Raw genomic sequence first — 225,701 nt, 5'->3', positions numbered from 1 at the left:
CTCCAGATGCTGCTTCTGGTCGTCGCCGACGGGAACATGGGTAGCGCGATAGAGCAGAATGTCGGCGGCCATCAGGCTCGGATAGGCGTAAAGACCGAGCGAGGCCTGCTCGCGGTCCTTGCCGGCCTTGTCCTTGAACTGCGTCATGCGGTTCATCCAGCCGATACGGGCGACGCAGTTGAAGATCCAGGCGAGCTCGGCATGGCCGGGCACGGCCGACTGATTGAAGACGATATGCTTTTCCGGGTCGATGCCGGCGGCAAGGAAGGCCGCGGTGATCGAGCGCGTCTGGTTCGGCATGTCCTCATGGACGAGCTGCGCCGTCAGCGCATGCATGTCGACGACGCAATAGATGCAGTCGTTGTTGGCCTGCAGGGCCACGAACTTGCGGATCGCGCCGAGATAGTTACCGAGGTGGAGATTGCCGGTCGGCTGGACGCCGGAGAATACGAGCGGCTTGAATTCGGTCATGTCGTCCTCAAAAGGCTTGTGGAGGGCCTGGGCGAGCTTACACTCGACCCCTGGTTTCGAGCGGCTTATGCACGCGGGATCGGCGGGGATCAAGAGGCCATGTGACAGAGTTTCACGAAGAATGCTGGATCAGGTCCCAGGTGTTGCCATAGGGATCGGCGAAGACGGCCACCGTGCCATAGACCTCTTGGCGCGGCTCCTCCAGAAAACGCACGCCCTTTGCCTTCATCGCGGCGTGATCGCGGGCGAAATCGTCGGTCTTGAGAAAGAAGCCGACGCGGCCGCCGGTCTGGTTGCCGATCGCTGCGCGCTGGCTGTCACTGGCAGCTTGGGCCAGCAGGAGCGCTGCCCCTTCCCCGCCTTTCGGCCTCACGACAACCCAGCGCTTGCCCTCCGGCTGCACCTCGTCAGCCAAGCACTCGAAGCCAAGGGCATCGCAATAGAAGGCTTTGGCACGGTCGTAATCATCGACAACCAGGGCGACGAGGAAGAGGGATTGGGGCATGAGAGGGCTCCTTTCTGGCAAAATCATCCTCTCACCCCAATTGCTGGAAGGATCGGGGTAAAGGAGTTTGATTAGTCCCCGTTCACGACTTCCGCGTCCGAAATGGGTTTCGCCCGCTTGCGCTTCAAATTGCGGCGTACCATGCCCAAATCCACGCCGCCGATCAGGAAGGCCATAATGAAATAAACCGCCATCGCAATCAATATGAGCAGGCCCAAGACGCCGGTCTTGGTGAGCAGCGTCGCGCCGGACCCCAGAAGCGGCTCCCACCGATGAGACAAATATACGATGACGCCGCCCATGACGGCGGAGGAGACGAGCAGCATGACGGTGCGGCGCACCAGCGACCATTCCCAGACAAGATGCCCGCGGCGATAGAGCGTAACGAAGAGCTGTACAGCGTTCAGCCATCCGGCAACCGCCTCGGCGAGCGCAATGCCGCGTTCGGCCAGCACCGGGAAAAGCAGGATGGACAGCGCCGAATTGACGGCGACGGCGACCGCCGTGTAGCGCATCGGCGATTTCGTATCTTCGCGGGCATAAAAGCCGGGCTGCAAGGCCTTGATCAGAACGAAAGCCGGCAGGCCCAGGCCGAAGATGGCGAGGATGGAGCCGACCAGCGTTGTATTGTTTGCGTTAAAGGCGCCGCGCTCGTAAAGCACGCGGATGATATCGTCGGAGAGCAACCATAGGGCGACGGCGGCCGGCAGCGTCAGGAACAGCACGAATTCGATCGAGCGGTTCTGGATATTGGCGGCTTCCTTGATATGGCCCGACTTCAGCGAACGCGCCAATTCCGGCAGAAGCACGATTCCGACCGCGACGCCGACGACGCCGAGCGGCAGCTGGTAGATGCGGTCTGCATATTGCAGGGCGGCGATCGCGCCTTCCTTGCCCGAGGCAATTGCCTGGCCGATCACCAGATTGATCTGAGTGACGCCGCCGGTGATGGCCGCTGGAATCGCAAGAAGCAGGAGCCGCTTGACATTGGGCGTGAAGCGCGGAAAGCGCAGGCCGATACTGATGCCCGCATGACGCACGCCGATATAGACGACGGCCAGCTGCAGCACGCCTGCCACCAATACCGACCAGGACAGGTACCAGGCGGTGGTCAGCGGATCGGCACCGAAATAGATCGCGTAGAACAGCGCGCTGATCATCACCAGGTTGAGGAAGATCGGAGCGACGGCGGCGGCGAAGAAATGATGCAGCGAATTCAGCATGCCGCTCATCATCGCCGTCAGCGACATCGACATGAGATAGGGGAACATCACGGCCGCCAACCGGACCGTCAGGTCGAATTTCTCGGCATCGTCGGCAAAGCCGGGCGCGATGACCCAACGCACCAGGAGCGGCATGGCGAGTTCCATGACGATGGTGATCAGCAGCAGGACCGAGAAGAGAACGCCGAAGACTTCTTCCGAAAAGCGCTTGGCGCCCTCGATGCCGTGCGCCTCGATCTCCTTTGCAAAGAGCGGCACGAAGGCGGCGTTGAAGGCACCTTCGGCAAACAGCCGGCGGAAGAGGTTCGGAAAGCGGAAGGCGGCGTAGAAGACGTCTGCCATCGGCCCCGTGCCGAGGGCGGCTGCCATTAAGGTTTCGCGGGCGAAGCCGAAGATGCGGCTGCCGAGCGTCGCGCCACCGACGGTGATGAATTTCTTGACTAGGCTCATGCGGCTGAACCGGCTTTCTTCTCGGTGTCTGACTTTTCGACGGCGACGCCGCGCGTGGCGGCGGGCGCGATGATGCCGGAGGGCATGCGCTCGCGCATTTCATCCTCCTCGCCGGCCATGACGGCTTTCAGACGGGCGGTGATATAGGCTCGCCTGTTCTCGTTGGAAATCTTCTGCCCCACCAGATCGGCCACATAGAAGGTATCGATGACCTTCTCGCCGAAAGTGGTGATGCGCGCCGACTGGATATCGAGCGACAGGTCCGAAAGAACGGCCGTGATTTCCGACAGCAGGCCGGGCCGGTCGAGGCATTCGACCTCGATGACCGTGAACTTGTTGGAGAGGCTGTTGGTGATGATGACAGACGGTGGGATGACGAAAGCCTTGTTCTTGCGGCGGTTCTTCGTCCGCGTCGCGATGACCTCCGGCAGCCGCTTGCGGCCGGCCAGCACGTCCTCGATCATCTTGCCTATCGTGGCGGCGCGACGCAGCTCATCGGCATCATCGGGGAATTCGCGGCTGACATGGATCGTGTCGAGCGCGCGGCCATCCGATGTCGTGAAGATCTGCGCATCGGCAATATTGGCCCCGGCCGCGGCGCAGGCGCCGGCGATCACGGTCAAAAGACGCGGATGGTCGGGCGAGAGCACGGTGATCTCGGTGATGGCATGGAAGCTGTCGGTGCGTACCATCGTGGCGAGGACCTTGCCCGCCTTGTCGGATTCACGCATGAACTGCGTATGGCGGATCTGATCTTCCAGCGGCACGGACAGCAGATAGGGCTGATAGTGCAGCTTGACGTAGGCCTTGCGCTCCTTCTGGCTCCAATCGGCAAGTGCGTGTTCCAGCGCTTCGGCGGCAGCTTCGGCGCGTTCCTTGCGCGACACTTCGGAGAAACCGCCTGACAGCAGCAGCTCGGTTTCATAATAGAGCGTGCGCAGCAGCTGACCCTTCCAGCCGTTCCAGACGCCAGGGCCGACGGCGCGGATGTCGCAGACGGTCAGGATCAGCAGCATCTTCAGCCGGTCGAGCGACTGCACCCGGTCAGCGAAATCGATGATGGTCTTGCGGTCGGTCAAGTCGCGCGTCTGGGCGACCATCGACATGGTCAGATGCTCCGCGATCAGCCAAACCACCAGCTCCGTCTGCTTCGGTGAAAGGCCGAAGCGCGGGCAGAGCTTGCGTGCAACTGCGGCACCGGCTTCCGAATGATCCTCCTCGCGGCCCTTGGCGATATCGTGCAACAGGACGGCGACATAGAGAGCATCGCGATCCTCGATATTGGGCATCAGCTTGTTGGTGAGCGGATGAATATCCTCAGCCTTGCCCTTGTCGATCTCCGACAGCACCTCGACGGCGCGGATCAGATGCTCGTCCACAGTATAGTGGTGATACATGTTGAACTGCATCATCGAGACGATCTTGCCGAATTCCGGAATGAAGCGGCCGAGCACGCCGGCCTCGTTCATGCGGCGCAGGATCAGAGCTGGATCGCGCTTTGAGGTGAGGATGGACAGGAAGAGCCGGTTCGCCTCCTCGTTCTCGCGCAGATCGTTGTCGATCAGGCTCAGCGAGCGGGTGACGCGCTTCAACGCATCCGGATGGAATTCGAGGCCGTTGATATCGGCAACGAAGAACAGCCGGATGAGACTGACCGGATCGCGCTTGAAGACATCGGGATTGGCAAGCGCGATGCGGCCGCGATCCTCGACGAACTCGACAGTGCCGGGGATCTTGCGCGAACGGTTGGCAAAGCGGCTGATGACGCCGGTGAGGCCCGGAGTGGCCTTCGCCTGCTGGTCCTCCAATGCGGCGCAGAGGATGCGGGTGAGATCGCCGACATCCTTGGCGACAAGGAAATAGTGCTTCATGAACCGCTCGACGGCCGAAAGGCCCGGGCGGGCGTTATAGTCGAGGGCTGCGGCAATATCGCGCTGGATATCGAAGGAAAGCCGCTCCTCCGCCTTGCCCGTCAGGAAATGCATGTGGCAGCGCACGGCCCAGAGGAAATCCTCGGCCTTCTCGAAGAGACGATATTCCTGCTTCGAGAGCACGCCGAGCTTCACCAGCTCGGCGGGATCTCGCACGTGATAATAATATTTCGAGATCCAGAACAGCGTGTGCAGGTCGCGCAGGCCACCCTTGCCTTCCTTGACGTTCGGCTCGACCAGATAGCGGGTGTCGCCTGCCTTGCGGTGGCGCTCGTCGCGTTCGGCGAGCTTGGCGGCGATGAATTCCGGGCCGGTATTGGTGACGATTTCCTTGTCAAAGCGCGCCTGCAGCTCGCGCTCCAGCGCGACATTGCCGCAGATATAGCGGGTTTCGAGGATGGCGGTGCGCACCGTCATGTCGGACTTGGCCTCTCGGATGCACTCCTCGACCGTGCGCGTGGCGTGGCCAACTTTGAAGCCCATGTCCCAAAGCATATAGAGAATGAATTCGACCGCCTTGTGCGTCTCGCTCGCCGGCTTTGGCTGGAAAAGGAAGAGAAGGTCGATATCGGAGCCCGGCGCCAGCGTATCGCGGCCATAACCGCCGACGGCGGTGACGGAGAAGGCGCCTGCCTGCTTCGGATAGACGTGGCGGACGGTGAAATCGTAGATGACGGTGATGATCTGGTCCTGCAGCCAGGAAATCCGGTGCGCGCAATTGAGCCCGCTGCCGTCGGCCATCAGCAATTGCCGTGCTTCTTCCCGTCCATCCTGGCTTGCCTTTTTCAACAGCGCCAGCAGCACGGAGCGCTCTTCATTCTTGTCCAGACCGCGTTTGGCGAGAGCCTCGCACTCCGCCTTCAGCGCGGATACATCGAGAATGGTCGAAAAATCGATATGATGCGTTTCCATGCTCTGCCGATCGGCTTTCTCTTCGCTGACCGCGGCCCGTTGCCGGCGCGCCTGTTTTTTCGTCTGCATGCGCTATAGCCTCTTTGACCCGCGATTAACACAGGCATTCTGGGCCTGGTCTTTCCATGATTTCTACCGGGCCAAAGTTGACGAAGCGTGACGGCAATCGACGCAGAAATCGGCAGTTTTAGGGCCTAGCCGGCTCAAGCGCCCGTCTGAGCTCGTTCAAGCTATATAATATGTTTCGCGACTGGGCGCCGATCTGCGTCACCATTTCGCGCTCGCATTCCCAATAGCCGGCCTTGGCGATCTTCGAGCAAATATCGGAAATGCGGCTGCAGGACAGCGTAATATCGAGCAGGCCGCGATCGGAGTCACAATCCGGGGGCTCTCCCTCGCCGCAAATCTTGCCGCGCGCGGCGATCGGAGAGAAGCGCTCACCCAGAATGCGGACTTCGGCGAGAAGAACTTCGAGATACATCATATTGCCCTTGGAATATCGCCTGTGGTCAGCTGCTTTTGGTAAGCGTTTTCTTCAGTTCATAGAGCACGTCAAGAGCGGCACGCGGCGTCAGATCGTCAAGATCCAGCGCTTTAAGCCTCTCCTCGACCTTGGACGGCTCGCGCCGGCCAACTGCCTCCTCCCGGCGGACGGCCACCTGGAAGAGAGGCAGATCATCGATGAGCTGGCTTGCCGGATTCTTGCGGTCGGCATCTTCCAGCCGCGTCAGGACATCGCGCGCACGCGCCACCACGGAGGCAGGAAGGCCGGCAAGACGCGCGACCTGAATGCCATAGGAGCGATCGGCAGCCCCCGGCCCGACCTCATGCAGGAAGATGACATCGCCATCCCATTCCTTGACGCGCATGGTGGCATTGGAGAGCCGGCCGAGCTTTTCCGACAGCACGGTCAACTCGTGGAAATGCGTGGCGAAAAGGCCGCGGCATCGATTGGCCTCATGCAGATGCTCGACGGCAGCCCAGGCGATGGAAAGGCCATCGAAGGTCGCGGTTCCACGGCCGATTTCGTCGAGAATAACAAGCGAGCGTTCCGTCGCCTGATTGAGGATCGCCGCCGTCTCGACCATCTCGACCATGAAGGTCGAACGGCCTCGGGCCAGATCGTCGGAAGCGCCGACCCGCGAGAACAGCCGATCGACGATGCCGATATGGGCGGAAGCGGCCGGCACGAAAGAGCCCATCTGCGCGAGAATGGCGATCAAAGCATTCTGACGCAGGAAGGTCGATTTACCGCCCATGTTGGGGCCGGTCAGGAGCCAGATGGCGCCATCCTTGCCGCCGGACTTCGGCGAGAGATCGCAATTGTTGGCGACGAACGGACCGCCGGCCTGACGACGGAGCGCCTGCTCCACCACCGGATGGCGACCGCCCTCGATGGCGAACATGCGGCTGCCATCGACGATGGGTCGGCAATAGGCCTGCTCCTCGGCAAGGAGCGCAAGGCCGGCTGCAACATCGATCACGGACAGCGCGCGGGCGCCCGCCTTGATCGCCTCGGCAGCAGCCACCACGGCCGCGACCATACGGTCGAAGGCCTCGAGCTCGATCGCCAGTGCCTTGTCAGCGGCATTGGCGATGCGGCTTTCGAGATCGGCAAGTTCGGTCGTGGTGAAACGCATGGCATTCGCCATGGTCTGGCGATGGATGAAGCGCGCCTTGGCTTCGCTTGTATCCGTCATCGGACCAGCATTGCCGGCTGTGACCTCGATGAAATAGCCGAGCACATTGTTATGCTTGATCTTCAGCGACTTGATGCCGGTCTCCTCGGCATATTGCAGCTGCAGGCCCGCTATGACGCGGCGCGACTGATCGCGGAGCGCCCGCACTTCGTCGAGCTCGGCATTCGCCCCTTCTCTCAAGAAACCGCCGTCGCGTTTCAGCAACGGCAGCTCGTCGGCAAGTGTCGCGGCGAGCATCGCTTCAAGATCGGCGGGCAAGGCAACGAGCCCGGTCAATGCAGCCTTCAGCTCTTCCGGCAGAAGTGCAGTTCCGAGCATGCGGGCAACGTCGGTTGCGGCTGCCAAGCCCTGGCGGATCGCCCAGAGATCGCGCGGGCCGCCGCGATCGAGTGCGAGGCGCGACAGGGCGCGCGGCATGTCAGGCACATGCTTCAATGCCGAACGCAAATCGCTGCAGAGCGACGGCTCCTCGGTCAGAAAGCCGATCGAATCCAGACGCTCATTGATACGGACAGGGTCGGTCAGCGGCGACATCAGCCGCTCGGCGAGGAGGCGAGCACCGCCGCCGGTCACGGTGCGATCGATCGCCTTCAGGAGCGAGCCGTTGCGATCACCGGAGAGCGTGCGCACCAGCTCCAGATTGGCGCGGGTGGCGGGATCGATGAAAAGCGTGGAGGCGCCGCTTTCGCGCTCCGGCAACCCCAGCGGCGGTCGCTCGGCAAGCTGGGTCTTTTCGACATAGGCAATCGCGGCGGCGGCGGCGGCCAGTTCCGCGCGGGTGAACGTGCCGAAACCATCGAGCGTCGACACGCCGAAGTAACGGGTGATTCGCCCCTCAGCGCTGGCACTATCGAAGAGCACCGCCGGCTGCGGAACGGCAGTCCGGCCGAGTATATCGAAAACGGGCTTCAATTCCGGATCGTGGAACATGGTATCCGGCAGGATCAGCTCTCTCGGATCGATGCGCAGGATATCGGCGAGCAGCCTTGACGCCTCCGTCTCGGCGAGGCGGAAGACACCAGTCGAAATATCGATCCAGGCGAGCGCCAGCTGCGGCTCGGCGCCACCGCGAATGCGGGTGAGCGCCATGAGATAGTTGGATTCGGAGGGCGAAAGCAGCTTCTCTTCGGTGATCGTGCCTGGCGTCACCAGACGCACGACATCGCGCCGCACCACCGACTTGCCGCCGCGCTTCTTGGCTTCCGCCGGATCTTCTACCTGCTCGCAGACGGCGACGCGGAAACCAAGGGCGATCAGCTTTTGCAGATAATCATCGGCGGCGTGAACAGGCACGCCACACATTGGGATATCCTGTCCCATGTGCTGACCGCGCTTCGTCAGCGTGATCCCAAGCGCACGCGAGGCATCGATGGCGTCTTCGAAGAACAGCTCGTAGAAGTCGCCCATGCGGTAGAACAGAAGCGAACCGGGATTGTTCGCCTTGATCTCGATATATTGCTCCATCATCGGAGTAGCCGAGGCGCGGCTTTCCTCCGAGGCAAGCTCGGCGGCCGAGAAAGCATCGATGCTGGCGTTAATACGTTCGTTCACGGAGGTGCAGTTTTTCCAAAAAAATGAGGTGTCACCCTATCCGCGCGCCGCTATAGAAGACAACAGCTATCGGGCAAGAGGGACCGGTCGCCCACAGGAGGTTTGGAGGAACAATGGCTGAGAGCAAGAGCAAGTCGCGTCCGGGAACGGGGATCACCGATCAGGAAGCATTGGACTTCCACAGGAACGGCCGTCCCGGCAAGCTTGAGATCAACCCGACCAAGCCGATGGCGACCCAGCGCGATCTTTCGCTTGCCTATTCGCCCGGGGTCGCCGTCCCCGTGAAGGCGATCGCTGCCGATCCGGCCACCGCCTACGACTATACCACGCGTGGCAATATGGTCGCCGTCATTTCCAACGGAACAGCCATTCTCGGCCTCGGCAATCTCGGCGCGCTCGCGTCCAAGCCGGTCATGGAAGGCAAGTCGGTCCTCTTCAAGCGCTTCGCCGACGTCGATTCGATCGATCTCGAGATCGATACCGAGAATGTCGACGAATTCATCAATTGCGTGCGCTATCTCGGCCCCTCCTTCGGCGGCATCAATCTGGAAGACATCAAGGCACCCGACTGCTTCATCATCGAGCAGCGCCTGCGCGAGCTCATGGATATCCCCGTGTTCCATGACGACCAGCACGGCACCGCCATCATCGCCGCCGCCGGCCTCATCAACGCACTGGAGCTGACAGGGCGCGACCTCAAGACCACCAAGCTCGTCTGCAACGGCGCGGGCGCTGCCGCCATCGCCTGCATCGAGCTGATCAAGTCGATGGGCTTCAATCCGGAGAACGTCACCCTTTGCGACACGAAGGGCGTGATCTATCAGGGCCGCAGCGAGGGCATGAACCAGTGGAAGTCGGCTCATGCGGTCAAGACCGACAAGCGCACGCTAGCGGAAGCCATGAAGGGCGCCGACGTCGTGTTCGGCCTGTCGCAGAAGGATGCCTTCTCCGAAGACATGATCCGCTCCATGGCCGACCGGCCGATCATCTTCGCCATGGCCAATCCCGATCCGGAAATCACGCCGGAGGAAGTCGCCCGCATCCGCGACGACGCCATCATGGCGACGGGGCGCTCGGACTATCCGAACCAAGTCAACAACGTCCTCGGCTTCCCCTATATCTTCCGCGGTGCGCTCGACGTGCGCGCCACCACTATCAATGACGAGATGAAGATCGCCGCCGTGAGAGCCTTGGCCAGTCTTGCGCGCGAAGACGTGCCCGATGATGTGGTCGCCGCCTATCAGGGCGCAAGGCCGCGCTTCGGCGCGCAATATATCATCCCCGTGCCCTTCGACCCGCGCCTTATCTCGGCAATCCCCGTAGCTGTCGCAAAAGCTGCGATCGAGAGCGGCGTAGCGCGCCGCGAAATAGCAGACATGGAAGCCTATGCACGCGAACTCTCGGCCCGGCGCGATCCGATCGCCTCGACGCTGGCGCAGCTCTACGAACGAGTGCGCCGACATCAGAAGCGCATCGTCTTTGCCGAAGCGGAAGAGGAGCAGGTCATGCGCGCCGCCCTCTCCTACGCCAATCAGGGGCTCGGCACGGCGATCCTTCTCGGCCGCGAAGATCTGATCCAGGCGACCGCCGAACGCGCCGGTATCGATCTCAACCGCCCCGGCCTCGAGATCGTCAATGCTCGCATCTCGAAGCGGGGCGATGCCTATATCGATTATCTCTATGCCCGGCTGCAGCGCCAGGGCTACCTGCATCGTGACGTGATCCGCCTGATCCATAACGACCGCAATCACTTTGCCGCCTGCATGGTCGCATTGGGCGATGCCGACGGCATGGTGACGGGCGTCACCCGCAACTATTCGACCGCGCTCGGCGACGTGCGCCGCTGCATCGACGCCAAGCCGGGCCACCGCGTCATCGGCATATCAATCGTGCTTGCCCGCGGCCGCACCGTCTTCGTCGCCGATACCGCCGTGCATGACATGCCGACCTCGGAAGAACTGGCCGATATCGCCGAGGAAGCTGCCGGCTTCGCACGGCGCATGGGCTATGAGCCGCGCGTCGCCATGCTCGCTTACTCCACCTTCGGACATCCCCCGGGCGAACGCTCCGAGCGGGTGCGCGAAGCGGTGAACATTCTCGACAAGCGCTACGTCAATTTTGAGTTCGACGGCGAAATGGCCGCCGATGTGGCGCTGGACCGCAAGCTCATGGAAAGCCTCTATCCCTTCTCGCGGCTATCCGGACCGGCAAACGTGCTTGTCATGCCCGCTTTCCACTCTGCGGCGATCTCCACCAAGATGCTGCAGGAGCTCGGCGGCTCCACCGTCATCGGCCCGCTGCTCGTCGGCCTCGACAAGCCGGTGCAGATCACATCGATGGGGGCCAAGGATTCCGATATCGTCAATATGGCCGCGATCGCGGCCTATGGTGCGGGGTCGTAGACGCTACCTTATGAAATTGAGCCGGCGACCCAACAAAGGTGATGGGCTCCGGCGTCAATTCGGTGTAAAATAGCGAGATGAGTGAGGCCCAGGTCCTATTCGGAGTGCTGCGCCATTCTGCGCAGCCTGAGATTGTCGATGCTATCGAGCGGCTCGTCCTTGAGGCACCCGACCGCAAGCTTAACCGTGTGAATGCGCTCGCCTTCGCCGCCGACCATAGCTTCGATGAAGAGCAGACTATCAATGCCTTCCTGCACGCGTCGCGCCTTGGCCTGTTCGAGATGTCGTGGAATGTTCTTTGCCCCGGCTGCGGCGGGGTATTGGATGCCAATACTTCGCTGAAAACCGTGCAAAGCGACACCTACAACTGTACGCTTTGCGCAGCCGGCTACGAGCCGACGCTTGATGAGATGGTGGAAGTCACCTTCACCGTCAGTCCGCGCGTGCGCCACATAGAAGCGCACAATCCGCACGACCTGCCGCCCCTTGAATATTTCCGTCAGATCTATTGGGGCTCGGGTATCGACCTTCCCGACGAGGGATATGAAGAAAAAGTCGATCAATTCGTTCTGGAATCGCTCGAGCTGCCGCCCGGCGAGAAAGCGGTGATATCGCTTCAATTGCCGGCGGAATTCACCATCATCTTCGAGCCTGTCACGCATGCAGCGCAATTCCTCGATGTGAAGGGAGAGCCGACGAAGGAACGGCAGACCCTCTCAATCGTTTTCGATCGCATGCACCGGCACAGCGAAGCAATCGAATTGCGGCCCGGTCCCTTGCGCATCCAGATGGAGAACCACACGGACCTTCGCGTGCTGCCGTCGATCTGCGTGGCAAACGAGGCTCTGCACACGCTGCTTGGACAGCGCCGGCCATTTCTGACCGCCAAGCACCTGCTTTCCAACCAGACCTTCCGTGACATCTACCGTACGGATACGATCGACATCGATCAGCGACTGAAGATCACCAGCCTCACCTTTCTGTTCACCGACCTGCGCGGTTCCACGGAATTATACGAAAGGGTAGGCGATCTCGCTGCCTTCGATCTGGTCAAAACCCATTTCGGCATCCTGCATGAGATCGTGGCGGCGGAGGCGGGTGCCGTCGTCAAGACGATCGGCGATGCGGTCATGGCGACGTTCCCGACGCCGGATCGGGCGCTCACTGCGGCGATGCGGATGCGCGAGGCTATGCTCAGCCTCAACAATGAGCGCGGTAACGATGACCTTCTCCTGAAAATCGGCATCCACGAGGGGCCGTGCATCGCCGTGAGCCTGAATGAACGGCAGGATTATTTCGGGCAGACGGTCAATATCGCATCCCGCGTCCAGCATCTCGCCACATCACGCGAAATCTTCGCCACCAGTTCGGTGCTCGATCATCCTCGCGCTGCCGAACTGATGACAAGACGCGGTCTCACGCCGCAATCGCATCATGTCGCGCTGCGCGGCATCACCGATGCGATCGATATTTTTGCGATCCCCTGAGACCTATCTTGAGATTTTTCAGCTTGCGAAGCGACCCGCATCCGCGCCGTAATAATTGACGTAGCGGTCCGAGATGCTGGCGATCGGCAGTACGATCAGCACATCGGTCGTGTTGAAGGCGTGGTCGACAACGGCGTTGGAACCGACCATGGCACCGAGGCGCAGATATCCCTTGATCAGCGGCGGCATCGCCATCAGCGCTTTCTTCGGATTGACGGCTTCGACCGGCATCAGGTCCATGGTCCGGGCGAGCGACGGCAGAGCACCGACGGCCCAGTCATCCTTGGCGACAACATTGTGATAGAGAAAGGACAAGGCGAGCGCGTGCTGTTCCGGCAGGACACCGGGGAAGGAGGCGCAACCGATCATCGCGCCCATGCCGTGCTTCAGCGCATAGGCCCAATTGCCTTGCCACAGCAATTCCACCGTGCGCTTGTTCCGGTATGCCGGCAACACGCAGGAACGGCCGAGTTCCATGAAACGCTTATCGGGATGACGGGCAAGCAGCGCGTCGATGTCGAATTCCGATGACGAATAGAAGCCACCATTTGCCATGGCCACTTCCTGGCGCAGCAGGCGGTAGGTGCCGACGATCTGGTCCTCCGGATCGCCTTCGATCGAGCGATCCAGCACCAGAAGATGGTCGCAAATGGCGTCCCAGCTGTCGACGTCGCGTTGACGACGCATGGCGTCAGCCGGAAGTTGCGCGTTCATCTCCTCGACGAAAACGCGGTAGCGTACGGCCTGAGCGGCATCGATTTCGCGCGCCGTGCGGGCAAGGCGCGTTTCGAGATTTCCGATGCGTCCGAGCACATCGCTGGCAACCGGCTCAACCGTTGCCTTTGAAGACTGAACCATTTCGCCCTGAGCTTCGCGATTCAAGATTTCGATGGACATGGCGATTCTCCCCCTACGGGCCGATATAGCGCCATAAACCAAATTCGTGCGACAGGAAAGTGACACGCAGCCTTGCTAAATGCAAGAACCGTGCCCATTGCAATTTTTCGAATAGGCGCGCCGTCCCCAACTTAGCAGCGGCAAATGCCACAAGTTGAACCTTCTCGCCGCCCTCTATCGAACATTGATGAGCCGGCTTTCTTGTCCTTCGCTCGAAGATCGAAAATAATTTTAGGCGCGTTCGAAAACCGATCGGGACAGGCCTTTCAGCACTGTCTTCAGCTTCTCTGGATCGACCGGCTTGACGATGACGGCATCGGCTCCGGCCAGAAGTGCCTGACGGCGGATCGAATCGCGGGTGTCTGCGGTCAGCACGACGATCGGCAGCGAAGGAAGGCCATGCCTGCGTTCATAGGCCCGCAACTGCGCAAGTACAGCCGCGCCCGTGCCGCCCGGCATGTTGAAATCCGTCACCAGCACCTCCGGCCGTGTTTCGGGCTTTTCGATGCGGGCTCGAAGGCCATCGAAATCCTCGACGACGCGGACCCTGTGGCCAGCCTTTGAGAGCATGGCCCGGACCAGCATCGCATTGACCGGGTCATCCTCGCCCAACAAGATATCGAGCGCACGATCGTCCTCCGCCTCCGGCGTCGTTATGCCGATCTCGGACACCGCCTCGATCAGTGCCTCACGCCTTTCCATGCCGCGCATACGGCCCCTCAGCACGTCTATCAGCGATTGTTCGCGCAGCGGACGGATGAGCCAGGCGTCGAAAAGGTCTAGCGGATGGGTGTTACGCTCTTCGGGATTGACCAGGAAGATCTTGCGCAGCCGGGGCACCGCAAGCGCATTTCCCTCGCTGAAATACCAGGGCGCCATGCGATGATCGACGATGAGATCCGTCCACACCCCGCCCTCACCCATCGGGAAGGATGGCAACAGATCATCCATATCGGTCGGGCCGATCAGCCGGCAGCGGCCACCGAGCGTCTGTATTGTTCGCATGATGGCCGTGCTTGCCGCCCCTTCGGGGGCAAGCAGGAGGATACGAGAGCCCCTGAGCATGGTATTGCGCCGGTCGTATCCGTCCCCTCCGGCAACCAAGCCGACCGGGAAGGAGATGACGAACTCGCTGCCCTTGCCGCGCTCGCTGGCAACGCTGAGCCCGCCGCCGAATTCGCGCAGGATGCGGGCTGAGATTGCAAGGCCGAGACCGGTGCCGGCGCTTCTTTCCACCGTGGTTCCGGCTTGCTCGAACTCGCCGAAGACGCGGGCCTGCTCCTCCTCAGTCATACCGGGACCGCTATCGCGCACGGATATCGTCAAATCCCGGCCATCGAGATCGACGCTGACAAGAACGCCACCGGTCTGGGTGAATTTCACCGCGTTGCCGATGACATTGAACAGGATCTGGCGCAACCGAGCAGGATCGAACTCCAAGTTCTCCGGAACATCGGCCGCAACGCTTGCAGCGATTTCTATGCCCTTTTCATGGGCGCGATGGGCGAGCATCTCGATGACGCCTTCCAGCAGCGGCCGCAAAGCCTCCTGCCGTGGATGCAACTGGAAGCGACCGACTTCGATCGTGGAGAAATCCAGGAGATCTTCGACCAGCTGCACCAGCGCGTGACCCGATTGGCGAATGCCGGTGAGGTAATTTGCCTGCTCCAGGGTCAATGGCGTCTGGGCGAGCAGATGGTTCATGCCGAGAATGCCAGACAGCGGCGTGCGGATCTCATGGCTGACGGTGGCGAGCAGGCGGGATTTGGCGGCGCTGTTATACTCGGCCTTCAATCGGGCGTCTTCGCGCAGGCGCGCAACCTGCCGCTCCTCCGTCACGTCGCGCGCGATGCTCTGTATGCATAATTGCCCAGTCGTCGCATCGCGGAACATGACATCGTGCCAGGCAAAAATGCGCCGCCCCTCGGGCGTTGCGATTTCCGCATCCTGATGCTTCGCGCCGGTGACGGTACGGAATACGAGGCCGGTCTCTTCCAGCGTCAGGCCCTCCAGATGCGGCCTGCCGGTCAATCGGCTGAACGTGGCATTGGCATGCATAATCCGCCGGTCGATGCTGCGTGTGACGGTGATATCACCGAGCGCATCATGGACGGTGGCAAGGAGATTGGCGCTTTCCCTGTGCTCCCACAAGCGATCATGCTCGCTCTCGTTGGCATCGGCAGCGGCAATCTCAGGCTCGCCTGCAGCGCCTCGGGCTTTGACGATGCCGACAGCGGCAAGCGCAAGGGCCACAAGGCCAAACAGGCCCGCGAGCAGCAGCGGACCTCCGGTGAGGCCAATCACCAGAAAGGCTGCCCCAGCGACAAGACCCCCGCCATTCAGCCAATGGCCCAGCAACGACCGGGCCTGCGCGGGCAATGGCGATTGCTGCCCCGCCTCACGCGGTACTGTCGATTTTACAAGCGACGACTCGTCGGCGGCCGGCCCTTCGCTCGGTCCCGTTTGGTCGTGAACTGCCGCAGCGGCAAGCTTTTCCTGCAGATCTGCCAGAGTGCTCATGCAGTCTGGCTATCATGGGCAGTCTTCCCGATGCCTTCAGGGATTCGATAGAATTTTACGCTTTTGCCTTTTTCGGCATGAGAAGTTCGTCGAGAATGACGCAGCCTGCACCGACGGTGATGAAGCTGTCGGCAAGATTGAAGACGGCAAAAGACCACGTCTGCGTATGAAAGAGGATGTAATCGATCACGTGACCGTAGAGAAAGCGGTCGAGCAGATTGCCGAGAGCGCCGGCGATGATCAGGGCAAAGCCCGTATGCGCCAGCCAGCGGTGATCGGGCGTGCGTCGCCAGAGCCACAGCACGAAGGCGACGATGACGAGCCGCATCCCGACGATGAACCAGCCATCCATGCCCGACAGCATCGAGAAGGCCACGCCGAGATTATAGGTGCGATAAAGGGCCAGCATCGGGATGACCGGAACCATTTCCTGTAAGGGAAGCCAGTTGTCGACCATGATCTTGATGGCCTGGTCGAGAACAACGGCAACCACGATGAAAATCAGGATTGGCAGGGGCCGCGAAAACAGGGCTGGCTTTGCAGTCGGCTGTTCGTGGGTCTCGCTATCGGTCATCGGGTCTCGCTCAAGGTCAGGATATGGCGGCGGGCCTCGAACAGCATGACCGCTGTCGCGACCGCCAGATTGAGGCTGTCGGCGCGGCCGGCCTGCGGGATGCGGGCGAGCGCATCGGCCTCTTTCGCCAGGGCATCCGGCAGGCCGGACTGCTCGTTGCCCATCAGGATGACGACGGGCTTCTTCTTGTAATCGATGGTGCGATAGTCCACCGCGCCAGCCAGATGGGTGGCGACCACGGAAACCTCAGCCTTCTTCTTCCAGGCCAAGAACTCTTCCGGCGTTGCCTTGACGACAGGAACGGCAAAGACCGAGCCCATGGTGGCGCGTACGGTTTCCAGCGAAAAGGGATCGGTCGTCTCACCGACGAGGATGACGCCGGAAGCGCCGGCCGCATCGGCGGTGCGGATAATCGTGCCGAGATTGCCGGGATCGCGGACGCGGTCGAGCGCTACCCAGGTTTCGCCGGCCTTCGGCTTCACGTCCCGAAGCTGTTGCCAGCGCTGCTCGAAGACGCCGACTACCATCTGCGGATTGTCGCGGCGGGTGATCGAGCCGATGACCTTTTCGCTGACCTCCAGCACAAGACCGCCGGCCGCCACCGTCTTGGCGGCCACCTGTTCGACGAGAGGTTTGCCCTTGGCGGCCTTGGCATAAACAAGCGTGCGGATCGTCCAGCCGAGTTCGAGCGCGTCGATGACGAGCTTCAGCCCTTCGGCCAGGAAGGCGCCGCTTTCCTCGCGGGACTTCTTGACCGTCAGCGCCTTGATGTCCTTTACGATCGGATTGGCAAGCGAGGTGACCTCCTTGACCTGTCCGACCTTGCGTGGACCGTCATTGCGGAAATCCTGGTTCATTTCGGCACCCAGCGGCTGAAGAGAGAGGTGGAAAGCGCCCTGCCCGGCGTGCGGCCGTCAAGGCCGGCCTCGCGGATGACCAGCTCGCCGGATTCGACCACGCCGCCGGCGCCGCGCATGGTCTCGCGCATCAGCTCATGGATCGAGTAGAAGCTGGCGCGGATGGAATAGGCCGTCAGCACGAGGCCGAGCGCCTTCGGCGACAGGATTTCGCGGCAGATATCGAGCATCAGCGGCAGATGTTCGAATAGATGCCAGACCTCGCCGTTCGGGCCCCGGCCAAATTTCGGCGGGTCGGTGAGGATGATGTCGTATTTATTGCCGCGCCGCTCCTCGCGCAGGATGAACTTCATTGCATCCTCGCAGATCCAGCGGATCGGCAGTTTTTCCATGCGGCCCAAGGCCTGGTTTTCCCGCGCCCAGCCGATCGCCTTCTTGGAGGCGTCGACATGGGTCACTTCTGCGCCAGCAGCGGCTGCCACCAGGGAGGCGACGCCGGTATAGCCGAAGAGGTTCAGGACCTTCAGCGGCCTTTTCGCCGCCTCGACCTGCTCCTTCATCCAGGCCCAGTGCACGATCTGCTCCGGAAAGACCCCGACATGTCGGAAGGCGGTGAAGCGGCCGAGGAAATCGACGCCGAGCAATTGCAGCGGCCAGGTCTCGCCGAGCGCTTCGCGCGGAAAGCGCCAGCGGCCCATGCCGTCCTCATCGGTATCGCCGGTGAAGATCGCATCGGCATTGTCCCAGACATGCGCGGCGAGCGACGGCGGCCACAACGCCTGCGCTTCGGGCCGAACGATGCGATACGGTCCATACTGCTCCAGCTTGAGGGCATTACCGCTGTCGATCAGGTGGAAATCGCCGGCACCGAGTGACTCGAGGATCACCGGCACGCGCTCCGTCGGCCTCTCGCCGGTTCGCGCAATCAGCGGACGTTCCGGCGCTGCGGAAGCGGTCGCCGCATCGCGCGGCTCGGTTACCCGTTCGCCATGACGGGGCGAAGGCTTGGCTGGCCTCGAAGCATGCGCGGGCTTTGCCGGCGGCTTGCCGGGCATATCACGCCGGGGTTTTGCCCCGAGACCGCCCGCACTTTTCTGGCCGGGCCGGCTTTCCCTATGTTTCACCATGCTTGTCTCAAAATTGATATGTGCGTGCAAATAGCATCTGGCCGCCACTTGGCAAAGCGCTTTCCGATCTGCGATGATCCATGCACAAAATGTCACATTGGGAGGATTGCGCATGGACATGACCGGCGAGGAGCGGATCGCAGCACCCAGGGACGCCGTATGGGCGGCACTGAACGATCCGGAGATCCTCAAGCAATGTATCCCGGGATGCCAGAGCCTGGAAAAGATCTCGCCGACGGAACTGACCGCGACGGTAAAGCTGAAAATCGGCCCGGTTTCCGCCTCCTTCAATGGCGAGGTCAAGCTTTCCAACATCAACGCACCGGAAAGCTACACGATATCAGGCGAAGGAAAGGGCGGAATTGCCGGTTTCGCCAAGGGCGGCGCAGACGTCGTGCTCAAGGAAGACGGCGACGAGACCATCCTGCAATACGAGGCGAAGGCGCAAGTCGGTGGCAAGATCGCACAGCTCGGTTCGCGGTTGGTCGATTCGAGCGCCAAGAAGCTGGCGCAACAGTTTTTTTCCGATTTCACCGCGGCGATCAACGGTCAATCCGGCGCCTGATTGCTGAGCGCATATTCGGCGCCCATATAGTCGATCATGACATCGAAATCTCAGACATGGGCCATCCGGCCCGCACGCGAACAGGATATGCAGACGCTCGCGGAGATTTATCTCCAGGTCCGCCGCGAGACATTCCGCTGGGTCGACCCCGATCGCTTTACACTGGAAGACTTCGCCACTCACACGAATGGCGAGCGTCTGTTCGTCTGCGAAGATGAGCATGGCACAGTCGCCGGCTTCGCCGCGATTTGGGAGCCGGACGACTTCATCCACATGCTCTATATCCTGCCGGCATTCCAGGGCCGTGGCGCGGGCAAGGCACTACTGGCCGCACTGCCGGATTGGCCAGCGCGCCGCTATCGGCTGAAATGCCTGGTCAAAAACATCCGCGCCATGGCGTTCTACAGGATGCTCGGCTTCGAGATCATCGGCGACGGCGCGTCGCCGGAAGGGGATTATAAAGAGATGCGGCTTGGCGATGCCGCTTCACTTTGACGGCAGCTGCCCGGCGATCTCTTCGGCGCGCGTGCGATGCTTGTCGGCTTCAGCCTGCCAGCGTACGGCCTCGCGCGACTGGTTACGCGCGCGCTTGCGATGTTTTCCCTGATTAACCCACGTAACTGCGGCACCGACGATCATGCCGAGGATCAGCGCCACAAACAACAGCACGAACAGGGGCGCATTCAACGACAGCACCTGATCCTCAGGCCGAAAGGGATTGAGCGCCAAAGTGACGGATTGCCTGTTAGCAACGCAGAATATGATGAGGATGATGCCGAGCGGCAGCAATATCAGCAGATTGACGATCTTCTTGGCCATTGCGCAGCTCCTTTATCCGCGGCCATGAGTGCCACGCACCCAAGCCACCTTCAGCCGCAGAATAGAAAAGAGGCGGCTGGATTCAAGTGCCACCGCGTCGCGGCACAATCATGTCCTACAACTATTTTCGTCGGCGCATTTGGGAAAACTCGGCCGGAACGGCCCGATCAGTTGTCGTCTTCCTCATCGTCGCCGGCGCCCGGATTCAGGCGCTCGCGCAATTCCTTGCCCGTCTTGAAGAAGGGAACCCATTTTTCCTCGACGAAGACGGTATCGCCGGTGCGTGGGTTGCGACCGGAGCGTGAAGGCCGGTTCTTGACGGAAAAGGCACCAAAGCCGCGAAGCTCAACTCGGTTTCCCGCTGCGAGCGCATCGGTGATCTCATCCAAGACAGCATTGACGATATTTTCGACGTCGCGGTGATAGAGATGCGGGTTGCGGGCGGCAACAATCTGCACCAGTTCCGACTTAATCACAGCTATCCCCTTAAATCATTGATTTATCAATTGGCTGCACCCTGCCAAACAGAAAGCAGGCCGTCAAGAAACAACTTATCGGTCATGATTTTCTGGAGGCTCTCTCCTTTGATAAAATCATCATAACCGAGGCGATTTAGCAACCAGGAAGCGGCACCCGGCCAAAAGAAGGACGAAGTTTTGTCTTCCGGCTTCCAATCGACGATCGGCAGGTCCTTCTTGACCTTGCGCGTTTCGAGATAGGCGAGGATTTCGTCCTCGCCGCCGAGCGTGTCGATCAGCTTGTTCTGCAGCGCCTGGCGACCGGTGAAGATGCTGCCGTCTGCAAGCTTCAGCACTTCGTCGCGCGGCAGTTTGCGGCGCTCGGCAACCAGATCCACGAACCAGGCGTAGCTGTCCATGACCATATTGCGGATCATGTTCTTGGCGTCTTCGCTGGCGGGATGGAAGGGCGACGGCTCGGCCTTCAGCGGCGCCGACTTGATCTCGTCGAGCGAAACGCCGACCTTATCGAGGAGATCCTTGACCTGCGGATACTGGAAGATGACGCCGATCGACCCGGTGATGGAGGTATCGCCCGCAACGATATCGTCGCCGGCCGTCGCGATCATGTAGCCAGCCGAGGCAGCGACGGTGCGAATGTCCGACACAACCGGCTTCTTGGCGGCGACCGCGCGGATCGCCTTGAAGATCCGCTCGCCACCATAGGTCGTTCCGCCCGTCGAGGAGATCGACACGATCAGCGCCTTGACCTGGTCATTGTCGCGGATCTTCTTCAGCCGCTCCAGAAGTTCCGGATCGTCCTGGATGAGCCCGGAAATCTTGACGCGGGCGATCTGCGGACCGCGCACATCGGGCAGATCGGCAGAGACGAAGCGATAAAACGCAAAGCCCAATGCCACCAGGAGCAAAACGGCAACAATGCGCCAGAAACCGAGCTTGCGGCGCAATTGTCGCCGATCCGCGATTGCAGAACTATCCATCACGCCTTATTTCTCCCCGCAACAAATTGAAAGCGCTACAAACCGGATGTATGACACCTTGAAACGGGCACAATCCTCAGAGAAAAGCGTTTCCCGTTTTCGATGTCGTCGGCGGGACGTCGCTCTGTCGTTCATCAGATAGGACATCGCCCGACCTGATGAAACCGGCCGATGGCATATTTTTCTGCTAAAATTCGCCCATGGCAGGAAAAAATCCATATTGGCAAGCCAGTGCAATAATGCGAAACGATCCGATAGGCTTTTTGGCACAGCCTCGCATAGCGTGAATGCGGTTTTCCGGATCATAGAAGACGGACCAGTTGCATGCTCAATACGATCGAGCCCCCCGGCGAGGCAATGCGCTCGGTGCCGGAACGGAACGCGTATAAAGACGCGATTTTCCACTCTAACCGCGTGAAGCGGCTGAGAGTGCTGTTGCCGCTTGCCGCCGTCGTGGTCTCGCTCCTGTTTATCGTCGTCTCGGTCATCCGCGCCTATCTGCCCGCCGACATCCGGATCGAGGGTGCCAAGATCGAGGATGGCAAGGTGGTCATGGAGCGCCCTGCCATATCCGGCCGCAACAAGGATGGCATCAGCTATTCACTGCTTGCCGAAAAAGCGCTGCAGGATATCAAGAACCCGAATATGATCACGCTCAAGACCATCAAGGCATCCATGCCGGTCAATACGGATGTGATCGCCCACGTCACGGCCCAAAGCGCAGATTTCGATCGCCAGGCCGATACGCTGAAGCTGACCGAACCCTTCACCATCATTATGGACAACGGCCTGCACGCAGAATTCAAGACCGCCTTCCTGGACGTGAAGAAGGGAGACCTTTCCAGCCAGGATCAGGTCGCAATCAGCCGAGGCGGTATGTCGGTTGTTGCGCGTTCGCTCAAGATGACGGATAAGGGGAGCGTAATCGAATTCGACGGGCAGGTTCGGATGAACATCGAACCCGCCACTTCCCATAATTCAGATAGCCAACAGAAGCCGGGCGGTTCATGACAAAGTATTGGCCTAATTCAATTTTCAATTCCGGCTTGCGCAAGGCAGGCCTTCTCTGTGCCTTTGGCGCCGCAGCATTCTTCGCCGCTGCCGAGGCCGGCGCACAGTCGACGACCAGCTCGATGCCGGGCCTTGCCCTTTCCAAGGATCAGCCGATCCAGATCGAAAGCGACAAGCTTGAGATCCACGACCAGGAAAGCCAGGCCGTCTTCACCGGCAACGTCAAGGTCGTGCAGGGCACGACGACCATGCAGGCCGGCAAGATGACGGTCTTCTACAAGAAGAAGCAGGCGGGTGACGCCAAGCAGCCCGACAATCCGGTCGCGAAGGCCGCCAAGGAACAGAACCAGTCGCTGGTGTCTGGCGATGCCAACATCGACCACATTCTGGTCAACGACAAGGTCTACCTCGTTTCCGGAACGCAGACGGCAACGGCGGAGGACGGCTCCTTCGACATGACCAACCAGCTTGCCATCCTCAAGGGCAAGAAAGTGGTTCTGACTGACGGGCCGAACGTTTTCACCGGCTGCCAGCTTACCGTGCACATGGCGACAGGCGAAGCCCAGTTGGATTCCTGTGGCGGCCGCGTCCAGATCCAGCTCGACCCGAAGTCGCAGCAAGTGCAGCAACAACAAAAGAAAAACTGATACCGGTCCCCTCGTGACGACATCGACAACCTCCACCTTGCCCGGCGTGCCCGGGCCGTCTTCTGCGGCATCCGGCGCACCGGCCGCCGACAAAGCACGCTATAAAGGCACGCTGATCGCCCGCGGCCTCACCAAGACCTACGGCAGGCGTCGCGTCGTGAATGGCGTTTCGCTGGTGGTACGGCGTGGCGAGGCTGTTGGCCTGCTGGGGCCGAACGGCGCTGGCAAGACGACCTGCTTCTACATGATCACCGGGCTGGTGCCGGTCGATGAGGGCACGATCGAAATTGACGGCAACAACGTCACGTCGATGCCGATGTACCGCCGTGCGCGGCTCGGCGTCGGCTATCTGCCGCAGGAAGCCTCGATCTTCCGCGGCCTGACCGTGGAAGAAAACATCCGCGCCGTGCTCGAGGTCCATGAAAAGGACAAGACGAAGCGGGAGCGCAAGATCGACGAATTGCTGGAGGAATTCCACATTCGCAATCTGCGCACGGTGCCGGCGATCGCACTTTCGGGCGGCGAACGGCGCCGCCTCGAAATCGCCCGTGCGCTGGCGACCGACCCGACCTTCATGCTGCTCGACGAGCCTTTCGCCGGCGTCGACCCGATTTCGGTCGCGGATATCCAGAATCTTGTGCATCATCTGACCGCACGCGGAATCGGCGTGCTGATCACGGACCACAATGTTCGCGAAACGCTCGGCCTGATCGACCGTGCCTACATCATCCACGCGGGTGAGGTGCTGACCCATGGCAGGGCGAACGATATCGTCAGCAACCCTGAAGTACGCAAGCTGTATCTGGGTGACAATTTCAGCCTCTGATAGGCTGAAATGCCATCTTTCAATCCGCCAATATTAGCGGATGCTACCGCGCGCCGGAAATTTACTTCGGCTTCACAGTTCCGCTTGACCAAATCCAATAAAAAAGCAATTTTTGGGCCAGTTGGAATTTCGCGAGAATTTTAGTGATAAAAGACGCGGATTCCCGAGGAGTTCAAGGGGAGTCCCGCGTCCGCCATGGCACTATCGGCCAATCTTTTCCTGCGCCAAAGCCAGAGCCTGGTGATGACACCGCAACTGATGCAATCCATCCAGTTGCTGCAGATGACGCATTTCGAGCTCACCCAATTCATCGCGCAGGAAGTCGAGAAGAATCCGCTGCTGGAATTTGCGTCAAATGACGAGGATCTAGGCAGTACCAGCGACCGTGAGCCGAAGGACGAACGGTTTGAGGCCATGGAGGAAACCCATGGCGAGGATGGCTCCGAACGCAATGCCGGCGACCTTGCGAGCGACTGGTATGAGAGTGACAATACCGGCAATGCTAACCGGCTGAGCGACGAGCTCGACACCAATTTCGGCGATATCTTTCCTGACGACGGTAGCCCGCAGCGCGCCGATGCGCCGGAGCTGCTCAGCCAATGGAAGTCCATGCCAGGGGGTGAAGCCGGTGAGAGCTATGACCTGGACGACTTCGTCGCCGGCCAGGTGTCGCTGCGCGATCATCTGAACGAACAGATCCCATTTTCGCTTCCCGCCATGGCCGATCGGCTGATTGCCCAGCATCTTGTCGACCAGCTCGACGACACCGGCTATCTGCACGCCGAGCTCAACGAAACGGCCGAACGGCTCGGCACCACGCTTGCCGATGTGGAACGGGTTCTGGACACCCTGCAGCAGCTCGATCCTCCCGGTGTCTTTGCCCGCTGTCTCAGCGAATGCCTGGCGATCCAGCTTCGGCAGAAGGATCGCTTCGATCCCGCCATGGAGCGACTGATCGAAAACCTCGAACTGCTCGCGCGCCGCGATTTTGCTACGTTGAAGCGGGTCTGCGGTGTCGATGAGGAAGATCTGCTCGACATGATGACGGAAATCCGTCAGCTCAACCCCAAGCCCGGAAGTGGTTTCGAGACCGAGATATCGGAGGCGATCATGCCCGATATCGTCGTGCGTCCCTCTGCGGACGGGAGCTGGCTGGTGGAGCTCAATCCCGATGCGCTGCCGCGGGTCTTGGTGAGCCAGTCCTATTTCGCCTCCGTCACCAAGACCAGCCAGGATCACGCCTTCCTATCGGAATGCCTGCAGAACGCCAATTGGCTGACCCGCAGCCTGGACCAGCGCGCCAAGACGATCATGAAGGTGGCAAGCGAGATCGTGCGGCAACAGGACGCGTTCCTGCTGCATGGCGTTGACCATCTGCGGCCGCTCAACCTGAAAACCGTGGCGGACGCCATCAAGATGCATGAATCGACGGTCAGCCGCGTGACCTCGAACAAATACATGCTGACGCCGCGGGGTCTGTTCGAGCTCAAATATTTCTTCACGGTTTCGATCGGCGCCGTCGAGGGCGGCGACAGCCATTCCGCCGAAGCCGTACGTCACAAGATCCGCCTGCTGATCACGAACGAGAGCCCGGATGCGGTTATGTCCGACGACGATATCGTCGATACGCTGAAGAAGGGCGGGATAGAGCTTGCTCGCCGCACGGTTGCAAAGTACCGGGAAGCCATGAACATCCCCTCCTCGGTGCAACGGCGCCGGGAGAAGCGGGCTTTGGCCAAAGTTTCCGGTTTCTGACGGGCAGCAACTCTCAACCACAGGCTGCCGAACTCCTAACAGTCCGTTAAGACGCAGTTGACTTTCCCATGCGGCAGGGCTAGAAGCCCGCCGCAATCGCTGCAGGACAGCACGACCATGAAACTTATCCCCACCATCCAAAAGGCGGTCGATATACGCAATTTGCCTTTGACTGCGTGAAGTGCTTGGATGAGCTTGAGGCTTGGCGTAAACTGATACGCGCAATAACCACTACAAGAAGGGAAACTCCATGAGTGTGCGTGTCTCCGGTAAACATATGGAAATTGGTGACTCCTTCCGCCAGCGGATAGAAGACCAGATCGGTATGGCCGTGACCAAATACTTCGACGGGGGGTATTCAGGTCAGGTAACTGTACACAAGTCCAGTTCGCGCTTCGCGGCCGATTGCAAGCTTCATCTCGATAGCGGCGTGGTATTGCATGCTGCAGGCGAAGCCATGGACCCGCAGCTTGCTTTCGATGCAGCATCCGAGCGCATCGAAAAGCGCCTGCGCCGTTACAAGCGCAAACTCAAGGACCATCAGGCCGGCAACCATGTGAACGGGCAGGCGGAAGTCGCCTATACGGTCATGGACGGCATTCCGGATGACGATGAGGAAATTCCTGCCGATTTCGCGCCAGCGATCGTCGCAGAAAGTACGAAGCAATTGAAGACCATGTCGGTGGCGACTGCCGTGATGGCACTCGACATGACCGACGAACCGCTGCTGCTCTTCCGCAGCCCCGGCAACGAGCACTTGAACATCGTCTACCGCCGTCAGGACGGCAACATTGGCTGGATCGACGCAGCCAATATCAAAGGCTGAGAATAGAAGATAAGCGGCGGCCGCGCATCATCGCAGCTGGCCGCCGCTTGCCCGTCATCGGTTCTCGGCGACACGAAGGATAAAGAGAATGGCATTGGCAGATTTGCTACAGCAAGATGCGATCATCCCCGCCTTGAAGGCAAATTCCAAAAAACAACTGCTTCAGGAGTTGGCCGCCAAAGCTTCCAAGCTGACCGGATTGCCCGAGCGCGAAATCTTCGACGTCGTACTGCAGCGCGAGCGCCTCGGCTCCACCGGTGTCGGGAACGGTATCGCCATTCCTCATGGCAAGCTTGCCAGCATCAAGTCCATCGCCGGCATTTTCGCGCGCCTTGAAGCGCCTGTCGATTTCGAGGCGCTAGACGACCAGCCCGTCGATCTCGTCTTCCTGCTGCTCGCACCCGAAGGGGCCGGCGCAGACCACCTGAAGGCGCTCTCGCGCATCGCCCGCGTTCTGCGGGACCAGGATCTCGTCGCCAAACTCCGCGCCACCGATTCCGCCTCCGCTATCTACGCTTTCCTCAACGAGGAGCAGGCATCCAACGCTGCCTGACGGCTTGGATCGCATCGGACCAAGGCAAAAATAAGAGCCGGACGATCAGAGATCGTCCGGCTCTTTCTTTTATTGGCGTTGCCCGAAAGAGGATCAGGCGTCTTTTTCATCCAGCGGGCTGTTGGCGCCCTGCTCGGCATTTTCGACAATCTTGGGGCCACCCTTGGCAACGCCGACCATGGCCGGGCGCAGAACGCGATCGCCAATGGCGAAACCTGCCTGCACCACCTGAACGACCGTGTTGTTCGGCACCTCGGGATTGGGCACTTCGAACATGGCCTGATGGAAATTGGGATCGAACTTCTGTCCGATCGGTTCGAGCTGGCGCACGCCGTGACGCTCGAGAGCCGACAACATCGAACGCTCAGTCATCTCGACGCCTTCGATCAGCGTCTTAAGGCCGGCTTCAGCGCCGGCGCGTGCTTCAGCCGGAATGGCATCCAGCGTGCGGCGCAGATTGTCTGCCACCGAGAGCATGTCGCGGGCAAAGCTTGCCACGGAATAGGACTTTGCATCCTTCACATCGCGCTCGGTGCGACGACGGAGGTTGTCCATCTCGGCAGCCAGGCGAAGATACCGATCGCGCAGTTCGCCGTTTTCGGCCTTCAGCAGCTCAACCGGATCTGGCTGGGACGGCTCGGCCGCATCTACGGTTTCCGCTGCATCCTGCGCGAAATCCGCTGACGTGTCGGCCGCCGTGGCGTCAGGTCCGGTTTTTGTTGTTTCGTCGGTCATGACGGTCTCCGAATTGCTTGGTCTTTGGATGTGCCCGATATCGAGGTTTGCTCGGAAAAAATCAAGGCTTTGTCGAGAAGAACAGCCAATTCACGGCTTTGCGATGACGGCAATACCTCTGCCTGCTCATTGCTGCCGCTTGTGACATCGGCTGTTCAGCCCTCCCTACCAGTGGTATTCTGAAATACATCTCAGCACAGCGAGGTGAGATCAATGTCTAATGGCAAATCCCTTTCAGGCAAGTGTTTCTGTGGCGCGGTGGAAATCGCAGTTGATGGCGAGCCAATGGCGATGGGCTACTGCCATTGCGACTCCTGTCGGGAATGGTCGGCAGGGCCGATCAATGCCTTCTCGCTCTGGCCGCCGGAAGCCGTGCACGTCACCAAAGGCGCGGACAAGATCGGCAGCTACCAGAAGACCGAGAAGAGCGTGCGCAAGTGGTGCACGGTCTGCGGCGGTCATCTTCTGACGGAACATCCGCCGTGGGGCGTGACCGATGTCTACGCGGCCGTCCTGCCCGACCTCGATTTTCAGCCTGGCGTGCATGTCAACTACGAGACGACGGTGCTGCATCTGAAAGACGGGCTGCCGAAGCAGAAGGACTTGCCAGCCGAAATGGGCGGATCGGGAACCTTGCTTCCCGATTGACCTTAGCCGCTAGAGTGGTTCAGTTTTCCACGGAATCCCTGAACCGCTCTATCTCTTTGTTGCCTCGCAATTCCGGACGGAAAACCGCTGCGCACTTTTCCTGGAATTGCTCTAGATCCTCTCCTCAGATTCCAGGTCGCGAAAGCCGCGAGATCAGCTGCGCGGTATAATCGACCATGGGCACGATGCGGGCGTAGTTCAGCCGCGTCGGGCCGATGACACCGACGGCGCCGACGATGCGGTCATCATCATCGCGATAGGGCGCAACGATCAGCGAAGAGCCCGACAGCGAGAAGAGCTTGTTTTCCGAGCCGATGAAGATGCGTACACCCGGTCCGCTTTCGGCGAGATTGAGGATCTCGATCAGGCTGTCCTTCTTCTCCAGATCGTCGAAAAGCAGGCGCAGACGATCCAGATCCTCCGCGCCGCCGATTTCGGCGAGTAGATTGGAATGACCTCGAACGATAAGCTGCGTCGGCTTGCCGTCGTCATCGCCGCCGGACCAGACGGCGATGCCGCGCTCGACCAGCTGATGGGAGAGGCTATCCAGCTCCTGGCGCACGCTTTCCTTGAGAGTTTGCAGCTGCCGCCGCAATTCCGGCATCGTCTGGCCGGTCATATGGGCGTTGAGGAAGTTGGCCGCTTCCGTCAGCTGCGACGATGTGGTGCCGGCCGGCAGCTCGATAATGCGGTTTTCCACCTGATCGTGCTCGCCGACGAGCACGGCGAGTGCCTTGGTCGGCTCCAGCCGGATGAATTCCACATGTTTGAGAACCGGATCGCTCTTGGAGGTGATGACGAGACCGGCGCCGCGCGAGATGCCCGACAGCACCCGGCTTGCCTCCGACATCATCGATTCCACCGGCTGGTCGCGATTGCTGCCGCGCACCTGCCGGTCGATATTGGCGCGGTCCTCGGCCGAGAGATCGCCGACCTGCATGAAAGCATCGACGAAGAAGCGCAGGCCCACCTGGGTCGGCAAGCGCCCGGCGCTCACATGCGGCGAATAGATGAGCCCCAGCTCTTCCAGATCGCTCATGACATTGCGCACGGAAGCCGGCGACAGCGACATGGGCAAGAGGCGCGAGAGATTGCGCGAGCCCAATGGCTCGCCGTTCTCAAGATAGCCTTCGACGATGCGACGGAAGATTTCCTTGGAGCGTTCGTCCAGTGCAGCAATGACATCCGAGACCGACGATGTCGTGAATACCATTTTGCTGTCAGATCCATTCCGTTGAGCCTTGGGCAAAATATAATCATTCAGTTAGCAATGGCAAAAGGTAAAAATGCCGCCATGGCTGCCGAGCGGCTTTGCAGCCTGCTTTTCCTTTGCAAAAGCCGCCTGTGGGTCGTAGAAGCGGTCAACAAACTTTCAGGAGAGTGGAATGCGGCCTTCAGGCAGAAAAACCGACCAGATGCGCAAGGTGTCGTTCGAGCGCAATTTTTCCAAGCATGCGGAAGGCTCCTGCCTGGTGAAATTCGGCGATACGCATGTGCTCTGCACGGCAAGCCTGGAGGACAAGACGCCGCCATGGCTGCGCAACAGCGGCAAGGGCTGGGTCACGGCCGAATACGGCATGCTGCCGCGCGCAACCGGCGAGCGCATGAAGCGCGAAGCTGCCGCCGGCAAGCAGGGTGGCCGTACGCAGGAAATCCAGCGCCTCATCGGCCGATCGCTGCGCGCCGTCGTCGATCTCAAGGAACTCGGCGAGCGCCAGATCACCGTCGATTGTGACGTCATCCAGGCCGATGGCGGCACGCGCACGGCCTCGATCACCGGTGGCTGGATCGCGCTTTACGACTGCCTGAAGTGGATGGAAAGCCGCAACATGGTGAAGGTCGAGCGCGTGCTGAAGGATCACATCGCCGCCATCTCCTGCGGCATCTTCGCCGATCAGCCTGTCATCGATCTCGACTATCTTGAGGATTCCTCGGCCGAGACCGACGCCAATTTCGTCATGACGGGCAAGGGCGGCATCGTCGAGATCCAGGGAACGGCTGAGGGTGCCCCCTTCAGCGAAGAGGAATTCGCCACGCTGATGCATCTGGCCAAGAACGGCATTGCCGAACTGGTGGAGCTGCAGAAGCAGGCTATCGCCTGAGGATATTTTGAATGGCTGACCCGGCCCTCGCAGGCGTCCTTGAAACCGCGCTTTATGCGGAGGATCTCGATGCAGCCGAGGCCTTTTATGGTGGCGTGCTCGGATTGCAGAAGATCTCGCGCGGCGGCAACCGTCATGTCTTCTATCGCTGCGGGCCGGGCGTGCTCCTGATCTTCAACAGCGAGGAAACGGTCAAGCCGCATGAGCCGGGTGCCCTGCCCGTGCCGCCGCACGGCACGAAGGGGCAGGGTCATGTCTGCTTCCGCGTCGATGGCAACGAGATCGGCGCCATGGCCGAGAGGCTGAAGGCAGCCGGTGTCGATATCGAAGCCGATTTTCACTGGCCGAATGGCGGCCGTTCGATCTATTTCCGCGATCCGGCCGGCAACAGCCTGGAATGCACCGAACCCCGCATCTGGGGCCTATGACAGGACAGCACATGCGCAAGCTCGACACCAAGACCATCGTCGTCGCCAGCCACAATGCCGGCAAGATCCAGGAAATCCGCGATCTGATCGGGCCGCTCGGCTTTGCCGCCAAGTCCGCCGCCGATCTCAACTTCATCGAGCCGGACGAGACGGGCACGACTTTCGAGGAAAATGCGACGATCAAGGCGCTCGCCTCCGCCAACGCCTCCGGCTTGCCGGCACTCTCGGACGATTCCGGCCTGGTCATCGATGCGCTCGGCGGAGATCCCGGCGTCTATACGGCCAACTGGGCGGAGACGGCTGACGGCACGCGCGACTTCGCCATGGCCATGCGGAAGGTCGAGACCGCGCTGGAGAAGGCTGGCGCCACCACGCCGGAGAGCCGCACGGCACGCTTCGTCAGCGTGCTTTGCCTCGCCTGGCCGGACGGGCATACCGAGCTTTTCCGCGGCGAAGTCGAAGGCACGGTCGTCTGGCCACCACGCGGCAGCCAAGGCTTCGGCTACGATCCGGTCTTCCAGCCAAAGGGCTACGAGACCACATTCGGCGAAATGAGCGCCGAACAGAAGCATGGCTGGAAGCCCGGCGACGAGCAGGCGCTCTCGCATCGCGCCCGCGCCTTCAAGATCTTTGTCGAAACCTGCCTGGAGGCGTAAGCTAACCCCGTGGAAGTCGTTGATACCGAGGATCTGATGCGCGGGGCGCAATTGCTGCCCGATACCGGCGAACCCGGTTTCGGCGTCTATGTGCATTGGCCTTTCTGCGCAGCCAAATGTCCCTATTGCGATTTCAACAGCCATGTCCGCCATCAGCCTGTCGATCAGGAGCGTTTCGCCGCCGCCTTTCTGAAGGAAATGGCGACGATGCGGACGATTAGCGGCCCGAAGACCGTGACCAGCGTCTTTCTCGGCGGCGGCACACCGTCGCTGATGAAACCGGAAACGGTGGGCGCGATCCTCGATGGCATTGCCGGGACCTGGCATGTGCCTGACGGCATCGAGATCACCATGGAGGCCAATCCGTCGAGCGTCGAGGCAGAGCGCTTTCGAGGCTACCGCGCCGCCGGGGTCAATCGCGTATCGATGGGCGTGCAGGCGCTCAACGACCGCGACCTGAAATTCCTCGGCCGACTGCACAATGTCGAGGATGCGCTGAAGGCAATCAGACTGGCGCGCGAGATTTTTCCGCGCATGTCCTTCGACCTTATCTATGCTCGCCCGAACCAGACCGTCGAGGAATGGGAACGCGAGCTGCAAGAGGCGATCTCCTATGCGGTCGATCATCTCTCGCTCTATCAGCTGACGATCGAGGAAGGCACGCCGTTCTATGGCCTGCACAAGGTCGGCAAGCTGATCGTGCCCGATGGCGATCAATCGGCGCTGCTCTATGAGGCGACGCAGGAGATTACCGAGCGCGAGGGCATGCCGGCCTATGAGGTTTCCAATCACGCGCGTCCCGGCGCCGAAAGCCGGCACAATCTCACCTATTGGCGCTATGGCGACTATGCGGGGATCGGCCCCGGCGCCCATGGCCGCCTGACGCGTGGCCCGCAGAAGCTGGCGACGGCGACCGAGCGTAAGCCGGAGAGCTGGCTCGAGATGGTCGAGCGCGACGGCCACGGCATGTTTGACCAGGAAATGCTGGGTTTCGACGAACAGGCCGACGAATTGCTGCTGATGGGCCTGCGGCTGCGGGAGGGCGTCGATCTCGCTCGCTGGCAGCAGCTGTCCGGGCGCGATCCCGATCCGCAGCGCGAGGCGTTTTTACTGGAACACGGTTTCATAGAGCGGATCGGCAATTCCCGCCTGCGCTGCACGCCGGCGGGGATGCTGGTTCTCGACTCGGTCGTCGCCGATCTCGCCTGTTAACACCTCCCCTTGAGGGGGATGTCGCCGCGAAGCGGCGGAGGGTGATCGCTGAAGGCACAATTGAGTCTTCAGTTCCAAACAGGAGCCCCCCGGCGCTTACGTGCCGACCCTCCCCCTCGAGGAGAGGGTGAATAGCCTTCCATCGATTGCCGCCAGACCCACCGCGATCAGCGCCATGCCGATAAAATGCTTCGACTGCAGGCTCTCGCCGAGAATGAGCGCGCCAAGCAGGATGGCGCTGACGGGAATGAGGAAGGTGACCAGCATCAGGTTGGTGGCGCCGGCCGTTGCCAGAATGCGGAAGAACAGCACATAGGCGATGGCGGTCGACAGGATTGCCAGGCCGGCGAGCGCCAGCCAGGTCTCGGTGGACGGTATTGCCAGCGTCCATGGACGATCGACGAAGAGCGCGATTGGCAGAAGCATTATCGCCGATCCAGTCACCTGGCCGGCGGCGGGAATGATCGGCGCCAGCCCCATGCGGCGGAAACGGCGGCCGAATATGCCGGCCAGCGAGTAGCTGAAGGCGGCACCCAGCACGGCAAGCTGCGCCAGCACGTTAGAGCCGAGGCTTGCAAGCACCGAAGGGCCGATCATCAGGGCGACGCCGGCAAAGCCGACGATGACGCCGATCAGGCGATTGCCGGTCATCTTCTCATCCTCGGTCAGGAAATGGGCGACGACGACGACAAAGAGCGGCGTGGTGGCATTGAGGATGGATGCGAGGCCGCTGGCGATATGGGTCTGCCCCCATACGATCAGCAGGAAGGGAATGACATTGTTGAGGAAGCCCATGCCGAAGAAGGCGAGCCAGGTCTGGCGGTCTTTCGGCATGGCATGGCCGGTGGCGCGTACGATGACATGCAAGGCAATGGCGGCGAGCGCGACGCGTGCGGTGACGATGGTGAAGGGCGGCAGTTCGCGCACCAGAATGCCGTTGAAGAGGAAGGAGCCGCCCCACAGGATGGATAGCCCCACCAGCATGCTCCATTCGACCGCGCCCATGGATTTCTGTAGCATGAGACTATCTCCAGCATCAGCTGATTGAGTTTTGCTTATCAGTAGCCAATCGTGACATCATTGCCAACCACCGCTATTGCTGTAATAATCTCGCTATATAGGGGCTCTGACAAGCGAGTCTTTTTCAAATCATGATTTAGCTGAGCTCAATCATCATGGATCAACTGCCATCCCTTTCGGCGCTGCGCGCCTTTGAAGCCTCCGCCCGGCATCTCAGTATGACACTGGCGGCAAATGAGCTGCATGTGACGCCGGGCGCCATCAGCCTGCAGATCCGCGACCTCGAAAGCACCCTCGGCGTGCGGCTTTTCGAGCGGCGAACCCGGAGCCTGGCGCTGACGAGTGAAGGTGCCGAATATTTTGCGACGATGCGAACGGCATTCCGCCTCATCCGCGAGGCGACAGCGGCTCTCGCAATGCGCTCCAAGGATACGGTGCTGACCCTTACCTGCACAGCCGGCTTCGCTACGCACTGGCTGGTGCCGCGGCTGCGGCGCTTCGAGGAAGCCCATCCCGATATCGACCTGCGCATCAGCGCCTCCTATCGCATGATGGATTTCCAGCGGGATGGGATCGATCTTGCCATTCGCCACGGCCTCGGCGGCTATGAGGGATTGGCAAGCGAACGATTTCTCGATGACGAATATGTTCCGGTCTGTACGCCGGAAACGGCGGCTGCACTCGGCCCCTCCCCTGCGGTTGACGATCTCGCCACCCTGACGTTGATCCATGATGTCTACCGGCGTGACTGGGAGCTCTGGCTCAAAGCCGTCGGGGCAACGCGGGTGGATGCCATGCATGGGCCAGTCTTTACCGATGGCATGGGCGCCTACCACGCCATGAAGGCTGGCCTTGGCATCGCCTTGATGCGCCGCTCCTTCGTGGAGCAGGAACTGGCTGACGGCACGCTTGTTGCGCCATTCCCGACGGGATTTGCAAGCGCGCTTGCCTATCATCTTGTCTATCAGCCCGGTGCGCTGGAAAGGCCGGCGATAGCGACGCTGCGTGCCTGGCTATTTTCTGAGGTCTCACGCACGACGCCATCAGCATAGGCGTACCTCGTCCGCCTGATCGCCCAAAAGAAACGGCCGGCGATGAAGCCGGCCGTAGCTCGTATGGTGAACGCCGATTCCCGGCCTATTCGTTGATGAGGCGCTTCAGCAGCTCAATCTCGTGCGACAGCTTGCTATCGCCGGAAATCAGCTCCTCGATCTTGCGCACGGCATGCAGAACCGTGGTGTGATCGCGACCACCGAAGCGGCGGCCGATTTCCGGGAAGGAACGCGGCGTCAGCGTCTTCGACAGATACATGGCGATCTGGCGCGGCTTGACGATGACGCGCGTGCGGCGGTTCGAAACCAGCTCCTGGCGCGACACGTTGTAGTGACGTGCGACGATACGCTGAATGTCCTCGATGCGGACGCGGCGCGGCTCGCCGGAGCCGACCAGATGCGCCAATAGTTCGTCGACGCGCTCGACCGTCAGGTTCGGTTCGAAGGAGCGACGGAAGATAAGCTGGTTGAAGGCTCCTTCCAGTTCGCGGCCGCTGGCGGTCACGTTGCGCGCGACATGCGAGAGAAGCTCGGCCGGGATTTCCAGCGACGGATCGTCCTGGCGGGCAGCATCGAGACGGCGCTTGAGGATCTCAAGGCGCATTTCATAGTCCGGCGCCTCGACTTCGATCGCCACACCGCCCTGCAGGCGCGAACGCACGCGCGGGTCGAGCGATTCCAGCTCCCAGGGAGCGCGGTCGGCGGCGACGACGACCTGCTTGGCGCTGTCGAGCAGCATGTTCAAGAGGTGGCAGAACTCGTGCTGGATCATCTTGCCCTGCAGGAACTGCATGTCGTCGATGATGAGCAGATCGATATTGCGCAGCGAGTCCTTCAGCGTCAGTGCGTCATTGTCGCGGATCGCGGTTGCGAAGCGCCACATGAAATATTCCGCCGTCAGGTAGACGACCCGCAGTCCGCGCGGGTTCTGAACCGCTGCATTGGCGATCGCCTGCAGCAGATGCGTCTTGCCGAGACCAACGGTCGCATGGACGAACAGCGGATTGAAACGCACGGCGCCGGAGCCAGCTTCGGCGATGGTCTTCGCAGCGGCCAAGCTGACACGGTTCGAGCTGCCTTCGACGAATGTATCGAAGGTAAAGCGGGAATCGAGCGGAGAGCCGAACAGCGGCGAACCCGCCATTGCCGGCCGCGCAGCCGCAGCCGCACTCACGGCCTGGGCAACAACCTGGCCGGCCGGCTGGGCGACGGCGCGACGGATCGGCGCGACAGCCGCTTGATCCGGCACCGCCGGCTGCTCATCGGTAGATGGCTTCGCGCCGTGCCGGGTTGCGGTGCGCACCAGAATTTCGACCTTGAGGATCTCGGCATCCTCAGCCTGGAACAGGCTGGTGATGAGATCGAGATAGCGATTGTTGATCCAGGACTTCAGAAATGTCGTCGGGACCGTGAGGCGAACGACGCTCTTCGATACCGAATGAAGCTTGAGCCGCGCAAACCAGCTGGCATAGACATCGGGTCCGACCTGAGCCTTCAAGCGCGCGCTGACGCGCTCGAACAAATTATTTCGCGCCACGTCGCCCTTTTCCCCCGCCGCTTCTAAGCAAACCGCACCGAACGCCTGCGCATTGTCCCCATTTTCCAACGCACCCGTCGCCCTCGTATGTATCTGCATATAGTGCCGCCTTCCAAAGTCTCTTTATAGGGCGGGAGCACATCACTGCCGCCCCTGGTTCTTCGCCATGGCATAACGATCGCGCTCGTTGTCCCAAGCTGCGCCGCATACCGGTTCATCAGCCACGCCCGGCCAGCAGGCTTTACAGGAACACTGTGGCGAAAACCGCTCTTTAAAGCAGCATTCGCCTCGGCGTCTGTAACCGGAGCATCAATCGGCCCTCGTATTCCGATTGACCGCTCCAATGGCTGTCAATTTTTCTCCCCTCCCCGCAGCCGCGCCAATGATTTGGGCCGCAAAGGACAGACAAGCTTTCTCGTTCCGCAAGCGTCGCCGCTTCCGGTTCTTACTCGTCAACTGTTTGAAAAAACGGAACTGAACCGCTCCGTCACAAGAGACAAAACCACCTCCACCGCCATACGTAACGGTGTTTGCCGAAGCCGTTTAAGGTGAAATCCGCGCCCCTTGTTGAAATCCATTTAGGCAGGATCGAGGGCAGATATCAACGATGAATTTTACACAAAATTAAGAGGCGGCCATTGACTCAGGAGGCCATTTTTGACTGTCACAAGCCCTTCAAAAAAGAATCGCTGTTGAATCAAAGAGATTCCTGTCGAACGCGATTCTCACAGCTTTCAAAAGAAAAAAAATAAAATATCCCTTGACTCAGTTGTGAGCCGGCAATGCGTCATGCAGATCACCCAGCGCTGAGATATCCTGCCGTAAGCCATTGTTTTAAAATGTATATTTCTGTCACGTCACTGACATGATCGAGCAGTCAATTTTGGCAATGCGGCATTTTTTTGGCTGAATCCAAAAAGCCCGGCGCGAGGGCCGGGCTTAATACTAACGATAGACTCGTTAACGAAAGATTATGCAGTCGGGGCCGAAAGGGCCTTCACACGCTTGGCAAGACGCGAAACCTTGCGGGAAGCGGTGTTGGCGTGAAGCACGCCCTTCTTTGCCGCGCGAGCCAGTTCCGGCTGAGCAGCAATGAAAGCTGTCTTTGCGCGATCCGCATCACCCGATGCGATGGCTTCTTCGACCTGGCGAACGAACGTGCGAACGCGCGAGCGACGAGCCTTGTTGACATCGGTGCGGCGGGCGATCTTACGGGTCGCTTTTTTCGCCGAGGTAGTATTGGCCATGTATGCCTCTCTTAGAATTCGAACAAAACTCCATCGTTGCGGCGTAGGCCCCATGGCCACTTCATCCAGCAATGCGGGAGCAATTGCGGAAAACCAGAGCGGCTTTCCAAACTGTGGCGGGCATATAACCGGAATGAGCCGCGGCGTCAACGCGGATTCTCGCCAAACCCGCGTAATTCCGGAATCTTGGTCCCTACCGGTTCTTGAAGGCTGGCTTGCGCTTCGCGACGAAGGCGGCCATGCCCTCCTTCTGATCCTCTGTGGCGAACAGGCTATGGAACAGGCGGCGTTCGAAGCGTAGTCCCTCCTCGAGCGTGGTTTCGAAGGCACGGTTGACCGCCTCCTTAGCCATCATCACGGCGGGACCGGAATAAGAAGCGATCTTGGCGGCGGCGGCCAGCGCCTCGTCGAGCAGCTTGTCTGCCGGTACGACGCGCGCCACAAGGCCGGAACGCTCCGCCTCTGCCGCATCCATCATCCGGCCCGTCAATATGAGGTCCATCGCCTTGGCCTTGCCGACCGCACGCGTGAGACGCTGCGAGCCGCCCATGCCAGGGATGACGCCGAGCGTGATTTCCGGCTGGCCGAATTTGGCGGTTTCCGAGGCGATGATGAAATCGCACATCATCGCCACTTCGCAGCCACCGCCGAGCGCAAAGCCGCTGACCGCCGCGATGACAGGCTTGCGGGCATTGGCAATCTCGGCCCAGCCGCTGAAAAAGTCATTCTTATAAGCGTCGACGAAATCGAGCGATTGCATTTCCTTGATGTCGGCGCCGGCAGCAAAGGCCTTTTCCGAACCGGTGAGCACGATCGCACCGATGGCATCGTCAAGATGAAGAGCGGCATAGGCTTGTTTCAGCTCGGAGAGGACCGTTGAGTTCAGCGCGTTCAGCGCCTGCGGCCGATTGATCCGGACGAGGCCGACAGCCCCATGTGTTTCGACAATGAGGGTTTCGTAAGCCACTTCTCTCTCCCTTTTATCAGCTTTGGCCCGTCAATCAGCCTTGGCAGGAGGCGCAGTAGAAAGAAGAGCGCCCCGCCTGGACGATGCGACTGACCGTACCGCCGCAGCCGGGCGTACTGCAAGGCTGCGCTTCGCGATCATAGACGGAAAAGGAGTGCTGGAAATAGCCGAGCGAACCGTCCGTCTGGATATGGTCGCGCAGCGACGAGCCGCCTGCAGCGATCGCATCGGCAATGACCTCGCGGATCGCCTCGACGAGCGTGAACAGCGCTTCGGTCGGCTGTCCGGCATCCGTGACCAGCGCCCCGGCGGCGCGCAACGGCGACAGGTGAGCACGCCACAGCGCCTCGCATACATATATATTACCGAGGCCCGCGATGTTTTTCTGGTCGAGCAGCGCGCTCTTCAGCGGCTGCGCCTTGCCGCCAAAGCGCTTAGCCAGATAATCGGCGCTCAGTTCATTGCCTGTGGGTTCCGGCCCGAGATCACGGAAGAAGGGATGGTTGGCCATCTCGGCCCGCCGGACGAGATCCATGAAACCGAAGCGGCGCGGGTCATTATAGATGACGCGCGCATCGCCGCTTGCACCCGCCAGATGGAAGAGGACGTGATCGTGCTTCTCGTCCTTGGAGCGGGGATGATGGAAGGTTCCCGGCGTCTCGGCCGCGGCACCTTCCTCCACCCGGAACGAGCCGGACATGCCGAGATGCGCGACGATCGTCTTGCCGTCGTCGAGATCGATCAGCAGGTATTTGGCCCGGCGCGACAGCGACGTGATGCCGCGGCCCGCAACGGCCTGCGCGAAATCGGCCGGGAAAGGAAAGCGCAGATCGTTGCGGCGCAGCTCCAATTCCGTGAGAACCGCACCTTCCATGGAAGGCGCCAGCCCGCGTCTGACGGTTTCGACCTCTGGTAATTCCGGCATGGCTATCCATCTTTATGTTTCAACCGCTTATGATCTGAGCTATAGCCCAAGGCATTGCGGCTGGTGATCTGGCTGATGAGATAGCGTGGCAAACGCGATTTCGCTATGGTCCGCCGCTTAATTGTGTAACGGAGTTGAGCCGATGGCAGACAGCCGCACCTCCGCCGATGGCGGCATGGAAACATCCTATGGCTTTCGCGAAGTAGCCGATGGCGAAAAGCAGGGCCTCGTCAACGAGGTGTTCCACAAGGTCGCCAAGCGCTATGATGTCATGAATGACGTCATGTCCATGGGCATGCATCGTGCCTGGAAAGACGCGATGATATCAGCGCTCAACCCGCGCAAGGAGCCTGGTTACAAGGTGCTCGACGTTGCCGGCGGCACGGGCGATATCGCCTTCCGCATCGTGGAAGCCTCGAACCGCCTGGCGCATGCAACGGTGCTCGATATCAATGGCTCGATGCTGGCCGTCGGCGCCGAGCGTGCCGAGAAGAAGAAACTCTCCGACAACCTCACCTTCGTCGAAGCGAATGCCGAGGAACTGCCTTTCGAGCCGAACTCCTTCGACGCCTATACGATCGCTTTCGGTATCCGCAACGTGCCGCACATCGATGTGGCATTGAAGGAGGCCTATCGCGTCCTGAAGCGCGGCGGCCGGCTGCTCGTGCTCGAATTCTCCGAAGTCGATCTGCCGCTGCTCGACCGTGTCTACGATGCCTGGTCCTTCAACGCCATTCCAAAGTTCGGCAAGGCCATCACCGGCGATGCCGAGCCCTATCAATATCTGGTGGAATCAATCCGCAAGTTCCCGAACCAGCAGGACTTTGCCACGATGATCCGCGAGGCCGGCTTCTCGCGTGTGAGCTTCACCAATTACACCGGCGGTATCGCCGCGCTGCACTCCGGCTGGAAGCTCTGAAGCATGATGTCGAGCCACATGACGCGGCCGAAGGTCTCCGCTCGTCAGGACTTTGAGGTGCTATGAGTGCTTTCAGCGCATATTTCGGCCTTGTTCGGGTCGGCTGGGTGCTCGTGCGCGAAGGCGTTGTCATGGCGCTGCCATCGGAGGGGCTGCCGCCCTCCATCAGCCTCGCCAAGTCCTTCGTCAGCATCTTTGCGCGCCGGAAGGCAAAGAGCCAGGCCCGCAGCGACCGGCTTGCACAAGCGGTCGAGCGGCTCGGCCCCTCCTATGTGAAGATCGGTCAGTTCCTGGCGACCCGGCCCGATGTCGTCGGCGTGGATATGGCCAACGACCTGTCCAAGCTTCAGGATCGGATGGCCTTCTTCCCGCATGAAACGGCGACGGCAGCCATCGAGTCTTCGCTCGGCCGGCGGATCGACGATCTCTACGCCAGCTTCGACGCGCCGATCGCCGCCGCGTCGATAGCGCAGGTGCATCCGGCCGAAATCGAGACGGCAGAGGGCCGCAAGCGCGTTGCCGTCAAGGTGGTCCGGCCTGGCGTACGTCAGCGCTTTTCTAACGATATCAAGGCGATGTATCTGGTTTCACGGCTGCAGGAGCGATTCATGCCCTCCAGTCGGCGTCTTCGCCCGGTGGAGGTGACCAAGACGCTCGAGCAGACTACCAAGGTCGAGATGGATCTGCGGCTGGAAGCGGCCGCGCTCTCCGAGATCGCCGAAAACACCGAAAAGGATCCGGGCTTCCGCGTTCCGAAAGTCGACTGGGAACGCACCGGCCGCGACGTAATCACCATGGAGTGGATCGACGGCGTGAAGATGTCCGACGTCGAGGGGCTGAAGGCGGCCGGCCACGATCTCAACGCGCTCGCCGATACGCTGATCCAGTCCTTCCTGCGCCATACGCTGCGCGACGGCTTCTTCCACGCCGACATGCACCCCGGCAACCTTTTCGTCGATGCAGCGGGCATGATCGTCGCTGTCGACATGGGGATCGTCGGGCGATTAGGGAAGAAGGAACGCCGTTTCCTGGCCGAAATCCTCTACGGTTTCATCACCCGCGACTATATCCGGGTGGCCGAAGTGCATTTCGAAGCCGGCTATGTACCTGCGCATCACAATACGGAGAGTTTTGCGCAGGCCATCCGCGCGATCGGCGAGCCGATCCATGGCCAGCCGGCCGAAACCATCTCCATGGGCAAGCTTCTGACCTTGCTCTTCGAAGTAACGGAACTCTTCGACATGGAAACGCGGCCCGAGCTGGTGATGCTGCAGAAGACCATGGTCGTGGTCGAGGGCGTATCGCGCATGCTCAATCCACGCTTCAACATGTGGAAGGCCTCGGAGCCGGTCGTCGGCGACTGGATTCGCACCAATCTCGGCCCGAAGCGGATCATGACAGATTTGAAGGACGGTTTGAAAGCGGCCGTGAAGCTTGCGGAGGCCGCGCCTGAGATTGCGGCGAAGACCGAGAAATTCCACCACGAACTGCTGCATATGAGCGAAAACGGCCTGCGTTTCGATCCGCAGACCGCCGAAGCGATCGGCAAGGCCGAAGCCAAGCACAGCCGCTCTGGCCGACTCGCGTTGTGGGTGATCGCGCTGGCGCTTCTCTACATCGCCTGGCATCTGAGCTGATCGCCAAGCTTTCTGATGCTTCTTCCTCGCCTTGGCCCAAATAGCTCGGCCGGGGCGGGAAGCCATTTGCGCGCGCAAACATAGAGTTGCGCAACGTACGCACTCGCCTCAAAATCAGTCTGTCTGGCACGGATCAAGGTGTTCGCCATTTGGGATATCCCATTGACGATAAGGCTCGCATAGCCTTGCAAAAAAGGAGAACAGCAGAGATGGAGCGTCAGAGAGCCGGTATCGAGCTCAGCGGACAACCCCTTGGGTTCAGCGATCTGGTGCGGATCGGAGCGGGGACTGTCCTGCCGTCGGCGTCGGAAAGCGGCATGGCTCGCGTACGCTTGGCACGCGGCGTTCTCGAAAGCACCATTCAATCGGGGATGCCGGTCTACGGCTCTACGACCGGTGTCGGAGCCATGAAGGATGTCGAATGGTCTCCTGAAGATCTCGATGCCTTCAATCTCGGCCTCGTGCGCGCCCATCATTTCGGTACGGGCGCCCCCTTTTCCATGTCGGTCGTTCGCAATGCGATGGCGATCCGGGTCAATACCGCTTTGACCGGCAAGGTCGGTTGCTCGCAGGAGCTGATCGAAGCCTATCTGCAGCTGCTCAGCGCGGATGTCATTCCTGTCGTCAGGCGAACGGGTTCGATCGGCTGCGCGGATATCGGCCTGATGGGGCAGATTGGCGCTGTGCTGACCGGTGTTGGCGAGGCCGTCTATCGAGGGCGACGCATGCAGGCTGCCGACGCTTTCAGCGCCGCCGGCATAGATCCTCTCAGGATGTTGCCGCGCGACAGCCTCGCCTCGCTCAGCGTCAATGCCGTCAGCTTCGCCGCCGCGGCGGAAACCACCCGCAATGCCGCCTCGTCGATTCGCGTACTGCTCGCGACCGGCATGATGGCCGCCGGCGCGCTCGGTGCTTCGCGCGATCCCTGGATTTCCGTGCGCCATGTCGGCACCGCCCGCGAGGCTCTGATCGGCGCATGGCTCTGCAATGCCTCAGAAGAATGGCCCTGGCCGGTCGCGACCCATGTGCAGGACCCGCTGAGCCTGCGCATGATTGCCCAGGTCTTCGGCGCAGTCATCGAAAACCTTTTGACGGCAGGCCACAAGATTCTCGCCGCCACGGGCCGCTCGGACGATAATCCCGTCATCGTCGACGGCCGCGTCATGACCTCGGGCGGCTCCCTTCCGCTCGATGTCACCATTCTGCTTGAAGCCGCCGTCATCTGCATGGCGCATGCCGCCCGCAACGCCTTCAACCGCTGCGTGCTGCTCGGCAACGGCCAACGGCGCGGCTTGCCGGTGAATCTCGTGCCGGAAGGGAAGATCGCGACCGGCTTCGGCCCCATCATCAAGCTCGCCGGCGAGATCTTCTCACGTGTTCTGTCCATGTCTAATCCGGTCTCGGCCCAGTCGCTCGTCGTGGCGGCTGGGATGGAAGACGAGGCCGCCTTCCTGCCGCTGGTCATCGAACGTTTTGAACGGCAGATGCGCGCGCTGAAGCGCCTGGCGGCCCTGGAAGCCCTGCTCTCGGCCCAGGCGATGGACATTCTCGGCGACAAGCCGGAAGGCGTGGCACGCATGCTCTACGAGGTCGTGCGCAAGCATGCGGATTTCTATGTGGTCGACCGGCCGCTTTCGGCCGAGGTCGAGGCGATCGAGGAGGAACTGGCCTCCGAGGCCTTCGTCTCTGAACTGATCGCGCATAAGCCGATCATCGCCTATGATGACTTCTTCGCACTTGGCTCGCTGGAGCGGGTCGAAGAGCGGCTTTATCGCGACACGATTGCCATCTGAAGCAACGACGAGCGGAGGGAACGCACATGGCCGATTTCGATCTTGTTCTGCAGGGCACCGTGGTTCTGCCCGAGCGTATCGTGGAAGCCGGCTATGTCGCCGTGCGCGACGGCAAAATCGCCGAGATCGGCATTGGCGTGCCGCCGGCAGCGCGTGAGCGGCACCTGCTCGGCAAGGCGCTGATCCTGCCTGGCGCGATCGATGCGCAGGTCCATTCCCTTTCCCAGAAGGACCAAGAGGATTTCATCTGGTCGACGCGCTCTGCAGCGGCCGGTGGCGTCACCACCATCGTCGACATGCCCTATGACGAAGGCAATCTCGTCTGCTCGGCAGCAGCGGTGAAGAAGAAGATCGACCACGCCGCGCCGCAATCGCGCGTCGATTTCGCCCTTTACGGCACGGTCGATCCGGAAGAAGGCCCCGCGCGCATCGCCGAAATGGTTGAGGCTGGCGTTGCCGCCTTCAAATTCTCCACCTTCGGGACCGATCCGAAGCGTTTTCCGCGCATTCCGCCTGCCCTGCTCGATGCCTGCTTTGCCGCAATCGCCCCAACGGGCCTGACCGCCGGCGTCCACAACGAGGACGACGAAGCGGTGCGCAGCTACATGGAGCAGGTCAAGGCAAGCGGCGTCACCGACTATCGCGCCCACGGCCTGTCGCGCCCGCCGATCACCGAGCTGCTTGCCATGCACACGATCTTCGAGACCGGCGCGGATACCGGTTGCCCGGCGCATGTCGTGCATTGCTCGCTCGGCCGCGGCTATGACATCGCCCGCGCCTATCGCCGCGACGGCTTTGAAGCGACGGTCGAGTGCTGCATCCACTACCTGACGCTCGACGAGGAAAACGATGTGCGGCGCCTTGGCGGCAAGGCGAAAATTAATCCGCCGATCCGCCCGCGTGCCGAAATGGAAACCTTGTGGCGCAAGGTGGCGGAGGGCAATGTCTGGCTCGTCTCGACCGACCATGTCAGCTGGTCGGAAAACCGCAAGACAAATCCGGACATGCTGGCGAATGCGTCCGGCGTGCCGGGACTGGAAGTCATGGTGCCGCTCTTCGTCAAGGGTGCTCTGGAACGCGGCGTGCCGCTCACCTGGGCTGCGAAACTGATGGCGGAGAACCCGGCTAAGCATTTCCGTCTCGACCACATCAAGGGCGCGCTGACGCCGGGCAAGGACGCGGATATCGTCGTACTGGAACCGCGCGAAATGGTTTACGACGCGGCGGCAAGCGGCAACAATGTCGTCGGCTGGAGCCCCTATAACGGCATTCGCCTGCCCTGGACTGTGTCCGCCGCCTACATTAGAGGCAAGCAGATTACCGAGGGGCAGAAGGTGCTGGCCGAACCCGGCTCCGGCAGCTTCGTCCGTCCCTTGCCTCGCCAAATTCTTGCCGGAGATGCAGCCTGATGAACGACCCCAAGCGCCACAACCTGCCCGTAAATGCTGATCGTATCGCCGAGGATATCGATGCTCTGGCAGGGATCACCGATCCGGGCCATCCTTGGACGCGCCGCGCTTTCTCCCCGCTCTTCCTGGAAGGGCGTGCCTATATCGAGGCGCGCATGAAGGCGGCAGGACTTGAGACCCGCATCGACGCTGCCGGCAATCTGATCGGCCGGCGCGCCGGTGCCAAACCCGGCCTCGGCACAATCCTTGTCGGCTCACATTCCGACACCGTTCCCGATGGCGGCCGCTTCGACGGCATAGCCGGTACCATTGCCGCGCTGGAAGTCGCGCGCTCCTTGAAGGATCGCGGCATCGAGCTCGACCATGATCTGGAGATCGTCGATTTCCTGGCCGAGGAAGTCAGCATCTTCGGTGTTTCTTGCATCGGCAGCCGCGGCATGACCGGGCAGATTCCCGAGGCGTGGCTCTCCCGCGTGAGCGGCGACCGCACGTTGTCGCAGGGCATTGCCGAAGTCGGCGGCGATCCTTCGGTGCTGCTCTCCCAGAAGCGTCCGGATCTTGCTGGTTTCCTGGAGCTGCATATCGAACAGGGTCCGGTGCTGGAAGCCGAGAACAAGGATATCGGCATCGTCACCGCGATCGCCGGCATCACTCGCATCGAAATCACCGTGGAAGGCCGCGCTGATCACGCCGGCACGACGCCGATGGACCGTCGCGCCGACGCGCTGGTGGCCGCTTCGCAGCTCGTACTCGACATCAGGAGCCGCGCGGCTGAACAGGCAAAGACGCCGGGTCATTTCGCTGCGACGGTCGGCGAATTCCGTATCGAGCCGAATGCGGCCAATGTCGTGCCGTCCAAGGTGGTGCTCCTGATCGACGGTCGCGCCGAAATCCGCAGCGACATGGAGGATTTCCTGACCTGGATCGATGGCGAGGTGAAGACCATCGCCGCCGACTATGGCGTCACGATCAACCCGCCGGTGCGCGTCTCCGACAATATGCCGACGCCGGGCGCTCCCGTACTGCTCGAAACGCTGGAGCGCGCCTGCGAGACTGTCGGCGCCAAGCATCGCCGCATGGCCTCCGGCGCCGGCCACGACACGGCCTGGATCGCCAAGGTTGCGCCTGCTGCGATGATCTTCGTGCCCTGCAAGGAAGGCCGCAGCCATTGCGCCGAGGAATGGGCCGAGAATGACGATATCGCCATGGGCGCCGCCGTTCTTTTCGAAGCGGTGCGCGACATGGACAAGAACCTCAAACCGAACCGGGAGTAGCCGATGGGACGCGTACTCGTTGCCAAGGATGTGGAAGCGGCCGTCAAGGGTGGCTCCGTTTATGCCGCGGGCGGTGGCGGCTGGGCCGATCATGGCCGCATGCTCGGCTATGCGGCCGTCAATGTCGGCAAGCCGGAGTTGGTGTCGATCGAGGAATTGAACGACAATGACTGGATCGCCACGGCGGCGGCCATCGGCGCACCGGCCTCCACGACCCCCTGGGAAATGCAGGGCATCGACTACGTGAAAGCCGTGCAGCTCCTGCAGGACGAGCTTGGAGAGAAGCTTTCCGGCCTGATCATCGGCCAGAACGGGCGGTCCTCGACGCTGAACGGCTGGCTGCCGTCGGCGATCCTCGGAACGAAGGTGGTAGACGCGGTCGGCGACATCCGCGCCCATCCGACGGGCGACATGGGCTCGATCGGCATGGCCGGCTCGCCCGAGCAGATGATCCAGACCGCCGTCGGCGGCAACCGGGCCGAAAACCGCTATATCGAGCTCGTCGTGAAGGGCGCGACGGCGAAGATTTCGCCGATCCTGCGTGCGGCATCGGACCAGTCCGGCGGCTTCATCGCCTCCTGCCGCAACCCGCTGCGCGCGTCTTACGTCCGCACCCATGCGGCGCTCGGCGGCATTTCCATGGCGCTTTCGCTTGGCGAAGCGATCATCAAGGCGGAAAAGAAGGGCGGGAGTGCCGTCATAGACGCCATCTGCAAGACGACCGGCGGCCATATCCTGGCGGAAGGTACGATCACCAAGAAGGACGTCGTCTACACAAAGGAAGCCTTCGATATCGGCACCGTCACGGTCGGCAGCGGTGACAAGGCTGTCGTCATGCATGTGATGAACGAATACATGGCGGTCGAGGATGCCGGCGGCAAACGGCTCGCGACCTTCCCCTCCGTCATCACCACGCTGTCGCCGGAAGGCGAGCCCTTGAGCGTTGGTCAGCTGCACGAGGGCATGAACGTCTTCATCCTGCATGTGCCGATGGATATCATTCCGCTCTCTGCCAGTGTGCTCGACCCCACGGTCTATCCCTCCGTCGAGAAGGCCATGGGCATCGAGATCGCCAAATACGCCCTGGCCGGCAAGAAAGGCTGAAAAGCACAGGAGGCTTGAATGGCCCGTGATGCCGGTCTCGAGGAATTGCTGAGAGAGGAGCTCGGGCAACGCCCCGGGCTCAGCGAGAAGGCAATGTTCGGCGGCTGGGCCTTTTTGCTCAATGGCCATCTGCTGTGCGGCGCGCGCGAAGACGGGATGCTGATCCGCCTTGGCAAAGGCAACGATGCCTGGGCACTCGAGCAGCCTGATGTCAAACCCATGCTGTCGCGCGGTCGGGAAATGCAGGGATGGGTGCGCGCCGGGCCGGAGGCCTATGGCAACGACATGCTGCGCAAGCGGCTGCTCCTGGCCGCGCTGAATTTTGTCGAGGGCTTGCCGCCGAAATGAATGAGTATTGAAGAGCACTCCTCTTCTCCCCAGCGGGGAGAAGATGTCCGCAGGACAGATGAGGGGGTGAGCGACGAAGGAGCGAACGTCTGAGCGGTAAGCAAAGACGGTATCTGCCAAGCCGCCCCCTCATCCGACCCTTCGGGCCACCTTCTCCCCGAGGGGGAGAAGGGGAGGCATCAAACAAGAGGGAAATCCATGCCGAAAGCCAATCCACGTCACCCGAAATTCCCAATCCCGGGCGGGCCGGAGCTGCGTGCCAAAGGCTGGCGGCAGGAGGCTCTGCTACGCCTGCTCGAAAACGTGCTCTCGGTCGGCGAAGATCCGGACAATCTAGTCGTCTACGCAGCCCTCGGCAAGGCTGCCCGCAACTGGGCAGCGCACAAGGGCATCGTGAAGGCGCTCACCGAAATGGATGAGAACCAGACCCTGCTCATCCAGTCGGGCAAACCGATCGGCCTCATCCGCACGCATGACAAGGCACCGCTTGTCATCATGGCGAATTGCAACATCGTCGGGCAATGGGCGAAGGCGGAAGTCTTCTACGAATTGCAGCGCAAGGGCCTGATCTGTTGGGGCGGACTGACGGCCGGCGCCTGGCAGTATATCGGCAGCCAGGGCGTGATCCAAGGCACCTACGAGATCTTCATGCGCATCGCGGAGCGCCGCTTCGGCGGCGATCTCTTCGGCCGCTTCGTGCTGACGGCCGGTCTCGGCGGCATGGGCGGCGCGCAGCCGCTCGCCGGCCGCATGGCGGGTGCCGCGATCCTCTGCGTCGATATCGATGCCGAGCGCGCCAGGAAGCGCCAGAAAATCGGCTATCTGCAGGAAATCGCCCCGGATCTCGATTCCGCGCTAGCGATGATCGATGCAGCCGTCAAGGAGAAGCGGGCGCTTTCCGTCGGACTGGTCGGCAATGCGGCGGAGATCTACCCCGAGATCGCAAGGCGCGGCATCGTGCCCGATATCGTCACCGACCAGACCTCGGCGCACGATCTCGTCTATGGCTACGTGCCGAAGGGCATGAGCCTCGCCCAAGTCAAAGACCTGCGCGATGACGGCCAGGGCCAGCTCATGGCGGCAAGCCGCGCCTCGATCGTCGAGCATGTAAAGGCAATGCTGGACTTCCAGAAAAAGGGCTCCGAAGTCTTCGACAACGGCAACCTGATCCGCACACAGGCCAAGGAAGGCGGCGTGGCGAACGCCTTCGATATCCCGATCTTTACCGAAGCCTATCTCAGGCCGCTCTTCTGCCGTGCCATCGGCCCGTTCCGCTGGATGGCGCTATCAGGCGAGGAAAGCGATATCGCCCGCATCGACGATCTGCTCTTGGAAATGTTCCCGGACAACAAGATCATCACCAACTGGATCAAGCTTGCCCGCCAGCATGTGCCCTTCGAAGGCCTGCCGGCCCGCATCGCCTGGCTTGGCCATGGCGAACGCACGGCCCTTGCCCGCCGCGTCAACGAGCTCGTTGCAAGCGGCGAGCTGAAGGGGCCGATCGCCTTTTCGCGCGACCATCTCGATGCCGGCGCCATGGCGCATCCGAACATCATGACCGAGCGTATGAAGGACGGCTCCGACGCCATCGCCGACTGGCCGCTGATCGACGCCATGATGCTCTGCTCGTCGATGGCCGATCTCGTTGTCGTCCATTCCGGCGGCGGCGGCTATGCCGGCTACATGACCAGCTGCGGGGTCACTGTGGTCGCCGACGGCACGGATGCCGCCGACGAACGGCTCGACCATGCGCTGACCAACGACACCGCGCTCGGCGTCATGCGCTATGCCGATGCCGGCTATGAGGAAGCGTTGGACGAAGTTGCGAAAAAGGATGTGCCTTATATCCGTTTGGGATAAGCGCGTCTGTTCTTGGCGACATTGAGAGACTATGGTCGCGGGCAACTTGAGATGAATTGAGAATTGCCCGTGATCCCCTGGACCTTGCTCGACACTGCGAAAATCCCCGGCGGCGGCGAGCTGCGACTGAAGCAGCGCGGCCAGGAATTTTCCATCATGCTCGGCACCAACGAGCTGATGAACAGTCGCCTGAGCGGCTCCGAGCGCGCGCTTGCCACGCTTTCCTGCGAGAAGATCAGAGGCCGGAAGGCACCACACATACTGATCGGCGGCCTCGGCATGGGCTTTACCTTGCGTGCGGCGCTTGGCGAACTAGGTGCGGACGCGAAGGTTACGGTTGCCGAGCTTGTTCCGGCAGTCGTTTCATGGGCGCGCGGGCCGATGGCAACAGTCTTCGACGCCTGCCTCGACGACCCGCGTGTTGCCATTCACGAGGGCGACGTGCGTCCGCTCATCCGCGCAAGCAAGGCGACATACGATGCTATCCTGCTCGATGTCGACAACGGCCCGGATGGCATCACATCGGAAGCCAATGACGGGCTCTATGATTATCCAGGCCTGAAGGCGGCGCGCGATGCACTGCGTCCCGGCGGCGTACTCGCGGTCTGGTCGTCGGGACCTGACGAGCGCTTCACAAGGCGGCTGCGCGACAGCGGCTTTACCGCCGAAGTGGTCAATACACGCGCAAATGGCAAAACGGGCGCGCGTCATGTCATCTGGCTGGCGACAAAATCGGGATCATAACGCCTCGAATTGAAATAGCGCCTGAGATGCTATATATCAATGTCATATCTCAAAGGAGTTATGGCATGGAAACCGCAAAGATCTTCTGGTCCGGCCGCTCACAGGCCGTGCGCTTGCCGAAGGAATTCCGCCTCGATGGTGAGGAAGTGCGCATCCGCCGGCAGGGAAAAGCAATCATTCTGGAGCCGATCGCCGAAGATTGGGATTGGCTGGAAGCTGTTACGGGGCCGGTTGATCAAGACTTCGCAGAAGCGACCGAAGAAGAGCCCGCTGAGCAGCAACGCCCCGAGCTGGATATCTTCAAGTGAAGTATCTGCTCGACAGCAATGCCGTCATCGCCCTGATGAAAGGACATTCCGGCTTCGTCAGCGAGCTGCGCAGACACAGGCCGCAAGATTTCGCCATTCCGGCCATCGTGGCACACGAATTATTCTACGGCGCCTATAAAGGGCAGCGCGTCGCAGAGAATCTTGCGCGTGTCGATGCATTGCAATTCGAGACATTGGATTTCGATAAGGAGGACGCCCGGATGGCCGGCGAAATTCGCGCGGCTCTTGCTTCCCTTGGTACGCCGATCGGCGCCTATGACGTTTTGATCGCGGGTCAGGCGATCGCCCGCGATCTGATCCTGATAACGCGCAATGTCAGAGAATTCGAGCGCGTTCACAAGCTGCGTTTCGAAGACTGGGAGTCCTTGCCGAGCGGCTAAAGATAGCGCGTTTCCTCCGGCGCGCGATCGAAGCGGTCGTCGCGGCCGTCGAAATAGCCGACCGGAAGCGAGGCGAGCTCTTCATCGGTGGCATCATCCAGGCAGCTGATGCTGATCGCATAGAACTTGCCGCCGAGTGCGGGATTTTCACCCCAGTTGAAGGAGCTGACGCCGCAATTTTTACAGAAGAGGTGATGTAGGATGCGCGGGCCGAACTGATATTCGCCAATGTTGTCTTCGCCTGAGGTCAGGCGGAAATCAGCGGGCGTGGCGACAGCCAGCCAATTGCGCTTCTTCTTGCAGATCGAGCAATTGCATTTAAAGGTGCCGCCCTGCAGGTCGAGATCGGCTTCGTAAGCGACGGCACCGCAATGGCAGCTTCCGTGATAGGTCTTCTTCATCACTCTCATCCCTCCCTTGAGGTGGCTTCTGCGTAAGCGGCGTATTTGTCGAGGGCCTGTTCCCAGCCACCGGTCTGCAATCTAAGCTCGGTATCGTCAGGCAACTCGACCTTGCGGAAGACGAGGCGCGTCTTCTCGCCAAGCTCATGAAACTCCACAGTCACCTGCATCGGATGCTCGCGCCTACCCTCCTGGTTTTCCCAGGCGAAGGTGAAGACGAGACGCTCGGGCGGGACGATCTCCAGATAGCGGCCATGGCTCCAATATTCCTTGCCCTCCGGCGTGAGAATGCAGTGCCGCCAGGCGCCCCCTTCTTGGAGATCGACGGAAACGGATGGGGCCGTCATATTTTGCGGTCCCCACCAGCGCATCAGATGTTGCGGTTCCGTCCAGAGGCGAAACAGCAGGGCACGCGGCGCGGCAATCTCGCGGGTCAGCACGATCTCGCGCGGCGGCCGCATGCTGCCGCCCTTAGTTGCTGGGGTCATTCTTTCCTCCCTTTTGCAATAGTGCCGCGTAGTCCTCCAGGCGATCGAGATTGTCGTTCCAGAACTGGCGATAGCTCTCCAGCCAGTCATCGACTTGGCGCAGCGGCTTCGCTTCCAGCCGGCAGGGTCGCCATTGCGCTTCCCTGCCCTTCGAGATCAGGCCGGCTTTTTCCAGCACCTTCAGGTGCTTGGAAACAGCGACCAGCGACATGTTGAAGGGTTCGGCCAGCTCGGACACGGATGCCTCGCCGGTCGTCAGCCGCGCCAGGATTGCCCGGCGGGTGGGATCGGCTAGGGCCGAAAGGGTCGCGCTCAACGTGTCCATTTGATAAACCATATAGTTAATTAACTTATTGGTTTAATATATGCGACCAGCCAGCGATGTCAAGAAGCGCCGGACGGCGCGCAATCTCAGGAAATGATATTGGACACTTCGATCAGATTCTGGTCCGGATCGCGGAAATAGACCGAGAGAATGGGGCCGGTCGCACCGGTGCGTCGGACGGGGCCTTCCTCGATCGTGATGCCCTCGGCTTGCAGGTGAGCGATCACATGATCCAGAGGCGTTATACTGATGAAGCAAAGATCGGCCGAACCCGGTGTCGGCCGTTCGGCCTTGGGCTCGAACTCATGGCCGGCTTGATGCAGATTGATCTTCTGGTTGCCGAAGATGAGAGCCTTGCGGCCCTCTCCGAAAGTTTCGACACCCATACCGAGGACACGGGTATAGAAATCGCAACTCTCCTCGATGCTCGCAACCGTGAGCACCAGGTGATCGAGATGGTCGATACGGATCATGGTGGCCTCCTGGGCTCAGCGACGCGCCAGCCTGGCAACGGCAAGAGCGCTGGCGAGACAGAATGCCAGCATGACCAGGATGAAGGCAACCACGGCATTCCAGCCATCGGCAAGCCAGAAATAGCCGCCGACCGAGCCGGCAATGCTGGAGCCGAGGTAATAGGCGAGCAGGTAGAGCGAGGAGGCGTGCCCCTTGAAGCCATCGGCCAGCCGTCCCACCAGCGCACTGGCGACGGAATGGGCCATGAAGAAGCCAATCGTCACCAGCACGATGCCGAGAATGATCAGCGGCAAGGAGCTGGAAAGCGTCACCGCCGCACCGAGCGCGGCGATCAGAACGCCAATCGGCAGCACGATGAAATGGCCGATGCGATCGCCGAGGAGGCCTGCCGCCCACGAGGCGACGATACCGAAGAGATAGGCGGTAAAGATCAATCCAAGCTCGGTCTGGTTGAGATCATAGGGATCGGCGACGAGACGGAAGCCGGCATAGTTATAGACCGTTACGAAGGAGCCCATGACGAGAAAGCCGATGGCAAAGAGCAGCGGCAGCGCCGCATTGCCAAAATGACCGCTCCAGGCCTTCACATGGAAGCCGGCATCGAAGCCCTTTCGCGGCGTAAAATTGCGCGACGGCGGCAGCAGATAGAGGAAGCCGATGGCGGCGATCAGGCCGAGAATGCCAACCGTTGCCAAAGCCGGCCGCCAGCTCAGATATTCGGCGATCGTGCCGGTCACCACGCGCCCGGCCATGCCGCCAAAGGCGTTGCCGGCGATGTAGAGGCCCATGGCACCGCCGAGGCCGCGCGGTTCGATCTCCTCGGCCAGATAGGTCATGGCGACGGCCGGCACGCCGCCCAGCAGAGAGCCTTCGAGCGCGCGAACGGCAAGCAGCATATGCCAGCTCGGCGATACCGAGCAGACGAGCGTACAGATGGCCGCGCCAAGCAGCGAGATGAACATCAGGCTGCGGCGGCCGAGGCTTTCGGAAACGGCGGCGGCACCGAAGATCGCGAAGGCCAGGAAGCCGGTCGAAAGCGAGAGCGACAGCGAGCTTGCAGCCGGCGTGACCCCGAAGTTCTCGGAAAAGATCGGCATCAGCGGCTGGACGCAATAAAGCAGCGAGAAGGTGGCAAAGCCCGAGAGAAACAGCCCAATGGTGGCGCGGCGGAAGGCAGGCGTGCCGCGCGTTAGGAACTGGCGGGTCTCGGTCGGCGGCTCGTTTCTGACGAGCGTCAATTCGGGGCGGGAGGGAACTTCGGACACAGTGGCTTGCTGCTTGCTTGCGGCGCGAAACATTGGTGGCACCTGACCTTTCTTGCCCTGGAATCTAGCCAGACGAGCTCCATTAGTCCAATATATGGAACAGGCGATCTCAATAGCTTTTGGAGATAGCGATGGAGCTGCGTCATATCCGCTATTTTCTGGCGCTGGCCGAAGCGGGAAACTTCACCCGCGCGGCAGCCAAACTCGGTATCGGCCAGCCGCCGCTCAGCCAGCAGATCCGGGATCTGGAAAACGAAGTGGGTGCGCAGCTGTTCCACCGCGTGCCGCATGGTGCGGAACTGACGGTGGCCGGCGAGGCATTTCTCGCGGAAGCGAAAATGGCAGTCGATGCGGCTGAAAAGGCAAAGCTCGCGGCCCAGCGCGCCAATCGCGGCGAGATCGGCCGCCTGTCGCTCGGCTTCACCGCCTCTTCCGCCTTCAACACCATCGTCACATCAACCATTCGCGAGTTTCGGCGGCACTGGCCGGAAGTGCTGATATCGCTGACCGAGATGAACACCAATGCGCTGATGGAGCGGCTGATGCGCGGCGAGATCGACGCGGCCTTCATTCGCCCAGGGCTGGAGGATCCGCGCGACGTGCGGCTGAAGCGTTTTGCCGATGAGCCGATGCTGATCGCGCTGCCGGCTCATCATTCGCTGGCGAAAGAGGAACGCGTGCCGGTTGCAGCGCTCGCGGGCGAACCCTTCATCCTCTTCCCGCGCATGGTGGGGCTGAGCCTCTATGACGATATCGTCGCCGCCTGCCGCGAGGCGGGTTTCGATCTCGTGGTGACACAGGAAGCTCCGCAGATCCCATCCGTCGTCAATCTTGTCGCCGCAAACTTGGGCGTTTCCATCGTTCCGGCTTCGATCGCGCAGATCAAGCTCGACGGCGTCGCCTATCGGCAAATCGATGGGCCGCCGGTCGTAGCGCGGCTCGGCCTTGCCAACCTCAAGGCGCAGCGATCGCCCGTCATCGCCAACCTCATGAGCTTGATTGGTTAGTTACGTGCTCCGCTCCCAATAGGGCGGGTCGCCAAAAGCCTTCTTCAAATGATCGGCCATTGCCCGAAGCTTGGCCGAGGGATTGCGACCTTCGGGATGGGCCATAAAAATGAACTCCGGCTCCGGCCGGTAGCCGACATCGATCTCTACGAGCCTCCCCTCCCTCACTGAGGGCCCGGCGATGAAGGCGGGCAGCAAGGCAATACCAAGCCCGGCAATCGCGGCATCGTGGAGGACATCGCCATTGTTCACGCCCAGCGCCAGCTTGGCACGGATGACGACAGCGCCCTCTGGCCCCTCGAAGCGCCAGTCGGCGACACCGCGATTGGTGTAAAAAATACCGCGATGACCCTCGAGATCGGAGAGCGAAGCGGGTTTGCCGTTGCGGCTGAGATAATCCGGTGACGCAACGAGAAGGCGGCGGCTGCGGGCAAGCTTCCATGCGACGAGGCGCGAGTCGGCAATCAGGCCGTGGCGAATGATCGCGTCGTAACCGTCCGAGGCGGCATCTACGCGGCGATCGTCGAGATCGAGCGTCAACTCGATCTCCGGATGCGCGGCGAGAAACGGATAGAGAGCCGGCCCCAGATGCAGGCGGCCAAAGGTCACGGGTGCTGCAATGCGCAGAGGTCCTATCAGTGTGCCGCGCCGCTCGGCGAGATCGGCGGCCGCCTCGCGAACCTCCTGTGCGATGCGGTTCGCACGCTGCAGAAAGGCACTGCCATCTTCGGTCAGGGTCAGCTTGCGGGTCGTGCGATGAAGCAGCGTTGCCCCCAATGCCTTCTCCATGTCCGACAGCCGTTCGCTGACGACGGATTTCGACAGGCGCAGGCGTCGCGCCGCCTCGCTGATCGAGCCCGCCTCGGCTACAGTCACGAACGTCACGATCCCGTCGATCTTCAGCATTGTTCGGAAACTCCGAATTCGAATTCCTCTTTTTGAAGACTAATCCGAACGATCGGAAAAGGCCATCTTCCACGTATCGGACAAACCGAAAGACACGTCCTCACACAGGAGATGGAACAATGAACCGCTTGAATGGAAAAGTTGCAATCGTCACCGGCGCCAGCTCCGGCATCGGCCGCACCACGGCAAAACTCTTCGCCGCCGAAGGCGCCAAGGTTATTGTCGGCGCTCGCCGCGCGGCAGAGCTGGAAAGCCTTGCCGCCGAGATCAAAGCTGCCGGCGGAGAAGCAGCCGTCTTGGCTGGTGACGTACGCTCGGAAGACTACCACAAGGCGCTGGTCGCACTTGCTGTCGAGCGCTACGGCAAGCTCGATATTGCTTTCAACAACGCCGGCACGCTCGGCGAGGCCGGTCCCAGCACCGAGGTTTCGGAGGCAGGTTTTTCCGAAGCGCTGGCGATCAACCTCACCGCATCGTTCCTCGCCGCCAAGCACCAGATAGGCGAAATGATCAGGCATGGCGGCGGTTCTGTGATCTTCACCTCGACCTTCGTCGGCCACACCGTCAGCTTCCCCGGCGTTGCCGCCTATGCCGCCAGCAAATCCGGCCTGATCGGCCTGACGCAGACGCTGGCCGCCGAATTTGGCCCGCAGAATGTGCGCGTCAACGCTGTCCTGCCGGGTGCCGTCGATACCGATATGTATCGCGACATGAACGACACGGTCGAAAAGCAGGCTTTCATAACGAATCTGCATGCGCTGAAGCGCGTCGCCGGCCCGGAAGAGATCGCTCGCTCGGTCCTTTATCTTGCCTCCGATGATGCGAGCTTCGTCAGCGGCACGGCTTCGCTCGTCGATGGCGGCCTGTCGATCACGCGTACCTGACCGAGTGTTTAGCCGACGCAATTGTCGCGTCGGAATGCTTTGAAACGCGGACATGATCCCGTAACATAGGAAACGGTTGCGGGATCATGTCGCTCGAATGCTTTGAATGAGCCGCCGACTCTATTCCCCTTACGGCTTTTCCGTTCAGAACATCGTATTATTGTTCATGGATTTCTCGGGGATCGGCTGCACCGAGTCCCAATGTTCCTGGATCTTGTTGTCTTCGACACGGAAGATATCGACGATGGCGCTGCCGCGATCGCCCGGCTGGCGAATGGCGTGGACGCGCAGGATCACATAATCGCCATCGACCATCACGCGCTTGATCTCGCTCTTCGACTGCGGAAAGTTCTTCTTCAGATAATCCAGAAAACCGCGCAGGCCTTCGGGGCCATCGGCGGCAAGAGGATTGTGCTGGATGTACTTGCCGAGATACTTTGAAGCCGCATCGAAATCCTTGTCGTTCAGCGCCTTCTGGTAGAAATCCAGAACGATCTCCTTGTTCTTCTGCTCTTGCCGTGAATAGGCACGCTCGGCAAAGGCCGGCATGGCAGCGGCCAGGATTGGCAGGGCGATGACAGCGACTTTCATCAGTTTCAAGACGTTGCTCCTTTGCTCGTTAACGTGTTCACCTTTGTCGAGGCCAAGGGTCAGCGCAAATGACAAGGGCGTGAGGGTGATGTGATTGTCTGCCGGAATAGCGGGAAAGGACGGCTCACAACCGTAATGAGAGAATGCCGCGATTGCCTATGACACACCAAAGGCTTAGGCTTATCAGCAAAAGAACAGGCGACGGGTTCAGGCATGGTTCTCGCAGGAAAGCGCATCCTCATCATCATCTCCGGCGGCATCGCGGCCTACAAGAGCCTCGATCTCATCCGCCGGCTGCGTGAACGCGGCGCGAGTGTGCGGCCCGTCATGACAGCGGGTGCGCAGGAGTTCATCACGCCGCTTGCCGTCGGCGCGCTGGCCGCCGACCATGTCTTTACCGATCTGTTTTCACGAGAGGATGAGCAGGATGTCGGCCATATCAGGCTGGCGCGCGACTGTGATCTCGTGCTGATCGCGCCGGCGACTGCCGATCTGCTCGCCAAGATGGCAAATGGGCTGGCCGATGATCTCGCCTCGACAATATTGCTCGCCACCGACCGGCCCGTGCTCGCAGCCCCAGCGATGAACCCGAAGATGTGGGCGCATCCGGCGACGAAGCGCAATGTCGAAACGCTGCGCCGGGACGGTATTACCTTTGTCGGGCCGATGACCGGCGAAATGGCCGAGAGCGGCGAGGCCGGCGCCGGCCGGATGGCCGAACCGCTTGATATCGTCGGGGCGGCGGAGAGACGGCTGGACGACGGTGCAAAGCCGCTTGCCGGCAAGAAGGCGGTCGTCACCTCCGGGCCGACGCATGAGCCGATCGACCCCGTGCGCTATATCGCCAACCGTTCGTCTGGACGGCAGGGCCATGCGATTGCGGCAGCGCTTGCCGCCCTTGGCGCCGACGTTACCCTCGTTTCGGGCCCTGTCACCATACCCGATCCGGTCGGTCTTACCGTCATCCATGTCGAGCGAGCTGATGAGATGCGCGATGCCGTTTTGGCGGCCCTTCCGGCCGATATCGCGGTGATGGTGGCCGCTGTGGCCGACTGGCGCGTCGCCTCCGCATCGGACCAGAAGATCAAGAAGCATCCGGGCGAGTCGATCCCGACTTTGGCGCTCACGGAAAACCCCGATATTTTGAAAACGGTCGGCCATCACACGCAGCGGCCGAAACTGGTCATCGGCTTTGCCGCCGAAACACAGGATGTCGAGAGCAATGCCCGCGCGAAGCTGGAGCGCAAGGGCGCCGACTTCATCGTCGCCAACGACGTCTCACCCGCAACCGGCATCATGGGCGGCACGCGCAATCGCGTGAAGATTATTAGCCATTACGGCGTCGAACAGTGGCCCGATCTCGACAAGGATGAAGTGGCGGTGCGACTGGCAGCGCTGATATCGGAACAGTTCAAGCAGGGATAGCAGCCGGCGCCCTGATCTCTCCGGCGGCACGCTCTTCCGGCTGGAAAGGCGTGACATGGACACCGGTATCGTCGATCATGACGGCGCTGCCGTCCGGAATCTCACGCCAGGCATCAACGTCGTCATTCAACGGCTCGGAAACGAGGCAATACCCCAAGCCGACGGGCGAGGCATAGAGCGTCGGCGCCTTGCGGTCGGTCGCATAGCGGATGGCGTAGAGCGACTTGCCGTCGGAAAAGGCCGCGGTGAAGCGCACCAGCACCGAACCGGTCAAATGCAGCGAGAGCCCTTCGACAAAGCCGATGGTCTGAGCGATCGCTGTGATCGGATTCGTCGCCAGGCCAAACTGCATCGCCAGCAGAAACAGAAGCTCGGAATCGGTCGTGCCGCTGCGGGCATGGAAGAGCTTGTCATCGAGCATGGCTTCCATCGGCCGGCGCAGGCGGTCGAAATTGGAAATCTGGCCATTGTGCTGGAACGACCAGTTTTCGAAGACGAAAGGATGGCAATTGTCACGGCGCGTGCCGCCGCCGGTGGCCGCACGGACATGGGCGAGGAAGAGCGGCGAGCGGATCTGCCGCGCCAGGCTCTTCAGATTGCAATCAGACCAGGCCGGCAGGATATCGCGGTAACGGCCCGGTTCCGGCCGGTCGCCATACCAGGCGATGCCGAAACCGTCACCATTGGTCGCCGTCTTGGCGCGCGTGGCGCAATGGGATTGTTCGATCAGGGAGTGGGCGGGCGAAGACACCAGCTCCTCCAGATAGAGGGGGTCTCCGCGATAGGCTGCCCAGCGACACATGCGTCTCTCACTCCGATTCCTGCTGTCTTCCTGTCCCGCGGGAGAATGGCAAATCTTGGACGATTGTTTATGCGGAATGGGTAATAAAGTCTTAATTTTCCATGCAGTGCAGCGCAAGATGACAGATATTTGACGCTTCGTCCGTTCACGTTTCGCATCGCAACATTTTCGTCGTGAAGGCCGCTGCGGCAGGACTCTTGCTCGAGATGCGGCGGGCAACACATTTCACTGCGACAATAAGTGTGAAGCTCCCCAAGACCGGGCCTCTTGCATCAAGTCAAATTTGAGCTACGTTAAGCTTGTCTGAAACGTAACGAAAGGAAGGTGATCCAATGTCTAGTGAGATTTCGGTCTTTGTATACGGCATGGAAATGGTTGTGAACGTTGCGAGGCAGCCCTCGCTCTGACCAACACCTTCCCGAAGCGTTCGCCGCTTCAGGCCAGTTACGGGCCAAAGCTCATGGGGGGTCGCCTAAGGCGACCCCTTTTGATTTTCAGCCGTTCGTTTTTTTCCTTGCCAAACGGGAAGAGCGCCTTAGCTAACCCAGCATGTCTTCTCAGGAACAGCCCGAACAGGGTGAAGCCAAGCCGAGGCCGCTGAACGAGCCGGCCCTTACCGCACTCTCATTGTATCCGCAGGACTGGGCCTTGTTCCTCGATATCGACGGAACTCTGCTCGATCTCGCCGAAAGGCCGGAAGCGATTGTCGTGCCCGACTATCTGCCCGGCACGCTGCATGCGCTCTCCCGCCAGCTCGGCGGCGCACTGGCCTTGGTCACCGGCCGCGCCATCGAATTCGTCGATCCCCTTTTTGCGCCCTTCCGCTTTCCCGTCGCAGGCCTCCATGGCGCAGAACGGCGTGATGCGGCCGGACGGCTGCGCCGTGCGCATATCCCGCCCGCCTTTCAGGCGATGAAGCAGACCATCGCCTACGAGGCCCAAGCCTGGCCCGGCGCCATCGTCGAGGACAAAGGGGCGGCGGTGGCGGTCCACTTCCGCCATGCACCTGCATATGAGTCCGAGATCGGCGAAGCCATGCAGCGCCATCTGGAGGAAGCGGGTCCCGACTGGAACCTTCAACGTGGCAAAATGGTCCTAGAAATCTGCCCTGCCCACGCCAGCAAGGGACATGCCGTCGGGGCGTTTCTGTCAGAAGCGCCCTTCGAAGGACGCCGTCCGGTCGCGATCGGCGACGACGTGACCGACGAGACGATGTTTGCCGCCGCCAACCGTCTCGGCGGCCAATCCGTGCGCATCGGCGATGCCAACGGAAAAACACTGGCACGTGCATCCATTGGCTCACCTGCGCGTTTAAGGGACGTGCTGGGAACGCTCGTCAAGTAATTTTCGATCATGGCGATGTCTCCCAGGCTTCTCGAAAGGAAGAATTCGTGAGTCGACTCATCATTGTTTCTAATCGTGTTTCCGTACCCGACCATAAAGGCGCCGCTGCGGCAGGTGGCCTTGCGGTGGCTCTGCAGGCGGCGCTCGCCGAGCGCGGCGGAATCTGGATGGGCTGGTCCGGCAAATCGAGCGGCGACGCGGAGCCTGAGCCGCTGCGGATGACGCAGGACGGCAACATCACCTATGCGCTCACCGATCTGACCCAGACCGATGTCGAGGAATACTACCAGGGGTTTGCCAACCGCGTGCTCTGGCCGATCTGCCACTACCGGCTCGACCTCGCCGAATATGCCCGCAAGGAAATGACGGGGTATTTCCGCGTCAACCGCTTCTTTGCCCACCGGCTCGCACCTCTGATCGAACCCGACGATATCATCTGGGTGCATGACTATCATCTCATCCCGCTTGCAGCGGAGCTGCGGCAGATGGGCCTGAAGAACCGCATAGGCTTCTTCCTGCATATTCCCTGGCCACCGGCCGATGTCGTGCTTGCCATGCCAGTGCACGAGGAGATCATGCGGGGCCTTTCCTCCTACGACCTGCTCGGTTTTCAGACGGACCATGATCTTGAGAACTTTGCAGGCTGCCTGAAGCGCGAGGGGATGGGCATCGAGAAAAGTCCGGGCCATTTTAGCGCTCACGGCCATGATTTTCGCGGCGGCGCCTATTCGATCGGCATCGAGACGGCGGGCTTTGCCGAATTCGCCCGCAAAGCAGCGTCGCACAGCATGGTGCAGAAAGTGCGCCAAAGCATCGAAGGCCGCGACCTCATTCTCGGCGTCGACCGGCTCGATTACTCCAAAGGCATCACACAGCGCATCGATGCCTTCGAACGTTTCATCACCAACAACCCCGCCCACCAGCGCAGCATCACCTATCTGCAGATCACGCCGAAATCCCGCTCGGAAGTCCCCGAATACGAGGCAATGCAGAACGCGGTTGCCGAACAGGCGGGCCGGGTCAATGGCGCGATCGGGACGGTCGACTGGGTGCCGATCCGCTATATCAATCGCTCGATCAGCCGCCCGATCCTGGCAGGCCTTTACCGGATTGCGAAGGTCGGGCTCGTGACGCCGCTACGCGACGGCATGAACCTGGTCGCCAAGGAATATGTCGCGGCGCAGGACCCTGAAAACCCGGGCGTGCTGGTGCTCTCGCGCTTTGCCGGTGCGGCGCGCAAGCTGAAGGGCGCCTTGCTGGTCAATCCCTATGATGTCGACGGTACCGCCAATGCGCTGGCGCGCGCCATCAACATGCCGCTGCAAGAGCGGCAGGAGCGCTGGCGCGGCATGATGGATTATCTGCTCGAAAACGACGTATCGCGCTGGTGCGAGACGTTTCTTGCCGATCTTACGGCGGAATAGAGCATGATGATCATCCGGCGGCGGCCTCGGTGAGCAGCCACTGCGCCAACCGCTCCGCCTCCGGATTCGCGGCGGCCGGCGGCAACAGCCAATAGCCGCGCTCCGGCGCCTGCAGCATGGGACCCGCCGTCACCAGCGTTCGGGCGGCAAGCAGGGAATCGACGAGACCCATCCAGCCGATGGCAACGCCCTGCTCGCTGAGGGCGGCCTGCACGACGAGCGAATAGGTATTGAAGCGCAGGTCGCCGCGGCCGGCATAGGCGTCCCGGGCAATGCCGAAGGCGGCAAGATAGCTCTGCCAGTCGAACCACGGCGACGGCATTTCTGAATCGAGATGAACAAGCGTGGTGCCGGCAAGCTGCGAGGGATCGGTGAATGGACCGTGCCGCTCTGCAAAACCTCTGGTACAGATCGGCACGACCTTCTCCGGCAGAAGTAGCGTTGCGCCCGAACCGAACTCGTTGCGTGTTCCGAAGAAGACGGCGATATCGCCACTTTCCGGCGCGCCGCGATCCAGCCGCTGCGTGGCGACGATCTGGATATCGACTTCCGGATAGAGGAGCCGGAACGCATGCATGCGGGGAATGAGCCAGAGAGCGGAAAAGGCATAGTCGGTGCGCAAACGAACGGACGGGCGCTCCGCCTCGACGCGGAAGCTGCGCACCAGATTATCGACGCCGGCAACCGCCTTTTCGACGATTTCGAAGAGGCGCTGCCCCTCGGGCGAGAGTACGACACCGCGATGCTGGCGGTGAAACAGGGACACGCCCATCTGCTCTTCGATACGGCGGATCTGATAGCTGACGGCTGGTTGCGTCAGGCCAAGCGCTGCAGCGGCAGCGGAGAGGCTGCCGGAGCGGCCCACTTCCAGGAATATCCGCAGCCAACCGAGATCGACGAGACGTTCAGCCATAAAATTTCCTTTTGGCATCCATCGAAAAATGTCTGCTTCACAGCGGGAACTCTAGTGATGTTCAATAAAATAATCGAATAACAAACCGTGAGCTATCGTCATGGCACTTCCGCAATGCGTTAGCAGCCGGCCTCTGATCTCCAAGGAAAACACGCGAATGTCCCACCCGAATATCCTCATCCTCATGGTCGATCAGTTCAACGGCACGTTCTTCCCGGACGGCCCGGCCGATTTCCTGCATGCACCGGTCCTGAAGGCTCTGGCGAAGCGCTCCGTGCGCTTTGCCAACAGCTATACGGCAAGCCCGCTCTGCGCACCGGCCCGTGCCTCCTTCATGTCGGGGCAGCTGCCGAGCCGCACACGCGTCTACGACAATGCCGCCGAATTCTGCTCGGATATCCCGACTTTCGCCCATCACCTACGCGCCGCCGGCTACCAGACGGCGCTCTCGGGCAAGATGCATTTCGTCGGCCCGGATCAGATGCATGGCTTCGAGGAGCGGCTGACGACCGACATCTACCCTGCCGATTTCGGCTGGACGCCTGATTATACGAAGCCGGGCGAGCGCATCGACTGGTGGTATCACAATCTCGGTTCGGTCACCGGCGCGGGCACTGCCGAGATCACCAATCAGATGGAATATGACGACGAGGTTGCCTATCACGCGACCCGCAAGCTTTACGATCTCTCGCGAGGGCATGACGAACGACCGTGGTGCCTGACCGTCAGCTTCACCCATCCGCACGACCCCTATGTCGCGCGCCGGCGCTTCTGGGACCTCTATGAGAATTGCCCCGCACTCGATCCCGAAGTCGGCGAAATCCCCTTCGAACGGCAGGACCCGCATTCGCAGCGGCTGATGAAGGCGTGCGACCACACCGCCTTCGACATCACGCCGGACCAGATCCGCCGGGCACGCCGCGGCTATTTCGCCAATATCTCCTATGTCGACGAAAAGATCGGCGAGATATTGGACACGCTCGAGCGCGGCCGTATGGCCGACAACACCATTATCCTCTTCGTCTCGGATCATGGCGACATGCTCGGCGAGCGTGGCCTCTGGTTCAAGATGAACTTCTTCGAAGGTTCCGCCCGCGTGCCGCTGATGATCGCAGCTCCCGACTGGCAGCCGAAGCTTATCGATCAGCCGGTCTCGACTCTCGACGTGACGCCGACGCTGGCAGCCCTCGCGGGGATCGACATCGCATCGCTGCGCCGCTGGACCGACGGCGAAGATCTGACGCCGCTCGTACTCGGAACCGGAGGCCGCAGCCCCGTGCCGATGGAATATGCGGCGGAAGGTTCCGAGGCACCGCTCGTAGGCTTACGCGACGGCAATTACAAGCTGACCCTTTGCGAAAAGGACCCGCCGATGCTCTTCGACCTCAGGGAGGATCCGAAGGAGCTAACCAATCTGGCAGGCAACCCGGCCTATGCGGAAACGCTGGAGAGACTGACGGCGCAGGCCATGGAGCGCTGGGATCTTTCAAGCTTCGACGCTGCCGTGCGCGAGAGCCAGGCGCGGCGATGGGTGGTCTACACGGCCCTTCGCAACGGCGCCTATTACCCCTGGGACTATCAGCCCTTGCAGAAGGCTTCGGAGCGCTACATGCGCAATCATATGGACCTCAACGTGCTGGAGGAAAATCAGCGCTATCCGCGAGGCGAGTAGGATTTCGATGATGGACTGATCGCAATAGCTTGGAGCGGTTTCACGAAGCACTCTAAACATCGCGCTTCTGGCAGTAATGCGCCGTCTCGCCGTCGCCGGTCTGGAAGTCTCCGGGCTGCGGCGGCGCGATCGGTTTGAACAGCGTGCGATCCGGCTTCAGATCGAGCAAGGGCGTGCCGTCAAGGCAATCGAGGCCGCGCACCAGCAATACGGCCCCCTCGACGGCTTCCAATTTGACGATAGAGGTGCCGATGGGATTGGGCCGCACCGGCGAGCGCAGCGAAAAGGTGCCGTGTACCTTGCCGCTGTTAGCCGGGCTCTGCAGCACGAGATCCCTGCGCGAACGATCCAGCCAATAGAGAACTTCCAGGCGCTCGAAGGCTTCCACGCCCTGTAGCGCCGCCACCCAGGGCTCGAAGATTTCGATCCGGCAGATCGGGCCATCATGCCGGCCCTGGCGCGGCGTTTCCATGCGCGATGTCCAGGGCGTGGAAATGCGGCCTATGAAGATGAGCCCCGCATCCAAGGCTACCGGCGGCTCGACGGCCACCTCGTTTTCGCGAATTTCGTTTTCGCGGACCATGAATGCCTTCCTTACCAGAGCGGTTATTTCATGCCCTTCAACAACGCCGCCAGCTGATTGTCAGTCAGATCGACCTGATAAAACAGCTTGTAGAATTGCCTCACATCGTCGGAAAAATCGCTGCGGAAGAGCTTCGGATAAATGAGCTTCTCCATCCAGCGCACGCCGAGCAGCCTGTTGATGCCAGGCGGGGAATCGAACCAGCCGAAAGGCAGGGACGGTGGCACGAAGATCTTGCCGTCCTTGACGGCCTTGATGCCGGCCCATTGCGGATCGCTTTTCACCGAGGCTGCAAAGTCAGGGTTCTCGGCGATGATGATATCCGGATTCCATCCGGCGACCTGCGGCGGCGTCACCTTGGTCAGGCCACCCTTGCCGGCAGCGGCAGCGACATTCATCGTGCCGACGGCATCGAGGATTTCGAGATTGATCGAGCCGGAGAGCCCGGTTTCCAAGCCATCGGCGCCACGGCCATAATAGACGCGTGGGCGCGGGTCGTTCGGCAATGTCGCGAGCTTTTCGTTCAGGTCCTTGATCGCCGTATCGGCATAATCGGCCAGCTTGTTGGCGCGGTCCTCGACGCCGATCAGAGCGCCGACATCGCGCAGCGTATCGGCGGTGCGGGCGAAGCTGCCGTCGATAAGGACATAGGGAATATGCGCGTCGGACTGCACCTTGTCGGCCAGTGCCTTGTAGGTGGGATCGACCGTACCGGCATCGAGGATGATATCAGGCTTGGCGTCGGTGACCGCCTGCGAACTGATCGCGCCATCCTTGCCCGTCAGGCGCCCGATTGTCGGCAATGATCGCACCGACGGCATCAAGTAGGCCTTGGCGGCATCATCGGGCGCATGCACCCAGCCCACCAGCTTCTCCGGCGCCAGCACATATACCAGGACGGCGGCTGGCGGCCCGGCCACCAGAATGCGGTTGATCTTATCAGGCACAGACACCGTGCGTCCGGCCGCATCGGTGATGATTCGCGCCTCGGCTGCGACCGGCATCAGGCCGACGAAGGCCAGAGCAAGAACCGCAAAAAGTCTCATCATAAAATGCCTGTTCCGATCAAGGAAATCACCCGCGGCACTATGGCATAGCGCTATATCGGATGGAACATCGCGGCGGCACTATTCCAAAATGAAACGCATCCGAACCGATCACGCCGCCTTGACGGCGTGATATTCCTTGATCGCGACCATCTTGATAGCCGGATAACGTTCCGCCTCGTAGCGCAGCGAGAAGCCGTCCTGGGCAAGGAAGACCGGATCGCCATCGAGATCGCGGGCGATATCGCCGCGGCGCTGGGTGACGAATTTTTCGAGGTCGGCCGGCTGATCGGCCGAGATCCAGCGGCAGACGGAGAAGCGCGACATTTCGAAGGAAACCGGCAGGCCGTATTCGGCCATCAACCGCTCCTTCAAGACGTCGAGCTGTAGGGCGCCGACGACGCCGACGATGGCGGGAGAGCCATCTTCCGGCGAGAAGAGCTGCACGACGCCTTCTTCGGCCATCTGCTGCAGCGCCTCCTTGAGCTTCTTCGCCTTCATCGCGTCTTCAAGACGAACACGGCGCAGGATTTCCGGCGAGAAGTTGGGTACACCCTGGAAGACCAGCGATTCGCCTTCGGTCAGCGTATCGCCGATGCGCAGCGTTCCATGGTTCGGAATGCCGACGACGTCGCCTGCATAGGCGGTGTCGGCGAGCTGGCGCTGCGAGGCGAAGAAGAATTGCGGCGCGGTGAGGCCAAGTTGCTTGCCGGTGCGCGAAAGCCGCGCCTTCATGCCGCGCTCCAGCTTGCCGGAGCAGATACGCGCAAAGGCGATGCGGTCACGATGGTTCGGGTCCATGTTGGCCTGGATCTTGAAGACGAAGGCCGTCATCTTGTCGTCGGTGGCGTGAACCGTTCTGATATCGGCAACCTGGTCACGTGGCGGCGGCGCGAAGTCGCCGAGCGCGTTGATAAGATCGCGGACACCGAAATTGCGCAGCGCCGAGCCGAAGAAGACCGGCGTCATATGACCTTCCAGGAAGGAGTCCCGATCAAACGGACGGCAGGCCTCGATCGCCAGTTCCGTCTCGTCGATGAAAGCCTGGCGCTCGTTTTCCGGCAACCGGTCGGCGACTGCCTGCGGGCCGTTCACCTTGGTCGCCTCGACCTCGGTATCGGAACCGCGAACGGTATTGTCAGCCAGATGGTAGGAGCCGCAGAAAGTCTTGGAGCGGCCGATCGGCCAGGTGACCGGAGCCGTATCCAGCGCCAGCTTCTCTTCGACTTCATCGAGAATTTCGAAGGGATCGCGGCTTTCGCGGTCCATCTTGTTGATGAAGGTGATGATCGGGATGTCGCGCATGCGGCAGACTTCGAACAGCTTCAGCGTCCGCGGTTCGATACCCTTAGCGGCGTCGATGACCATGACTGCCGCATCGACGGCCGTCAGCGTGCGATAGGTGTCGTCGGCGAAGTCTTCGTGACCCGGCGTATCGAGAATGTTGAAGACGTTGCCTTCATATTCGAAGGTCATGACCGAAGTCACGACCGAGATGCCGCGTTCGCGCTCGATCTTCATCCAGTCGGAGCGCGTCTGCATGCGATCCTTCTTGGCCTTGACTTCGCCGGCAAGCTGAATGGCGCCGCCGAAGAGCAGCAGCTTTTCGGTGAGCGTCGTCTTGCCCGCGTCCGGGTGAGCGATAATAGCGAATGTGCGGCGGCGGGAGACCGCCTCGGCGAGACTTTCGGCCATGTGTGTGAATCCTGTGAATTGGCGCCGTATCTAGCGACTCAAAGGCCTAAATGCAATTGACCTCCGGCCTTCTCGCGCAAACTAATGCCGCATGACCATTCACACTGATATCAGCCCGACCCTGAAGCTCATCCGCCTGCCGCATGGCGAAGGCCTGGAGCTGCCCGCCTATGAGACCAAGGGTGCAGCCGGCATGGACCTGCGCGCAGCCGTCGAAGAAGGCGCGACGCTGACGATCGCGCCCGGCAAGCGGGCGCTCGTTCCCACAGGCTTCATCTTCGAAGTTCCGGATGGCTTCGAGGCGCAGATCCGCCCGCGCTCCGGCCTCGCCTTCAAGAACGGCATCACCTGCCTGAACTCCCCCGGCACAGTCGACAGCGACTATCGTGGCGAAGTGAAGGTGATTTTGGCCAACCTCGGGGATGAGCCATTCGAAATCACGCGCGGCATGCGCATCGCCCAGATGGTGATCGCGCCGGTGACGCAAGTGCGCGTCGCCGAAATTTCCGAGATCAGCGAAACCGCACGCGGCGCTGGTGGCTTCGGCTCGACCGGCGTGTGATGTCCGAACTAGGACGAGACCACGGATTGACGCTCCGGCAAGATTATTTCGACGATCCCTCCGCCTGGAATGCGCTTGTCGATCTGCTGCAGGATACATTCTCGATCGATGTCAGCATCCTGGACCAATTTGACGGTCCGGACCGGACAAGCATGCCGTTCGGCTATTTCGATGCCGATGGCCGCTGCGTCGCCAATTTCACCGCCTTCTCCATGCCGATGATCATCAATGGCAGGGTCGTCAAGGCGGCGGGTTATCAATCCGGCGCGGTCGGGCCGGAATGGCGCAAGCGCGGCCTCTATCGCGACCTCATGCAGCGCGCCTTTGCCCACACCGTGACTGAGGGCTACGAACTCGATCTGCTGCTCACCGACAAGCCGGCTCTCTATGAGCGGTATGGCTTTCGCATCCTGCCGCAGCATATCTTCGTGGCGCAGACGCCGACGCTTCAGAAATCTGATTTGTCAGCCCGGCAGCTCTTCCTGGACGCGCCAGACGATCTGCGCCTCATCAAGACGCTCCTGCAAGACCGTCAGCCGGCCTCCGCCCAATTTGCCGTTGTCAGGCAGATGGAGATGTTTCTGCTGAATGCTTCCTTCAACTCCGCGATCCGCCTGACGGCGCTTGGGGATGACACGGTCGTTGCATGGACGTTCGACGGCGCGACTTTCTGGCTTCTCGACATTGTGGGAACTGCCATTCCCTCGCTGGCGACCATCGTCTCAGCGCTCGATATCGAACCCGAGCGCATCGAGATCTGCTTTTCTCCGGACCGCCTGGATTGCGAGGTATCGCTTGAGCCTTACGACGGCTACACCATGCTGATGGTGCGCGGCAAAGCGGCGGCCGATATTGTCGGGCCGCTCATGCTTTCGCCGATGGCGGAATTCTAGTGCCGGTAAGCGGCGGCAGGCGGCGCTTGACCGGCGTCGCCTTGATCATCGACGTGTTCGTCTCGGCCCGCTCGGTGATCTTATCCAATATGCCATCGAGTTCACCCATCGAGCGCACCACCAGCCGACCGATAAAGCAATCGTCGCCGGTGACCTTGTCGCACTCTATAAATTCCGGCGTCTGCTGAATGATCCGCTCGACGACATGCAACTGGCCGGGCAGAGGCCGGATGCGGACGATCGCCTGCAGGGGATAGCCGATCGCCTCCGGCGCGATATCCACGGTGAAGGCCGAGATGATGCCGCGTTCCTCCAGCCGGCGCAGACGTTCCGCCGCGCTCGGCGACGACAGGCTGGCCGCTTCCGCCAGTTCCTTCAGCGATATGCGGGCATTGCGCGCCAGCGCCTCCAGCATCCGCTGATCGATCTCATCGAGACCAAGGCTCGCATTAGGAACACTCATCATTCAACCTCATTTATTTAGGTCTCTTGGCTAATTTACCTTACTAAATCTATATCGCCAGCGCAGATACCGCAATATGATTGGGGCAGATAGACGGGAGCCAAGGCAATGAACGAGATTAAACGCGGCACGGTGGAAATGACGGCGGCGATGCTGATTTCAGGCACGATCGGCTGGTTCGTATTGATGTCCGGGCAGGCCGTGACCGGTGTCGTCTTCTGGCGCTGTTTCTTCGGCGCGCTGACGCTGCTCGTTATCTGCGGCGCCATGGGCCTGCTGCGCCCAGGCATCCTCAATCTCAGGACATTTTCCATCGCCGTAGGTGGCGGGATCGCCATCGTCCTCAACTGGCTGCTGCTTTTCGCCGCCTATTCCCACGCCTCCATTTCCATCGCCACAACCGTCTATAATACGCAGCCTTTCATGCTGCTGGGTCTCGGCGCATTGTTCCTCGGCGAGCGGATCACCTTCACCAAGCTCTTCTGGTTAGGCCTCGCCTTCGCCGGCATGGTCGTGATCGTCGAAGGCAAGCCGGCCGAAGCCGCCGGTTCGGGAAGCTATGCGATCGGCATCCTGCTTTCGCTGGGCGCAGCCTTCTTTTATGCGCTGGCAGCGATCGCTGCCAAATGGCTGAAGGGCACGCCGCCGCATCTGATTGCGCTGATCCAGGTGTCCACCGGCATTCTGATGCTGGCACCCTTTACCAATTTTTCCGCCGCACCCCAGGATATCGGGGGATGGTCGATCCTCGTCACCATAGGCGTAGTCCATACCGGGTTGATGTATGTGCTGCTCTATGGCGCCATCCAGAAGCTGCCGACGCACCTGACCGGGGCACTCTCTTTCGTCTATCCAATCGCCGCCATCATCGTCGATCGCTTCGCCTTCGGCCATGTGCTTGGCCCGGCACAGATCCTCGGCGCAGTCATCATTCTCGCGGCTGCTGCCGGCATGAATCTCGGCTGGACGCTCCCCCTGCCCTGGAATAGAAACGGTGGTCTTTCGAAGGGGGCCGCCGAATGATCACTTGCTACCTGCATTATGTCATAGATCCCTATAAGCTTGCGCAGTTCGAGCATTACGCCAAGCTCTGGATCCCGCTGGTCAACCGGCTGGGCGGTACGCATCACGGCTATTTCATGCCGCACGAGGGAGCCAATAACATCGCCTTGGCACTTTTCAGCTTCCCGAGCCTTGCCGCCTATGAGGAATATCGGCTGAAAATACCTGAAGATGCGGAATGCCAGGCCGCCCTTGCCTATGGCGAGGAAACACGCTGCATCATCAGCTACGAGCGTAGCTTCATGCGGCCGGTGTTCTAAAATTATTTAGCCAGATTCGGACAAACATCGGAGCGACCGTCGAGACCTTCGGCCATTTTCTCGAAGGTCACGCCTGATCCGGCCTTGCCCCCGCCGATGCGCAGCACATAGAGGCTGTCGAAATCCTTGCCGTGCCATTTCGGCACGGCTTTTTCATCGCCGCCATTCTCGCTCATCAGCTGACGGGCGAGATCGACGATCTGCTTGTGCTCCCAGGCGACGAAGATCAGCTTGCCGGCATAAGCAGGCTTCTTCAGCTCGCCTTTCAGATCATCGATATCCTCATAGCCGAAGCTGGTATCGACGGGCATTCCAAGGGCGATCGCCGTCGGCTCTATGGTCGCGAGCGGCCGGATATAATCGTAGGAAGTGCCGGAATCGTCCTTTCGCTTCGATGGATCAGGCGCAAAGATCGCCGCCGGCTTGCCGAAGAGCTTTGTCAGCACCGGCGGTAAAGCCAGCGCCCGGTTGAGACCCTGGCAGCTCAATTGGCCAAGACCCGCCTCGGGCTTTTCGCCATGACGCATGAAGACGATCGTCTGCGTTCCCGTCTCCGCCGCCAAAGCAGCGCTCCAGAACGATGCGAGCACCAGAAGGCTGGCGGCGAGCGGCAGCGAGACGCTCCGCATCAACGCTGTGCCTCGAAAGCCATGCGCACGGCGAGCCCGGCGAGCACCGTGCCCATCAGCCAGCGCTGCACTAGGGCAAAGGATGGGCGCTGAGTGAGAAACATCGCGATCCAGCCGGCACTCAGCGCGAAAATGGCATTGAATGTTACGCTGATGATGATCTGCGCGAAGCCGAGAACAATGGATTGCGTGAAAACGCTGCCGGCGGCGGGATCGATGAACTGCGGCAGCAGCGACAGATAGAGGATCGCGACCTTCGGGTTCAGCAGGCTCGTCACCAGCCCCATCGTGAAAAGCCGGCGGGTGCTGTCCTTTGGCAACTCGCGCACCTGAAAGGCCGAGCGGCCGCCGGGCTTCAGCGCATTCCAGGCGAGCCATCCAAGATAGGCCGCACCCGCCAGCCGCAGCGCATCGTAGGCGAAAGGAACGGCAAAGACGAAGGCGGTAATGCCGAGCGCAGCCGAGAACATGTAGAAGAGGAAGCCGCAGGCGACACCGCCAAGGGAGATCAACCCTGCCGCTGGTCCCTGCGAGATCGAGCGCGACACCAGATAGATCATGTTCGGCCCGGGCGTCAGCACCATGCCAAGAGCAATCAGGGCAAAGGTGATCATGCTGGTCAGATGCGGCATGGAGGCTCCGGCGGAGAAAGGGCTTCAGAAGGAGATTTCGGTCGATGCGACCAGCTTGATTTCATGCGGCCCGGCATCGAAACCGTCAAGCAGCATATTGTGATGGGTGACAATGTCTTCGAAACTCAGTTTGCCCATATCCGCCGTGGTGTGTCCGTCGGCGATCAGTGAGGCGTCGAAGCCCAGCGAAACGGCGCGCCGCACAGTCGTATCCACGCAGAACTGCGTCATGCAGCCGCCAACGATGAGGTGAGTGACACCACGGCCCTTGAGCCGTGCCTCCAGATCCGTCTCGAAGAAGGAATCGCAGCTCGTCTTGTGCACGACGACATCGCCGGCTTCCGGTGCGATCTCCCGGCGCAGCTGCCAGCCTTCGCTGCGCTTGGCCAAACGATGGGTCGGGCCGCCGTCATGCTGAACGATGAAGGTGGGAATACCGGCGGCACGGGCGCTGTGTTTCAACGCTGCGAGCTTCGCAACGACCGCCTCCAGCGCGGCATCGATAGCCGGCTGGCGATCCGGCGTGCCGAGGCCCGTCAGGATGGAGTTCTGAAGATCGATCAGGAGCAATGCGGAAGACATGATATCCTTGGGCAAAGCGGTTGCGATGGGCCGTTAACACCTTGGTAATATGTTCGCTGCATCGGCGCAATCGCTTGAAAACGCAAAGGTAGTGCAATAGAGCCGATACCATCTGAGGAGGAAGGCTTCATGACGCTAGCGCCCTACCTGCCTATTGTGGCGCGCCCTTTGTCGCTGCAGCCATTCCGGCCGGGGCCTCGCCGCCACCGCTGCCTTCATCGCCACGCGCGCCGTCTGAAAAAAACATCCTCAAGGAAGGCCATTGGGAGATTCTTTTCTCACCTGCTTCACGCAGGGAACGGGTGCGCACTCTGGTTTCCGCACGCGTTTGATCCTATTGTCGTTCCATAAATCCAATGTAGGGAGAGCTACCTATGTCCGACACCCGCAAACCCGGCCGCGGCCGCGTCTACGCCTCGATCACCGAGACCATCGGCGATACGCCAATCGTGCGCCTCGACAAGCTGGCGAAGGAGAAGGGCGTCAAGGCCAACATCTTGGCAAAGCTCGAATTCTTCAATCCGATCGCTTCCGTGAAAGATCGCATCGGCGTCGCCATGATCGAAAGCCTGGAAGCCCAGGGCAAGATCGCTCCCGGCCGGTCCGTGCTGATCGAGCCGACTTCGGGCAATACGGGTATTGCGCTCGCCTTTGCCGCCGCCGCCAAGGGTTATCGCCTTATCCTCACCATGCCGGAAACCATGTCGATCGAGCGCCGCAAGATGCTGGCGTTGCTCGGCGCCGAGCTGGTGCTTACCGAGGGACCGAAGGGCATGAAGGGCGCGATCGCTAAGGCCGAAGAGCTGGCCGCGTCGCTGCCGGATGCGATCATTCCGCAGCAGTTCGAAAATCCCGCCAACCCGGAAATCCATCGCAAGACGACGGCCGAGGAAATCTGGAACGACACCGAAGGCAAGGTCGATATCTTCGTTTCCGGTATCGGCACCGGCGGCACGATCACCGGCGTCGGCCAGGTGCTGAAAGCCCGCAAGCCCGACATCAAGGTCATCGCCGTCGAGCCGGCGGATTCGCCCGTTCTGTCCGGCGGCAATCCCGGCCCGCATAAGATCCAAGGCATCGGCGCCGGCTTCGCACCAAAGGTGCTCGATACGCATGTCTATGATGAGGTGGTGACCGTCAGCAATGACGAGGCGTTCCAGCAGGCGCGGCTCGTCGCCAAGCTCGAAGGCGTGCCGGTCGGCATCTCCTCCGGCGCGGCGCTCACAGCGGCCATCAAGATCGGCCAGCGTCCCGAAAACGAAGGCAAGACCATCGTCGTCATCATCCCGTCCTTCGCCGAGCGCTATCTCTCGACGGCCCTGTTCGAGGGACTTGGCGGCTAAAGGCGCCAACCGTCATTCGGACTTGGAAAGGGGTGCTTCGGCACCCTTTTTCATTCAGGCGGACGGGCGACGATCGAGCGCCGCCTCAGCTCAGGACTTTCAGGCGTGCGCTGCCAGTCGCTCGCCGGCGATGCGATAGGAGATGGCTTCCGCGAGATGGATGCGGCCGACGGTGGGTTTATCATCGAGATCGGCGAGCGTTCGAGCGACCTTGAGGATGCGATGATAGCCGCGGGCGGAGAATTTCATCTTCTCGGCAGCATCGCGCAGCAATTGCAGGCCGGCGGCATCCGGCTCGGCGATGGTTTCGATCATCGCAGTCGAGCAGCGGGCGTTGGTGGTGACGTCCTTCATGCCGGCTCGTTCGAAGCGTTCCCGCTGCCGTTCGCGGGCGCGTGCGACGCGGAGTGCGACATCGGCGCTGCTTTCCGCTGATGTCGGCCGGATGAGGTCGGCGGCGGAGACTGCCGGTACGTCTATGCGGATATCGATGCGATCGAGCAATGGACCGGAAATACGGCCCTGATAATCTGAAGCGCAGCGCGGCCCACGGGCGCAGGTGTGGCCCGGTTCGCCGGCCATGCCGCAGCGGCAGGGGTTCATTGCCGCCACAAGCTGAATGCCGGCCGGATAGGAAACTCGATGGTTTGCTCTCGCAATGACGCATTCGCCGGTTTCGAGAGGCTGGCGCAACGCATCGAGCGCCTGCGGCGAAAACTCCGGTAGTTCGTCGAGGAACAGAATGCCGTGATGGGCCAGCGACACCTCGCCGGGCCTCGCACGCAGACCGCCGCCGACGAGCGCCGCCATGGTCGCCGAATGATGCGGCGCGCGATAGGGCCGCCGATCGGAGAGCTTGCCGCCGGAAAGCTGGCCGGCGATCGAATGGATCATCGACACCTCCAACAGCTCGTTCGTCGACAGGGGCGGCAGGATCGACGGCAGGCGCGAAGCGAGCATCGACTTGCCGGAGCCGGGAGGCCCGACGAATAACAAGTTATGCCCGCCGGCGGCGGCCACCTCCAAGGCGCGCTTGGCGCTTTCCTGCCCCTTGATATCGGCAAGATCGGGCAGATTGGCAGCGCTGGCGCGAATGGAGGGCTCCGGTCGCGAGAGGACCTGCGTGCCGCGAAAATGATTGGCGAGCGCGATCAGGCTGCGTGGCGCCAGAATATCGATCTCCCTGCCGGCCCAGGCGGCTTCCGATCCGCTCTCGGCCGGGCAGATCAGCCCCTTGCCCATGGCATTGGCGGCGATCGCTGCGGGAAGCGCGCCGGCAACGGGCGCGATCGTGCCGTCGAGATTGAGTTCGCCAATGACAGTGTAGGAGGACAGGGCATCGGCAGGGATCGCGCCGAGCGCCGCCATCAGACCGAGCGCGATCGCAAGGTCGAAGTGACTGCCCTCCTTGGGCAGATCCGCCGGGGCGAGATTGACGGTGACTTTCTTCGGCGGCAGAGCGAGGCCGGAGGCGTGCAGCGCCGCCTGGACCCGCTCTCGGCTCTCGGCCACAGCTTTGTCCGGCAGACCGACGATGTGCATCAGCACCTTGCCGGGCGCAATCATCACCTGCACTTCGACGGGTACGCCCTCAATGCCCTGAAACGCAACCGTACTGACTCGCGCTACCATGCCCTATTCCCCTGTCGCCGAACCCGTTTGCCGTTACGTGCCCCGACCAGCAAACTTCGGGTTGCAATCTGGCATAAGACGAGGAATGAAACAAGAACAATAAACGAACAAAAACTTTACCCAGGCATGTCGAAATCATCGACATGCCTGGGTGGATATGATTGTTCAGCTGAAAGCGTGGCGGAAACTGCCGATCAGGCCCGCTTGGCTTCGATCGCATCCCAGAGCAGGCTGGCGATATCGGCGCCGCCGAAGCGCTTGACTTCGCGGATGCCGGTTGGCGACGTCACGTTGATCTCGGTCATATAGTCGCCGATGACATCGATGCCGACGAGCAGGAAGCCGCGCTCCTTCAGGGCCGGTCCGATGCGGGCGCAGATTTCCTTTTCGCGCGCCGTCAGCTCGGTCGCTTCGGCGCGGCCGCCGACATGCATGTTGGAGCGGGCATCATGCTCGGCTGGCACGCGGTTGATCGCGCCGGCTGGTTCGCCATCGACAAGAATGATGCGCTTGTCGCCCTTGCGAACATCGGGCAGATATTGCTGGGCGATGAACGGCTCGCGGAAGAGCTGGCCGAACATTTCGAGAAGAGACGAGAGATTGCGGTCGTCGCGGGTCGAATGAAAGACGCCGGCGCCGCCATTGCCATAGAGCGGCTTCAGGATGATATCGCCCATCTCATCGCGGAAGCGGCGGATTTCAGCCGGATCGCGGGTGATCAGCGTCTTCGGCATGAGATCGGCGAATTCGGTGACGAAGATCTTTTCCGGCGAGTTGCGCACCCAGGCAGGGTCGTTGACGACAAGCGTCTTCGGATGGATGCGCTCGAGCAGATGCGTCGAAGTGATATAGGCCATATCGAAGGGCGGGTCCTGGCGCAGCAGCACCACGTCCATCGTCGAGAGATCGACGCGCTCCGGCTCGCCGAGCTCGAAGTGATCGCCCTTGACGTCGCGCAGGATCATTGGCTCGACGGAGGCATAGATCTTGCCGTCGCGCATGCTCAGCCGCTCCGGCGTATAGTGGAAAAGCTTGTAGCCGCGGTTCTGCGCCTCGAGGCTCATGGCGAAGGTCGAGTCGCCCGCAATGTTAATGCTTCGGACATGGTCCATCTGGACCGCAACATTCTTGATACCAGCCATAGTCAGCCCTCGCTCGGATTTGCGGACAGATGTAGGTCGGCCCGCATCCAAACGCAACGGCTATTCAAGGGCTTCCGCCAAGGTGGCCCTGCTTAGGCAGCAAGGCCCTGTGTGTTGCCCTGGCGGACGAGGTTGCGCAGGCGATAGGCCATGGTCAAAGGCTTCGGGAATGGCTTGCGCAAGAAAGCGACTTTGCGCAGGTAACGGTCGATGCGCCATGTCGCCCAGGTGCCCCCGGCAAAATAGGCGACATCGCCGGCATGCAGCGTACGCTCGACGCCGTCTTCCGTCGTAATGTGTACCTCACCCTCAAGGATCATGACGGTTTCGTCCCAGCCGAAATACCAGCGGAACTCACCCGCCGTGCAATCCCACAGCGCGGTCATGGCGGCATCATCCTGCCCGCGCGAATGCTCGGCGATGCGGGCAACGGGATTGCCCGACAAGACCCAGGATGGCTCGATCGGCGACGGCTTCATTTCCATCTCGCCACTGGCGCCTGCCACGAAGCTCTTCGACTGCGGCATCGCGAGGACGACTGGCGCGGCACGGGTGGCAAAGGCCGCCATGCTCGCCAACATTAATTTCAAGACCATGCAATCCCCCAAAATTCCATGAGCGTCTGCGATCTCATCGCATGGAACGGGTAACGGCAAAGTTCATGAAACCAAGTGCATTTTAACGATTGCAGCGATCAGGCGGAAAAACCTTCGATTGTGCAAACGACCATGTCATGGTCGGAGAGCGGCTTGCCCTCGCCGTTGAGAGAGGACACAAGATGACTCTCGCCGATCTTCAAGCCGCGGGTGATGAACCAGTCGAGCTTCATGGCGCGATCGGGGAAACGTGTGATCAGGCTCGGGCGCGTGCTTGTCTGATCGAGCGGCCCGCCATGGCACTCGAAGCCTCGGCTTTCGGCCATGGCGAATAGCGTATCCGTCGAATAATCGCCGCCGGTGTGGTTGCCGGTGTTGAGATCGCCGCCGATCAGGATCGGCAGACCGGGCGCGAAAGCCTCGACCTCATCGATCAGCGCCGCCAACTGCCGCTCGCGATAGGCAGCAGTGGCAACACTTTCGAGATGAACGGAAACGGCGACCATGGGGCCGGCCTCCGTCGTGACGATGGCGCCGACGGCGCAGCGATCGCCGATGCGCGGCTGCTCGTTGCTATCGTTGAACCAGACGGCCTCACCGGGTGGACGGATCATGAAAGGATTCTTCAGAGCGACGGAGGCCATCAGGGCGTTGCCGTGAAAGCCCTTCTCATTAAAATCGTCGCGGCAGTAGGAGCGCTCGATTTCCGAGCCAAGACTGAGTTCAAGAAACTCGACACCATAGGCATGATTCATGCCGAGTTCGCTGGCGATGATCGCGGTCGGGTCGCGCTGTTCGGTGCGGGCCATGCCCAGATCCATTTCCGACAGCAGGATCAGCGGCGCACCGGTTTCCCGCAGCTTGGCCGCACTTTCCTCCGGGAACAGGCAGCGCTCGAGATTCCAGGCAGCGACAGCAAAAGGGAAGGCCAAAGCCTCGACCTTACCGGCCGCCCCACCGACGCGCACCGTATTCAGGCAGGCGAGCGACGCAAGCTTTTCGGCGTGAACGGCCGGGGTCTTTTCAAGCGAAAGGAAGCTCTTTCGCTCTTCCTGCGATGGTACGGTGAAGGCGGAGACGGTGTTGCGGATCATGATAGGGCCTGTCGAACTGAAATAAGGAGCGCGCGCAGAGAAATCGCAGGTGCTGGTCGCCCCGGCAATAGGCTGATTTTGTGACGGTCTTGTAACGCCGCGCTCAAAACGCATCGGGAAAATGCTGCGGCCAGCGACCGGGGAGCATGGCGACGATGTCGTAGCGTTGCGAGAGACGGGCGAAATCCGGTTGCCGTGCGAGCCAGAGATCGCTCGCAGCACGAATGCGGTTTTGCGAAGAGAAGGAAACGGCGTCGATCGCCTCCTGCGCGCCACGCCGCGACTTGACCTCGACGAAGACGGCGAGATCGCCCTTACGGGCGACGATATCGATTTCACCGAGCTTGGTGCGGTGGCGGATCGCCAGGATGCGATAGCCCTTGAGCATTAGGAAGGCGGCGGCGAGATATTCGGCAACATGGCCGCGACGCCAGGCCTTTTGCCGCTTCAGCTTCTCGCCGGACCCGGGCTTCGTATCAGCCATGGCGCTCCTTCATGTCGAGCAGGCGCTGGTAAAGCTCCTTACGCGGGAGGCCGGTGAGGCGCGCAGCTTCGGTCGCTGCCTTGGCGGTCGGCATCGTCCCTGAGAGATCGGCCAGAATGGCATCGACATCTGCTTCGGCCGTCACGCTTTCCGCCGGCGGGCCCACGAGCCAGACGATCTCGCCTTTCACATTCTCAACGGCATCATAGAATGCGGCGAGTTCGGATAGCGTACCGCGGCGGAATTCCTCGAAGGTCTTCGTCAGTTCGCGGCAAACGGCGCCGGCACGCTCGCCGCCCAGCACATCGGCAGCGGCGGCAAGAGTCGCAGCGATGCGATGCGGCGATTCAAAGAAGATGAGGGTTGCGGGGATGCCTGCCAGCTCGGCCAGCCGATCGCGCCGCCCCTTGTCCTTGGTGGGCAGGAAACCGGCAAAGAAGAAGGCGTCGTTGGGCAGGCCGGAGCCGACGAGGGCAGCAAGCGGTGCGGAGGCGCCGGGAATGGGAACGACCTTATATCCCGCTTCGATCGCCTGCACTGCGAGACGGTAACCGGGATCGGAGACGAGCGGGGTGCCGGCATCCGATACCAGCGCGACCGATCGGCCAGCTTCCAGAGCTTGCAGCAGCCGGGGGCCTGCCTCATCGGCATTGTATTCGTGATAGGCATAGGGCTTGTTCTGGATGCCATAGCGGTCGAGCAGGACGCGGGTGACACGCGTATCCTCGCAGGCCAGCACATCGGCGCCGGCCAGCGTTTCCAGCGCCCTCAGAGTAATGTCGCCGAGATTGCCGATCGGCGTCGCGACGAGATAGAGCGCCGGTTCGAGAGGACGGGCCGGGATCTGATTGTTATGCAGGCGGAAACTGCGTGTCCCGCCGCCTGATTGCTCTTCGTTCATGCCGGTCCTGAATTCACTTGGGATAAGCAGCCTTTATGGGCGAGGCGCGCACGGACGGCAAGAGCGGTGCAATTCCTGTGGAGCATTGCCGACGAAATGGCGAATTGGCGCCCGACAAATCGCCTATGCCTCTTGCATTCGGATGGAGAAGTCTGCCAAGTTGCCTGTCCAATCTTTCGGGCCTTGTCCGAAAACATGTCGCTCGGGCGCCTCGGGCCGCCCGGCAAGTCACGGTCGAAAGCGGTAGCATCCATGCGTATTACAATAGAGCGGTCGAACCTCCTGAAGTCGCTGAACCACGTGCATCGCGTGGTCGAGCGTCGCAACACGATCCCGATCCTGTCCAACGTGCTGCTCAAAGCCGACGGCACGAACCTCGACATGAAGGCGACCGACCTCGATCTCGAAATCACCGAGGCAACGCCCGCCAATGTCGAACAGGCCGGCGCCACCACGGTTCCCGCGCATTTGCTTTACGACATCGTGCGCAAGCTTCCCGATGGTTCGGAAGTGCTTCTCGCCACCAATCCCGACGGCAGCTCGATGACGGTCGCTTCCGGCCGCTCGAAATTCTCGCTGCAGTGCCTGCCGGAATCCGATTTCCCCGATCTCACCGCCGGTAGCTTCAGCCATTCCTTCAAGCTGAAGGCGTCCGATCTGAAGATGCTGATCGACCGCACGCAGTTTGCGATCTCCACCGAGGAGACGCGTTACTACCTCAATGGCATCTTCTTCCACACCATCGAAAGCGGCGGCGACCTGAAGCTCCGGGCTGTCGCCACCGACGGCCATCGTCTGGCGCGCGCCGATGTCAGTGCGCCTTCCGGCTCCGAAGGCATGCCTGGGATCATCATCCCGCGCAAGACTGTGGGAGAACTGCAGAAGCTCGTGGACACGCCGGACGCGATGGTCACCGTCGAAGTCTCCGACGCCAAAATCCGCCTGACGATCGGCTCGATCGTCATGACCTCGAAGCTGATCGACGGTACTTTCCCGGACTATCAGCGCGTTATTCCAGCCAACAACGACAAGGAAATGCGGGTCGATTGCGAGACTTTCGCCCAGGCCGTCGACCGTGTATCGACGATCTCTTCGGAGCGTGGCCGCGCCGTGAAGCTGGCACTGTCTGACGGCCAGCTGCTGCTGACCGTCAACAACCCGGATTCGGGAAGCGCGACGGAAGAAGTTGCCGTCGGCTATGAGATGGACCCGATGGAAATCGGCTTCAACGCCAAGTACCTGCTCGACATTACCGCACAGCTTTCCGGCGATGCAGCCATATTCCTGCTGGCCGATGCCGGCTCGCCGACGCTCATTCGCGACACGGCCGGCGACGACGCGCTTTATGTGCTGATGCCGATGCGCGTGTAGAGCACGATGCCGAAAAGTGTGAGCGGTTTTCGGACGATATCATGCTCCACTTCTTTGATTTTAGAGCCGGATGTCTCATCCGGCTCTAGGGAAACCAAAGCGCCCTTTCTGCGTTTATCCAATGCAAGGGCGCTTTTATTTGGTCTTTTGTCGATTGCGACATTTTCTCTTGTTATTGCGTCATTCGGTTGCAAGATCTAGAGAAGCAATATGTAAGTCGCGACGGTAACATCTGATGGGGGGGAGAGCATGGCGCTGCGTCTCAAGGAACGGCTGGGCAAGAAATTCGATGAGGAGATTCGCTTCTTCAAAGGCATGATGCAGGGACCCAAGACCGTGGGGTCGATCGTTCCTACTTCGTCGATTACGGCTCGCAAGATGGCTGGCGTCATCAACACGCAATCAGGGCTGCCCGTGCTGGAGCTTGGGCCGGGAACAGGCGCGATCACCAAGGCGATCCTCGGACGCGGCGTCGAGCCGCAAAATCTCGTTGCCATCGAATATTCCACCGATTTCTACAATCATCTCGTCCGCCGTTATCCCGGCGTCAACTTCATCAATGGGGACGCCTTCGATCTCGATAAAACGCTGGGCGTGCTGCGCGGCCAGACCTTCGATTCCGTCGTCTCGGGCATTCCCCTTCTCAATTTCCCGATGAAGGCGCGCGTCGCGCTTCTCGAGAGCCTGCTGGATCGCATCCCGCCCGGTCGCCCGGTGGTGCAGATTTCCTACGGCCCGGTCTCGCCGATCATCGCCAAGCCGGATCGCTATCATATCCGGCATTACGACTTTATCGTCCGCAATATTCCGCCGGCCCAGCTCTGGGTCTATAGCCGCGGCTGAGACAATCGCTGGGAAATCCATGTACGCTCTTTATGTTACGCACCCACAGGTGCGGATCGACCCGAATGTGCCGGTGCCGGAGTGGGGCTTGTCCGACATTGGCGCCGAGCGGGCGCGGCTGGCTGCGAGCCGGCCCTGGGCTGGCAAGCTCGGCCTGATCGTCTCCAGCGGCGAGCGCAAGGCAATCGAAACGGCCGAGGCCTTGGCAGCGGCAAGCGGCGCACCGATCGAGGCCATCGAAGCCATGCATGAAAATGATCGCAGCGCCACAGGTTTTCTGCCGCCGCCGGAGTTCGAAAAAGCGGCGGACTGGTTCTTTGCCAATCCGCATGAGAGCTTCAAGGGCTGGGAACGCGCTATCGACGCGCAGGCGAGAATCGTCTCCAATGTCGAGGCCGTTCTTGCGCGGCACGATCCGAAAGTGCCGATCGCCTTCGTCGGCCATGGCGGCGTCGGCACGCTGCTGAAATGCCATCTGGAGGGGAAGCCGATCGCGCGGCAAGGCGATCAGCCGCCGGGCGGCGGCAATCTTTTCTGTTTCGATCTTGCGAAGCGCGCCGTCTCATGCGACTGGACACCCATGGAAGACTGGATGGGATGGGCTTGATATGACCGCACGCGACCGCTTGATCGTTGGACTGGATGTTCCAAACCTTCAGGAGGCCGAAAAAGTGGTCGGCGCCCTCGGCGATGACATACTCTATTACAAGATCGGCTATCAGCTCGCCTTTGCCGGCGGTCTGGAATTCGCCCGCGATCTCGCCGCCAGCGGCAAGAAGATCTTCCTCGACATGAAGCTGCTCGACATCGACAATACGGTGGCCTCCGGCGTGGAGAATATCGTCAAGATGGGCATGTCGATGCTGACGCTGCACGCCTATCCGAAAGCCATGAAGGCGGCCGTCGCGGCGGCCAAAGGGTCGGACCTCTGCCTGCTGGGCGTCACCGTGCTGACCTCGATGGACGAAGGCGATCTCATCGCCGCCGGCTATGAATATGATCCGCATACGCTGGTGCTGCGCCGGGCCGAACAGGCGCATCTCGCGGGCATGGGCGGTATCGTTTGTTCGGCGGAAGAGTCCGCCGCGGTCCGCAAGATCATCGGGCCGGATATGGCGCTGGTGACCCCCGGCATCCGTCCGGCCGGCAGCGACAAGGGCGACCAGAAGCGCGTGATGACGCCGGCAGACGCCATCAAGGCCGGATCGAGCCATCTCGTCGTCGCACGACCGATCGTCAAGGCGGTCGATCCAAAGGAGGCCGCTCGCGCCATCCTCGCCGAGATGGACGCCGCACTCTAAGATACAGAAGCAAGCTGGGAGGAAAACATGCCAAAGGGATATTGGATTGCGCGCGTGGATGTTCGCGACCCCGAGCGCTACAAGGATTACGTTGCTGCCGCGAAGCCCGCCTTCGAGAAATACGGCGCGAATTTCCTTGCCCGCGGCGGAGCGTTTACCCCGCTGGAGGGACAGGCACGCGGCCGCAACGTCGTGATCGAGTTTCCGTCGCTGCAGCATGCCGTCGATTGCTACAATTCGCCCGAATATCAGATCGCCGCCAAAATCCGCCAGCAGGTGGCAGACGCTGAAATGGTCGTCGTCGAAGGCGTCTAACTCCCTTGAAAAGCCGACGCTGCAATGCAGCGCGATAGCACTTCACCTCGGCGCGCGGATCGGCTAAGACGAAACCAGATAAGCCCAATCCAAGCCTTTCGAGGAGCCTGCCATGACCCTGTCCAACCTCCCGCCGCTCGTTACCGTGTTCGGAGGATCAGGTTTCATCGGGCGGCACGTCGTGCGCGCGCTTGCCAAGCGCGGCTATCGCATCCGTGTCGCCGTTCGCCGTCCCGATCTTGCCGGTTTCCTGCAACCGCTTGGCAATCTCGGCCAGATTTCGATCGTTCAGGCCAATGTGCGCTACCGCAATTCCATCGACCGCGCCGTCGAAGGCGCGCAGCATGTCGTCAACTGCGTCGGCATTCTCGCTGAAAGCGGCCGCAATACCTTCGATGCGGTGCAAGAATTTGGTGCCAAGGCGATTGCGGAAGCCGCCCGCGGCGCCGGCGCCTCGCTGACGCATATTTCGGCACTGGGCGCCGACGCCAACTCGCCTTCGGCCTATGCCCGAACCAAGGCTCGCGCCGAAACCGCCATTCTGTCGATCAAGCCGGATGCAATCATCCTGCGCCCTTCGATCGTGTTCGGGCCGGAAGACGAATTCTTCAACAAGTTCGCCGACATGTCGCGCACGGCGCCGTTCCTACCGCTGATCGGCGGCGGCAAGACGAAGTTCCAGCCCGTTTATGTGCAGGATATCGCCGAGACCGTTGCGCGGAGCGTCGACGGCAAGCTGAAGGCCGGTACGACCTATGAGCTCGGCGGCCCCGAAATCCTGTCTTTCCGCGAATGTCTCGAGACCACGCTTGCCGTCATCAATCGGAAGAAGTCATTCGTCTCCATCCCCTTCGGGCTGGCTTCGCTGATCGGCTCGGTCGCGTCGCTGGTGCCGCTCATCAAGCCGCCGATCACCGCCGACCAGGTAACGCTGCTGAAGAGCGACAACGTCGTTTCGAAGCAGGCGGAAGCGGAAGGACGCACTTTGAAGGGCATCGGCCTGCTGCCGACATTGCTTGTCTCCGTGCTGCCGTCTTATCTGGTGCGTTACCGTCCGCAGGGCCAGTTTACCGGCTCGGGCAAAGCCGCCTGACGATTCGGCCGTTCCACGAAATTCACCCGCCGCCCGGCTTTGCCGAGCGGCGTTTTTTATTGCCCCGCGAAGACAGAATCGTACTTTAAGACGCTGGCAGAGCAGCGTCATTCACAGCTTGGCGTTGCTCAAAAGACGCAGTCTGGAAATAGTAGCATTAACGTCAAATTTAATATGAACATTTATTGCTATTGCTCATTCCACTGACTAACACAGCCGCGCGTCTCAGGCTTGGACAATGAACCGGTTCGCGGCGCGCTTCACACTTCTGCGGAAAGGCATTCTTCGATGGGCAAGTCTATCGCGCTTTTGTTTGCGTGCGCGGCACTGGTGATTCTCGCAGGCTCCTTCGTGGCCCGCGGCAGCATCGCCTCGATCAAGGGCGAATGTGCGCCGACCTACGGCGTCGACCCCTGCACGACGGGTTCCATCGACACGTCCTCCCGGAACTGATCGGGTATGAAAAAGGCCGGTTTTGACCGGCCTTCATTTTTCCAGGATATCAGCGCGAACGAGCGGTCTCAGCCGAAATAGAGACCGATAAGACCGATCGTGCCGACGGCAATTCGCCACCATGCGAAGGGGGCGTAACCCCGGCGGGATACGAAGTCGAGCAGCGCGCGCACGACGAGCAACGCCGAGATGAAGGCCATGAAGAAGCCGATGACGATCAGCTGACCATCGGCGAAGCTGAGATCATGGCGGCTCTTCCACAAATCCAGAGTGAAAGCGCCGACCATCGTCGGCATGGCGAGGAAGAAGGAAAATTCAGCGGCAGAACGCTTGTCGGCGCCGAGCAGCAGGGCACCGACGATGGTGGAACCGGAGCGCGACGTTCCCGGAATCATCGCCAGGCACTGAAAGAAGCCGATCTTGACCGCCATCGGCCAGGAAAATTCGTAGGCGCTGGTGTATTTCGGCTTGAACTCGATCCTGTCGATGACGAGCAGGACGATGCCGCCGAGGATCAGCGAGATACAGATGACCTTCGGCGAATCGAACAGCACCGTCTTGATGAAATCATGCGCCAGCGCGCCGATGACCGCAGCGGGCAGAAAGCCGAAGAGGACGGCCAGAACGAAGTGACGAGCCTTGACGCTGACGGGCAGCGCCTTGGCGATCTGGACGAGACGATTGAAATAGACAAGCAGAATGGCGAGAATCGCGCCGAGCTGAATCAAAACTTCAAAAGTACCGGCCGATTTGAAGCCGAGAAAATGTCCAAGCAATATCAGATGGCCCGTGGAGGAGACCGGAATGAACTCCGTAAGCCCCTCCACAAGGCCTAAAACCAACGCGATAATAATTTGTTCAGCCATATCGTGTCCTTTGTCTAACGGCAGGGCGGCCCGATTCGCTTGTGCAAACTAGGCCAAGATCCTATAGCTTCAACCGATGACAAATGACTAGGGCCGCAGAATCGCGACCCAAAAGACTTCCGTAGCATCAATCAGAAACACCCGAGTACCAATGCCGACGCTGTATCATCACCCAATGTCATCTTCCTCCCGGTTCGTTCGTCTGATCCTGACGGAATATGGCTATCAGACGGAGCTGATCGAGGAACAGACCTGGGAAAAGCGACGCGATTTCCTGGCACTGAACCCGGCCGGCACCCTGCCTGTCTATGTCGATGACAGCATGCGGGCGCTCTGTGGCGCCTCGGTCATTTCCGAATATCTTGACGAGACGCATGGTGTCCTGAAGCGCGACCGCCGGCTTCTGGCCGAAGATCCGTTCCAGCGCGCCGAAATCCGCCGGCTGACGGAATGGTTCATGCAGAAGATGGAGCAGGATGTGACGCGGCCGCTGACGCGCGAGCGCGTCTTCAAGCTGCAGATGACCGCCGAACAGGGCGGTGGCGCGCCCGATTCCAAGGTCATGCGCATGGCGCGCGGCAATATCCGCCAGCACATGAAGTATCTGTCCTGGCTTGCAGGTTCGCGGCAGTGGCTGGCCGGTGAGCGCCTGAGCTACGCCGATCTCGCCGCAGCAGCCTCGGTTTCCGTGCTAGACTATCTGGGTGAGATCGACTGGACGGAATCGCCTGTCGCCAAGGAATGGTATCAGCGGCTGAAGTCGCGCCCATCCTTCCGGCCGATCCTGGCGGAGCGTGTGCGTGGAGTCACACCAGTTTCGCACTATGCCGATCTGGATTTCTGACGAGGGCTCGATATGCCCGGTGATCGCGAAGCGGAAAAAGCTGACAAGCGAAGAAACACACTGACCGCTTTCTTGCGAGAGGAAGCGCGTGCCCATGGTTTCGATCTCTGTCGCATTACCAGGCCGGACGCCATTCCCGAAGCGGCGGTCCGGCTCGGCCAGTTTCTCGACAAAGGCCATCACGGCACCATGGGGTGGATGGAAGAGACACGCGACCGCCGCGGCGATCCGCGCGTGCTCTGGAGCGAGACCCGCTCCATCGTCGTCTTCGGCCTGAATTACGGCCCCGACGAGGATCCACGCGGCATTCTGGAAAAGCAGGACAAGGCGGCGATCTCCGTCTATGCCAGAAACCGCGACTATCACGACATCATCAAGGGTAGGCTGAAGGAGATCGCCACCCGCTTCGCGGCGCGCTCGAAGGAGGATGTCAAGGTCTTCGTCGATACGGCGCCTGTCATGGAGAAACCGCTGGCAGAGGCTGCCGGTCTCGGCTGGCAGGGCAAGCACACCAATCTCGTCAGCCGCGCCTTCGGCTCATGGCTCTTTCTCGGGTCGATGTTCACCACGGCCGAACTCGAGCCGGATGAGCCGGAGATCGACCATTGCGGCTCCTGCCGGGCCTGTCTCGATGCCTGCCCGACCGCTGCCTTCCCGGCCCCCTATCAGCTCGATGCACGGCGCTGCATTTCCTATCTGACCATCGAGCACAAGGGTCTGATCGATCCCGAGCTTCGGCCGTTGATCGGCAACCGCATCTATGGCTGCGATGACTGCCTTGCCGCCTGCCCCTGGAACAAGTTCGCAAACGCCGCCTCGGAGATGAAGTTGGTGGCGCGCGAGGATCTCAAGGAACCGTCGATCGCCCTCCTGCTCAATCTGGATGATGCGGCTTTTCGTGCTTTCTTCAGCGGCTCGCCGGTCAAGCGCATCGGCCGGGACCGCTTCATCCGCAATGTACTCATCGCCGCCGGCAATTCGGGCGATCGCTCCTTTATAGAGAAATGTCGCGAACTGGCCGGAGATCCCTCGCCCACCGTGCGCGGCATGGCGGTCTGGGCGCTATCGCGACTGATGACGGCTGGCGAATTCCATGCGTTTGCGGCACAAAGACATGACGAGGCAGACGAAGAAGTTCGCGCCGAATGGAAACTGGCAGGGGTATCGTGATGCATGTGATGATTTTCGGCTGCGGCTATTCCGGAACGGCCATTGCCAAGGCCTTGGCCGGCTCTGGTATCCGCATCACCGGCACGACCCGCTCCGCCGACAAGGCCGAACAGCTGACGAAGGAAGGCATCGAAGCCTTCGTCTTCGACGGTGAAACGATCGATCTGGCTCTGGCCGAGGCGATGCAAACGGCAACGCATCTGGTGCAATCGATCGCGCCGGGCAAATCCGGCGATCCGTTGCTGCGGCTGGCGCAGCTCAATCTCAAGGCGCTGATGCCGAAGCTGGAATGGATTTGCTATCTCTCGACCGTCGGCGTCTATGGCGACCACAAGGGCGCCTGGGTCAGCGAGCAGACCTCGCTGCATCCGGTCGCGGACCGCTCGGTCGAGCGGGTAGAAGCGGAAGACGGCTGGCTGCGGGTCGGTATCCGGCTCGATCTGCCCGTCGCTGTGCTGCGGCTTTCAGGCATTTACGGACCGGGCCGCAATGCCTTCTGCAATCTGGAAAAGGGTACGGCACGGCGGCTCATCAAAGCGAATCAGGTGTTCAACCGCATCCGCGTCGAGGATATCGGCGCTTGCGCCCGCTTCCTGTCCGATCGCAAGCTCGGCGGCATATATAATGTCACCGATGACGAGCCTGCGCCGCCACAGGATGTCATTGTCGAGGCCGGCCGCCTTATGGGCGTCGAACCGCCACCGGAACAGGCTTTCGAGACGGCCGAGCTGACGGCGATGGCACGCTCTTTCTACGGCGAAAACAAGCGCGTTTCGAACGCGAAATTGCGCGCGCTCGGCTTCCAGTTCCGCTACCCAGAGTATCGCATGTCGCTCGCCGAATTATGGTCCTCGGGAGCGTGGCGCGGCTGAGAAATCGCTCTCCACGCCAGGTGAGATCGCATGAAAATTCCTACTTAGCCAGGCACTATAGTTCAATTTGCTCCGCATTTATGGTTAACGACCTCTAAAATTGCACAAATGCGGCAGCGATTATGGCAAAGTCGGAAAATTATTTTTCCGATTTTTGTGATGCCTGACATCACCCGGCGCCTTCGAGAAAATTCATTCCATTTTTAGCTGATTTTATTGGGTTTTTTCCACGATCAAGCAAATCCGCTGAATAGTCCCAGTATTCCCCCAATATCACGAATGTTGCAGACTGTAACATTCCGTGATCGAAAGTGGCACTTTTTCGCCATTTTTGGCCTGATTTAAGCCCCGCCGCCTACCCAGGGCGCAAGTTCAATAGCTTGAGGGAAAAATCGGTTTGAAGAAAATCGCACGTTCTTTGGCAATCGCCGCAACTATATCCGCCTCCATTGCTGTCGTTTCGACTCCGGCATTTGCATCCGCTGGCTGCGGAGGCGCTTCATGGTACGGGGGAAGCTCCAAGACTGCTTCCGGGGAACGCATGAGTTCCAGAAATCTTACTGCAGCCCACCGCTCGCTTGCCTTCGGCACGCGTCTCAGGGTCACCAACAAGCACAATGGCCGCAGCGTCGTCGTTCGCATCAACGACCGTGGGCCCTTCATTCGTGGACGTGTTCTCGATCTCTCCCGCGCTGCCGCACAGAACATCGGCATGGTCGCTTCGGGTACCGCCAAGGTCTGTTACGAGGTCGTCGCCTCGAAGTAATCGCCGGAAGCCGGAACTACCGGCAAATCGGCATGACGCTTGCTCTCTCGGCCAATCGCGGCTACCACGCGATTGAGACGTCTCAAAATCCGCCGCCATGGGCATTGTCTGCGCGGATCGGCGAGGCGTCAGCGGTTTTGGTAGGGCGCAGATTCCCAAGATGAGCTCCAACGGGTTCCGGGTCATGCGCGAGCAGGAGAGTGTGAATGCGTCTGGGCGGCCGATTGCAGGGGGCCATCGAAGTTCTTGCCGATATCGAAGCGCGCAAGCGACCGGTGGCCGATGCCCTGAAGGATTGGGGCCTTGCCCATCGCTTCGCCGGCTCCGGCGACAGGGCCGCGATCGGCAACATCGTCTATGACGCCCTGCGCATGCGGCTCTCGCATGCCTGGCTGATGGAAGACGACAGTGCGTCCGCGCTTGCCCATGCCGTGCTCTTCCGCCAATGGGGCCTGACGCCCGAGGCGCTGGCCGCCGAGCTCGACGGTGATAAATTTGCTCCCGAGGCGCCGAGCGCCGAAACATTGGCCGCTTTTGCGGCCCGCAAGCTCGAAGATGCGCCCCGTCACATCCAGGGCGATATTCCCGAATGGGTCGAGCCCTCCTTCAGCCAAGCCTTCGGCGATGGCTGGCTTTCGGAAGCGCAAGCTCTCGCCGAACGTCCGACGCTCGACCTCCGCGCCAATGCACTGAAGGCCGATCGCGCCAAGGTCGTGAAAGCGCTGGAACGCGCTGGCGGCCAGGCATCGAAAATCGCCCGGTTCGGCATCCGAATTCCGGCCGGCGAAGGTGCGTCACGCCTGCCGAACGTCACGGCCGAGCTCTCCTTCCAGAAAGGCTGGTTCGAGGTGCAGGACGAAGGTTCGCAGATCGTCGCGGATCTGGTCCTGCCCGAAGAGGGCGATCAGGTGCTCGACTATTGCGCTGGCGGTGGCGGCAAGACGCTCGCCATGTCGGCCGCGATGCACAACAAGGGCCAGGTCCACGCCTATGACAGCGACCGGCGGCGGCTGGCGCCGATCATCGAGCGCCTGAAGCGGGCCGGCACCCGCAATGTCCAAGTCCATGACGAGCGCAACGGCCTGCTGCAGCTGCGAGGCAAGTTCGACAAGGTGCTGGTCGATGCTCCCTGCACCGGGACCGGCACCTGGCGGCGGCGTCCCGATACCAAATGGCGGCTGACGCAGAAGAACCTCGACGAGCGCACCAGCCAGCAGCAGGAAGCCCTTGCCCAGGCCGGAGAATTCGTCCGTCCTGGCGGCGCTCTGCTCTATGTCACCTGCTCGGTACTGCCGGAAGAGAATGAAGCGCAGGTAAACCGTTTCGCCGCCCAGAATCCGGACTTCGAGGTGGTGGAAACTCTGGGCTCATGGGGGAAGCTGTTCGGCAAGGATGCCCCAAAGCCCCGCTCCTCGGATGGCAAGACCATTACGCTGACGCCAGCCTCCACCGATACCGACGGCTTCTTCTTCAGCCGTCTGCAACGGAAGATGTGAGCTGGCGGCGATCGAGCCTGCTATCACTGCCCTGCTGACGCAATATCAAACGGCCTATATCTGCGCATTCACAAGCGAATCCATTTCGCTTGCGACGTTAAATTCTTGACCCCTCGCCTTAAAATCGTTCTAAACTAGAGTGTTTGACACAAGTTTGTTTTTCATACATGAGACAAATTGCCAAGTTTTGACGGTGCCCCCCGCTGTCACAGGAGAGGAACATGAAACTGAAAAACAGAATTGGCGCCGCGCTCGCGGTGGCCGTTATCGCGACTGCCGCATCCAGCCTTCCCGCCCTTGCGGCAACTCCCGAACCGGCAGCCGTTCTCAAGCACTACACAGAGCTCGCGCATGCCAAGTACCAGGACTCCCTGACGACGGCGAAAGCACTCGACAAGGCGATCGACGCCCTGCTCGCCAACCCCAGCGACAAGACGCTTAAGGCGGCACGTGCGGCCTGGATCAAGGCTCGCGTTCCCTATGCGCAGACGGAAGTCTATCGCTTCGGCAATCCGGTCGTCGACGACTGGGAAGGCAAGGTGAATTCCTGGCCGCTGGACGAAGGCCTGATCGACTATGTCGACGCCTCCTACGGCACAGAAAGCGACGAGAACTCGCTCTATGTCGCCAATGTCATCGCCAACAAGACGATCAAGATCAACGGCAAGGATGTCGACGCCTCGCATCTGACGCCGGAATTCCTGTCGAGCACGCTGCATCAGGCCGGCGGTATCGAAGCCAATGTCGCGACCGGCTACCACGCCATCGAATTCCTTCTGTGGGGCCAGGACCTGCACGGCACGGATGCCGGCGCCGGCGAGCGTCCGGCAACCGACTACGATCTGAAGAATTGTACGCATGGCAATTGCGACCGCCGCGCCGAATATGTGAAGTCCGCCTCGACGCTGCTGGTTTCGGACCTTCAGGACATGACGGACAAGTGGGCGCCGGACGGCGAAGCCACCAAGCATGTCGAAGCCGATCCGAAGGCCGGCCTCACCACCATCCTGACCGGCATGGGCTCGCTTTCCTATGGCGAACTTGCCGGCGAGCGCATGAAGCTCGGCCTGCTGCTGCACGATCCGGAAGAAGAGCAGGATTGCTTCTCCGACAATACCTATAACGAGCACAATGGCGATGCCGTTGGCATCGCGTCTGCCTATAATGGCAACTATACCCGCGCCGACGGCACCAAGATGAAGGGGCCGTCACTGCACGATCTGGTCAAGGCCAAGGATCCGGCGCTCGACAAGGAAATGGAAGACAAGCTCGACGCGACGCTTGCGGCCATGAAGGCGCTGGTGCATCGCGGCGAGACCGTCGAGAAATACGACCAGATGATCGGCGAGGGCAACAAGGAAGGCAACGCGACGGTTCAGAAGGCGATTGACGGCCTACTCGACCAGACGAAGAGCATCCAGCGCGTCATCGCTGCTCTCGATCTCGGCACGATCAAGCTCGAAGGTTCGGACAGCCTGGACAATCCGAACTCCGTCTTCAAGAAGAAGTAATAAGGGAGGGTGGCAGCGCGATTAGGCGCCGCCACCCCGATACCCATGACAGCTCTACCGGCCAATCGCGCCCTTTTGCCCGCCCTTGCTGCGGTTTTTTTGGTTTTTTCCATCACGCTGGCCGTTGCCGACATCCTCGATTTTCCGAGCAATCGCAGCGATCTCTCTACCGAAGAGCTGAAGCGCGTGCGCGATGTCACCCGCGCAACCAGCAATTTTCTCAAGGCCGAACCGTATGAAACGATGCAGGGCGGCGGCCTGACTGCGATCGATAAGGTCACGCGCGATATTTTCTCCCAGCCTTCAGCCAGACTAGACCAGGAACAGGGCCAGGATTTTCATCTTGGCAACGCGCTCTTCCGCAAGCTCTGGGTCTCCGCCCCCTCCTCCACCCAGGCCTCCGACGGGCTGGGGCCGCTGTTCAATGCCCGCTCCTGCCAAAGCTGCCATATCCGCGACGGGCGCGGCCATCCGCCGGAGGAAGCGGGCGCGGCCGCGACCTCGATGGTCTTGCGCCTGGCACGGCCAGCCGTGACCCCGGAGGAGGAACAGGCCGTCAAGAATTTTCATGCGCTCAATTTCCCGGATTCGACCTATGGGGCACAGCTGCAGGATCTTGCCGTCCCCGGCCTCGCCGCCGAAGGCAAGGTGACCGTCAGCTATAGCGAGGAGACGGTGAGGCTTGCCGGCAGCGAAACCGTGACCTTGCGCAAGCCGCATTACGGCGTCAGCGATCTCGCCTACGGGCCGATGGATGTAAGCACTACGCTTTCAGCGCGCATTGCGCCGCCGATGATTGGCCTCGGCCTGATCGAGGCCATTCCGGATGCCGATATTCTCGCCAATGCCGATCCGGACGATAAGAAGGGCACCGGCATTCGCGGCCGCCCCGCCATCGTCCGCGATCATCGCACGGGTGAGATCGCGCTCGGGCGCTTCGGCTGGAAAGCCCAGAATGCAACCGTGCGCGACCAGGTGGCCGACGCCTTTTCCACCGATATCGGCATTTCGACGCCGGACCGGCCAAACCCCTATGGCGACTGCACCGCCAAAGAGCCGCGCTGCCTGACCATGCCGAACGGCGTGCAGAAGCGGCTGGGCGACACAGAGGCACCCGACCCGGTGCTTCCGCTCGTCACCTTCTATTCCGAAAATCTTGCCGTGCCCGCCCGGCGCTCGACGAGCCAGCCCGCCGTGCTGCACGGCAAGGACATGTTCTATCGCTCCGGCTGTACCGCCTGCCACACACCGAAATTCGTGACGCGCGATGACTTGAAGGGCAGCGACGGTAAGGTTTCGCCGCAGGCCTTCCAGCTGATCTGGCCCTACTCCGATTTCCTGCTGCACGACATGGGCGAAGGCTTGTCGGATGGACAGCAGGTGGGCGTGGCATCCGGCCGCGATTGGCGCACGCCGCCGCTCTGGGGTATAGGCCTCACGCAGACGGTGAGCGGTCGGCAGGCATATCTGCATGACGGCCGCGCCCGCACATTGACCGAAGCCATTCTCTGGCATGGAGGAGAGGCGGAAGAAGCCCGCAATGCATTCGCCGGTCTTTCGAAGGACGATCGGCAAGCCCTCATCAACTTTCTGGAGTCCCTCTGATGCGCCACTGGAAACGTCCGGAGCATTTCCGTTCTAAACGGAGTCACGCAAATGCTCCGTCCCATTGTTTTCACGCAATTCCGGACGCAAAACCGCTGCGCACGTTTGCTGGAATTGCTCTGGCCGCCAGCCTGCTGCTTACCGTTGCCGCCCTGCCTGCCCATGCAGAGGATGCGACAACCAATGGCGCCGGCCTGAACGAGGCGGCGGTGCCGGCCGTACTGCAGGAGGCGGTGGATGACGTGATCCGCCCCGGCTACCGCGCCATGCACGACTCCGCCTCGAAACTGACTGTCGCGATGAAGGCGCTATGCGCCGATCCCACGGACGCCACCCTTTCCGGCGCCAAATCGTCTTTCGGTGACACCGTGAAGAGCTGGTCGCGCATCGAGATCGTCGATACCGGCCCGATCATCGAAAAGAACCGCTTCGAGCACATCCTCTTCTATCCCGACCGCAAGGGTGTCGGCCTCAAGCAGGTGCAGGCGCTGATCGCCAAGGCGGACGAGCAGGATACGACCGTCGAGGCCGTCGCCGGCAAGAGCGTGGCGCTGATGGGCATGACGGCACTGGAATATGTACTCTTCGGCAACGGCTCTGATGTCCTCGGGAAGGATAAACAGAGCTTCCGTTGCCGTTATGGCGCGGCTGTCGCCGGCAATATCGAAAACACCGCCAAGGAAATCGCCGACGAATGGGATGCGCCGGACGGCGTGCAGAAATCCTGGAAATTCCCCGGCAAGACCAGCGACGATTTCATGGACAACAAGGAGGCCGTCACCGCATTGCTTGGCATCCTCGTGCATGGCGCGGCCAATGTTCGCGACCAGCGGCTGGAAACCTTCTACAAAGGCGATCCGGCAACGGCGCGGCCGAAGATGGCGATCTACTGGCGCTCGGCCAATACGTGGACCTCGTTCACGGGCAATATCGAGGGCCTGAAGACGCTCTGGGAAAAAGCCGACATGGCAAGCCTGCTACCGGTGGACAGGCGCGCGATTGCCACCAAGATCGACGGCCTGCTGAACGAGCTTGCGACGACGGCACCGACGATCAATCCGGATATCGAGGCAGCAATCGGCAATGATGCGGAGCGCGCCAAGATCGACAAGCTGCTCGCCGTCAGCCGCGAACTCGCCACCAGCTTCAGCGATGAGTATGGCGGTGCCATCGGTCTTTCGGCCGGCTTCTCCTTCGCCGACGGAGACTAGAACATGATGCGCAGCGGCCTCATCGATCGGAGAGCTTTCGTCAAGGCAGCGGGACTGACTTTCCTTGCGGCGCTCAAGCCCGGTGCCTTGATGGCGCTGGAGCGGGCCGATGCGGTCTATGCCTCCGGCATCCGCGCCGCCGACGGCTCCTTTGCAGTGGCGACGGTGACCGAACAGGGGCGCATCATCGATCAGGTCGCCCTGCCCGCACGCGCCCACGGCATGGCCTTTTCGAAGGCGACCGGCAAGACTGTCGCCTTCGCGCGCCGGCCCGGCATCTACGCGATGATTTTCGATCCCTGGAACAAGGCCGAGCCGATCGTCATTTCCGCCAGAGAAGGTCGGCATTTCTACGGACACGGCACGTTTTCGCCTGATGGCAGACTGCTCTATGCCAGCGAGAACGATTTCGACGATAATCGCGGTATCATCGGGCTCTATGATGCTGGCAACAGGTTTGCCCGCGTCGGTGAATACGAGACCTATGGCGTCGGTCCGCACGACATGACGGTTTCGGATGACGGCCGGTTCCTGATCGTCGCCAATGGCGGCATCGAGACCCATCCGGATTTCGGCCGTACCAAGCTCAACCTCGACCATATGGAACCGTCGCTGACGCTGGTCGACGCCGCGAGCGGCCAGCTGATCGAGAAGCACACACTGCCGTCGCAATATGCTCAGGTTTCGACACGTCATGTCGATATCGACGCCAGCGGCCGCGTCTGGTTCGCCTGCCAGTACGAAGGCCACCGCAACGACCTGCCGCCGCTTATCGGCCATTTCGCCAGGGGCGAGGACCTGACCTTCGTTACCCTGCCCGACGAGACGACGCGGGCGCTTGGCAATTATGTCGGCGCCATCGCAGTCAACCGTGCCGAGAATCTCGTTGGTGTCACATCGCCGGTCGAAGGGACTTCGGTGACGCTGGATGCGAAGACCGGCAAGGTGCTGAAGGTGGAAAGCATCGCCGATGCGGCGGGCATCGCACCGGCCCGACATGGCTTTGCCGTCTCGTCCTATGACGGCAACTTTCTGGGCGAACGCAACGATGTCGCCTGGGATCAGCACATCGTCCGCATCGCCCGCGGCTGATCCGGACTTTGGCTGGACTGCCTAAATAAGCTTGCTGGCTTCAATGAAGCGCCGCAACGCCGTCGCTGCATTGAGCATATGTGCCCGCATGCGCCGCGACGCCATTTCCCCATCCCCTTCGGCTATCGCCTGCATAATGGCTTCATGCTCCGCCCGCGATCGATCGAGCCGCTGCTCCTGCTGCAATTGAGCCCGGCGGAAGGCCGCCAGGCGATTGCGGATCATGATCGCCTGCTCGGCAAGAAAGCTGTTGTGGGTGGCGTGATAGATCGCCTCATGGAAGGCGCGATTGAACACATCGTAAGCATCGAAATCTCCTGTTTTCACAAGCGTTTCAGATGAATCGTGCAGTTCGATCAGGTGGCTGCGCTCGAGCGGCGTCATGCGATAAGTGGCGAGCCTTACACACATCGATTCGATTTCGGCAACCGTCTCGAACATATCCATGATGCGTTCAGGCGTCATGCGGGCAACGACCACCCCGCGCCGCGCTCGCATTTCGACCAGACCGCTTACCGACAGCTGCCTCAGTGCCTCGCGAACCGGCGTGCGCGAGGCACCGAAACGATCGGCCAGTTGCTGTTCGTCCAGTGCTGCGCCCGCCTCAAGCTTGCCGGTCGCGATCTCATCTTCCAGCGCATTGCGAATGCGGTCGGACAACAACTCACGATCGTCGGCCGCACCATCTAGTCCATCCATCGTTCCCAATTCTCCGACATCCGTTGCGACTTGTATGCAAAATATCACTTCAATCCGAGTTTTGCATACAATTTATCTATCACGCAACCGTTACACATACAATTATTGACTGAAGTCGATATGAAGAATACAAAGATAGGCATTGAGCTTGCTTTTGCATACACAAGGCAAGCTTGACGCCGAATCGGAATGCAGATGGGGCTTTTGATCCGTAGGATCCGGGCAGATGCCGTCCCCGAGACATACAAAATTTCAGAAGCTTTACCGTTCCGGCATCCGGCACGACTGCTTTCTGGTGCTAATTTATCTCTAAACGATAGGTATCACGATGATGATGACCAGACGAAATTTCGCGACCGCCATTGTTGCCGGTGCCGCCGCCACCCTCATGTCCACGCGTGGCATGGCCGCCGGCAGCTCGACCACGGGCGCGGCTGCCTCCGCGCCCTTAAAGGTCCGCAACTTCGTTCTTGCGCATGGACTTTTCGCAGACGGCTCCTGCTGGACGGAGGTCATCGCCCGGCTGCAGGCCAAGGGGCTGAACTGCACGGCCGTGCAGAACCCGTTGACGACTCTCCCCGAAGCCGTCGCGGCGGTACAGCGCGTGCTCGACCGCCAGGACGGCCCGACCGTCCTTGTCGGCCATTCCTTCTCCGGCATGTTAGTGACGGAAGCCGGCGTTCATCCGAAGGTTTCGGCGCTCGTCTATGTCGCAGCCCGCGCACCGGATGCCGGCGAAGATTATACGGCGCTCGCCAAGACATATCCGACGCCCCCTGCCTCGGCCGGTATCGTCTTCGACGGCGACGAAGGACGGCTCACCGAGGAAGCCTTCCTGCGCGACTTCGCCGGCGACCTGCCCAAGGCCAAGGCCGAAGTGCTTTATGCCGTGCAGCAGCCCTTCCAGAAGGCTTTGCTGACTGGAAAGACCACTCAGGCCGCCTGGCACAGCAAGCCAAGCTGGTATGCCGTTTCCACCGAAGACAGAACGATCAATCCGGATCTGGAACGCTTTATGGCCAAGCGTATGGGCGCCAAGACCATCGAAGTGAAGGCAAGCCACCTCTCGCTGATCTCGCACCCCGACACGATTGCCCATCTGATCTTGGAAGCCGCCGGGCACTGATCGACCAGATCGGCAGCGAGCTGCGTCCGCATCCAGCTCTCATCGGCGGCTGCGAGTTGCCAAATCGTGGTCATCTGTGTCCTCACGACAAGCTTCCTTGCGTCGGGTAGCACGGCGAGTTGATCGGGGAAATTCGGTGCCGGCACAGCAGCTTGGGGCGCTTTCCTTTTTCCATCGGATAACCCTTGTCCAAATGGCCTCTCCATGCCAATTTCGCACCCGCGAAAGAAGGGGACGGCATGACAGGGGCAGATGACACGGGGACCGGCGGCGATTTTCGGACCCGCATCAGAACGAGCTTCGCGCGACAGGCGGCGATGGCAACGATCGGTGCGGAACTGACGCGCGTCGAGCATGGTACGGTCGAAATCGAGCTGCCGTTCGATGTGAAGCTGACACAGCAGCACGGAATCCTGCATGCCGGGATCATTGCCGCCGCGCTGGATTCCGCCTGCGGCTTTGCGGCCTACAGCGTCATCGATCCCTCCGCGTCGATCCTCACGATCGAATTCAAGGTCAACCTGATGTCGCCCGGGCGCGGCGAGCGCTTCCTGTTTCGGGGCGATGTCACCAAGCCTGGCACGACGATCATCGTCGCCGACGGCCGCGGCTATGCCATCGGCGACGGACCGGCCAAGCTGATCGCCTCGATGACGGGAACGATGATGGTCATCCGGGGCAGAGAGGGAATTAGCGGATGAAATTCGAACTGAAACGGGTATCGGGCAAATCGATCCTGTTCGTCATGGCGGCCGAGGCCGAATATGGACCCTTCCTACGCTCGCGCATCGATCCGCTGATGACGGGCGTCGGCCCCGTGGAGGCCGCGATTGTGCTCACCCGCGCCTTCGCGCAGCTCGAAGCGCAGGGCGACCTTCCCGATCTCGTGGTGTCGCTCGGCTCAGCCGGCTCCGCCAAGCTGGAGCAGACGGAGGTCTACCAGGTCACCTCGGTTTCCTACCGCGACATGGATGCCTCGCCGCTCGGCTTTGAGAAGGGCCGCACGCCCTTCCTCGATCTGCCTGCAACGATCGAATTGCCACTACGTATCCCTACCATTGCCGAGGGCAGCCTTTCGACGGGCGCCAACATCGTCTCCGGCTCCGAAGCCTATGAACGCATCGGCACCGACATGGTTGACATGGAAACCTTCGCCGTGCTGCGCGCCTGCCAGACCTATGGCCTGCCGCTGATCGGCCTGCGTGGCATTTCCGACGGAAAGGTGGAGCTTCAGCACATTTCCGACTGGACGGAATATCTGCATGTGATCGACCGCAAACTCTCCTACGCGGTCGATGGGCTGTTTACGGCGCTCGAAGACGGCGTATTCTGGTTTTGAGGGACTGGAAACCACCGAAGCATTTCCAGGAAAAGTGCATGGCGGTTTTCCGTCCGGAATTGCGAAGAAGACAGAGAATGTAGGACAATCGGGACAATAAAATCGCCGTTTGCGTGATTTGCCCGATTGCCAGGGAAAGCGCTTTTCATTAAAGGCTCGCCATGACCCAGACAGCACATCCAGATACCGTTCTCATCGTCGATTTTGGCAGCCAGGTGACGCAGCTCATCGCACGGCGCGTGCGCGAAGCGGGCGTCTACTGCGAAATCGTCCCCTTCCAATCCGCCGAAGCCGGCTTCAAGCGGCTGCAGCCGAAGGCCGTGATCCTCTCCGGCAGTCCGGCCTCGACCGTGGACGAAGGCTCGCCGCGGGCGCCGCAGATCATCTTCGACAGCGGCATCCCGGTCTTCGGCATCTGCTACGGCCAGCAGACCATGTGCATGCAGCTCGGCGGCAAGGTCGAGAGCGGTCACCACCGTGAATTCGGCCGCGCCTTCCTGGAAGTCGACAAGGATTGTGCCCTCTTCGAAGGTCTGTGGTCGAACGGTTCGCGCCATCAGGTCTGGATGAGCCACGGCGACCGCGTCACCATGCTGCCGGAAGGTTTCGAAGTCGTCGCCACGTCTTCGAACGCGCCTTATGCCTTCATCGCCGACGAGAAGCGTAGATATTACGGCGTGCAGTTCCATCCGGAAGTCGTGCATACGCCCGATGGCGCCAAGCTGATCGGCAACTTCATCCACAACATCGCCGGCATCAAAGGCGACTGGTCGATGTCGGCCTATCGCGCCAAGGCAGTGCAGGCGATCCGTGATCAGGTGGGCGACAAGCGCGTCATCTGCGCTCTGTCAGGCGGCGTCGATTCCTCCGTCGCCGCGCTTTTGATCCACGAGGCTGTCGGCGATCAGCTGACCTGCATCCTCGTCGACCACGGCCTGATGCGCAAGGACGAGGCGGCAAACGTCGTTGCCATGTTCCGCGAGCACTACAATCTGCATCTGATCCATGTCGATGCTTCCGACCGCTTCATCGGCGAGCTCGAGGGTGTTTCCGATCCCGAGACGAAGCGCAAGATCATCGGCCGGCTCTTCATCGAAACCTTCGAGGATGAAGCCAAGAAGCTTGGCGGCGCCGATTTCCTCGGCCAGGGCACGCTCTATCCCGACGTGATCGAAAGCGTTTCCTTCACCGGCGGCCCTTCGGTCACCATCAAGTCGCACCATAATGTCGGCGGCCTGCCGGAGCGCATGAAGATGCAGCTCGTCGAGCCGCTGCGGGAACTCTTCAAGGATGAAGTGCGCGCGCTCGGCAAGGAGCTCGGCCTGCCCGACAGCTTCATCGGCCGCCACCCGTTCCCCGGCCCCGGCCTCGCCATCCGCTGCCCAGGCGGCATCACCCGCGAGAAGCTGGAAATCCTGCGCGAAGCCGATGCTATCTATCTCGATGAAATCCGTAAGGCCGGCCTCTATGATGCCATTTGGCAGGCATTCGCCGTGCTGCTGCCGGTTCAGACCGTCGGCGTCATGGGCGATGGCCGCACCTATGAATTCGTCTGCGCGCTGCGCGCCGTCACCTCCGTCGATGGCATGACCGCGGATTTCTATCACTACGACATGGAATTCCTCGGCCGCGCCGCGACCCGCATCATCAACGAAGTCCGCGGCATCAACCGCGTGGTCTACGACGTCACCTCGAAGCCGCCCGGCACGATCGAATGGGAGTGAGGGGGAACGGTGGTGATCGCGCAGTCTAAGCGCCAATTTTCGCTGCCGCGCCTGCTTCGTCCATTTGAGCGGCGCTTGAATGGCGTCGCCCAAAAAAAGCGGGCGTTATTGGTTGCGTCATCGTCCTTCACGGCCCGTCTAGGCTATCCCCCCGCGTGGTCGTTGCCCCCGTGCGCGGCGATGAACATGGCGACGGCCGACCGGCAATAGGATTCGATCTCGTTGTCGTCCTCTGCTCTCGCCTCATCGAAGCGTGCGATAATCAGGAGATCGGAGCCTTTGAAAAGCGCGGCAAACAAGCGGGCGGACCGGAGAGGATCGGGCACGTTCAGAACCGCCTTCGCGTGCAACTGACGTAACAGGGCCTCGATTTGGGCGATGATATGGGCGGGGCCGGCTTCGTAATGGAGCTTGCTCAACGACTTTTGACTTGTCATATCGGCCATGACCATGGCTTCGACATTGCGGACGTCAGGGCGCAACAGCGTGCGAAGCAGCGACGATCCCACCGCCATGAGCTGATCTTCCGCCGAACCGTCGACGCCTTCAAAAAGGGCCTGTGGTATTAACTGTTGGCAGCGGGCCGCAAACGCCGCGCCAAACAGCGCCTCCTTGTTCTCGAAGTGCCGATAGATGCTGAGCTTGGATATCTTCGCTCGCTGGGCGACCTTGTCCAATGTCGTCGCTTGAAAACCCAATTCTGCAAAGAGTTCGCCCGCGGCGACGACTATGGTTTGGCCAAGCGTCTCGTTGGCGGGCCGGCCGCGCCGGCCCTGACTGTTTTCGTTCACGGCAATTATGGTCCTTGACAGTATCGTAATGGCTGAATTACGATACCATGTAGTATCTAAAATACGCAAGCGCATTTGTCGGACGATCGACGGCCTGAACTGCGAGAGATCCATGCAGCGACGAACCCTGCTGAAGCTGGCCGCGGCGCTTTCCGCCATCGGCATCGCCCGCGCCCCGGCCCGCCAAGTCCGGCCCATCCTCTTCCATCCACAACAAGGAGCCCATCACCATGGATGACGTCATCATCATCGGCGGCAGCTTTGCTGGCCTCGCAGCCGCCCTTCAGCTCGGCCGTGCCCGCCGCAAGGTCACCGTTCTCGACACCGGCCTGCCGCGTAATCGCTTCGCCGGCCACTCGCATGGTATGCTCGGCCACGATCACAAGCCGCCGCTGGACATCCTGACCGAGGCGCGGCAGCAACTGGCGCGCTATCCCACGATCAAGCTGGTCAATGCCCGGGCCGACGGCGTCTCCGGCACCATCGACGATTTCTCCGTCCTCACTGGCGATGGCGAAAGCCTTGGGGCGCGCCGCCTGATCCTGAGCTATGGCATCACCGACCAGATGCCTGCTGTTCCGGGCTTTTCCGAAGGCTGGGGCACGTCCATCGTGCCCTGCCCCTATTGCGACGGCTTTGAAGTCGCCGGCCAGCATTGGGGCCTCGTCTGGTCCGGCCCGCAGTCGCATAATCAGGTCAGGCTGTTCCACGACTGGACCGACAAGCTGACAGTCTTCGCCGATGGTCACGACATTCCGCCCGATATCCGGGCCGATCTGGAGCGTCGCAACACACCTATCATCGATGGTCGGATCACTGAAATCGCCCGTCACGGGGTCCATGGCGCCACCGTCAAGCTCGATACCGGCCCCGATGTCGCGGTCGACATCCTGTTCGCCCATCCGCGCAACAAGCCGTCTGCAAGCCTGCATGAACCACTAGGCCTCGCCACGGCCGCCACGCCCCTCGGCATCGTCCTCAAGGTCGACGAGCGCCGTGAGACCAGCATGCCCGGCATCTACGCCGCAGGGGACCTCACCAACCCCCTCATCCCCTCGGTCACCACGGCATCATGGCAAGGCACGATGGCGGGGATCTTCGCCCAACAGTCGATGCTGGCTTGAGAGCATTGATTCCCTAAGACCCGCGGAATGCGATCGACTTCGCCCTCATGGGTAGCTTGCTTCGCAACGAAGGCCTGATCGCCATTCCTGCAGATCAGGCCTTCGGGCAATAATTATCAGAGCTGAACGCGCTCTTATTTCATTGTGACGCTCAGGCCGCTGATATCGGCATTGACCTGCAGGCCGACCTGCCTGCCCGTGAGCTCGAGTTTGGCACCCTTGTCATTGGTCATGACGATCATCTGGGCGCCCTTGCCCACCGCGCCACCGCCACCGGCAGCGCCGTAGACGCCGGCCACATCCCGGGCGCGGCGAATATTGCGCACAGTGCCCTGGAAATAGGTCTTGGAGGCACCGAAGGCGAGACCGCCCGAAATGCCGCCAATCGAGATTGGATAGCGCTTGCCGTGGAAGGTTAAGGTGCCCTCGCCTCCGGAGCCGCCGACGAAGAAAGCCGCCTTGTAGACGGAGAAGCGGATGGTGCCGCTATCGGCATGTGCCGCGCTGGCGAAGCCAATTCCTGCGGCAGCGATGGCGGCAACCGCGACCGACCGAAATCCAGATGAAATATTCATGATGAGCTGCTCCTCAAATGCGCCGCTTACCCAGCCGGCCGGGCACGACGTCAGCGTCGTATAAAGTCAAAGACAAACGATCTCGCACGACCTTTGGTTCCAAAGTGCACAATAACAACGCGTTAGGGCGCGGATCAAATATCTTATTGGATGGGGAGGCAGCTGTTTCGTGAGGGATTTCGCAGGTCGATATTCGACCACGAGAGCAGATATTCGCTCTCTCTAGTCTACATATGTGGCGCACAAGGGACTTGCGTCAAGACCCGGCTCCTCCCGTACAAATGCCGGCGCAAACCGAAAAGCGGGAGCATGGACATGAACATGACTGTTACGAAACATGCGGTGGTTATTGCCGGCGCCGGTCCGACAGGGCTCATGCTGGCGGGCGAATTGGCCTTGGCGGGTATAGACGTCGCGATCATCGAGCGGCGTGCCAATCAGGAGCTTGTCGGCTGGCGCGCCGGCGGTCTACATGCGCGCACCATCGAAATTTTCGACCAGCGCGGCATTGCCGATCGGTTCCTTTCACAAGGACATATAGCGCAGGTGGCAAGTTTCGCCTCGGTGCGCCTCGATATCAGCGATTTTCCCACCAGACACAATTATGGCCTGGGACTGCGCCAGAAACACATAGAGCGCGTCCTTGCCGACTGGGTCGGCGAATTCACCGTGCCGATCCATTACGGCATGGAGGTTACCGGCTTCGCGCAGGACGATGATGGCGTCGATGTTCAATTGTCCAACGGGACGACGCTGCGAGCGGATTATCTCGTTGGATGCGACGGCGGGCGCAGCCTGATTCGCAAGGCGGCCGGCATCGATTTTCCGGGATGGGATGCGACCGTCAGCAATCTCATCGCCGAGGTGGACATGACCGATGAGCCGGAGTTGGGCATTCGTCATGATGCGCTCGGCATGCATTCCCTCGGCAGGTTCGAATACGAAATCCGCGACGGCAAGGTCATCTATCCTAAGACAGGGCCGATCGGCGTGATGCTGACGGAGCGGCAGTTGAGAACCTCGAGCGAGCCGAGCTTCAGCGATCTCCGCGACGCTCTTATCGCCGTCTTTGGCACCGATTATGGTGCGCATAACCCCCACTGGATTTCGAGATTTACGGATGCAGTGCGACAGGCAGCATCCTATCGCAAGGGCCGTGTGCTGCTCGCCGGGGACGCCGCGCATATCCATCCCCCGGATGGCGGACAGGGTCTCAATATCGGTGTGCAGGATGCCGTAAACCTCGGATGGAAACTGGCCCAGGTGATCAAGGGTATATCGCCGGAAAGCCTGCTCGATACCTATCACGCCGAGCGTCATCCGATCGCTGCCCGGGTGCTGCGCAATATCCTGGTCTCGGTCGCGCTCCGCCGCCCCGACGACCGCACGCAGATCCTCCGTGAGACCATGGCCGAATGCCTCGCCATGGATGAGCCGCGCCGGCGCTACGCCGCGATGATGTCCGGCCTGGATATCCACTACGATCTTGGCGAGGGACATCCGCTGCTCGGCCGCCGCATGCCCGATCTTGACCTCACCGCCGCCCATGGTCCGCTGCGGCTCTTGCTGCACGGAGGCCAGCCTGTGCTGCTCAATCTTGGCGTGCCCGAGAGCTTCGATATCGCCCCTTGGGCGGATCGGGTGCAATCGATCAACGCCCAATATGCCGGGCCGTGGGAGCTTCCAGCGATCGGCGCGGTTGATGCACCCACTGCGGTATTGATACGGCCGGATGGATATGTTGCCTGGGTTGGAGAGGAGACCCAGTTGGAGCTTCCGGAGGCGCTGACCACGTGGTTCGGCCCGCCCACTGTTGTGTGATGCGTGAAGGCCGGCAGGATTCGGGCAGGCAAGGGCGGATCAGGCCTCTTATCCCTTGGCCGCCCGGGCGCTTATCGGCTAGCGTGACGAAGGCGGCGCGCTCGCCGCCGCTTTCGCAGGAAATCCGAGATGCAGGATGATGCCCCAACGAAGACCCTGAATGAGCCGATAGACATACCGGAGCAAGCAAGCGGGCTTGCCGAAATCCTGGCACCTGATCTTTCCGTGGTCTTTTGCGGATTGAATCCCGCGCTGACCGCGCATCGCGACGGGCATAACTTCTCGAGCCGCAGCAACCGCTTCTGGCGGGTCCTGCACCTTGCCGGCTTCACCCCTCGCCTGCTGCGGGCGGAGGAAGAGCGCGAGATGCTGCAATATGGCCTCGGCCTGACATCGGCGGTCTCCCGCCCGACGAAAAGCGCCAGCGAGCTGAAAAGGAGCGATTATATTGCCGCCGCTCCAGTGCTCGAAGAAAAGATCAGGAAGTTCACGCCGGCCAATCTGGCGTTTCTCGGCAAAGCGGCCTATGCCGCCATCAGCCTGCGGGCCAATGTCGAATGGGGGCGGCAAGCGGAAAAATTTGCGGGCGCTTCGATTTGGGTGGTACCGAACCCGAGCGGCCTCAACAGGGCCTTCGATCTGGCGAAACTGACAGAGCACTATCGCGAGGTGAAATGGGCGATTGAACAGAGCGGTTTCACTCAGTAACCGCCCTCCCGGTCCATCTTGCTTACTCCTCGGGCCGCTTTGTGGCCTAAAACCCCAGCGACTGCTGCACCGGTTTTGGCGGCGCGAGCTGAACGCCTTCCAGCTCCAGCATGCGAGCCTTGGAGTTGGAACCGCCCGGCGCGGAAAAACCGCCGATCTTGCCGCCTGCCGCCAGAACGCGATGGCAGGGAATGATCAACGCCACCGGGTTCTTCGCCATGGCCTGCCCGACATCGCGCGCAGCTTCCGGCCCTGCGCCAAGCTGCTTGGCCAATGTGCCGTAGGTCGTCGTGTGGCCCCAGCCGACCTGTCGGGCGGCATCGTAGATTTGCCTGAAAAAGGCATCCTGCTCGCCGAGATCGAGCGTGACGTCGGAAAAATCGATCTCCTCGCCCGCGAAATAGCGCTTCACCTTGGCAACCACTGCCGCGATGTCCGCGCTTGGGGTCCCGGGCTGCGCATTCGGCAAACGGCGCAGAAGCAGGCGCTCGGTCGCGCCCGCATCCTTCGTCGGCAATTGAAAACGCAGCACGCCGACATCATTCCAGGCAATGCCGCAGAAGCCGCCGGCGGTCTCGAAGATCAGGTAATTCTGGCTTGTCTCGTTCATGACGAAACCTCCCGTGTTTCCACTTGCCATGAAAATCGTCCTCGGAAGCGTCGAATTCAACCCGTTTCTTGCGAGGAAGGAGAATTGCCACCGTTTTGATGTCGGCGGCGCGGCTCTGAGACAATCGCGAGCGCGGATATCAATATCCGCCGCCGGTTGGAGGAGCGTTCAGCGTCATGCCGCCACCACTATTGCGCTCGCCGGATGTCGAGCAGGAAGCGATACCAAAGCCGATGAGAGCGAAAACAACGGCCGCAAAGACTGATCTGGTGAACATGATCGTGATTCCTTTGAGTGAAAATGGGCACGCATGCCCGAACCTGGAATGAACAGATCAGGTCGTCCTTTTATTCGATCGCTTTTTGAAACGAGGGATGTCGCCATTCTAAGTGTTCTTGTTTTGTTCTTGAAATCATAGCCATTGAGGCATATGCTTTGGAGATCGGAAAACAAAAGGAGGCAGAGCCAAACCGGCTTTGAATAAAGCCATGCAGCATGTCGATCAGTTGTCATTTAATCTCGGCAAACCGCCTATTAATCGCGAGGGTAAAAGCCCGCCAAAACGCCGGCAAGCACTCTACTTTGCCGCGTTGCCAGACCCGGAAATCGCTAGATTGGCCGCTGAAATGACCGTCGACCAAAGTCGACGAAACAGGTTGATGCGCACAGCGAGAAAGCAGGATCTTTACCATGCCTCTATCTATCCCATCGATATTGTCTCCCGCTCGCAGGAAGAAGCCACCTTCGCTGCGTTGGAGGCCGGGTCAACCATTTGCTTAAAATCGTTTCCCTTAATATTCGATCGGGCAGGCACATTCGGCAACGGCAACAACCGTCAATATGTACTCTGGTGCAGGGACGGAAACGAGGGACTAGCGACACTTCGCCGAGAATTGGATGCTGCAATGCAAAGCATGGGCTTCGAAAGCGGCATATCCAAATCGTTCCAACCTCACATGACGCTGTTTTATTGCAACCACATTCTTTCCGAAGTGATTTTGGAAGCGCCGATCGCTTGGACGGTCAAAACGTTCACGCTGGTCAACAGCTTTCAAGGCGACGGCGAACATGGCCATGTCTGGCATTGGCCATTATTCTAAATCTGGCGCTTACGGTTTCGGAACAGGTTCAACTGTCGCCATCACAGCCGCCACGGCATCATCGACGCTGAAGCTGCAGCGCTTGTCGACATCGGCGACGCCCGCGACCGTCATGAGATCGCGAACCCGGTCATGCACCCGAGCAAACTGTAGACGGAGACCGGCGCGCTGCATGGCGCCGTCGAACTCCATCAAGGCGTCCATCGCCGTGCTGTCGATATCGGAGCTTTCCTCCAGGCTGAGGATGACGGCCCGCAATCCGACTTCACTGCGGCTGCCGGACAATATCTCGCCGAAGATCGTATCGGCATTGCCGAAAAACAGGGTTTCGCCGGGGCGCCAGATGGCGATGCCCGGTATCTCGGCGGCGTCGTCATGCCTGCTGACATCGACGAAGTCATGGCTGTTGTCGAGCCGTCCCAAACGGGCGATATACGGGGATGCCAAGCGATGCATCATGGCAGCGAGCGAAAGGGCGATTGCCAGCAGCATGCCATTGAGCACGCCGAAAGCGAGCACGCCGACGGCGGCGCCCAGTGCCACGTAGAAATCGCGACGCAGACGGCGCAGCCGCAGGATGGGGCTGGGGTCGAGCGCATGCGTCAGAGCCGCGATCACGACGGCGGCCAGCACCGGCTCCGGCAGAAGCGCCACCAGTGGTCCCGCACAGGCAATCAGGATCGCCAAGCCGATTGCAGCGAAAACGGTCGTCGCCCGCGTCTTTGCCCCCGCGGCCTCACTGGCGAAGCCTGCGGAAAAACCCGCACCGACCGGCATACCCTGAACGACGGCACTGGCAATATTGGCGGCGCCCAGCGCACCAAGCTCGCGATTGATCTCCAGCGTCTCGCCATAACGCAGGGCGAGTGCACGCATCGTGCCCCAGGATTCAGCAAAGAGGATGAGGACAAGAGGCACGGTGAATTGCACCAGCCGCGAATAAGCAGCCCAGCCGGCGTCCGGCAGCGAGGGCCATTGCGGCAGGATCTCGATCGGGCCGACCAGCTTGACGCCATGGCCTTCCAGACCGAACAGATAGGAGGCGAAGATGCCGGCAGCCAGCACAAAGAAGGCGGCGGGAATGCCGGGCAATCGCTTCAGCAGCAACAATGCCGCTAGCGCGACCACGCCTACCGCGACACTGATCAGGTTCCACTGCATGACAGCGCCGAAGAGTGCGGTCGCGTAAGCCAAGATATTCGAGCCTTGCACAGGCACACCAACGAGGATCGGCAGCTGATGCAGGATGATGGTGATCGCCAATCCGAGTGCGAAGCCGCGCAGGACCGGCCGCGAGATGAAACCGGTAATGCCGCCGAGGCGCAAGGTACCGGCGATGACGAAAAGAATGCCGGCGAGCGCCACGGCGACCGTGGCAAGCCCCGCCTTGATCGTCACATCACCCGGCACGACGGCCAATGTGGCGGCGAGAATGGCAGCGGATGAGGATGTGGGGGAGACGATGGCAAAGCGGCTGCGGCCGAATATGGCATAGATGAGACATCCGACGATGCCGGCGAGGATCGCACGATGCGGCGGCAGGCCGGCGATGCCGGCGTAAGCGACCGCTTCCGGCAGCATCAGTCCGGCAACCGATATGCCCGCGACCAGATCCGCCCTGTCCACCAGGAACCAACTGCCCAGCTTCGTCATCGATCACCGACCGTAAGTGTGGTCCATCCATCTATGGATAGAGATTCGCCACGAGGCCGCAACAGAAAAATACGGGTTGGATTCGGCACTTATACGGCGCTGTCCGAGGCGTCCCGCAAGGGACAGCTTTGACCGACCACATCCGCAACGAAGTCCATAACCGCACGGATGGCAGGCGAGCGACGGAGATCGGGATAGGTGACGAGCCAGAGGTCGCGCGTCGGTGACGGGATCTCCGTCGGCAGGCGCACCAATCCTGCCTCGCGATCGCCCAGAAATCTCGGAAGCGCCACGACCCCCAGTCCGGCACGAGCGGCCTCGAGCTGGCCGAAAACATCGGTGGCGCGGAAGACGATCGGACGACCATTCAGCAGACTGCGAAGCCAGGTTTGCTGGGTCAGATGCTCCATCGCCGCATCATAGCCGATGAACACCCAGTCCTCCTCTGGCGTTTGCGCTAAGGGCGGGATCGCGTAGAGACCGAAGCGCATGGCGCCGATACGCCGGACCAAGAGATCGCTTTCCTCCGGCCTGATCATGCGCACGGCGATGTCAGCCTCGCCGGAATTGAGCGCGACGCTGCGTGCAATGCCGGCAATGGTCAGCGTGATGTTCGGATGATGGGTATGAAACAGCGCGGCTTTCGGCGCCAGGAGATGAGCAGCGATCGACGGCGGTGCGCTGACCTTGACTGCAGCGGAAAGCCCGGAGACAGCGCTTTTCGAATAACGCCTGATCGCCTCGACATTTTCCTCCATACCCGCCACCAGTTCGGCGATGGCGCGGCCATCGACCGTCAAGGGCGAGGTGCGTGGCCGCCGATCGATGAGACGCAGATCGAGCGCACGTTCCAGCGCCGCAATGCGCCTGCCGACCGTTGCGTGGTCGACCCCCAACTCGCGCGCCGCGGCAGAGAGGGAGCCGGCTCGAGCGAGAGCGGCGAAATGGTGAAGGTCCTGCCAGTCGATCATTGGTGCATTATTGCACAGATATGGTGAGTTCATACCGAATTTATTCGCACAGCGATTCATGGTCAAAAATCGTCCGAAAGGAGATTTCCCCATGCCCCTAGCGATTGCCATTACCAGCCCCGGCGGCCCCGAAGTCCTGAAAGCCGTCGATCTCCCTGCTGTCGAACCCGGTCCCGGCCAGGCACGAATCCGCCAAAGCATCTCCGGCGTCAATTTCGTCGACATATACGTCCGTTCCGGGCTTTACCCGCTGCAACCCGGCAACAATGTGTTGGGCTTTGAGGGTGCAGGCATTATCGAAGCGCTCGGTGCCGATGTCGGCGATCTGAAGGTCGGCGACCGTGTCGCCTATATCGGTCATCCGATCGGCAGCTATGCCGAGATGCGCACGCTGCCTGCAAGCCGGCTGGTGAAATTACCCGATGGCGTCAGCGAGCGGGTTGCCGGCAGCACGATGCTGCGCGGACTAACGGCGCAGATGGTGCTGCAAAAGACCTATCCCGTGAAGGCGGGCGAGTGGGTGCTGGTGCATGCGGGCGCCGGCGGGCTCGGCCAACTCGTTACGCGTCTTGCCAAAAAGATTGGCGCGAAGGTCGTCGCTACTGTGGGATCCGAAGCCAAGGTCGGCATCGCCCAGGAAGCAGGCGCGGACGCGGTTCTCCTGCATACATCCGCGGATTGGGTCGCCGAAACGCGTCGCATTGCCGACGGCCGTGGCGTACATCTTGCCGTCGACGGGATCGGCGGGACCATGTTGTCACAGACGCTTGCTGCGGTGCGTCCCTTCGGCATGGTGGCCAGCCTCGGGCAGGTCAGTGGCCCTATTCCGCCGATCAAGATAGAAGAGCTGACCGCGCCCCGCGTGATCGGCCTGTCGCGTCCGAGCGTGTTGGCTTATGCCAACGATCCCGAACTCTACCGCGAAGGCGCCACGGCGCTTATAGCCGCGCTGCAGGCCGGGCTCGTCAACCCGATCGGCGCGGAATACGAGCTGAAGGATGCCGCCCGAGCCCATGCCGACCTCGAAGCAGGAAGAACGACGGCCAGCGTCATACTAACGATGTGATGCCTTTTGCCCATTCTTCCTTCGGGGAGAATGGGTTTACGCCGCTGGCACGCCCCATGGACAATCGCCCACGCACAATCAATTCATCCCGTCAATGGCTTTTGCTGCAAGGCAGCAATTCATTGACCTCGCCCGCTGTTGCCTGATAGCCATTACCCATGGCGACGCACGGCCCTCAGGCCTTCGCCGTCACTGCTATCCGATCCGAATCCGCTTCCTTCGTGGCAAACAGCATGGACACCGCTGCCGGTGCCCGCAGGCGACATCCCGTGAACACTGCTTCCCAGACCATCCGGTCCACCTCGACCCTGTCTCTCATCTCGATCGTCGCGCTGACATTCTTCGGCTACCTTGCCATCGGATTGCCGCTTGCGGTTCTGCCGACCTATGTCGACAGCAGCCTCGGCTTCGGCGTTGTTTGGGCCGGCATCGCCGTCAGCACGCAATATGTGGCGACCATCGTCAGCCGCGCCCATGTCGGCCGGCTCTGCGATCAATACGGGCCGCGCCGTTCGGTCTTCCTGGGCTTCCTGGCCTATGGTCTGTCGGGCGCACTCACCATCGCTTCCACTTTTACGATCCAAGTCCCGGCGGCAAGCCTCGCCCTTCTGCTTGCAGGGCGGCTGGCGCTCGGCATCGGCGAGAGCTGGGTGAGCACGGCGGCGATCACCTGGGCGATCGGTCTGATGGGGTCGCGCGAAACAGTCCGCATCATCTCCTGGAACGGCATTGCCACCTACGGCGGCATTGCGCTCGCCGCCCCGTTCGGCGCCTGGCTGCAAGGGCAATACGGCTTCTTCGCCATCGGCGTCGTCACCATCATCCTTGCGGTTGCCGGCTTCATGCTAGCGCAAACGCGGCCGCCGGTCCCCGGCGTCAAGGAAAAGGGTATCGGCACGGGCCAGGTGCTGAGCCGCGTTGCACCGTACGGCGTCGCGCTTGCGCTTGCCTCGAGCGGCTTCGGCGTCGTCATGGCCTTCGTCGCGCTGTTCTTCCATAGCCGCGGCTGGGACGGCGCCTCCTTTGCGCTCAGCGCTTTCGGCCTTGCCTTCATGGGCGTGCGCCTGGGTCTTGCGCAGGCAGTCGCCCGTTTCGGGGGCCTGCCGTTGGTGCGTATTTCCCTTGTCATCGAGATCGTCGGCCTGGCTGCGCTTGCCTTTGCCCCATCTCCGACCGTTGCCATCATCGGCGCGGCTCTCGCCGGAGCCGGCTTCGCGCCCGTCTTCCCCGCACTTGGCAACGAGGCCATGGAGCGCATCCCGCCGCAGAACCGCGGCGTCGCGCTCGGGCTTTATTCGATCTTTCTCGACGTGTCGCTCGGTTCGACCGGCCCGATCGCCGGCCTGTTCGCGGATCATCTTGGCTATGCGGCACCCTTCACCTTCGGTGTTGGTGCGGTGCTGCTCAGCCTGATCCTGAGCTTCTGCCTGCGCAGGAATGGCAGCCGCTGAAAGCTATTTTGGCGCTGTTTGTCCCCGGTCCTGATTCTGGCATGTGGTGACAAACGGTTGCGGATTGCCTGCAGGGCTTGATATGGGTCTCTGATTATCATCAGCAGGAGGCCCGCCCATGAACGTCACCGAAATCGTCATCGAAGGTGACACTCCGGGGATCGCCTGGCGGCTGCCCGTCCTGCATTTTTCCGGCAACAAGACGGATACCCCGAAGATCTACATCCAGGCTGCATTGCACGCCGGTGAACTGCCGGGAACTGCCTTGGTGCATTTCCTCTGCGAGCGACTTCGGAAAGCGGAAGCCGAAGGCGCGATCCTCAGCGATATCGTCGTGGTGCCGCATGCCAATCCGATCGGCGCGGCGCAATCGCATTTCGGCGAGATGCAAGGGCGCTTCGACTTGGGCTCGCGCACCAACTTCAACCGCGACTTTCCGCTGATCTCGCTGCGCGACCGCAATCTCCTCATCAAAAATCTGGAACGCTACCCCGCCGTCGACCGGCTGAAGCGCCAGTTGATCCATATGGCGCTCGGTGCCGATCTGGTGATTGACCTCCATTGCGATGACGAATCCCTGCAATATGCCTATATCGACGAGGCATTCTGGCCTGAAGCCGCCGACCTTGCCGCGGCGCTCAAGATGGATGCCGTGTTGTTGTCGGATGGCGAAAGCTCGGCCTTCGAGGAGGCCGTCAGCTTCGCCTGGAAATACGAAGTGCCGGGGGAAAAGAAGGCAAGGTTGCCGGGAAAGCTTTCAGTCACCGTGGAATTGCGCGGCACCCGCGATGTCTATCCCGAGATGGCAAAGAACGATGCCGAAGGGCTCTGGCGCTTCCTGGCCGCGCGCGGCGCAGTCCGTGATGACAGCGTTGCACTTCCTGCATTCGATGGCCCGGCCGTGCCGCTCGACAATGTCGAGATGATCCGTGCCCCGCAGGCGGGCACCGTGCTCTTCCATCGCAATATCGGCGAGCGCGTTGAAGAAGGTGATCTGCTGGCAACGATCATCACCGCCCCGGGTATGCCGGATGGGACCATCGACGTCCGGGCGCCGCAAGCAGGTCTGATCGTCACCCGCGTATCGGATCGGCTGGTGCGCCGGCGCGGCGACTTAATGAAGATCGGCGCTGATAAGCCGAGTTCCGTCGCCCGCAAGCCGGGAACACTTGAGGATTGATTTTTCTTAGCGGCGATCGATCACCTTGCAGCGCATGGTGAAGGCGATCGCTGCTGATTCCCGCAGAAGAATGCCGAAGCGACCCACGCGATATGACGCGCTTGCAAGAGCAGCACGACAGATACCCATTAGCCGGGCAAGAATTGAACGATTCTCCATCGCGATCATGCCTCCGATCGAGTTGATGCAGGCAATGTCAGATCATCGAAGGCGGCAACTACCGTCCTTCGAAACATATGTATGCAGTGTGCATATATATGATGAAGATGTCAAGCCCTCTGTCCCGGACTACGTCATGAAGGCAATCGGGCAGCGATCCTGGTCGCAAACGCCTTGATCGCAAACGCGGCAGACCACATCCTGGTCATCGCCGAGATCTACCAAGGCCGGCAGCAGTTTTTCGACGAGATGGCCGAACTGCATCGCCTCTTCCGGCCCTAGCACTGCGATGGCCCGCTGAATGACCGCACGGCGGGCGGCAAGGCTGCGCTTGAAAAGCGCGCGCCCCCTCTCCGTGAGCTGCAGCGAGCGGGCGCGCTTATCGCCGTCGACACCGCCGGCCCGCAGCACGAGACCGGACGCCACCAGCTGATCGACGAGGCGCACGGTGGCGGAATGGGAGAGCGCGATCATTCGACGCAAGGTCTCGATTGTCAGGCGAGGCTCAGTGCCGATTTGAACGATGGCGGCGATTGCGCTCGGGCCGAGGCCGGTTTCATCCGTGAAGGCCTTTTCCATCTTGTCCACGAGAGCGAGGCTCATGGCGCCGAAAAGATTCTCCAGCCGTAACATTTCCTTGTCCGTCGCCATGCTCCAACCCGCGCTATAAATATGCACACTGCATATTTATAGGATGATGGGTGGCGACTGCAACGGAAGAGAGAACGGCTTCGCCCCGTGATCGGCTTTCATACGCCGTTGTTCGCATGATATGCGCTATCAGACAGCAAGAGACGGATTCGACATGACGATCACCATTTACGGCATCAAGAACTGCGACACGATGAAGAAGGCCCGGACCTGGCTCGAGGGCCATGGCATCTCCTATGATTTCCACGACTACAAGACAGCCGGCATCGACCGAGATCATCTGGAGCGCTGGACGAAGGAAGCCGGTTGGGAAGTCGTGCTCAACCGCGCCGGCACGACCTTCAAGGCACTGCCGGACGCGGACAAGGCCGATCTGTCGAAGGAAAAGGCCATGGCGCTGATGCTGGCGCAACCTTCGATGATCAAACGCCCCGTGCTGGAAGCGGACGGAAAGTTGCTGGTGGGATTCAAGCCGGATATTTATGCGGCTGCATTCGGCAAGACAGCGTAGAGACAAGCCATGTCCAAAACCACCCGCGCCACGCAAGTGCTGACCCAGGCGAAGGTCGCCTTCACCGTGCATGCCTATGACTACGATCCGAATGCGGAGCGTGTCGGCCTGCAGGCGGCAGAGGCACTCGGAGAAGAGCCGCATCGCGTGCTGAAGACCTTAATGGCCGAAGTGGACGGAAAGCCGGTCTGCGCCGTCGTGCCCTCGGATCACGAGGTCAGCATGAAGAAACTCGCAGCGGCCTTCGGTGGCAAATCGGCCAACATGATGAAGCCTGCCGATGCCGAGCGTCTGACAGGCTATCATGTCGGCGGCATCAGCCCCTTCGGCCAGAAGAAGCTTGTACCGACCGCCGTAGAGGCGCAGGCTATGACCGAAGCGTACGTCTATATCAACGGGGGCCAGCGCGGGCTGCAGGTGCGCCTCAGCCCTCAGGATGCGTTGACTGCTCTCAAAGCCAAGGCCGCGCCCCTGATTGCCTGACGATCTGCAAGATCGGACAAAGCGCCTTCAATTTCGCCGCAAACCGGTCTAAGTCTTCAGACCATCTTCGATATCAGCCAAGCAGGTTTTGTCATGACGTCAGCCATCCCCAACCATCATCCCGTCGATCACGCCAAGCTGGAAAAGCTTGCGGAAGTAGCCGTAAGGGTCGGGTTGCAGCTGCAGGCAGGCCAGGATCTATTGATAACAGCGCCGGTCGCGGCGATGCCGCTGGTGCGGCTGATCACGCGCGAGGCCTACAAGGCCGGTGCCGGCCTCGTCTCGACCTTCTATTCCGACGAAGAAACGACGCTTGCCCGCTACGAATGCGGCCAGGATGCGAGCTTCGACCGCGCCGCCACATGGCTCTATGAAGGCATGGCCAAGGCCTTCTCCAACAATACGGCACGCCTCGCGATTGCCGGCGACAATCCGATGCTCCTGTCCAACCAGGACCCCAACAAGGTGGCGCGCGCCAACCGCGCCAACTCGGCCGCCTACAAGCCGGCGCTCGAAAAGATCTCGAATTTCGACACGAACTGGAACATCGTCTCCTATCCGAACCCCTCCTGGGCAAAGCTCGTCTTCCCGAACGATCCGGAGGCGATCGCGGTGGCAAAACTTGCCAAGGCCATCTTCTCGGCTTCACGCGTCGATGTCGAAGATCCGATCGCTGCCTGGGCCGAGCACAATGCCAATCTGCACAAGCGCTCGGCCTGGATGAACGGCCAGCGTTTTTCCGCCCTGCATTTCCAGGGACCGGGCACCGACCTGACGGTCGGCCTGGCCGACGGCCATGAATGGCACGGCGGCGCTTCCACCGCCAAGAACGGCATCACCTGCAACCCGAACATCCCGACGGAAGAGGTCTTCACCACGCCGCATGCGCTGCGCGTCGAAGGCCATGTTTCCTCCACCAAGCCGCTGTCGCATCAGGGCACGCTCATCGACAATATCCAGGTCCGCTTCGAAGGCGGCCGGATCATCGAGGCCAAGGCAACGCGCGGCGAGGAAGTGCTGAACAAGGTGCTCGACACCGACGAAGGCGCACGCCGGCTCGGCGAAGTGGCGCTAGTGCCGCATTCCTCGCCGATTTCGGCAAGCGGTATCCTGTTCTACAACACGCTCTTCGACGAAAACGCCTCATGCCACATCGCGCTCGGCCAGTGCTATTCCAAGTGCTTCATCGACGGTGCCAAGCTCAGCCAGGAGCAGATCAAGGCGCAGGGCGGCAATTCCAGCCTGATCCACATCGACTGGATGATCGGTTCCGACAAGGTCGATATCGACGGCATCAATGCCGATGGCTCGCGCGTGCCCGTCATGCGCAAGGGCGAGTGGGCATAACCCAGTTCGGATATTCGAATGCGATCATGCCGCGGTACTCCTGCCGCGGCATATTTTTTTGGAAATCGTGAGATCAAATCGTCGCCAGCGCTCGCTTGACGCGTTCGAGATGCGCCTTGCGCCCGGCATCGGTCACGCGGTCCATATCATGCAGCGCCAGCATGTGGAAATTCAGCCGCTTGGCGCAGAAGGCGGCGATGCCGCGCTTCAACAGGCGCCGCACCGGATTGCCCATGTAGAGATGCACGATCCACCAGGGAGAGCCGGTCGTCGTCACCGCCCAGAATAGGCGGATATTGGTGAGCTTCGGCACGATACGCCCGCCGGCGACATCGTGGGTGAAGGCGACACCGGGCGCAAAGGCGCGATCGAAGAAGCCCTTGAGGATCGCCGGGAAATTGAACCACCATTGCGGAAAGACGAGGATCAGTCCCTCCGCCGCCTGCAACCGTGCGACCATGGCATCGACGCCAGAGGTATCATAGGGCTGGTCGAAATAGCCGCGCCGCTCGGCTTCGGACAGACGCGGATCGAAGCCCTCGCGATAGAGATCGAGCAGATCGACCTGGTGACCGCGAGCGACGAGCGTTTCCTGCGCAAGCTTTGCCACGGCGGCGGCAAAGCTGTCCTCCAGCGGATGGGCCAGCACCAACAGGATGCGCATCAGAACAGGCTTCCCTGCTTCGGTGGAGCGGCAGGCTCTGCCGGTTTGGTGACACGCTTCTTCAAAGGCGCGGTGCCTGATGGCGGTGCGGATGAAGACGGTGGGGAGGCGTCATCGCCGGTGACGGCCCCGATGCGGCCATCCGCGAATTCGATCGAAATGGCCGCACCCACCGAAAGTGCTGCCGCCAGCGAAACCGGGCGGTCATCCTCGTCGCGCACAACGGCATAGCCGCGCTTCAGAACATTCTTGTAGGAGAGCGACTGCAGGATGCGCTCCTGCGCCGTAAGTTCGCTGCGCGCGCGGGTCAGCTGGTGGCGGATGGCGGTATCGGCGTGGCGAACGAGATTGCCGAGGCGATCACGCGCCCTGCCCGTCTGCGCTTCGAGGCGCAATGGCAAGGTAGCAAAAACTGCATCGGCTCGCTCGATGCGGGCACGGGACCGGTCGAGCATGCGCTCAATGGTGCGCTCCGCGCGGGTCATCCGTTCGCCCAATTGCTGGCGGCGCTCGGCGATCCGATTCGACAGAATATCGGGTCGGAGATGCGACGCCGTGCGCTCGAAGGAGCGGCGCTTGTTGAGCGTGTTCAGCTCCAGCCCGCGGCCAAGGCCGGCGGCCGCTTCGTCGAAGCGCCGGCGCGGCAGAGCCAGGATCTGGTCGAGGGAAGGCAAGGCGCGCAGCAGCGCGCGAACCGCCTGCCGCCGTTGATCCATCTGTCTCGTCATCCCCCCTTGCAGCCGGGCTGCAAGGCTTGCGAGTTGCGCCTCCAATTCGGCCCGAACAGGCACGGCCATTTCCGCCGCACCTGTCGGCGTTGGGGCGCGCACGTCGGCGGCATAGTCGATCAAGGTCCAGTCGGTCTCGTGGCCAACGGCCGAGATCAGCAGGATCTCACTCGCGGCTGCGGCGCGGACGACCGCCTCGTCGTTAAAACTCCACAGATCCTCGAGACTGCCGCCGCCGCGCGCGACAATCAGCACATCGGGGCGCGGGATCGGGCCGCCAGGCGCAAACTCGTTAAAGCCGCGGATGGCGTTGGCTACTTCATCGCCGGAGCCGTCGCCCTGCACCTTCACCGGCCAGACGAGGACGTGCACGGGGAAACGATCGGAGATGCGATGCAGGATATCGCGAATGACGGCGCCTGTCGGCGACGTCACGACGCCGATCACCTTGGGCATGAAGGGCAGCCGGCGCTTGCGCTCGGGATCGAAGAGGCCTTCGGCGCCGAGCTTGCGCTTGCGTTCCTCCAGCAGCGCCATCAGGGCACCGGCGCCGGCAGGCTCCAAGGTTTCGATGACGATCTGGTATTTCGACGAACCCGGGAAAGTCGTCACCTTGCCCGTCGCAATGACTTCCATTCCCTCTTCAGGGCGGAATTTCAGCTTGGAAAATGTGCCTTTCCAGATCACCGCATCGATCCGCGCGCGATCATCCTTCAGCGCGAAATAGGCATGGCCCGAGGAATGCGGACCGCGATAGCCGGAAATTTCACCGCGCACACGCACCTGGTCGAACGCATTCTCGACCGTGCGCTTGATCGATCCGGATAGTTCCGAGACGGAGTATTCCGTCAGGTTCGAGGGCGAATCATTCTCAAAAAAGCTGCTCATGTCCTCTTTCTAGCCGATGTCGCGGAAAATGCGGAGCCTTGCGCATATCGCTTAAGTTTGAATCGATCGAACGACAGGATTGTGCGCATATTTAAGGTACTGCCGCCTCCTTTGCATGTCCCATAAAGGGCGTGGAGCCTATTGCTTCATCAAGCGTTAACCTTAACGACAAAGCCTTTCTTAGCCATCCGCGCGTAAACCTGTGCAAACTGGTTCTTAGTAAAGAGGATATAGAGCGATGATATTCGTGACCGCCACGATCATCGGAATTGCCGCCGGCCTGCAACGCTCGACGATCGGCGCCCTGCTCGGCGTGGCATTGGTGAGCATCGCCTTCATGGCGGCCGTTGCGATATCGATCGTTCCGCCGCCGCTGACGATATTGTTTATCGCGCTCGGCGGCTACAATCTCGGCTTTATCGGCTATCTCATGACAGCCGATATGCTGGAACAGCGCCGGGCTTAGACCCAATATCTAAGAGTATTCTGCGGCTTCCCGCTCGTAATGGCGTGGTTTGGAGATTCCGCGCAGAGCTGAACGGCTCCAGCTCAATTCTGCGGCGTGACGCGGAAGAACTGCACATCCGATTCCGCCGACGCCGCAATCGGCTCCAGATAAGCCGGGACATGCCCGGCGCTCAGCTGCGCATAAAGCCCCTTCGGCGCCCGCTCACTCACCAGCTCCACCTGCGGATCTCCCTTGCAGAAGGCGACAATCGTCACCTTTGCCTCACGCAAAAGCGCTTCTGCCTGTTGCGGCTCCGCAAGGCCAATAAGCAGCTCGGCCATCATTCCATCAGGATCGCGGTGATAGGGACCGGAGAGGGTGCGATGGGGGGTGAAGCGCAGAAGCGGCGCTCCCAGGTTGGAGGCCGCCGCGACCACCCCCGGCGCAAGACCCGCGATCGGTCGCAGGGCCTGCTGGGATATACAGTTGGCAGTCTCCTCCGCCTTGACTGGCGCCGCGACCATAAAACCATTGACGACCCCCTTGCTTGCAAGTGCGCCGCCCACGGCCCAAACGGCTGGGACAGAGGCCAATAACGTCCCCGCATAAAGCAGGATCGCACGCAGATTTTTGGGATCGGCCATGTAGTTCTTTCGCAATTCGGCGATCAGCAATGCCAGTGGCGGTATGGCCAGGAGATTGGCGAATTCTGTGCCGCGTACTTGCACCAGCGTGATCACCCAATTGATCGCGATCAGCGCCATCAGCATTGCGTGGAGGCTCGGCCGGGTGCCTCGCAGGATACGAAAGGCGCAGACGAGCATCGCCAGAAGACCCGTTGCGTAGAAGACGCCGAGCGTATCCGGCTGACGGTTGGCCACGGAGATAATCGATTGTGCCTCGGTCACCCTGCTGAGCCAGAAATCCACCAGCATGGGGTCCAGATCGGAAAGCGGATTGCGCAGGCATTGCGGCGCAAGTGCGACGGTTATCGCAAACACGAATGCGCCGTTGACCGCGAGAATTGCAATGCGCCAGGGCCGGGAGAGACGGCTGGCAAAAATGGACGACAAGAGAAGTCCGACGCAGCCTGCGCTGGTGATGCCGTAAAAGCCGAGCGAGAGATTGTCGCATGTGACCATCGAGTAAAGACGCGGCGGCACCAGCGAGAAGAAGGCGGCGCTGACGGCGATCGTCAGGGTCAGGGCAAAAGCCTTGGCAGCGGGTGCGAATATCTCGCCTTTCCAGGCCCACAAACAGGCAACCGACATGCAGGCGACGGCGACAAAGGGTGTTGTCTCCGCGCCGATACCGAGCTGGATGGCAAGGGCAATGGCGGCGATCGCAAAGTTGCGAGGTCTGTAACTTTCGTCGACGAGCATTGCGACGGTAAGCGCGACGAGGCCGAGCTGAACATTGTCGTGATCGATGGAGCCCGGCACGAAGCGCGGCGAAAGCAGGACAAACAGCGCCGTCAGGATCAGCGAGAAGTGCATGCCTTCCACGCCGGCGATGCGCCGACCTGCAAGACCCATGAAGAACATCAGCGGCAGGACGAGCATAAGAGGCCACACCGTTAGCGCGGCCGCCTCGGCGCCTTCCGGTGAAAGGAACATCCGGAAGAAGAGGATGAGGCTTGCGATCGGCAGATCGATGAAGCGCGACCAGTGCATCAGCGTCCCGCCCGCAAGGCCGAGACGGTACTGCATCATGTCGAACCAGCCCTGGCCGGCGAGAAAATCGCGCACTTCGACAAGACGCATGGCATCGTCATTATCCGGCCCGACATAGTCCGTCAGGTTGCGATGAATGATGAGCTGCGCGACGATGACGATGGCGGCATAGACCAGAGCAGCGAGAGCAGGATGAGACCAACGCAGAGGCGCCTTCTTTTCTGCCGTTCCGGCTGCCTCGGGCGGCATTGCCAGCGTTTGCGCCATCTCGATGAACCCCATGTTGGAAGGATAGTCGGGGCGATACGCTAACGGTTGCCGATCAAAAAAAAGTAAAGCCGCTGCCTACAGCCGCTTTCATCACGATAATGTTTTTCGCAGCGCCGGTATCCCGCCTTTTTTATTGGGCAGCCATAGGGTCTTATTAACAGCCAGCGGGATAAGCTCTCGCCCGGATCGTCAATCGGGTCTCGACTTGACTTCACACGCAGCAACCGGCCAAGACCATGTCGAATGAGAAGCTGAATATCGCCGTCCTCCTGCCCTGCTACAATGAAGCTGCAACGATCGGCGAGGTCGTGCGCGGCTTCCGCAAGGCGCTGCCGCAGGCCGCGATCTATGTCTACGACAATAATTCGACCGACGGCACCGCGCTGCATGCCATGCTTGCCGGCGCGACCGTCGTGCGCGAGCGCCGGCAAGGCAAGGGACATGTGGTGCGCCGCATGTTCGCCGATATCGAAGCTGACATCTATCTGATGGCCGATGGCGACGGCACCTATGCACCCGAAGACGGAGAAGAGCTGATCCGCACGTTGCTGACCGAGGGATCCGATATGGTGGTCGGCACCCGCCGCAACGTTCGCAACGACGCAGGCCGGCAGGGCCATGCCTTCGGCAACCGCATTTTCAACTGGCTCTATCGCAGCATCTTCGGCGCCGATTTCACCGATATATTTTCCGGCTACCGCTGCTTCTCGCGGCGTTTCGTCAAGAGCTTTCCTGCCGTGTCTGGCGGTTTCGAGATCGAGACGGAAATGTCGGTTCATGCCTCCAGGCTGAAGCTGCCCGTCAGCGAGCTGGAACTCGATTACGGTCGGCGGCCGGAAGGCTCGCATTCGAAGCTTTCCACCTTCCGCGACGGTGGCAAGATCCTCTGGATGTTCGCCATGCTGATGAAGGAAACGCGGCCTTTCGCCTTCTTCGGCATCCTGAGCGCCGTTGCGATGGAGCTGAGCATAGGCTTCTCCATCCCGGTCTTCATCGAGTATTTCGAAACCGGACAGGTCTTGCGCATGCCGAGTTGGATGCTCTCCCTGGCGCTGACAATGATCGCCTTCATGCTGTTCACAGCCGGTATCATCCTCGATTCCGTGGCGCGCGCCCGCGCCGAACAGTTGCGCATTCACTATATGAGCCTGCCCAGGCCCTCCTCGCGCGAAAGCGAAGATGACAGGGCGGTTTACATGGCTGAGATCGACAAGCCGGCAAGCCGGAAGAAAAGGGCCAAGGCTGCATGAAGAAGCTCTTTCGCTTCCTGATCGCTGGCGGTGTCGGCTTCGTGGTCGATGCGGGCGTGCTGCATCTGTTGCTCTGGTTCACGCCCTTCGGCCCCTTCGTCGGCCGCGCCATATCGATCCCGAGCGCGCTGCTTGCCACTTGGGTACTCAACCGCAACTTCACCTTCGGCCGATCCGACCGCTCGCTTGCGGCGGAGGGCTTCCGCTACGGCTCGGTCGGGCTGACCTCGGCTCTACTGAACTACGCCCTTTTCAGCTCGCTGCTGATGACCGAACCGTCATTGCGGCCGATCATCGCGCTGACGCTGGCATCGGCGGCGGCAACAGCGTTCAGCTTCTTCGGCTATTCACGCTTCGTCTTCCGCCACCGGCAAAATTCCTGAAGCAATTCCAGGAAAAGTGTGCAGCGGTTTTCCGTCCGGAATTGCGTCGCACGATAAGGAACGCCCTCAGACCGGCTCCCAACCATCCTTCTCGCTGGCGCGGTAGATGGCGTCGATGACCTTCTGGTTGAGCTTCGAGCTTTCCAGCAACACGACCTCTGCGCCTTGGCCGAGCGCGGCTGAGGCGAAAGCTTCAGCCTCGCGCCTGTATTGGCGACTGTCGGGGAAACGGAAAACTTGCGATTCCGAATGGCCGCGATTGGTCAACTCCAGCTCTTCAGCACCATAGCGATCGGCATTGAAGGGCGACTTCACCTCGATGAAACCCTCGGTGCCATGGAAGACCATGACCTGGCGGTTGGCCATCTGCGTTGAGATGTAGAAGCTCAGTTCGAAGTCGCCGAAATCCGCTTTGACGCTGGAATAGATGTCGGTGCCGAATTCCGGGTCACGCTCGGTGACGGCCTGAATGCGTAGGGGTTCGCGACCGGTGACGAAACGGGTGCTGATTGTCGGGTAGACACCGATGTCAGGCAGGCCGCCGCCGCCGAGCGCAGGGATATTGCGCATATTGCCGGCATCGCGGTTGAAATAGGTGAAGGCGCCCTGGATGTGGCGCAGGCGGCCAATGGCGCCATCGGCGAGCAGCGAGCGAACCTTCCGCCAGACCGGCGCATAGGTAACCATATAGGCTTCCGTCACCAGCACCTTGTTGCGGTCGCGCGCGGCGATCAGGCTGTCGATTTCATCCGCCTTGAGGGCGATCGGCTTTTCGCAGAGCACGTGCTTGCCGGCATCGGCAGCCTTGATCGTCCATTCGACGTGCTGAGAAGTCGGCAACGGGATATAGACGGCGTCGATCGCATCGGAGGCGAGCATCTCCTCATAGGAGCCAAAAGCATGCGGCACGGAGAAGCGGTCTGCCATCTGGCGGGCACGGGCGAGATCGCGGCTGGCGATCGCCGTCACAATGCAGTTTTCCGCATCCTGGATGGCCGGCACCACTAGATCGCGACCGATCTTGGCCGTCGACAGAATTCCGAAACGCAGCATGATCTCTCTCCTTAAGCATCGCATTCCAGACGCTGGCCGCGCCACAGGAACCGGTAAAATCGAAAATCAGAGCTGGCGACTCGACGCCGCAGCAGCGGCGCTGACCTTAAGCGGCGGTCGCAACGGGCGCAACGCTGTTCGGCTAAGTGTCTTTCGCCCATAAATAAAGAAATCGTTAGTGGTCTTTGTCGGCAAAGGTCGTTAGCCTGCGCTGTCCCTTCGCGCCGGCGCCTGCTCGCCGAGCTGCCCCTCAAGTGATTTGGAGTGATATCATGGACATGCGCAAGCTTGGACGAACCGATCTGTTTGTCGCCCCCATCGTTTTCGGCGGCAACGTCTTCGGCTGGACGGCCGATGAGAAAACTTCCTACGCACTGCTCGACGCCTTCTTCGATGCCGGCTTCAACACGATCGACACGGCCGATGTCTATTCCCGCTGGGTTCCCGGCAATAAGGGCGGCGATTCCGAGGAGATCATCGGCAGGTGGCTGAAGCAGAGCCGCGTTTCACGCGACAAGGCCATCATCATCACCAAGGTCGGATCGGAGATGGGGCCGGGCAAGAAGGGCCTCAAGGCCGACTACATCATCGAGGCGGCGGAAGCCTCGCTGAAGCGGCTGCAGACCGATCACATCGACCTTTATCTCTCGCACTGGCCGGATCCCGAGACGCCGCATGAGGAATCGCTTGCCGCCTATGCCAAGCTGAAGCAACAGGGCAAGATCCGCCATGTCGGCTGCTCGAACCTCGATGCGACGCAGCTGCAGGCGTCGCTCGATGCTGCCGCCGAGGCTGGCCTGCCGCGCTACGACGTGCTCCAGCCCGAATATAATCTTTATGCCCGCGACAGCTTCGAGGGACCGCTGGCGGATCTCTGCGTCAGGGAAGACATCGGCGTCATCACCTATTTCAGCCTCGCAGCCGGCTTCCTGACTGGCAAGTACCGCACCAAGGCCGATACCGAGGGACGGGCACGCGAAAACCGGGTTGCCGCCTATCTCGACGACAAGGGCCTGCGGATTCTCGCAGCGCTCGACAAGGTCGCGGCCGAAACCGGCGCGAAGCCCGCCGAAATCGCGCTTGCCTGGCTCTTGCGCAAGCGTGGCGTTACCGCCCCGATCGCCAGCGCGACCAGCCTCAACCAGCTCGACGCGCTCATCAATTCGGCAAAGCTTTCGCTTTCCGATGATGCCATGCGCCTGCTCGACGCAGCCGGCGAATAAGAGAGACAAGCCAATGACCGTGACGATCCGAGACGCCGGACCCGACGATGAAGCGCGCTGGCGCGCGCTATGGAACGGCTATCTGGCCTTCTACGGCGTCACCGTCGCGCCCGACATCACCGATGCGACGTGGCGCCGGGTCTTCGATCCGGCGTCGGCGATCTTCATGCGCGTGGCCGAAGTCGATGGCGAGGTAAAGGGCTTTACCCTCAGCCTCACGCATGAAGGCACATGGGTGCGCGCACCCGATTGCTATCTGGAAGACCTGTTCGTCGATGAAAGTGCCAGGGGCCACGGCGTCGGCCGGGCGCTGCTCGACGATCTCGTCGCGCTGTGCAAGAAAAACGGCTGGGCACGGCTTTACTGGCACACAGAAGAAGGAAATGCGACCGCCCGCAAGCTCTATGACAGCTACGTTAAGAGCGACGGGCATATTCGCTATCGCATCAGCTTCTAAGTTTGGGAAAGCCCTCATAATGGGCGGAATGATCGCCCTCCCAGTTGGCCATGCCTGGCTTGGTCAGCATGCCACGTGGGCTGACATAGCTCTGGATGGTTCGCTTGGGCCGCTCGTGCCACTGGATGTTGAAGGCCCAGAGCTTCGGGAAGAAGCAGAGCGAGGCGTAGGGCAGATGATCGTGGATCCACCAGGCGAGTTTCTGCCAATCGCCTTCGTGGCTATGGTGATCGATCAGCCAGGGCACGACGATGCAGACGGCCGCCCCCATGCAGCCGTCGAGATCGCGCATATCCCAGATGTGGTGCGCAGCGGTGTGGGGATTGGTCGAGCAGTTCAGCCCGTTCCTGTTGCCGAAGGCATTGACCTCCGGCGAGCGATAGCCGGAGCGGATATGTAGCCGGCCAAAGGTCGCCTCCAGCGGCTCCAGCAATTCCTCGCAAAGCCGGCGTCCGGCCTCGATTGCCAGATCGGGATCCTCCGGAATATTGGGGATGCGATAGAAATCTGATATTTCCGAATGCAGGAAATCGCGAAAGAAGAAGTTTTTCGATAGCCTGACGCGGCCGAGATCCTCAAGCCCCCTCATTGACCCCGGTTTTCTCATCGCTTGAACTTCCTCCTCGCCATCGCTGCATTTCAGCCGACTTTAAAGCGGATCGCCACCCGAATCCGTCAGCAACGGGAACAATTCGACCCACGCCGACTTTCGTAAGGGCCGCTGACTGCGGCAAGCCGTTGAAAATCGGGTTCCCGAATATGGAGAGAAACAATGCCGAAGGAAAAAACGCTGGAAGATCTTTTCTACGACACGCTGAAAGACATCTACTATGCCGAAAGGCAGATCGTGCGGGCATTGCCCAAGATGGCGCGCGAGGCACAATCGCCGGATCTGAAGGCCGGCTTCGAAAAGCATCTGCAGGAAACCGAAGGCCATGTCGAACGCCTGCAGCAGATCTTCGACCTGATCGGCAAGCGCGCCCAGGGCAAGACCTGCGAAGCCATCCAGGGGATCATTGCCGAAGGCGAGGAGATCATCGAGGAATTCAAGGGAACGCCGGCTCTCGATGCCGGATTGATATCGGCGGCGCAGGCCGTCGAGCACTATGAGATCGCCCGCTACGGAACGTTGCGCACCTGGGCGAACACGCTCGGCCAGAAGAAGGTCGTCGAACTGCTCGACCAGACGCTCCAGGAAGAGGGAAATGCCGACAAGAACCTCTCGAAGCTGGCGATGACCGCAGCCAATCAGAAGGCCGCAGCCTGACATCGCTTGCCTGCCCCCCCCAAGGATGGGGCGGCGGACTGGTCCCCACCGCCGCCCCTCACGGTCCCGTATATTTGAAGAAGTCGATGAAGGCCCTGAGCGCCGGGCGCATTTGACGGCGGCTCGGATAGTAGATGCAGAAGCCGGGATAGGGAGGGCACCAATCCTCGAGTACGCGGATGAGCTTGCCCTCGGCCAGTTCCTGCTGCACGCGGATATCGAACAGATAAGCAAGGCCGGCACCGTTAACGGCCGCCAGAACCCCGAGCCTATCCTCGATGACGATCAGTGGGCCATCGACGGCAACGACGAGCTCGTGGCCATCCTTCTCGAATTCCCAGCGATAGATCGAGCCATCGGTGAACCGCCGCTTGATGCAGCGGTGATGGACGAGATCACGCGGATGCAGCGGCTTCGCATGCTTCTCGAAATAGGCCGGCGACCCGGCAATGACGGTGCGGATATCAGGCGAGACCTTCACCGCGATCATGTCGCCTTCGATGCTCTCCGCCAGCCGGATACCGGCATCATAGCCCTCCTTGACGATATTGCTGAAACCATCCTCGTTGGCGATCTCCAGCGTGATGTCCGGGTAGGTATTAAGGAAGTCGCCAAGCCGTGGCGCCATCAGGAGATCGGAGGCAAAACGCGGGGCAGTGATGCGCAGCGTCCCCGCCGGGCGGCCCCGGGTCGCCAGCGTATCCTCCAGCGCAATATCGATTTCCTCCAGAGCGGGCGCCAGCCTTTGAAGCAGCGCCTGACCTTCCTCGGTCGGCAATACGCTGCGCGTGGTGCGGGCAAGCAGCCGCACGCCGAGGCTTTCTTCGAGGCTGGACACGGCATGGCTGACCGCCGATGGCGCGATCGACAGTTCCTTGCCGGCAGCGCGGAAGCTGCGATGGGCGGCGACGGCGGCAAAAACCGCGAGTTGGGAGAGCTGTGTCCGGTTCATTGATCTAAATTATAGAACAGCCTGTAAGAATTTGCATGGATTTTCATCCATTATCCAGAGCCCTACCTTGAGCTCGTAGGCAGGGGATACAAACCCTGCCGCTCCCATACGTCTCAAGAGGAACACACCATGAAAACCCGCAGGCTTGGCAAGGATCTCACCGTTTCCGCCGTTGGACTTGGCTGCATGGGCATGAGCTTTGCCTATGGCGCCGCTGACGAAGCCGAATCCGTCAAGACGCTCCATCGCGCCGTCGATCTCGGTGTCACTTTTTTCGATACGGCTGAAACCTACGGCCCGTTCACCAACGAGGAGCTGCTCGGCCGGGCACTGAAGCCTGTGCGCGACCGCGTTGTCATCGCCACCAAATTCGGTTTCAAGCTCGATCACACGAAATCTGGCCCCGCCGCCATGATCGGCGTCGATAGCCGGCCCGAGCATGTCAAGGAAGTTGCCGAAGCCTCCCTCAAACGACTTGGCACCGATATCATCGACCTCTACTACCAGCATCGCGTCGATCCGAACGTACCGATCGAAGATACGGTCGGCGCCATGGCGGAACTGGTAAGAGAAGGCAAAGTGCGGGCGCTCGGCCTTTCCGAAGCAGGCTCCGCCACCATCCGCCGCGCCCATGCGGTGCATCCGATCGCCGCCTTGCAGAGCGAATATTCGCTGTGGAGCCGCGACCCGGAAGAAGACGTGCTTGCCACCTGCCGTGAACTCGGCATCGGCTTCGTGCCCTATAGCCCGCTCGGCCGCGGCTTCCTGACCGGCGCGATCCAAAAGGCGGACGATCTTGCCGCCGACGATTTCCGCCGTTCGCTTCCACGTTTCCAGAGCGAGAATTTCGATGCCAACGCGGCGCTTGTCGCCAGATTGCAGGCGCTCGCCGAGGAAAAGGGCGTCACCGCGGCACAACTGGCGCTCGCATGGGTGCTGCACCAGGGTGACGACATCGTGCCGATCCCCGGCGCCCGCAAACTGCATCATCTCGAGCAGAACGCCGCGGCTGCCGATATCGTTCTTTCAGCACAGGAGGTGAAGGAACTCGGTGATATCATCACGCCCGAGACCGTCACTGGAAAGCGGTATTCGGATGCCGCATTGGCGATGACGAATATATGACAAATGGGCCGTCTCTTCCGCCCAAGCGACGACATCGGCCGTAAAGGCCGGTGTCATTTTGGGACCGAAAAGAAAAATGAAGCATCCTCAAGGGAATGGCCGAACATGCAAATCGCCTGAATTGCAGGCTTTTTCAAACTCCTAAGTTGATCGTCGTGGACGCGAAGCTCATTCAGAAGCTCGACGCTCGGTTGACAAACAGGCCCGAAATTTGAAGATTGCCGCCATCAAAAACGGGCAGCGTGGGGAGGACTTATGTCTAGGCGCGCGTTTATCGGCTTCTCTGCTTTTCTTCTCGCCACTTTCGCATCTCTGACCCCTTCGCTGACGGCTGACGTCAAGCGCCAGGTGGTTACCACGAAGGATGGCGATTACTTCGGCTTCGATCTGCGCACAGAGCAGAATGTGACGCTGGATCAGTGCTCCGCCTCCTGCATCGGCGACAAGTCCTGCAAGGCCTTCACCTACAATCCCAAGGTGAAGTGGTGCTTCATGAAGTCGGACTTCAACCAGCTCAATAGTTTTCCCGGCGCAATCGCCGGCAAGATCGTCGAGACGGCGGCTACCAGCGAGCCGGATATCGGCGCGGCCCCTGCCCTTTCATTCCTTTCCGACAATTTCGTCCAGAGCGCGCGTGATGCAAAGAACACGCTGACGCTCGGCAACGAGCTGAAGGGCCAGGGCGTTGAAAGCCTTATTGCGCTCGGCCGCATCGAACTGACCTCGGGCAATGTCAACGATGCGCTGAACGCCTTCCAGGGCGCTCTCTCGCTCAATCCCGACAACGGTGATCTGTGGATCGAGATGGCGCGCGCCGCCAATACGATCACGAACGAGACGTCTGTCGCCACTCGCGCCGCCTATGCCGCGCTCAACGGCTACCAGCTGACCCGCACGACGAGCAGCCGCGCCGATGCGCTCGCCGTTCTCGCCGAGGCGCTGAAGAATGCGCAGAACTATCGCCCCGCGCTCAGCGCTTACAAGGCAAGTCTCAATCTCGTCAGCTCAGCCGCCGTCCAGGCAGCCTATAACGATCTTCTGGCCCGTCAGGGCTTCCGCGTGACCGGCAACACGCTCGACAACGATAATGCCTCGCCGCGCGCCTGCGTGCAGTTCTCCGAAAAGCTGGTGAAGAGCGGCGTCGACTATACCCCCTTCGTCACCCTCAACGGCGCCGCGCCGAAGGGCGTCGATGCCAAGGACAACCAGATCTGCGTCGAAGGTCTGGAATTCGGCCAGCACTACCGTATCTCGCTGCGCGCCGGCCTGCCCTCCTCGGTGGATGAAAACCTCGCCTCGCAGGTCAATGTCGATATCTACGTCAAGGATCGCACGGCTTCGCTGCGCTTCACGGGCGACAATTTCGTCCTGCCTTCGACCGCGCGCCGCGGCATCCCGATCATTTCGGTTAACGCCAACACGGCCAATCTCAAGCTCTACCGCATCGGCGACCGCAATATCGCGCAACTTCTGAACAATTCGCAGTTCCTGACGCAGGTGGACAGTTACAGCGCCCAGACCATCCAGGATACCAATGGCGAACTGGTCTGGCAGGGCTCCATCGAGATCAAGCAGGAACTCAACAAGGAAGTCGCAACCAGCTTCCCTGTGGACGAGGCGCTGCCGAAGCGCAAACCCGGCGTCTATGTGCTGACGGCGGTTGCGCCCGAGAGCGGCGGCCATGAATGGGACCCGCAGGCGACACAATGGTTCGTCGTTTCCGACATCGGCGTCACCACCTATGCCGGCACCGACGGGCTGAATGTCTTTGCCCGCTCGCTCGGCAGCGCAAAGCCGCTGGCCGGCATCCAGCTGCAGCTGCTCGCCAAGAACAATGAAATCCTTGGTACCGCCAAGACCGATGACAATGGCCGCGCCGTCTTCAGCGCCGGCCTGATGCGCGGCACGGCGGGCATGACGCCGGCCGTCATCACCGCCCAAAACGGCGATCAGGATTATGTCTTCCTCGACATGACCCGCGCCGGCTTCGATCTTTCCGACCGCGGCGTTGCCGGTAGAACCGCACCGGGCGCGATCGACCTTTTGACCTGGACGGAACGCGGCATATACCGTGCCGGCGAGACGGTGCATGCTTCCGCCCTTGCCCGCGACGTCAGCTCGACGGCGGTGGAAAGCCTGCCGCTCACCTTCGTCTTCCTGCGCCCGGATGGCGTCGAGGATCGCCGCATCGTCACCGATGGCGGCAAGCTCGGCGGCTATAATGTCGATCTGCCGCTGCAGCAGACCTCGATGCGCGGCACCTGGACGATGAACATCTACACCGACCCGAAAGGCTCCTCCATCGGCTCGCAGACCTTCCTCGTCGACGATTTCGTGCCGGATCGCATCGAATTCGACATGAAGAGCGACGCCAAGGAGATCGAAGTCGGCCAGCCGACGCCGGTTAATGTCGATGGACGCTATCTCTATGGCGCGCCGGCCGCCGGCCTCAACCTCGAAGGCGAAGTGACGCTGAAGCCGACGCGCCAGAGCGATGCCTTCAAGGGCTATCAGTTCGGCCTCGCCGACGAAGGTGCCGGCAAGGCAAACGCAAATAATGATGATGACGACAGCAGCAGCGGCGATAGCAAGGCCGAGAGCACGCAGGTGCCGCTCGAAGACCTGCAGGTGCTGGACGAGAACGGTAAGACGACCTTCAACGTCACGATCAACGACACGCCTTCGACCACGCAGCTGCTGAACGCCAATATTACGGTGCGCATGCAGGAAGCCGGCGGTCGCGCTGTCGAGCGCTCGCTGACGCTGCCCGTCAAGGCGGATGGCCCACGCATCGGCATCAAGCCGGAATTCGACGGCGATCTCGGTGAAAATTCCGTCGGCAACTTCCATGTCATCGTTGTCGATGCCAATGGCCAGAAGCAGGCCATGCAGGGCCTGACCTGGAAGCTGCTGAGCGTCGAGCGCAATTATCAATGGTATCGCGACGGCAGCAGCTGGAAGTTCGAGCCTATCATGTCCACCAAGCAGGTGGCGGTCGGCACGGTCAACGCCACGACGGACGGTGCGGCGATTTCCATGCCGGTCACCTGGGGTCGCTACCGCCTCGAAGTCTCCACCGCCGATGCGAACGGCCCGGAATCGAGCGTCGAGTTCAATGCCGGCTGGTATGTCGCCTCCACCTCGACGGAAACGCCGGATGCGCTGGAGATCGCACTCGACAAGGAAAGCTACCATGTCGGCGACACGGCCAAGCTGAAGGTCACCTCGCGCTATGCCGGTCAGTTGATGGTGACGGCCGGGTCGGAAACGCTGATCTCGGTCACCAACGCCGATATCGGCGCGACAGGCGGCGAAGTCGACGTTCCTGTAACGGCGGATTGGGGCGCCGGCACCTATCTGACGGCCACTCTTTTCCGCCCTGGCGACGCCCAGGAAAGCCGCATGCCGATGCGCGCCATCGGCATCAAATGGGCCCCCGTCGATCCCGGCGAGCGGAAGCTGCAGATCAAGATCGACGCGCCGCAGAAGACGCTGCCACGCCAACCGCTCAACATCGCCCTGCAGGTTGCGGGTGCAGGCGCCAATGAGGACGCCTATGTCACGATTGCCGCCGTCGATGTCGGCATCCTCAATCTCACGCGCTACCAGCCGCCGGCACCGGATGACTGGTATTATGGCCAACGCCAGCTCGGCCTCGAAATCCGCGATATTTACGGCCGCCTCATCGATGGCTCGCTCGGCGCGACGGGTAAGCTGCGTACCGGCGGCGACGGCGGACAGGCAGCCCTGCAGGCGAGCCCGCCGAAGGAAAAGCTGATCGCCTTCTTCTCCGGTCCGATCAAGCTCGATGCCAATGGCAAGGCGAATGTCAGCTTTGATATTCCGCAGTTCAACGGCACGGCACGGCTGATGGCCGTCGCCTGGTCGAAAGCCGGCGTCGGTCACGCGACACAGGACGTGATCATCCGCGATCCCGTCGTCGTCACCGCCAGCCTGCCGAAATTCCTGGCACCGGGAGACAAGGCGAATCTGCGTCTCGATGTCGCCAACACGGACGCACCAGCCGGCGAATACACCCTCGCGGTAACAGGCAACAGCGCCGTGACCATGGATGCAAGCGCCACGCAGCAGAAGGTCAACCTGCAGACCGGCGGCAAATACGCCATCACCCTGCCGCTGACCGGCGGACAGCCAGGCGACGGCACGATCTCGATCAAGCTCTCGAATGCATCAGGCATGTCGCTCGACCAATCGGTCGATATTCCCGTTCGCCCGTCGCAGCTGCCGGTCACCGAACGGCGTGTCATCGCGCTTGCGCCAGGCAAGAGCCTGACCGTCAATGCCGACCTTCTCGCCGACAGCGTGCTGCCCGGCGCCTCGGTCAGCGTCAATGTCAGCCGTTCCAGCGCCTTCGACGTGCCGGCGCTTTTGATGAGCCTCAGCCACTATCCCTATGGCTGCGCGGAACAGACGGCGAGCAGCGCCATGCCGTTGCTCTACTTCAGCGACATGGCCATCAAGAACGGCCTGGCCAATGACGCCGAGATCCAGAAGCGCGTGCAGGATTCGATCTATCGCGAACTGTCCTACCAGTCCTCGACCGGCAGCTTCGGCCTCTGGGGTCCGGGCTCCGGCGATCTCTGGCTCGACGCCTATGTGATGGACTTCCTGACCCGCGCCCGCGAGCAGAAGTACAACGTGCCGGATCAGGCCATGGTGCAGGGTCTCGAAAACCTCCAGAATGCACTCAGCGCCAACACCAACGTCAAGGATAACGGCAACGAGATCGCCTATGCGCTCTACGTGCTGGCGCGCAACAAGAAGGCTTCGATCAGCGATCTGCGCTACTATGCGGACACCATGCTGAACGACTTCCCGACGCCACTTTCCAAGGCGCATCTGGCCGCGGCTCTCGCGCTCTATGGGGATGCACAGCGCTCGCGCAACATCTTCGTGGATTCGCTGCAGATGTCGCAAAAGGCAGCGGTGACAAAGGTCAGCTTCGTCCGCTCGGATTACGGCTCGTCGCTGCGCGACGGTGCCGCGGTACTGGCGCTTGCGGCCGAAAGCCGCCCCGTGCCGCCGATCATTCCGGAACTCGCAAGCGTCGTCGCCAAGGATTGGCAGAGCCGGAAATATACCAGCACGCAGGAACAGACCTGGATGCTGCTCGCCGCCCGCGCTCTACAGAATGGCGATGACGGCCTGACGCTCGATGTCAACGGCGCTGCCCATAGCGGCACCTATATGGCGCAGATGAGCGGCGATGCGCTGATGGGCCACCCGCTGACCGTCACCAATACGACGCGCCAGCCGCTGTCGGCTGCCGTGACCACGGTCGCGGCTCCGGTGGCGCCGCTGCCCGCTGGCGGTAACGGCTTCAAGATCGAGCGCAAATATTACACGCTCGACGGCGAAGAGGCGAATGTCAGCCAGGCACAGCAGAACGAACGCTACGTAGTCGTGCTGCACGTGACCGAGGACAATGACTGGCCGCAGCGCATCCTCGTGACCGATCTCCTGCCGGCAGGCTTCGAGATTGACAATCCGAGCATCGTCAACAGCGCCCAGCTTTCGAACTTCGACTGGCTCAGCGAAGTTCAGCCTGCTCATGTCGAATTCCGCAACGACCGCTTCGTCGCTGCCTTCGATCAGAATTCCGGGGCAGATCGCGACATGACCTTCGCCTATGTCGTGCGCGCCGTGACCCCCGGCGTCTATGATCATCCGGCCGCAAGCGTCGAGGACATGTATCGTCCCCAGTTTTCGGCCCGCACGGCGATGGGTCGCATGGAGGTGCTGGGCGCCCAGCAGTAAGAAGCAGCCATGAAGGCGCGGTGGAAAATTGCGATCGGCTTTGGAGCCACCGTCTTGACGGCGGTGGCTCTGGTCTTCGGCCTGGAAGCCGCAGACCACGCCTATCCGCCGCCGCTCGACAATGCCCGCGTGGTGTCCGCCGAAGTGCTCGATGCCAACGGCGATCTCCTGCGCGCCTTCGCCACGCCCGAGGGGCGCTGGCGGCTGAAGACCGGCGTTGCCGATGTCGATCCGCAATTTCTGCGTATGCTGGTCGCCTATGAGGACCGGCGCTTCTACGATCACCATGGCGTCGATCCCATGGCGATCGGCCGCGCCTTCCTCCAACTCCTCACGCATGGCCGCATCGTGTCAGGCGGCTCGACGCTCTCCATGCAGGTGGCGCGCCTGATCGAGCCCCGCAGCGAGCGCTCGATGACGGCGAAACTCCTGCAGGTCGTCCGTGCCATCCAGATCGAACGGCGGCTGACCAAGGAACAGATCCTCGATCTCTATCTGACGCATGCCCCCTATGGCGGCAATCTGGAAGGCGTGCGGGCCGCGAGCCTTGCCTATTTCGGCAAGGAGCCGAAGCATCTGACGGTCGCGCAGGCTGGCCTGCTGGTTGCCCTGCCGCAACTACCGGAAAAGCGCCGGCCAGACCGCAATCTTGCCGCCGCCCAGGCTGCCCGCCATCGCGTGCTCGAGCGCGCGGCCGTGGCTGCCGTTATCGGCGAAGGCGAAGCGGAACGTGCCTCGCTTTCACCAATTCCTGCTCAGCGCCGGCAACTGCCGGCCTATGCCGCGCATGTCGCCGAATTGGCACTGCGCAAGCAGTCTGGCGTCATCAAGCATAAGACGACATTGCGACGCGATGTGCAGCAGGGTCTGGAAGCCGTTGCGGATGCGGCGGCAAAGCGGCTTGGGCCGAAAGTATCGGTCGCTATGATCATGGCGGACGCCAAGACCGGCGAGATCATCGGTGAAGTCGGCTCGGCCAATTATTTCGATTCCTCGCGTGCCGGCTGGGTCGATATGACCCGCGTGCTGCGCTCGCCCGGCTCGACGCTGAAGCCCTTCATCTACGGCCTTGCTTTCGAGCAGGGCTATGTGGCGCAGGAGACGATTATCGAGGATCGCCCCGCCGACTTCTACGGCTATCGCCCACGCAATTTCGACATGAGCTACCAGGGCGATGTCAGCGTGCGCCAGGCGCTGCAGCTGTCGCTCAATGTACCGGCTGTGCGCCTGCTCGACGCGGTCGGGCCGACGCGGCTGCTGGTGCGCTTCCGCCGCGCCGAGGTGAAGCCGAAGTTGCCGCCGAACGAAGCTCCGGGCCTTGCCATCGGCCTCGGCGGCGTCGGCGTGACGCTGAAGGATCTCGTGCAGCTCTATGCCGGGCTTGCCAATCGCGGCAAGGCCATGCGGATCGGCGATGGCGTGCAGGACGAGCCGGGACCGATCGACGGCGAGCCACTGATGGAGCCGATCGCGGTGTGGAACATCACCGACATTCTCTCCGACATCATTGCCCCGCGCGGCAGCAAGCAGCTCGGCATCGCTTACAAGACCGGAACCAGCTACGGCAATCGCGATGCCTGGTCGATCGGCTATGACGGCGCGCATGTGCTCGGCGTATGGGTCGGCCGTCCGGACAATGGCGCCGTACCGGGGCTGGCGGGCTATGTTTCGGCCGCACCCATCCTGTTCGAGGCCTTCGCCAAATCGGGCGTTGCCATAACCCCCTTCCCTGCCGCTCCGATGGGCGCCGTGCGCATCGCGCCGACCGAGCTGCCGATCAGTCAGCGACGCTTTTCCGTGACCGCCGCCGGGCTGCTGGCTGCCTCCAGCCGCGAACCGGCGCCGCAGATCGTCTATCCGCCGGAAGGTGCACGCGTCGATCTCGGCGCCAGCAGCGGCAACGATCAGATCATGCCGCTGGCGTTGAAGCTGCAGGGCGGCAGGGCGCCGTTCCGCTGGCTCGCCAACGGTAAGCCGCTGCCCGACATGTCGCGCCGCCGCACCAACCAATGGACGCCCGATGGCGCCGGCTATTCGACGCTGACCGTCATCGATGCAGCCGGGCGCGCGGCAAGCGTGCGCGTCTTCGTGGAATAGACGTCGTCAAATCACTGAGATTACCGTACCAGCGTTTTGGCAGTCGGCGGTGTCTATGATATGTTAGACATGACTCAAACGAGGAATGACAAGATGTCGGAAGAGCAGGCAATCCGCGCGGTTGTTCATCTCTACGTCGATGGCATGGCATTCGCGAACGAGCCGGCGCTGCGCAAGGCCTTCCATCCGCGAGCAGCGATCATCGGCAATTATCAAGGCGCGGTGGAATGGATGACGCGGGATGAGTTCATTGCCGCGATCGTCGAGGAAGGCAGCGCCCCGCCCGGCACCATACCGCTGATGGAGATCGAGTTGATCGACATCGAAGGCGATGCTGCAAGCGTCAAGGTCGTCGACGAATTCGCCGGGATGCGGTTTTCGGACTATCTATCGCTGGTGAAGATCGATGGCCGGTGGAGTGTGGTGAACAAGGTTTACCATCTGCATCGGTAGGTGAGGCGGCACCGAGGATGCCGTGCCCCTGATACCCCCCTCTGTCACTTCGTGACATCTCCCCCACAAGGGGAGATTGTTGGGAGTATGCGGCGCGCTCTTCCAAATCTAAGAGCTTCAGTGTCTGCAGCTTCGATAGTTGATCGAGGCGAGAAGATTCCGCGAGTTACCAATCTCCCCCTTGTGGGGGAGATGTCGCGACAGCGACGGAGGGGGTGACAGACCCTCCGCGAACTCGGCCGCAGCCGATTACGCTCTCAACACCCCACCCGTCGACTTGGTGACGTTCGCCACGATCTTCTGCGTCAGCGCCTCGAAATCCTCATCCGTCAGCGTGCGCTCTGCCGGCTGGATCTGCACTTCGATGGCAATCGACTTCTTGCCTTCGCCGAGCGACGCGCCCTCGAAAATGTCGAAGACGTTGACGCCGGTGACCAGCTTGCGGTCGGCACCGGCAGCCGCGCGGATGACGGCCCCGGCTTCCACCGACCTGTCGACCACGAAGGCGAAGTCGCGCTTGACGGCCTGGAAGGGAGAAAGCTCCAGCGCCGGCTTGGTGCGCGTGGCCTTCTTCTTCGGTTCGGGCATGGCATCGATATAGACTTCAAAGCCGGCAAGAGCGCCGGAGACATCCAGCGCTTCCAGCGTCTTCGGATGGAATTCACCGAAATAGCCGAGCACGACCTTCGGACCCATCTTGATAGTGCCGGAGCGACCGGGATGATACCAGGCCGGGCCACCCTGCTCGATCTGGATATTGCCCATCGGCAGGCCGCAGGCCTCGATGACGGCCAGAGCATCGGCCTTGGCGTCGAAAACGTCGACCGGCTTGCCGCCGCCCTTGGTGGCGTTCGACCACATGCGGCCGGCGCCGGCAAGCGATGCCGTGCCGCGGCGAATACCCCCGGCAACGCGTCGCTGTCCCTCAGGCGTGTCGTTCTCATACGTGCCCGAGACTTCGAAGATTGCGACGTCGCCATAGCCCTTGTCGGCATTGCGCTGCGCAGCCGACAGCAGGCCCGGCAGCAGCGAAGGACGCATATCGGACATGTCTGCGGCGATCGGGTTCGCAAGCTTCAGCGCGTTGGAGCCGCCGCCGAAGAGCTTGGCCTGATCTTCCGAGATGAAAGACCAGGTGACGGCTTCCAGCATGCCGCGTGATGCCAGCGCGCGCTTGGCGGTGCGCGTGCGGATCTGCAGCGTCGTCAGGATCTTGCCATTGACGGCGGCGTGGCTGCTAAGCGGCTGCGGCTTGATGTTATCGACACCGTGGATGCGCATGATCTCTTCGACAAGATCGGCCTTGCCATCGACATCAGGGCGCCAGGAGGGTACCGCGACGGAGACACGCTCACCCGAACCGGAAACCGAAAAGCCGAGCTTCGTCAGGATCGACTTGCTCTCGTCGGCCGAAACTTCGAGGCCGGTCAGGCGCTTGACTTCCGACAGCGGGAAATCGACAACCTTCGCCTCATAACCCTTGTAGCCTTCGACGCGGGCTTTGGCAGCCGTGCCGCCGCAGCAGGCAAGCACCAGCTCCGTGGTGCGCTCAAGGCCGGGCACCATATATTCCGGATCTACGCCGCGCTCGAAGCGATAGCGCGCGTCGGTGATGATGCCGAGGCTGCGGCCCGTCTTGGCAATGTTCATCGGGTCCCAAAGTGCCGATTCGATCAGCACGTCGGTCGTATTCTCGTCGCAGCCGGAATGCTCACCGCCCATGATGCCGCCGATCGATTCGACGCCGTTGCCATCGGCGATGACGACGTTGCTGGGGTTGAGCTTGTATTCGCGCTCGTCCAGTGCCAGCACGGTCTCTCCGTCCCTGGCGCGGCGGACGACCAGATTGCCTTTGACCTTGGCGGCGTCGAAGACGTGCATCGGCCGACCCTGGTCGAAAGTCATGTAGTTGGTGATATCGACCAGCGCACTGATCGGACGGAGGCCGATCGCGAGCAGGCGCTGCTGCATCCACTTCGGGCTCGGGCCGTTCTTGACGCCGCGCACGAGGCGAAGCGCAAAGCCCGGGCAAAGGCTGATATCGTCGAGCTCGATCTTGAGTTCGGTCGGCGTTTCACCTTGGACAGGAAACGTTGGCGTAAGGCGGGGCTTTAGCGTGCCAAGGCCGGAGGCGGCGAGATCGCGGGCAATGCCATAGACGCCGGTGCAATCCGGGCGGTTCGGTGTCAGGTTGATCTCGATGACCGGATCGTCGAGGCCGGCATAGGCAGCGAAGCTCGTGCCGACGGACGCATCTTCCGGCAGATCGATGATGCCGTCATGGCTGTCGGAGATTTCCAGTTCCTTTTCCGAGCACATCATGCCGCGGCTCTCGACGCCGCGAATGTTGCCGACCGTGAGCGTCACATCGATGCCGGGAACATAGGTGCCGGGGGCCGCGAAGGCACCGACGAGGCCGGCGCGCGCATTGGGGGCGCCACAGACCACCTGAACGGGCGCGCCGCTACCGGTGTCGACCATCAGCACCTTCAGGCGATCGGCCTGCGGGTGCTTTTCGGCCGAGAGAACCTTGGCGATGACGAAGGGCTTGAATGCGGCCTTGTCGTCCACTTCTTCCACTTCCAGCCCGATCATCGTCAGGCGGGCGCAGATCTCGTCGAGCGTGGCGTCGGTTTCCAGGTGCTCTTTCAGCCAGGAGAGTGTGAATTTCATGTGCTTTATCCCTTCCTTACGCGCTCAGACCGCCGAACAAAGTCGGCATATCGAGCGGGCGGAAGCCATAGTGGTTCATCCAGCGGACGTCGGCGTTGAAGAAGTCGCGCAGGTCGGGCATGCCGTATTTCAGCATGGCAATGCGGTCGAGGCCCATGCCCCAGGCAAAGCCCTGATACTCGTCCGGATCGAGGCCGCCGTAACGCAGTACGTTCGGATGCACCATGCCGCAGCCGAGGATTTCCATCCAGTCGGTGCCTTCGCCGAACTTGATGATCGGGCCGGAGCGGTCGCACTGGATATCGACTTCGAAAGAGGGTTCCGTGAACGGGAAGAAGGACGGGCGGAAGCGCATCGTCACATTATCGACCTCGAAGAAGGTCTTGCAGAATTCTTCCAGCACCCAGCGGATATTGGCGACGTTCGCCGTCTTGTCGATGACGAGGCCTTCCACCTGATGGAACATCGGCGAGTGCGTGGCGTCGCTATCCTGGCGGTAGGTCTTGCCGGGAATGATGATGCGGATCGGCGGCTTCTGCGCTTCCATGGTGCGGATCTGCACCGGCGAGGTGTGCGTGCGCAGCACCTTGCGCTCACCCTTCTCGTCCGGCTGGAAGAAGAAGGTGTCGTGCATCTCGCGGGCCGGATGCCCTTCCGGGAAGTTGAGCGCCGTGAAGTTATAATAATCGGTCTCGACATCGGGGCCCTCAGCGATCGAGAAGCCCATATCGCCGAAAATGGCCGTGATTTCGTCGACGATCTGGCTGATCGGATGGATTCGACCGCGCTCAGTCGGCGAGGAGCGGACCGGCAGGCTGACATCGACGGTCTCGGCCTTCAGCTTCGCCTCGATCGCCGCATCGCGCAGCTCGCTCTTGCGGGCGTTGATCGCGTCGGTGACGGCGTTCTTCAGCGCGTTGATCGCTGCGCCGCGTGTCTGCCGTTCTTCCGGCGACATAGAGCCCAGTGTCTTCAGCAGTTCCGAAACCGACCCCTTCTTGCCGAGCGCGGCAACCCTGACCGCCTCGATCGCCTGCTCGTCGTTCGCCGCAGCCACCTCGGCCATGAGTTGGGTTTCGAGTGTTACGAGTTCCGTCATCTGATCCTGCCTTGCGGGCGGCGGGCTTGGAACGCCGCTCATTCCGCGGAATAATGGATGAACGCCCACATCAGACTGCTTGTGGCAACGATGAGGCGCTGCAGATCACTACCCATGTGGAAGCGGCCAATCAACCGGGCAAATGACAAAAACACGCCAAGAATACGGTCCTTGGTATTTGTCGCCCGACGCGCGACCCATTTTCGAGCCTCGCCCAACAAGACAGCCTGACACGATGGAAAAGCATATGCTGCAAAACACAAAACCCGCGCCGGTTTCGCCAGCGCGGGTTTCATAATGAATTTACGAAAGACGTGCGAGGCAGCGTTAGTTAACGGCTGCTTCGAACTCGTTCTTCGTGCCGGCTTCCTTGAGGTATTCAAGTGCCTTCTTCGAAGCGACGACGAGCGCGCCGAAAGCTTCCTGCTCATGGATTGCCATGTCGGAAAGAACCTTGCGGTCAACTTCGATGCCAGCCTTGGTCAGGCCGTCGATGAAGCGGCCATAAGTCAGGCCATGCTCGCGGACGGCAGCGTTGATGCGCTGGATCCAGAGGGCGCGGAAGTTGCGCTTGTTAACCTTGCGGTCGCGATAAGCGTACTGCTTTGCACGATCGACGGCGGCCTTGGCGGTACGGATGGTGTTCTTGCGACGGCCGTAGAAGCCCTTGGCTGCCTTCAGAACCTTCTTGTGCTTGGCGTGGGCGGTAACGCCTCTTTTTACGCGTGCCATTTCATGATCTCCTTAGTCTATAGCGTTACGAATAGTCTTAGAGACCGTTCGGCAAGTAGTTCTTGATAACCTTACGGCCATCCGGTTCTGCGAGAACCATGGTGCCGCGGGCATCGCGAATGAACTTGTTGCTACGCTTGATCATGCCGTGGCGCTTGCCAGCAGCGGCTGCCTTGACCTTGCCGGATGCGGTGATCTTGAACCGCTTCTTGGCAGAGGACTTCGTCTTCATCTTGGGCATTTTGCTACTCCTTCGATGCTTCCTGGCATGCTTTGCTTAAAAGCCCTTCCCACAGATCCGGAACTGACCGGGCTGCAACAAGGTGCCGGAGCGTTTGTTGTTGAACGGCGGATACGGTGACGAACCGCTCCACCAGCATTCTGAACTGCCACGGCATGCCCTGCCGGTCAGTTCGGACGCGCGCTTATAACCGCACTTGCCTTCGAGTGCAACGGTGCCAATGCGGGAATCTTTGCAGATCGATGACAGGCATGGCCCATGCCGCACAAAAGGAAAAAGCCGTCCAAAGGACGGCTCCGGCCTCTCTACTCCGACTTGCGCCTCACTTGGGCGCAAGCACCATCATCATCTGGCGGCCTTCGAGCTTGGGCTCGGCCTCCACCTTGGCGATCTCGAGCGTATCTTCCTTGACCTGCTGAAGAAGCTTCATACCGAGTTCCTGGTGGGCCATTTCGCGGCCACGGAACTTCAAGGTCACCTTCACCTTGTCGCCTTCCTCAAAGAAACGGCCGATCGCCTTCATCTTCACCTCATAATCATGGGTGTCGATGTTGGGACGCATCTTGATTTCTTTGACTTCGACGATCTTCTGCTTCTTGCGCGCTTCGGCGGCCTTCTTCTGGTTGGCATATTTCAGCTTGCCCAGGTCGAGGATCTTGCACACAGGCGCATCAGCATTGGGGGAAATTTCCACCAGATCGAGACCGGCCTCCTCTGCCATTCTCAATGCTTGGTCGATCGGCACAACGCCCAAATTCTGGCCGTCAGCTGTAATGAGCTGAACTTTGGGAACGCGAATTTCCCTGTTGGAACGTGGCCCGTCCTTTACGGGCGCATCGGTTTTAAAGGGTCTGCGAATGGTCGTATTCTCCACGAATTGTTTCGGATAGCTGCAGCCTCTCGCTCCCCGTCGGCGCAACTGACGGAAATGTCGTAAAAGCTGTGTTGAAGTCAATAGCATGACAGCAGGAAAAAAGCACCTCCCGCGTGTCAATAGAGTGTCGCGGAAGCGCGAGATGCGCGAAGGACACAGTATCCTGCGCATTTATATAGAGAGCCCAGCCAAAAGATCGAGGATTTTTTAGGTCACGCGAGCGCGAATCTGTTTTATAGGGCAGAAAATCCGGGAGCTTTCCATGTCCGAGACCGCAACCATCCGACCGATCTTTCTTCCCGTTGGCACGGGCGACAGCGAGCGCCAAATCGCCGTCATTCAGCGCGCAGCCGGTAAGGGCGACAGGAATGTCAGCTTCGTCTGGTTGTCCGGCTATCGATCCGATATGAGCGGAACCAAGGCACTGGAACTGGATGCGCTGGCCGCGCGGCTCGGTATCGGCTGCATCCGCTTCGACTATTCCGGTCACGGCCAATCCGGCGGCAAGTTTACCAACGGCACGATTTCGCGCTGGCTGGAAGAGACACTTGCCGTCATCGACCATACCAAGCCGAAGAAGATCGTTCTCGTCGGCTCCTCGATGGGCGGCTGGATCGCGCTCAGGGCCATCCAGGAACTGCGCAAGCGCAAGAAAGCACCCACTATTGCAGGCCTCGTGCTGATCGCGCCCGCGCCCGATTTCACCATCGACCTCATCGAACCCAATCTTTCCGACGTCGAGCGGCGCTCACTGGCAGAGCGCGGCTATTTTGACGAGCCTTCGGAATATAGCCCCGAGCCGAATATCTTCACCCGCGCGCTCATCGAGGACGGCCGCGCCAATCGCGTGCTCACCGGCATCATCGAGACCGGCTGCCCTGTGCATATATTGCAGGGCATGGAGGATGCCGACGTGCCTTTTTCGCATTCGTTAAAGCTGGTCGAGCACCTGCCGGCCGACGATGTGGTGTTAACACTTGTGCGCGATGGCGATCACCGCCTGTCGCGGCCGCAGGATCTGGAGCGCATGCTCGCTGTGGCCGAGACATTGGCGCTGCATAACACACCGTAAAAACAAGCAGATACCTGCAGGCCTCTTAGTGCGCGGCCTCCTTTGGCCGCTGCCGCATGCGCGCGCCCGCATAATCACAGGCAGCAGAGGATTATGGCAACTATTCCCTTGATTGTGCCGAAATTAACCATATGAGCCGGTTCCCGCGTTAACACTTAAGTAACGATTGACTTCGCGCACCCCCCTACATTAACAATTTGTTAACAAATGCAGGGACGATACAAGGATAGTGGGCGTGCGTATAAAGGGCTTGTTGATTGCCTTCGCTGCTATAGTTGCGATGTCGTCGGCGGCGATGCCAGCACCTCAGCAGGGCGCTTCGATGACCGTCGGCAACGTGACCTCCCAGCCGATCGGGCACTACGACTTTTGTCAGAGACATACCGACGAGTGCGGCCCGACCCGCAATATCGGCCCTGTCGACATGAACGCCGCCGCCTGGGCGCTGGTCAATCAGGTCAACCTGCGCGTCAACAAGACCATCCATCCGGCGACAGACATGGAAGTCTACGGGCAGGAAGAATATTGGGAATATCCGAAAACGGCCGGTGACTGCGAGGATTTTGCCCTTCTGAAGCGCAGAATGCTGATGCAGAGCGGCATTTCCGCATCCAATCTGCTGATGACGGTCGTACGCAAGCCCGATGGCGAGGGACATGCGGTGCTGACGCTGCGCACCAAGCAGGGCGATTTCATCCTCGACAATCTCGAAGACGAGATCAAGGTCTGGAACCAGACCCCCTATTCGTACCTGAAGCGCCAAGCGAGCTTCAATGCCGGCCGCTGGGTAACCATCGAGAACGGCAACGACGTCCTCGTCGGCGCCGTCAAGTAAGAAAGCCAAACTGTTAAACGCAGATAGGCCGGCCCCTCGGACCGGCCTTTCGTTTTTTCATCATGTATGAAAACGCGCCTTACTTTCATGCAAGGGCGAATTGGTCATCACCACGAACGTCAGCTGTTTTTATGGCTCTGCTGGCCTGCCTTGACGTGTTGCTCGTGCGTGCCGCCGCGCGAGCCGCCAGAGTGCTGCTCGCGGGAGCCGCTGGACGAAGCATTCCTCGTATTGCCGTTGTCCATATTCTTGTGGCTCTGTTGGCCAGCCTTCACATGCTGCTCGTGAGTTCCACCTTGGTTTGCCATTGGATTATCTCCTTTGGTTTGCATACGAGGCCAAGAGCGGCCTCGTATTGCTAACCAATGGCAGTGGAAGGCGTTCCGACTTTTAACATTTCGTGATCTGAGAATGTCCTCGCCCTACCTCACCCATTTCCGATCAGAATGCCGGCACCCAGCACAAGCGAGCCGCCGAGGACGACCTGGAAAGCAGCCCGCAGAAACGGCGTTTCCATATACTTGTTCTGGATGAAGGCGATGGCCCAGAGCTCGAAGAAAACAACCACGGCCGCAGTAATCGTCGCGGTCCAGAAATGCGGAATGAGATAGGGCAAGGCATGCCCGAGGCCGCCAAGCGCCGTCATGATGCCGCAGGCAAGGCCGCGCTTGATCGGCGAACCGCGGCCGGAGATCTTGCCGTCGTCATGGGCCGCCTCGGTGAAACCCATCGAAATGCCGGCACCGACCGACGCCGACAGGCCGACAAGAAAGGTCTGCCATGTCTGCTGCGTGGCAAAGGCGGCGGCGAAGATCGGTGCGAGCGTCGAGACGGAACCGTCCATCAGCCCGGCGAGACCCGGCTGCACGTAGGTCAGCACGAACTGGCGGCGTGCCTGTGCATCCTCCTCGTGCTTGACCTCTTCCGGCGTATGCTTCTCGCCCAGCATGCGGGCGACGTCTTCGTGGCCCTGCTCGGCAAGCGCAAGATCGCCGAGAAGCTGGCGTGTCGAGGCATCGGAGACCTGCTTGGCCGCCTCGACATAGAAATTATAGGCCTGCTGCTCCATCGCCTCGGCTTCGTTGCGCATGGCATCGAGGGAGAGGTTCTTGCGCAGCCAATCCGGCTTGCGCTCGTAAAAGCCATGCACATGCTCGCGCCGGATCAGCGGGATACGCTCGCCAAAGCGGCGGCGATGCATATCTATCAGCGTCTTGCGATGGCTGTCCTCGACCTCGGCCATATCCTCGAAAACCTTGGCGGACTCAGGATAGTGCGGACGGAGCGTATCGGCATAGGCAAGATAGATGCGGGAATCATCCTCTTCCGCCGCAATGGCGATCGCGAGGATCTCCTGTTCGGAAAGCGAGGTGAAAGGACGTTTGGACGGGCGAAACAGGCCGAGCAGCATCGGGGGCAACCTCATGACTTTAGAATTATTCTAAATCTAAAGTCAGTGATTGCGCTGGTCAAGCGCGGATGTGTCGCCGTCTGGGCTGCGCGCCGAAGAATTCACGGTTTATCGCGACAACATCAGCAATCGCGAGATGGTTTGACAGATTGCCGCAACATTCCGATGACGCTTGGCCTAGCCGGCAAATTACTTACATAGATGGAGACAGATGCGGCTTGCGACGACGCCTAGCCCGAGCCAGGAGACTATTATGGAACAGGAACTACAGGCCCGCGCAGCTCACCTCGCCGGCATTCGCGAGAAAGCCGAGGCGGAAATGGCGCGCATAGGCATCGATGCTACCTTCATCGACAGGCTGGTCGATACATTTTATGGACGCGTTCAGTCACATCCCCGGCTCGGGCCAGTCTTCGAGGGACGCCTTGCCGGACGCTGGCCGGATCACATGGAGAAGATGAAACGCTTCTGGTCCTCCGTCGCCTTCAAGAATGGCGCCTATGGCGGTAAACCGGTGCAGGCGCATCTCGGCGTCGGAGGAATGAGCGCCGATCTCTTTCCTGAGTGGCTGGCGCTTTTCTCCGAAACGCTTGGCGACATCGCACCTTCGGCGGAGGCCAAAACCTGGTTCATGGCGACAGCCGAACGCATCGCCAAGAGCCTGACGCTCTCGCTCTTCTATAATCCTGCGCTGGACGATCCCGCGAGGACGACGGCTTAAGGCAGGCCCGCGAAAATACGGAATTCGACAGCAGATGCCGACGGGCACGCGATCGATGAAGTTCAGAACTTCGTCGGCATCAACTGCGGCATTAGTGATCGATACGATTCTCTTGACGGCGGCAAGCCGCTTCAAACCCGCCGCCGCCAGATCAGGCAGCACCTATGCATGTGCTTTGCGATAAGCTGCGACCGCAAGCCAGATTGCAGAAAGCAGGAAGTAGAAGGCTCCGAATGCCGCATAGGGAACGATATCCAGAATTGTCGGCGCGACGGTGCCGAGGGATCGACTGAGCATGAAACCGCCGGCAAGCGCCGACTGCGCACCGCTCAAGATCATTACCCATTGAGCGCCATAGATACGCCAGCGCCTTACGCCGGTGTAGAGTTGCAGCAGGCCCGAGAGGATCGCCCAACCCCCAAACACGGCCAGAACGGCATAGGTGCTATTGTCGGTGGCTACCACAACGGCGAGCGCCGTGATGATGCTGACGAAAACATTTAACGTTTGGGACGGATTGACCTTCAGGCCGCCGTTAACCCGGGCGTCGACCAGATTGGCCAGGGCATCCCACACAGGATAGATAACCAGCAGAAACGCGACGGATGGCGGTTTTGCACTGAGGAGGATCGCGGCTGCAATCCAGGCGATCGAGAACAGGGCACGTGTAAAATAGTAGGACTGCAGCCAGTTGGGCTGGGGTGAAATGCGGCTTTGCATCGGAAGGCTCCTTGTATTTCTCTACCTACTAGTAGGAAGAGAAATTTGTCGAGTCAACATTGGCTCGAACACCATTTCGTGAGAGCCGGAAGTGGTGTGGCTATCTTGACAATTCGCCTACTAAAAGGTAGGCAGCGACATGAAATCAATAGCTTCGACTTCAGAAAAAATTCTCGACATCGCGCAGTCTCTTATCGTGGCCGGAGGCTACAACGGCTTCAGCTATGCCGACATCTCCGCCGCGATCGGTATCCGGAAGGCAAGCATCCACCATCACTTTCCGACAAAGGCCGAACTGGTTTCGGTGCTCGTGGGCCGTTACAGGCAGCAGACGGAAACGGGTCTGAAGTCTTTGCGCGAGGGGATCTCGAGCCCTGCGGAACAGCTGCAGGCCTATGTGAGCTACTGGCACTCATGCATTCGGGACGCCTCGCTGCCCTTCTGCGTCTGTGCGATGCTCGCCAGCGAGATGCAGATGCTGCCGGAGGATGTCGCATCCCAGGTACGTGGCCATTTTCATAGCCTTGCCGGATGGCTTGCGTCGGTGCTGCGGGCTGGAACCGAGAATGGCTTCTTCCAGCTGGACAAGCAACCCGAGGAAGAGGCGCAAATCCTGATGGCCTCGGTTCATGGGGCAATGCTCTCGGCGAGAGCTTTCGGCGATCCAGGACTGTTCATCGCAATCGTTGCACCCCAGATCGCCAGGCTTCAAGCCCCGGATTGACGGAGAGTTGCCGGGACCAAACTCAAAGCGACGACGGCTTACGCCCACCAGTCTCAGGCTTTCGTGGCGAAAACGGTCGCCCCGATACTCGCGGAAACCACGAGCGCGGTGCCGAACATCTGAGACGCCGTCATCGGTTGCGACAGAATGACAAAACCGGCGACAGCGCCGATGGCGGGTTCGAGGCTCATGAGGATGCCGAAGGAAGATGTCGGCATGCGTTTAAGCGCCACCATTTCCAGCACATAGGGCAGCAGCGGCACGAGCAACGCCAAGCCGGCTATTTCAAGAAGGCCGAAGGCCGTCAGATTAGGGACCGCAGAGGCATAGCCGAAGGGCGTGGAGACGACCGCGGCGATCAGCAGGGACATGGAAAGACCCTCGAGTCCCTCAAAGGCATTGCCGACCTTCTTCGTCAAAAGAATGTAGCAGGCCCATCCCGCTCCGGCACCGATGGCAAAGAGGATGCCGGGAAGATTGCCGACCCACTCTTCGCCATCATAGGCCAGCAGCAGAACGCCGATTGCCGCAAGGATCGGCCAGAGAAGCTGGCGGCTGAGCCCGAAGCCGAGGGTCGCGACCAGCAGCGGCCCGAGAAATTCGATAGCGACGGCAAGGCCCAAGGGAATGCGCGCGATTGCCGAAAAGAAGGAAGTCGTCATCAGCGCCGATACGGTGCCGAGCGCCAGCACGCCGAGCCATTGCGAGCGGCTGTAGCTCATGATCTTGGGCCGGACGATGATTGCCAGCGCGATGGAGGCGAAGACGAGCCGCAGCCAGGTCGCGCCCGCCGGCCCATAGGCATGGATGATCGGGGAGGACAGTGCCGAGCCGAACTGGATTGACGACATGGACATGACGCACATCAGCACGCCGGCGGCAACGCCACCGGTCGATGGCGCAACATCCGGATGCGGCATCAAGGCCGCGCCGCCATCCGTGCCACTCTCGACAAGCTTCTGTTCCATAACCTCTCCCATCCGGCGAGGCTTTTAGAAGCTTAGACTTATGCTGACAAATTCAAACTTTTCATCCTGCAATCAGGCAGTTTGATGCAAGCATCTCAAGCCTCGAGACCCTTCAGCACATTTGCAACGTTGAGGCCGATTTCGGGCACGCCATAACCGCCCTCCATGCAGACGAGGACGGGCAGCCCGGCGGCCGCGATGCGCTCACCCATGCGGACGAAATCCTGCGAGGTCAGCTTGAAGAAGGAAATCGGATCGCGCTCGAACGTATCGACGCCGAGCGACAGCACGATCGCCTCCGCGCCGAATAGCTTGATGCGGGCGAGCCCATCGTCGAGCGCCGCCGACCAGACTTCCCATGGCGTGCCGCGCGGCATAGGGTAATTGCGGTTGGCGCCCAACCCATTGCCCTCACCCTTCTCGTCGGCATGACCAAGGAAATAGGGAAAGGCATGGATGGGATCGCCATGGAGCGACGCTGTGAAAACATCGCCGCGCCGGTAGAATATGTCCTGCGTGCCGTTGCCGTGATGGAAATCGACATCAAGCACGGCAACCTTGGCGGCGCCATGATCACGTAGGCGCTGCGCCGCGACGCCGGCATTGTTGATGAAGCAATAACCGCCGAAGAGATCGATGCCAGCGTGATGGCCGGGCGGGCGGCAGAGCGCAAAGGCAAAGCGATGGCCGGCGTGCAGCCAATCGGCGCCGGTCAGGGCGCAGCGCATGGACGCGAGCGCAGCCTCATAGGAGCCTTTGGTGATGGAGGTATCGGCAGCATTGGCATAATGGCCGATCATGCCGACGATATTGTTAGGCACGCGTTGGCTGGTGCGCCTGACGGGAAAGGAGTTGGCGATCGCTTCGCCCTTGTAACCAGCGGCGACCCAGCGCTCCCAGACCACACCGAGAAAATCGAGATAGGCCGGATCATGCACCTTGCGCGCCGACTCCAATCCATGAGCATCAGGCGCAACCACATCGGTAAAGCCGGCTTCCTTCACGGCGGCCAGGATCCATTCGGCGCGGAAGGGCGCTTCGAAGGGCGTGACGAGCTGGCCGTCATGCAGCTCGGTCTTGGCATCCCTCAGCTTGTGATCCTCCGAATAAATGACGCGCATCGTCCCCTCCTCCATCGCCGGCATTGTTCTGCAGATGACACGAAGGCTTACATGCATCGCGCCCCGGAAAAAAGAGCGGGATGTGGCCTTGAATGCTGCTGCAAACAACTGCACCTTCCGCCCACGTTCGAGGAATTGGAGGCGGCGGCATGAAACTCCTGATGGTCGATGTCGACGGCGTGCTGGTGCATGGCCGCCCGGGTGACGGACTGCCGCTGTTCACCTATCTGGAGCGCGATCTCGGCTTGCGGCTTGGGGCGCTGCAAGAGGCATTCTTCAAAACCTGTTGGCCTGACATCGTCACCGGCCGCGATGCGCTGGAGCCGAGGCTTGCTGAGGTTCTCGGGAAGATTGCGCCCCACGTTAGCGCCCGAACCCTGATCGACTACTGGTTCGAGAATGACTCTCGCCTCGACCACGGCCTGCTCGAGGACCTCGCCGCACTGAGGGCCGGGGGAACGAAGATGTTCCTCGCCACCAATCAGGAGCATATGCGCGCCGCCTATCTGATGGAGAATCTCAGGCTCTCCGACTATTTCGACGGCATTTTCTATTCCGCGATGCTGGGTTACCAGAAGCCGGCGCCGGAGTTCTTCCAGCTGGCGACCGAGCGCGTCGGCATCGCGCCCGGCGACATCGCCTTCATCGACGATTACCCCGCCAATATCGAAGCCGCCCGGCAATTCGGCTGGAAAGCAATGCATTGGGCGCCAGGCTCGAAGCTGGAAGATGCGCTCGCGGCCTTTTCGCGCTGAAATCACAGGGAAATCCGCTTGTAGAAGATGGTCGTGTCGCACAACCCGCCCTGCGGCCACAAGGCGTAATCGGGGATGACGCCGACGCGCTCCCAGCCGAGGCGGGGGTAGATGGCTTCGGCGTCGCTGCCCGTCGCCGTGTCGAGCACCAGCAAGGTCTTGCCGATACGCGCGGCTTCGCGCTCCGCCGCTTCCATCAACAGCCGAGCAAGCCCCTTGCCTCGCGCAGAGCGGTGCACCAGCAGTTTTTTGAGATCTCCGCGATGCGGCTGGTTCGGCATTTGCGCCGCGCCCACCTGTACTGTGCCGACAACCCTGCTCTCAATTGCGACGGCGAAAAGCAGTGTCGCGCCACTTTCGACGCTGTCGGCCACGCCCTGCCAATACGGCAATGCGTCGGCTGCCCCATAAGGCTGCATGAAGCCGACGGAAGCGCCGCCGTTGACGCAATCGGCGAGCACATCGCAAAGATCCGGCAGAGCAGCACGAGCTTCGGCGGCGGAGAGAAGACGAATATCAGGCATGAAGAGATCCTTGGGTGTTATGAACGGCCGCGATCGAGGATGACGCTGTAGCGCGCCGGCACCTCGCCGGGATTGTGGAAGGCGTGGCCGTCGCCGACGCCCATGAAGAGACAATCGCCGGGCATGAGATGATGGGCGACATCGCGATGCGTCACCTCCATCTCGCCCTCGAACAGCCAGACATGCTGGGTCATGCCGGCGCTTGCCGTATTCGGCGGGAAGATAACGCGCGCGCCGGCGGGGAAGATGACCTCGACAACATCGACCTTCGAACCCGTTGCCGGCGGCGAGACGGCGCGTCTGACATAGCCGGTTCCGGGGTCGCGCCAGATCGCCTGCTGCGCATGGCGGGAAAGCGGCGACACCTCCTCGCCCTCCTCGGCAAAGAAGGCCGAGAGCGAAAGGCCAAGCGCTGCGCAAAGCCGCGACAGCAGCGAGGCCGTCGGGCTCGCCTCCGCCCGCTCGATGCGCGAGATCATGGCACGGCTGACGGCCGAGGCATTGGCGAGTTCATCCAGCGTCAGGCCGCGGGCGATGCGCAGCTCCTTGATACGCGCGCCAATCGCCATTTCCAGATCATCAACCGCCATTCTCTGTGTCTCTCATCTCGAAATTCTATTATATGAGAAATACACGTTCTTATGATGGAATCAAGTGCGCGTCGGCGCTCCCTTGTGGCGGGGCCGGAAAGGCTAACATAACGTGAAGATAGCCACCAAAACCCTGCTTTTCCGCTTTGCGGCGCGGGGCGGCGCTGCTATATGGCGCGCATGAGCACCAATTCCACCACTCCGCTTTCGCACATCCGCAACTTCTCGATCGTGGCCCATATCGACCATGGCAAATCGACGCTGGCCGACCGCCTGATTCAGACGACGGGCGGCCTTGCCGAACGCGAGATGTCGGAGCAGGTGCTGGACAATATGGAGATCGAGCGCGAGCGCGGCATCACCATCAAGGCCCAGACGGTGCGCCTGCACTACAAGGCGAACAATGGCGAGACCTATATCCTCAATCTGATCGACACGCCCGGACACGTCGACTTCGCCTATGAAGTCTCGCGCTCGCTGTCGGCCTGCGAGGGATCGCTGCTTGTTGTCGACGCCTCTCAGGGTGTTGAGGCGCAGACGCTCGCCAACGTCTATCAGGCGATCGACAATAATCACGAGCTCGTCACCGTCCTCAACAAGATCGACCTGCCGGCCGCCGAGCCCGACCGCATCAAGGATCAGATCGAAGAGGTCATCGGCATCGATGCCTCCGACGCCGTTTTGATCTCGGCGAAGACCGGCCTCGGCATTCCCGACGTGCTCGAAGCCATCGTCCACAAGCTGCCGGCGCCGAAGAGCCCGGGCGGCGAAAAGGCACCGCTGAAGGCGCTGCTGGTCGACAGCTGGTACGACACCTATCTCGGCGTCATGGTTCTCGTGCGCATCATCGATGGCACGCTGACCAAGGGCCAGACCATCCGCATGATGGGCACGGACGCGAAGTACCAGATCGAGCGCGTCGGCGTTCTCACGCCGAAGATGGTCGCCGTCGACAGCCTCGGCCCTGGCGAGATCGGCTTCATCACCGCCTCGATCAAGGAAGTGGCCGACACTCGCGTCGGCGATACCATCACCGAGGACAAGCGCCCGACCGCCGAGGCCCTTCCGGGCTTCAAGCCGGCGCAGCCTGTCGTGTTCTGCGGCCTCTTCCCGGTCGATGCCGCTGATTTCGAAGACCTGCGCTCGGCCATGGGCAAGCTGCGCCTCAACGATGCCAGCTTCTCCTTCGAGATGGAATCGTCTGCCGCTCTCGGCTTCGGCTTCCGCTGCGGCTTCCTCGGCCTGCTGCACCTGGAAATCATCCAGGAGCGCCTGGAGCGCGAATTCAACCTCGACCTGATCGCGACGGCACCTTCCGTCGTCTACCAACTCACCATGACCGACGGCACGGAGATCGAGTTGCACAACCCGGCCGACATGCCTGACGTCGTCAAGATTTCCGAATTCCGCGAGCCGTGGATCAAGGCGACGATCCTGACGCCGGACGATTATCTCGGCTCGATCCTGAAGCTCTGCCAGGACCGCCGCGGCATCCAGACCGAGCTGACCTATGTCGGCAACCGCGCCATGATCACCTACGACCTGCCGCTCAACGAAGTCGTCTTCGACTTCTATGACCGCCTGAAGTCGATCTCCAAGGGCTATGCCTCCTTCGACTACAGCCTGACCGACTATCGCGAGAGCGATCTCGTCAAGATGTCGATCCTCGTCAATGCCGAACCGGTCGATGCGCTCTCCATGCTCGTGCACCGCTCCGCCGCCGAGAAGCGCGGCCGCGTCATGTGCGAGAAGCTGAAGGACCTGATCCCGCAGCACATGTTCCAGATCCCGATCCAGGCCGCCATCGGCGGGCGCATCATCGCGCGCGAGACGGTGAAGGCACTGCGCAAGGACGTGACCGCCAAGTGCTACGGTGGCGATGCCACCCGCAAGCGCAAGCTGCTCGACAAGCAGAAGGAAGGCAAGAAGCGCATGCGGCAGTTCGGCAAGGTCGAAATCCCGCAGGAAGCGTTTATCGCCGCGCTGAAGATGGGGGATGAGTGAGGCTTAGCCTCACCCCTGCTCCATATATTCCTTCGTCAAACCCTCATACTCTTCCATCGCCGGCAGTGCGGCGTAGCTGTGCTTAGCCGGCGTCGTCACCCATGGCAGCTTTTCGCTCGTCCAGGTCTCGATGAAGGGCGTGAACCAGCTGACGTTATCAAGCATGGTGGCGCGGACGTTGACGAACCAATCGACCCCTTCGAGCTTCGTGAACAGCCAGCTCATGCAATGCGGGCAGAAATAGTGATGGATGACATCGCCGTGCAAGCCGCCGATGACGGGCTCGCCTTGCGTCACCTCGAAGCCCTGAGAGGGAATGGCGGCGCTCAGCGAATAGGGGCCGCCGGTCATGCGCTGGCAGCCGGTGCAGTGGCAGGCCATGGTGAGTATCGGCTTGGCATTGATCTTCAACCGCACCTGTCCGCAACGGCAACCGCCCTCGCTCGGTAGTTCCAGCGTGCTCATGATGTCATTTCCTCCTATTTCAAAACTGCCGATATAGGGCACGTCGCCATCGGATTGATCGAATGTGCCCGATCATCGGCGATCCTCAAGCCTCCGCCGCCTGCGGAAGCTCCGCTTGCACCTTAATCGTCCGCACCCAGGCGCGAGCGATAGCGAGACCTGCCGTTTCCGCCGCCGCGGCATGCTTGGCGACGAGCTCCGGATACCGCTCCAGCCAGCCGGGCTCCTTGCGCTCGATGGTGTCCTTGAATTCGCCGCGCCAGCGCTCCACTACGGCGGCATTGGCTTCGAAGTGGAACTGCGTGCCATAGGTGGCGCGGCCGATGCGGAAGGCCTGGTTCGGCGTGACGCCATTGGCGGCAAGGCGCGTGGCTCCATCAGGCAAGGTAAAGGTGTCGCCATGCCATTCGAAGATGGTGAATTCATCTCCGACATCGGCAAGCAGTGGGTCTGCCTTACCCTCTTCCGTAAGGCCGACCGTCTTCCAGCCGAACTCATGGGCGGTGCCGAGAAGATTTTCCGCCTCGTAGGCGCGCGCCAGGATCTGGCTGCCGAGGCAGATGCCGAGCACGGCCTTGTCCTCACCCTCGAAACGACGCATCAGCTTCGCCAGCTCCGGCAGATAGGGATGGGTGTCGTCGTCGCGGGCGCTCTGCTCGCCACCGAGCACGGCCAGCGCATCATAGGACGACGTCTCCTTCGGCAAAGCCTCGCCGCTCCAAGGGCGAAACCAGTCGAGCTCGGCTCCGGCCTCCTCAAGCGCTATACCGAGAGCGCCGAGCGGGGTGTTCTTCATATTCTCGATGATGGCGACGCGCATACCGTTGATTCCCGAGCGATGTTACCACCAGAGATGAGCATGAGGCGGCGGGAGAGGCAAGTGGCCAGAGCGCGTCAACATTCCACGGAAATGCCGAACGACTCCGGCCATCTAATCCTGGCGCAATTCCGAACGGAAACCGCATGGCACTTTTCCTGGAATTGCTTTGGCTTGCAGCAGACTAAAGTTGAGCCTAAACCTCAGCAAACAACGAAGGATCAGGACGATGAGCGACAAGCCCCGCATCACCATTCTCTATTGCACCCAATGCAACTGGTTGCTGCGCTCCGGCTGGATGGCGCAGGAGCTGTTGCAGACCTTTACCGACAGTCTCGGCGAAGTGGCGCTGATCCCCGGCACCGGCGGCGTCTTCGAAATCCGCATCGACGGCGAGCTGTTGTGGGAGCGCAAGCGCGACGGCGGCTTTCCCGGGCCGAAGGAGTTGAAGCAGCGGGTGCGGGATATCATCGACCCCGAGCGCGATCTCGGCCATACCGATCGCGGATCGCTGGAAAGCTAGGCTCTGCTGCTCAGGCATCAGTCGAAGGGCGAACGGCAGGGCTTGGTTCCATTATTGATCGTCGTATAGCTGTTGGTGCCGGGATTATAGGTGCGATAGCGCTCGGCACACCAAGTCTGGTGCTGCCTCAGCTTCTGGGCCGGCGAAGGATAGAGTGCCCTTGGCGGCGGTGCAGAGGTTTCGCGCGGGAGGATATGAACGCGCGGGCTGTCATAGCGATTGAGGCCTCCGGTATAGGGCGGTGTGACGGGAAGCGGCTGGCCGGGCCGGGTGTAGAATTGCCGCTGTCCGAAACCAAAGCAGCCACGGGAATCGCAGATGACGGTGTTGGTGCGCGGCGGAGTGATGAGTTTCCGAGAATCCGAGGCGGCGGCAACGAAATCCGCCTGCGACAGCGAGGCGAGTGTGAGAGCGCAGCCAAACGCGATCCTATGAAAAATAGCCATGACAAGTTCCTGTTCCGGACGCCATGAACCGATGAGCAGCCGCAGCGTCTCCACCTTATTTGGGGTCTGACAGTGGCAAAACCAGTGTTGCCGCAACCGGAACGCTTCGACCCACGATGAGTTGATCGCTGCCGCCGCTTGCGCCATAACAGCCCAACCATTGCAAGGGAGATTGCCAGTGAGCAGCTTGAAATTCGGCACCAGCGGCCTTCGCGGCCTGTCCGCAGACCTCACCGGTCGGGCATCGGCGCTCTATGCGACGGCCTTTGCCCGCCATCTGCTGAAAAACGGCCATGCCAGACCGGGCGATTTCATCCTCGTCGGCCGCGATTTCCGCGAATCGAGCCCGGCGATCTCCGCCACCTGCATCGGTGCGCTGAAGCGGGCTGGCCTGACGCCGATCGACTGCGGCACATTGCCGACGCCGGCGCTGGCGCTTTACGGCCTGCAACTGAAGGCCGCCTCGCTGATGATCACCGGCTCGCATATCCCAGCCGACCGCAATGGCATCAAATTCTACCGGCCGGACGGCGAGATCGACAAGCGCGACGAGGTGGCGATCAGCGAGGAGGCGCTTGCGATCGGGAATTCCCCACTCGACGAAACCCCCGCCGAGGCGGAAAGCCGCACGGCGGAGACTGAGGCGCTGTTCCTGGAGCGCAACAAGGGCCTGCTGCCATCAGGCAGCCTCGCCGGCCTCACCATCGGCGTCTATCAGCACAGCACGGTGGCGCGTGATCTCTTCGGTGAGGTGCTAACCCATTACGGCGCCCGCGTCGTGCCGCTCGGCCGCTCCGAGAGCTTCATTCCGGTGGATACGGAAGCGGTCTCAGCCGAGACCATCCGCCTGATGAAAGCCTGGGCGCCGGAACACGGGCTGGATGCCATCGTTTCCGCCGATGGCGACGGCGATCGGCCGCTGGTCGCGGACGAAACCGGCGAGCCGCTGCGCGGCGATCTGATCGGCCTCATCGCCGCAAATTTCCTCGGTGCACAAGTGGTCGTTACGCCTGTTACCTCCAATTCGGGCATTGAGGCCGCCGGCTCCTATGCCGTCACTCGTACCCGCGTCGGTTCCCCCTATGTGATCGCCGGCATGGACGAGGCCATTGCGGCAGGCAAAGCCAATGTCATGGGCTTTGAGGCCAATGGCGGCACGCTGACAGCCAGCCGCTTCACCGTCGAGGGAAAACCCTTCGAGCCGCTGCCGACACGCGACAGCTTCCTGCCGATTCTCGCTACGCTTTATGCCGCCGCCAAGGCAGGCAATCCGCTCTCGGCCGTCGCCGGTAGCTACCGCCTGCCCTTTGCAGCCGCCGACCGTCTGGAGAACTTCCCCGTGGAAACCAGCGCAGCGCTGATGGCCTATCTGCGCGCCTCCGATGCCAATCTCGCGGATTTCCTGAAGCCCGTCGCCGCCGTCGCCTCGAAGAGCGACATCGACGGCCTGCGAGTGACACTTGTGGATAACCGAATCATCCATTTCCGCCCCTCCGGCAATGCGCCTGAAATGCGCTGCTATGTGGAAGCGTCGAGCGAAAACGAGGCAAAGGCCCTGCTGGAACAGGGACTTGGCCTGATCAGCGCATGGGCCGCAGCCCGGGCTTGACCCGGGCTTCAACCGCTTTTTTCGCGATTGACACTAAAACTTCAAAAACCCTGTTGACACCGGACGGCCACCCCCTTACATGCGTGTCCGTCGCCCAGATGGCGGAATTGGTAGACGCGCCAGCTTCAGGTGCTGGTACCCGAAAGGGTGTGGAGGTTCGAGTCCTCTTCTGGGCACCATTCCATTTTGAGAAACGCGGATTTCTCAAAGATTTCAAGACATAGTAGATGCTTACAATACGCATTCCGGTTCGCCGGAAGCGCGTTCGCCTCTCGTCTTGAAACATTATGGCAGCCCGCTCTGAGGCCGTCTTTAAATCATTGACTACCGAAGAATAGATCGACCTAATAGAGCAAACCTCGAGGGATTTTGGATGGATCACAAGAGCGACTGGTACGATCTGATCGTCGGCAACGGCAACGTCAATGAAGGGCTCGGGAGGATAATAGGTTTCATCCTCGCCGTGATCGTGATTCTCAGCCTGATCTTTTGGATGATCTGAGCGCTCCCGCTGTGGGTGGCCTGGCCGCGTCGTCGCGCCCTCTGGTACATATCGATCTAGTGAAGGCTTCCAAGATCCGGTCTGACGCTAAGCCCCGCCTCTTGCGCCGCCTCCAGAAAAGCCTTCCGCGATTCCTCGGCGGAGGCCATTCCAAGCACGGCATCGAGGCATACGAGCACAGCCTCATCCACAACAGGTCCGCTGACAACAGGCCATTCCTCGCTCATGCAGTTCGCCGCATCGAGCGCATTGGTTATGATCGCATAATGCCCTGCGCCACCGAGATCGACTAGGACGGGATTGTTCCAATCGCCATATTCCATCGTCACGCCTCCTCAATGTTGAGCGCGACCAATGCTGCAATCAGAAGCGATCCGGTGCCGTCCCATGCAGCCGCTGTCCTAGAATAATGCATGAAATCAACTCCTCGCTGACGCCATGAGGCGATAACGGCAGCGGCGGCGAGATGTTCCCGTCCGCGGATCTGCCGCCAGTTTTTCTTGAGCCTCATCGGATCCGGCCCGCTCACCGAAAGCCTCTTGCCATGCATCGGCGCCGATCACTCCTCCTGCGCTTCGCGCTGTGCGCAAACCTCCATCCCATTACGGCGCTAGCTTCCCCGCTTCCAACTGGTTAACTTTTGAAGCAGGGAGGTGAGACGAATAAGGGGAACAACAAAATGGACCACGTCTACAATCTGCTCTGGCTTGCTTTCAGCGTCGCTCTTCTCTTCGCCGCATTGAACCGGCGGCTGGCCGGAGATTTCGTCACCATGTGGTATCTGCTCGTCATCACAGCTGTGACCGTGATGGCCTGGGCGGGCTTCCTCCCGACCGATATGGCGAACCTGCGGGCCGGCTGATCTGCAGGCCGCAATCCCATGCCGACCGCTCGCAGCACCACCTCAAAGCGTCCCAGACGCGAAAAAACCGCCGAAAATCTCTTTCGGCGGCTTGGAGCGTGATCGAAGGACGGAGCCGCGCGTCGCGATCTTTCAGATTCGCTTCCCGCGCTTTAGGTCTTTCATTTTGCGCATGTCGTTGTCGCAAAGCCGCTGCACACTTTTGCGCGACATGCCCTAAAGCTTCGGGCTCAGCGGCACGATGGCGGCAAAGCGTAGCCAGTCCTTCTGCGCCTTGGGCGTCCAGGCTGCCTCGGCGATGGCCGGCAGGCGCGGGAAGACGAGGCGGTTGAAATAGTCGCGGGAGATGAAATTCTCCTGCCAGATGCAGGCCTGCACGCCCTTCATCAGGTGCTTCAGCTCATCCGGGAAATCGCCCTCGGCCTCGTAGGCATAGGTATGGGCCGGCGGCACCGTGCCTGCCCAACTCGCGCCGGGTTCCTGCCAGGCATCGGCCTGCACCATGTCGAGATAATAGGCCTGGCCCGGGGTCATCACGACTTCATAGCCTTCGCGCGCCAGATCGATGCCGACCTCCGGCTTTTCCCAGGCCATGAGCAAAGTGCCTTCCGGATCGACGCCGCCGCCATGGGCGACCTCATTCCAGCCGGCAAGCTTGCGCCCGCGGGCGGTGAGCATGGCCTTGATGCGCTTGAGGAAATAGGACTGCAGCGCGAATGTCCCCGATATGCCCTCCTGCTCCATGAGCTTGCGTGCGAGCGGTGAAGCGAGCCAGGAACCATTGGCGACCTCGTCGCCGCCGATATGGATATATTCGGACGGAAAGAGCTCGACCATTTCGTCGAAAACTTTGGCGAGAAACTCGTAGGTCAGCTTAATGGCGGGGTTCAGCGCATTGTTCGGGAAGCCCTGAACGGAATGATAGCTGTCAGGAGCCTCCTGCCCGTCCGTCAGGTCGGGCAGGGCGACGAGGGTGGCGGTGCTGTGGCCGGGAATGTCGATTTCCGGGATCACCTCGATGCCGAGCGCCGTGGCGTGGGCGACGATCTCGCGAACATCATCCTGCGAATAGAAGCCACCGACCGGCTCGGCTGCATTGCCAAGCTGCGGCAGCAGCGGCTCGTCCGGCCCGCGCAGCACGCCCGTGGTGGTCAACTGCGGATAGGCGCGGATCTCCAGCCGCCAGGCCTCGTCATCGGTCAGATGCCAGTGGAAGATATTGAGCTTCAGCCAGGCGAGAATGTCGAGCAGGCGCAGGACGTCGTCCTTTGGCGTGAACTGCCGGGAGACGTCGAGATGGCAGCCACGCCAGCCATAGCGCGGCCGATCGGCGATCACGCCAGATACGGGGAAGCGGAACTTGCCGGGCTCGCGCCGTGCGCCATCGAGAAGCTGCGCTAACGTCGTCAGACCGTAGAGGCGGCCTGCCTCGGCAGAAAAGGAAAGTACCACTTCATCGCCGGAGAAGGAAAGCTCATAGGCCTCCCGGGCCAGTGCCGGCCGTTCGACAAACCGCAGCGCCCTGCCCTGTGGCGCGGCGATGAGGCTGAAGGGGATGTGATTGGACGGAAAGAGGCGGCGGAAGAGCGCCTGCGCCGCAGCCAGTGCCTTGATGCTCGCGGCATCGGAACCCTCGGCCGGGTAGAGCGCAACCGGAAAATCTTCTCCCGGCTTGACGTCGATCTCCGCCGGCCACGGCTGGATCGCGTAGGGAAGCTCCAGCCTGCCTCCCGGCAGCAGGACCGGCGGCGGCTCGCTGACGCGATCGGCGAGCAACAGATCCGAAGTGAAGACGGTGACATGAGTGCCGTCTTCGAGCGTCACGTAGGCGGATTTGGCGCCGTCGGTGCAATGGCGCGCTATACGGTGAAGTGCCGAGACGGTGAACGTCCAGCTTCCTCCGGGTGCGATGGAGAGGCCGGCCGGCGGCGCAAACTCATGAAAATTGGCATTGCGGCGGACGAAGACGGCGTTGTCGCAGGCTTGGGGATCAACGAGGCGCGTCAGGGTCGTATAGGCGAGACGGAAATTCTCAAGAGGTGCATCCGAGAAATTGAAGAGGGTCAGTGTCAATCGACCATGCTTCCCGCCTTCGGGCGACCAGGTGTTTTCGAGATGATAGGAGGACGGCTGCATGATGTTCCCCTTTGCCGGCGTGCGTCAGTAATGTTCGGATTGCGAGAAGGTATGGGCGAGCTCCGCCTGCCCCGCCGTCAGGCCGCAATCGACAGGCAGGCACACGCCCGTGATCGCCGCGGCGAGCGGGCTTGCGAGGAACGAGACGGCGTTGGCGACATCGACGGGATCGACGACGCGCTGCAGCGCATACCAGCGCTTCGCCTCTTCAAAGACATTCGGATTGGCTGCAGCGCGGACTTCCCAGGCCTGAGTACGAACGGTGCCGGGCGCGACCGCATTCGAGCGGATGCCGAACTTGCCGTATTCGACGGCAACCAGCCGGGTGAAATGCAGGAGCCCGGCCTTGGCGGCGCTATAGGCCGGATGGCCGAAGACGGCCATGCCGTTGACGGAGGCGATATTGATGACCGACCCCTTCGACGCCTTCAGCATGTCCTCGACGGCGCGGAAGCAGAGGAAAGCCGCCTCTAGATTAAGGGCATTGTCGGCGCGCCATATGGCAGGCGTCGTATCATGAAGACTGACGGCGCGGGCAGCACCGGCATTGTTGACCAGCGTCCTCAATCCGCCCAATCCCGATGCCGCCTTGGCCATGGCGGCAACATCGCCGTCACTGGTGATATCCGCCTTGAATGGCATGAAACGTTCCGCAGGGCCGAGAGCCTGCGCCGCCGCCTGCACTGCTGCCTCGTCGATATCAACGAGCAGGATGATGTCATGGTCATCTGCCAGGCGTTTTGCGATGGCACGGCCGATATCGCCGGCCGCCCCTGTGACGATGGCAACAGATCTGCTCATATGGTTTCCTCTAATTCGTTCCCGAGCGGAGGTTGCCGCCCCTTGCCGTTGTTTGCCGGTAGCTCCAGTCTAAAGCGCGTCGCGATCTTTCAGATTCGCTTCCCGCGCTTTAGGTCTTTGATTTTGCGCATGTCGTTGTCGCAAAATCGCTGCACACTTTTGCGCGACATGCTCTAGTCCCCCAGCAGCTGGCGATCGTCGCCGTCGCGGTGAGCGACGAGCTGCTGCTTGATGCGGCGCAGCGTCACCGTAGCCTGCGGCTGGATGCGATAGGCGACCAGACTGGCGAGAATGTCCACCACGGCGAGATAGGCGATGCGGGTCGATGTCGGCCGATAGATATTGTCACCTTCCGGAAGATCGACGGGCAACGTGATTTCCGCGGCCTGGGCGACCGGGCTGTTGCTCTGCGTCAGCGCTATGGTCGGAATCTTGGCTTCGCGCGCCAGCGTGAAGGCGCGCACCAGCTCGGCGTTACGGCCTGAGAAGGACGAGCCGATCAACACGTCCGTCGGCTTGGCGGCAGCCGCCATCATCAGCTGCATGCTGTGATCGGAGCTTGCGGTAATGCGGAGACCGAGCCGGAACAGGCGGTTCTGCAGCTCGGTCGCAATCATCGAGGAATTGCCGCCGGAACCGAAGGCATAGATCATCTCGGCGCCGGCAAGCCGGTTTGCCGCCCGTTCGATCGCCGCGACGTCCAGACCGCGATGCAGCAGGAAGAGTGCGTTCTGCGCCTTGGTAATAATGTCTTGTGCGACGTCGGCCGGGGCAATGCTCTTCGGCTCGGGCTTCAGATAGCGCATGCCCACATAGGCGGTACGCGCGAGCTGCACCTTGAAATCGGAAAAGCTCTCGCAGCCCAGACGCCGGCAGAAGCGCGTCACCGTCGGCGGCGAGACATCCGCCTTGCCCGCCAGCTCGATGATGGAAGCATTGACGGCGAATTCGAAATCATTGAGGACGATATCGGCGATGCGGATTTCCGATTGCGAAAGCCGCCCCCTCTCGTCCTGCATGGTCGTGAAGATATCCATCAGCCTCCCCTTTGTCGCTGGTTCACCCACGTTTGACACGTAGTCAGCGACGCGATCCATCTCAATCTTATCGAATCCGCCGGCGCCTGTGGACTGGCGTGGGCACAGATGGGGCTTGTCATTCGTTCCCATTTCGCCGGAACCGTGACATGCGATGGCCGCCATGCGGTTCATGCAAATTATTTTCTTGATACGTTGACAAATGACCATAGAAAGCAGAATTTGACCAGTGAAAATCGCAAATTATGAAAAGAATTTAAATGACGGCGGATACTATGCGTGATCCTTTCAAGAATCCCTTCCCTGCCAGCGATACCGCCAGGCATTCGATCTGGGAGATGCTCGTTCCGCGTGACATCGATGCCTTTCTTGCCGCCGACTGGTCGAAAGTCGCGGGTGATTTCGTCGAGGAAGGCTTCATTGGCATCGACGGAAAGCGCGAGGTCAGCCCTGATAAATGGCGTCTCGCCTTCCCGACCTTGTCGGCCTATCGTGACGAATGGCTGCGCCAGGCGCGCGACTTCGCCACGCAATCTTTCGCGGAAGATCCGCGCACGGCCATTTTCACCACCACGACGCTCGAAGACATCGAAATCGAAGGCGATATGGCGCTGGTGCGCAAGAAGTTCGACGGCAGCCTGAAGAAGTCGGACGGCGGCATCGACCTTCTGAGGTGGCAGACACTTTATTATTGCCGCCTGCATGAGGGACACTGGAAGATCTGCGGCTTTACCGGTTACCTGCCGAATCCCATGGAATAGAGGCGACAGCGTTGCGCATTTTCACCGCGGCCCTTGCGACCGAGACGAATACCTTCTCCCCCATCTGCGTTGATCGGCGCGCTTTCGAAGCCTCTCTCTATGCGCCTCCCGGCATGCACCCGGAAACGCCGACGCTGTGTACGGCGCCGATCACCGTCGGTCGTCGCATCGCGGCGGAAAAGGGCTGGGAGGTGATCGAGGGCACCGCCACATGGGCCGATCCGGCCGGGCTTGTCAATCGCCGTACCTATGAGGAACTGCGCGACGAAATTCTCGAGCAATTGCGCGCGGCGATGCCTGTCGATGGCGTGGTTCTCGGGCTGCACGGCGCCATGGTTGCGGATGGTTATGAGGATACGGAAGGTGATTTCCTGTCGCGCGTGCGCGAGATCGTCGGCCCGGATATCCTGGTGTGCGCCGAGCTCGATCCCCACAGCCATCTGACGGCGAAGCGTCTCGCCGCCGCTGATTTCTTCGTCTATTTCAAGGAATTCCCGCATACGGATTTCGTCGACCGCGCCGAGGACCTCTGGCGGATCGCCATCGATACGCTGGAAGGCCGGGTCAAGCCGGTCATGTCCGTCTTCGACTGCCGCATGATCGATGTGTTTCCGACCTCGCGCGACCCCATGCGCTCCTTCGTCGACAAGATCATGACGATGGAAAAGAGCGATGCGGACATTCTGTCCATCTCCGTCATTCACGGCTTCATGGCGGGCGACGTGCCCGAAATGGGCACAAAGCTGCTCGTCGTCACCGATAATAAGCCGGGTAAAGGCTCTGCAATCGCCCGCGATCTTGGCCTGGAACTCTTTTCGAAGCGCGGCACCTTCATCATGCCGCAGATCGATGAGAAGCAGGCGGTGAGCGAGGCGATGGCTGCGGCCTCGGGTCCCGTCGTCATCGCCGATCTCTGGGATAATCCCGGCGGCGGCACGGCAGGTGATGCTACGGTCATCCTGCAGGAACTGCTCGACTGCGGCGCTACCGATACGGCGATCGGCACGATCTGGGACCCAATGGCCGTTCAGATCTGCATGGCGGCCGGCGAAGGTGCGGAAATTCCACTGCGCTTCGGTGCGAAATCCGCGCCGGGCACGGGTAATCCGATCGACGGTCTCGTCAAGATTGTTCGTATCGTCCCGAATGCCGAAATGCGTTTCGGCGAGAGCTTCGCTCCTTTTGGCGATGCCGCGCACATTCAGCTCGACGGTATCGACATCATCTTGAACTCGACGCGCGCGCAGAGCTTCGATCCGAGCCTGTTTTCCGTCATGGGCATCGATCCCGGAACGAAGAAGATCCTGGTCATCAAATCGACCAATCACTTCTACGCATCCTTCTCCAAGATCGCATCGCAGATCCTTTACTGCTCCGCGGGAACGCCTTATCCCAACAATCCGGCGCGCACGCCTTATCGCCGCGCGCGAAAGGATATCTGGCCGATGGTGGCGGACCCCTTTGCAGAAGAACGGAGAGATGCCTGACATGGCTTCCAGTATCGCTCATGACATCGCCTTGGAAATCGGCCCCAAGCCCGGCGACACGATCGACAGCCTCTCCACGCCGCGCCCGATCATCGACGAAGACCGGCTGGCTGCGAACATTGCTCGCGTGCAGTCCTACATGGATGCGCATGGACTGAATTTCCGCCCGCATATCAAGACGCACAAGATCCCTGCACTGGCGCATGCCCAGGTCGCCGCCGGCGCAAAGGGCATCAACTGCCAGAAGATCACCGAGGCGGAAGTCTTCGCCAAGGCAGGTTTCGAGGATATCCTGATCACCTTCAATATTCTCGGGGCGGAAAAGCTTACACGGCTTTCGGCTTTGAACGACCGCATTGCCAGCCTCAAGGTCGTGGCGGATAGCATGGTGACGGTTGACGGACTCTCCGACTGGTTCGCCGTCCGCAAGCCGCTGACCGTGCTGGTGGAATGTGACACCGGTGGCGCGCGCTGCGGTGTGCAATCGCCCGCGCAGGCGGCCGCTCTCGGCAAGCATATAGCCGGCAAGCCCGGTCTCGTCTTCGGCGGCTTGATGAACTATCCGAAGCCGAACGACGCCGCCGCGACACAGGCTTTCCTCGTTGAAGCGGTAGCGCTGCTGAAGAATGATGGCATCGAATGCCCGATCGTCAGCAATGGCGGCACGCCGAGCCTTTTCGAGGCGCATCTCGTCACGGCCGCCACCGAGCACCGCGCCGGGACCTATATCTATAATGACCGCTCCATGGTGCGTGCGGGCCATTGCCGGGAAGAGGATTGCGCCATGCACATTCTCGCCACCGTCGTTTCGCGCCCGACCGAAGACCGTGCCGTCATAGATGCCGGCTCCAAGGCTCTGACCTCAGACCTTCTTGGTTTTGCCGATTATGGCCAGGTGGTCGGCTATCCCGAAGCCGTCATCAAGGGGCTATCGGAAGAACATGGCGTCATCGACCTGTCGAACTGCATCGGCCCTCGTCCTGAGATCGGCGACAAGATCCGCATTATCCCGAACCATACCTGCGTCGTTTCCAATCTCTTCGACCAGATGGTGTTCCATCGCGATGGTGTGGTGACGCGCGTCGAAGAGGTGGCCGCTCGCGGTTTGGTCTGGTAGGGCGGCTCTGCCATCCGCCGATTGCTTCCGGGCCACCTCCCGTCAGGAGGCGGCCCGGTTCAGCAGGTCCATGTCGATTTCGGCCAGTTCCACCCGCCGCTCGAAGGCCTGGCCATTCTCGTCAAACAGGTGGCAATCGCCGAGGCGGATGCCGGTCTTGAGCGGGGCGTCCATGCGGATAGCCGCACTGCCCTCCAACGTCGCACAGAAATTCTCATCGATGCCATCGGCCGTGGCATAGGCGACCGTTTGAGCGCCGAGCCGCTCCACGACCGTCGGCACGATTGTCAAGGTCAGATCGCCGTCCCCGAGCTGGACATGCTCCGGGCGGACGCCGAGTGTCAGCGGCTTGCCGGCAAAGCCGGGACGCGGCGTCACCGGCAGCAGGGCCTTCTGCCCCTTGTAGTCCACCTCCACACCCGCATCGCTGACGCCAGTGCAAGTGACAGGCAGGAAGTTCATCTTCGGATTGCCGATGAAGCGGGCAACGAAGGTATTGGCCGGCTTATGATAGAGTTCCAGCGGCGCGCCGACCTGCGATATCTCCCCGGCGTTCAAGACGACGATCCGGTCGGCCATGGTCATGGCCTCGACCTGATCATGCGTCACGTAGATCATGGTTGCCTGCAGCTGGCGGTGCAGCTTCGCGAGCTCGATGCGCATATCGGCACGTAGCGCAGCATCGAGGTTCGACAGCGGCTCGTCAAAAAGGAAGATCTTCGGCTCGCGTACGATGGCACGGCCGATGGCGACACGCTGGCGCTGGCCGCCGGACAATTGGCCCGGCTTTTCCTGCAGGCGTTTATCGAGGTGCAGGATGCGGGCAGCATTCTCGACCTTGGCCTTGAGCTTGTCCTCCGCCATCTTCTCCACCCGCAGCGGGAAGGCGATGTTCTCGAACACCGACATGTGCGGATAGAGAGCATAGGACTGGAAGACCATGGCGATGCCGCGCTTGACGGGCGGCAGATCGTTGACGCGGGCACCATCGATCTTGATGTCGCCGCTGGTCACATCGTCGAGACCGGCGATCATGCGCAGCAAGGTCGACTTGCCGCAGCCGGAGGGGCCGACGAAAACGATGAATTCACCGTCATTGACGTCGAGCTCCACGCCCTTGATGACCTCGAAATGACCGTAAGATTTTTTGACCTGATTAAGGTGCAGCTTTCCCAAACTCTGTCTCCGCGCGGCGCCGCCAGGGGCGGGCAGGGCTCCAAAGGCCGCGCGCGATGCGCGCGGCCCGGTGACTTGCAGACTTATTTATACTGCTCGAGATCGGCCGCGGCCTTCTTCAGCGCATCCGCCGGCTGGGCCTGGCCGGTCACGACTGACTGGACCATGGCGATCATGGCGTTCTGGAAGCCCTTATAGTCCTTGAACAGCGGCTCCGGACCACCATAGGCGATGCCGTCGATAAACGGCTTCCAGGAAGGGTCCTTCTTGACGAACTCGTCAACCATCGGAGACGGGCGTAGCGGCGTGAGGCCGGCACCGCCCTGGAGTTCGTATTCGCCCTGCGGGCCGGGAGAGGTGATGAATTTGGCAAATTCGATCGCCTTGTCCTCAACGCCAGACCCCTTGAAGACGGCAAGGCTGTCGGTGATGAGCAGCGTGCCCGGACCCTTGGCCGACGGGCCGAGCGGCAGCGGTGCCACACCCCAGTTGATCTTCGTTTCCTTGAGGCGGTAGGCAGCGCCGGAACCAGCCTGGAGCATGCCGACCTTGCCATCGAGGAAGATAGCGCGCATTTCGTTCTGCTCGTAGGCCGTCGGTCCTTCGACCGAATAAGGTGTGATGTCCTTGTAGGCCTGGAGAGCTGCCAGAACTTCGGGACTGTCGAGGGTGATCTTGTCGCCGTCGATCACCTTGCCATTGTTGGTGTAAACCCAATGCAGGAACTGGTGCATGGTGTTGTCGAAGGTTTTGGCCGAGAGGCCGTATCCGGGAATGCCGGTCTTTTCCTTGATCGCCTTGGCGTCGGCGATTTCCTCGGCCCATGTGGTCGGCGGCTTCTCGGGGTCAAGGCCGGCCTTCTTGAAGAGGTCCTTGTTCCAATAGAGCGCCTTGGTCGAGAAGGCGATCGGCGTGCCCCACTGCTGTCCATCGATGGTGACCGTATTTACGATCCCCGGATAATAGGCCTTCTTTTCGTCGTCCGTCATCGGGATCGGAACGATCAGATCGTTGTCAGCGAATTGCTTGAGCGTGCGGGAACCGACATAGGCCATGGCGACCGGCGTGCCGGCTGCAGCGAGTGTTGTCGCCTTATCCTGGCACAATTCCCAGCCGACGAGCTCTGGCTTGACGGCCCAGCCCGGATTCTTGTCTTCCCACTGCTTGATATACTTCACATGGATCGGATCGATGCTATCGCCGCAATAGATCCAGCTGATTTCCTTGTCGGCCGCCTGGGCGTTCACGGCGCCAAGCGCGGTGGAGCCGAGCAAAGCAAGGGCGAGAAGCCCTGTCTTGAAATGGAATGTCACGTTTAAGCTCCCGTTCTCTCTGGTGGTTGATTTGATTTTATTGCTTCACCGCGCCGGCGGTCAGACCGCTGACGAGATACCGTTGCAGGAAGAAGATCACGACCAGAGCCGGCGCGATGCCGACGAAACTTGCGGCCATGAGTTCATTCCAGACGACCTCCTGCCGGCCGAAATAGGCAAAGAGCCCAACCGGCAGCGGCATGTATTCCGTCTTCGAATTGAAGGTAAGAGCATAGATGAACTGCTGCGCGTAGGCCTCGATGAACGAGGAAATCGCAACGACGACGATGCCGGGCATGGCGATCGGCAAGATGACGCGACGCAGTGTATAGAGCTGGCTTGCGCCATCCACATAGGCCGCCTCATCCAGCTCGCGCGGAATGCGGCGGATATAGGTGTGCAGCAGCCAGATTCCCGTGGGAATGATGAAGGCCACACCCGGCACGATCATGGCGAAATAGGTGTTCAGCACACCGAAGGAACGCATAAGCCGGAACAGCGGGATGAGCAGCACGGCGCCGGAAAACATCTTGACCGCAAGGAACGCGCCCAGCAGCAGGCCGGATCCCTTGAATTCAAAACGGGCGAAGGCGTAGGCGGCCGGCACGACGAGGATCAGCACGATGATGGTGATCGATCCGGAAACCAGAAACGAGTTGAAGATATACCAGCCAAAACCCGGCACGCTCGTCCACATCGTGCGATAGGCCGTAAAAGAGCCATTCTCGGGGATGAAGCGGTAAGGCGACGAAAAGAGCTGGCTAAGCGGCTTCAGCGACACCAGGAACCCTTCGATGAAGGGCGCCAGCACGAAAGCCAGAAAGAGCAGGATTCCGGCATAGATGCCGATAAGCTCATACCACCTGTAGCGATGGATCATCGAAGGGTGGCTCATCGCTGCTTGGCTCCCGTGGAAAAGCGGCTGGTCAGGCGGAAATAGGCAAGGCAGAAGAGCGACAGGAAGATGCAGATCAGCACCGCACGCGCAGCGCCCTCGCCATATTTGTAGGAGCCGATCGCCGTTCGGTACGTGTCGATGATCATCGTCGTCGTTTCGCCGTTCGGACCACCGCGGGTCAGGATCCAGATGATATCGAAGGAATTGAAGGTCGAGATCAGCGAGAGCATCGACATGGTGACCAGAGACGGCACCAACAGCGGCAGCGTGATGCGGCGGAAGCGATAGAAGCGGCCGGCGCCATCCGTCCAGGCCGCCTCGTAGAGATCGTGCGGAATCGCTTGCATGGCCGCCAGCATGTAAAGAGTAACCATGGGCACACCGATCCAGACGTCAGTGACGATCGTCGCCCAGAAGGCCGTACTGCCATAGGCCAGGAACGCGACGGGGCTGTCAACGATGCCGAAGCGCTGCAGCAGGCCGGAAATCATGCCGAACTGGCCATTATACATCCAGCCCCACATGAAGATGCCGATCGCCATAGGCACGATCCAGGGCGGCATGGTCAGCACGCGGAAGAGCGCGCGGCCCGGAACGGCCGAGTTCAGGAGCGCGGCCCCTAAAGTGCCGATGATCATCTTGATCGACACGGAGAAGAAGGTCCAGATGAAGGTGCGGACGATGACGCCTGCGAAAGTGTCGTTGAAGATCTTCGCGTAGTTCTCGAACCCAACCCAATTCGTCACCTTCTTCAACGACGCATCGGTGAAGGATAGGATTATCGTGTCGACCAGCGGATAGGCGACGATGACGGTGACATAGAGGAGAGCCGGAAAAAGCAGGAGCCAGGCGAAGATGACCGTGCTGCGTTGAACACCCATCCCGCGCCCCTCCCTAGGCGGCTCTTGAATGAAGCGCTTCGTCGAACTCGTCCCAGATCGGTCGGAGATCGACGACAGCTCTCTTCATGCGCGCCTCGTCCATCGAGAGCGCCAGAATGCCTGCCTCCAGCGCATTCTGGGTCGACACAGGCAGGTGCAAGCCCGTCTTGACGTGCGTGATGATATCGGCGGCCATCTGCTCGTCGGCGCCATAATGCTGCGAAAGCGTGGTGGCCGCGTAAGTGTTTTCGATCACCTTTTTGCCGGTCAGCATCTCGTGGACATTGAAGTAACCGCGGATGAAATCACCTTCGGCCATGCCGCGCGAGCCCATGATGGCAAAACGGCGGAACTGGTCCGGCACGTTCAGATTGGTGTGGAAGTTCATGCCGACGCCATTGGCATATTCGACGATCGCCACCTGGTAATCGATGATGTCGCCGTCGCTGTCGAAGACCTTGTCCGATCCCATCCAACCGCTCGGCTTGCGATGGAAGAGCTCAAGATCGTTGATACCTTCCCGCGCCGGGTCGTTTTCCGGAATGAAGCTCTTGCGGCCGCCGAAGCTTGCGACCCGCTCCGGCCGCGCACCGACCACGCCATTATAGAGATCGAGGTCGTGGCAGCATTTTTCCAGCATGAAGCTGCCGGAATAATGTTCGTAGCGGCGCCAATCACGCATGAAAAAGGCGCCATGATAGGGCTCGATGTGCTCCGCCGCCTCGATCGAAACCACATGGCCGAGCTTTCCTTCGGCCTGGGCTGCCAGGAGATCGCGATACATCGGCGAATAACGCAGCACCAGGCCCACGTTCAGGCGCTCATGGCCGAATTTCGCCATCAGGCGGGCGAGCTCGATACTGTCCTTGATCGTCGTGACGATCGGCTTTTCGCAGAAGATCTTGAGGCCGGCTTCGAGGCCGACGCGAATGTGATCGAGATGCATGTGGTTCGGAGAGCCGATCATCAGGAGATCGATCTTCTCGTTGGCAATCAGCTCCTGGGGCGTCGCATAGGCCTTCCCCGCCGATATGCCCCGTTCGGTCAAACCGGGCAGGCCCGCCGGCGCCGGATCGACATAGCCGGCAATCTCGAAGCTCTCATCGATCGCCTTGAAGACATAGCCCAGGTAGCCCAGGCGGAATCCCAGCCCAATGATTCCAACGCGCATGCTTTTAAGTTCCCATTACGTAATTTATTTTCGTAAGCTTGGGACAAATTTTCGCATTCGTCAACGACGTTCGCGCATTTTACGAGAAACATGAAATTTATTTTCAGAAAATGACAAAACTTGCGCGACATTGACGCGCAAGCCACGCTCGCTTTGATTGCGATGGCGCTCGACGCTGCTGCTTAAATCGGCAAAGTGCCTGCGACTTATCTGTCCGGGCCGTTATACTGCCAATATTGGTAGTTCGGTTTTCTGGTGCTGCTGGAAATGACGCCATTCTGCTCACAAACGTAACCGAGGCGCGGCAGGCCACGATAGAATGGTCCTTCGTGAAAATAATCCGCGTAGACAGTGGCAGTATGACATTGAAACTTCTCGTCATCAGCCATTTTGGGCGCAGTAACTCCAGGAAGGTCCTTGTAAGGATAGACGGGAGCGACATATGGCTTGGGGAGGAGCGGATTGTCGGCAAGGGCGACCGCCGGCATCAAGGCTGCAAAGGACAGGGCAGCAATGGCGATTTTCGATTTGACCCACATGAACTGCTACGCTCCTTTGCAGATGCGAGCGCAACGATCATACGCCGCATACAATAGATATAATGGGGCCGCAGTCATGCGCCAACGGGTTCCCGGATCAAAATCGCGCATAAGCGGCGGTTTCCCTCCAGCCGCGGCCGGCCATTCACGCTACGTTACACCAAAAAAAATGCTTTTATCTGCAAATACAACACAGACGTGCGGCAGCCGTTTGCGACAAGTAATAAGCATGTTATATAGTACGGAAATTGTCATCTCAGTTGCAGTCGCCGCGATTTCTGTTTGCAGGAGTAACAGTCATTCTCGAACAGATTAATCGTGTTCCTCCCTTCCCTGATCCCGGGACCGCTGACGATATCGCTCAGCAGGTTTGCATCTATGTCATCAACCTCGATCGCTCGCGTGATCGGTGGGAGCGGCTCTGCAAGCAGGCTGTCGAATTCGATCTGCATATTACCCGCATTCCCGCTGTCGACGGCCGCGTCATCGCTGACGCGGATCGCGTCGATTTCCACCCCCCTTCATTCATGTATCATAACGGCCGTAAGCTCCTGCCGGGAGAATACGGATGCTATCGCAGCCATCTCATCGCCCTTGAGCAATTTGTCGCCAGCGGCGACAGGATGGCGATCATCATCGAAGATGACGTCGAGCTCAACGAAAGGCTGATACCGCGCGCGATCGCGGCGATGGACGGCGCCAAAGGCGCCCGTCTCGTTAAACTCGTCAACCATCGTCTCGTCGGCTTCAAACCGATCCACGAAACCAGTGAAAATGACGTTGTCGGCCGCTGCATGCATGGTCCGCAGGGCTCAGCTGCCTGTTACATCGTCAACCGCAAGGCTGCCAAGAAGCTGCTGACGACGCTGAAGCCCATGCTTCTTCCCTATGACGTCGCCCTGGAACGCGGTTGGTCCACCGGCGTCGAGACATTCACGACCTTTGAAAATCTTGTCGACTTCAGCCCCCATCGCGCCGATACCACGATCGGCAAGCGCGTGCATTACCGCGCCGTAAAGCGGCACCCCCTGTTGCGGCTGACGGCACATTGGTTCCGCACCTGCGATCAGGTGCGCCGCTGGAACTACGCCATCGCGATGAAGCGGTAGCTGCGGCGCCAAGCCGGACCGGAAAACCGCTGCGCACTTTTCCTGGAATTGCTCAGGAGGCGCCGGTATCGTGACAGGGCACGCGTCTATAGCTGCGCGACGTTATCAAGGTTCGGTTGGTCGATCGTCAGATCCGTCTCGCGCTCACGATAGACGAGATCGACCACTTCGCTGCTCGGCGTATAGCCGGAAACGAGATTTTGCAGCAGGGTTCTGGCCAGAGGAATGTCGTTTTCATCCAGCGCCGCCTCAAGTGCGGCAAGCCGCTTCGACAGCTCCGGCCATGGGAGAAAGTCTTCCTTGGCCTGCATGATGCGCGGATGACTGGTCGGCTGCGGGTTGTCGCCGATCAACAGCTCTTCATAGAGCTTCTCGCCCGGCCGCAGGCCGGTGATTTCGAGCTCGATATCGCCGTCAGGCTCGTCTTGATCCCGCACGGTCAGACCGGACAGTTCCACCATGCGGCGTGCGAGATCGGCAATGCGCACCGGTTCGCCCATGTCGAGCAGGAATACGTCGCCGCCGCCCGACATCGCGCCCGCCTGGATCACAAGCTGCGACGCCTCGGGAATTGTCATGAAATAACGGGTAATATCGGGATGCGTGAGCGTGATCGGCCCGCCGTCGCGGATCTGCTGACGAAAGAGGGGCACGACCGAACCGGAGGAGCCTAGCACGTTGCCGAAGCGCACCATGGCGAAATTGGTACTGTCGGTGCCGGGCTTGCGATCGGCGTCCATCGCCTGCAGCACCATTTCCGCCAGCCGCTTGCTCGCACCCATGATGTTGGTCGGGCGCACTGCCTTGTCGGTGCTGATGAGGACGAAATTTTCGACACCATGATCGCGCGCAGCCTCGGCCGCTATCTGCGTTCCCTGCACATTGTTGCGAATGCCTTCGGCGGGATTGTATTCGACGAGCGGCACATGCTTGTAGGCGGCGGCATGATAAACGGTCTTCGGCCGCCAGGCCTGCATGATCTGCCTCATCCGCTGGCCATCCCGCACGGACGCCAGGAAGGGAATGATCCGTATATCGGCATAACCGGCGGAAGCGGCCGTCTTCTCCAGTTCGCCATGGATGGCATAAAGGGCGAACTCGCTCTGCTCGATCAGCAGCAGGGCGGACGGGCCGTTCTTCAGGATCTGGCGGCAGAGTTCGCTGCCGATCGAGCCGCCGGCGCCGGTGACCATGACGACCTTGCCGCGAATGTTCTTCTCGATCAGACCGCGGTCGGGAGCGATCACGTTGCGACCGAGCAAGTCTTCGATATCAAGCTCGCGCAGATCCGAAACCGCGACGCGGCCCTGCGCAAGCGCCGTCAGATCGGGCATGGTCCGCACGGTGACGCGGGCCTTGCGCATGTCTTCGAGGATTTCGTTGCGCCGCTGCCGCGTGGCGTTCGGCAGGGCGAGCAATACGCCCTTGATCTCGCCCGAGACAACGAGCGCCGGCAGATCGGCAGGATCGTAGATCGGCAGGCCGCCCATGATGCTGCCGTGCAGATTGCGATCGTCGTCGAGATAACCGACAACGTTCAGTTCGGCGCTGTTGGCAAGGGCGCCTGTAAGCTGGCGTCCCGAAGCACCCGCGCCGTAGACCAGCACCTTGCCAAGCTGATTGCGGTTGAGAAGGCGCTGATAGGCGTTACCGAGCCAGTAGCGCGTCCACATGCGCGACAGGCCGATCGCGATCAGCAATAGCAGCGGCTGCAAGATACCGACCGTGCGCGGCACGCCCGGCACGCTGATCGCGGTGAAAACCGTCATGAAGGCGAGCGCATAGATCGCCACCGCCTTGACGACCGTCACGAACGCCGAAAGACCGGCATAGCGGAAGATCGCACGATAAAGGCCGAGAACGATGAAGATCGGAATGGCGAGCAGAAGGGAGACAATGGCCGGCAGCCACTCGACGCCTTCGAGAATGACCCAATCGTCGAGGCGGAGACAGTAAGCAAACCAGACCGTTAGCACGCACAGGCTGGCATCGACCAGCAGCGCAAGCGCGCGCTTGGTAGAGCGCGGCAAAGCCAGAAACGGCAGAACGAGTTTATCCGCGGGCACCATCGGTCAGTTTTCCCTGGCGCCAGTCATCGGAGCAGCGCACCGCTTTTCTCGCATAGATTGTCTCACAAAGTATCATACAACGCGTAATGAGCAGATCGCGCTTCTATTAGCAAGATCCGATCATCTGCAGCGCCGATTTACATTTAGAACAGTCGGCGCGCAATTGCATCCTCAATGCTGAAAAAGCCGCCGAAACGAAAAGATGGAACGGCGGTCACTTGCCGAAATAGCTGCGGATAACCGGATGCCGAAACAGACCGATGAGAATGGCAAACGCCATGCCGAGACCGGCACCGAAGATCGCTCCGGCGATAAGACCGGCCACCATCATTACCTTGCGGCTCGGCCCATCGGCCTTCAGTGGCGCTTCCGCCTCGGAGATGACGCGGATGTTGCTTTGCGACAAATCGTGAGCATCGCTCGCCTGTCCGGACCGTTTCAGAAGCGATTCATAAAGATCGCGCGCCGCGGTCGCCTTGCGCTGCAGCTCGTTCAGGCTGACGAGCTTGCCCGAGGTATTGACCTGCGAGGCCTTCTGCACGGCAAGTTCCTTGGCGATATCCTGCTCGGCCTTCTGCGCCTGCTCGTAATCGGCGCGGGCCGAGGTCATCTGCCGTTGCAGCTCCGCCCGGATTTCCGCGGCGAGGCTTTCCAGCGAGGACTTCGCGGCGAGCAGGCGCGGGTGGCGTGCGCCGAGCAGGCTTTGCAGGCTTCCGACATTGGCTGCCATCGTCGCATATTGCTGCCGCAGACTGCTCAATGCGGTCGACGTCACCCCCGACGAAGGATTGTTGGAGACGACTTCCTCGAAACTGAGCTTTCCGGCTGCATCGGCTCGGGCTTTCGCCTCGATCGTCTTCTGCTGGCTGGTGATAAGCAGGTCGTTCAGCGCGGTCAGGCGCTTGTCGGAAATCAGATTGCCCTCGACGGCCACCATATCGTTGTCGGCGCGGTAGGTCTCGACAGCCTTTTCGGCTGAGAGCACCTGCTGGCGCAGATCCTCAAGGCGGCTATCCAACGCCGTATTGCTGCTCTTGAAGCTATTCGACGCCGCCTTGCTCTCTTCCTCCAAAAAGGAGGTGATGAGCTGATTGGCGATTCCAGCCGATTTCTGCGGATCGCCCGTCGTCACTTTCGCAGTCACGACATAGGTGCTGGATTCGCGGGCGATCTGAATGGCTTTCGCCAGGGCGGCCGTGGCCACATATTTTGCCGCCTCGCCGGTGGCGCCGCCATTGAATTTCGGGTCCTGATCGAGCCTCAATGCATCGACGACGCGGCCGAGCACCTTGCCCGAAGACAGGATCTGCGTCTGGCTTTCGATCATCGTGGTGATCAATTCAGGCGGCGTCGGCGCCTGCTGGGCGGAATCGGAGCCTCCGACCGGGCGGGGGTCGAAATAGAGGCTGGTCTCGGCGGTGAACTTCTGCGGAATAAGGGGAATGACAGCGCCGCCCAGTACCGCGCCGGCGCCTGCCAGGGCAAGAACCACAAGCTTCTTCGCCCATATCGAAGCGATGGCCGATCGAAGATCAAGTAATGGCAACTTTGCCGCCAGAGCAGCGGCAGACACCGGAGGAACCACAACCTGCTCGACGGTCGGCATCGCCACAGCAACAACCGGCTCGGCAATGGGGCGCGGTACCGCCGGCTCCTCTCCATCGGATCGCTTCGACGGGCTTTGCGAAACAGCGGCGTCCGCGATAGGCGCCTTGGGCTCTTCGGAATTTGCTACGGGCTCGCCTGCGACAACGAAATCCCGAGGGCGCAAGATAGGACTGCGCAGGCGCACGCCATCGCGCCGTCCATCAGACGGCTCGGTGTCGCGCCAACCCGCAAGTCGGTCCGATCGCTGGCTTCGTTCCATTGAGCTCATTGCAGACTTTCAGTGCTTCGCAGGCAGATTCCACGCAGCAGACGCCTGAAGTTTAGAAAGGTTTGGCTAACGGAACATTAAGGACGCTTCCAGGAAATCGCGCCGCGGGCGTCAACGCAACCCATCCTTTCATCATTGCTCAACACCATACTTCCTATGAAGAGCCATAGCCGCACGGAAGACAGGGACATGCCATGACCGCATCGATGAGGAAATCTCTGCGACGCCTGCTAGCGGCGGCCGTCATGCTTGCTTTCACGACGGACGCTGGAGGTGCATTCGCGGCGACGCAACTGTGTTATCGCGGCGTCAATCTCTCCGGAGCGGAATATGGCGAACGCGGCGGGGTCATCAATGTCAATTACACCTATCCGTCCGAACAGACCGTGCGCTACTTTGCCGAAAAGGGCATGAACACGATCCGCCTGCCCTTTCGCTGGGAACGGCTGCAGCCGGTGCTCGGGGCCTCGTTTGACGGCGACGAGCTGAAGCGCCTTAAGGATGCCGTCGACCTCATCCAGAAGCACGGAATGGCAGTCGTTCTCGACCCGCATAATTATGCCTATTACGACAAGACGCAGCTCAAGCAGCCTCCCGCGACGGATCTCGCATTCGGTGATTTCTGGGCGCGGCTCGCGGTCGAGTTCTCCAACCGCAAGGGCGTGGCCTTCGGCCTGATGAATGAGCCGCACGATATCAAGGCTCCCGACTGGCTCGAACTTGCCAATACCGCGATCCGCAGCATCCGTACCGTCGGCGCACGCAATCTCATTCTCGTACCCGGAACGAACTGGACGGGCGCACACAGCTGGTCGGCCGATGTGCTTGGCGGTGGCGCAAACGGAACGGTCATGCTCGGCGTCAAGGATCCGCTCGATTTCTACGCCTTTGAATTTCACCAATATCTGGATTCAGACAGTTCCGGCACGCACCCGGTCTGCGATGGCACCGACAATGCCGTGAAGGGCATGAACGACGTCACCGACTGGCTGCGCAAGAACGGCAAACGCGGATTTCTGGGCGAATTCGGCGTCGCCGCCAATGATGGTTGCCTCGATGGCCTGAGGCAGATGCTCGACGTCATGGACGCCAACAGCGATGTCTGGCTCGGCTGGACCTATTGGGCTGCCGGTGACTGGTGGCCGCCAGAGGAACCACTCAACGTCCAGCCGCGCAATGGTCGCGACAAGCCGCAGATGAAGGTTCTTGCCGAGGGGCTCAATCGAAAAGTATCGCTGGCGACCTCATGCGCGCTGGTCAGGCCGGCGAAATGACCGCTGATGGGCAACCCGGCCCTTTGTCGCGAATCATCGGGCTGATATGTTGCCGCGGCCAGTGAAGACGCCACGACCTCGGATATCTCATGCAACGTTCAGGCGAAAAGCAGCCGATCAATTTCGTCATTCTCACGATTTCGCTGCTGGCGGTCTGCTATAACTGCATCCTGGCCTTCATCAATCACAATATCACGCCGTTGACGCCGAGCGCGGTCGTCTTGTCCGAAATATTGCTGCAGGTCGCCGCTTTCACCTATCTGCTGACGAAGGGCATATATGAGGAAGACATAGCGCCGCTCCTTTACCTGCTGCTGACGATCGTGTTGACGATCTTCGTTATCGCCATCAACAAGCAGGCCTATATCGATCATCTCCGCAATGTGATGATCATCTTCGCCTTTTCGATCATGGGGCGGCTGGCCAACGAGCGCACCGTCAAGCTCGCATTCAAGATTTCATGCTTCATCGTGCTTGCCGTGCTTGTCCTGGAAATCGTTTCGGTCAAGGAATATGTCGCGCTGTTCCATCCGGCCGAATATTTCCAGAATACGCGCGGCGTGCCGCCGGCGACCTATAGCGATATCGGCCTTTTTCGCGGCGCGCTCGGCTTCGAGGGCCGGTTCTCCTTCGGCCTGATCGACCACCGATCATCCTCCATCTTCCTGGAGCAGGTCTCGCTTGCCAATTTCTGCGGCGTGATGGTGCTGTATCTGATCAGCTTTTCCAATCGCCTGGGATTATTCGACCGTCTGCTATTCTTCTCGACGGTCGTGCTGATCCTACTGACGAATGACACGCGCACGATGCTGATATTCAGCCTCGTCTGCGTTGCCGGCTATTTCATCTATCCATGGCTTCCCAAGACGCTCGACCTGCTGACGATGCCCGGGATCATCGTAGTCGGCTTCGTCATTCACGCGCTCGAGCCGAGCGTGACGGGCGATAATTTCGTCGGACGCATCAATGGCACGGTGAAAGCGTTCCTCGGTATGGACCTGCAGAGCACGATCGGGCTGCAACTCGATCAGGTCGGCATCTTCTTCGACAGCGGATATGTCTACATCATCTATGGCGCTACCATCTTCGGCCTGATCTTGTTCTGGCTCTACGCCTCGCTCTATCCGGGCGGCGAAACGGTCAATCAGCGACGCCTCGGCCATGCGCTTTCCCTCTTCCTCTTCCTCAATCTGATGATCGGCTCGACGGCGATCTTCTCCATGAAGACGGCCGGGCTCGTCTGGCTTCTTGTGGGATTCCTGAAATTCAACGAGGGAAGTCTGGCGAAACGGCCACAAGAGCTTTCGCTGGCACCCAGCGGCTAAGGCGGGGATACGCCGTTCGAAGACGCAACGGGAACGGCTTTTTGCCCGTCATCCTGCCTAAATATCCGTCGAAACATGACTGGGGGGAGGTATTTCCCAGACCTCCGATTTCATCTAAGCAGGCGGACATCCTCGGGATAGAAGAGAAGAGACATGACGAGCTATGTATTGACAGTTGCGTGCAAATCGACGCGCGGGATCGTTGCGGCGATCTCGAACTATCTGGCCGGGCAGGGCTGCAACATCGTCGACTCCAGCCAGTTCGACGATCTCGACACCGGCATGTTCTTCATGCGTGTCTCCTTCATCTCGGAAGAAGGTGTCGGTGGACCGGCGCTGGCCGAAGGCTTCAAGCCGATCGCCGAGAAGTTCGCCATGGACGTCGAGATCCACGATGCCAAGAAGCGCATGAAGGTGCTGCTGATGGTGTCGCGCTTCGGCCATTGCCTCAACGACCTGCTCTACCGCTGGAAGATCGGTGCCCTACCGATCGATATCGTCGGCGTCATCTCCAACCATTTCGATTACCAGAAGGTGGTGGTCAATCATGACATCCCCTTCCACCATATTCCGGTGACCAAGGCCAACAAGCCGGAGGCGGAAGCCCGGATCATGGACGTGGTCGAGCAGACCGGCACCGAGCTGATCGTGCTGGCGCGCTACATGCAGATCCTGTCGGATTCCATGTGCCAGAAGATGTCGGGCCGTATCATCAACATCCACCATTCCTTCCTGCCGTCGTTCAAGGGCGCGAACCCCTACAAGCAGGCCTATGAGCGCGGGGTGAAGCTGATCGGGGCGACGGCGCATTATGTAACGGCCGATCTCGACGAGGGTCCGATCATCGAGCAGGACACGGCGCGCATCACCCATGCGCAGTCGGCCGAGGACTATGTCTCGATCGGCCGCGATGTGGAGAGCCAGGTTCTCGCCCGCGCTATCCATGCCCATATCCACTATCGCACTTTCCTCAACGGCAACCGCACCGTCGTCTTCCCGGCAAGCCCGGGTTCCTATGCCTCCGAGCGCATGGGGTGAGGCACCGAGGCTCGATTTGGGCCACCTTTCTTTCCTTTTCGCTCCGGCGCGCGATTTGATATCACCGCTATCGAATCGCCCGGAGACTAAGGAGAGGACATGTCATTCTACCGCAATGGAACGCTGCTGCTCGCGGCGTTCCTTTTGAGCGCGCCAGCGTCGCATGCAGCAACAACGCAAGATGACCCTTCCAAGATCGATCTCGCCAAGCTGATCGAATGCACGAAATACGACGTGCCCAGCTACAATAATTTCGCTCTATGGCTGACCGGGCCAGAAAGCGCCAAAGCCATGAAGCAGTTCGGCATGAGCGAGCTGCCGTCGGACAATCCCTTTCTGCGCGAATTCCAGCTTTCGTTGCCTGTGACCGTCTTCGGACGGCGGACGAACAGGATCGTCTTTACCTCCACAGGCCCCCTCGCCGTGCTGGATGAGGCAGATTCTCATTCGCTGGCCAAACAGCTTGGCGTGACAGCCTCGGTCGATCAGCCGAACAAGTTTCTTGGCGAGAAGGTCGTCCTGTCACACAAGGATCAGCAGGCAAATTCGGACACCGTGTTGGAAACGCGCATCTCGCTCAACGTCTCCACAGTCGATACCCATCCCGGTAAGACGCTGGCCGGTTGCAGCTATTCCATCGAGGTCGAATAGGCCCTTACGGCTAGCCGGCTGCATTCCGTGGCCTATCTTCCGTCCCATCGCTCGACAGCCCTATCTGCTTTGGGTAATTTTCTTTAATATGGAATGGTTTAGTGTCGATGCAAATGAACCATCCGGGGGGATGCCATGGCCGACGCCACGCTCGTGAACCGTATGCAACTGCCGAGACCGGACGTGACGCCGGACGAGGCGGCCGAAATCCTGCAGATGCATTACGGCCTGAGCGGGACGCTGACCGAGCTCGGCAGTCAGCAGGACCGCAACTACCGCATCGATGCCGGCGATAATGCCTATGTGCTGAAGATCTGCCGGGCGGAATACGAGCTGGTCGAACTTGAGGCGCAGAACGCCGCGATCCGTCACCTACACGCCAAGCCGGACGCACCGCGCGTGCCTGAAATCGTGCCCTCTCTCAATGGCCGCGATATTCTCACCGTTACCCTTCGTGAACAGGATTATCTCGTTCGGCTGCTCGGCTTTCTTCCGGGCCAGACGCTGACGCGGCGCAAGCATCTGCCGCCTGCCGCAGCCGCAGGCTTAGGCGCGCTTTCGGCCCGGCTTGCCCGAGACCTTGCTGATTTCGACCATCCCGGTCTTCATCGAAACCTGCAATGGGACCTGCGGCGCGCCGGGCCGGTCGCCGTGCAGCTGCTGTCGGCGATCACAGACCACGAGGCGCGCGATCGCATCGCCAAGGCAATGGTGGCGGCCGTCAAGCGCATCCAGCCGCTGGCAAGCGAATTGCGCGTGCAGCCCGTGCATCACGATGTCACCGACGACAACGTCGTCAGCCATCCGGATGCGCACGGGCAACTCGTGCCCGATGGCGTCATCGATTTCGGTGATATCATTCAGGGCTGGCTGGTCGGCGATCTTGCTGTCACCTGCGCATCATTGCTGCACCATGCGGACGGCAATCCCTTCTACATCCTTCCCGCCATCAAGGGCTATCATGCGGTCTATCCGCTGACGGAGGCAGAGGGTAAGGCGCTTTGGCCGCTGATCGTCGCGCGGGCCGTCATCCTTGCTGCCAGCAGCGAACAACAGCTCGCCATCGACCCCGACAATGAGTATGTGCGCGGCAATCTCGATTTCGAACGCGAGATTTTCGATGTCGCTACCGGCGCACAGCCGGATGTGATGGAAGCCGCGATCCTCAAGGTGATCGGCTTCGATGTCGCACCAATCGCGACTGACGGCTGGGCGCCGCTGCTGCCCGACATCGATCCCTCGCAGATTGCCGCCATCGATCTTTCCGTCACCGGCCCCGACTTTATCGACGGCAACTGGCAGAAGCCGGATATGGACTGGCGGCTGCTTGCCCAGACGGCAATCGCGTCGGGGACTGCCGCAACGCGCTACGGCGAATTTCGCCTCTCCCTTGCCGCGCCGCTTAACATGGTACAGCCGCAGAATTTCGCCCTGCATTGCGATATCTGCCTGCCGGCTGGGGCGACGGTTGCGGCTCCCTTCACCGGCCTTCTGCAACGGCAAGGCCAGCATTTCGTGCTGGTCGGGGACGAAATGAGCCTGCATCTCGATGGCATCGAGAGTGCTCTTGAGGAAGGAGCGGCCATCGAGCAAGGAGCTACGATCGGGACCATCGGCAGCGAGGGCTCGGCAATCGGCGGATTGCGCATCCAGCTTTGCCGCGTGCCCGGCCTTGTGCCACCGCTCTTCGCGACGGCGGATCAGGCGGAGGGCTGGTCAGCCATCTCCCCCTCGCCTGCTGCTCTCTTGAACCCGGCCTGCGAAGCGCCGCGGCCGGATCCATCCGCGCTGCTGTCATTGCGCAACGCCCGCTTCGCCAAGCCGCAGAAGCACTATTACGAGTTCCCGCCGCAGATCGAGCGCGGCTGGCGCGAATTCCTGTTCGACACGCAGGGACGCTGCTACCTCGACATGGTCAACAACGTGACGACGCTTGGCCACGCCCATCCGCGCCTGACGGCAGCGATTGCCCAGCAATGGTCTCGCCTCAATACCAACTCCCGCTTCCACTATGCCGCTGTCGCGGAATTCTCCGAGCGGCTGGCGGCGCTGGCGCCTGATGGACTCGACAGCGTCTTCCTCGTCAATAGCGGCTCGGAAGCCAATGATCTTGCGATCCGCCTTGCCTGGGCGCACACGGGCAAGAGGAACATGCTTTGCCTGCTGGAGGCCTATCACGGGTGGACCGTTGCGAGCGATGCCGTCTCCACCTCGATTGCCGACAATCCTCAGGCGCTGACGACACGGCCGGACTGGGTGCATCCCGTCCAGTCTCCCAATACCTATCGCGGCCAATTCCGTGGCCCGGATTCGGGGATCGACTATCTCAACGACGTGACGGCCAAGTTGCAGGCCATCGATGAAAAGGGGGAGGGCCTTGCCGGCTTCATCGCCGAGCCGGTCTATGGCAATGCCGGCGGTATCGCGCTGCCGCATGGCTATCTTGCCGGCGTCTACGATGCAGTACGGCAGCGTGGCGGCCTTTGCATAGCCGACGAAGTGCAGGTGGGCTACGGCCGGCTCGGCGAACACTTCTGGGGCTTCGAAACCCAGGGTGTCGTGCCCGATATCATCACAATCGCCAAAGGCATGGGCAACGGCCATCCGCTCGGCGCCGTCATCACCCGACGCGAGATCGCCGAATCGCTGGAAAAAGAAGGCTATTTCTTCTCTTCCGCCGGCGGCAGCCCGGTCAGCTGCGTCGTCGGCCTCACCGTTCTCGATATCCTTAGGGATGAGAATCTACAGGAAAATGCCCGCGTCATCGGCGACCGGCTGAAGGCCGGGCTGATCGCTCTCATGGATCGCTTCCCACTGATCGGGGCCGTGCATGGCACGGGGCTTTATCTCGGCGTCGAATTCGTGCGCGACCGCGAAAGCCTGACGCCGGCCACCGAAGAGACGGCTGCGATCTGCGAGCGCCTGCTCGATCTCGGAGTCCTCATGCAGCCGACCGGCGATCACCTGAACGTGTTGAAGATCAAACCGCCTCTATGTCTCACACCCGAGAGCGCCGATTTCTTTGTGAAGGCCCTGGAAAAGGTGCTGGAAGATGGATTTTGACGATCCCGGCGCGCCATTAACCATTTAGGTGTTTTAGCGGCGGGTGAATTTTACTGCGTCGGGGCATTGTCGAATCTCGCGGCAGTTCCTATCTCTGTCCCGGTGATCGGCGAGCCTTACCGGCACGGGTGGCAATGCGAAGGCAATTAAGACAACCTTCCCTGCAACCTCCGCGGCTCGGAATTTTATTTTACCGATCGTCGATATTTTGACATCTTTCGGAATATGTTTCTGAAGATGCAACTGCTATTATCTACTAATATAGTGGATAATAGTGCACTCACCGGGTCTCTGCTACGGGGGCCCTAACAAGTACAACGCCAATTGAGGAAGTGACATGCTGAATAGAAAAGTCATTGCTTCGTTCCTTGGGCGGCCCGTGCTTGGCAATGACCGTTCGGGCGCGCTCTCCCGCCCGTGCTGTCGAATGTGACGTTCGTCCTCCTTCCCGGAATAAGACAGTCAATTCGCCATGTCTGCGCCGTGCGTGCGCAGAGGGAGTCTATTTATGAAGAAGCAAGTCATCGAATACGCCGGCGTTCCCGTCGGCATCGTCGTTCCTGATCAGGATCGGCTCAAGTTCATCGCTGTAAAATATCATGTCCATGATCTGGACGAGCAGCATTTCAGAAATGCGGACGAAGTGAAGCTTGCGATCCGCGATCTCCTTTCCCGCCAGCAGGCCAAGCCGATCCATGTTTGATGGGTCGGATTACCTGCGCTTTTACTCAATCCCATCCCCAGCCCTCACCCTTTGATAGAATCAGGGGTGGGGGCTTTTTATTTGAGGCCATCGCGTCGCTTCCTCCGAAGGAAGCGTCCGCCGGCTCCTTGTAAAACACTAAAGCTCCAAAGCCTTCAGTCCCGGACCGCTTGGGTTGAACAAACCCACCTTGTGTTTTCCGCCTCTTTACGGTCCTATCGCCATGACGACCTCGCGTTGTGAGCGGCGAAGGATTTTTTATTGGCTGACCTCCTCAATCTCCTGACCGATATCGAAGGCGTCGCTGTCGGTCACTCCACCGATCTTGCGCTCGGCTCCGGCGTCACCGCCATCGTCTTCGATGAGCCGGCAGTTGCCTCATGCACCGTTCTCGGCGGCGCGCCAGGCGGACGGGATACCGCATTGCTGGACCCTGCAATGACGGTCGGCACAGTGGATGCTCTCGTGCTCTCGGGCGGATCGGCCTTCGGGCTCGATGCCGCAGGCGGCGTGCAAGCAGGCTTGAGGGAAATCGGTCGAGGCCTAAAGGTTGGCGATGCGCTGGTGCCGATCGTGCCGCAGGCGATCCTGTTCGATCTCATCAACGGCGGCAACAAGGATTGGGGGCTGCACTCGCCCTATCGCGATCTCGGCTATGCTGCCTTCAAGGCCGCAGATAAAGGACCGTTTGCACTTGGAAGCGTCGGCGCCGGTACAGGCGCCACCACGGCAACGGTCAAAGGCGGCCTCGGCTCGGCAAGCGCCGTCAGCAGCAGGGGATACAGGATCGCCGCGATCGTCGCCGTCAATGCGCTCGGTTCCGCCACCATCGGCGACGGCCCGCATTTCTGGGCGGCTCCCTTCGAGCAAAATGGCGAATTCGGCGGCCTCGGCATGCCGCAGGTGGCCGATTCGCGCTTGCGGCTGAAGGGCACGAACATCACCGCCACGACCATCGGCGCAGTCATCACCGACGCCCAGTTGACCAAGGCAGAGGCGCATCGCCTCTCCATCTCAGCCCATGACGGCTTTGCCCGGGCACTCCTGCCGACGCATCTGCCGCTCGACGGCGATACCGTGTTTGCCGCCTCTACCGGCAAGCATTCCCGCAACGATATGCCTGGTTTCATGGAGCTTTGCCACCTTGCCACTATTGTCATGGCGCGCGCCATCGCCCGCGGCGTCTACGAGGCGACGGCGCTGCCGGTCGAAGGCGGGCAAGCGGCGTGGCGGGACCGCTTCGCCAAAGCCGGCCTCTAGCGGGAGATTCGGCGCATGCAGATCCGCGCGCTGATCTATTTCGACGAGCTGGTGCGCACCAACTCGATGCGCCAGGCGGCTGAAAACCTGAACGTGGCGCCGACGGCCATCAGCCGTCAGATCTAGAACCTCGAATATCACTTCGGCACTCAGTTGGTCGAGCGCAGTGCCCGCGGCATCAAATTGACGGCTGCCGGCGAATTGCTGGCGGAGCGCGCCGGCCGGACGCTGCGCGAGCTCGACCACGTTCACCAGCTGATCGAAGATCTGAAAGGCCTGCAGCGCGGGACGGTCAGCATCTATGCCAATGGCGCGTCGGTCGCCAGTATTCTTGCTCCAGCGCTGGCCGAGTTCAGTCTGCGCTATCCGCGTCTGCGCTTCGAAGTGACGATCACCAGCGCCCGCGGCGCCATCGAAGCCGTCAGCAATGCCGAGGCCGACATCGCAGTGACGCTGTTTGCCCCGCCGCTTTCCGGCACAAAGGTGCGCCTGCGTTCCGAGCTGGTCTATGACGTGATCGCTGCCGCCTCTCATCCGCTTGCGAGCGCCAGCGAGATCACGCTAAACGAAATCGCGTCACAGGCGCTTGCCGTCCCCGATCGCTCTTTTGGCGCAAGGCAGGCCTTCGACGCGCTTTTCGAACGTGAGGGCCTCAGGCTCGATCCAGTCTTTGAGACCGGTTCGCTGGAAATGCAGAAGGAGCTGGTGCTGCGCGGCGCGGCAATCACCATGCTACCGGCACTTACCGTTCAAAGGGAGATCGAGGCAGGGCAGCTTGTCGCACGGCCCGTTGCGGGCGGCATGGGGGTGCGGACGCCAGTCGATCTCTGTGTCGTGCCCGATCGCCAACTCTCCTTCGCAGCCGGCAAGCTGCTTGATTTCATCGAGCGCTTCATGCATCAGCAACTTTCCGCCAAGGGGAGGCAGGATTGAATCCAACACTGTAGAAGACAAACCAGTGTAGCGATTTCGGCTACACCGAGCACACATTTTCGGAATTGTGTGTGCGCCTATGAGATGACACTATCCTGAAAAAGACCGCATGCCGGAAGGGAAGCCGGACATGCGGGCAAAAAGCAAGGGAACCGACATGACCAAGTTTTCACGCCCAAGCCTGGGCGACGTCGCGCGCCGGCTTGCCTATGGCGCCGCAGTTTCTGCCGGCCTGCTGATGACGGGCCTGACACAGGCTGAAGCCGCGAAGACGACACTCAATCTCGGCATGAGCGTCGAGCCGACGGGCCTCGATCCCACGATCGCCGCGCCTGTCGCGATCGGCCAGGTCACCTGGCAAAACATTTTCGAAGGATTGGTTGCCATCGACCAAAACGGCAAGATCGTGCCGCAGCTTGCCAAGAGCTGGGAAATCTCGCCTGACGGCCTGACCTATACGTTCAAGCTGCAGACCGGCGTGAAATTCCACGACGGCGAAGCCTTCGATTCAGCTGCCGCCAAGTTCACGCTCGATCGCGCTCGCGGCGCCGATTCCGTCAATCCGCAGAAGCGCTTCTTCTCAACGATCGCCTCGATCGACACGCCGGATGCGGAAACGCTTGTGCTGCATCTGTCCTCGCCGACCGGCAGCCTGCTCTATTGGCTTGGCTGGCCGAGTTCCGTCATGGTCGGGCCGAAATCCTCGGCAAACGACAAGACGACACCCATCGGCACCGGCCCGTTCAAATTCTCCTCCTGGACGAAGGGCGACCACGTCGACCTCGTCAAGAACCCGGACTACTGGAACAAATCGGTCGACGTGAAGCTCGAGAAGGTAACCTTTCGCTTCATTTCCGATCCACAGGCCGAAGCCGCCGCGCTGAAGGCCGGCGATCTCGATGCCTTTCCGGAATTCGCCGCGCCGGAGCTCATGAGTTCGTTCGAGGGCGACGCCAGGCTGACGACCAAGATCGGCAATACCGAGCTGAAGGTCGTGGCCGGCATGAACAATACCCGCAAGCCCTTCGACGACAAGCGCGTGCGCCAGGCCCTGATGATGGCGCTCGACCGCAAGACGATCATCGAGGGCGCATGGTCCGGCTTCGGCACGGCGATCGGCAGCCATTACACGCCGAACGACCCCGGCTACAAGGATCTGACCGGCACACTGCCCTATGACGCCGCCAAGGCCAAGGCGCTGCTTGCCGAAGCCGGCTATCCGAATGGTTTCACCTTTACCATCAAGACGCCGCAGATGGCCTATGCACCGCGCAGCGCCCAGGTCATGCAGGCCATGTTCGCCGATATCGGCGTGACGATGAACATCGAGCCGACGGAATTCCCGGCGAAATGGGTGCAGGACGTCTTCACCGGCCGCAATTACGACATGACCATCGTCGCCCATGCCGAGCCGCTGGATATCGATATCTATTCGCGCGACCCCTATTACTTCAACTACAAGAACCCGGCCTTCAACGAGTTGATGAAGAAGATCCAGCTCACCGCCGATCCCACGGAACAGAACAAGCTCTATGGCGAGGCGCAGAGCATTCTTGCCGAAGATGTGCCCGCCCTCTTCCTCTTCGTCATGCCGAAGCTAGGAGTGTGGGACAAGAAGCTGAAGGGTCTTTGGGAGAACGAACCGATCCCGTCCAACGTGCTGACCAACGTTTCCTGGGAAGACTGAGTTCTTTTGCCTGCAGGCGCGGATGGGCGGATCGCTTCGCCCGCCGTAAACCATTTCGATGCCCACCATTTCGATGCCGGGCAAGATCGGCCATGGACTTGCTATGATCGTACTGCTCACCCGCCGGATTTTCGGACTTGTGCTGACGCTGATCGCGGTCTCGCTGCTGCTCTTTGCCGTCATGGCGCTGCTGCCGGGCGACCCGGCCGCCATCACGCTCGGCACCTCGGCGACGCCGGAAACGCTGGCCGCGCTCCGGCATAATATGGGGCTCGATCAACCGCTGATCGTGCGCTACGGGCATTGGCTCGCCGGCGCGCTGGCGGGTGATCTTGGCACGTCCTATACCTATGGTGTCCCGGTCGCAGGTCTCATTGCCGAGCGGCTTGCCGTCACCCTGCCGCTTGCGCTGCTTGCCATACTGTTGTCGGTTCTTGTCGCCGTACCGCTCGGCGTTGCGGCAGCGGCAAGACGCGGCGGCGTCTTCGATATCATCGCCACACTGTTTTCGCAGATGGGCATCGCCGTGCCGGGCTTCTGGGTCGGCCTCCTGCTGGTGCTTGTGTTTGCCACATCGCTCGGCTGGATGCCGGCCGGCGGATTTCCCGGTTGGGAGAGTGGATTCTGGCCTGCCGCAAAGTCGCTGGTGCTCCCGGCCGCTGCCCTTGCTCTGCCGCAGGCGGCGGTGCTGACCCGTGTGACGCGCTCGGCCGTGCTCGATACGCTGCATGAAGATTTTGCCCGCACGGCGATCGCCAAGGGCCTGTCGCGCAGCCGCGTGCTCTGGGGCCATGTGGTGCCGAATGCGCTGGTGCCGGTGCTGACCATTCTCGGGCTGCAATTCACCTTTCTCGTCGCCGGCGCCGTGCTGATCGAAAATGTCTTCACCCTGCCCGGCCTTGGCCGCCTCGCCTATCAGGCGCTCAGCCAGCGCGACGTCATCGTGCTTCAGGATGTCGTGCTGTTCTTCGCCGCCCTCGTCATCGTCGTGAATTTTCTGATCGATCTCTCCTATCTCGTCATCGATCCGCGATTGCGAGCAGGAGGTGCGCGATGACTGCAGTCGAGACCAAAATTGCCGCGCCGTCTTCTCGCCGTCGTTTTCGGGCGCTGCGGCGGATGAATCTCATCGTCGGCGTCGTCATCATCCTTGCACTCTTCTGCGTCGCTCTCGTCTCGCAGTTCTGGACGCCAGTGCCGCCGGCGAAGATGCAAATCCTCCACAAGCTGCAGCCGCCCTTCGGCTTCGGGCTCCTCGGCACCGACCAGATCGGCCGCGACGTCCTGTCGATGCTGATGGCGGGCTGCTGGAATTCGCTTTCCATTTCCGTATCATCGGTCGCGATCGGCGGGACGATCGGAACGATCATCGGTGTCGCCGCCGCCGCCCAACGAGGGCTGTTCGAGGCGCTAGTGATGCGGGCCTGCGACGTGATCTTCGCCCTGCCGCCAATCCTTTCGGCCATGATCCTCGGCGCATTTCTTGGTACCGGGCGCTCAACGGCAATTATCGCCATCGCGGTTTTCATGGTGCCGGTCTTTGCCCGTGTCGCGCTCGGTGCGGCCTTGCAGGCGTGGAGCCGCGACTATGTGCTGGCGGCGCGCGCCATCGGCAATACGCAGCTCTCCATCACGCGCCGCCATGTCCTACCGAACATCATGAGCATCATCATCGTCCAGGCGACGATCCAGCTCGGCCTTGCGATCCTCACGGAAGCCGGGCTCGCCTTCCTGGGTCTCAGCGTGCCGCCGCCGGCACCGACCTGGGGGCGGATGCTGGCCGATGCGCAGACCTATTTCCACGTTGCGCCGTGGCTCGCCCTGCTGCCGGGGCTTGCCATCGCGCTCTCCGTGCTCGGCTTCAACCTGCTCGGCGACGGGCTGCGCGATCTCCTCGACCCCCGCGAGGCGACGCGCTGATTGAGACATAAAGAGTATAGATCATGACCGAACCTACCGATCTTTCCATCCGAGACCTCAGGCGCCAATTTGCCGACAAGAGCCTGTCCCCCAGCGAATACTGGCTGGCGCTCGAGACGCATATCGAGGCATGGGAGCCGACAATCGCTGCTCTCTACGCCTATGATCCTGAGGATGCCCGCAAGCAGGCAGCTGCCTCCACGGAGCGCTGGGCGAAGGGCGCGCCGCTTGGGACACTGGACGGGATTCCGGTGACATTGAAGGAGCTGATCGCCACCAAGGGCCAGCCGGTGCCGCTCGGCACGGCGGCCGTCGAGCTCATTCCCGCTGCCGAAGACGCCCCGATCGCCGCCCGCATGCGCGAGGACGGCGCGGTGATTTTCGCGAAAACCACCTGCCCGGACTACGGCATGCTCTCCTCCGGCCTTTCCAGCTTTCACAAGCTCAGCCGCAATCCTTGGGACCCCAGCCAGAATCCGGGCGGCTCCAGCGCCGGTGCGTCCGCCGCCGCCGCTGCCGGTTATGGACCGCTGCATATCGGCACCGATATCGGCGGCTCGATACGCCTGCCAGCTGGCTGGACCGGCATTTTCGGATTCAAGCCGAGCAATGGCCGCATTCCGATCGATCCCTATTATCTCGGGCGATGCGCCGGACCGATGACCCGCACGGTCGAGGATGCTGCCTTTTCCATGGCGACGCTCTCGCGGCCCGACTGGCGCGACAGCACCAGCCTACAGCCGAACGGGATCGACTGGACGGATCTCGATATCGACGTCCGAGGCATGAAGATAGGCCTGATGCTGGATGCCGGCTGCGGCCTGCATATCGAGGACGAGATACGCGATGCGGTCACCGCTGCCGCCAAGCGCTTCGAGGAAGCGGGCGCCATCATCATTGATGTCGCGCCGGTGCTGACGAGGCAGATGCTGGATGGGCTCGACGCCTTCTGGCGCGCCCGCTTCTGGGGCGACATGACGGCACTGAGCGAGGAGCGCCGCAACAGCATTCTGCCCTATATCTATAGCTGGGCGAAGGGCGGCGCAGAGATCAGCGGCGTCGATGCCGTTCGCGGCTTCAACCAGACCTACGAGATGCGCAAGAGCTGCGCCAAGCTCTTCGCAGAGGTGGATGCCGTGCTTTCGCCGACCAATCCGATCGTCTCCTATCCCGCCGAATGGGCTTCCCCTACCAACGACCCGGCGCGACCTTTCGAGCACATCGCCTTCACCGTTCCGTGGAACATGTCGGAGCAGCCGGCCGCCTCGATCAATTGCGGCTTCTCCCGCTCCGGCATGCCGATCGGCATGCAGATCGTCGGCCCGCGCTTCGGCGACATGCTGGTGCTACGTCTTTCCAAAGCCTTCGAGGACTGGAGTGGCGGCGTGACGAACTGGCCGAAGCTGCCGGCGTGAACGGAACTTGCAGACAGCCAGCTAGTCCAGCGACAACGGAACGGACAGACCGACCTTCACCCGATCCATCGTGACGAGCGACTTGAATTTCGTGACATTCGGATTGTCATAAAAAAGGCGCCGGGCGACGTCCTCATAGGCAGACATGCTGGTGACGACGACGATCAACACGAAGTCTGCCTCGCCGGTGACACCGTAGCATTGCTGGACTTCGGGCGCTTCGAGGAAGCTGCGCTTGATCGCATTGATTAGGTCGTAGCGTTCGTTTGCGATATGCACCTCAACGACGATGGTAATCGGCAAGCCCACGGCCGCCGGATCGACGACGGCGATATTGGCCTGAATGACGCCGCTTTGCTGCATCCGCTTGATACGCCGCTGCACGGCGGGGGCCGACAGATTGACCCGTTCACCGATCTCGCGTTGCGGAACGGTATTGTCCTTCTGAAGAATCTCAAGAATTGCCAGGTCGAACTCATCGAGATCGGCGGGTTTGCGCATTTCAATACATCCTTACCGCAATGAGGAAACAAAATTGCATGAAAGCCGTCAAAATGGAGCCAAATCCTCTTTCCTTATGTACTAGCTTTGCGCCACACATCATCTGACTTGCAAAGGCACGAGAATGTCACAGCCGGACACCGAATACGATATGCGCAGCCAGAGCCTCGGTGAAAGCGAAGATACGAAGGGCTTTCTCCTTGGTCTCGTGGCGATGATTCTCGCGGCGCTGGCCATGAGCATTTCTCCGAGCCTCGTGCGTCTTGCCGATGTCGGGCCCTTCGCCAGCGCCTTCTGGCGTGTCTTTCTGGCGCTGCCGATCCTTTGGATATGGATGCGGTACGCGGAGGTCGCGGAGCCCAATGCGCCTCGCGCCAGCTTCACGATACCGACGATTCTCGCCGGCATTGCCTTCACGGGCGACCTGTTCTTCTGGCATCTCTCGATCATGCGGACAACGATTGCCAACGCCACCTTCTTCGCAACGATGGCGCCGCTATGGGTCGTGATCTTCGGCTGGCTCCTGCTGAGGCAAAGGGTCAGTCGCGCCACGCTTCTAGGCCTCCTCGTCTGCCTTGCGGGCGGTACGGCGCTCGTCGTCCAAAGCCTGGCATTCAATCCGGACCGGGCGGTCGGCGATGCTCTCGCCATCATCACCGGCGCGTTCTTCGGCCTTTATTTCCTGGCGGTCGGCGCAGCGCGGCCAGGGACCAACGCCGCGCGCGTCACCTTCGAATTGAGCGTCATAACCTCCGCGATCCTGTTCCTCATCGCCTTCTTCTTCGAGCCGCGCATCCTGCCGCAGTCGATCTCGGGATGGTGCGTGCTCCTGGCCCTCGGCCTCATCAGCCACGCCGGCGGACAAGGCCTGCTTTCGGTCGCGCTCGGACGACTGCCGACCGTATTCTCCTCGCTCGTCATTTTCCTGGAATCGATCGCGGCCGCTCTTTTCGCCTGGTTCCTGTTCGGGGAAAATGTCACGCTGCTGCAGGCTCTTGGCGGCATCGTCATCGTTGCCGGCATCTGGATAGCACGCCCGCGCACGCCGGAAGACCGCCGCCACGGCAAATGCCGGATGGGTTGTCGCTACAGGGTTTCGGAGCGCAGTCAGTCGATGAAACGGCGATAGCCTGTCGGCCTTTCATAAAGCCAGCCGATGCGCTCGATGGCGGCGGCGAAATTCTCACGGGCGACGGTCATGGTATGGCCGTTGGCGTGGACGATGGTTTCGGGATCCTCCATGATCGCGACATGCCCCTTCCAGAAGACGAAGTCGCCGCGCTTCAACTCCTCGCGCTCGATCGGCTGACCGAGGCCGGCGGCCTGCATGTCGGTATCGCGCGGTGCGGCACGGCCCGTCATCGACAGTGCCAGCTGTACCAGCCCTGAGCAATCGATGCCGAGGCCCGAGCGGCCGCCCCAGAGATAGGGTGTCTCGATGAAGCGTAAGGCGACATCAACGAAGTCGCCGCCCTTGTTGTAACCAATCGGCTGGACGTGCTTTGCGAAGATCGCGGTTCCATCCTCCAGGACGACATAGTGATTGCCCCGCGCCTCTGCCGGGCCGGTCACATGTGCGAGACTGCCCATGGAGAGGATCGCAGCATGTGGCTTGCGCAGCTCCGGCTCGGGATAGAGGAAAGTGCGCTGCGGGACGACGATATGGGTCGGAGCCGCCGCGCCCTCCTTGATCGCCGTTTCCGGAAGATAGCCGACATAGCCGTCAGACAGAGCCTTGATCCAGCACCAGCCGTCGCGGCGCTCGAATATCGTCACCTCTTCGCCCATCAAGAGCTCGGTATCGATGCCCGAGGCGAGATCTGGCTTCGGCCGGAGCGCAACGACCGGCACGGCAACGCGCGCACCAATACCCTCGACGAAACGCTCGGCCTCAACCTTGCCCTTGAGAGAAGCCTCGGCAAGATCGGGTCTGAAAGCATTGAGACGGCGGTCGAGCATCATGGTGAAATTCCTGAGGTTACAATTTTCGGCCGTGCTCGATGATGAGATCGCCGAGTTTTTCAAGATAGAGCGCGCCGGTGACTGTTCGCTTAATGATGACATTGCGGCGATCGCGATCGTCGCGCACGCGGTCGACCAATCCCATCACGCCCATGGTGTCAAGCGCCCGGGTAATGACCGGCTTGGTGACGCCGAGCGTCGCGGCCAGGCCGCGTACGGTATGCGGCGGCGGCACAAGATAGATCTGCAGCAGAATCGCCGTCTGCCGCAGCGTCAAATCATGATCCTCGCGGCGCACCTGAGCGAGCGTCACGCCATGCCAGAGGCCGAGAGCCTGCGAGGCGGTGAGTTCAAGCGGCAAGAGCAACCCCGAAATTCGTTACGCTGCCGTTCCAGTCTCGACCAAGATCGTGGCGGTTTCAAGGGGAATTCGCCGCCCTTCCCCGTAACGCGCGGAGAAGGACCGGCAGCCACCTACCGTACGCTCTGCCTGATATAGTGATAGAGCGCCCGGATCGCCTGTGCCTCGCCGCCGCCGGGCGAATGCGGACGTTCGCTCGGTGCCCAGCCAAAGATGTCGAAATGCACCCAGCTCGGTGTCTTCGTCACGAAGCGCTTGAGAAACAGGGCGGCCGTAATGGCGCCGGCCATGCCGCCTGATGGAGCATTGGTGATATCGGCAAATTTGGTGCGGATATCCTTATCGTAGCCCATATAGAGCGGCATGCGCCACAGCGGATCATCCGTCTCCAGGCTCGCCTCGGTCAGATCGCTGGCAAGTTCGCTATCGTCGGTGAAGAAGGGCGGCAGGTCGGGGCCGAGCGCGACGCGGGCAGCACCCGTCAGCGTCGCCATGTCGATCATCAGGTCCGGCGCGTCCTCGTCGGCATAGGCAAGCGCATCGGCAAGGATCAGCCGACCCTCGGCATCGGTATTGTCGATCTGCACGGTCAGGCCCTTGCGGCTCTTGTAAATATCGCCAGGGCGGAAGGCATTGGCCGATATCGAATTCTCGACGACCGGAATGATGACGCGCAGGTCGACCTTGAGCTTGGCGTCCATGATCATCAGCGCCAGCCCCATGACGTTGGCGGCACCGCCCATGTCCTTCTTCATCAGCAGCATCGAGGACGCCGGCTTGATATCGAGGCCGCCGGTGTCGAAGCACACGCCCTTGCCGACCAGGGTGATGCGGCGATGACCCTTCTTGCCCCAGCGCAGCTCCAGAAGGCGCGGCGCATCGGCGCTCGCACGCCCCACCGTATGGACCAGCGGGAAATTCTCCTTCAGGAGATCATCGCCGATGATGACGGACATCTCAGCCTTGTAGTGCTCGGCCAGCGCACGGAAGGCGGCTTCGAGCTGTTCCGGACCCATGTCATTGGTCGGCGTGTTAATGAGATCGCGGGTGAGAAAGACGCCTGCAAGCTGGCGCTTGATATCGGCGGCATCGGCATCGCGCGGGATCATCAATGTCGGCGCCGCAGCTTTTTCGGATTTGTAGCGGTCGAAGCGATAGCTGCCGAGGCCGAAACCAAGCGAGAGCCGGTTTGCCGTCAGCGGCGCCGTCTCAATATGCCAGGCGCCGGCCGGCAGGCTGCGTGCCAGCTTGCCTGTGAGAAAGGGTTGTTCGGACGGATTGGAGCCGAGGCCGAACAGAGCTCCGCCCAGATGCCCTTCAGCGGTCGGGATCAACAACAGCGAGCCGCTCTCTGCCTTGTAACCCGCCTTGCGTGCCCAATCGAGCGCGATGGGATCGATGGTACCCGTCTCGATATGCGCCGGGGTGACGGCAAAGATCGGCAGGGTCGTGCCACCCTTCGAATTGAAAGGCGTCGCGCGCTCGATGAATTGAAAGGGGACCATGACTATCCTTTGGCGATGACTTTGAAGAATCGAGAGTTAACCGTCTGTTAGGGTTAACAGATTATTGCTGGAGCGAACATTGCGTCGAACCTTTCCCTGTTCCGATTCTAGGCCGGGCGCAAGACTATAGGAATTCAGGGATCAGCGTCATGCCCGCCGCCGCAGCTGCGTCTTCATTCAGAACCTTTCTTTTGCAGGGAGCTTCCATCGCACTTCTGGCGCTCGCGCTCGCAAGCTGCTCGACGACCGGACAGGACAGGATGACGACGGGCTCGATCCCCAAGACTTCGAAATCTGTCGATACGATGAACAGCACCGAGCTGGCTCAGGCGACCGCGACATTTGGCAAGGCCTATGATGCCAATCCCAAGGATCGCGATGCCGGCGTCAACTACGCCAATGCGCTGCGCATGAGCGGCCGCAACAATCAGGCGCTTGCGGTCATGCAGCAGGTTGCAATCGCCAATCCAACCGACCGCGGGGTGCTGGCGGCCTATGGCAAGGCCCAGGCGGCGGCAGGCCAGCTCGACGAGGCGCTTTCGACCATTGACCGCGCCCAGCTTCCGGATCGGCCGGACTGGCGCCTGGTTTCGGCGCAGGGCGCTATCCTCGATCAGCTTGGGCGCTCCCAAGATGCGCGCGCCAAATACCGGGATGCGCTGGTACTGGCTCCAAACGAGCCGACCATCCTTTCCAATCTCGGCATGTCCTATGTGCTGACCGGCGATCTTAAGAATGCGGAAAGCTATCTCCGCACGGCCATCTCGCAGCCGGGCTCCGATAGCCGCGTACGGCAGAATCTGGCGCTGGTCGTCGGTCTGCAGGGCCGGTTTGCGGAAGCCGAACAAATTGCGCGGCAGGAACTGACACCGCAACAGGCGAACGCCAACGTTGCCTATCTGCGCGGCATGCTGGCGCAGCAGAACTCCTGGCAGAAGCTTGCCGCCAGCGGCAACGGCAGGAAAGTCGCCCAACAATAGGGCCAGCGGGAGCGGCCATAACGGCTTGCCTGCGCACCTCTCACATAGATAAACCGGCCGCGCGCCAATTCAGGCGGATACCCAGCAGCTCGAGGCACTTAACGCCAGATCTGGCGCGGCAGCCCCTCGGCGACAAGCCGCGCTCCAAGGGCACCGATGACGGCACCCGCCACCCTGTCGATCCAGAGCTTTGATCCGACATAAAGTGCACGTGGGCGGTTGGAGGAGAAAGCCAGCGTCACTACGGTGTACCAGCCAACCTCGACCAGGAAGACTGCGGGCGGAACCGCAAAGAGCAGCCACGGAGCCGGCGCGGCCGGCAGTAGCGCGGCGAAGATACTGCCGTAGAAAATGGCCGTCTTCGGATTGCTGAGCTGCGTGCCCAGCGCAAAGAGGAAGTTGCGCATCACACCGCCCTCCGCCGGCGTTGCCGGCGCGTCGATGGGAAGGTCATCCGCCGCGCTGCGCCAGATCCGGATGCCGACATAGATCAGATAGAGGCCGCCGCCGATTTTCAGCGCGAGATACAGCCATTCGACCTTCATCAGCAATGCGCTGAGGCCGAACAGGGCCAAGGTTGCGAAAATGACGCTGCCGGTTCCCATGCCGAAAGCCGCGGCAAGCCCCGCCTTGCGAGAGCGCGAAATGGCGATGCGCGAAACGAGCACGAAGCTCGGACCGGGACTGACGGCTCCGATGAAGACAGCCGCCATGACGCTGAAAAATATAGCCAGGGATGACATACGAGACCTCCAAGGATGCTCGGTACGAACGACTTGCGCTTGCCTCAACACACGCCAGACGCACTCGACGACATTACATACAACTAACCATGTCTCCGCGTGGCGGGCAAGCAGGCAATTTAGAACTTATCCATCGCCTGGATGATGGCAGGGCCGAGAATTACGGCCATCAGGACCGGCAGGAAGAAGATGATCATCGGCACGGTCAGCTTCGGCGGCAGCGCGGCGGCTTTCTTTTCCGCCTCGTTCATGCGTTCGTCGCGACCCTCCTGCGCCATGACGCGCAGCGCCTGCGAGAGCGGCGTGCCATAGCGTTCGGCTTGGATGAGCGCTTGCGTCACCGATTTGACGAGATCGATCTGCGTGCGGGCGGCGAGATTGTCAAAGGCGGTACGGCGATCCTGCAGGAAGGAAAGCTCGGCCGTGGTCAGCACCATTTCCTCGGCAAGCGCCGGGGATTGCTCGGCCATTTCCTCGGACACGCGATGCATGCCCGCCTCGATTGAAATGCCCGACTCCACACAGATCAGCATCAGGTCGAGAGCATCGGGCCAGGCGCGCTTGATCGATTTCTGGCGCTTGCTCACCAGATTGGAGATGTAAATGTTCGGCGTATAGAAGCCCAGATAGGCGAAAGCGATGACCCCGAGCAGGCGGATCGGCAGAGGCTTTGCGGCGAACCAGCCGAGAACGAAGACGACGACGATCGCAACCGCGAGAAACAGGAACGGCAGCAGGAATCGCGCCACCAGGAACATGTTGAGCGCATTTTCCGATCGCAAGCCGGCGGCCCGCAAGCGATTGACGGTATTGGCGTCGACCAGCGCGTTGCGCAGGTTGAACCGCTCGACGATCTGCCTGACGTTTCGATTGTTGTGGCTGCGCAGCGATGTCTTGCCGCCTTCCGCATTCAGCCGTGCCCGCTCGCGCGCGCGGATCTGTTCACGCTCCGTCGATACGGCCTTCATGCGCTTGCTGAGATCGCCGCGTTCCAAAAGCGGTATCGCAATCGTGTAGAAAGTCGCGAAGACGGCAATGGCGACCACGACGGCAAGAAGAGTGCCGGGATCGGTTAAACGGGCAGCGAGATCGGTCATGGGCTACGCGGCTCCTTCCCGCTCAGATCTCGAAATTGACCATGTTGCGCATGATGAAGATGCCGATCGACATCCAGATGCCGGCTCCGAGCAAGATCAGATGGCCGCGCGGATCGGCGAATAGGATCATCATGTATTGCGGCGAGGTCAGATAGACCAGCAGCATCACCACGAAGGGCAGAGTGCCAATGATGACGGCGGATGCCTTGGCTTCCATCGACAATGCCTTGACCTTCGCTTTCATCTTCTTGCGCTCGCGCAGCACCTTCGAGAGATTGCCGAGAGCTTCCGACAGGTTACCGCCCGCCTGGGCCTGGATCGCGATAACGATCGCGAAGAAATTTACCTCCTGCAGGGGCATATGGTTCGAGATGCGCGCGCAGGCATCCGCCATGCTGAAACCGACTTGTTGCGCTTCGACCACCCGGCGGAACTCCGTCTTGACGGGCTCCCGTGCCTCGCCGGCCACCAGCCGAACCGCATCATTGAGCGGCAGGCCTGAGCGAAGGGAACGCGTGATGACATCGAGTGCGTTCGGAAACTCTTCCAGAAATTTGCTTTGCCGGCGCTTGATGAGGAAGCGGACGACCCAGCGCGGCAGGCCGAAAGCAGCCGCAAAGAATATGCCCAGAATGGCCAGCGGCGGGGCGCCGACAATGAAAAGAACCAATGTGACGAAAAGACCGAACAGCACGCTAAAGATGTAGAAGCGCGCCGGCGTCAACGACAGACCGGCCTGGGCAAGGCGCGCTTTCAGCGACTGCCTCTTTTTCGTGTTTTCGGACTGGCGCCGTTCCAGATCCTTCAGAGAATCCTGCACGGATTTGCGCCGCTTCGACATTTCCTGGACGCGGTCACGCGCTGCCTTGACCTTGACGCGATCGGTTTCGGCCTGCTTGACGCGATTGACACGACCTTCCGCCTTCTTCTGGGTCTCGATCCGGGAATAGAGAACGCCATAGCAGACCGCCGCGGCGGAAACCGCCGCCAGCAGCACAATCAACAGCACTATTGGATCGATACCGAACATCGTAAATCCTATTGCGCCTTCTGTTCCATTTCATCCAAGGCGGCCGCCAGGCGCCGCTCCTCGTTGTAGTAGCGGGCACGATCCCAGAAATGCGGCTTGCCGATGCCGGTGGAGACGTGCCGACCGATGATCCGGCCGTTCGCATCTTCGCCCTCGATCTCGTAGCGCATCAAGTCCTGGGTAATGATCACATCGCCTTCCATGCCGATCACCTCGGTGATCTGGGTAATGCGGCGCGAACCGTCACGCAGGCGGGCGGCCTGGATGACGACGTCGACGGAGCTGGAAATGATCTCGCGCACGGTCTTGGCCGGCAGGCTGAAACCACCCATCGCGATCATCGATTCCATACGGCTCAAGCACTCGCGCGGCGTATTGGCGTGGATGGTCCCCATGGAACCATCGTGGCCCGTGTTCATCGCCTGCAGCAGGTCGAAGACCTCGGGTCCGCGCACTTCACCGACGATGATGCGTTCGGGACGCATACGCAGGCAGTTCTTGACGAGATCGCGCATGGTGATCTCGCCCTCGCCTTCGATGTTCGGCGGACGGGTTTCAAGACGCACCACATGCGGCTGCTGCAGCTGCAGTTCGGCGGTATCCTCGCAGGTGATGACGCGTTCATCGCGGTCGATGTAGTTGGTCAGGCAGTTCAGAAGTGTCGTCTTGCCCGAACCGGTACCGCCTGAGATGACGACATTGCAGCGCACACGGCCGATGATCTGCAAAAGCGTTGCGCCCTCCGGCGTGATGGCGCCGAAACGGACGAGCTGATCGAGGGTGAGCTTGTCCTTCTTGAACTTACGAATGGTCAGTGCGGGACCGTCGATCGCGAGCGGCGGTGCGATGACGTTGACGCGCGAACCGTCGGGCAGGCGCGCATCGCAGATGGGGCTGGATTCATCAACGCGGCGGCCGACCTGGCTGACGATGCGCTGGCAGATGGAAAGAAGCTGCGAATTGTCGCGGAAGCGGATTTCGGATTCGACGGTCTTGCCGCCGACTTCGATGAAGGTCTGGCCGGCACCGTTGACCATGATATCGGCAATGTCGTCGCGGGCGAGCAGCGGCTCCAGCGGGCCATAGCCAAGCACATCGTTGCAGATATCCTCGAGCAGCTCCTCCTGCTCGGAGATCGACATCGCGAAATTCTTGATGGTGATGATATCGTTGACGATATCGCGGATTTCCTCGCGCGCGGCTTCGTTGCCAAGCTTGGAAAGCTGCGAAAGGTCGATCGTGTCGATCAGCGCGGAGAAGACCTGCGATTTCGTATCGTAATATTCTTCGGTGCGCGCCACGCGACGGCGGCTGGGCGTCTGCATCGAGGGAGGCACGACCTGCTGACGCGGCTGCGTGGAATCATGGGACGGCTCAATCAGCACGGCCGGTGCCGTCGGACCATTGCCAGCGGCTGGCACGCGCGCCGGCGGCGGAGACATCGCGCCGCTCTTTGCAGGACCTTCATTTCCGCGCTTGCCAAACATCTTCTGATCCAATTCTAATGCTGCTGCACGGCCTCCATGAAAATCGGCCTTCGGAAGCCCGTGCGAAATCAAACGATCACTTTCGCTTCAGAAGGCCCAGCAAACCGCCTTTTCTGGCCTTCTTCAAAGCGACACGTCCGGTAACGATGTGCGATATCTGCGAGAAAGTCTCCGCGGTCGGCGACTTCGGATCGGTTTCGGCGATCATCTGCCCGCTGTTGGCGGCATTGCCGAACAGGTTGATGTCGAAAGGGATGATGGCGATCGGATCCGTCTCAAGCGGTGCGCAGAACTCCGAAGGGTTGATCTCCGGACGCTTCGGCATGCCGACCTGATTGAGAATGAGGTGCGGCGCCTTGTCGTTGGGCCGCAGCTTGCGCAGAGCGTCGATCAGATTCTTGGCGTTGCGCAGATTGGCGAGATCGGGCGCGGCGCAAATGACGACCTCGTCTACCGCGCCAAGTACGGAGCGTGTCCATTCCGTCCAGACATGCGGCACATCGAGAACCGCGACCGGCGCACTGCGCTGGAGGACGTCCAGCACCGGCAGGAAAGCCTGCCCTTCGAAATCATAGGCGCGATCCAGCATCGAGGGGGCCGCCAGCAGCGAGAGATGCTGGGAACATTTGGTCAGCAACCGGTCGAGGAAGACCTCGTCAAGCCGCTCAGGGGCATAGACGGCTTCCGCGATACCCTGCGCGGGATCCTGGTCGAAATCGATATTGGCGGTGCCGTAGGGCAGATCGAGATCTGCAAGAATGGTTTCGGTGGAGAAAAGGCTGGAAATTCCGAAGGCGCAATTATGGGCGATGGTCGATGCGCCTACCCCGCCCTTGGCGCCGATAAAAGCGATACTGCGCCCGAGCGGCTCGGCATCGGGATCGATAAAGATCGCCGCCACCGCAGTTAAGAGATCGACCATGTCGGTCGGCTGGACGATATATTCGGAGATGCCGTTGCGGATGAGTTCGCGATAAAGGCCGATATCGTTGTGATAGCCGACGACGATGACTTTGGTGCTCGGATCGCAGACGGCGGCGAGCGGTTCGAGTTCCGCCAACAGGCCGCGCGGACCGGCGCGCGTCTCCAGGATGATCAGATTAGGGGTCGGCGCCGAGGCGAACATGTTCGCTGCAGCTGCGACACCACCGCTGGTGATGCGGAGGCTAACCTTGGACATGCGCCGATCGTTGGCACACTGATCCATCACCTGCTGCAGCTGCTCGCTTTCACAGAAAGCATGTATGGAAATACGCGGCAGCGGCCGCAGATTGTCGAGATTGGCCGAGCGCGAAACCTCCTCCGCTTCCGGGGCAGTCGAGCCGATATCATATTCGATGGCGTTCATGATTTCATCCTGTTCCGCCGGCGCGTAACTCTCATGTTCATTGGCCCGAGCCGCCGGAACCACTGAAACCGCCAACCGTGGCGGTACTCGTCGGGACCGAGCCATTGCGATAATTGTCGATCACCTTGCTACGCTGATCGGTATCGATCGGCGACACGGCGCGCGGCGAGATCAGATCCGTCGGATTGGCGACTTGCGCCGCCAGATTATGCTGTGTGGCGCAGCCGAAATTGTAGTAGTTCTGGTTGTCGAAAGCGTTGTCCGAAAGATCGTCCGGCCATTGACCGCATGTGTTGGTGAGCGCCGTCGTCGCTGTGAAGCGCAGGCGAATCGGAGCCGCATCGCCTGGGTCGCCAGCCCCATAGTAGCTGTCGACGATGCGGGCCGACGGAATGCCGTTCGCAACCAGCTCCCTGCGGATCTGCTGACGCAACGCAGATGCCGCCAACGAATTCATCGATCCCCTGGGGGCAAGGATTTCGACCGTTCCGCTCGCACGAGTGCGGTAATCCTGGACAAACCCGCGGATGGTATCGCGCATTCCCGTCGTCAGGCGACGGTCGCTGGCGGCAACCGGGATATCGAGATTGTGTTCTTTCTCCGTCAACACGATCGGATGACGTTGCCGATAATCGTCATTGATCGCGCTGGTGGTCATGCGATCACGTGAATCGGCGCAGCTGCTGATAGTTGCAGCCGTCACGATCAGGGCCGGCACCATCAGAGCCATCCTGAGGGAACGGGACCGGCCGGTGCGAGGCGCTTTGTGCTCCAGGCCGGTCAATTTTGGATCTTTCGTTGATCCGGTTGAAAAGGCGCGCGTCATGATCGGTCTCTCCTCACTTGTAGATGAAGCCGACAGTGCCGTGGAAATCGGCATCGGCGACCGGCGGCCCGTCCTTGCGGCCGTAGATCTTGTTGACACGATTCATGAAGACGCCGCTGATATCGTTGCTCGGCGAGAAGTTATCGTCGGGGCGGGCAAGCTGGCTACGGGCGACCGGCCTCACCAAATAAGGCGTCGCGATGATGACCAGCTCGGTTTCATCGCGCTGAAAGCTCTTTTGACGGAAGAGAGCGCCGAGAATCGGAATCTTCGAGGCGCCCGGCGTGCCGTTGGTGGTCTGCTGAATGGTATCGCTCAGGAGACCGGCCAAAGCGATCGAGCCGCCCGACGGCAACTCCACCGAAGTATCGGCGGCGCGCTGGTTGTAGGTTGCCGTACCGGCGTTGGCCGTGCCAACCGGATTGGAGACCTGGGTCTGCACATGCAGAGCGATTCGTCCGGCAGACAGCACGACAGGCGTGAAGGCCAAACTGATACCGTAGGTGAAGGGCGTGACCGTGACGGTCCCGTCCTTGTTCGTGACGGCGTATAGGGTCTGACCGCCCGAATTGAAGGTCGCGGCCTGGCCGGAGATCGCCGTCAACGTCGGCTCGGCCAGCGTACGGACGGCCCCAGCCTGCTCGAGAGCATTGAGGTAGGTGCTGATATCATATTTGCCGATGGCGGTCTTGAACAAGCTGGCCAGGCCGCCGCCGCCGGCCGCCGCAGTCCCATCCGCGCCAGGACTGCCGAGCTGGGCAACCGTCAAGCCGGAAGAATTCCTGACGAGATTGTCGAAGCCGATCTGCTTCAGCACGCTGCGTTTGATTTCGGCAACGGTCACCTTGAGCGTCACCTGATCCTCGCCTTCGATCTGCAGCATGTTGACGATCTGTGAGGTCTGCCGTGTTTCCGCGAAAATGGCGACCGCATTGTTGTCGCCGCTGCCCGAGGCAGTCTGGTTTCGAGTGGTCGCTTCGCCGCCTTTGAGGAAAGCCTGTGCAAGCTGCTCGGCACGTGTCGCATCTTGGGGCGTGCGCACCGTACCGGTCATGACGATGTTGTCGGAAACGATCTCGACGTTGATGTCGGAGTCCGGAATGAAGCGCTTGAGATTGGCCTGAAGTCCGGCAATGTCGCGCTCGATCTGCAGATCGAGACTGACGATCTCCTTGCCGTCGGCGCCGAAGATGAAGATGTTGGTCTGGCCGACCGTCTTGCCGAAAAGATAGATGCGGCGCGAGGTTCGCGTCACTGCATCGGCCATTTTGGGATCGGAGACGAGGATATCGTGGGCATCGGCCGGCAGATCGACGACAAGAGCCTTGTTGAGGCCCAGCTTCAATGTGCGCTTCGTGCCCAGGCCGGCTATCGTCACGATGCTGTCGGAACCGCCCGCGAAGGCCGTAGGCGTGCGCAGAAAAGCCGGTCCCAGAGGCAGCCCGGCAAAGGCAACGGAGAAGGAAAGGCTTACGCCGAGGGAGAGGCTGGCTTTGTTGCTTGTCTTGAACATGGTCTCGCCCCTTCTCACTGCGGCTTCGGCCCGGTCGGGCCGTCGGTCACGATTGCTCCGGATTTGATGACCTGGATCATGCTGCCGCCATTGTCGCCGGCGAGAAGATAATCGGCGGCCGTCGTATCGGACTGCTGCGCGTCCGCAACAGAGCGCAATGCCAGCGTCAGGCGATCGGCCATCTGATGCGCGACCGCCAGGACCTTCGTCTGGTCCGGCGTCAGCTCCAGCGTCGCGGTTGCGCCGACGACGGCCTTGCTTCCGTCCTGCTTTTCCTCGATCTGCTGATCGACTGCCAGAACGCGAACGTTGCTGAGCACGGTTTCGGTGACGAGTTGCTGCTGCGAACCCTTGCGCACCATGATGACGTCGACACGATCATTCGGAAGAATGAAACCACCCGCGCCGGTGGAGACGGAAATCTCCGTGGCGACGGCCCGCTTGCCCGCCGGCAGCAAGGACGAAAGGATACGGCTATTGGAATCGGCAATCTTTTCCTCGCGGATGGGCTCGCCCTCGAAGATCGGCAGGCGAACAACAGCGCCTGTCAGATCTTTCAGAGCGTCGGGCCGTTCGCGTTCGGTGACGAGGCCTTTGACGAGACCGCTCTCGGGCCAAGGCATCCAATGGATCGACTGTCCGTTGAGACGAGAACCGACGGGCAGATTGGCACCGGCAACGAGGACGTTGACCGTCGCCTCCTTCTCCACGACCGCCGCGATCTGCTGGGGAACGATATCGCGCGAACCCGCCAGGCGCATCGCGAGCAGACCGGCCATCCCGGCTGCGACGGCTGCCACTGCGAGTATCATTATGCGAGCGGGTTTCATGGTCATTCCTTGAGGAACAGGATTCTTCGCCCTGCAGAATGACCGGCAATTGGTGTAATTATGGTTAATGGGTGGTTACATTTATTGTTATTTAACCATGATTACTTGGTGTATATTAGGGCTCGCTTTCAAAAAAGCGCACCTATACTCCTCCGTTAAGGTTCGGAGTACTTTTAAGTCGCAGCCCCCAGAAGAACCGCTGAGGAAGGGAAAGCAAGCATCCCGCCAATCGCGATGGCGATGCCGTAAGGGATTTTTTTGGCACCCGTCAGCGAATGCGGCAAGGGCAGGCCCATAGCCATGATGGTGATGGCCTGCGATCTCAGCAGGATGACCAAAACAGTGACAGCGCCGCCGATGAACGCGACGTAAACCAAGAACTCTATGAGAGAGGAATCGAACCCGAACCAAAGCGCAGCCGCCGCAAGCAGCTTCGCGTCGCCGCCGCCCATGATGTTCAGTGCGAACAGCGTGAAGCAGGCAAAGAACACAGCGCCCGCTCCGGCAAGATGCATGGCGATTTCAACGGTCGAAAGCCCCGAGATCGGCGCCAGTACAAGGAACGAGACCGCAAGCGCCAACGACACGCGATTCGGGATCGTCATGGTCAATAGATCCGAGATCGCCGCGATTGACATGCAGAGCGGGAAAATAAATAGTGCCGCAGCTTCAAGCATGACAATGATACAGCCTGATATGTTAAAAGGTAAAATCGCTCATTTTTGCTGAACGGTTTCTTTCTCAGACATTCCGTCGCACGACTAAGATTTTTTTAATTTGCTGCCGAAGCCGTGCTCATCTTGGTCGAGATATTCTGGAAGGTATTATTCAACGTACTGCCGAGGGTGGTCGCGCCGGTGATAATGGCGACCGAGATCAGGGCGGCGATCAGACCGTATTCGATTGCAGTCGCGCCTGATTCGTCCTTCAGAAAGCACGAAAAAAGTTTGGACATGAATTTACTCCTTTCATTTTGTCGACAGCGTGTGTGCCAACTGTTGCCGTTGATTCGATGAGTGCATGGTACTCCGTGCCACTGCCACCGCTCCAGTTGCTAACCAATGCGTATGGGGGGAAGTAAACTGTACTGCAGATCGGAGATCGCGCGATTGACATGCAGAGCGGAAATATTAGTAATATCAATGCTCTAGCATTACATATCGACCGTCTACAGCGAAGTTAAGAATATTGAAAACCGCTCATTGTGCCGAGCGGCTTTCGCTGAGAAGCTCACCTAAACATATATAGGCTTACTTGTTGACCGCAGAGGCAGTGCCCATCTTCGTCGAGATATTCTGGAAGGTGTTATTCAACGTACTACCGAGGGTCGTCGCGCCGGTAATGATGGCGACCGAGATCAGGGCGGCGATCAGGCCATATTCAATTGCGGTCGCGCCGGATTCATCCTTCAGGAAACGCGAAAAAAGCTTGGACATAAGTTTAACTCCACTTGTTGACAGCACGTCCGCCAACTGTTGCCGTTGATCGGATGAACTGCACGGTAGCTGCCCGCCGTTTCCATCGCTTTAAAGAATTAGGTTAATGCACAGTAAATACAAAAGCGAAAATAGAATAGTTAACGCAAGTTTTATGTTCTTCTTTCCGTTTTAAAGAAGTTTTTCAACCAAATGGAAATTATTAGATGCGCGAATATTAGCGCGAGATACGATTTGTCTTAAAACAATACACGATTTTCGCAATGATAGGATGATATGGTGGTCGAATGAGACATTAGAGCCATAATCGAACGATACCGGATTAGCTTAATCGTTCATTCACCATTCTTTCCCATTCTATCCGGAATTCTTTTCGCCATAGCGTTCCAAGAGGCCAAGCCATGCCAGTCGGCGGCAGAACAGCATTCCTTGCCTGCATTGTTGCCGTGGCCGGCATGATGCCGCAGCTTTCCCACGCCGCCGGAGAAAGCATGCTGCGCGTCTATATGGATCACGCGCGCGTATTGAAGCTGGACCGCCCTGTCAGCAAGGTTATCGTCGGCAATTCGCAGGTTGCCGATGCAACGGTCGCCGATCCGAAAACCATCGTACTGACAGGCCGAAGCTTCGGCACGACAAATATCATCCTGCTCGATACCGACGGCAATGCGATCGTCGACGAGCAGATCCTGGTATCGATCGACGAAGGCAATACGGTCCGCGTTTTCCGCCAGACGGATCGCGCCGTGTTGTCATGTACGCCGAATTGCGAACAGCATGCCCAGCAAAACAATACGGCGACGCCGACCGCGGCCGCAGGGCCATAATAACATTCGATAACGCAAATATTCTAAAGTACTTTCAAAGAATTATATTGCGATCGATAATCCTGGTTTCCTCTAAATATGAATAGAGAAGAGAAACGGATTATCAAGAAAGCAACTCTAGTGTCCTCCGCGTTTAAACATCGCGGATGACCTATGACGCCAGACAACGCGCTTCTCGCCAATACAAGCCCTGCACGGCAGCATGCCCGGGGTAGATTGCGCGAATTCGTGCGCTCTCGCGATGGGACGGCAGCGATCGAATTCGCTCTGCTCGCGATTCCTTATTTTCTGATCATCTTCGCCATTATCGAAACCTTTGTCGCCTTTACTGCGGAACAAGTCGTTTCGAACGCCGTCGATACTCTGTCGCGTCAGATCAGAACCGGGCAGATTACTGCGGCCAATACCAGCTCGCAGCAATTCCGGCAGGCATTCTGCAATCAGATTTCCGTGCTCATTACCTGCTCATCTTCCGAACTACAGACGCCCACAAACCTTTACCTCGATGTGCAGAGCTATTCGAGCTTCGCATCCATGCCGACAACAATCCCTCGCAAATCCTCAACCGATCCCTATTCCGACCTCAGCACCACAGGTTTCGCCTTCACACCGGGCGGGGCCAAGTCGCTGAACATGGTGCGCGCCTACTATCGCTGGGGGATCATAACGGACCTGCTGCGCCCCTATCTGACCAACGTGCACCCGACTGACGGTTCGGCCTCGGTCTATCTCATCGTCGCAACGGCGGCCTTTCAGAACGAGAATTATCCGTGAGCAGGGCCGCAAACATGACCGCGAAAGAAAATGCGCCCTCGGGCATGTTGCGGCGATTCGCCCGCGACGAGCGCGGCGTGGGCGCGATCGAATTCGCCATTCTTTTTCCCGTATTGCTGATGCTCTATCTCGGTGCCTTCGAGCTTACCGTCGGCCTCAGCGCCTCGAAACGAGCCAGCCGCTCGGCCGGTTCGATCGCGGACATCGTCTCGCAGCAATCGTCGATCACAAAGTCCGTGCTTGCGACAATGCCCTCGGTCGCCGGCGCCATCTTCGCACCCTATGGCACCACCGGCCTGACGCTGAAGATCACCGGCATCACCATCGACGCCTCAGGCAAGGCGACAGTCGCATGGTCCTGGGCGCAGGACGGAACCAGGCCATATACGGTTGGCTCGACGGTCACTTTGCCGGCCAACATGAACCAGGCAAGCACATTCCTCGTCCGCAGCGAACTTGCCCTCCCCTATCAGCTCCTCAGCTTTGGTGCCAATTTCCTGCCAAGCGGTACAAACCAGATCACCATCAGCCGGCAATATTACTATCGCCAGCGTGTCGGAACTTCGATCAGCTGCAGCGATTGCTGAGAACGCCGCCGCAGAGAGGCGCCTGGCGGGGCTTCTAAACGGAAAATTGCCAAGTCGATGCCTCCGTTATATGGGTGACGTCCAATGACCCGGAAGACCTCCCCGGGGTGACGGTATTGTTATCGGGTGATCTATGGCGCGCGCCTTTCTCTTCGTTCTGGATTCTTTCGGCGTGGGTGGCGGCCCCGATGCGGCAAGCTACGGGGATGAAGGCGCCGACACGCTTGGCCATATCGCGGAATTCTGCGCTGCGGGCGCAGCCGATCGGACAGGCCTGCGCCAAGGCCCGTTGACATTGCCGATCCTATCGGGCCTCGGCCTGTTGGAGATCGCCAAGGCGGCAACGGGCAACTATCCCGCGGGCATGCCGCTACCGGAAAAACTGTATGGTCTCTATGGCTGCGCCAATGAAGTCTCCCGCGGCAAGGATACGCCATCGGGCCATTGGGAGATCGCCGGAACGCCCGTCATGTTCGACTGGGGGTACTTTCCGGCCGAGGGCGATGCCTTTCCGCCGGAGCTGGTGAAGGCCATCTGCGAAGCCGCCGATCTGCCGGGGATTCTCGGCAATTGCCATGCCTCCGGCACGGATATCATTGCAAAGCTCGGCGAAGAGCACATCCGCAGCGGCAAGCCGATCTGCTATACCTCGTCCGACTCCGTCTTCCAGATTGCAGCGCATGAGCAGCATTTCGGCCTAGACCGGCTGATCGGCCTCTGCAAGATCGTACGCACGCTGCTCGATCCCTACAATATCGGCCGCGTCATCGCCCGCCCCTTCATCGGCGAGACGGTGGCGACATTCGAGCGAACCGGCAATCGCCGCGACTTTTCCGTTCTGCCGCCCGAACCGACGCTGCTCGACCGTCTGGTCAAGGCTGAACGCACGGTGCACGCCGTCGGCAAGATCGGCGATATCTTTGCCCATCAGGGCGTCTCCAGGGTCGTCAAGGCCAATGGCAACATGGCGCTGATGGACGCGACGCTGAAGGCCATGGACGAAGCCGAGGATGGCGATCTGGTCTTCACCAATTTCGTCGATTTCGACATGGTCTATGGCCATCGCCGCGACGTGCCAGGCTATGCCGCAGCGCTCGAAGACTTCGACGCGCGCCTGCCTGAGGTGCATAAGAAGCTGAAGGCCGGCGATCTCGTCATTCTGACCGCCGATCATGGCTGCGACCCGACTTGGCGCGGCACCGATCATACACGCGAGCGCGTGCCCGTCATGGCTTACGGGCCGGGCATTCGTTCCCGATCCATCGGCGTCCGTCAGACCTATGCGGATATCGGCGAGACGGTTGCGAAACATTTGGGAATTGCGGCAGGACCGCACGGGAGGAGCTTCCTTTGACATCGCATTTGAAGAAGGTGGAGCTGCACTGCCATCTGGAGGGAGCGGCTCCACCGGCGTTGACCCTCGCACAAGCGGAGAAATACGGAGTCGATACCAGCGCCTTCCTCAAGGACGGTATTTACCTTTGGAAGGATTTTGCCGAATTCCTCGTCTGCTACGACAAGGTTTCCGAGGTCTACCGCACCGAGGAAGACTATGCGCTTCTGACGGAAACCTATCTGGAAGAGCTTGCCGACATCGGCACGATCTATAGCGAACTCATCGTCTCGCCCGACCATGGCGATCGCATCGGCCTCGGCGCCGACGCCTATATGGCAGGCGTTTCGGCTGGCATCCGTGCAGCCAAGGCCAAGACCGGCATCGAGGCACGGCTGATCGTAACCGGCGAACGTCATTTCGGCCCGGAGCGCGTGGTGAAGGCGGCGGAATATGCCGCCAAGAGCGACAATCCGCTGATCACCGGCTTCAACATGGCCGGCGAAGAGCGCATGGGCCGCGTCGCCGATTATGCCCGCGCCTTCGACATCGCCCGCGAGGCCGGTCTCGGCATCACCATCCATGCCGGCGAAGTGTGCGGTGCATTTAGCGTCGCCGACGCGGTGGATCTGGTGCGCCCGCAGCGTATCGGCCATGGCGTGCGCGCCATTGAGGACATGGATCTCGTCAGGCGTCTTGCCGATCTCGGCACCGTGCTGGAGGTGTGCCCCGGCTCCAACGTCGCACTCAATGTTTTTCCGGATTTCCAGTCGCATCCACTGCGCAAGCTGCGCGACGCCGGCGTGAAGGTCACGATCAACTCCGACGATCCGCCGTTCTTCCACACCTCGCTCGAGCGAGAATACGAGCTTGCGTCGTCAGCCTTCGGCTTCAGCGACGACGAGATCGATGCGATGACGCGCACGGCGATCGAAGCGGCGTTTGTGGACGAGGCGACACGGGCGTCGCTGCTCGCAAAGCTGTAAAATGAGGGTTTTGGCCGCAGATTGGGGATGAAATCTCACAAAGCGGCCTATTTTCTTGCACCAGAGGCAATTTCCGTGGAAGAACCATCTTATATCGCGGAATTACTGGAAGGCTGAAACCATGGACGGCGTCACTGTCATCGATCACCCGCTTGTGCAACACAAGCTCACAATCATGCGCAAGAAAGACACGTCGACGGGAAGCTTCCGCCGGCTGCTGCGAGAGATTTCGACGCTGCTCTGTTACGAAGTGACCCGCGATCTGGAGCTGACCATCGAGACCATCGAGACGCCGCTGCAGCCGATGGATGCGCCGATCCTCGAGGGCAAGAAGCTGGTCTTCGCCTCGATCCTGCGCGCCGGCAACGGCCTGCTTGAAGGCATGCTCGATCTCGTGCCTTCGGCCCGCGTCTCGCATATCGGCGTCTACCGCGATCATGAAACGCTGCAACCGGTCGAATATTACTTCAAGGCGCCCGAGGATATTTCCGAGCGCCTGATCATCGTCGTCGATCCAATGCTCGCGACCGGCAATTCCTCGATTGCCGCCATCGAAAAGCTGAAGGAGCGCGGTGCGCACAATATCCGCTTCCTCTGCCTGCTGGCGGCTCCCGAAGGCATCGCCAATTTCCGCAAGGCGCATCCGGACGTTCCGGTGTTCACGGCCGCCATCGACAGCCACCTGAACGAAAAGGGCTATATCGTCCCCGGCCTCGGCGATGCCGGCGACCGCATGTACGGCACCAAGTAAATCCGCTCTAATACTTTTCAGGAAGCCCGGCAGTTATTCGACTGCCGGGCTTTTTATTGATTGCTTTAGCATCCTTTCAGCACTCTCGGCTTATAAATGGCATGGCCCGCAGGAGGGGCCTTGCCGATGCTCGTTCGCGTTCTTGCCTTTGCCGGTGTCATCGCCGTTGCGGCGACCCAGGTGCCGATGCTGGTGAGTACCTATAGCGAACATGCCGCGAAACCGGCGCCGGTCGAAGCGGTTTCGCTTGCCGCACCGAAGGCGGAAGCTCCCGTTTCCTATGGCAGCGTTCAGCTGCGCGCCAATGCGGGCGGCCACTATGAAGGCGATTTCACCATCAATGGCCGCTCTGTGCACGGGATGATCGATACCGGCGCGACCTATGTGGCAATGAACGAAAGCACCGCGCGCAGCCTCGGCTTCAGCGGCGTCGATCTCGACTATCGCTACACGGTCAAGACCGCGAATGGCACGTCAAAGGTCGCCCACATCAAACTCGACCGCCTGGAAATCGGCACGATCCGGGTCCGCGATATCGAGGCCGTGGTGGCAAAGGATAACGCATTGAGCACAACGCTGATCGGCATGAGCTTCATGACGAAGCTGAACTCCTATGGTGTTCAGAACGGCACATTGCTTCTGAAGCAATAGGATAGAAAGCCTTCCCGAGACTGTGAAGTGGCCGACTGGCGCCTTCAGATCAAATCCGTCTGAGAATGACAGGCGACAAAGCGGGCGCCGTATCCATGATGCGATAGTTAGCCGACAAAGCGACCGCGGCCTTTTGCGCGCTTGCCTCGTCGGCGGCGTGCACGGTGGCGATACGATCGCCCCTGCTCACCTTCGTTCCGAGTGGCAGAATGTCTGTGAAGCCGACGCGATGATCGATCTTGTCCTGCGGGCGGCGACGGCCGCCGCCGAGATCGATGACGCTCATGCCTATCTCCCGCGCATCACAGGCGCCAAGCCAGCCATCGGCCGCGGCGAGAACGGGCTTCTGCACCGGCGCACTCGCCAGATAGCGATCCGGGTGTTCCAGTAGATCTGCGGGGCCGCCAAGGGCGTGCACCATACGGCCGAAGATCTCTGCCGCCTTGCCGGATGCCAGAGCCTCGCGCGCCCTTCTCTCCCCATCGGCAGCACTTGCGGCAATGCTGGCTTGAATGAGCATTTCAGCTGCGAAGGCCAACACGACGGTCTCGAGCCGCGTGCCTGCCTTGTTGCCCTTCAGGAAATCCAGGCAGTTGCGAAGCTCGACCACATTGCCCGCCGCATCGGCTAGGGGCTGGTTCATGTCGGTAATCAGGGCCGAAGTCTTGACCCCGCCGCCATTGGCCACCTCCACCAGCGAGCGCGCCAACGTCTCGGCTTCTTCCTGCGAGGTCATGAAGGCGCCGTTGCCGATCTTGACGTCGAGCACCAGCGTTTCCAGCCCCGCCGCCAGTTTCTTCGACAGGATGGAGGCGGTGATCAACGGTACGGAATCGACGGTCGCGGTGACATCGCGCACCGCATAGAGCTTGCCATCGGCGGGCGCCAGCGCGCCGGTCTGGCCGATGATGGCGCAGCCAACCTCATCGACCACCTTGCGGAAACGGGCGGCATCCGGCTTGATCCCGTAACCGGGAATGGATTCCAGCTTATCCAGCGTGCCGCCGGTGTGGCCGAGACCGCGACCCGAAATCATCGGCACGGCGAGGCCGCAGGCGGCGGCAATTGGGGCGAGCATCAGCGAAACGTTATCACCAACGCCGCCAGTCGAATGCTTGTCGGCAATCGGCCCGTCGATGCCTTGCCAGGAGAGGGTATCGCCGGAGCGGGCCATGGCGAGCGTCAGCGCCACCGTTTCCTCCCGCGTCATACCGCGAAACCAGACGGCCATGGCAAAGGCGCCGATCTGGCTTTCGGCCAGTTCGCCACGGCCTAATGCGCCGATAAACGCATCGATATCGGCGGCCGAGAGGGTGGCGCCGTTACGCTTCTGCCGGATGATCTCCTGCGGGATCATGGATCAATAGCCTGAAGACGCCGTCTTGGACTCACCACCGGCCAGCACGTTCAGGATATCGTCGAGCAGGCTCGATGCACCGAAACGGAAGGTCGAAGGCATAGCCCAATCAGGTGTCATGATGGTCTCGGCAAGGCTGAGATACAGAGCCGCGTCGGAGACAGAGCCGATGCCGCCCGCCGGCTTGAAGCCGACGTTGCGACCGCTAGCACGGATGGCGCGCAGCATGATGTCAGCGGCTTCGAGCGTCGCGTTGACGGCGACCTTGCCGGTGGATGTCTTGATGAAGTCGGATCCGGCATCGATCGCGAGTTCCGATGCGCGCTGGATCAGTGCAACATCCTTAAGCTCGCCTGTTTCGAGGATCGTCTTCAGAAGGACGGGGCCTTTGCATTCGGCCTTTACCGCGGCAACCATATCGGTGACGGCCTGCTCATTGCCCGCCAGAAAGGCGCGATAGGGAATGACCAGATCGATCTCGTCGGCGCCATCGGCAATGGCTTCGCGCGCTTCGGCAGCAACATCGGCCACCTCCATATCGCCGGCCGGGAAATTCACCACGGTCGCAATCTTTATGGCATGATCGACACCGAGAATGCCGCGCGCCTGTGCGACGAAACGCGGCCAGATGCAGATGGCGGCCGTATTGCCATAGGGCGATTGCGCACGGGCGCACAGCGCCTCGATCTGAGCCGGGGTGCAGTCATCCTTGAGATTGGTGAGATCGAGAAGGGAAAGCGCGACGGCTGCCGTTTCTCTCAGCGAATGGCCGGTCATTGTGGATCTCCTTCGTCCGCGATCATTTCTTTCAGGATAGCGGCAAGCCGCGCGCCGCCGACCGGAGCCATGTCCTTCGTCTCCTCATGCGAGAGCTCGCCGCCGGTCATGCCAGCACCATAGTTAGTGATGACGGAGGCAGCGGCAACCCTCAAACCGAAAAGACGCGCCAGGATGACTTCCGGCACCGTCGACATGCCGACGGCATCGGCACCGAGGATGCGCGCCATGCGGATCTCGGCCGGCGTTTCGAAGCTCGGGCCGGAAAACCACATATAGACGCCATGTGACAGCTTGATCTCGGCCTTTTCCGCCGCCTTGCGCATGCGCATGATGAGGTCGAGGTCGTAGGCGCTGGTCATGCCGACGAAGCGCCTGTCGCTTTCTTCGCCGATCAGCGGGTTCATGCCGGAATAGTTGATGTGATCGGTGATCTGCATCACCGAGCCCGGCGGCATTTCTTCGCGCAGCGATCCGGCCGAATTCGTCAGGATAAGCGTATCGACGCCAAGCGCCTTTAGGGCTTCGATTGGCGCACGCATGGCATTGGCGTCGCCCTTTTCGTAATAATGCACCCGGCCGGAAAGCATGATGACGGGGACTTCGCCGAGCTTGCCTGCGACCAGCGCGCCGGCATGGCCGGAGACGGCGCTGACCGGGAAGCCGGGCAGATCGGCATAGGGAATGCGCAGCGCGTCCTTGACCTCATCCACGAGAGCGCCGAGGCCGGAGCCCAGGATGATGCCATAGCGCGGCTTCAGCTCGCCGAGCTTCTCGGTGAGGATATCGACGGCCGCGCTCATCCGAGCACCTCCGTTTCGAAGCTGAAGGGCAACATTTCGTCCATGGTCATGGTCTTCTTCACGCCAGTTTCGTCGCAAAGATAGATGCGCGTCTCCTTGCTGGCAAATTCGGCGATCTTCTGCCGGCAGCCGCCGCAAGGCGGGCAGAGCGGCAGCTTCTCGGCGATGACGGCAATCTCGACGATCTTCTTGGCACCGCCCATGATCATCTGGCCGATTGCCGTCGGTTCGGCGCACCAGCCCTGCGGGAAGGAGAGGTTCTCGATATTGGCGCCGGTATAGATCTTGCCGTCCTCCGCACGGATCGCCGCGCCAACGGGAAACTTCGAATAGGGAGCATGCGCGAACGCCATCGCGCTGCGCGCAGCCTCGAACAGATCATGCGACATAGACTAGCGCTCCTTGGTATAGGGCACGCCACCGGCCTTCGGGGGCTTGGCGACGCCGATAAAGCCTGCAAGCAGGATGCAGGTGAGGATATAGGGCAGCGCCTGGAAAATCTGTACCGGCACCTCGCCGATGCCCGGAACCGCCTTGCCCTGCATGAAATTGGCGAAGGCGTCAAGGAAGCCGAACAGAAGGCAGGTGAACATGACCGGCACCGGCTTCCATTTTGCGAAGATCAGTGCGGCAAGCGCGATATAGCCCTTGCCCGCCGACATGTTGTTGATGAAGGCAGCCGACTGGGCGATGGCGAGGTAGGTGCCGGAAAAGCCGCAGAGAATGCCGGCTGCTATCAGCGAGCGATAGCGCAGCCATTCGACCGAGATGCCGGCGGTATCGACGGCGCCGGGATTTTCGCCGACGGCACGCAGCCGCAGACCGAAACGGGTGCGATAAAGAATCCACCAGGAAATCGGCACCGTCAGGAAGGCCAGATAAGTCAGGATATTGTTGCCGGAGATGACATTCGCATAGAGCGGCCCGATGAACGGAACGTCGCGAAGGGCATCAGCGCCGGGCAGGGTGATGCCGGAAAAACGTGCAGAGGCAGGCAAAGTGGGCGTACGGCCACCCTGACCGAACCAGGCTTGACCGAGAACGATGGTCAGGCCAGCCATCAGGAAGTTGATCGCGACGCCTGAAACGATCTGATTGCCGCGATTGGTGATCGATGCGAAACCGTGCAACAGGCCGACGACGACCGAGACAAGAATGCCCGCGCCAAGGCCGGCCCAGGGTGAGCCGCTGATCGAGGCGACGCAGGCGGCAGCAAAAGCCGAGGCCAGCATCTTGCCTTCAAGGCCGATATCGAAGATGCCGGCGCGCTCGGAAAACAGGCCCGCCAGCGCCGTGAAGATCAACGGAATCGACAGGCGGATCGTCGAACCAAGTATGCTGATGAGAAGATCATAATAGTCCATCGTCCGATCCTCACGTCCTGGCGAATGTCTGGTAGATGCGCACGAGCGCAGGTCGGAACATATATTCGAGGGCACCGGCAAACAGGATGACGAGACCCTGGATCACCACGATCATGTCGCGCGTGATGTTCGGCATGTCGAAGGAGAGCGCATCGCCGCCCTGATAGAGAATGCCGAACAGGATCGCCGCCACGATGATGCCAAGCGGATGATTGCGGCCCATCAGCGACACGGCGATGCCGACGAAGCCCGCACCGAGCACGAACTCGACCTGCAGGCGCGCTGAAGCGCCCATGACGGGATTAAGCGCCATCATGCCGGCAAGGCCGCCGGAAAGCAGCATGGCGATAACGACCGTTCGGGCATAGGGAATGCCGGCATAGACCGCAGCGGTCGGGCTGAGACCCAGCGTGCGCATTTCATAGCCGAGCTTGGTGCGCCAGACGAGCACCCATACCAGGAAGCACATGACCAGCGCGATCAGGAATGAGACGTTGAGCGGTGCCGCACCGATGGTCGAGCCGAACATATCCATCAACCAGCCGAGCTTCGGCAGCTGACCGCCCTCCAGAAAGGTGCGGGTTTCAGGGGCCATCTTGCCCGGAACGATCAGTATATGCACGAGCAGGAAGTTCATCATCGCCGATGCGATGAAATTGAACATGATCGTCGTGATGACGACGTGGCTGCCCCGCTTGGCTTGCAGCCAGGCAGGAATGAAGGCCCAGAGCGCCCCGAAGATCGCCGCGCCGATGACGGCAAAGGGCATCGTCACATACCAGGGCACATAATGGTCGAGGGTCAGCGCCACCAGGGCGCAGCCAAGACCGCCGACATAGGCCTGGCCTTCCGAACCGATATTGAAAAGGCCGGCATGGATGGCGACGGCGACCGACAGGCCGGTGAAGATAAAGCTCGTCGCATAATACAGCGTGAAGCCGATGCCTTCGCCGCTGCCAAGCGCGCCCTGCAGCAGCAGGACAAGCGCATCGAGCGGGCTCTCGCCGATGAACCAGACGACGAGGCCGGAGATCAGGAAGGCAACAATGAGATTGAGAAGGGGGATCAGACCGTAGGTGATCCAATTGGGGAGCGGAACGGACGCCGTGCTCATATACGCCTCACGCGGCAATGCCGGCCATCATCAGGCCGAGTGTTTGTTCACCGGCCTCAGCCGACTTTTCACCGACGATATGGCCGGCGAACATGACGAGGATACGGTCCGAAAGCGCACGGATCTCATCCAGCTCCACCGAAACCAGCAGGATGGCCTTGCCGGCGTCGCGCATCTCGATGATGCGGCGATGGATGAACTCGATTGCGCCGATGTCGACGCCGCGCGTCGGCTGGCCGATCAGCAGAGCCTTCGGATCGCGCTCGATCTCACGGGCTACGACGATCTTCTGCTGGTTGCCGCCGGAAAAATTGGCTGTTTTCAGCCGCGCGTTCGGCGGGCGGATATCGTATTTCTCGATCTTTTCGATGGCATCCTTGCGCATGGCATCGAGATCGAGCATGCCGCCGCGCCCGTATTTGCGGTCGCGGTGATAGCCGAGCATGGAATTCTCATACTCCTCGAACTTTAGGACGAGGCCCATGTGATGGCGATCTTCCGGAATATGGGCAAGGCCAAGGTCGCGAAGTGCCGCGGGATCGGCATTGCCGATCGGCTTGCCATGCAGAAGGATCTCGCCCGAGGCCGGCTTGCGGATACCGGCGATGGCCTCCAGCAATTCCGATTGGCCGTTTCCGGCAACGCCGGCAATACCGACGATCTCGCCCGCGCGAACGTCGAAGGAGACGTTGTCAACCATGGTGACGCCGCGACCGTCCTTGACGGTGAGATTGCGCACCGAGAGCAGAATCTCGCCCGGATTGGGTTCACCCTTCTCCACGCGCAGCAGCACGCGGCGGCCGACCATCAGTTCGGCCAGCTCCTCGACGGTGGTTTCCGCCGTCTTGCGCGTGGCCACCATCTCGCCGCGGCGCATGACCGACACCGTATCGGTGATCGCCATGATCTCGCGCAGCTTATGGGTGATGAGGATGATCGTCTTGCCCTGATCGCGAAGGACGCGAAGGATGCGGAAGAGATTGTCCGCTTCTGCCGGCGTCAAGACGCCGGTGGGTTCGTCGAGAATGAGGATCTCGGCGCCGCGATACATCGCCTTCAGGATCTCGACGCGTTGCTGCTGGCCGACGGGGAGCTCTTCGATCAATGCATCTGGATCGACTTCCAGGCCATAATCCTTCTCCAGCCGGTTGAGTTCGGCACGTGCGGCCGCTACCCCCTTGGCGAGAAGCGCGCCGCCTTCGGCGCCCAGCATGACGTTTTCAAGGACGGTAAAATTGTCGACCAGCATGAAATGCTGGTGCACCATCCCGATACCAGATGCAATTGCCGTCTGGCTGTCGCGGATGGCGATGGGATTGCCGTTGATGCGGATTTCGCCGCTGTCGGCCTGATAGAATCCGTAGATGATCGACATGAGAGTCGATTTCCCGGCACCGTTTTCGCCGATGATCCCGTGGATCGAGCCCTTGGCGACGGTCAGGTTGATATCTTTATTGGCGTGGACAGCACCGAACTTCTTGTCGATGCCCACGAGCTCGATGGCAGAGATTTGGCTCACTATAGGGGCTCCAGAAACCGGTTTCCGGATAAGAAAAGGGCGTATGACGTTTTTGTCCCGTCATACGCCCTTATTTCATATCAGTTCTTCGGGCAGGCGTTGTCGGTCAGATAATCGTGGACCTTGATGGTGCCAGCGACGATATCGGTCCGGGCCTTGTCGACTGCAGCCTGCATTTCCGGAGTGACGAGCGACTTGTTGTTGTCGTCCATAGCGACGGCGACGCCGTCTTCCTTCAGGCCGAGTTCCTGCGTACCAGGCGTGAACTTGCCGTTCTTGGCGTCGCTGAAGGCATTGTAAACCGCGAGGTCGACGCGCTTGACGACGGAGGTCAGAACGGAACCCGGATGCAGGTAGTTCTGGTTCGAATCGACGCCGATCGACAGCTTCTTGTTGTCGGCGGCGGTCTGGAGCACGCCGAGGCCGGTTGCGCCGGCAGCCGCGTAGACAACGTCTGCGCCCTGGTCGATCTGGTTCTTGGTGAGTTCGCCACCGCGAACCGGGTCATTCCAGGCAGCGCCGGTCGTGCCGGTCATGTTCTGGAAAACTTCGATCTTCGCATTGGTGGCACGCGCACCGAGCTCGTAGCCGCATTCGAACTTGCGGATCAGCGGAATGTCCATGCCGCCGACGAAGCCGATCTTGCCGGACTTCGATGCAATGGCAGCCATGACGCCGGCGAGATAGGAGCCCTCGTTTTCCTTGAACTTGACCGAGCGGACGTTCGGCAGATCAAGGCTGTCGTCGATCAGGACGAATTCGGTCTTCGGATATTCGGCAGCAACCTTCTGAAGTGCCGAGGTCCATGCGAAAGAAACAGCGATAACCGGATTGAAGCCCTTGCTCGCGAAGTTGCGCAGCGCCTGTTCGCCCTGGGTGTCGCCCGTCGGCTCGAAGTCGCGGTAAGCGATGCCGGTTTCCTTCTTGAATTTTTCGGCGCCGTTATAGGCAGCTTCGTTGAAGGATTTGTCGAACTTGCCGCCGGTTCCGTAAACGATTGCCGGCTTGATATCGGCCGCAAGCGCCGTTGCCGACATGGCAGCCAGGGCGAAAAGGGTCAAAAGGGATTTTTTCATGTGGTGCAGCCCTATTGTTTCTATCTTGTTGGGTCCTCCCGCAAGCCCGTTGACCGGGCAAGTCTGCGGAACCGCCGACCTCCCCGAGGCCAAGCTGGCGCGCATCCTTGCATGGCTGCATGAAAAATTCACGAGAAATTTTTCAGTTGGTAAAGATTTGTGGGAATTGGTGAAAACCCATCCAAACGACCCTTTTTTTAAACAATTTCGGGCCAAAACTGCAATTTTATTGGTCAGAACAGCTGCCGGTCAGCTCTCCGCAATCGCCCCTTTTGCTCACCACGGCATAGCTGCAAGCCCATCGCCAGACATTCTCCGACGTCACCAAAATCCCCAAATGGCACAGAGCGAAACGCAGCCCCTTTCAGGCGCTGAAGCGTCCGGCTGCGGGCTGACGCTTATAGGCGATCACCCACAGAAGCAGCGAGATCACCAGAAAGACCGCAAAGGCCGGCTGAAACAGCAGCCATTGCATCGCCAAGTCATAGAAGCGGGGATGAACATAATAGGCGATGGTCGAGCGAAGGCTTGCCAGCGATGAAGGGCTGACATCGTTCCACGCATCGCCCATCGGGGTCATGACCACGGCGGAAGCCGCCACGGATTGAATGGAATCGATGGTGCCCGCGATCACAGCCACCACCAGCGCGACAAGGCTGGTAAAACGCAACAGGAAACGCATAAACTCCTCCCGATACTCAACTACGTCACGCC

224 protein-coding genes, 1 tRNA gene and 1 pseudogene (1 of these 226 cut by a window edge) are annotated in these 225,701 nt (G+C 60.8%); 115 read left to right on the top strand and 111 right to left on the bottom strand.

Annotated features, from left to right (window positions below):
* The 6 genes from trpS to mutS all read right to left on the bottom strand — a co-directional run.
* Nucleotides 1-471, bottom strand: partial view of a tryptophan--tRNA ligase gene (gene trpS / locus FHT85_RS16510; RefSeq protein WP_112409805.1) — the start only. Its footprint begins 594 nt before the window's first position; the window shows 471 of its 1,065 coding nt (coding positions 1-471); the start codon lies at nt 469-471; the stop codon falls past the left edge of the window.
* A 112-nt stretch (nt 472-583) separates the two neighbouring features.
* Nucleotides 584-976 (bottom strand): VOC family protein, encoded by a 393-nt coding sequence (locus FHT85_RS16505; RefSeq protein ID WP_112409804.1) that lies wholly within the window; start codon nt 974-976, stop codon nt 584-586.
* A gap of 71 nt (nt 977-1,047) precedes the next feature.
* Nucleotides 1,048-2,649 (bottom strand): murein biosynthesis integral membrane protein MurJ, encoded by a 1,602-nt coding sequence (gene murJ / locus FHT85_RS16500; protein ID WP_112409803.1) that lies wholly within the window; start codon nt 2,647-2,649, stop codon nt 1,048-1,050.
* Nucleotides 2,646-5,561, bottom strand: a complete 2,916-nt coding sequence (locus FHT85_RS16495) for a [protein-PII] uridylyltransferase (RefSeq protein WP_112409802.1) — start codon at nt 5,559-5,561, stop codon at nt 2,646-2,648. The genes murJ and FHT85_RS16495 overlap by 4 nt, the downstream gene beginning before the upstream one ends.
* Before the next feature lie 118 nt (nt 5,562-5,679).
* A complete protein-coding gene (locus FHT85_RS16490) occupies nt 5,680-5,976 on the bottom strand; it encodes a hypothetical protein (RefSeq protein ID WP_246780010.1) in 297 nt (98 codons plus the stop codon).
* 25 nt (nt 5,977-6,001) lie between these two features.
* The gene (gene mutS / locus FHT85_RS16485; protein ID WP_210293726.1) at nt 6,002-8,659 is read right to left on the bottom strand and encodes a DNA mismatch repair protein MutS; all 2,658 of its coding nucleotides are present in this window, start codon (nt 8,657-8,659) and stop codon (nt 6,002-6,004) included.
* A gap of 197 nt (nt 8,660-8,856) precedes the next feature.
* Between mutS and FHT85_RS16480 the strand changes: the two genes are divergently transcribed.
* Nucleotides 8,857-11,145, top strand: coding sequence for an NADP-dependent malic enzyme (locus FHT85_RS16480; RefSeq protein WP_112409799.1), 2,289 nt, complete (start codon nt 8,857-8,859; stop codon nt 11,143-11,145).
* Nucleotides 11,146-11,222: 77 nt separating this feature from the next.
* Nucleotides 11,223-12,632 carry an adenylate/guanylate cyclase domain-containing protein gene (locus tag FHT85_RS16475; RefSeq protein WP_112336684.1) on the top strand — a complete coding sequence of 470 codons (1,410 nt, stop codon included), beginning with the start codon at nt 11,223-11,225 and terminating at the stop codon, nt 12,630-12,632.
* An 18-nt stretch (nt 12,633-12,650) separates the two neighbouring features.
* Here the strand turns inward: FHT85_RS16475 and FHT85_RS16470 are convergent, their stop codons facing one another.
* The 5 genes from FHT85_RS16470 to FHT85_RS16450 form a co-directional block, all read right to left on the bottom strand.
* A complete protein-coding gene (locus tag FHT85_RS16470) occupies nt 12,651-13,529 on the bottom strand; it encodes a GNAT family N-acetyltransferase (protein WP_112336685.1) in 879 nt (292 codons plus the stop codon).
* A 231-nt stretch (nt 13,530-13,760) separates the two neighbouring features.
* Nucleotides 13,761-16,049, bottom strand: coding sequence for a PAS domain-containing hybrid sensor histidine kinase/response regulator (locus tag FHT85_RS16465; RefSeq protein WP_112409798.1), 2,289 nt, complete (start codon nt 16,047-16,049; stop codon nt 13,761-13,763).
* Between the two features lie 55 nt (nt 16,050-16,104).
* Nucleotides 16,105-16,623 (bottom strand): signal peptidase II, encoded by a 519-nt coding sequence (lspA, locus tag FHT85_RS16460; RefSeq protein WP_112336687.1) that lies wholly within the window; start codon nt 16,621-16,623, stop codon nt 16,105-16,107.
* A complete protein-coding gene (locus FHT85_RS16455) occupies nt 16,620-17,480 on the bottom strand; it encodes a TrmH family RNA methyltransferase (protein ID WP_112399616.1) in 861 nt (286 codons plus the stop codon). The genes lspA and FHT85_RS16455 overlap by 4 nt, the downstream gene beginning before the upstream one ends.
* Nucleotides 17,477-18,604 (bottom strand): class I SAM-dependent methyltransferase, encoded by a 1,128-nt coding sequence (locus FHT85_RS16450; RefSeq protein WP_409527335.1) that lies wholly within the window; start codon nt 18,602-18,604, stop codon nt 17,477-17,479. Before FHT85_RS16450 ends, FHT85_RS16455 begins: the two co-directional genes overlap by 4 nt.
* A 115-nt stretch (nt 18,605-18,719) precedes the next feature.
* Between FHT85_RS16450 and FHT85_RS16445 the strand changes: the two genes are divergently transcribed.
* Nucleotides 18,720-19,172, top strand: a complete 453-nt coding sequence (locus FHT85_RS16445; RefSeq protein WP_015338611.1) for an SRPBCC family protein — start codon at nt 18,720-18,722, stop codon at nt 19,170-19,172.
* Between the two features lie 36 nt (nt 19,173-19,208).
* Nucleotides 19,209-19,667: a GNAT family N-acetyltransferase gene (locus FHT85_RS16440; protein WP_112409796.1), complete on the top strand. Its 459-nt coding sequence runs from the start codon at nt 19,209-19,211 to the stop codon at nt 19,665-19,667.
* Here FHT85_RS16440 and FHT85_RS16435 read toward each other — a convergent pair.
* The 3 genes from FHT85_RS16435 to sppA all read right to left on the bottom strand — a co-directional run bounded on the left by FHT85_RS16435 (nt 19,659) and on the right by sppA (nt 21,450).
* Nucleotides 19,659-19,991, bottom strand: coding sequence for a LapA family protein (locus FHT85_RS16435; RefSeq protein ID WP_112336691.1), 333 nt, complete (start codon nt 19,989-19,991; stop codon nt 19,659-19,661). The two genes, FHT85_RS16440 and FHT85_RS16435, sit on opposite strands and share 9 nt — an antisense overlap.
* A 167-nt stretch (nt 19,992-20,158) precedes the next feature.
* Nucleotides 20,159-20,467, bottom strand: coding sequence for an integration host factor subunit beta (locus FHT85_RS16430; protein WP_015338608.1), 309 nt, complete (start codon nt 20,465-20,467; stop codon nt 20,159-20,161).
* A 26-nt stretch (nt 20,468-20,493) separates the two neighbouring features.
* The gene (sppA, locus tag FHT85_RS16425; RefSeq protein ID WP_112399618.1) at nt 20,494-21,450 is read right to left on the bottom strand and encodes a signal peptide peptidase SppA; all 957 of its coding nucleotides are present in this window, start codon (nt 21,448-21,450) and stop codon (nt 20,494-20,496) included.
* Nucleotides 21,451-21,774: 324 nt separating this feature from the next.
* Here sppA and lptC point away from each other — a divergent pair, with 324 nt between their 5' ends.
* The 6 genes from lptC (at nt 21,775) to ptsN (ending at nt 27,068) form a co-directional block, all read left to right on the top strand.
* Nucleotides 21,775-22,461: an LPS export ABC transporter periplasmic protein LptC gene (gene lptC, locus FHT85_RS16420; protein ID WP_112336693.1), complete on the top strand. Its 687-nt coding sequence runs from the start codon at nt 21,775-21,777 to the stop codon at nt 22,459-22,461.
* Entirely contained in the window at nt 22,458-23,108 is a 651-nt protein-coding gene (locus FHT85_RS16415; protein WP_112336694.1) for an LptA/OstA family protein, read from the top strand. The genes lptC and FHT85_RS16415 overlap by 4 nt, the downstream gene beginning before the upstream one ends.
* A 37-nt stretch (nt 23,109-23,145) precedes the next feature.
* Nucleotides 23,146-23,934 carry an LPS export ABC transporter ATP-binding protein gene (gene lptB / locus FHT85_RS16410; protein ID WP_041677789.1) on the top strand — a complete coding sequence of 263 codons (789 nt, stop codon included), beginning with the start codon at nt 23,146-23,148 and terminating at the stop codon, nt 23,932-23,934.
* A gap of 195 nt (nt 23,935-24,129) precedes the next feature.
* Nucleotides 24,130-25,689: an RNA polymerase factor sigma-54 gene (rpoN, locus tag FHT85_RS16405; RefSeq protein ID WP_112409795.1), complete on the top strand. Its 1,560-nt coding sequence runs from the start codon at nt 24,130-24,132 to the stop codon at nt 25,687-25,689.
* A 250-nt stretch (nt 25,690-25,939) separates the two neighbouring features.
* Entirely contained in the window at nt 25,940-26,515 is a 576-nt protein-coding gene (gene hpf, locus FHT85_RS16400) for a ribosome hibernation-promoting factor, HPF/YfiA family (protein WP_015338602.1), read from the top strand.
* A gap of 88 nt (nt 26,516-26,603) precedes the next feature.
* Nucleotides 26,604-27,068 (top strand): PTS IIA-like nitrogen regulatory protein PtsN, encoded by a 465-nt coding sequence (gene ptsN / locus FHT85_RS16395; RefSeq protein WP_015338601.1) that lies wholly within the window; start codon nt 26,604-26,606, stop codon nt 27,066-27,068.
* Nucleotides 27,069-27,161: 93 nt separating this feature from the next.
* Here ptsN and grpE read toward each other — a convergent pair whose 3' ends face one another.
* On the bottom strand, nt 27,162-27,803 hold the full coding sequence (gene grpE / locus FHT85_RS16390) for a nucleotide exchange factor GrpE (RefSeq protein WP_112336696.1): 642 nt from the start codon (nt 27,801-27,803) through the stop codon (nt 27,162-27,164).
* A 213-nt stretch (nt 27,804-28,016) separates the two neighbouring features.
* On the opposite strand from grpE, the gene FHT85_RS16385 reads away from it, so the two are divergent.
* On the top strand, nt 28,017-28,451 hold the full coding sequence (locus tag FHT85_RS16385) for a GFA family protein (protein WP_112336697.1): 435 nt from the start codon (nt 28,017-28,019) through the stop codon (nt 28,449-28,451).
* A gap of 124 nt (nt 28,452-28,575) precedes the next feature.
* Here FHT85_RS16385 and hrcA read toward each other — a convergent pair whose 3' ends face one another.
* On the bottom strand, nt 28,576-29,664 hold the full coding sequence (gene hrcA, locus FHT85_RS16380) for a heat-inducible transcriptional repressor HrcA (protein ID WP_015338598.1): 1,089 nt from the start codon (nt 29,662-29,664) through the stop codon (nt 28,576-28,578).
* Nucleotides 29,665-29,836: 172 nt separating this feature from the next.
* Here hrcA and rph point away from each other — a divergent pair, with 172 nt between their 5' ends.
* Genes rph through hemW form a run of 4 tightly spaced genes read left to right on the top strand, consistent with a single transcriptional unit; the run spans nt 29,837 to nt 32,849 of the window.
* Nucleotides 29,837-30,553: a ribonuclease PH gene (gene rph, locus FHT85_RS16375; protein ID WP_015338597.1), complete on the top strand. Its 717-nt coding sequence runs from the start codon at nt 29,837-29,839 to the stop codon at nt 30,551-30,553.
* Nucleotides 30,554-30,564: 11 nt separating this feature from the next.
* Complete coding sequence (locus tag FHT85_RS16370) at nt 30,565-30,981, top strand: VOC family protein (RefSeq protein WP_112409794.1); 417 nt, start codon at nt 30,565-30,567, stop codon at nt 30,979-30,981.
* Nucleotides 30,982-30,992: 11 nt separating this feature from the next.
* A complete protein-coding gene (rdgB, locus tag FHT85_RS16365; protein ID WP_112409901.1) occupies nt 30,993-31,637 on the top strand; it encodes an RdgB/HAM1 family non-canonical purine NTP pyrophosphatase in 645 nt (214 codons plus the stop codon).
* 36 nt (nt 31,638-31,673) lie between these two features.
* Nucleotides 31,674-32,849, top strand: coding sequence for a radical SAM family heme chaperone HemW (hemW, locus tag FHT85_RS16360; protein WP_112336845.1), 1,176 nt, complete (start codon nt 31,674-31,676; stop codon nt 32,847-32,849).
* A gap of 96 nt (nt 32,850-32,945) precedes the next feature.
* Here hemW and FHT85_RS16355 read toward each other — a convergent pair whose 3' ends face one another.
* On the bottom strand, nt 32,946-33,869 hold the full coding sequence (locus FHT85_RS16355) for a DMT family transporter (RefSeq protein ID WP_112336700.1): 924 nt from the start codon (nt 33,867-33,869) through the stop codon (nt 32,946-32,948).
* A gap of 155 nt (nt 33,870-34,024) precedes the next feature.
* Here FHT85_RS16355 and gcvA point away from each other — a divergent pair, with 155 nt between their 5' ends.
* The gene (gene gcvA / locus FHT85_RS16350) at nt 34,025-34,921 is read left to right on the top strand and encodes a transcriptional regulator GcvA (RefSeq protein ID WP_112336701.1); all 897 of its coding nucleotides are present in this window, start codon (nt 34,025-34,027) and stop codon (nt 34,919-34,921) included.
* An 85-nt stretch (nt 34,922-35,006) separates the two neighbouring features.
* Here gcvA and dnaA read toward each other — a convergent pair whose 3' ends face one another.
* The 4 genes from dnaA to mutM form a co-directional block, all read right to left on the bottom strand.
* A complete protein-coding gene (gene dnaA, locus FHT85_RS16345; protein WP_112336702.1) occupies nt 35,007-36,557 on the bottom strand; it encodes a chromosomal replication initiator protein DnaA in 1,551 nt (516 codons plus the stop codon).
* 872 nt (nt 36,558-37,429) lie between these two features.
* On the bottom strand, nt 37,430-37,705 hold the full coding sequence (rpsT, locus tag FHT85_RS16340) for a 30S ribosomal protein S20 (protein WP_015338590.1): 276 nt from the start codon (nt 37,703-37,705) through the stop codon (nt 37,430-37,432).
* Nucleotides 37,706-37,898: 193 nt separating this feature from the next.
* Nucleotides 37,899-38,672 carry an enoyl-CoA hydratase gene (locus FHT85_RS16335; RefSeq protein ID WP_112336703.1) on the bottom strand — a complete coding sequence of 258 codons (774 nt, stop codon included), beginning with the start codon at nt 38,670-38,672 and terminating at the stop codon, nt 37,899-37,901.
* Nucleotides 38,673-38,706: 34 nt separating this feature from the next.
* Nucleotides 38,707-39,597 (bottom strand): bifunctional DNA-formamidopyrimidine glycosylase/DNA-(apurinic or apyrimidinic site) lyase, encoded by an 891-nt coding sequence (gene mutM, locus FHT85_RS16330; RefSeq protein WP_112336704.1) that lies wholly within the window; start codon nt 39,595-39,597, stop codon nt 38,707-38,709.
* Nucleotides 39,598-39,739: 142 nt separating this feature from the next.
* Between mutM and ubiE the strand changes: the two genes are divergently transcribed.
* The 11 genes from ubiE to FHT85_RS16275 all read left to right on the top strand — a co-directional run bounded on the left by ubiE (nt 39,740) and on the right by FHT85_RS16275 (nt 51,394).
* A complete protein-coding gene (gene ubiE, locus FHT85_RS16325) occupies nt 39,740-40,516 on the top strand; it encodes a bifunctional demethylmenaquinone methyltransferase/2-methoxy-6-polyprenyl-1,4-benzoquinol methylase UbiE (protein WP_112336705.1) in 777 nt (258 codons plus the stop codon).
* A 62-nt stretch (nt 40,517-40,578) separates the two neighbouring features.
* Nucleotides 40,579-42,153 (top strand): 2-polyprenylphenol 6-hydroxylase, encoded by a 1,575-nt coding sequence (gene ubiB / locus FHT85_RS16320; protein ID WP_112336706.1) that lies wholly within the window; start codon nt 40,579-40,581, stop codon nt 42,151-42,153.
* A 209-nt stretch (nt 42,154-42,362) separates the two neighbouring features.
* On the top strand, nt 42,363-43,946 hold the full coding sequence (locus tag FHT85_RS16315) for an aromatic amino acid lyase (protein WP_112336707.1): 1,584 nt from the start codon (nt 42,363-42,365) through the stop codon (nt 43,944-43,946).
* A 26-nt stretch (nt 43,947-43,972) separates the two neighbouring features.
* Nucleotides 43,973-45,355, top strand: coding sequence for a dihydroorotase (locus tag FHT85_RS16310; protein ID WP_112336708.1), 1,383 nt, complete (start codon nt 43,973-43,975; stop codon nt 45,353-45,355).
* Nucleotides 45,355-46,629: a Zn-dependent hydrolase gene (locus FHT85_RS16305; protein WP_112336709.1), complete on the top strand. Its 1,275-nt coding sequence runs from the start codon at nt 45,355-45,357 to the stop codon at nt 46,627-46,629. The genes FHT85_RS16310 and FHT85_RS16305 overlap by 1 nt, the downstream gene beginning before the upstream one ends.
* A gap of 3 nt (nt 46,630-46,632) precedes the next feature.
* Nucleotides 46,633-47,733: a DUF917 domain-containing protein gene (locus FHT85_RS16300; protein ID WP_112409793.1), complete on the top strand. Its 1,101-nt coding sequence runs from the start codon at nt 46,633-46,635 to the stop codon at nt 47,731-47,733.
* An 18-nt stretch (nt 47,734-47,751) separates the two neighbouring features.
* Nucleotides 47,752-48,081 carry a TfoX/Sxy family protein gene (locus FHT85_RS16295; protein WP_112336711.1) on the top strand — a complete coding sequence of 110 codons (330 nt, stop codon included), beginning with the start codon at nt 47,752-47,754 and terminating at the stop codon, nt 48,079-48,081.
* Between the two features lie 198 nt (nt 48,082-48,279).
* Nucleotides 48,280-49,941, top strand: a complete 1,662-nt coding sequence (locus tag FHT85_RS16290; RefSeq protein WP_112336846.1) for a urocanate hydratase — start codon at nt 48,280-48,282, stop codon at nt 49,939-49,941.
* A 69-nt stretch (nt 49,942-50,010) separates the two neighbouring features.
* Nucleotides 50,011-50,685 (top strand): spermidine synthase, encoded by a 675-nt coding sequence (locus FHT85_RS16285; RefSeq protein ID WP_112409792.1) that lies wholly within the window; start codon nt 50,011-50,013, stop codon nt 50,683-50,685.
* Nucleotides 50,686-50,750: 65 nt separating this feature from the next.
* The gene (locus FHT85_RS16280) at nt 50,751-50,993 is read left to right on the top strand and encodes a type II toxin-antitoxin system antitoxin VapB (protein WP_112336713.1); all 243 of its coding nucleotides are present in this window, start codon (nt 50,751-50,753) and stop codon (nt 50,991-50,993) included.
* Nucleotides 50,990-51,394: a type II toxin-antitoxin system VapC family toxin gene (locus tag FHT85_RS16275; protein WP_112399626.1), complete on the top strand. Its 405-nt coding sequence runs from the start codon at nt 50,990-50,992 to the stop codon at nt 51,392-51,394. Before FHT85_RS16280 ends, FHT85_RS16275 begins: the two co-directional genes overlap by 4 nt.
* Here FHT85_RS16275 and FHT85_RS16270 read toward each other — a convergent pair.
* From FHT85_RS16270 to FHT85_RS16250, 5 genes are all read right to left on the bottom strand, one after another.
* Nucleotides 51,391-51,795: a GFA family protein gene (locus tag FHT85_RS16270; RefSeq protein ID WP_112336715.1), complete on the bottom strand. Its 405-nt coding sequence runs from the start codon at nt 51,793-51,795 to the stop codon at nt 51,391-51,393. The genes FHT85_RS16275 and FHT85_RS16270 overlap by 4 nt on opposite strands.
* 5 nt (nt 51,796-51,800) lie before the next feature.
* On the bottom strand, nt 51,801-52,283 hold the full coding sequence (locus FHT85_RS16265; RefSeq protein WP_112409791.1) for an SRPBCC domain-containing protein: 483 nt from the start codon (nt 52,281-52,283) through the stop codon (nt 51,801-51,803).
* The gene (locus FHT85_RS16260; protein WP_112409900.1) at nt 52,267-52,608 is read right to left on the bottom strand and encodes an ArsR/SmtB family transcription factor; all 342 of its coding nucleotides are present in this window, start codon (nt 52,606-52,608) and stop codon (nt 52,267-52,269) included. The genes FHT85_RS16265 and FHT85_RS16260 overlap by 17 nt, the downstream gene beginning before the upstream one ends.
* Before the next feature lie 86 nt (nt 52,609-52,694).
* The gene (locus tag FHT85_RS16255; protein ID WP_112399629.1) at nt 52,695-53,081 is read right to left on the bottom strand and encodes a VOC family protein; all 387 of its coding nucleotides are present in this window, start codon (nt 53,079-53,081) and stop codon (nt 52,695-52,697) included.
* Between the two features lie 15 nt (nt 53,082-53,096).
* Complete coding sequence (locus tag FHT85_RS16250) at nt 53,097-54,380, bottom strand: MFS transporter (protein WP_112409790.1); 1,284 nt, start codon at nt 54,378-54,380, stop codon at nt 53,097-53,099.
* Between the two features lie 98 nt (nt 54,381-54,478).
* Between FHT85_RS16250 and FHT85_RS16245 the strand changes: the two genes are divergently transcribed.
* Nucleotides 54,479-55,354, top strand: a complete 876-nt coding sequence (locus FHT85_RS16245; protein ID WP_112409789.1) for a LysR family transcriptional regulator — start codon at nt 54,479-54,481, stop codon at nt 55,352-55,354.
* Here FHT85_RS16245 and FHT85_RS16240 read toward each other — a convergent pair whose 3' ends face one another.
* On the bottom strand, nt 55,355-56,260 hold the full coding sequence (locus FHT85_RS16240; RefSeq protein ID WP_112409788.1) for a LysR family transcriptional regulator: 906 nt from the start codon (nt 56,258-56,260) through the stop codon (nt 55,355-55,357).
* Between the two features lie 119 nt (nt 56,261-56,379).
* Here FHT85_RS16240 and FHT85_RS16235 point away from each other — a divergent pair, with 119 nt between their 5' ends.
* Nucleotides 56,380-57,144 carry an SDR family oxidoreductase gene (locus FHT85_RS16235; protein ID WP_112409787.1) on the top strand — a complete coding sequence of 255 codons (765 nt, stop codon included), beginning with the start codon at nt 56,380-56,382 and terminating at the stop codon, nt 57,142-57,144.
* A gap of 144 nt (nt 57,145-57,288) precedes the next feature.
* Here the strand turns inward: FHT85_RS16235 and FHT85_RS16230 are convergent, their stop codons facing one another.
* On the bottom strand, nt 57,289-57,735 hold the full coding sequence (locus tag FHT85_RS16230; RefSeq protein ID WP_183774206.1) for an ester cyclase: 447 nt from the start codon (nt 57,733-57,735) through the stop codon (nt 57,289-57,291).
* A 213-nt stretch (nt 57,736-57,948) separates the two neighbouring features.
* Here FHT85_RS16230 and coaBC point away from each other — a divergent pair, with 213 nt between their 5' ends.
* Nucleotides 57,949-59,160 (top strand): bifunctional phosphopantothenoylcysteine decarboxylase/phosphopantothenate--cysteine ligase CoaBC, encoded by a 1,212-nt coding sequence (coaBC, locus tag FHT85_RS16225; RefSeq protein ID WP_112409785.1) that lies wholly within the window; start codon nt 57,949-57,951, stop codon nt 59,158-59,160.
* On the opposite strand, the gene FHT85_RS16220 is transcribed toward coaBC, so the two are convergent.
* Nucleotides 59,147-59,962, bottom strand: coding sequence for a class II glutamine amidotransferase (locus FHT85_RS16220; RefSeq protein ID WP_112336724.1), 816 nt, complete (start codon nt 59,960-59,962; stop codon nt 59,147-59,149). The genes coaBC and FHT85_RS16220 overlap by 14 nt on opposite strands.
* Before the next feature lie 549 nt (nt 59,963-60,511).
* On the opposite strand from FHT85_RS16220, the gene otsB reads away from it, so the two are divergent.
* Nucleotides 60,512-61,306: a trehalose-phosphatase gene (gene otsB / locus FHT85_RS16215; protein ID WP_112409784.1), complete on the top strand. Its 795-nt coding sequence runs from the start codon at nt 60,512-60,514 to the stop codon at nt 61,304-61,306.
* A 47-nt stretch (nt 61,307-61,353) separates the two neighbouring features.
* Nucleotides 61,354-62,730 (top strand): alpha,alpha-trehalose-phosphate synthase (UDP-forming), encoded by a 1,377-nt coding sequence (otsA, locus tag FHT85_RS16210; RefSeq protein WP_112336726.1) that lies wholly within the window; start codon nt 61,354-61,356, stop codon nt 62,728-62,730.
* 10 nt (nt 62,731-62,740) lie between these two features.
* On the opposite strand, the gene FHT85_RS16205 is transcribed toward otsA, so the two are convergent.
* On the bottom strand, nt 62,741-63,643 hold the full coding sequence (locus FHT85_RS16205) for a choline sulfate utilization transcriptional regulator (RefSeq protein WP_112409783.1): 903 nt from the start codon (nt 63,641-63,643) through the stop codon (nt 62,741-62,743).
* A 157-nt stretch (nt 63,644-63,800) separates the two neighbouring features.
* Here FHT85_RS16205 and betC point away from each other — a divergent pair, with 157 nt between their 5' ends.
* The gene (gene betC, locus FHT85_RS16200; RefSeq protein WP_112409782.1) at nt 63,801-65,315 is read left to right on the top strand and encodes a choline-sulfatase; all 1,515 of its coding nucleotides are present in this window, start codon (nt 63,801-63,803) and stop codon (nt 65,313-65,315) included.
* Between the two features lie 52 nt (nt 65,316-65,367).
* Here betC and tsaA read toward each other — a convergent pair whose 3' ends face one another.
* The 3 genes from tsaA to FHT85_RS16185 form a co-directional block, all read right to left on the bottom strand.
* Nucleotides 65,368-65,898, bottom strand: coding sequence for a tRNA (N6-threonylcarbamoyladenosine(37)-N6)-methyltransferase TrmO (gene tsaA, locus FHT85_RS16195; RefSeq protein ID WP_112336729.1), 531 nt, complete (start codon nt 65,896-65,898; stop codon nt 65,368-65,370).
* Between the two features lie 23 nt (nt 65,899-65,921).
* A complete protein-coding gene (locus FHT85_RS16190; RefSeq protein ID WP_112336730.1) occupies nt 65,922-66,947 on the bottom strand; it encodes an iron ABC transporter substrate-binding protein in 1,026 nt (341 codons plus the stop codon).
* A 108-nt stretch (nt 66,948-67,055) separates the two neighbouring features.
* Nucleotides 67,056-68,639 (bottom strand): peptide chain release factor 3, encoded by a 1,584-nt coding sequence (locus FHT85_RS16185; protein WP_112336731.1) that lies wholly within the window; start codon nt 68,637-68,639, stop codon nt 67,056-67,058.
* 91 nt (nt 68,640-68,730) lie between these two features.
* Here FHT85_RS16185 and dut point away from each other — a divergent pair, with 91 nt between their 5' ends.
* Both dut and FHT85_RS16175 read left to right on the top strand, forming a co-directional pair.
* Complete coding sequence (gene dut, locus FHT85_RS16180) at nt 68,731-69,201, top strand: dUTP diphosphatase (protein ID WP_015338557.1); 471 nt, start codon at nt 68,731-68,733, stop codon at nt 69,199-69,201.
* A 26-nt stretch (nt 69,202-69,227) separates the two neighbouring features.
* On the top strand, nt 69,228-70,094 hold the full coding sequence (locus tag FHT85_RS16175) for a GNAT family N-acetyltransferase (protein WP_246780009.1): 867 nt from the start codon (nt 69,228-69,230) through the stop codon (nt 70,092-70,094).
* Here the strand turns inward: FHT85_RS16175 and FHT85_RS16170 are convergent.
* Complete coding sequence (locus FHT85_RS16170; RefSeq protein WP_112336848.1) at nt 70,066-70,557, bottom strand: Lrp/AsnC family transcriptional regulator; 492 nt, start codon at nt 70,555-70,557, stop codon at nt 70,066-70,068. The two genes, FHT85_RS16175 and FHT85_RS16170, sit on opposite strands and share 29 nt — an antisense overlap.
* Before the next feature lie 108 nt (nt 70,558-70,665).
* Between FHT85_RS16170 and FHT85_RS16165 the strand changes: the two genes are divergently transcribed.
* Complete coding sequence (locus FHT85_RS16165) at nt 70,666-71,580, top strand: DMT family transporter (RefSeq protein WP_112336733.1); 915 nt, start codon at nt 70,666-70,668, stop codon at nt 71,578-71,580.
* Nucleotides 71,577-71,879 carry an NIPSNAP family protein gene (locus FHT85_RS16160; RefSeq protein ID WP_015338553.1) on the top strand — a complete coding sequence of 101 codons (303 nt, stop codon included), beginning with the start codon at nt 71,577-71,579 and terminating at the stop codon, nt 71,877-71,879. Before FHT85_RS16165 ends, FHT85_RS16160 begins: the two co-directional genes overlap by 4 nt.
* A 2-nt stretch (nt 71,880-71,881) precedes the next feature.
* On the opposite strand, the gene FHT85_RS16155 is transcribed toward FHT85_RS16160, so the two are convergent.
* From FHT85_RS16155 to FHT85_RS16145, 3 genes are read right to left on the bottom strand one after another with little or no spacing between them, the layout of a single operon-like run.
* Nucleotides 71,882-72,508, bottom strand: a complete 627-nt coding sequence (locus tag FHT85_RS16155; RefSeq protein WP_112336734.1) for a hypothetical protein — start codon at nt 72,506-72,508, stop codon at nt 71,882-71,884.
* Nucleotides 72,508-73,140 (bottom strand): LysE family translocator, encoded by a 633-nt coding sequence (locus FHT85_RS16150; protein ID WP_112336735.1) that lies wholly within the window; start codon nt 73,138-73,140, stop codon nt 72,508-72,510. The genes FHT85_RS16155 and FHT85_RS16150 overlap by 1 nt, the downstream gene beginning before the upstream one ends.
* Before the next feature lie 24 nt (nt 73,141-73,164).
* Complete coding sequence (locus FHT85_RS16145) at nt 73,165-73,722, bottom strand: cysteine hydrolase family protein (protein ID WP_112336736.1); 558 nt, start codon at nt 73,720-73,722, stop codon at nt 73,165-73,167.
* 374 nt (nt 73,723-74,096) lie between these two features.
* Here FHT85_RS16145 and cysK point away from each other — a divergent pair, with 374 nt between their 5' ends.
* Nucleotides 74,097-75,065, top strand: coding sequence for a cysteine synthase A (gene cysK, locus FHT85_RS16140; protein ID WP_112336737.1), 969 nt, complete (start codon nt 74,097-74,099; stop codon nt 75,063-75,065).
* A gap of 99 nt (nt 75,066-75,164) precedes the next feature.
* Here the strand turns inward: cysK and FHT85_RS16135 are convergent, their stop codons facing one another.
* The 6 genes from FHT85_RS16135 to rsmI all read right to left on the bottom strand — a co-directional run bounded on the left by FHT85_RS16135 (nt 75,165) and on the right by rsmI (nt 80,914).
* Complete coding sequence (locus tag FHT85_RS16135) at nt 75,165-76,697, bottom strand: YifB family Mg chelatase-like AAA ATPase (protein ID WP_112409781.1); 1,533 nt, start codon at nt 76,695-76,697, stop codon at nt 75,165-75,167.
* A 194-nt stretch (nt 76,698-76,891) separates the two neighbouring features.
* A complete protein-coding gene (gene gshB, locus FHT85_RS16130; protein ID WP_112409780.1) occupies nt 76,892-77,839 on the bottom strand; it encodes a glutathione synthase in 948 nt (315 codons plus the stop codon).
* Between the two features lie 92 nt (nt 77,840-77,931).
* Nucleotides 77,932-78,435: a cupin domain-containing protein gene (locus FHT85_RS16125; protein WP_112336740.1), complete on the bottom strand. Its 504-nt coding sequence runs from the start codon at nt 78,433-78,435 to the stop codon at nt 77,932-77,934.
* Between the two features lie 98 nt (nt 78,436-78,533).
* On the bottom strand, nt 78,534-79,529 hold the full coding sequence (locus tag FHT85_RS16120; protein WP_112409779.1) for an endonuclease/exonuclease/phosphatase family protein: 996 nt from the start codon (nt 79,527-79,529) through the stop codon (nt 78,534-78,536).
* 103 nt (nt 79,530-79,632) lie between these two features.
* Nucleotides 79,633-80,013 carry a YraN family protein gene (locus tag FHT85_RS16115; protein WP_112336742.1) on the bottom strand — a complete coding sequence of 127 codons (381 nt, stop codon included), beginning with the start codon at nt 80,011-80,013 and terminating at the stop codon, nt 79,633-79,635.
* Nucleotides 80,006-80,914 (bottom strand): 16S rRNA (cytidine(1402)-2'-O)-methyltransferase, encoded by a 909-nt coding sequence (gene rsmI, locus FHT85_RS16110; protein ID WP_112409778.1) that lies wholly within the window; start codon nt 80,912-80,914, stop codon nt 80,006-80,008. The genes FHT85_RS16115 and rsmI overlap by 8 nt, the downstream gene beginning before the upstream one ends.
* 252 nt (nt 80,915-81,166) lie before the next feature.
* Here rsmI and dnaN point away from each other — a divergent pair, with 252 nt between their 5' ends.
* The 7 genes from dnaN (at nt 81,167) to FHT85_RS16075 (ending at nt 86,290) form a co-directional block, all read left to right on the top strand.
* Nucleotides 81,167-82,285, top strand: a complete 1,119-nt coding sequence (gene dnaN, locus FHT85_RS16105; protein ID WP_112399709.1) for a DNA polymerase III subunit beta — start codon at nt 81,167-81,169, stop codon at nt 82,283-82,285.
* 249 nt (nt 82,286-82,534) lie between these two features.
* The gene (gene pmtA / locus FHT85_RS16100) at nt 82,535-83,128 is read left to right on the top strand and encodes a phospholipid N-methyltransferase PmtA (RefSeq protein ID WP_015338541.1); all 594 of its coding nucleotides are present in this window, start codon (nt 82,535-82,537) and stop codon (nt 83,126-83,128) included.
* A 19-nt stretch (nt 83,129-83,147) separates the two neighbouring features.
* Nucleotides 83,148-83,735, top strand: a complete 588-nt coding sequence (locus FHT85_RS16095; protein ID WP_112399647.1) for a histidine phosphatase family protein — start codon at nt 83,148-83,150, stop codon at nt 83,733-83,735.
* Between the two features lies 1 nt (nt 83,736).
* Nucleotides 83,737-84,429: an orotidine-5'-phosphate decarboxylase gene (gene pyrF, locus FHT85_RS16090; protein WP_112409776.1), complete on the top strand. Its 693-nt coding sequence runs from the start codon at nt 83,737-83,739 to the stop codon at nt 84,427-84,429.
* Between the two features lie 27 nt (nt 84,430-84,456).
* A complete protein-coding gene (locus tag FHT85_RS16085) occupies nt 84,457-84,744 on the top strand; it encodes a DUF1330 domain-containing protein (RefSeq protein ID WP_075856622.1) in 288 nt (95 codons plus the stop codon).
* Nucleotides 84,745-84,856: 112 nt separating this feature from the next.
* Nucleotides 84,857-85,837: a complex I NDUFA9 subunit family protein gene (locus tag FHT85_RS16080; protein WP_112336747.1), complete on the top strand. Its 981-nt coding sequence runs from the start codon at nt 84,857-84,859 to the stop codon at nt 85,835-85,837.
* A 288-nt stretch (nt 85,838-86,125) separates the two neighbouring features.
* The gene (locus FHT85_RS16075) at nt 86,126-86,290 is read left to right on the top strand and encodes a hypothetical protein (protein ID WP_015338536.1); all 165 of its coding nucleotides are present in this window, start codon (nt 86,126-86,128) and stop codon (nt 86,288-86,290) included.
* A gap of 68 nt (nt 86,291-86,358) precedes the next feature.
* On the opposite strand, the gene FHT85_RS16070 is transcribed toward FHT85_RS16075, so the two are convergent.
* The gene (locus FHT85_RS16070) at nt 86,359-87,156 is read right to left on the bottom strand and encodes an undecaprenyl-diphosphate phosphatase (RefSeq protein WP_015338535.1); all 798 of its coding nucleotides are present in this window, start codon (nt 87,154-87,156) and stop codon (nt 86,359-86,361) included.
* Nucleotides 87,157-87,307: 151 nt separating this feature from the next.
* Here FHT85_RS16070 and FHT85_RS16065 point away from each other — a divergent pair, with 151 nt between their 5' ends.
* The 9 genes from FHT85_RS16065 (at nt 87,308) to FHT85_RS16025 (ending at nt 97,723) form a co-directional block, all read left to right on the top strand.
* The gene (locus FHT85_RS16065) at nt 87,308-88,000 is read left to right on the top strand and encodes a glutathione S-transferase family protein (protein ID WP_015338534.1); all 693 of its coding nucleotides are present in this window, start codon (nt 87,308-87,310) and stop codon (nt 87,998-88,000) included.
* A gap of 12 nt (nt 88,001-88,012) precedes the next feature.
* Complete coding sequence (gene queG, locus FHT85_RS16060) at nt 88,013-89,170, top strand: tRNA epoxyqueuosine(34) reductase QueG (protein ID WP_112409775.1); 1,158 nt, start codon at nt 88,013-88,015, stop codon at nt 89,168-89,170.
* Nucleotides 89,170-90,042: an SDR family oxidoreductase gene (locus tag FHT85_RS16055; RefSeq protein WP_112336750.1), complete on the top strand. Its 873-nt coding sequence runs from the start codon at nt 89,170-89,172 to the stop codon at nt 90,040-90,042. The genes queG and FHT85_RS16055 overlap by 1 nt, the downstream gene beginning before the upstream one ends.
* Before the next feature lie 397 nt (nt 90,043-90,439).
* Nucleotides 90,440-90,808: a septal ring lytic transglycosylase RlpA family protein gene (locus tag FHT85_RS16050; protein ID WP_015338531.1), complete on the top strand. Its 369-nt coding sequence runs from the start codon at nt 90,440-90,442 to the stop codon at nt 90,806-90,808.
* 206 nt (nt 90,809-91,014) lie between these two features.
* A complete protein-coding gene (locus tag FHT85_RS16045) occupies nt 91,015-92,304 on the top strand; it encodes an RsmB/NOP family class I SAM-dependent RNA methyltransferase (RefSeq protein WP_112336751.1) in 1,290 nt (429 codons plus the stop codon).
* 221 nt (nt 92,305-92,525) lie between these two features.
* A complete protein-coding gene (locus FHT85_RS16040; protein WP_112409774.1) occupies nt 92,526-93,815 on the top strand; it encodes an imelysin family protein in 1,290 nt (429 codons plus the stop codon).
* A 45-nt stretch (nt 93,816-93,860) separates the two neighbouring features.
* Nucleotides 93,861-95,420: a di-heme oxidoredictase family protein gene (locus FHT85_RS16035; RefSeq protein ID WP_112409773.1), complete on the top strand. Its 1,560-nt coding sequence runs from the start codon at nt 93,861-93,863 to the stop codon at nt 95,418-95,420.
* Nucleotides 95,420-96,631, top strand: a complete 1,212-nt coding sequence (locus FHT85_RS16030) for an imelysin family protein (protein ID WP_246780008.1) — start codon at nt 95,420-95,422, stop codon at nt 96,629-96,631. Before FHT85_RS16035 ends, FHT85_RS16030 begins: the two co-directional genes overlap by 1 nt.
* 3 nt (nt 96,632-96,634) lie before the next feature.
* Nucleotides 96,635-97,723: a DUF1513 domain-containing protein gene (locus FHT85_RS16025; RefSeq protein WP_183774187.1), complete on the top strand. Its 1,089-nt coding sequence runs from the start codon at nt 96,635-96,637 to the stop codon at nt 97,721-97,723.
* 21 nt (nt 97,724-97,744) lie between these two features.
* Here FHT85_RS16025 and FHT85_RS16020 read toward each other — a convergent pair whose 3' ends face one another.
* Complete coding sequence (locus FHT85_RS16020) at nt 97,745-98,422, bottom strand: GntR family transcriptional regulator (protein ID WP_112336754.1); 678 nt, start codon at nt 98,420-98,422, stop codon at nt 97,745-97,747.
* Nucleotides 98,423-98,750: 328 nt separating this feature from the next.
* On the opposite strand from FHT85_RS16020, the gene FHT85_RS16015 reads away from it, so the two are divergent.
* From FHT85_RS16015 to guaA, 4 genes are all read left to right on the top strand, one after another.
* Nucleotides 98,751-99,548 carry an alpha/beta hydrolase gene (locus FHT85_RS16015; RefSeq protein WP_112409772.1) on the top strand — a complete coding sequence of 266 codons (798 nt, stop codon included), beginning with the start codon at nt 98,751-98,753 and terminating at the stop codon, nt 99,546-99,548.
* A 239-nt stretch (nt 99,549-99,787) separates the two neighbouring features.
* Nucleotides 99,788-100,249 carry a PaaI family thioesterase gene (locus tag FHT85_RS16010; protein ID WP_112336852.1) on the top strand — a complete coding sequence of 154 codons (462 nt, stop codon included), beginning with the start codon at nt 99,788-99,790 and terminating at the stop codon, nt 100,247-100,249.
* Nucleotides 100,246-100,887, top strand: a complete 642-nt coding sequence (locus tag FHT85_RS16005; RefSeq protein ID WP_112336756.1) for a 5'-methylthioadenosine/S-adenosylhomocysteine nucleosidase — start codon at nt 100,246-100,248, stop codon at nt 100,885-100,887. The genes FHT85_RS16010 and FHT85_RS16005 overlap by 4 nt, the downstream gene beginning before the upstream one ends.
* 161 nt (nt 100,888-101,048) lie before the next feature.
* Nucleotides 101,049-102,611 carry a glutamine-hydrolyzing GMP synthase gene (gene guaA, locus FHT85_RS16000; RefSeq protein WP_112399658.1) on the top strand — a complete coding sequence of 521 codons (1,563 nt, stop codon included), beginning with the start codon at nt 101,049-101,051 and terminating at the stop codon, nt 102,609-102,611.
* A 143-nt stretch (nt 102,612-102,754) separates the two neighbouring features.
* Here the strand turns inward: guaA and FHT85_RS15995 are convergent, their stop codons facing one another.
* Nucleotides 102,755-103,402, bottom strand: coding sequence for a TetR/AcrR family transcriptional regulator (locus FHT85_RS15995; protein WP_112399659.1), 648 nt, complete (start codon nt 103,400-103,402; stop codon nt 102,755-102,757).
* A 112-nt stretch (nt 103,403-103,514) separates the two neighbouring features.
* Between FHT85_RS15995 and FHT85_RS30830 the strand changes: the two genes are divergently transcribed.
* Both FHT85_RS30830 and FHT85_RS15990 read left to right on the top strand, forming a co-directional pair.
* Entirely contained in the window at nt 103,515-103,640 is a 126-nt protein-coding gene (locus tag FHT85_RS30830; RefSeq protein ID WP_281412961.1) for a hypothetical protein, read from the top strand.
* Nucleotides 103,633-104,526: an NAD(P)/FAD-dependent oxidoreductase gene (locus FHT85_RS15990; protein WP_112409770.1), complete on the top strand. Its 894-nt coding sequence runs from the start codon at nt 103,633-103,635 to the stop codon at nt 104,524-104,526. The genes FHT85_RS30830 and FHT85_RS15990 overlap by 8 nt, the downstream gene beginning before the upstream one ends.
* Nucleotides 104,527-104,660: 134 nt before the next feature.
* Here FHT85_RS15990 and FHT85_RS15985 read toward each other — a convergent pair whose 3' ends face one another.
* Entirely contained in the window at nt 104,661-105,101 is a 441-nt protein-coding gene (locus FHT85_RS15985; protein ID WP_112336759.1) for a hypothetical protein, read from the bottom strand.
* A 315-nt stretch (nt 105,102-105,416) separates the two neighbouring features.
* Between FHT85_RS15985 and FHT85_RS15980 the strand changes: the two genes are divergently transcribed.
* Both FHT85_RS15980 and mug read left to right on the top strand, forming a co-directional pair.
* Nucleotides 105,417-106,922: an FAD-dependent monooxygenase gene (locus tag FHT85_RS15980; RefSeq protein WP_246780007.1), complete on the top strand. Its 1,506-nt coding sequence runs from the start codon at nt 105,417-105,419 to the stop codon at nt 106,920-106,922.
* Nucleotides 106,923-107,051: 129 nt separating this feature from the next.
* Complete coding sequence (gene mug, locus FHT85_RS15975) at nt 107,052-107,630, top strand: G/U mismatch-specific DNA glycosylase (protein WP_112409769.1); 579 nt, start codon at nt 107,052-107,054, stop codon at nt 107,628-107,630.
* 46 nt (nt 107,631-107,676) lie between these two features.
* Here the strand turns inward: mug and FHT85_RS15970 are convergent, their stop codons facing one another.
* Both FHT85_RS15970 and FHT85_RS15965 read right to left on the bottom strand, forming a co-directional pair.
* A complete protein-coding gene (locus FHT85_RS15970) occupies nt 107,677-108,240 on the bottom strand; it encodes a methylated-DNA--[protein]-cysteine S-methyltransferase (RefSeq protein ID WP_112409768.1) in 564 nt (187 codons plus the stop codon).
* 139 nt (nt 108,241-108,379) lie between these two features.
* On the bottom strand, nt 108,380-108,517 hold the full coding sequence (locus FHT85_RS15965; RefSeq protein ID WP_162700908.1) for a hypothetical protein: 138 nt from the start codon (nt 108,515-108,517) through the stop codon (nt 108,380-108,382).
* Nucleotides 108,518-108,728: 211 nt separating this feature from the next.
* On the opposite strand from FHT85_RS15965, the gene FHT85_RS15960 reads away from it, so the two are divergent.
* A complete protein-coding gene (locus FHT85_RS15960) occupies nt 108,729-109,340 on the top strand; it encodes a 2'-5' RNA ligase family protein (RefSeq protein WP_112409767.1) in 612 nt (203 codons plus the stop codon).
* Nucleotides 109,341-109,349: 9 nt separating this feature from the next.
* Here the strand turns inward: FHT85_RS15960 and FHT85_RS15955 are convergent, their stop codons facing one another.
* Nucleotides 109,350-110,993, bottom strand: a complete 1,644-nt coding sequence (locus FHT85_RS15955; protein WP_112409766.1) for a SulP family inorganic anion transporter — start codon at nt 110,991-110,993, stop codon at nt 109,350-109,352.
* An 89-nt stretch (nt 110,994-111,082) separates the two neighbouring features.
* The gene (locus tag FHT85_RS15950; protein WP_112409765.1) at nt 111,083-111,964 is read right to left on the bottom strand and encodes a LysR family transcriptional regulator; all 882 of its coding nucleotides are present in this window, start codon (nt 111,962-111,964) and stop codon (nt 111,083-111,085) included.
* Nucleotides 111,965-112,055: 91 nt separating this feature from the next.
* Here FHT85_RS15950 and FHT85_RS15945 point away from each other — a divergent pair, with 91 nt between their 5' ends.
* The 3 genes from FHT85_RS15945 (at nt 112,056) to FHT85_RS15935 (ending at nt 115,661) form a co-directional block, all read left to right on the top strand.
* Complete coding sequence (locus tag FHT85_RS15945) at nt 112,056-113,030, top strand: quinone oxidoreductase family protein (protein ID WP_112409764.1); 975 nt, start codon at nt 112,056-112,058, stop codon at nt 113,028-113,030.
* 269 nt (nt 113,031-113,299) lie between these two features.
* Entirely contained in the window at nt 113,300-114,481 is a 1,182-nt protein-coding gene (locus FHT85_RS15940; protein WP_112409897.1) for an MFS transporter, read from the top strand.
* A 118-nt stretch (nt 114,482-114,599) separates the two neighbouring features.
* Nucleotides 114,600-115,661 (top strand): succinylglutamate desuccinylase/aspartoacylase family protein, encoded by a 1,062-nt coding sequence (locus FHT85_RS15935; RefSeq protein ID WP_112409763.1) that lies wholly within the window; start codon nt 114,600-114,602, stop codon nt 115,659-115,661.
* A 288-nt stretch (nt 115,662-115,949) separates the two neighbouring features.
* Here FHT85_RS15935 and FHT85_RS15930 read toward each other — a convergent pair whose 3' ends face one another.
* Nucleotides 115,950-116,471, bottom strand: a complete 522-nt coding sequence (locus FHT85_RS15930) for a MarR family winged helix-turn-helix transcriptional regulator (protein ID WP_112409762.1) — start codon at nt 116,469-116,471, stop codon at nt 115,950-115,952.
* Nucleotides 116,472-116,625: 154 nt separating this feature from the next.
* Here FHT85_RS15930 and FHT85_RS15925 point away from each other — a divergent pair, with 154 nt between their 5' ends.
* The 3 genes from FHT85_RS15925 to FHT85_RS15915 all read left to right on the top strand — a co-directional run bounded on the left by FHT85_RS15925 (nt 116,626) and on the right by FHT85_RS15915 (nt 118,812).
* Entirely contained in the window at nt 116,626-116,982 is a 357-nt protein-coding gene (locus tag FHT85_RS15925) for an ArsC family reductase (RefSeq protein WP_112409896.1), read from the top strand.
* Nucleotides 116,983-116,991: 9 nt separating this feature from the next.
* The gene (gene ybaK, locus FHT85_RS15920; protein WP_112409761.1) at nt 116,992-117,465 is read left to right on the top strand and encodes a Cys-tRNA(Pro) deacylase; all 474 of its coding nucleotides are present in this window, start codon (nt 116,992-116,994) and stop codon (nt 117,463-117,465) included.
* 93 nt (nt 117,466-117,558) lie between these two features.
* Entirely contained in the window at nt 117,559-118,812 is a 1,254-nt protein-coding gene (locus FHT85_RS15915; protein WP_112409760.1) for an aminopeptidase, read from the top strand.
* 73 nt (nt 118,813-118,885) lie between these two features.
* On the opposite strand, the gene FHT85_RS15910 is transcribed toward FHT85_RS15915, so the two are convergent.
* Nucleotides 118,886-119,476: an NAD(P)H-dependent oxidoreductase gene (locus tag FHT85_RS15910; RefSeq protein ID WP_112409759.1), complete on the bottom strand. Its 591-nt coding sequence runs from the start codon at nt 119,474-119,476 to the stop codon at nt 118,886-118,888.
* Complete coding sequence (gene xseA, locus FHT85_RS15905) at nt 119,476-121,092, bottom strand: exodeoxyribonuclease VII large subunit (RefSeq protein WP_112409758.1); 1,617 nt, start codon at nt 121,090-121,092, stop codon at nt 119,476-119,478. Before xseA ends, FHT85_RS15910 begins: the two co-directional genes overlap by 1 nt.
* 238 nt (nt 121,093-121,330) lie before the next feature.
* On the opposite strand from xseA, the gene FHT85_RS15900 reads away from it, so the two are divergent.
* Nucleotides 121,331-121,558: a homogentisate export protein gene (locus FHT85_RS15900; protein WP_112409757.1), complete on the top strand. Its 228-nt coding sequence runs from the start codon at nt 121,331-121,333 to the stop codon at nt 121,556-121,558.
* Nucleotides 121,559-121,641: 83 nt separating this feature from the next.
* On the opposite strand, the gene FHT85_RS15895 is transcribed toward FHT85_RS15900, so the two are convergent.
* The gene (locus FHT85_RS15895) at nt 121,642-123,480 is read right to left on the bottom strand and encodes a hypothetical protein (protein ID WP_112409895.1); all 1,839 of its coding nucleotides are present in this window, start codon (nt 123,478-123,480) and stop codon (nt 121,642-121,644) included.
* 239 nt (nt 123,481-123,719) lie between these two features.
* On the opposite strand from FHT85_RS15895, the gene FHT85_RS15890 reads away from it, so the two are divergent.
* Nucleotides 123,720-124,733: a glycosyltransferase gene (locus FHT85_RS15890; protein WP_112409756.1), complete on the top strand. Its 1,014-nt coding sequence runs from the start codon at nt 123,720-123,722 to the stop codon at nt 124,731-124,733.
* Entirely contained in the window at nt 124,730-125,116 is a 387-nt protein-coding gene (locus FHT85_RS15885) for a GtrA family protein (protein ID WP_069611041.1), read from the top strand. Before FHT85_RS15890 ends, FHT85_RS15885 begins: the two co-directional genes overlap by 4 nt.
* 66 nt (nt 125,117-125,182) lie before the next feature.
* On the opposite strand, the gene FHT85_RS15880 is transcribed toward FHT85_RS15885, so the two are convergent.
* Nucleotides 125,183-126,169 (bottom strand): Gfo/Idh/MocA family protein, encoded by a 987-nt coding sequence (locus FHT85_RS15880; protein WP_112409755.1) that lies wholly within the window; start codon nt 126,167-126,169, stop codon nt 125,183-125,185.
* Nucleotides 126,170-126,441: 272 nt separating this feature from the next.
* Here FHT85_RS15880 and FHT85_RS15875 point away from each other — a divergent pair, with 272 nt between their 5' ends.
* Nucleotides 126,442-127,392, top strand: coding sequence for an aldo/keto reductase (locus FHT85_RS15875; protein ID WP_112409754.1), 951 nt, complete (start codon nt 126,442-126,444; stop codon nt 127,390-127,392).
* 13 nt (nt 127,393-127,405) lie between these two features.
* Nucleotides 127,406-127,849, top strand: coding sequence for a GNAT family N-acetyltransferase (locus FHT85_RS15870; RefSeq protein ID WP_112409753.1), 444 nt, complete (start codon nt 127,406-127,408; stop codon nt 127,847-127,849).
* Here the strand turns inward: FHT85_RS15870 and FHT85_RS15865 are convergent.
* Complete coding sequence (locus FHT85_RS15865) at nt 127,839-128,456, bottom strand: hypothetical protein (protein ID WP_112409752.1); 618 nt, start codon at nt 128,454-128,456, stop codon at nt 127,839-127,841. The two genes, FHT85_RS15870 and FHT85_RS15865, sit on opposite strands and share 11 nt — an antisense overlap.
* 165 nt (nt 128,457-128,621) lie before the next feature.
* On the opposite strand from FHT85_RS15865, the gene FHT85_RS15860 reads away from it, so the two are divergent.
* The gene (locus FHT85_RS15860; RefSeq protein ID WP_112336778.1) at nt 128,622-129,116 is read left to right on the top strand and encodes a ferritin-like domain-containing protein; all 495 of its coding nucleotides are present in this window, start codon (nt 128,622-128,624) and stop codon (nt 129,114-129,116) included.
* A 58-nt stretch (nt 129,117-129,174) separates the two neighbouring features.
* Here FHT85_RS15860 and FHT85_RS15855 read toward each other — a convergent pair whose 3' ends face one another.
* Nucleotides 129,175-130,068, bottom strand: a complete 894-nt coding sequence (locus tag FHT85_RS15855) for a LysR family transcriptional regulator (protein ID WP_112409751.1) — start codon at nt 130,066-130,068, stop codon at nt 129,175-129,177.
* A 129-nt stretch (nt 130,069-130,197) separates the two neighbouring features.
* On the opposite strand from FHT85_RS15855, the gene FHT85_RS15850 reads away from it, so the two are divergent.
* From FHT85_RS15850 to FHT85_RS15835, 4 genes are all read left to right on the top strand, one after another.
* Nucleotides 130,198-131,193 (top strand): aldo/keto reductase, encoded by a 996-nt coding sequence (locus FHT85_RS15850; RefSeq protein WP_112409750.1) that lies wholly within the window; start codon nt 130,198-130,200, stop codon nt 131,191-131,193.
* 255 nt (nt 131,194-131,448) lie between these two features.
* Complete coding sequence (locus FHT85_RS15845; RefSeq protein ID WP_112409749.1) at nt 131,449-136,971, top strand: alpha-2-macroglobulin family protein; 5,523 nt, start codon at nt 131,449-131,451, stop codon at nt 136,969-136,971.
* Nucleotides 136,972-136,980: 9 nt separating this feature from the next.
* On the top strand, nt 136,981-139,068 hold the full coding sequence (gene pbpC, locus FHT85_RS15840; protein WP_112336782.1) for a penicillin-binding protein 1C: 2,088 nt from the start codon (nt 136,981-136,983) through the stop codon (nt 139,066-139,068).
* A gap of 93 nt (nt 139,069-139,161) precedes the next feature.
* Entirely contained in the window at nt 139,162-139,521 is a 360-nt protein-coding gene (locus tag FHT85_RS15835) for a nuclear transport factor 2 family protein (RefSeq protein ID WP_015338486.1), read from the top strand.
* A gap of 249 nt (nt 139,522-139,770) precedes the next feature.
* Here FHT85_RS15835 and pheT read toward each other — a convergent pair whose 3' ends face one another.
* The 6 genes from pheT to infC form a co-directional block, all read right to left on the bottom strand.
* Entirely contained in the window at nt 139,771-142,194 is a 2,424-nt protein-coding gene (pheT, locus tag FHT85_RS15830) for a phenylalanine--tRNA ligase subunit beta (RefSeq protein WP_112409748.1), read from the bottom strand.
* Between the two features lie 16 nt (nt 142,195-142,210).
* Nucleotides 142,211-143,293 carry a phenylalanine--tRNA ligase subunit alpha gene (gene pheS / locus FHT85_RS15825; protein WP_112409747.1) on the bottom strand — a complete coding sequence of 361 codons (1,083 nt, stop codon included), beginning with the start codon at nt 143,291-143,293 and terminating at the stop codon, nt 142,211-142,213.
* Nucleotides 143,294-143,331: 38 nt separating this feature from the next.
* Nucleotides 143,332-143,589 (bottom strand): hypothetical protein, encoded by a 258-nt coding sequence (locus FHT85_RS15820; protein WP_246780006.1) that lies wholly within the window; start codon nt 143,587-143,589, stop codon nt 143,332-143,334.
* Between the two features lie 31 nt (nt 143,590-143,620).
* The gene (gene rplT / locus FHT85_RS15815) at nt 143,621-144,025 is read right to left on the bottom strand and encodes a 50S ribosomal protein L20 (RefSeq protein WP_112336785.1); all 405 of its coding nucleotides are present in this window, start codon (nt 144,023-144,025) and stop codon (nt 143,621-143,623) included.
* Between the two features lie 37 nt (nt 144,026-144,062).
* Entirely contained in the window at nt 144,063-144,266 is a 204-nt protein-coding gene (rpmI, locus tag FHT85_RS15810) for a 50S ribosomal protein L35 (RefSeq protein ID WP_012759782.1), read from the bottom strand.
* A 322-nt stretch (nt 144,267-144,588) separates the two neighbouring features.
* Nucleotides 144,589-145,125, bottom strand: a complete 537-nt coding sequence (gene infC / locus FHT85_RS15805) for a translation initiation factor IF-3 (RefSeq protein ID WP_181476247.1) — start codon at nt 145,123-145,125, stop codon at nt 144,589-144,591.
* Between the two features lie 277 nt (nt 145,126-145,402).
* Between infC and FHT85_RS15800 the strand changes: the two genes are divergently transcribed.
* Both FHT85_RS15800 and FHT85_RS15795 read left to right on the top strand, forming a co-directional pair.
* On the top strand, nt 145,403-146,212 hold the full coding sequence (locus FHT85_RS15800; protein ID WP_112336787.1) for an alpha/beta hydrolase: 810 nt from the start codon (nt 145,403-145,405) through the stop codon (nt 146,210-146,212).
* A 235-nt stretch (nt 146,213-146,447) separates the two neighbouring features.
* The gene (locus FHT85_RS15795; RefSeq protein ID WP_015338478.1) at nt 146,448-147,047 is read left to right on the top strand and encodes a transglutaminase-like cysteine peptidase; all 600 of its coding nucleotides are present in this window, start codon (nt 146,448-146,450) and stop codon (nt 147,045-147,047) included.
* 119 nt (nt 147,048-147,166) lie between these two features.
* On the opposite strand, the gene FHT85_RS15790 is transcribed toward FHT85_RS15795, so the two are convergent.
* Both FHT85_RS15790 and mbfA read right to left on the bottom strand, forming a co-directional pair.
* The gene (locus FHT85_RS15790) at nt 147,167-147,355 is read right to left on the bottom strand and encodes a hypothetical protein (protein ID WP_112336788.1); all 189 of its coding nucleotides are present in this window, start codon (nt 147,353-147,355) and stop codon (nt 147,167-147,169) included.
* 119 nt (nt 147,356-147,474) lie between these two features.
* A complete protein-coding gene (gene mbfA / locus FHT85_RS15785; RefSeq protein ID WP_015338476.1) occupies nt 147,475-148,458 on the bottom strand; it encodes an iron exporter MbfA in 984 nt (327 codons plus the stop codon).
* Between the two features lie 253 nt (nt 148,459-148,711).
* On the opposite strand from mbfA, the gene FHT85_RS15780 reads away from it, so the two are divergent.
* Entirely contained in the window at nt 148,712-149,179 is a 468-nt protein-coding gene (locus tag FHT85_RS15780; RefSeq protein WP_112409746.1) for a group III truncated hemoglobin, read from the top strand.
* A gap of 162 nt (nt 149,180-149,341) precedes the next feature.
* Here the strand turns inward: FHT85_RS15780 and FHT85_RS15775 are convergent, their stop codons facing one another.
* A complete protein-coding gene (locus FHT85_RS15775; protein ID WP_112409745.1) occupies nt 149,342-149,899 on the bottom strand; it encodes a DUF308 domain-containing protein in 558 nt (185 codons plus the stop codon).
* Between the two features lie 139 nt (nt 149,900-150,038).
* Between FHT85_RS15775 and FHT85_RS15770 the strand changes: the two genes are divergently transcribed.
* Entirely contained in the window at nt 150,039-150,623 is a 585-nt protein-coding gene (locus FHT85_RS15770; RefSeq protein WP_112336791.1) for a TetR/AcrR family transcriptional regulator, read from the top strand.
* 53 nt (nt 150,624-150,676) lie between these two features.
* Here FHT85_RS15770 and FHT85_RS15765 read toward each other — a convergent pair whose 3' ends face one another.
* Both FHT85_RS15765 and FHT85_RS15760 read right to left on the bottom strand, forming a co-directional pair.
* Entirely contained in the window at nt 150,677-151,591 is a 915-nt protein-coding gene (locus FHT85_RS15765; protein ID WP_183774184.1) for an EamA family transporter, read from the bottom strand.
* 95 nt (nt 151,592-151,686) lie between these two features.
* On the bottom strand, nt 151,687-152,712 hold the full coding sequence (locus FHT85_RS15760) for a histone deacetylase family protein (RefSeq protein WP_112409893.1): 1,026 nt from the start codon (nt 152,710-152,712) through the stop codon (nt 151,687-151,689).
* Nucleotides 152,713-152,861: 149 nt separating this feature from the next.
* Between FHT85_RS15760 and FHT85_RS15755 the strand changes: the two genes are divergently transcribed.
* Nucleotides 152,862-153,467 carry an HAD-IA family hydrolase gene (locus FHT85_RS15755; RefSeq protein ID WP_112409744.1) on the top strand — a complete coding sequence of 202 codons (606 nt, stop codon included), beginning with the start codon at nt 152,862-152,864 and terminating at the stop codon, nt 153,465-153,467.
* A 2-nt stretch (nt 153,468-153,469) separates the two neighbouring features.
* Here FHT85_RS15755 and FHT85_RS15750 read toward each other — a convergent pair whose 3' ends face one another.
* Both FHT85_RS15750 and FHT85_RS15745 read right to left on the bottom strand, forming a co-directional pair.
* The gene (locus tag FHT85_RS15750; protein WP_112409743.1) at nt 153,470-153,991 is read right to left on the bottom strand and encodes a GNAT family N-acetyltransferase; all 522 of its coding nucleotides are present in this window, start codon (nt 153,989-153,991) and stop codon (nt 153,470-153,472) included.
* A 17-nt stretch (nt 153,992-154,008) separates the two neighbouring features.
* Nucleotides 154,009-154,581, bottom strand: coding sequence for a helix-turn-helix domain-containing protein (locus FHT85_RS15745; protein ID WP_112409742.1), 573 nt, complete (start codon nt 154,579-154,581; stop codon nt 154,009-154,011).
* Nucleotides 154,582-154,752: 171 nt separating this feature from the next.
* On the opposite strand from FHT85_RS15745, the gene lepA reads away from it, so the two are divergent.
* Entirely contained in the window at nt 154,753-156,585 is a 1,833-nt protein-coding gene (gene lepA, locus FHT85_RS15740) for a translation elongation factor 4 (protein ID WP_112336797.1), read from the top strand.
* Between the two features lie 9 nt (nt 156,586-156,594).
* On the opposite strand, the gene FHT85_RS15735 is transcribed toward lepA, so the two are convergent.
* Together FHT85_RS15735 and FHT85_RS15730 are read right to left on the bottom strand one after the other, a co-directional pair.
* Nucleotides 156,595-157,050 (bottom strand): GFA family protein, encoded by a 456-nt coding sequence (locus tag FHT85_RS15735; protein ID WP_112409741.1) that lies wholly within the window; start codon nt 157,048-157,050, stop codon nt 156,595-156,597.
* An 85-nt stretch (nt 157,051-157,135) separates the two neighbouring features.
* Nucleotides 157,136-157,870 (bottom strand): type 1 glutamine amidotransferase, encoded by a 735-nt coding sequence (locus tag FHT85_RS15730; protein ID WP_112409740.1) that lies wholly within the window; start codon nt 157,868-157,870, stop codon nt 157,136-157,138.
* A gap of 226 nt (nt 157,871-158,096) precedes the next feature.
* Between FHT85_RS15730 and FHT85_RS15725 the strand changes: the two genes are divergently transcribed.
* Complete coding sequence (locus FHT85_RS15725; RefSeq protein WP_015338465.1) at nt 158,097-158,390, top strand: SelT/SelW/SelH family protein; 294 nt, start codon at nt 158,097-158,099, stop codon at nt 158,388-158,390.
* A gap of 17 nt (nt 158,391-158,407) precedes the next feature.
* On the opposite strand, the gene FHT85_RS15720 is transcribed toward FHT85_RS15725, so the two are convergent.
* Nucleotides 158,408-158,836 (bottom strand): BA14K family protein, encoded by a 429-nt coding sequence (locus FHT85_RS15720; protein ID WP_112409892.1) that lies wholly within the window; start codon nt 158,834-158,836, stop codon nt 158,408-158,410.
* Nucleotides 158,837-159,023: 187 nt separating this feature from the next.
* Here FHT85_RS15720 and FHT85_RS15715 point away from each other — a divergent pair, with 187 nt between their 5' ends.
* The 3 genes from FHT85_RS15715 to FHT85_RS30825 all read left to right on the top strand — a co-directional run bounded on the left by FHT85_RS15715 (nt 159,024) and on the right by FHT85_RS30825 (nt 160,947).
* Complete coding sequence (locus FHT85_RS15715; protein WP_183774204.1) at nt 159,024-160,445, top strand: phosphomannomutase; 1,422 nt, start codon at nt 159,024-159,026, stop codon at nt 160,443-160,445.
* Between the two features lie 92 nt (nt 160,446-160,537).
* Nucleotides 160,538-160,624 (top strand) — tRNA-Leu (locus FHT85_RS15710).
* 194 nt (nt 160,625-160,818) lie between these two features.
* Nucleotides 160,819-160,947 (top strand): hypothetical protein, encoded by a 129-nt coding sequence (locus tag FHT85_RS30825; RefSeq protein ID WP_015338462.1) that lies wholly within the window; start codon nt 160,819-160,821, stop codon nt 160,945-160,947.
* 56 nt (nt 160,948-161,003) lie between these two features.
* Here FHT85_RS30825 and FHT85_RS15705 read toward each other — a convergent pair whose 3' ends face one another.
* Together FHT85_RS15705 and FHT85_RS15700 are read right to left on the bottom strand one after the other, a co-directional pair.
* Nucleotides 161,004-161,270, bottom strand: coding sequence for a DUF982 domain-containing protein (locus FHT85_RS15705; RefSeq protein ID WP_112409738.1), 267 nt, complete (start codon nt 161,268-161,270; stop codon nt 161,004-161,006).
* A gap of 2 nt (nt 161,271-161,272) precedes the next feature.
* Nucleotides 161,273-161,476, bottom strand: a complete 204-nt coding sequence (locus tag FHT85_RS15700) for a hypothetical protein (protein ID WP_162709560.1) — start codon at nt 161,474-161,476, stop codon at nt 161,273-161,275.
* Between the two features lie 150 nt (nt 161,477-161,626).
* On the opposite strand from FHT85_RS15700, the gene FHT85_RS15695 reads away from it, so the two are divergent.
* Nucleotides 161,627-161,809, top strand: a complete 183-nt coding sequence (locus FHT85_RS15695; protein ID WP_112409736.1) for a hypothetical protein — start codon at nt 161,627-161,629, stop codon at nt 161,807-161,809.
* Nucleotides 161,810-162,025: 216 nt separating this feature from the next.
* Here FHT85_RS15695 and FHT85_RS15690 read toward each other — a convergent pair whose 3' ends face one another.
* The 3 genes from FHT85_RS15690 to FHT85_RS15680 all read right to left on the bottom strand — a co-directional run bounded on the left by FHT85_RS15690 (nt 162,026) and on the right by FHT85_RS15680 (nt 165,783).
* Nucleotides 162,026-163,945: a beta-N-acetylhexosaminidase gene (locus tag FHT85_RS15690; protein WP_112409735.1), complete on the bottom strand. Its 1,920-nt coding sequence runs from the start codon at nt 163,943-163,945 to the stop codon at nt 162,026-162,028.
* A 24-nt stretch (nt 163,946-163,969) separates the two neighbouring features.
* Complete coding sequence (locus FHT85_RS15685) at nt 163,970-164,746, bottom strand: SDR family oxidoreductase (RefSeq protein WP_112409734.1); 777 nt, start codon at nt 164,744-164,746, stop codon at nt 163,970-163,972.
* A 173-nt stretch (nt 164,747-164,919) separates the two neighbouring features.
* Complete coding sequence (locus FHT85_RS15680) at nt 164,920-165,783, bottom strand: MurR/RpiR family transcriptional regulator (protein ID WP_015338456.1); 864 nt, start codon at nt 165,781-165,783, stop codon at nt 164,920-164,922.
* Nucleotides 165,784-166,058: 275 nt separating this feature from the next.
* On the opposite strand from FHT85_RS15680, the gene FHT85_RS15675 reads away from it, so the two are divergent.
* Genes FHT85_RS15675 through FHT85_RS15665 form a run of 3 tightly spaced genes read left to right on the top strand, consistent with a single transcriptional unit; the run spans nt 166,059 to nt 169,148 of the window.
* A complete protein-coding gene (locus FHT85_RS15675) occupies nt 166,059-166,544 on the top strand; it encodes a hypothetical protein (protein ID WP_112336860.1) in 486 nt (161 codons plus the stop codon).
* A gap of 11 nt (nt 166,545-166,555) precedes the next feature.
* Complete coding sequence (locus FHT85_RS15670) at nt 166,556-168,031, top strand: M81 family metallopeptidase (protein ID WP_112409733.1); 1,476 nt, start codon at nt 166,556-166,558, stop codon at nt 168,029-168,031.
* Nucleotide 168,032: 1 nt separating this feature from the next.
* Complete coding sequence (locus tag FHT85_RS15665) at nt 168,033-169,148, top strand: D-TA family PLP-dependent enzyme (protein WP_246780005.1); 1,116 nt, start codon at nt 168,033-168,035, stop codon at nt 169,146-169,148.
* Between the two features lie 42 nt (nt 169,149-169,190).
* On the opposite strand, the gene FHT85_RS15660 is transcribed toward FHT85_RS15665, so the two are convergent.
* From FHT85_RS15660 to FHT85_RS15635, 6 genes are all read right to left on the bottom strand, one after another.
* Nucleotides 169,191-170,324 (bottom strand): ABC transporter ATP-binding protein, encoded by a 1,134-nt coding sequence (locus tag FHT85_RS15660; RefSeq protein ID WP_112399702.1) that lies wholly within the window; start codon nt 170,322-170,324, stop codon nt 169,191-169,193.
* Nucleotides 170,325-170,407: 83 nt separating this feature from the next.
* The gene (locus tag FHT85_RS15655) at nt 170,408-171,637 is read right to left on the bottom strand and encodes an extracellular solute-binding protein (RefSeq protein ID WP_112336821.1); all 1,230 of its coding nucleotides are present in this window, start codon (nt 171,635-171,637) and stop codon (nt 170,408-170,410) included.
* Between the two features lie 37 nt (nt 171,638-171,674).
* Entirely contained in the window at nt 171,675-172,532 is an 858-nt protein-coding gene (locus FHT85_RS15650) for a carbohydrate ABC transporter permease (protein ID WP_112399703.1), read from the bottom strand.
* Nucleotides 172,529-173,416, bottom strand: coding sequence for a carbohydrate ABC transporter permease (locus FHT85_RS15645; RefSeq protein WP_015338449.1), 888 nt, complete (start codon nt 173,414-173,416; stop codon nt 172,529-172,531). Before FHT85_RS15645 ends, FHT85_RS15650 begins: the two co-directional genes overlap by 4 nt.
* A gap of 13 nt (nt 173,417-173,429) precedes the next feature.
* Complete coding sequence (locus FHT85_RS15640; protein ID WP_015338448.1) at nt 173,430-174,587, bottom strand: Gfo/Idh/MocA family protein; 1,158 nt, start codon at nt 174,585-174,587, stop codon at nt 173,430-173,432.
* Between the two features lie 206 nt (nt 174,588-174,793).
* Nucleotides 174,794-175,126 carry a hypothetical protein gene (locus FHT85_RS15635; protein ID WP_112409732.1) on the bottom strand — a complete coding sequence of 111 codons (333 nt, stop codon included), beginning with the start codon at nt 175,124-175,126 and terminating at the stop codon, nt 174,794-174,796.
* Nucleotides 175,127-175,386: 260 nt separating this feature from the next.
* On the opposite strand from FHT85_RS15635, the gene FHT85_RS15630 reads away from it, so the two are divergent.
* A complete protein-coding gene (locus tag FHT85_RS15630) occupies nt 175,387-176,235 on the top strand; it encodes a glycosyltransferase family 25 protein (protein WP_210293712.1) in 849 nt (282 codons plus the stop codon).
* A gap of 86 nt (nt 176,236-176,321) precedes the next feature.
* Here the strand turns inward: FHT85_RS15630 and FHT85_RS15625 are convergent, their stop codons facing one another.
* On the bottom strand, nt 176,322-178,304 hold the full coding sequence (locus FHT85_RS15625; RefSeq protein ID WP_112336824.1) for a polysaccharide biosynthesis protein: 1,983 nt from the start codon (nt 178,302-178,304) through the stop codon (nt 176,322-176,324).
* 214 nt (nt 178,305-178,518) lie between these two features.
* Nucleotides 178,519-180,180: a GumC family protein gene (locus tag FHT85_RS15620; RefSeq protein ID WP_112409731.1), complete on the bottom strand. Its 1,662-nt coding sequence runs from the start codon at nt 180,178-180,180 to the stop codon at nt 178,519-178,521.
* A 194-nt stretch (nt 180,181-180,374) separates the two neighbouring features.
* On the opposite strand from FHT85_RS15620, the gene FHT85_RS15615 reads away from it, so the two are divergent.
* The 12 genes and pseudogenes from FHT85_RS15615 to FHT85_RS15560 all read left to right on the top strand — a co-directional run bounded on the left by FHT85_RS15615 (nt 180,375) and on the right by FHT85_RS15560 (nt 195,449).
* A complete protein-coding gene (locus tag FHT85_RS15615) occupies nt 180,375-181,454 on the top strand; it encodes a glycoside hydrolase family 5 protein (protein WP_112399706.1) in 1,080 nt (359 codons plus the stop codon).
* 89 nt (nt 181,455-181,543) lie between these two features.
* Nucleotides 181,544-182,779 carry a hypothetical protein gene (locus tag FHT85_RS15610; protein WP_112409730.1) on the top strand — a complete coding sequence of 412 codons (1,236 nt, stop codon included), beginning with the start codon at nt 181,544-181,546 and terminating at the stop codon, nt 182,777-182,779.
* Nucleotides 182,780-182,932: 153 nt separating this feature from the next.
* The gene (purU, locus tag FHT85_RS15605) at nt 182,933-183,817 is read left to right on the top strand and encodes a formyltetrahydrofolate deformylase (protein ID WP_113233871.1); all 885 of its coding nucleotides are present in this window, start codon (nt 182,933-182,935) and stop codon (nt 183,815-183,817) included.
* Between the two features lie 99 nt (nt 183,818-183,916).
* Nucleotides 183,917-184,468: a hypothetical protein gene (locus tag FHT85_RS15600; protein ID WP_112412749.1), complete on the top strand. Its 552-nt coding sequence runs from the start codon at nt 183,917-183,919 to the stop codon at nt 184,466-184,468.
* A 135-nt stretch (nt 184,469-184,603) separates the two neighbouring features.
* Nucleotides 184,604-187,531 carry an aminotransferase gene (locus FHT85_RS15595; protein ID WP_112412750.1) on the top strand — a complete coding sequence of 976 codons (2,928 nt, stop codon included), beginning with the start codon at nt 184,604-184,606 and terminating at the stop codon, nt 187,529-187,531.
* Nucleotides 187,532-188,039: 508 nt separating this feature from the next.
* Complete coding sequence (locus tag FHT85_RS15590) at nt 188,040-188,234, top strand: hypothetical protein (protein ID WP_015338438.1); 195 nt, start codon at nt 188,040-188,042, stop codon at nt 188,232-188,234.
* A 261-nt stretch (nt 188,235-188,495) separates the two neighbouring features.
* Complete coding sequence (locus FHT85_RS15585) at nt 188,496-189,494, top strand: P1 family peptidase (protein WP_112412751.1); 999 nt, start codon at nt 188,496-188,498, stop codon at nt 189,492-189,494.
* Between the two features lie 15 nt (nt 189,495-189,509).
* Nucleotides 189,510-190,427: pseudogene (locus FHT85_RS15580) on the top strand (LysR family transcriptional regulator).
* 157 nt (nt 190,428-190,584) lie between these two features.
* Entirely contained in the window at nt 190,585-192,114 is a 1,530-nt protein-coding gene (locus FHT85_RS15575) for an ABC transporter substrate-binding protein (RefSeq protein WP_112412848.1), read from the top strand.
* Between the two features lie 103 nt (nt 192,115-192,217).
* Nucleotides 192,218-193,171 (top strand): ABC transporter permease, encoded by a 954-nt coding sequence (locus FHT85_RS15570; protein WP_112412849.1) that lies wholly within the window; start codon nt 192,218-192,220, stop codon nt 193,169-193,171.
* On the top strand, nt 193,168-194,034 hold the full coding sequence (locus FHT85_RS15565; protein ID WP_112412753.1) for an ABC transporter permease: 867 nt from the start codon (nt 193,168-193,170) through the stop codon (nt 194,032-194,034). The genes FHT85_RS15570 and FHT85_RS15565 overlap by 4 nt, the downstream gene beginning before the upstream one ends.
* Before the next feature lie 23 nt (nt 194,035-194,057).
* A complete protein-coding gene (locus tag FHT85_RS15560; RefSeq protein WP_112412754.1) occupies nt 194,058-195,449 on the top strand; it encodes an amidase in 1,392 nt (463 codons plus the stop codon).
* 21 nt (nt 195,450-195,470) lie between these two features.
* Here FHT85_RS15560 and FHT85_RS15555 read toward each other — a convergent pair whose 3' ends face one another.
* Nucleotides 195,471-195,950, bottom strand: coding sequence for an Lrp/AsnC family transcriptional regulator (locus tag FHT85_RS15555; RefSeq protein ID WP_112338424.1), 480 nt, complete (start codon nt 195,948-195,950; stop codon nt 195,471-195,473).
* Nucleotides 195,951-196,074: 124 nt separating this feature from the next.
* Here FHT85_RS15555 and FHT85_RS15550 point away from each other — a divergent pair, with 124 nt between their 5' ends.
* The gene (locus FHT85_RS15550; RefSeq protein WP_246780004.1) at nt 196,075-197,079 is read left to right on the top strand and encodes a DMT family transporter; all 1,005 of its coding nucleotides are present in this window, start codon (nt 196,075-196,077) and stop codon (nt 197,077-197,079) included.
* Here the strand turns inward: FHT85_RS15550 and FHT85_RS15545 are convergent.
* From FHT85_RS15545 to FHT85_RS15535, 3 genes are all read right to left on the bottom strand, one after another.
* Entirely contained in the window at nt 197,058-197,912 is an 855-nt protein-coding gene (locus FHT85_RS15545; protein WP_112412756.1) for an NlpC/P60 family protein, read from the bottom strand. The two genes, FHT85_RS15550 and FHT85_RS15545, sit on opposite strands and share 22 nt — an antisense overlap.
* Nucleotides 197,913-197,928: 16 nt before the next feature.
* Nucleotides 197,929-198,273 carry a MarR family transcriptional regulator gene (locus tag FHT85_RS15540; protein ID WP_041677769.1) on the bottom strand — a complete coding sequence of 115 codons (345 nt, stop codon included), beginning with the start codon at nt 198,271-198,273 and terminating at the stop codon, nt 197,929-197,931.
* A gap of 113 nt (nt 198,274-198,386) precedes the next feature.
* Entirely contained in the window at nt 198,387-199,778 is a 1,392-nt protein-coding gene (locus tag FHT85_RS15535) for a leucyl aminopeptidase family protein (RefSeq protein ID WP_112412757.1), read from the bottom strand.
* A 149-nt stretch (nt 199,779-199,927) separates the two neighbouring features.
* Between FHT85_RS15535 and FHT85_RS15530 the strand changes: the two genes are divergently transcribed.
* Entirely contained in the window at nt 199,928-200,758 is an 831-nt protein-coding gene (locus FHT85_RS15530; protein WP_112338428.1) for a tetratricopeptide repeat protein, read from the top strand.
* Nucleotides 200,759-200,856: 98 nt separating this feature from the next.
* Here FHT85_RS15530 and FHT85_RS15525 read toward each other — a convergent pair whose 3' ends face one another.
* The 11 genes from FHT85_RS15525 to FHT85_RS15475 all read right to left on the bottom strand — a co-directional run bounded on the left by FHT85_RS15525 (nt 200,857) and on the right by FHT85_RS15475 (nt 211,068).
* A complete protein-coding gene (locus tag FHT85_RS15525) occupies nt 200,857-201,501 on the bottom strand; it encodes a LysE family translocator (RefSeq protein WP_112412758.1) in 645 nt (214 codons plus the stop codon).
* 119 nt (nt 201,502-201,620) lie between these two features.
* Nucleotides 201,621-202,598: a type II secretion system F family protein gene (locus tag FHT85_RS15520; RefSeq protein WP_112412759.1), complete on the bottom strand. Its 978-nt coding sequence runs from the start codon at nt 202,596-202,598 to the stop codon at nt 201,621-201,623.
* A 22-nt stretch (nt 202,599-202,620) separates the two neighbouring features.
* On the bottom strand, nt 202,621-203,628 hold the full coding sequence (locus FHT85_RS15515) for a type II secretion system F family protein (protein WP_112412760.1): 1,008 nt from the start codon (nt 203,626-203,628) through the stop codon (nt 202,621-202,623).
* 8 nt (nt 203,629-203,636) lie between these two features.
* Nucleotides 203,637-205,115 (bottom strand): CpaF family protein, encoded by a 1,479-nt coding sequence (locus tag FHT85_RS15510; RefSeq protein ID WP_112338432.1) that lies wholly within the window; start codon nt 205,113-205,115, stop codon nt 203,637-203,639.
* 76 nt (nt 205,116-205,191) lie between these two features.
* Nucleotides 205,192-206,463: a CpaE family protein gene (locus FHT85_RS15505; RefSeq protein ID WP_112412761.1), complete on the bottom strand. Its 1,272-nt coding sequence runs from the start codon at nt 206,461-206,463 to the stop codon at nt 205,192-205,194.
* A 37-nt stretch (nt 206,464-206,500) separates the two neighbouring features.
* The gene (locus tag FHT85_RS15500; protein ID WP_409527332.1) at nt 206,501-207,289 is read right to left on the bottom strand and encodes a CpaD family pilus assembly protein; all 789 of its coding nucleotides are present in this window, start codon (nt 207,287-207,289) and stop codon (nt 206,501-206,503) included.
* A 13-nt stretch (nt 207,290-207,302) separates the two neighbouring features.
* On the bottom strand, nt 207,303-208,802 hold the full coding sequence (locus tag FHT85_RS15495) for a type II and III secretion system protein family protein (protein WP_112412762.1): 1,500 nt from the start codon (nt 208,800-208,802) through the stop codon (nt 207,303-207,305).
* Between the two features lie 14 nt (nt 208,803-208,816).
* The gene (cpaB, locus tag FHT85_RS15490) at nt 208,817-209,632 is read right to left on the bottom strand and encodes a Flp pilus assembly protein CpaB (protein WP_112412763.1); all 816 of its coding nucleotides are present in this window, start codon (nt 209,630-209,632) and stop codon (nt 208,817-208,819) included.
* A gap of 173 nt (nt 209,633-209,805) precedes the next feature.
* On the bottom strand, nt 209,806-210,309 hold the full coding sequence (locus tag FHT85_RS15485) for a prepilin peptidase (protein WP_112412764.1): 504 nt from the start codon (nt 210,307-210,309) through the stop codon (nt 209,806-209,808).
* 95 nt (nt 210,310-210,404) lie between these two features.
* Nucleotides 210,405-210,587, bottom strand: coding sequence for a Flp family type IVb pilin (locus FHT85_RS15480; RefSeq protein ID WP_112412765.1), 183 nt, complete (start codon nt 210,585-210,587; stop codon nt 210,405-210,407).
* A 295-nt stretch (nt 210,588-210,882) separates the two neighbouring features.
* A complete protein-coding gene (locus FHT85_RS15475; RefSeq protein ID WP_112412766.1) occupies nt 210,883-211,068 on the bottom strand; it encodes a Flp family type IVb pilin in 186 nt (61 codons plus the stop codon).
* Between the two features lie 401 nt (nt 211,069-211,469).
* Here FHT85_RS15475 and FHT85_RS15470 point away from each other — a divergent pair, with 401 nt between their 5' ends.
* The 7 genes from FHT85_RS15470 (at nt 211,470) to FHT85_RS15440 (ending at nt 216,977) form a co-directional block, all read left to right on the top strand.
* Nucleotides 211,470-211,895 carry a pilus assembly protein N-terminal domain-containing protein gene (locus tag FHT85_RS15470; protein WP_112412767.1) on the top strand — a complete coding sequence of 142 codons (426 nt, stop codon included), beginning with the start codon at nt 211,470-211,472 and terminating at the stop codon, nt 211,893-211,895.
* A gap of 153 nt (nt 211,896-212,048) precedes the next feature.
* Nucleotides 212,049-212,669: a TadE/TadG family type IV pilus assembly protein gene (locus FHT85_RS15465; protein ID WP_112412768.1), complete on the top strand. Its 621-nt coding sequence runs from the start codon at nt 212,049-212,051 to the stop codon at nt 212,667-212,669.
* Nucleotides 212,670-212,683: 14 nt separating this feature from the next.
* On the top strand, nt 212,684-213,256 hold the full coding sequence (locus FHT85_RS15460; protein WP_112338550.1) for a TadE/TadG family type IV pilus assembly protein: 573 nt from the start codon (nt 212,684-212,686) through the stop codon (nt 213,254-213,256).
* A gap of 133 nt (nt 213,257-213,389) precedes the next feature.
* Nucleotides 213,390-214,610: a phosphopentomutase gene (locus tag FHT85_RS15455; protein WP_112412769.1), complete on the top strand. Its 1,221-nt coding sequence runs from the start codon at nt 213,390-213,392 to the stop codon at nt 214,608-214,610.
* Nucleotides 214,607-215,575, top strand: a complete 969-nt coding sequence (locus FHT85_RS15450; RefSeq protein ID WP_112412770.1) for an adenosine deaminase — start codon at nt 214,607-214,609, stop codon at nt 215,573-215,575. Before FHT85_RS15455 ends, FHT85_RS15450 begins: the two co-directional genes overlap by 4 nt.
* A gap of 121 nt (nt 215,576-215,696) precedes the next feature.
* The gene (gene upp / locus FHT85_RS15445) at nt 215,697-216,326 is read left to right on the top strand and encodes a uracil phosphoribosyltransferase (RefSeq protein ID WP_015338410.1); all 630 of its coding nucleotides are present in this window, start codon (nt 215,697-215,699) and stop codon (nt 216,324-216,326) included.
* 126 nt (nt 216,327-216,452) lie between these two features.
* Complete coding sequence (locus FHT85_RS15440) at nt 216,453-216,977, top strand: TIGR02281 family clan AA aspartic protease (protein WP_112412771.1); 525 nt, start codon at nt 216,453-216,455, stop codon at nt 216,975-216,977.
* Nucleotides 216,978-217,026: 49 nt separating this feature from the next.
* Here the strand turns inward: FHT85_RS15440 and deoA are convergent, their stop codons facing one another.
* The 9 genes from deoA to FHT85_RS15395 all read right to left on the bottom strand — a co-directional run bounded on the left by deoA (nt 217,027) and on the right by FHT85_RS15395 (nt 225,669).
* The gene (gene deoA, locus FHT85_RS15435; protein ID WP_112412772.1) at nt 217,027-218,334 is read right to left on the bottom strand and encodes a thymidine phosphorylase; all 1,308 of its coding nucleotides are present in this window, start codon (nt 218,332-218,334) and stop codon (nt 217,027-217,029) included.
* 3 nt (nt 218,335-218,337) lie between these two features.
* Nucleotides 218,338-219,111, bottom strand: a complete 774-nt coding sequence (deoC, locus tag FHT85_RS15430) for a deoxyribose-phosphate aldolase (protein WP_112338444.1) — start codon at nt 219,109-219,111, stop codon at nt 218,338-218,340.
* Nucleotides 219,108-219,914: a purine-nucleoside phosphorylase gene (locus FHT85_RS15425; RefSeq protein WP_112412773.1), complete on the bottom strand. Its 807-nt coding sequence runs from the start codon at nt 219,912-219,914 to the stop codon at nt 219,108-219,110. Before FHT85_RS15425 ends, deoC begins: the two co-directional genes overlap by 4 nt.
* Nucleotides 219,911-220,303, bottom strand: a complete 393-nt coding sequence (locus FHT85_RS15420; protein ID WP_112412774.1) for a cytidine deaminase — start codon at nt 220,301-220,303, stop codon at nt 219,911-219,913. Before FHT85_RS15420 ends, FHT85_RS15425 begins: the two co-directional genes overlap by 4 nt.
* A 3-nt stretch (nt 220,304-220,306) precedes the next feature.
* Nucleotides 220,307-221,278, bottom strand: coding sequence for an ABC transporter permease (locus FHT85_RS15415; RefSeq protein WP_112412775.1), 972 nt, complete (start codon nt 221,276-221,278; stop codon nt 220,307-220,309).
* Nucleotides 221,279-221,288: 10 nt separating this feature from the next.
* Complete coding sequence (locus FHT85_RS15410) at nt 221,289-222,392, bottom strand: ABC transporter permease (protein WP_112338447.1); 1,104 nt, start codon at nt 222,390-222,392, stop codon at nt 221,289-221,291.
* A gap of 7 nt (nt 222,393-222,399) precedes the next feature.
* Nucleotides 222,400-223,911, bottom strand: coding sequence for an ABC transporter ATP-binding protein (locus FHT85_RS15405; protein WP_112399443.1), 1,512 nt, complete (start codon nt 223,909-223,911; stop codon nt 222,400-222,402).
* Nucleotides 223,912-223,991: 80 nt separating this feature from the next.
* Nucleotides 223,992-224,987 (bottom strand): BMP family protein, encoded by a 996-nt coding sequence (locus tag FHT85_RS15400; RefSeq protein WP_041677159.1) that lies wholly within the window; start codon nt 224,985-224,987, stop codon nt 223,992-223,994.
* 364 nt (nt 224,988-225,351) lie between these two features.
* A complete protein-coding gene (locus FHT85_RS15395) occupies nt 225,352-225,669 on the bottom strand; it encodes a hypothetical protein (RefSeq protein WP_112412776.1) in 318 nt (105 codons plus the stop codon).
* Nucleotides 225,670-225,701: the final 32 nt, after the last annotated feature.

Origin of the sequence: Rhizobium sp. BK312, from assembly GCF_014193605.1 — a bacterium.
GTDB lineage: Bacteria > Pseudomonadota > Alphaproteobacteria > Rhizobiales > Rhizobiaceae > Rhizobium.
The sequence above is the reverse complement of the archived record's forward strand: the minus strand, read 5'-3'. Positions and strand labels throughout refer to the sequence as shown.

Coding starts and splice junctions, on each gene's coding strand:
- FHT85_RS16505 (WP_112409804.1), bottom strand. CDS start 976: ATGCCCCAATCCCTCTTCCTCGTCGCCCTGGTTGTCGATGATTACGAC.
- murJ (WP_112409803.1), bottom strand. CDS start 2,649: ATGAGCCTAGTCAAGAAATTCATCACCGTCGGTGGCGCGACGCTCGGC.
- FHT85_RS16495 (WP_112409802.1), bottom strand. CDS start 5,561: ATGCAGACGAAAAAACAGGCGCGCCGGCAACGGGCCGCGGTCAGCGAA.
- FHT85_RS16490 (WP_246780010.1), bottom strand. CDS start 5,976: ATGATGTATCTCGAAGTTCTTCTCGCCGAAGTCCGCATTCTGGGTGAG.
- mutS (WP_210293726.1), bottom strand. CDS start 8,659: ATGATGGAGCAATATATCGAGATCAAGGCGAACAATCCCGGTTCGCTT.
- FHT85_RS16480 (WP_112409799.1), top strand. CDS start 8,857: ATGGCTGAGAGCAAGAGCAAGTCGCGTCCGGGAACGGGGATCACCGAT.
- FHT85_RS16475 (WP_112336684.1), top strand. CDS start 11,223: ATGAGTGAGGCCCAGGTCCTATTCGGAGTGCTGCGCCATTCTGCGCAG.
- FHT85_RS16470 (WP_112336685.1), bottom strand. CDS start 13,529: ATGTCCATCGAAATCTTGAATCGCGAAGCTCAGGGCGAAATGGTTCAG.
- FHT85_RS16465 (WP_112409798.1), bottom strand. CDS start 16,049: ATGAGCACTCTGGCAGATCTGCAGGAAAAGCTTGCCGCTGCGGCAGTT.
- lspA (WP_112336687.1), bottom strand. CDS start 16,623: ATGACCGATAGCGAGACCCACGAACAGCCGACTGCAAAGCCAGCCCTG.
- FHT85_RS16455 (WP_112399616.1), bottom strand. CDS start 17,480: ATGAACCAGGATTTCCGCAATGACGGTCCACGCAAGGTCGGACAGGTC.
- FHT85_RS16445 (WP_015338611.1), top strand. CDS start 18,720: ATGGACATGACCGGCGAGGAGCGGATCGCAGCACCCAGGGACGCCGTA.
- FHT85_RS16440 (WP_112409796.1), top strand. CDS start 19,209: ATGACATCGAAATCTCAGACATGGGCCATCCGGCCCGCACGCGAACAG.
- FHT85_RS16435 (WP_112336691.1), bottom strand. CDS start 19,991: ATGGCCAAGAAGATCGTCAATCTGCTGATATTGCTGCCGCTCGGCATC.
- sppA (WP_112399618.1), bottom strand. CDS start 21,450: ATGGATAGTTCTGCAATCGCGGATCGGCGACAATTGCGCCGCAAGCTC.
- lptC (WP_112336693.1), top strand. CDS start 21,775: ATGCTCAATACGATCGAGCCCCCCGGCGAGGCAATGCGCTCGGTGCCG.
- FHT85_RS16415 (WP_112336694.1), top strand. CDS start 22,458: ATGACAAAGTATTGGCCTAATTCAATTTTCAATTCCGGCTTGCGCAAG.
- rpoN (WP_112409795.1), top strand. CDS start 24,130: ATGGCACTATCGGCCAATCTTTTCCTGCGCCAAAGCCAGAGCCTGGTG.
- hpf (WP_015338602.1), top strand. CDS start 25,940: ATGAGTGTGCGTGTCTCCGGTAAACATATGGAAATTGGTGACTCCTTC.
- ptsN (WP_015338601.1), top strand. CDS start 26,604: ATGGCATTGGCAGATTTGCTACAGCAAGATGCGATCATCCCCGCCTTG.
- grpE (WP_112336696.1), bottom strand. CDS start 27,803: ATGACCGACGAAACAACAAAAACCGGACCTGACGCCACGGCGGCCGAC.
- FHT85_RS16385 (WP_112336697.1), top strand. CDS start 28,017: ATGTCTAATGGCAAATCCCTTTCAGGCAAGTGTTTCTGTGGCGCGGTG.
- hrcA (WP_015338598.1), bottom strand. CDS start 29,664: ATGGTATTCACGACATCGTCGGTCTCGGATGTCATTGCTGCACTGGAC.
- rph (WP_015338597.1), top strand. CDS start 29,837: ATGCGGCCTTCAGGCAGAAAAACCGACCAGATGCGCAAGGTGTCGTTC.
- FHT85_RS16370 (WP_112409794.1), top strand. CDS start 30,565: ATGGCTGACCCGGCCCTCGCAGGCGTCCTTGAAACCGCGCTTTATGCG.
- rdgB (WP_112409901.1), top strand. CDS start 30,993: ATGCGCAAGCTCGACACCAAGACCATCGTCGTCGCCAGCCACAATGCC.
- hemW (WP_112336845.1), top strand. CDS start 31,674: ATGCGCGGGGCGCAATTGCTGCCCGATACCGGCGAACCCGGTTTCGGC.
- FHT85_RS16355 (WP_112336700.1), bottom strand. CDS start 33,869: ATGCTACAGAAATCCATGGGCGCGGTCGAATGGAGCATGCTGGTGGGG.
- gcvA (WP_112336701.1), top strand. CDS start 34,025: ATGGATCAACTGCCATCCCTTTCGGCGCTGCGCGCCTTTGAAGCCTCC.
- dnaA (WP_112336702.1), bottom strand. CDS start 36,557: ATGCAGATACATACGAGGGCGACGGGTGCGTTGGAAAATGGGGACAAT.
- rpsT (WP_015338590.1), bottom strand. CDS start 37,705: ATGGCCAATACTACCTCGGCGAAAAAAGCGACCCGTAAGATCGCCCGC.
- mutM (WP_112336704.1), bottom strand. CDS start 39,597: ATGCCGGAATTACCAGAGGTCGAAACCGTCAGACGCGGGCTGGCGCCT.
- ubiE (WP_112336705.1), top strand. CDS start 39,740: ATGGCAGACAGCCGCACCTCCGCCGATGGCGGCATGGAAACATCCTAT.
- ubiB (WP_112336706.1), top strand. CDS start 40,579: ATGAGTGCTTTCAGCGCATATTTCGGCCTTGTTCGGGTCGGCTGGGTG.
- FHT85_RS16315 (WP_112336707.1), top strand. CDS start 42,363: ATGGAGCGTCAGAGAGCCGGTATCGAGCTCAGCGGACAACCCCTTGGG.
- FHT85_RS16310 (WP_112336708.1), top strand. CDS start 43,973: ATGGCCGATTTCGATCTTGTTCTGCAGGGCACCGTGGTTCTGCCCGAG.
- FHT85_RS16305 (WP_112336709.1), top strand. CDS start 45,355: ATGAACGACCCCAAGCGCCACAACCTGCCCGTAAATGCTGATCGTATC.
- FHT85_RS16300 (WP_112409793.1), top strand. CDS start 46,633: ATGGGACGCGTACTCGTTGCCAAGGATGTGGAAGCGGCCGTCAAGGGT.
- FHT85_RS16295 (WP_112336711.1), top strand. CDS start 47,752: ATGGCCCGTGATGCCGGTCTCGAGGAATTGCTGAGAGAGGAGCTCGGG.
- FHT85_RS16290 (WP_112336846.1), top strand. CDS start 48,280: ATGCCGAAAGCCAATCCACGTCACCCGAAATTCCCAATCCCGGGCGGG.
- FHT85_RS16280 (WP_112336713.1), top strand. CDS start 50,751: ATGGAAACCGCAAAGATCTTCTGGTCCGGCCGCTCACAGGCCGTGCGC.
- FHT85_RS16270 (WP_112336715.1), bottom strand. CDS start 51,795: ATGAAGAAGACCTATCACGGAAGCTGCCATTGCGGTGCCGTCGCTTAC.
- FHT85_RS16265 (WP_112409791.1), bottom strand. CDS start 52,283: ATGACCCCAGCAACTAAGGGCGGCAGCATGCGGCCGCCGCGCGAGATC.
- FHT85_RS16260 (WP_112409900.1), bottom strand. CDS start 52,608: ATGGACACGTTGAGCGCGACCCTTTCGGCCCTAGCCGATCCCACCCGC.
- FHT85_RS16255 (WP_112399629.1), bottom strand. CDS start 53,081: ATGATCCGTATCGACCATCTCGATCACCTGGTGCTCACGGTTGCGAGC.
- FHT85_RS16250 (WP_112409790.1), bottom strand. CDS start 54,380: ATGTTTCGCGCCGCAAGCAAGCAGCAAGCCACTGTGTCCGAAGTTCCC.
- FHT85_RS16245 (WP_112409789.1), top strand. CDS start 54,479: ATGGAGCTGCGTCATATCCGCTATTTTCTGGCGCTGGCCGAAGCGGGA.
- FHT85_RS16240 (WP_112409788.1), bottom strand. CDS start 56,260: ATGCTGAAGATCGACGGGATCGTGACGTTCGTGACTGTAGCCGAGGCG.
- FHT85_RS16235 (WP_112409787.1), top strand. CDS start 56,380: ATGAACCGCTTGAATGGAAAAGTTGCAATCGTCACCGGCGCCAGCTCC.
- FHT85_RS16230 (WP_183774206.1), bottom strand. CDS start 57,735: ATGAAAGTCGCTGTCATCGCCCTGCCAATCCTGGCCGCTGCCATGCCG.
- coaBC (WP_112409785.1), top strand. CDS start 57,949: ATGGTTCTCGCAGGAAAGCGCATCCTCATCATCATCTCCGGCGGCATC.
- FHT85_RS16220 (WP_112336724.1), bottom strand. CDS start 59,962: ATGTGTCGCTGGGCAGCCTATCGCGGAGACCCCCTCTATCTGGAGGAG.
- otsB (WP_112409784.1), top strand. CDS start 60,512: ATGTCTTCTCAGGAACAGCCCGAACAGGGTGAAGCCAAGCCGAGGCCG.
- FHT85_RS16205 (WP_112409783.1), bottom strand. CDS start 63,643: ATGGCTGAACGTCTCGTCGATCTCGGTTGGCTGCGGATATTCCTGGAA.
- betC (WP_112409782.1), top strand. CDS start 63,801: ATGTCCCACCCGAATATCCTCATCCTCATGGTCGATCAGTTCAACGGC.
- tsaA (WP_112336729.1), bottom strand. CDS start 65,898: ATGGTCCGCGAAAACGAAATTCGCGAAAACGAGGTGGCCGTCGAGCCG.
- FHT85_RS16190 (WP_112336730.1), bottom strand. CDS start 66,947: ATGATGAGACTTTTTGCGGTTCTTGCTCTGGCCTTCGTCGGCCTGATG.
- FHT85_RS16185 (WP_112336731.1), bottom strand. CDS start 68,639: ATGGCCGAAAGTCTCGCCGAGGCGGTCTCCCGCCGCCGCACATTCGCT.
- dut (WP_015338557.1), top strand. CDS start 68,731: ATGACCATTCACACTGATATCAGCCCGACCCTGAAGCTCATCCGCCTG.
- FHT85_RS16170 (WP_112336848.1), bottom strand. CDS start 70,557: ATGAGTGTTCCTAATGCGAGCCTTGGTCTCGATGAGATCGATCAGCGG.
- FHT85_RS16165 (WP_112336733.1), top strand. CDS start 70,666: ATGAACGAGATTAAACGCGGCACGGTGGAAATGACGGCGGCGATGCTG.
- FHT85_RS16160 (WP_015338553.1), top strand. CDS start 71,577: ATGATCACTTGCTACCTGCATTATGTCATAGATCCCTATAAGCTTGCG.
- FHT85_RS16155 (WP_112336734.1), bottom strand. CDS start 72,508: ATGCGGAGCGTCTCGCTGCCGCTCGCCGCCAGCCTTCTGGTGCTCGCA.
- FHT85_RS16150 (WP_112336735.1), bottom strand. CDS start 73,140: ATGCCGCATCTGACCAGCATGATCACCTTTGCCCTGATTGCTCTTGGC.
- FHT85_RS16145 (WP_112336736.1), bottom strand. CDS start 73,722: ATGTCTTCCGCATTGCTCCTGATCGATCTTCAGAACTCCATCCTGACG.
- cysK (WP_112336737.1), top strand. CDS start 74,097: ATGTCCGACACCCGCAAACCCGGCCGCGGCCGCGTCTACGCCTCGATC.
- FHT85_RS16135 (WP_112409781.1), bottom strand. CDS start 76,697: ATGGTAGCGCGAGTCAGTACGGTTGCGTTTCAGGGCATTGAGGGCGTA.
- gshB (WP_112409780.1), bottom strand. CDS start 77,839: ATGGCTGGTATCAAGAATGTTGCGGTCCAGATGGACCATGTCCGAAGC.
- FHT85_RS16125 (WP_112336740.1), bottom strand. CDS start 78,435: ATGGTCTTGAAATTAATGTTGGCGAGCATGGCGGCCTTTGCCACCCGT.
- FHT85_RS16120 (WP_112409779.1), bottom strand. CDS start 79,529: ATGATCCGCAACACCGTCTCCGCCTTCACCGTACCATCGCAGGAAGAG.
- FHT85_RS16115 (WP_112336742.1), bottom strand. CDS start 80,013: ATGGCTGATACGAAGCCCGGGTCCGGCGAGAAGCTGAAGCGGCAAAAG.
- rsmI (WP_112409778.1), bottom strand. CDS start 80,914: ATGAACGAAGAGCAATCAGGCGGCGGGACACGCAGTTTCCGCCTGCAT.
- dnaN (WP_112399709.1), top strand. CDS start 81,167: ATGCGTATTACAATAGAGCGGTCGAACCTCCTGAAGTCGCTGAACCAC.
- pmtA (WP_015338541.1), top strand. CDS start 82,535: ATGGCGCTGCGTCTCAAGGAACGGCTGGGCAAGAAATTCGATGAGGAG.
- FHT85_RS16095 (WP_112399647.1), top strand. CDS start 83,148: ATGTACGCTCTTTATGTTACGCACCCACAGGTGCGGATCGACCCGAAT.
- pyrF (WP_112409776.1), top strand. CDS start 83,737: ATGACCGCACGCGACCGCTTGATCGTTGGACTGGATGTTCCAAACCTT.
- FHT85_RS16085 (WP_075856622.1), top strand. CDS start 84,457: ATGCCAAAGGGATATTGGATTGCGCGCGTGGATGTTCGCGACCCCGAG.
- FHT85_RS16080 (WP_112336747.1), top strand. CDS start 84,857: ATGACCCTGTCCAACCTCCCGCCGCTCGTTACCGTGTTCGGAGGATCA.
- FHT85_RS16075 (WP_015338536.1), top strand. CDS start 86,126: ATGGGCAAGTCTATCGCGCTTTTGTTTGCGTGCGCGGCACTGGTGATT.
- FHT85_RS16070 (WP_015338535.1), bottom strand. CDS start 87,156: ATGGCTGAACAAATTATTATCGCGTTGGTTTTAGGCCTTGTGGAGGGG.
- FHT85_RS16065 (WP_015338534.1), top strand. CDS start 87,308: ATGCCGACGCTGTATCATCACCCAATGTCATCTTCCTCCCGGTTCGTT.
- queG (WP_112409775.1), top strand. CDS start 88,013: ATGCCCGGTGATCGCGAAGCGGAAAAAGCTGACAAGCGAAGAAACACA.
- FHT85_RS16055 (WP_112336750.1), top strand. CDS start 89,170: ATGCATGTGATGATTTTCGGCTGCGGCTATTCCGGAACGGCCATTGCC.
- FHT85_RS16045 (WP_112336751.1), top strand. CDS start 91,015: ATGCGTCTGGGCGGCCGATTGCAGGGGGCCATCGAAGTTCTTGCCGAT.
- FHT85_RS16040 (WP_112409774.1), top strand. CDS start 92,526: ATGAAACTGAAAAACAGAATTGGCGCCGCGCTCGCGGTGGCCGTTATC.
- FHT85_RS16035 (WP_112409773.1), top strand. CDS start 93,861: ATGACAGCTCTACCGGCCAATCGCGCCCTTTTGCCCGCCCTTGCTGCG.
- FHT85_RS16030 (WP_246780008.1), top strand. CDS start 95,420: ATGCGCCACTGGAAACGTCCGGAGCATTTCCGTTCTAAACGGAGTCAC.
- FHT85_RS16025 (WP_183774187.1), top strand. CDS start 96,635: ATGATGCGCAGCGGCCTCATCGATCGGAGAGCTTTCGTCAAGGCAGCG.
- FHT85_RS16020 (WP_112336754.1), bottom strand. CDS start 98,422: ATGGATGGACTAGATGGTGCGGCCGACGATCGTGAGTTGTTGTCCGAC.
- FHT85_RS16015 (WP_112409772.1), top strand. CDS start 98,751: ATGATGATGACCAGACGAAATTTCGCGACCGCCATTGTTGCCGGTGCC.
- FHT85_RS16010 (WP_112336852.1), top strand. CDS start 99,788: ATGACAGGGGCAGATGACACGGGGACCGGCGGCGATTTTCGGACCCGC.
- FHT85_RS16005 (WP_112336756.1), top strand. CDS start 100,246: ATGAAATTCGAACTGAAACGGGTATCGGGCAAATCGATCCTGTTCGTC.
- guaA (WP_112399658.1), top strand. CDS start 101,049: ATGACCCAGACAGCACATCCAGATACCGTTCTCATCGTCGATTTTGGC.
- FHT85_RS30830 (WP_281412961.1), top strand. CDS start 103,515: ATGCAGCGACGAACCCTGCTGAAGCTGGCCGCGGCGCTTTCCGCCATC.
- FHT85_RS15990 (WP_112409770.1), top strand. CDS start 103,633: ATGGATGACGTCATCATCATCGGCGGCAGCTTTGCTGGCCTCGCAGCC.
- FHT85_RS15985 (WP_112336759.1), bottom strand. CDS start 105,101: ATGAATATTTCATCTGGATTTCGGTCGGTCGCGGTTGCCGCCATCGCT.
- FHT85_RS15980 (WP_246780007.1), top strand. CDS start 105,417: ATGAACATGACTGTTACGAAACATGCGGTGGTTATTGCCGGCGCCGGT.
- mug (WP_112409769.1), top strand. CDS start 107,052: ATGCAGGATGATGCCCCAACGAAGACCCTGAATGAGCCGATAGACATA.
- FHT85_RS15970 (WP_112409768.1), bottom strand. CDS start 108,240: ATGAACGAGACAAGCCAGAATTACCTGATCTTCGAGACCGCCGGCGGC.
- FHT85_RS15965 (WP_162700908.1), bottom strand. CDS start 108,517: ATGTTCACCAGATCAGTCTTTGCGGCCGTTGTTTTCGCTCTCATCGGC.
- FHT85_RS15960 (WP_112409767.1), top strand. CDS start 108,729: ATGCAGCATGTCGATCAGTTGTCATTTAATCTCGGCAAACCGCCTATT.
- FHT85_RS15955 (WP_112409766.1), bottom strand. CDS start 110,993: ATGACGAAGCTGGGCAGTTGGTTCCTGGTGGACAGGGCGGATCTGGTC.
- FHT85_RS15950 (WP_112409765.1), bottom strand. CDS start 111,964: ATGATCGACTGGCAGGACCTTCACCATTTCGCCGCTCTCGCTCGAGCC.
- FHT85_RS15945 (WP_112409764.1), top strand. CDS start 112,056: ATGCCCCTAGCGATTGCCATTACCAGCCCCGGCGGCCCCGAAGTCCTG.
- FHT85_RS15935 (WP_112409763.1), top strand. CDS start 114,600: ATGAACGTCACCGAAATCGTCATCGAAGGTGACACTCCGGGGATCGCC.
- FHT85_RS15930 (WP_112409762.1), bottom strand. CDS start 116,471: ATGGCGACGGACAAGGAAATGTTACGGCTGGAGAATCTTTTCGGCGCC.
- FHT85_RS15925 (WP_112409896.1), top strand. CDS start 116,626: ATGACGATCACCATTTACGGCATCAAGAACTGCGACACGATGAAGAAG.
- ybaK (WP_112409761.1), top strand. CDS start 116,992: ATGTCCAAAACCACCCGCGCCACGCAAGTGCTGACCCAGGCGAAGGTC.
- FHT85_RS15915 (WP_112409760.1), top strand. CDS start 117,559: ATGACGTCAGCCATCCCCAACCATCATCCCGTCGATCACGCCAAGCTG.
- FHT85_RS15910 (WP_112409759.1), bottom strand. CDS start 119,476: ATGCGCATCCTGTTGGTGCTGGCCCATCCGCTGGAGGACAGCTTTGCC.
- xseA (WP_112409758.1), bottom strand. CDS start 121,092: ATGAGCAGCTTTTTTGAGAATGATTCGCCCTCGAACCTGACGGAATAC.
- FHT85_RS15900 (WP_112409757.1), top strand. CDS start 121,331: ATGATATTCGTGACCGCCACGATCATCGGAATTGCCGCCGGCCTGCAA.
- FHT85_RS15895 (WP_112409895.1), bottom strand. CDS start 123,480: ATGGCGCAAACGCTGGCAATGCCGCCCGAGGCAGCCGGAACGGCAGAA.
- FHT85_RS15890 (WP_112409756.1), top strand. CDS start 123,720: ATGTCGAATGAGAAGCTGAATATCGCCGTCCTCCTGCCCTGCTACAAT.
- FHT85_RS15885 (WP_069611041.1), top strand. CDS start 124,730: ATGAAGAAGCTCTTTCGCTTCCTGATCGCTGGCGGTGTCGGCTTCGTG.
- FHT85_RS15880 (WP_112409755.1), bottom strand. CDS start 126,169: ATGCTGCGTTTCGGAATTCTGTCGACGGCCAAGATCGGTCGCGATCTA.
- FHT85_RS15875 (WP_112409754.1), top strand. CDS start 126,442: ATGGACATGCGCAAGCTTGGACGAACCGATCTGTTTGTCGCCCCCATC.
- FHT85_RS15870 (WP_112409753.1), top strand. CDS start 127,406: ATGACCGTGACGATCCGAGACGCCGGACCCGACGATGAAGCGCGCTGG.
- FHT85_RS15865 (WP_112409752.1), bottom strand. CDS start 128,456: ATGAGAAAACCGGGGTCAATGAGGGGGCTTGAGGATCTCGGCCGCGTC.
- FHT85_RS15860 (WP_112336778.1), top strand. CDS start 128,622: ATGCCGAAGGAAAAAACGCTGGAAGATCTTTTCTACGACACGCTGAAA.
- FHT85_RS15855 (WP_112409751.1), bottom strand. CDS start 130,068: ATGAACCGGACACAGCTCTCCCAACTCGCGGTTTTTGCCGCCGTCGCC.
- FHT85_RS15850 (WP_112409750.1), top strand. CDS start 130,198: ATGAAAACCCGCAGGCTTGGCAAGGATCTCACCGTTTCCGCCGTTGGA.
- FHT85_RS15845 (WP_112409749.1), top strand. CDS start 131,449: ATGTCTAGGCGCGCGTTTATCGGCTTCTCTGCTTTTCTTCTCGCCACT.
- pbpC (WP_112336782.1), top strand. CDS start 136,981: ATGAAGGCGCGGTGGAAAATTGCGATCGGCTTTGGAGCCACCGTCTTG.
- FHT85_RS15835 (WP_015338486.1), top strand. CDS start 139,162: ATGTCGGAAGAGCAGGCAATCCGCGCGGTTGTTCATCTCTACGTCGAT.
- pheT (WP_112409748.1), bottom strand. CDS start 142,194: ATGAAATTCACACTCTCCTGGCTGAAAGAGCACCTGGAAACCGACGCC.
- pheS (WP_112409747.1), bottom strand. CDS start 143,293: ATGACGGAACTCGTAACACTCGAAACCCAACTCATGGCCGAGGTGGCT.
- FHT85_RS15820 (WP_246780006.1), bottom strand. CDS start 143,589: ATGAAACCCGCGCTGGCGAAACCGGCGCGGGTTTTGTGTTTTGCAGCA.
- rplT (WP_112336785.1), bottom strand. CDS start 144,025: ATGGCACGCGTAAAAAGAGGCGTTACCGCCCACGCCAAGCACAAGAAG.
- rpmI (WP_012759782.1), bottom strand. CDS start 144,266: ATGCCCAAGATGAAGACGAAGTCCTCTGCCAAGAAGCGGTTCAAGATC.
- FHT85_RS15800 (WP_112336787.1), top strand. CDS start 145,403: ATGTCCGAGACCGCAACCATCCGACCGATCTTTCTTCCCGTTGGCACG.
- FHT85_RS15790 (WP_112336788.1), bottom strand. CDS start 147,355: ATGGCAAACCAAGGTGGAACTCACGAGCAGCATGTGAAGGCTGGCCAA.
- mbfA (WP_015338476.1), bottom strand. CDS start 148,458: ATGCTGCTCGGCCTGTTTCGCCCGTCCAAACGTCCTTTCACCTCGCTT.
- FHT85_RS15780 (WP_112409746.1), top strand. CDS start 148,712: ATGGAACAGGAACTACAGGCCCGCGCAGCTCACCTCGCCGGCATTCGC.
- FHT85_RS15775 (WP_112409745.1), bottom strand. CDS start 149,899: ATGCAAAGCCGCATTTCACCCCAGCCCAACTGGCTGCAGTCCTACTAT.
- FHT85_RS15770 (WP_112336791.1), top strand. CDS start 150,039: ATGAAATCAATAGCTTCGACTTCAGAAAAAATTCTCGACATCGCGCAG.
- FHT85_RS15765 (WP_183774184.1), bottom strand. CDS start 151,591: ATGGAACAGAAGCTTGTCGAGAGTGGCACGGATGGCGGCGCGGCCTTG.
- FHT85_RS15760 (WP_112409893.1), bottom strand. CDS start 152,712: ATGCGCGTCATTTATTCGGAGGATCACAAGCTGAGGGATGCCAAGACC.
- FHT85_RS15755 (WP_112409744.1), top strand. CDS start 152,862: ATGAAACTCCTGATGGTCGATGTCGACGGCGTGCTGGTGCATGGCCGC.
- FHT85_RS15750 (WP_112409743.1), bottom strand. CDS start 153,991: ATGCCTGATATTCGTCTTCTCTCCGCCGCCGAAGCTCGTGCTGCTCTG.
- FHT85_RS15745 (WP_112409742.1), bottom strand. CDS start 154,581: ATGGCGGTTGATGATCTGGAAATGGCGATTGGCGCGCGTATCAAGGAG.
- lepA (WP_112336797.1), top strand. CDS start 154,753: ATGGCGCGCATGAGCACCAATTCCACCACTCCGCTTTCGCACATCCGC.
- FHT85_RS15735 (WP_112409741.1), bottom strand. CDS start 157,050: ATGAGCACGCTGGAACTACCGAGCGAGGGCGGTTGCCGTTGCGGACAG.
- FHT85_RS15730 (WP_112409740.1), bottom strand. CDS start 157,870: ATGCGCGTCGCCATCATCGAGAATATGAAGAACACCCCGCTCGGCGCT.
- FHT85_RS15725 (WP_015338465.1), top strand. CDS start 158,097: ATGAGCGACAAGCCCCGCATCACCATTCTCTATTGCACCCAATGCAAC.
- FHT85_RS15720 (WP_112409892.1), bottom strand. CDS start 158,836: ATGGCTATTTTTCATAGGATCGCGTTTGGCTGCGCTCTCACACTCGCC.
- FHT85_RS30825 (WP_015338462.1), top strand. CDS start 160,819: ATGGATCACAAGAGCGACTGGTACGATCTGATCGTCGGCAACGGCAAC.
- FHT85_RS15705 (WP_112409738.1), bottom strand. CDS start 161,270: ATGGAATATGGCGATTGGAACAATCCCGTCCTAGTCGATCTCGGTGGC.
- FHT85_RS15695 (WP_112409736.1), top strand. CDS start 161,627: ATGGACCACGTCTACAATCTGCTCTGGCTTGCTTTCAGCGTCGCTCTT.
- FHT85_RS15690 (WP_112409735.1), bottom strand. CDS start 163,945: ATGCAGCCGTCCTCCTATCATCTCGAAAACACCTGGTCGCCCGAAGGC.
- FHT85_RS15685 (WP_112409734.1), bottom strand. CDS start 164,746: ATGAGCAGATCTGTTGCCATCGTCACAGGGGCGGCCGGCGATATCGGC.
- FHT85_RS15680 (WP_015338456.1), bottom strand. CDS start 165,783: ATGGATATCTTCACGACCATGCAGGACGAGAGGGGGCGGCTTTCGCAA.
- FHT85_RS15675 (WP_112336860.1), top strand. CDS start 166,059: ATGCGTGATCCTTTCAAGAATCCCTTCCCTGCCAGCGATACCGCCAGG.
- FHT85_RS15665 (WP_246780005.1), top strand. CDS start 168,033: ATGGCTTCCAGTATCGCTCATGACATCGCCTTGGAAATCGGCCCCAAG.
- FHT85_RS15650 (WP_112399703.1), bottom strand. CDS start 172,532: ATGAGCCACCCTTCGATGATCCATCGCTACAGGTGGTATGAGCTTATC.
- FHT85_RS15645 (WP_015338449.1), bottom strand. CDS start 173,416: ATGGGTGTTCAACGCAGCACGGTCATCTTCGCCTGGCTCCTGCTTTTT.
- FHT85_RS15640 (WP_015338448.1), bottom strand. CDS start 174,587: ATGCGCGTTGGAATCATTGGGCTGGGATTCCGCCTGGGCTACCTGGGC.
- FHT85_RS15635 (WP_112409732.1), bottom strand. CDS start 175,126: ATGTGGGTCAAATCGAAAATCGCCATTGCTGCCCTGTCCTTTGCAGCC.
- FHT85_RS15625 (WP_112336824.1), bottom strand. CDS start 178,304: ATGGTGCCCGCGGATAAACTCGTTCTGCCGTTTCTGGCTTTGCCGCGC.
- FHT85_RS15620 (WP_112409731.1), bottom strand. CDS start 180,180: ATGAGCTCAATGGAACGAAGCCAGCGATCGGACCGACTTGCGGGTTGG.
- FHT85_RS15615 (WP_112399706.1), top strand. CDS start 180,375: ATGACCGCATCGATGAGGAAATCTCTGCGACGCCTGCTAGCGGCGGCC.
- FHT85_RS15610 (WP_112409730.1), top strand. CDS start 181,544: ATGCAACGTTCAGGCGAAAAGCAGCCGATCAATTTCGTCATTCTCACG.
- purU (WP_113233871.1), top strand. CDS start 182,933: ATGACGAGCTATGTATTGACAGTTGCGTGCAAATCGACGCGCGGGATC.
- FHT85_RS15600 (WP_112412749.1), top strand. CDS start 183,917: ATGTCATTCTACCGCAATGGAACGCTGCTGCTCGCGGCGTTCCTTTTG.
- FHT85_RS15595 (WP_112412750.1), top strand. CDS start 184,604: ATGGCCGACGCCACGCTCGTGAACCGTATGCAACTGCCGAGACCGGAC.
- FHT85_RS15590 (WP_015338438.1), top strand. CDS start 188,040: ATGAAGAAGCAAGTCATCGAATACGCCGGCGTTCCCGTCGGCATCGTC.
- FHT85_RS15575 (WP_112412848.1), top strand. CDS start 190,585: ATGACCAAGTTTTCACGCCCAAGCCTGGGCGACGTCGCGCGCCGGCTT.
- FHT85_RS15570 (WP_112412849.1), top strand. CDS start 192,218: ATGATCGTACTGCTCACCCGCCGGATTTTCGGACTTGTGCTGACGCTG.
- FHT85_RS15565 (WP_112412753.1), top strand. CDS start 193,168: ATGACTGCAGTCGAGACCAAAATTGCCGCGCCGTCTTCTCGCCGTCGT.
- FHT85_RS15560 (WP_112412754.1), top strand. CDS start 194,058: ATGACCGAACCTACCGATCTTTCCATCCGAGACCTCAGGCGCCAATTT.
- FHT85_RS15555 (WP_112338424.1), bottom strand. CDS start 195,950: ATGCGCAAACCCGCCGATCTCGATGAGTTCGACCTGGCAATTCTTGAG.
- FHT85_RS15550 (WP_246780004.1), top strand. CDS start 196,075: ATGTCACAGCCGGACACCGAATACGATATGCGCAGCCAGAGCCTCGGT.
- FHT85_RS15545 (WP_112412756.1), bottom strand. CDS start 197,912: ATGATGCTCGACCGCCGTCTCAATGCTTTCAGACCCGATCTTGCCGAG.
- FHT85_RS15535 (WP_112412757.1), bottom strand. CDS start 199,778: ATGGTCCCCTTTCAATTCATCGAGCGCGCGACGCCTTTCAATTCGAAG.
- FHT85_RS15530 (WP_112338428.1), top strand. CDS start 199,928: ATGCCCGCCGCCGCAGCTGCGTCTTCATTCAGAACCTTTCTTTTGCAG.
- FHT85_RS15525 (WP_112412758.1), bottom strand. CDS start 201,501: ATGTCATCCCTGGCTATATTTTTCAGCGTCATGGCGGCTGTCTTCATC.
- FHT85_RS15520 (WP_112412759.1), bottom strand. CDS start 202,598: ATGACCGATCTCGCTGCCCGTTTAACCGATCCCGGCACTCTTCTTGCC.
- FHT85_RS15515 (WP_112412760.1), bottom strand. CDS start 203,628: ATGTTCGGTATCGATCCAATAGTGCTGTTGATTGTGCTGCTGGCGGCG.
- FHT85_RS15510 (WP_112338432.1), bottom strand. CDS start 205,115: ATGTTTGGCAAGCGCGGAAATGAAGGTCCTGCAAAGAGCGGCGCGATG.
- FHT85_RS15505 (WP_112412761.1), bottom strand. CDS start 206,463: ATGAACGCCATCGAATATGATATCGGCTCGACTGCCCCGGAAGCGGAG.
- FHT85_RS15500 (WP_409527332.1), bottom strand. CDS start 207,289: ATGACGCGCGCCTTTTCAACCGGATCAACGAAAGATCCAAAATTGACC.
- FHT85_RS15495 (WP_112412762.1), bottom strand. CDS start 208,802: ATGTTCAAGACAAGCAACAAAGCCAGCCTCTCCCTCGGCGTAAGCCTT.
- cpaB (WP_112412763.1), bottom strand. CDS start 209,632: ATGAAACCCGCTCGCATAATGATACTCGCAGTGGCAGCCGTCGCAGCC.
- FHT85_RS15485 (WP_112412764.1), bottom strand. CDS start 210,309: ATGCTTGAAGCTGCGGCACTATTTATTTTCCCGCTCTGCATGTCAATC.
- FHT85_RS15480 (WP_112412765.1), bottom strand. CDS start 210,587: ATGTCCAAACTTTTTTCGTGCTTTCTGAAGGACGAATCAGGCGCGACT.
- FHT85_RS15475 (WP_112412766.1), bottom strand. CDS start 211,068: ATGTCCAAGCTTTTTTCGCGTTTCCTGAAGGATGAATCCGGCGCGACC.
- FHT85_RS15470 (WP_112412767.1), top strand. CDS start 211,470: ATGCCAGTCGGCGGCAGAACAGCATTCCTTGCCTGCATTGTTGCCGTG.
- FHT85_RS15465 (WP_112412768.1), top strand. CDS start 212,049: ATGACGCCAGACAACGCGCTTCTCGCCAATACAAGCCCTGCACGGCAG.
- FHT85_RS15460 (WP_112338550.1), top strand. CDS start 212,684: ATGACCGCGAAAGAAAATGCGCCCTCGGGCATGTTGCGGCGATTCGCC.
- FHT85_RS15455 (WP_112412769.1), top strand. CDS start 213,390: ATGGCGCGCGCCTTTCTCTTCGTTCTGGATTCTTTCGGCGTGGGTGGC.
- upp (WP_015338410.1), top strand. CDS start 215,697: ATGGACGGCGTCACTGTCATCGATCACCCGCTTGTGCAACACAAGCTC.
- FHT85_RS15440 (WP_112412771.1), top strand. CDS start 216,453: ATGCTCGTTCGCGTTCTTGCCTTTGCCGGTGTCATCGCCGTTGCGGCG.
- deoA (WP_112412772.1), bottom strand. CDS start 218,334: ATGATCCCGCAGGAGATCATCCGGCAGAAGCGTAACGGCGCCACCCTC.
- deoC (WP_112338444.1), bottom strand. CDS start 219,111: ATGACCGGCCATTCGCTGAGAGAAACGGCAGCCGTCGCGCTTTCCCTT.
- FHT85_RS15425 (WP_112412773.1), bottom strand. CDS start 219,914: ATGAGCGCGGCCGTCGATATCCTCACCGAGAAGCTCGGCGAGCTGAAG.
- FHT85_RS15420 (WP_112412774.1), bottom strand. CDS start 220,303: ATGTCGCATGATCTGTTCGAGGCTGCGCGCAGCGCGATGGCGTTCGCG.
- FHT85_RS15415 (WP_112412775.1), bottom strand. CDS start 221,278: ATGGACTATTATGATCTTCTCATCAGCATACTTGGTTCGACGATCCGC.
- FHT85_RS15410 (WP_112338447.1), bottom strand. CDS start 222,392: ATGAGCACGGCGTCCGTTCCGCTCCCCAATTGGATCACCTACGGTCTG.
- FHT85_RS15400 (WP_041677159.1), bottom strand. CDS start 224,987: ATGAAAAAATCCCTTTTGACCCTTTTCGCCCTGGCTGCCATGTCGGCA.
- FHT85_RS15395 (WP_112412776.1), bottom strand. CDS start 225,669: ATGCGTTTCCTGTTGCGTTTTACCAGCCTTGTCGCGCTGGTGGTGGCT.